Origin of the sequence: Streptomyces sp. NBC_00273 (assembly GCF_036178145.1) — a bacterium.
Classification (GTDB): domain Bacteria; phylum Actinomycetota; class Actinomycetes; order Streptomycetales; family Streptomycetaceae; genus Streptomyces.
Window position 1 is genome coordinate 8276227 of record NZ_CP108067.1, and the last position, 228907, is coordinate 8505133.

General features: G+C 73.2%; 199 protein-coding genes and 5 pseudogenes (2 of these 204 running past the window's edge). 108 read left to right on the top strand and 96 right to left on the bottom strand.

Annotation, left to right across the window (positions count from 1 at the left end; genetic code table 11):
• A protein-coding gene (locus tag OG386_RS36980; protein ID WP_328791722.1) for a DEAD/DEAH box helicase crosses the window boundary here: on the bottom strand, positions 1-1201 show its 5' portion. 1322 nt of this gene lie to the left of the window's left edge; only the first 1201 of its 2523 coding nucleotides appear in the window; its start codon is at positions 1199-1201; its stop codon lies beyond the left edge, outside the window.
• A gap of 144 nt (positions 1202-1345) precedes the next feature.
• On the opposite strand from OG386_RS36980, the gene OG386_RS36985 reads away from it, so the two are divergent.
• Positions 1346-2137, top strand: coding sequence for a metal-dependent hydrolase (locus OG386_RS36985; protein WP_189734282.1), 792 nt, complete (start codon positions 1346-1348; stop codon positions 2135-2137).
• Positions 2138-2284: 147 nt separating this feature from the next.
• Positions 2285-3457, top strand: a complete 1173-nt coding sequence (locus OG386_RS36990; protein WP_328791723.1) for a hypothetical protein — start codon at positions 2285-2287, stop codon at positions 3455-3457.
• A 109-nt stretch (positions 3458-3566) separates the two neighbouring features.
• Here the strand turns inward: OG386_RS36990 and OG386_RS36995 are convergent, their stop codons facing one another.
• The 4 genes from OG386_RS36995 to OG386_RS37010 all read right to left on the bottom strand — a co-directional run bounded on the left by OG386_RS36995 (position 3567) and on the right by OG386_RS37010 (position 10842).
• The gene (locus OG386_RS36995; RefSeq protein ID WP_328791724.1) at positions 3567-5348 is read right to left on the bottom strand and encodes an ABC transporter ATP-binding protein; all 1782 of its coding nucleotides are present in this window, start codon (positions 5346-5348) and stop codon (positions 3567-3569) included.
• The gene (locus tag OG386_RS37000) at positions 5345-7252 is read right to left on the bottom strand and encodes an ABC transporter ATP-binding protein (protein ID WP_328791725.1); all 1908 of its coding nucleotides are present in this window, start codon (positions 7250-7252) and stop codon (positions 5345-5347) included. Before OG386_RS37000 ends, OG386_RS36995 begins: the two co-directional genes overlap by 4 nt.
• Before the next feature lie 160 nt (positions 7253-7412).
• A complete protein-coding gene (locus OG386_RS37005) occupies positions 7413-10349 on the bottom strand; it encodes an FAD-binding and (Fe-S)-binding domain-containing protein (RefSeq protein WP_328791726.1) in 2937 nt (978 codons plus the stop codon).
• 40 nt (positions 10350-10389) lie between these two features.
• Entirely contained in the window at positions 10390-10842 is a 453-nt protein-coding gene (locus tag OG386_RS37010) for a MarR family winged helix-turn-helix transcriptional regulator (protein WP_328791727.1), read from the bottom strand.
• Between the two features lie 131 nt (positions 10843-10973).
• Between OG386_RS37010 and OG386_RS37015 the strand changes: the two genes are divergently transcribed.
• The 4 genes from OG386_RS37015 (at position 10974) to OG386_RS37030 (ending at position 14776) form a co-directional block, all read left to right on the top strand.
• On the top strand, positions 10974-12836 hold the full coding sequence (locus OG386_RS37015) for an ABC transporter ATP-binding protein (RefSeq protein ID WP_327386922.1): 1863 nt from the start codon (positions 10974-10976) through the stop codon (positions 12834-12836).
• Between the two features lie 63 nt (positions 12837-12899).
• Positions 12900-13763 carry an endolytic transglycosylase MltG gene (gene mltG, locus OG386_RS37020; RefSeq protein ID WP_328791728.1) on the top strand — a complete coding sequence of 288 codons (864 nt, stop codon included), beginning with the start codon at positions 12900-12902 and terminating at the stop codon, positions 13761-13763.
• Positions 13764-13832: 69 nt separating this feature from the next.
• Positions 13833-14591 (top strand): hypothetical protein, encoded by a 759-nt coding sequence (locus tag OG386_RS37025; protein WP_328791729.1) that lies wholly within the window; start codon positions 13833-13835, stop codon positions 14589-14591.
• On the top strand, positions 14555-14776 hold the full coding sequence (locus OG386_RS37030) for a hypothetical protein (protein ID WP_328791730.1): 222 nt from the start codon (positions 14555-14557) through the stop codon (positions 14774-14776). The genes OG386_RS37025 and OG386_RS37030 overlap by 37 nt, the downstream gene beginning before the upstream one ends.
• 15 nt (positions 14777-14791) lie before the next feature.
• On the opposite strand, the gene OG386_RS37035 is transcribed toward OG386_RS37030, so the two are convergent.
• The 3 genes and pseudogenes from OG386_RS37035 to OG386_RS37045 form a co-directional block, all read right to left on the bottom strand.
• Positions 14792-15949 carry an FAD-dependent oxidoreductase gene (locus OG386_RS37035; protein ID WP_328793493.1) on the bottom strand — a complete coding sequence of 386 codons (1158 nt, stop codon included), beginning with the start codon at positions 15947-15949 and terminating at the stop codon, positions 14792-14794.
• A 48-nt stretch (positions 15950-15997) separates the two neighbouring features.
• Positions 15998-16135, bottom strand: a pseudogene (locus tag OG386_RS37040) (alkanesulfonate monooxygenase); the annotation flags it as partial.
• A 387-nt stretch (positions 16136-16522) separates the two neighbouring features.
• Positions 16523-17938, bottom strand: coding sequence for a cytochrome P450 (locus OG386_RS37045; protein ID WP_328791731.1), 1416 nt, complete (start codon positions 17936-17938; stop codon positions 16523-16525).
• A gap of 136 nt (positions 17939-18074) precedes the next feature.
• Between OG386_RS37045 and OG386_RS37050 the strand changes: the two genes are divergently transcribed.
• Complete coding sequence (locus tag OG386_RS37050) at positions 18075-18491, top strand: SRPBCC family protein (RefSeq protein WP_328791732.1); 417 nt, start codon at positions 18075-18077, stop codon at positions 18489-18491.
• Positions 18491-18943 (top strand): MarR family winged helix-turn-helix transcriptional regulator, encoded by a 453-nt coding sequence (locus OG386_RS37055; RefSeq protein WP_328791733.1) that lies wholly within the window; start codon positions 18491-18493, stop codon positions 18941-18943. Before OG386_RS37050 ends, OG386_RS37055 begins: the two co-directional genes overlap by 1 nt.
• A gap of 27 nt (positions 18944-18970) precedes the next feature.
• Here the strand turns inward: OG386_RS37055 and OG386_RS37060 are convergent, their stop codons facing one another.
• From OG386_RS37060 to OG386_RS37070, 3 genes are all read right to left on the bottom strand, one after another.
• Positions 18971-19648 (bottom strand): HAD family hydrolase, encoded by a 678-nt coding sequence (locus OG386_RS37060; RefSeq protein WP_328791734.1) that lies wholly within the window; start codon positions 19646-19648, stop codon positions 18971-18973.
• A 68-nt stretch (positions 19649-19716) separates the two neighbouring features.
• A complete protein-coding gene (locus OG386_RS37065) occupies positions 19717-20196 on the bottom strand; it encodes an Lrp/AsnC family transcriptional regulator (RefSeq protein WP_266599738.1) in 480 nt (159 codons plus the stop codon).
• A 25-nt stretch (positions 20197-20221) separates the two neighbouring features.
• Entirely contained in the window at positions 20222-20983 is a 762-nt protein-coding gene (locus OG386_RS37070) for a YoaK family protein (protein ID WP_328791735.1), read from the bottom strand.
• Positions 20984-21053: 70 nt separating this feature from the next.
• Here OG386_RS37070 and OG386_RS37075 point away from each other — a divergent pair, with 70 nt between their 5' ends.
• From OG386_RS37075 to OG386_RS37085, 3 genes are all read left to right on the top strand, one after another.
• Positions 21054-21647, top strand: coding sequence for a histidine phosphatase family protein (locus OG386_RS37075; RefSeq protein ID WP_328791736.1), 594 nt, complete (start codon positions 21054-21056; stop codon positions 21645-21647).
• Positions 21648-21733: 86 nt separating this feature from the next.
• Positions 21734-23260, top strand: a complete 1527-nt coding sequence (locus OG386_RS37080) for an APC family permease (protein WP_388616790.1) — start codon at positions 21734-21736, stop codon at positions 23258-23260.
• Between the two features lie 9 nt (positions 23261-23269).
• Positions 23270-23695: a universal stress protein gene (locus OG386_RS37085; RefSeq protein ID WP_266599744.1), complete on the top strand. Its 426-nt coding sequence runs from the start codon at positions 23270-23272 to the stop codon at positions 23693-23695.
• 49 nt (positions 23696-23744) lie between these two features.
• On the opposite strand, the gene OG386_RS37090 is transcribed toward OG386_RS37085, so the two are convergent.
• From OG386_RS37090 to OG386_RS37100, 3 genes are all read right to left on the bottom strand, one after another.
• A complete protein-coding gene (locus OG386_RS37090; RefSeq protein ID WP_328791737.1) occupies positions 23745-25025 on the bottom strand; it encodes a cation:proton antiporter domain-containing protein in 1281 nt (426 codons plus the stop codon).
• Complete coding sequence (locus OG386_RS37095) at positions 25012-25632, bottom strand: flavin reductase family protein (protein ID WP_328791738.1); 621 nt, start codon at positions 25630-25632, stop codon at positions 25012-25014. The genes OG386_RS37090 and OG386_RS37095 overlap by 14 nt, the downstream gene beginning before the upstream one ends.
• Positions 25633-25716: 84 nt before the next feature.
• Positions 25717-27318, bottom strand: coding sequence for a tryptophan halogenase family protein (locus OG386_RS37100; protein WP_328791739.1), 1602 nt, complete (start codon positions 27316-27318; stop codon positions 25717-25719).
• Positions 27319-27492: 174 nt separating this feature from the next.
• Between OG386_RS37100 and OG386_RS37105 the strand changes: the two genes are divergently transcribed.
• The 14 genes from OG386_RS37105 to OG386_RS37170 all read left to right on the top strand — a co-directional run bounded on the left by OG386_RS37105 (position 27493) and on the right by OG386_RS37170 (position 52180).
• The gene (locus tag OG386_RS37105) at positions 27493-28494 is read left to right on the top strand and encodes an AfsR/SARP family transcriptional regulator (RefSeq protein ID WP_328791740.1); all 1002 of its coding nucleotides are present in this window, start codon (positions 27493-27495) and stop codon (positions 28492-28494) included.
• 155 nt (positions 28495-28649) lie between these two features.
• Positions 28650-30134 carry an aldehyde dehydrogenase family protein gene (locus OG386_RS37110; protein WP_328793494.1) on the top strand — a complete coding sequence of 495 codons (1485 nt, stop codon included), beginning with the start codon at positions 28650-28652 and terminating at the stop codon, positions 30132-30134.
• A complete protein-coding gene (locus OG386_RS37115; protein WP_328791741.1) occupies positions 30131-32035 on the top strand; it encodes a non-ribosomal peptide synthetase in 1905 nt (634 codons plus the stop codon). The genes OG386_RS37110 and OG386_RS37115 overlap by 4 nt, the downstream gene beginning before the upstream one ends.
• Positions 32036-32038: 3 nt before the next feature.
• Positions 32039-32806 (top strand): thioesterase II family protein, encoded by a 768-nt coding sequence (locus tag OG386_RS37120; RefSeq protein ID WP_328791742.1) that lies wholly within the window; start codon positions 32039-32041, stop codon positions 32804-32806.
• The gene (locus OG386_RS37125; protein ID WP_328791743.1) at positions 32763-33026 is read left to right on the top strand and encodes an MbtH family protein; all 264 of its coding nucleotides are present in this window, start codon (positions 32763-32765) and stop codon (positions 33024-33026) included. Before OG386_RS37120 ends, OG386_RS37125 begins: the two co-directional genes overlap by 44 nt.
• A 1-nt stretch (position 33027) precedes the next feature.
• Entirely contained in the window at positions 33028-34242 is a 1215-nt protein-coding gene (locus OG386_RS37130) for a cytochrome P450 (RefSeq protein ID WP_328791744.1), read from the top strand.
• A gap of 15 nt (positions 34243-34257) precedes the next feature.
• Positions 34258-38196: an amino acid adenylation domain-containing protein gene (locus OG386_RS37135; protein WP_328791745.1), complete on the top strand. Its 3939-nt coding sequence runs from the start codon at positions 34258-34260 to the stop codon at positions 38194-38196.
• A gap of 145 nt (positions 38197-38341) precedes the next feature.
• Positions 38342-39373, top strand: coding sequence for a winged helix DNA-binding domain-containing protein (locus OG386_RS37140; RefSeq protein ID WP_328791746.1), 1032 nt, complete (start codon positions 38342-38344; stop codon positions 39371-39373).
• Between the two features lie 119 nt (positions 39374-39492).
• Positions 39493-40770 carry an MFS transporter gene (locus OG386_RS37145; protein WP_328791747.1) on the top strand — a complete coding sequence of 426 codons (1278 nt, stop codon included), beginning with the start codon at positions 39493-39495 and terminating at the stop codon, positions 40768-40770.
• Positions 40771-40999: 229 nt separating this feature from the next.
• A complete protein-coding gene (locus OG386_RS37150; RefSeq protein WP_328791748.1) occupies positions 41000-45082 on the top strand; it encodes a non-ribosomal peptide synthetase in 4083 nt (1360 codons plus the stop codon).
• A complete protein-coding gene (locus OG386_RS37155; RefSeq protein ID WP_328791749.1) occupies positions 45075-48431 on the top strand; it encodes a non-ribosomal peptide synthetase in 3357 nt (1118 codons plus the stop codon). The genes OG386_RS37150 and OG386_RS37155 overlap by 8 nt, the downstream gene beginning before the upstream one ends.
• Entirely contained in the window at positions 48431-49834 is a 1404-nt protein-coding gene (locus OG386_RS37160; protein WP_328791750.1) for a condensation domain-containing protein, read from the top strand. Before OG386_RS37155 ends, OG386_RS37160 begins: the two co-directional genes overlap by 1 nt.
• Before the next feature lie 10 nt (positions 49835-49844).
• Positions 49845-51035 (top strand): acyl-CoA dehydrogenase family protein, encoded by a 1191-nt coding sequence (locus OG386_RS37165; protein ID WP_328791751.1) that lies wholly within the window; start codon positions 49845-49847, stop codon positions 51033-51035.
• Complete coding sequence (locus OG386_RS37170; protein WP_328791752.1) at positions 51032-52180, top strand: acyl-CoA dehydrogenase family protein; 1149 nt, start codon at positions 51032-51034, stop codon at positions 52178-52180. The genes OG386_RS37165 and OG386_RS37170 overlap by 4 nt, the downstream gene beginning before the upstream one ends.
• Before the next feature lie 64 nt (positions 52181-52244).
• On the opposite strand, the gene OG386_RS37175 is transcribed toward OG386_RS37170, so the two are convergent.
• The 6 genes from OG386_RS37175 to OG386_RS37200 form a co-directional block, all read right to left on the bottom strand.
• Positions 52245-52826, bottom strand: a complete 582-nt coding sequence (locus OG386_RS37175; protein ID WP_030713495.1) for a GNAT family N-acetyltransferase — start codon at positions 52824-52826, stop codon at positions 52245-52247.
• 26 nt (positions 52827-52852) lie between these two features.
• Positions 52853-53923, bottom strand: a complete 1071-nt coding sequence (locus OG386_RS37180; RefSeq protein ID WP_328791753.1) for a threonine aldolase family protein — start codon at positions 53921-53923, stop codon at positions 52853-52855.
• Positions 53920-54609, bottom strand: a complete 690-nt coding sequence (locus tag OG386_RS37185) for a DUF2461 domain-containing protein (protein WP_328791754.1) — start codon at positions 54607-54609, stop codon at positions 53920-53922. Before OG386_RS37185 ends, OG386_RS37180 begins: the two co-directional genes overlap by 4 nt.
• The gene (gene glyA / locus OG386_RS37190) at positions 54606-56006 is read right to left on the bottom strand and encodes a serine hydroxymethyltransferase (RefSeq protein ID WP_328791755.1); all 1401 of its coding nucleotides are present in this window, start codon (positions 56004-56006) and stop codon (positions 54606-54608) included. Before glyA ends, OG386_RS37185 begins: the two co-directional genes overlap by 4 nt.
• 54 nt (positions 56007-56060) lie before the next feature.
• Positions 56061-59363 carry a non-ribosomal peptide synthetase gene (locus OG386_RS37195; protein ID WP_328791756.1) on the bottom strand — a complete coding sequence of 1101 codons (3303 nt, stop codon included), beginning with the start codon at positions 59361-59363 and terminating at the stop codon, positions 56061-56063.
• A gap of 91 nt (positions 59364-59454) precedes the next feature.
• Positions 59455-61314, bottom strand: coding sequence for an AfsR/SARP family transcriptional regulator (locus OG386_RS37200; protein ID WP_328791757.1), 1860 nt, complete (start codon positions 61312-61314; stop codon positions 59455-59457).
• Positions 61315-61526: 212 nt separating this feature from the next.
• On the opposite strand from OG386_RS37200, the gene OG386_RS37205 reads away from it, so the two are divergent.
• A complete protein-coding gene (locus OG386_RS37205; protein WP_328791758.1) occupies positions 61527-61748 on the top strand; it encodes a hypothetical protein in 222 nt (73 codons plus the stop codon).
• 66 nt (positions 61749-61814) lie between these two features.
• On the opposite strand, the gene OG386_RS37210 is transcribed toward OG386_RS37205, so the two are convergent.
• Both OG386_RS37210 and OG386_RS37215 read right to left on the bottom strand, forming a co-directional pair.
• Positions 61815-64856 carry an AfsR/SARP family transcriptional regulator gene (locus OG386_RS37210; protein WP_328791759.1) on the bottom strand — a complete coding sequence of 1014 codons (3042 nt, stop codon included), beginning with the start codon at positions 64854-64856 and terminating at the stop codon, positions 61815-61817.
• Between the two features lie 160 nt (positions 64857-65016).
• Positions 65017-65487, bottom strand: coding sequence for a MarR family winged helix-turn-helix transcriptional regulator (locus OG386_RS37215; protein ID WP_328791760.1), 471 nt, complete (start codon positions 65485-65487; stop codon positions 65017-65019).
• A gap of 418 nt (positions 65488-65905) precedes the next feature.
• Between OG386_RS37215 and OG386_RS37220 the strand changes: the two genes are divergently transcribed.
• Positions 65906-67399 carry an FUSC family protein gene (locus tag OG386_RS37220; protein ID WP_328793495.1) on the top strand — a complete coding sequence of 498 codons (1494 nt, stop codon included), beginning with the start codon at positions 65906-65908 and terminating at the stop codon, positions 67397-67399.
• Here the strand turns inward: OG386_RS37220 and OG386_RS37225 are convergent.
• Positions 67389-69686 carry a HelD family protein gene (locus OG386_RS37225; protein WP_328791761.1) on the bottom strand — a complete coding sequence of 766 codons (2298 nt, stop codon included), beginning with the start codon at positions 69684-69686 and terminating at the stop codon, positions 67389-67391. The genes OG386_RS37220 and OG386_RS37225 overlap by 11 nt on opposite strands.
• 143 nt (positions 69687-69829) lie before the next feature.
• Between OG386_RS37225 and OG386_RS37230 the strand changes: the two genes are divergently transcribed.
• The 3 genes from OG386_RS37230 (at position 69830) to OG386_RS37240 (ending at position 72910) form a co-directional block, all read left to right on the top strand.
• On the top strand, positions 69830-70423 hold the full coding sequence (locus tag OG386_RS37230; RefSeq protein ID WP_328791762.1) for a GNAT family N-acetyltransferase: 594 nt from the start codon (positions 69830-69832) through the stop codon (positions 70421-70423).
• Positions 70424-70635: 212 nt separating this feature from the next.
• Complete coding sequence (locus OG386_RS37235; RefSeq protein WP_328791763.1) at positions 70636-71790, top strand: nitric oxide synthase oxygenase; 1155 nt, start codon at positions 70636-70638, stop codon at positions 71788-71790.
• Between the two features lie 55 nt (positions 71791-71845).
• A complete protein-coding gene (locus tag OG386_RS37240) occupies positions 71846-72910 on the top strand; it encodes a lactonase family protein (RefSeq protein ID WP_328791764.1) in 1065 nt (354 codons plus the stop codon).
• Positions 72911-72997: 87 nt separating this feature from the next.
• Here the strand turns inward: OG386_RS37240 and OG386_RS37245 are convergent, their stop codons facing one another.
• The 3 genes from OG386_RS37245 to OG386_RS37255 all read right to left on the bottom strand — a co-directional run bounded on the left by OG386_RS37245 (position 72998) and on the right by OG386_RS37255 (position 75798).
• Positions 72998-73912 carry a sirohydrochlorin chelatase gene (locus tag OG386_RS37245; protein WP_328791765.1) on the bottom strand — a complete coding sequence of 305 codons (915 nt, stop codon included), beginning with the start codon at positions 73910-73912 and terminating at the stop codon, positions 72998-73000.
• Between the two features lie 96 nt (positions 73913-74008).
• On the bottom strand, positions 74009-74695 hold the full coding sequence (locus OG386_RS37250) for a uracil-DNA glycosylase (protein WP_030012774.1): 687 nt from the start codon (positions 74693-74695) through the stop codon (positions 74009-74011).
• Positions 74696-74706: 11 nt separating this feature from the next.
• Positions 74707-75798: a WD40/YVTN/BNR-like repeat-containing protein gene (locus OG386_RS37255; protein ID WP_328791766.1), complete on the bottom strand. Its 1092-nt coding sequence runs from the start codon at positions 75796-75798 to the stop codon at positions 74707-74709.
• Between the two features lie 224 nt (positions 75799-76022).
• Here OG386_RS37255 and OG386_RS37260 point away from each other — a divergent pair, with 224 nt between their 5' ends.
• From OG386_RS37260 to OG386_RS37275, 4 genes are all read left to right on the top strand, one after another.
• Positions 76023-77345, top strand: coding sequence for a wax ester/triacylglycerol synthase family O-acyltransferase (locus OG386_RS37260; protein ID WP_328791767.1), 1323 nt, complete (start codon positions 76023-76025; stop codon positions 77343-77345).
• Between the two features lie 76 nt (positions 77346-77421).
• A complete protein-coding gene (locus OG386_RS37265) occupies positions 77422-78522 on the top strand; it encodes an NADH:flavin oxidoreductase/NADH oxidase (protein ID WP_328791768.1) in 1101 nt (366 codons plus the stop codon).
• Positions 78523-78660: 138 nt separating this feature from the next.
• Positions 78661-79008, top strand: coding sequence for an ArsR/SmtB family transcription factor (locus OG386_RS37270; RefSeq protein ID WP_328791769.1), 348 nt, complete (start codon positions 78661-78663; stop codon positions 79006-79008).
• Positions 79009-79016: 8 nt separating this feature from the next.
• Positions 79017-79340, top strand: a complete 324-nt coding sequence (locus OG386_RS37275; protein WP_328791770.1) for a hypothetical protein — start codon at positions 79017-79019, stop codon at positions 79338-79340.
• Positions 79341-79642: 302 nt separating this feature from the next.
• On the opposite strand, the gene OG386_RS37280 is transcribed toward OG386_RS37275, so the two are convergent.
• The 3 genes from OG386_RS37280 to OG386_RS37290 form a co-directional block, all read right to left on the bottom strand.
• Complete coding sequence (locus tag OG386_RS37280) at positions 79643-80212, bottom strand: prealbumin-like fold domain-containing protein (RefSeq protein ID WP_328791771.1); 570 nt, start codon at positions 80210-80212, stop codon at positions 79643-79645.
• Positions 80213-80353: 141 nt separating this feature from the next.
• Complete coding sequence (locus tag OG386_RS37285; RefSeq protein WP_328791772.1) at positions 80354-81718, bottom strand: FAD-dependent oxidoreductase; 1365 nt, start codon at positions 81716-81718, stop codon at positions 80354-80356.
• 52 nt (positions 81719-81770) lie between these two features.
• Positions 81771-82484, bottom strand: coding sequence for a DUF305 domain-containing protein (locus OG386_RS37290; protein WP_405786377.1), 714 nt, complete (start codon positions 82482-82484; stop codon positions 81771-81773).
• A 75-nt stretch (positions 82485-82559) separates the two neighbouring features.
• On the opposite strand from OG386_RS37290, the gene OG386_RS37295 reads away from it, so the two are divergent.
• Positions 82560-84044 carry an LVIVD repeat-containing protein gene (locus tag OG386_RS37295; protein ID WP_328791773.1) on the top strand — a complete coding sequence of 495 codons (1485 nt, stop codon included), beginning with the start codon at positions 82560-82562 and terminating at the stop codon, positions 84042-84044.
• A gap of 2 nt (positions 84045-84046) precedes the next feature.
• Here the strand turns inward: OG386_RS37295 and OG386_RS37300 are convergent, their stop codons facing one another.
• The 4 genes from OG386_RS37300 to OG386_RS37315 all read right to left on the bottom strand — a co-directional run bounded on the left by OG386_RS37300 (position 84047) and on the right by OG386_RS37315 (position 87353).
• Positions 84047-84694 (bottom strand): TetR/AcrR family transcriptional regulator, encoded by a 648-nt coding sequence (locus OG386_RS37300; RefSeq protein WP_328791774.1) that lies wholly within the window; start codon positions 84692-84694, stop codon positions 84047-84049.
• Between the two features lie 102 nt (positions 84695-84796).
• On the bottom strand, positions 84797-85456 hold the full coding sequence (locus OG386_RS37305; protein WP_328791775.1) for a phosphatase PAP2 family protein: 660 nt from the start codon (positions 85454-85456) through the stop codon (positions 84797-84799).
• 325 nt (positions 85457-85781) lie between these two features.
• Positions 85782-86720, bottom strand: coding sequence for a M56 family metallopeptidase (locus OG386_RS37310; RefSeq protein ID WP_328791776.1), 939 nt, complete (start codon positions 86718-86720; stop codon positions 85782-85784).
• An 81-nt stretch (positions 86721-86801) separates the two neighbouring features.
• Positions 86802-87353 carry a DUF5134 domain-containing protein gene (locus OG386_RS37315; protein WP_328791778.1) on the bottom strand — a complete coding sequence of 184 codons (552 nt, stop codon included), beginning with the start codon at positions 87351-87353 and terminating at the stop codon, positions 86802-86804.
• Positions 87354-87483: 130 nt separating this feature from the next.
• On the opposite strand from OG386_RS37315, the gene OG386_RS37320 reads away from it, so the two are divergent.
• Entirely contained in the window at positions 87484-88023 is a 540-nt protein-coding gene (locus OG386_RS37320) for a GNAT family N-acetyltransferase (RefSeq protein WP_328791779.1), read from the top strand.
• A gap of 33 nt (positions 88024-88056) precedes the next feature.
• Here the strand turns inward: OG386_RS37320 and OG386_RS37325 are convergent, their stop codons facing one another.
• Positions 88057-88749 carry a glycerophosphodiester phosphodiesterase gene (locus tag OG386_RS37325; RefSeq protein WP_328791780.1) on the bottom strand — a complete coding sequence of 231 codons (693 nt, stop codon included), beginning with the start codon at positions 88747-88749 and terminating at the stop codon, positions 88057-88059.
• Between the two features lie 190 nt (positions 88750-88939).
• A complete protein-coding gene (locus OG386_RS37330; RefSeq protein ID WP_328791781.1) occupies positions 88940-89566 on the bottom strand; it encodes a PadR family transcriptional regulator in 627 nt (208 codons plus the stop codon).
• A 49-nt stretch (positions 89567-89615) separates the two neighbouring features.
• Here OG386_RS37330 and OG386_RS37335 point away from each other — a divergent pair, with 49 nt between their 5' ends.
• The 5 genes from OG386_RS37335 (at position 89616) to OG386_RS37355 (ending at position 94924) form a co-directional block, all read left to right on the top strand.
• A complete protein-coding gene (locus tag OG386_RS37335) occupies positions 89616-90737 on the top strand; it encodes an LLM class flavin-dependent oxidoreductase (protein WP_328791782.1) in 1122 nt (373 codons plus the stop codon).
• A gap of 235 nt (positions 90738-90972) precedes the next feature.
• Positions 90973-92379, top strand: a complete 1407-nt coding sequence (locus OG386_RS37340; RefSeq protein WP_328791783.1) for a DUF6421 family protein — start codon at positions 90973-90975, stop codon at positions 92377-92379.
• A 26-nt stretch (positions 92380-92405) separates the two neighbouring features.
• Positions 92406-93167: an SDR family NAD(P)-dependent oxidoreductase gene (locus OG386_RS37345; protein WP_327386961.1), complete on the top strand. Its 762-nt coding sequence runs from the start codon at positions 92406-92408 to the stop codon at positions 93165-93167.
• Complete coding sequence (locus OG386_RS37350) at positions 93146-94240, top strand: threonine aldolase family protein (protein WP_405786376.1); 1095 nt, start codon at positions 93146-93148, stop codon at positions 94238-94240. Before OG386_RS37345 ends, OG386_RS37350 begins: the two co-directional genes overlap by 22 nt.
• Positions 94241-94324: 84 nt before the next feature.
• Entirely contained in the window at positions 94325-94924 is a 600-nt protein-coding gene (locus tag OG386_RS37355) for a transglutaminase-like domain-containing protein (RefSeq protein ID WP_328791785.1), read from the top strand.
• Here the strand turns inward: OG386_RS37355 and OG386_RS37360 are convergent.
• On the bottom strand, positions 94860-96131 hold the full coding sequence (locus OG386_RS37360) for an MFS transporter (RefSeq protein ID WP_328791786.1): 1272 nt from the start codon (positions 96129-96131) through the stop codon (positions 94860-94862). The genes OG386_RS37355 and OG386_RS37360 overlap by 65 nt on opposite strands.
• An 81-nt stretch (positions 96132-96212) precedes the next feature.
• Here OG386_RS37360 and OG386_RS37365 point away from each other — a divergent pair, with 81 nt between their 5' ends.
• On the top strand, positions 96213-96782 hold the full coding sequence (locus OG386_RS37365; RefSeq protein ID WP_328791787.1) for a CGNR zinc finger domain-containing protein: 570 nt from the start codon (positions 96213-96215) through the stop codon (positions 96780-96782).
• Between the two features lie 200 nt (positions 96783-96982).
• Positions 96983-97417, top strand: coding sequence for a hypothetical protein (locus tag OG386_RS37370; protein WP_328791788.1), 435 nt, complete (start codon positions 96983-96985; stop codon positions 97415-97417).
• Between the two features lie 40 nt (positions 97418-97457).
• On the opposite strand, the gene OG386_RS37375 is transcribed toward OG386_RS37370, so the two are convergent.
• A complete protein-coding gene (locus OG386_RS37375; RefSeq protein ID WP_030013039.1) occupies positions 97458-98180 on the bottom strand; it encodes a lysophospholipid acyltransferase family protein in 723 nt (240 codons plus the stop codon).
• Positions 98181-98415: 235 nt separating this feature from the next.
• On the opposite strand from OG386_RS37375, the gene OG386_RS37380 reads away from it, so the two are divergent.
• The 6 genes from OG386_RS37380 to OG386_RS37405 all read left to right on the top strand — a co-directional run bounded on the left by OG386_RS37380 (position 98416) and on the right by OG386_RS37405 (position 104874).
• Positions 98416-98745: a TlpA family protein disulfide reductase gene (locus OG386_RS37380; protein ID WP_328791789.1), complete on the top strand. Its 330-nt coding sequence runs from the start codon at positions 98416-98418 to the stop codon at positions 98743-98745.
• 279 nt (positions 98746-99024) lie between these two features.
• Positions 99025-99600, top strand: coding sequence for a flavin reductase family protein (locus OG386_RS37385; RefSeq protein ID WP_328791790.1), 576 nt, complete (start codon positions 99025-99027; stop codon positions 99598-99600).
• A gap of 200 nt (positions 99601-99800) precedes the next feature.
• Positions 99801-100586, top strand: a complete 786-nt coding sequence (locus tag OG386_RS37390) for an electron transfer flavoprotein subunit beta/FixA family protein (RefSeq protein WP_328791791.1) — start codon at positions 99801-99803, stop codon at positions 100584-100586.
• A 58-nt stretch (positions 100587-100644) separates the two neighbouring features.
• On the top strand, positions 100645-101619 hold the full coding sequence (locus OG386_RS37395) for an electron transfer flavoprotein subunit alpha/FixB family protein (RefSeq protein WP_328791792.1): 975 nt from the start codon (positions 100645-100647) through the stop codon (positions 101617-101619).
• 237 nt (positions 101620-101856) lie between these two features.
• Positions 101857-103392 carry a serine/threonine-protein kinase gene (locus OG386_RS37400; protein WP_328791793.1) on the top strand — a complete coding sequence of 512 codons (1536 nt, stop codon included), beginning with the start codon at positions 101857-101859 and terminating at the stop codon, positions 103390-103392.
• A 183-nt stretch (positions 103393-103575) separates the two neighbouring features.
• Positions 103576-104874 carry a DUF6986 family protein gene (locus OG386_RS37405; protein WP_328791794.1) on the top strand — a complete coding sequence of 433 codons (1299 nt, stop codon included), beginning with the start codon at positions 103576-103578 and terminating at the stop codon, positions 104872-104874.
• A 451-nt stretch (positions 104875-105325) separates the two neighbouring features.
• Here the strand turns inward: OG386_RS37405 and OG386_RS37410 are convergent, their stop codons facing one another.
• Positions 105326-106312, bottom strand: a complete 987-nt coding sequence (locus OG386_RS37410) for a LacI family DNA-binding transcriptional regulator (protein ID WP_328793497.1) — start codon at positions 106310-106312, stop codon at positions 105326-105328.
• A gap of 189 nt (positions 106313-106501) precedes the next feature.
• On the opposite strand from OG386_RS37410, the gene OG386_RS37415 reads away from it, so the two are divergent.
• On the top strand, positions 106502-107539 hold the full coding sequence (locus OG386_RS37415; protein WP_328791795.1) for an NUDIX hydrolase: 1038 nt from the start codon (positions 106502-106504) through the stop codon (positions 107537-107539).
• Positions 107540-107580: 41 nt separating this feature from the next.
• Here OG386_RS37415 and OG386_RS37420 read toward each other — a convergent pair whose 3' ends face one another.
• On the bottom strand, positions 107581-108162 hold the full coding sequence (locus tag OG386_RS37420) for a TetR/AcrR family transcriptional regulator (protein WP_328791796.1): 582 nt from the start codon (positions 108160-108162) through the stop codon (positions 107581-107583).
• A 92-nt stretch (positions 108163-108254) separates the two neighbouring features.
• On the opposite strand from OG386_RS37420, the gene OG386_RS37425 reads away from it, so the two are divergent.
• Positions 108255-109412, top strand: coding sequence for an FAD-dependent monooxygenase (locus OG386_RS37425; RefSeq protein ID WP_328793498.1), 1158 nt, complete (start codon positions 108255-108257; stop codon positions 109410-109412).
• Positions 109413-109459: 47 nt separating this feature from the next.
• Here OG386_RS37425 and OG386_RS37430 read toward each other — a convergent pair whose 3' ends face one another.
• A complete protein-coding gene (locus tag OG386_RS37430; RefSeq protein WP_328791797.1) occupies positions 109460-110161 on the bottom strand; it encodes an MBL fold metallo-hydrolase in 702 nt (233 codons plus the stop codon).
• 120 nt (positions 110162-110281) lie between these two features.
• Positions 110282-111646, bottom strand: a complete 1365-nt coding sequence (locus tag OG386_RS37435; protein ID WP_328791798.1) for a dipeptidase — start codon at positions 111644-111646, stop codon at positions 110282-110284.
• A gap of 319 nt (positions 111647-111965) precedes the next feature.
• On the opposite strand from OG386_RS37435, the gene OG386_RS37440 reads away from it, so the two are divergent.
• A complete protein-coding gene (locus OG386_RS37440; RefSeq protein ID WP_328793499.1) occupies positions 111966-113180 on the top strand; it encodes a geranylgeranyl reductase family protein in 1215 nt (404 codons plus the stop codon).
• Positions 113181-113251: 71 nt separating this feature from the next.
• Positions 113252-113614 carry a hypothetical protein gene (locus OG386_RS37445; protein ID WP_328791799.1) on the top strand — a complete coding sequence of 121 codons (363 nt, stop codon included), beginning with the start codon at positions 113252-113254 and terminating at the stop codon, positions 113612-113614.
• Positions 113615-113726: 112 nt separating this feature from the next.
• Here the strand turns inward: OG386_RS37445 and OG386_RS37450 are convergent, their stop codons facing one another.
• Entirely contained in the window at positions 113727-114185 is a 459-nt protein-coding gene (locus tag OG386_RS37450) for a nitroreductase/quinone reductase family protein (protein WP_327386977.1), read from the bottom strand.
• Between the two features lie 157 nt (positions 114186-114342).
• Here OG386_RS37450 and OG386_RS37455 point away from each other — a divergent pair, with 157 nt between their 5' ends.
• The 3 genes from OG386_RS37455 (at position 114343) to OG386_RS37465 (ending at position 116685) form a co-directional block, all read left to right on the top strand.
• Positions 114343-115041, top strand: coding sequence for a TetR/AcrR family transcriptional regulator (locus OG386_RS37455; protein ID WP_328791800.1), 699 nt, complete (start codon positions 114343-114345; stop codon positions 115039-115041).
• A 177-nt stretch (positions 115042-115218) separates the two neighbouring features.
• Positions 115219-116163: a spherulation-specific family 4 protein gene (locus OG386_RS37460; protein WP_328791801.1), complete on the top strand. Its 945-nt coding sequence runs from the start codon at positions 115219-115221 to the stop codon at positions 116161-116163.
• Positions 116164-116286: 123 nt separating this feature from the next.
• Positions 116287-116685: a hypothetical protein gene (locus OG386_RS37465; RefSeq protein WP_328793500.1), complete on the top strand. Its 399-nt coding sequence runs from the start codon at positions 116287-116289 to the stop codon at positions 116683-116685.
• A gap of 144 nt (positions 116686-116829) precedes the next feature.
• On the opposite strand, the gene OG386_RS37470 is transcribed toward OG386_RS37465, so the two are convergent.
• A complete protein-coding gene (locus OG386_RS37470) occupies positions 116830-117504 on the bottom strand; it encodes an SMI1/KNR4 family protein (protein WP_328791802.1) in 675 nt (224 codons plus the stop codon).
• Between the two features lie 70 nt (positions 117505-117574).
• On the opposite strand from OG386_RS37470, the gene OG386_RS37475 reads away from it, so the two are divergent.
• Both OG386_RS37475 and OG386_RS37480 read left to right on the top strand, forming a co-directional pair.
• Positions 117575-118063, top strand: coding sequence for a MarR family winged helix-turn-helix transcriptional regulator (locus tag OG386_RS37475; protein WP_328791803.1), 489 nt, complete (start codon positions 117575-117577; stop codon positions 118061-118063).
• On the top strand, positions 118060-119409 hold the full coding sequence (locus OG386_RS37480) for an MFS transporter (RefSeq protein ID WP_328791804.1): 1350 nt from the start codon (positions 118060-118062) through the stop codon (positions 119407-119409). Before OG386_RS37475 ends, OG386_RS37480 begins: the two co-directional genes overlap by 4 nt.
• 46 nt (positions 119410-119455) lie before the next feature.
• Here the strand turns inward: OG386_RS37480 and OG386_RS37485 are convergent, their stop codons facing one another.
• The 3 genes from OG386_RS37485 to OG386_RS37500 all read right to left on the bottom strand — a co-directional run bounded on the left by OG386_RS37485 (position 119456) and on the right by OG386_RS37500 (position 121740).
• Positions 119456-120136: a hypothetical protein gene (locus OG386_RS37485; RefSeq protein WP_328791805.1), complete on the bottom strand. Its 681-nt coding sequence runs from the start codon at positions 120134-120136 to the stop codon at positions 119456-119458.
• A gap of 557 nt (positions 120137-120693) precedes the next feature.
• Entirely contained in the window at positions 120694-120945 is a 252-nt protein-coding gene (locus tag OG386_RS37495) for a DUF6332 family protein (RefSeq protein ID WP_328791806.1), read from the bottom strand.
• 51 nt (positions 120946-120996) lie between these two features.
• On the bottom strand, positions 120997-121740 hold the full coding sequence (locus tag OG386_RS37500) for a maleylpyruvate isomerase family mycothiol-dependent enzyme (protein ID WP_328791807.1): 744 nt from the start codon (positions 121738-121740) through the stop codon (positions 120997-120999).
• 39 nt (positions 121741-121779) lie between these two features.
• On the opposite strand from OG386_RS37500, the gene OG386_RS37505 reads away from it, so the two are divergent.
• Both OG386_RS37505 and OG386_RS37510 read left to right on the top strand, forming a co-directional pair.
• Positions 121780-122439 (top strand): alpha-ketoglutarate-dependent dioxygenase AlkB family protein, encoded by a 660-nt coding sequence (locus OG386_RS37505; protein WP_328791808.1) that lies wholly within the window; start codon positions 121780-121782, stop codon positions 122437-122439.
• 43 nt (positions 122440-122482) lie between these two features.
• Positions 122483-123751: an ROK family protein gene (locus OG386_RS37510; RefSeq protein ID WP_328791809.1), complete on the top strand. Its 1269-nt coding sequence runs from the start codon at positions 122483-122485 to the stop codon at positions 123749-123751.
• A 202-nt stretch (positions 123752-123953) separates the two neighbouring features.
• On the opposite strand, the gene OG386_RS37515 is transcribed toward OG386_RS37510, so the two are convergent.
• Positions 123954-124502 carry an ATP-binding protein gene (locus OG386_RS37515; RefSeq protein ID WP_327386986.1) on the bottom strand — a complete coding sequence of 183 codons (549 nt, stop codon included), beginning with the start codon at positions 124500-124502 and terminating at the stop codon, positions 123954-123956.
• 198 nt (positions 124503-124700) lie between these two features.
• Between OG386_RS37515 and OG386_RS37520 the strand changes: the two genes are divergently transcribed.
• Positions 124701-125855: a PLP-dependent cysteine synthase family protein gene (locus tag OG386_RS37520; protein ID WP_328791810.1), complete on the top strand. Its 1155-nt coding sequence runs from the start codon at positions 124701-124703 to the stop codon at positions 125853-125855.
• A gap of 89 nt (positions 125856-125944) precedes the next feature.
• Here the strand turns inward: OG386_RS37520 and OG386_RS37525 are convergent, their stop codons facing one another.
• Entirely contained in the window at positions 125945-126433 is a 489-nt protein-coding gene (locus OG386_RS37525) for an SRPBCC family protein (RefSeq protein ID WP_328791811.1), read from the bottom strand.
• A 231-nt stretch (positions 126434-126664) separates the two neighbouring features.
• Between OG386_RS37525 and OG386_RS37530 the strand changes: the two genes are divergently transcribed.
• On the top strand, positions 126665-129067 hold the full coding sequence (locus tag OG386_RS37530) for a hypothetical protein (RefSeq protein ID WP_328791812.1): 2403 nt from the start codon (positions 126665-126667) through the stop codon (positions 129065-129067).
• On the opposite strand, the gene OG386_RS37535 is transcribed toward OG386_RS37530, so the two are convergent.
• The 5 genes from OG386_RS37535 to OG386_RS37555 all read right to left on the bottom strand — a co-directional run bounded on the left by OG386_RS37535 (position 129009) and on the right by OG386_RS37555 (position 135277).
• Positions 129009-131474, bottom strand: a complete 2466-nt coding sequence (locus tag OG386_RS37535; RefSeq protein WP_328791813.1) for a right-handed parallel beta-helix repeat-containing protein — start codon at positions 131472-131474, stop codon at positions 129009-129011. The genes OG386_RS37530 and OG386_RS37535 overlap by 59 nt on opposite strands.
• A 146-nt stretch (positions 131475-131620) precedes the next feature.
• Complete coding sequence (locus tag OG386_RS37540; protein WP_328791814.1) at positions 131621-132250, bottom strand: Rv1733c family protein; 630 nt, start codon at positions 132248-132250, stop codon at positions 131621-131623.
• A 207-nt stretch (positions 132251-132457) separates the two neighbouring features.
• Positions 132458-133282: an MOSC domain-containing protein gene (locus OG386_RS37545; RefSeq protein WP_328791815.1), complete on the bottom strand. Its 825-nt coding sequence runs from the start codon at positions 133280-133282 to the stop codon at positions 132458-132460.
• A 45-nt stretch (positions 133283-133327) separates the two neighbouring features.
• Positions 133328-133852 carry a DUF6643 family protein gene (locus OG386_RS37550; protein WP_328791816.1) on the bottom strand — a complete coding sequence of 175 codons (525 nt, stop codon included), beginning with the start codon at positions 133850-133852 and terminating at the stop codon, positions 133328-133330.
• 246 nt (positions 133853-134098) lie between these two features.
• Positions 134099-135277 (bottom strand): glycosyltransferase, encoded by a 1179-nt coding sequence (locus OG386_RS37555; protein WP_328791817.1) that lies wholly within the window; start codon positions 135275-135277, stop codon positions 134099-134101.
• A gap of 488 nt (positions 135278-135765) precedes the next feature.
• Between OG386_RS37555 and OG386_RS37560 the strand changes: the two genes are divergently transcribed.
• Both OG386_RS37560 and OG386_RS37565 read left to right on the top strand, forming a co-directional pair.
• The gene (locus OG386_RS37560; protein ID WP_328791818.1) at positions 135766-136557 is read left to right on the top strand and encodes a glutamate racemase; all 792 of its coding nucleotides are present in this window, start codon (positions 135766-135768) and stop codon (positions 136555-136557) included.
• A gap of 123 nt (positions 136558-136680) precedes the next feature.
• Positions 136681-138291, top strand: coding sequence for an ABC-F family ATP-binding cassette domain-containing protein (locus OG386_RS37565; RefSeq protein ID WP_328791819.1), 1611 nt, complete (start codon positions 136681-136683; stop codon positions 138289-138291).
• Here the strand turns inward: OG386_RS37565 and OG386_RS37570 are convergent.
• Positions 138261-139184, bottom strand: coding sequence for an ADP-ribosylglycohydrolase family protein (locus tag OG386_RS37570; protein ID WP_328793501.1), 924 nt, complete (start codon positions 139182-139184; stop codon positions 138261-138263). The two genes, OG386_RS37565 and OG386_RS37570, sit on opposite strands and share 31 nt — an antisense overlap.
• Positions 139184-139774 (bottom strand): TetR/AcrR family transcriptional regulator, encoded by a 591-nt coding sequence (locus OG386_RS37575; RefSeq protein WP_328791820.1) that lies wholly within the window; start codon positions 139772-139774, stop codon positions 139184-139186. Before OG386_RS37575 ends, OG386_RS37570 begins: the two co-directional genes overlap by 1 nt.
• An 85-nt stretch (positions 139775-139859) precedes the next feature.
• On the opposite strand from OG386_RS37575, the gene OG386_RS37580 reads away from it, so the two are divergent.
• The 5 genes from OG386_RS37580 (at position 139860) to OG386_RS37600 (ending at position 145035) form a co-directional block, all read left to right on the top strand.
• Entirely contained in the window at positions 139860-140990 is a 1131-nt protein-coding gene (locus OG386_RS37580; RefSeq protein ID WP_328791821.1) for an FAD-dependent oxidoreductase, read from the top strand.
• 14 nt (positions 140991-141004) lie between these two features.
• Positions 141005-141520 carry a hypothetical protein gene (locus tag OG386_RS37585; RefSeq protein ID WP_327387001.1) on the top strand — a complete coding sequence of 172 codons (516 nt, stop codon included), beginning with the start codon at positions 141005-141007 and terminating at the stop codon, positions 141518-141520.
• Positions 141521-141588: 68 nt separating this feature from the next.
• Positions 141589-143214 carry an apolipoprotein N-acyltransferase gene (lnt, locus tag OG386_RS37590; RefSeq protein ID WP_328791822.1) on the top strand — a complete coding sequence of 542 codons (1626 nt, stop codon included), beginning with the start codon at positions 141589-141591 and terminating at the stop codon, positions 143212-143214.
• 37 nt (positions 143215-143251) lie between these two features.
• Complete coding sequence (locus OG386_RS37595) at positions 143252-143734, top strand: NUDIX hydrolase (protein WP_328791823.1); 483 nt, start codon at positions 143252-143254, stop codon at positions 143732-143734.
• Between the two features lie 101 nt (positions 143735-143835).
• Positions 143836-145035, top strand: a complete 1200-nt coding sequence (locus OG386_RS37600; RefSeq protein WP_328791824.1) for an acyltransferase family protein — start codon at positions 143836-143838, stop codon at positions 145033-145035.
• Positions 145036-145078: 43 nt separating this feature from the next.
• Here OG386_RS37600 and OG386_RS37605 read toward each other — a convergent pair whose 3' ends face one another.
• A complete protein-coding gene (locus tag OG386_RS37605) occupies positions 145079-145849 on the bottom strand; it encodes a trypsin-like serine peptidase (protein ID WP_328791825.1) in 771 nt (256 codons plus the stop codon).
• Positions 145850-145989: 140 nt separating this feature from the next.
• The gene (locus OG386_RS37610; protein ID WP_328791826.1) at positions 145990-147483 is read right to left on the bottom strand and encodes a hypothetical protein; all 1494 of its coding nucleotides are present in this window, start codon (positions 147481-147483) and stop codon (positions 145990-145992) included.
• A gap of 160 nt (positions 147484-147643) precedes the next feature.
• Between OG386_RS37610 and OG386_RS37615 the strand changes: the two genes are divergently transcribed.
• Positions 147644-148933: an ATP-binding protein gene (locus OG386_RS37615; protein ID WP_327387007.1), complete on the top strand. Its 1290-nt coding sequence runs from the start codon at positions 147644-147646 to the stop codon at positions 148931-148933.
• Between the two features lie 149 nt (positions 148934-149082).
• Positions 149083-149427: a DUF6191 domain-containing protein gene (locus OG386_RS37620; protein WP_328791827.1), complete on the top strand. Its 345-nt coding sequence runs from the start codon at positions 149083-149085 to the stop codon at positions 149425-149427.
• On the opposite strand, the gene OG386_RS37625 is transcribed toward OG386_RS37620, so the two are convergent.
• The 5 genes from OG386_RS37625 to OG386_RS37645 all read right to left on the bottom strand — a co-directional run bounded on the left by OG386_RS37625 (position 149405) and on the right by OG386_RS37645 (position 154695).
• Positions 149405-150028: a hypothetical protein gene (locus OG386_RS37625; RefSeq protein WP_328791828.1), complete on the bottom strand. Its 624-nt coding sequence runs from the start codon at positions 150026-150028 to the stop codon at positions 149405-149407. The genes OG386_RS37620 and OG386_RS37625 overlap by 23 nt on opposite strands.
• Positions 150025-151653 carry a serine/threonine-protein kinase gene (locus OG386_RS37630; protein WP_328791829.1) on the bottom strand — a complete coding sequence of 543 codons (1629 nt, stop codon included), beginning with the start codon at positions 151651-151653 and terminating at the stop codon, positions 150025-150027. Before OG386_RS37630 ends, OG386_RS37625 begins: the two co-directional genes overlap by 4 nt.
• 144 nt (positions 151654-151797) lie before the next feature.
• The gene (locus OG386_RS37635; RefSeq protein WP_328793502.1) at positions 151798-153051 is read right to left on the bottom strand and encodes a Tm-1-like ATP-binding domain-containing protein; all 1254 of its coding nucleotides are present in this window, start codon (positions 153049-153051) and stop codon (positions 151798-151800) included.
• 48 nt (positions 153052-153099) lie between these two features.
• A complete protein-coding gene (locus OG386_RS37640; protein WP_327387011.1) occupies positions 153100-153579 on the bottom strand; it encodes an NUDIX domain-containing protein in 480 nt (159 codons plus the stop codon).
• 57 nt (positions 153580-153636) lie between these two features.
• Complete coding sequence (locus tag OG386_RS37645) at positions 153637-154695, bottom strand: cation diffusion facilitator family transporter (RefSeq protein WP_328791830.1); 1059 nt, start codon at positions 154693-154695, stop codon at positions 153637-153639.
• A 179-nt stretch (positions 154696-154874) separates the two neighbouring features.
• Between OG386_RS37645 and OG386_RS37650 the strand changes: the two genes are divergently transcribed.
• Genes OG386_RS37650 through OG386_RS37660 form a run of 3 tightly spaced genes read left to right on the top strand, consistent with a single transcriptional unit; the run spans position 154875 to position 158997 of the window.
• On the top strand, positions 154875-157259 hold the full coding sequence (locus tag OG386_RS37650; RefSeq protein ID WP_328791831.1) for an ABC transporter ATP-binding protein/permease: 2385 nt from the start codon (positions 154875-154877) through the stop codon (positions 157257-157259).
• A 5-nt stretch (positions 157260-157264) separates the two neighbouring features.
• On the top strand, positions 157265-157978 hold the full coding sequence (locus OG386_RS37655; protein WP_328791832.1) for a hypothetical protein: 714 nt from the start codon (positions 157265-157267) through the stop codon (positions 157976-157978).
• 2 nt (positions 157979-157980) lie between these two features.
• Positions 157981-158997: a serine/threonine-protein kinase gene (locus OG386_RS37660; protein WP_328791833.1), complete on the top strand. Its 1017-nt coding sequence runs from the start codon at positions 157981-157983 to the stop codon at positions 158995-158997.
• Positions 158998-159090: 93 nt separating this feature from the next.
• Here OG386_RS37660 and OG386_RS37665 read toward each other — a convergent pair whose 3' ends face one another.
• Entirely contained in the window at positions 159091-160386 is a 1296-nt protein-coding gene (locus OG386_RS37665) for a streptophobe family protein (protein ID WP_328791834.1), read from the bottom strand.
• A 93-nt stretch (positions 160387-160479) separates the two neighbouring features.
• Here OG386_RS37665 and OG386_RS47060 point away from each other — a divergent pair.
• Positions 160480-161763, top strand: a pseudogene (locus OG386_RS47060) (DUF6777 domain-containing protein); the annotation flags it as partial.
• Positions 161764-162297: 534 nt separating this feature from the next.
• Here the strand turns inward: OG386_RS47060 and OG386_RS37685 are convergent.
• Entirely contained in the window at positions 162298-162546 is a 249-nt protein-coding gene (locus OG386_RS37685) for a hypothetical protein (protein ID WP_328791835.1), read from the bottom strand.
• A 125-nt stretch (positions 162547-162671) separates the two neighbouring features.
• On the opposite strand from OG386_RS37685, the gene OG386_RS37690 reads away from it, so the two are divergent.
• The 3 genes from OG386_RS37690 to OG386_RS37700 all read left to right on the top strand — a co-directional run bounded on the left by OG386_RS37690 (position 162672) and on the right by OG386_RS37700 (position 166835).
• Positions 162672-163847, top strand: coding sequence for a sensor histidine kinase (locus OG386_RS37690; protein WP_328791836.1), 1176 nt, complete (start codon positions 162672-162674; stop codon positions 163845-163847).
• A gap of 99 nt (positions 163848-163946) precedes the next feature.
• Complete coding sequence (locus OG386_RS37695; RefSeq protein WP_328791837.1) at positions 163947-164615, top strand: response regulator transcription factor; 669 nt, start codon at positions 163947-163949, stop codon at positions 164613-164615.
• Between the two features lie 150 nt (positions 164616-164765).
• Positions 164766-166835 carry a SpoIIE family protein phosphatase gene (locus tag OG386_RS37700; RefSeq protein ID WP_328791838.1) on the top strand — a complete coding sequence of 690 codons (2070 nt, stop codon included), beginning with the start codon at positions 164766-164768 and terminating at the stop codon, positions 166833-166835.
• 272 nt (positions 166836-167107) lie between these two features.
• Here OG386_RS37700 and OG386_RS37705 read toward each other — a convergent pair whose 3' ends face one another.
• The 3 genes from OG386_RS37705 to OG386_RS37715 all read right to left on the bottom strand — a co-directional run bounded on the left by OG386_RS37705 (position 167108) and on the right by OG386_RS37715 (position 170602).
• Complete coding sequence (locus tag OG386_RS37705; RefSeq protein ID WP_328791839.1) at positions 167108-169102, bottom strand: ABC transporter permease; 1995 nt, start codon at positions 169100-169102, stop codon at positions 167108-167110.
• A gap of 152 nt (positions 169103-169254) precedes the next feature.
• Positions 169255-170049, bottom strand: coding sequence for a molybdate ABC transporter substrate-binding protein (modA, locus tag OG386_RS37710; RefSeq protein ID WP_328791840.1), 795 nt, complete (start codon positions 170047-170049; stop codon positions 169255-169257).
• 157 nt (positions 170050-170206) lie between these two features.
• Positions 170207-170602 carry a TOBE domain-containing protein gene (locus tag OG386_RS37715; RefSeq protein ID WP_030730138.1) on the bottom strand — a complete coding sequence of 132 codons (396 nt, stop codon included), beginning with the start codon at positions 170600-170602 and terminating at the stop codon, positions 170207-170209.
• Between the two features lie 135 nt (positions 170603-170737).
• Between OG386_RS37715 and OG386_RS37720 the strand changes: the two genes are divergently transcribed.
• On the top strand, positions 170738-171124 hold the full coding sequence (locus OG386_RS37720; RefSeq protein WP_327387022.1) for an RNA-binding S4 domain-containing protein: 387 nt from the start codon (positions 170738-170740) through the stop codon (positions 171122-171124).
• Between the two features lie 86 nt (positions 171125-171210).
• Here the strand turns inward: OG386_RS37720 and OG386_RS37725 are convergent, their stop codons facing one another.
• The 3 genes from OG386_RS37725 to dhaK form a co-directional block, all read right to left on the bottom strand.
• Entirely contained in the window at positions 171211-171603 is a 393-nt protein-coding gene (locus tag OG386_RS37725; protein WP_328793503.1) for a PTS-dependent dihydroxyacetone kinase phosphotransferase subunit DhaM, read from the bottom strand.
• Between the two features lie 77 nt (positions 171604-171680).
• Positions 171681-172295 carry a dihydroxyacetone kinase subunit DhaL gene (gene dhaL / locus OG386_RS37730; RefSeq protein ID WP_328791841.1) on the bottom strand — a complete coding sequence of 205 codons (615 nt, stop codon included), beginning with the start codon at positions 172293-172295 and terminating at the stop codon, positions 171681-171683.
• Between the two features lie 51 nt (positions 172296-172346).
• Positions 172347-173351 carry a dihydroxyacetone kinase subunit DhaK gene (gene dhaK, locus OG386_RS37735; protein WP_328791842.1) on the bottom strand — a complete coding sequence of 335 codons (1005 nt, stop codon included), beginning with the start codon at positions 173349-173351 and terminating at the stop codon, positions 172347-172349.
• 814 nt (positions 173352-174165) lie between these two features.
• On the opposite strand from dhaK, the pseudogene OG386_RS37740 reads away from it, so the two are divergent.
• Positions 174166-174258, top strand: a pseudogene (locus tag OG386_RS37740) (MSMEG_1061 family FMN-dependent PPOX-type flavoprotein); the annotation flags it as partial.
• A 163-nt stretch (positions 174259-174421) separates the two neighbouring features.
• On the opposite strand, the pseudogene OG386_RS37745 reads toward OG386_RS37740, so the two are convergent.
• The 7 genes and pseudogenes from OG386_RS37745 to OG386_RS37775 all read right to left on the bottom strand — a co-directional run.
• A pseudogene (locus OG386_RS37745) lies at positions 174422-174655 on the bottom strand (DNA polymerase III); the annotation flags it as partial.
• Positions 174656-175115: 460 nt separating this feature from the next.
• Entirely contained in the window at positions 175116-175739 is a 624-nt protein-coding gene (gene thpR / locus OG386_RS37750; protein WP_405786362.1) for an RNA 2',3'-cyclic phosphodiesterase, read from the bottom strand.
• 26 nt (positions 175740-175765) lie between these two features.
• Entirely contained in the window at positions 175766-177049 is a 1284-nt protein-coding gene (locus OG386_RS37755) for a vWA domain-containing protein (protein ID WP_328791844.1), read from the bottom strand.
• Positions 177046-178320, bottom strand: coding sequence for an AAA family ATPase (locus OG386_RS37760; RefSeq protein ID WP_328791845.1), 1275 nt, complete (start codon positions 178318-178320; stop codon positions 177046-177048). The genes OG386_RS37755 and OG386_RS37760 overlap by 4 nt, the downstream gene beginning before the upstream one ends.
• 104 nt (positions 178321-178424) lie before the next feature.
• Entirely contained in the window at positions 178425-179846 is a 1422-nt protein-coding gene (locus tag OG386_RS37765) for a hypothetical protein (protein WP_328791846.1), read from the bottom strand.
• A gap of 76 nt (positions 179847-179922) precedes the next feature.
• Positions 179923-181284: an MFS transporter gene (locus OG386_RS37770; protein WP_328791847.1), complete on the bottom strand. Its 1362-nt coding sequence runs from the start codon at positions 181282-181284 to the stop codon at positions 179923-179925.
• 136 nt (positions 181285-181420) lie between these two features.
• Positions 181421-182299 (bottom strand): LysR family transcriptional regulator, encoded by an 879-nt coding sequence (locus OG386_RS37775; protein ID WP_328791848.1) that lies wholly within the window; start codon positions 182297-182299, stop codon positions 181421-181423.
• A 79-nt stretch (positions 182300-182378) separates the two neighbouring features.
• On the opposite strand from OG386_RS37775, the gene OG386_RS37780 reads away from it, so the two are divergent.
• Positions 182379-183341, top strand: coding sequence for an EamA family transporter (locus tag OG386_RS37780; RefSeq protein WP_328791849.1), 963 nt, complete (start codon positions 182379-182381; stop codon positions 183339-183341).
• Here OG386_RS37780 and OG386_RS37785 read toward each other — a convergent pair.
• The 3 genes from OG386_RS37785 to OG386_RS37795 form a co-directional block, all read right to left on the bottom strand.
• Positions 183260-183664 carry an ArsR/SmtB family transcription factor gene (locus OG386_RS37785; protein ID WP_328791850.1) on the bottom strand — a complete coding sequence of 135 codons (405 nt, stop codon included), beginning with the start codon at positions 183662-183664 and terminating at the stop codon, positions 183260-183262. The genes OG386_RS37780 and OG386_RS37785 overlap by 82 nt on opposite strands.
• A 95-nt stretch (positions 183665-183759) precedes the next feature.
• Positions 183760-184596 (bottom strand): CbtA family protein, encoded by an 837-nt coding sequence (locus tag OG386_RS37790; protein ID WP_328791851.1) that lies wholly within the window; start codon positions 184594-184596, stop codon positions 183760-183762.
• Between the two features lie 12 nt (positions 184597-184608).
• Complete coding sequence (locus OG386_RS37795; RefSeq protein WP_189733983.1) at positions 184609-184836, bottom strand: CbtB domain-containing protein; 228 nt, start codon at positions 184834-184836, stop codon at positions 184609-184611.
• Between the two features lie 365 nt (positions 184837-185201).
• Between OG386_RS37795 and OG386_RS37800 the strand changes: the two genes are divergently transcribed.
• The 3 genes from OG386_RS37800 to OG386_RS37810 all read left to right on the top strand — a co-directional run bounded on the left by OG386_RS37800 (position 185202) and on the right by OG386_RS37810 (position 187570).
• On the top strand, positions 185202-186440 hold the full coding sequence (locus OG386_RS37800; RefSeq protein WP_328791852.1) for an MFS transporter: 1239 nt from the start codon (positions 185202-185204) through the stop codon (positions 186438-186440).
• Between the two features lie 38 nt (positions 186441-186478).
• Positions 186479-187114, top strand: coding sequence for an alpha-ketoglutarate-dependent dioxygenase AlkB (locus OG386_RS37805; protein ID WP_328791853.1), 636 nt, complete (start codon positions 186479-186481; stop codon positions 187112-187114).
• An 84-nt stretch (positions 187115-187198) separates the two neighbouring features.
• A complete protein-coding gene (locus OG386_RS37810) occupies positions 187199-187570 on the top strand; it encodes a VOC family protein (protein ID WP_328791854.1) in 372 nt (123 codons plus the stop codon).
• 9 nt (positions 187571-187579) lie between these two features.
• On the opposite strand, the gene OG386_RS37815 is transcribed toward OG386_RS37810, so the two are convergent.
• Positions 187580-187876 carry a YkvA family protein gene (locus OG386_RS37815; protein ID WP_328791855.1) on the bottom strand — a complete coding sequence of 99 codons (297 nt, stop codon included), beginning with the start codon at positions 187874-187876 and terminating at the stop codon, positions 187580-187582.
• A gap of 56 nt (positions 187877-187932) precedes the next feature.
• On the bottom strand, positions 187933-188397 hold the full coding sequence (locus tag OG386_RS37820; RefSeq protein ID WP_328791856.1) for a MarR family winged helix-turn-helix transcriptional regulator: 465 nt from the start codon (positions 188395-188397) through the stop codon (positions 187933-187935).
• Between the two features lie 122 nt (positions 188398-188519).
• Here OG386_RS37820 and OG386_RS37825 point away from each other — a divergent pair, with 122 nt between their 5' ends.
• The 3 genes from OG386_RS37825 (at position 188520) to OG386_RS37835 (ending at position 193667) form a co-directional block, all read left to right on the top strand.
• Entirely contained in the window at positions 188520-189083 is a 564-nt protein-coding gene (locus OG386_RS37825) for a DoxX family protein (RefSeq protein WP_328791857.1), read from the top strand.
• A gap of 167 nt (positions 189084-189250) precedes the next feature.
• Complete coding sequence (locus OG386_RS37830) at positions 189251-191806, top strand: discoidin domain-containing protein (RefSeq protein WP_328791858.1); 2556 nt, start codon at positions 189251-189253, stop codon at positions 191804-191806.
• A gap of 76 nt (positions 191807-191882) precedes the next feature.
• The gene (locus OG386_RS37835) at positions 191883-193667 is read left to right on the top strand and encodes a glycoside hydrolase family 15 protein (RefSeq protein WP_328791859.1); all 1785 of its coding nucleotides are present in this window, start codon (positions 191883-191885) and stop codon (positions 193665-193667) included.
• A gap of 13 nt (positions 193668-193680) precedes the next feature.
• Here OG386_RS37835 and OG386_RS37840 read toward each other — a convergent pair whose 3' ends face one another.
• Both OG386_RS37840 and OG386_RS37845 read right to left on the bottom strand, forming a co-directional pair.
• Entirely contained in the window at positions 193681-195801 is a 2121-nt protein-coding gene (locus tag OG386_RS37840) for a SpoIIE family protein phosphatase (protein WP_328793504.1), read from the bottom strand.
• A 100-nt stretch (positions 195802-195901) separates the two neighbouring features.
• A complete protein-coding gene (locus OG386_RS37845) occupies positions 195902-197368 on the bottom strand; it encodes an MFS transporter (RefSeq protein ID WP_328791860.1) in 1467 nt (488 codons plus the stop codon).
• A 148-nt stretch (positions 197369-197516) separates the two neighbouring features.
• On the opposite strand from OG386_RS37845, the gene OG386_RS37850 reads away from it, so the two are divergent.
• Positions 197517-198467: a LysR family transcriptional regulator gene (locus OG386_RS37850; RefSeq protein WP_328791861.1), complete on the top strand. Its 951-nt coding sequence runs from the start codon at positions 197517-197519 to the stop codon at positions 198465-198467.
• Positions 198468-198582: 115 nt separating this feature from the next.
• Positions 198583-199320 carry a class I SAM-dependent methyltransferase gene (locus OG386_RS37855; RefSeq protein ID WP_328791862.1) on the top strand — a complete coding sequence of 246 codons (738 nt, stop codon included), beginning with the start codon at positions 198583-198585 and terminating at the stop codon, positions 199318-199320.
• Between the two features lie 32 nt (positions 199321-199352).
• Here the strand turns inward: OG386_RS37855 and OG386_RS37860 are convergent, their stop codons facing one another.
• Positions 199353-200261: an alpha/beta hydrolase gene (locus OG386_RS37860; protein ID WP_328791863.1), complete on the bottom strand. Its 909-nt coding sequence runs from the start codon at positions 200259-200261 to the stop codon at positions 199353-199355.
• Between the two features lie 213 nt (positions 200262-200474).
• On the opposite strand from OG386_RS37860, the gene tdh reads away from it, so the two are divergent.
• The 5 genes from tdh to OG386_RS37885 all read left to right on the top strand — a co-directional run bounded on the left by tdh (position 200475) and on the right by OG386_RS37885 (position 207821).
• Complete coding sequence (gene tdh / locus OG386_RS37865; protein ID WP_328791864.1) at positions 200475-201503, top strand: L-threonine 3-dehydrogenase; 1029 nt, start codon at positions 200475-200477, stop codon at positions 201501-201503.
• Between the two features lie 120 nt (positions 201504-201623).
• A complete protein-coding gene (locus OG386_RS37870; RefSeq protein ID WP_328791865.1) occupies positions 201624-202832 on the top strand; it encodes a glycine C-acetyltransferase in 1209 nt (402 codons plus the stop codon).
• Positions 202833-202871: 39 nt separating this feature from the next.
• Complete coding sequence (locus OG386_RS37875) at positions 202872-203786, top strand: LysR family transcriptional regulator (protein ID WP_327387049.1); 915 nt, start codon at positions 202872-202874, stop codon at positions 203784-203786.
• Positions 203787-204074: 288 nt separating this feature from the next.
• Positions 204075-206843: a hypothetical protein gene (locus tag OG386_RS37880; RefSeq protein ID WP_328791866.1), complete on the top strand. Its 2769-nt coding sequence runs from the start codon at positions 204075-204077 to the stop codon at positions 206841-206843.
• Positions 206844-206855: 12 nt separating this feature from the next.
• Entirely contained in the window at positions 206856-207821 is a 966-nt protein-coding gene (locus OG386_RS37885; RefSeq protein ID WP_328791867.1) for a M28 family metallopeptidase, read from the top strand.
• 79 nt (positions 207822-207900) lie between these two features.
• On the opposite strand, the gene OG386_RS37890 is transcribed toward OG386_RS37885, so the two are convergent.
• Entirely contained in the window at positions 207901-208680 is a 780-nt protein-coding gene (locus tag OG386_RS37890; RefSeq protein WP_328791868.1) for a DeoR/GlpR family DNA-binding transcription regulator, read from the bottom strand.
• 178 nt (positions 208681-208858) lie between these two features.
• Here OG386_RS37890 and OG386_RS37895 point away from each other — a divergent pair, with 178 nt between their 5' ends.
• The 3 genes from OG386_RS37895 to OG386_RS37905 are packed head-to-tail and all read left to right on the top strand — an operon-like array spanning position 208859 to position 211155.
• Positions 208859-209761, top strand: coding sequence for an SIS domain-containing protein (locus OG386_RS37895; protein WP_266600057.1), 903 nt, complete (start codon positions 208859-208861; stop codon positions 209759-209761).
• The gene (locus tag OG386_RS37900; RefSeq protein WP_328791869.1) at positions 209758-210594 is read left to right on the top strand and encodes a class II fructose-bisphosphate aldolase; all 837 of its coding nucleotides are present in this window, start codon (positions 209758-209760) and stop codon (positions 210592-210594) included. The genes OG386_RS37895 and OG386_RS37900 overlap by 4 nt, the downstream gene beginning before the upstream one ends.
• Positions 210595-210615: 21 nt before the next feature.
• Positions 210616-211155, top strand: a complete 540-nt coding sequence (locus OG386_RS37905) for a hypothetical protein (protein WP_328791870.1) — start codon at positions 210616-210618, stop codon at positions 211153-211155.
• A gap of 174 nt (positions 211156-211329) precedes the next feature.
• On the opposite strand, the gene OG386_RS37910 is transcribed toward OG386_RS37905, so the two are convergent.
• Together OG386_RS37910 and OG386_RS37915 are read right to left on the bottom strand one after the other, a co-directional pair.
• Positions 211330-212016, bottom strand: coding sequence for a hypothetical protein (locus tag OG386_RS37910; protein WP_328791871.1), 687 nt, complete (start codon positions 212014-212016; stop codon positions 211330-211332).
• Between the two features lie 68 nt (positions 212017-212084).
• Positions 212085-212636 carry a DinB family protein gene (locus OG386_RS37915; RefSeq protein ID WP_328791872.1) on the bottom strand — a complete coding sequence of 184 codons (552 nt, stop codon included), beginning with the start codon at positions 212634-212636 and terminating at the stop codon, positions 212085-212087.
• Positions 212637-212762: 126 nt separating this feature from the next.
• Here OG386_RS37915 and OG386_RS37920 point away from each other — a divergent pair, with 126 nt between their 5' ends.
• Entirely contained in the window at positions 212763-213953 is a 1191-nt protein-coding gene (locus tag OG386_RS37920) for an acyl-CoA dehydrogenase family protein (RefSeq protein ID WP_328791873.1), read from the top strand.
• A gap of 253 nt (positions 213954-214206) precedes the next feature.
• Positions 214207-215679: a sialidase family protein gene (locus OG386_RS37925; RefSeq protein WP_328791874.1), complete on the top strand. Its 1473-nt coding sequence runs from the start codon at positions 214207-214209 to the stop codon at positions 215677-215679.
• 35 nt (positions 215680-215714) lie between these two features.
• On the opposite strand, the gene OG386_RS37930 is transcribed toward OG386_RS37925, so the two are convergent.
• The 4 genes from OG386_RS37930 to OG386_RS37945 form a co-directional block, all read right to left on the bottom strand.
• Positions 215715-216551, bottom strand: coding sequence for an undecaprenyl-diphosphate phosphatase (locus OG386_RS37930; RefSeq protein WP_328791875.1), 837 nt, complete (start codon positions 216549-216551; stop codon positions 215715-215717).
• The gene (locus OG386_RS37935; RefSeq protein ID WP_328791876.1) at positions 216548-217243 is read right to left on the bottom strand and encodes a phosphatase PAP2 family protein; all 696 of its coding nucleotides are present in this window, start codon (positions 217241-217243) and stop codon (positions 216548-216550) included. Before OG386_RS37935 ends, OG386_RS37930 begins: the two co-directional genes overlap by 4 nt.
• A 76-nt stretch (positions 217244-217319) precedes the next feature.
• Positions 217320-217889, bottom strand: a complete 570-nt coding sequence (locus OG386_RS37940; RefSeq protein ID WP_328791877.1) for a TetR family transcriptional regulator — start codon at positions 217887-217889, stop codon at positions 217320-217322.
• Between the two features lie 128 nt (positions 217890-218017).
• Positions 218018-218686: a DedA family protein gene (locus OG386_RS37945; RefSeq protein ID WP_328791878.1), complete on the bottom strand. Its 669-nt coding sequence runs from the start codon at positions 218684-218686 to the stop codon at positions 218018-218020.
• Positions 218687-218797: 111 nt separating this feature from the next.
• Between OG386_RS37945 and OG386_RS37950 the strand changes: the two genes are divergently transcribed.
• The 6 genes from OG386_RS37950 (at position 218798) to OG386_RS37975 (ending at position 222887) form a co-directional block, all read left to right on the top strand.
• On the top strand, positions 218798-219181 hold the full coding sequence (locus OG386_RS37950) for a BlaI/MecI/CopY family transcriptional regulator (RefSeq protein ID WP_327387064.1): 384 nt from the start codon (positions 218798-218800) through the stop codon (positions 219179-219181).
• On the top strand, positions 219178-220128 hold the full coding sequence (locus OG386_RS37955) for a M56 family metallopeptidase (RefSeq protein WP_328791879.1): 951 nt from the start codon (positions 219178-219180) through the stop codon (positions 220126-220128). The genes OG386_RS37950 and OG386_RS37955 overlap by 4 nt, the downstream gene beginning before the upstream one ends.
• Before the next feature lie 172 nt (positions 220129-220300).
• Positions 220301-220681, top strand: coding sequence for a BlaI/MecI/CopY family transcriptional regulator (locus tag OG386_RS37960; RefSeq protein ID WP_328791880.1), 381 nt, complete (start codon positions 220301-220303; stop codon positions 220679-220681).
• Positions 220678-221637: a M56 family metallopeptidase gene (locus OG386_RS37965; protein WP_328791881.1), complete on the top strand. Its 960-nt coding sequence runs from the start codon at positions 220678-220680 to the stop codon at positions 221635-221637. The genes OG386_RS37960 and OG386_RS37965 overlap by 4 nt, the downstream gene beginning before the upstream one ends.
• Positions 221638-221884: 247 nt before the next feature.
• A complete protein-coding gene (locus OG386_RS37970; protein WP_328791882.1) occupies positions 221885-222271 on the top strand; it encodes a MarR family winged helix-turn-helix transcriptional regulator in 387 nt (128 codons plus the stop codon).
• Positions 222272-222404: 133 nt separating this feature from the next.
• On the top strand, positions 222405-222887 hold the full coding sequence (locus tag OG386_RS37975) for a hypothetical protein (protein ID WP_328791883.1): 483 nt from the start codon (positions 222405-222407) through the stop codon (positions 222885-222887).
• 128 nt (positions 222888-223015) lie between these two features.
• On the opposite strand, the gene OG386_RS37980 is transcribed toward OG386_RS37975, so the two are convergent.
• From OG386_RS37980 to OG386_RS37990, 4 genes and pseudogenes are all read right to left on the bottom strand, one after another.
• Positions 223016-223675 carry an MSMEG_1061 family FMN-dependent PPOX-type flavoprotein gene (locus tag OG386_RS37980; protein WP_328791884.1) on the bottom strand — a complete coding sequence of 220 codons (660 nt, stop codon included), beginning with the start codon at positions 223673-223675 and terminating at the stop codon, positions 223016-223018.
• 255 nt (positions 223676-223930) lie between these two features.
• Positions 223931-224185: pseudogene (locus OG386_RS47065) on the bottom strand (ornithine cyclodeaminase family protein); the annotation flags it as partial.
• 22 nt (positions 224186-224207) lie between these two features.
• Positions 224208-224870: a CBS domain-containing protein gene (locus OG386_RS37985; protein ID WP_328791885.1), complete on the bottom strand. Its 663-nt coding sequence runs from the start codon at positions 224868-224870 to the stop codon at positions 224208-224210.
• A 91-nt stretch (positions 224871-224961) separates the two neighbouring features.
• On the bottom strand, positions 224962-226383 hold the full coding sequence (locus OG386_RS37990; RefSeq protein WP_328791886.1) for an MBL fold metallo-hydrolase: 1422 nt from the start codon (positions 226381-226383) through the stop codon (positions 224962-224964).
• Between the two features lie 185 nt (positions 226384-226568).
• On the opposite strand from OG386_RS37990, the gene OG386_RS37995 reads away from it, so the two are divergent.
• The 3 genes in view from OG386_RS37995 to OG386_RS38005 are tightly spaced (at most 32 nt apart) and all read left to right on the top strand, a layout consistent with a single transcriptional unit that may run on beyond the window.
• Positions 226569-227645 carry a zinc-dependent alcohol dehydrogenase family protein gene (locus tag OG386_RS37995; protein WP_328791887.1) on the top strand — a complete coding sequence of 359 codons (1077 nt, stop codon included), beginning with the start codon at positions 226569-226571 and terminating at the stop codon, positions 227643-227645.
• A gap of 32 nt (positions 227646-227677) precedes the next feature.
• Positions 227678-228355, top strand: a complete 678-nt coding sequence (locus OG386_RS38000) for a helix-turn-helix domain-containing protein (protein ID WP_328791888.1) — start codon at positions 227678-227680, stop codon at positions 228353-228355.
• Positions 228352-228907, top strand: partial view of an HAD family hydrolase gene (locus OG386_RS38005; protein WP_328791889.1) — the 5' portion only. 206 nt of this gene lie beyond the right edge of the window; the window shows 556 of its 762 coding nt (coding positions 1-556); the start codon lies at positions 228352-228354; the stop codon falls past the right edge of the window. The genes OG386_RS38000 and OG386_RS38005 overlap by 4 nt, the downstream gene beginning before the upstream one ends.

Genomic DNA, 228907 nt, shown 5'->3' on the forward strand with positions numbered 1-228907 from the left:
TGCGCACCACCTTGCGGCGCTTCTTCGGATCGTCGCCCGCCTTCGCGAGCGCCTTCTCGTTCTCGATGACGTGCTCGGGGGCCTGCGCGACCACATAGCCCGCGGTGTCGAAGCCGGCCCGGCCCGCGCGCCCCGCGATCTGGTGGAACTCCCGGGCGCGCAGGGTGCGGACCCGGTTGCCGTCGTACTTGGTGAGCGCGGTGAACAGCACCGTGCGGATCGGGACGTTGACGCCGACCCCGAGGGTGTCCGTGCCGCAGATCACCTTCAGCAGACCGGCCTGGGCGAGCTTCTCGACGAGACGGCGGTACTTGGGCAGCATGCCGGCGTGGTGCACACCGATGCCGTGCCGGACGTAGCGGGAGAGGTTCTGGCCGAACTTGGTGGTGAAGCGGAAGTTGCCGATGAGATCGGCGATCTTGTCCTTCTCCTCGCGCGTGCACATGTTGATGCTCATGAGCGACTGCGCCCGCTCGACCGCCTGGGCCTGGGTGAAGTGCACGATGTAGACGGGGGCCTGCCGGGTCTCCAGCAGCTCGGTGATCGTGTCGGTGATCGGGGTGGTGACGTACTCGTACGAGAGCGGGACGGGCCGGGTCGCGGAACGGACCACCGAGGTGGGCCGGCCGGTGCGCCGGGTCAGGTCCTCCTCGAACCGCTTCATGTCGCCGAGGGTCGCCGACATCAGGATGAACTGCGCCTGCGGCAGCTCCAGCAGCGGGATCTGCCAGGCCCAGCCGCGGTCCGGCTCGGCATAGAAGTGGAACTCGTCCATCACGACCTGGCCGATGTCGGCGTGCTTGCCGTCGCGCAGGGCGATCGAGGCCAGCACCTCGGCGGTGCAGCAGATCACCGGGGCGTCCGCGTTCACGGAAGCGTCGCCGGTCAGCATGCCGACGTTCTCCGTGCCGAAGAGCTTGCACAGGTCGAAGAACTTCTCCGACACCAGCGCCTTGATCGGGGCGGTGTAGAAGGTGACCTTGTCCTGGGCCAGGGCGGTGAAGTGCGCGCCGGCGGCGACCAGGCTCTTGCCGGAGCCGGTCGGGGTGGAAAGGATCACGTTCGCCCCGGAGACGACCTCGATCAGCGCCTCCTCCTGAGCCGGGTACAGGGTGATGCCCTGGTCCTCCGCCCACGAGGAGAAAGCCTCGAAGAGGGCGTCGGGGTCGGCGTTCGGCGGGAGCTGATCAATGAGGGTCACACCCCCCATCTTGCCTGGCTTCTCCCCGGATCAGGGAACCGGCGGACGGAATGAAGATCACCGACGGTACGCTGTGCCGTCGATGCGGCCCGAACGAAACAGTCGACCGGGCCCGACCACACACCAGCGGGGCGGGAAACGACCATGATGGGTCCGGCGCACTCACTGTCCGGGGCAGCGGCCTGGCTGGGGGTGGGCGCCGCCACCGCGGCCGCCGGGCACCCCATGCCCTGGCCCGTCCTCGTCGTCGGAGCGCTGATCTGCGCCGGGGCGGCCCTCGCCCCCGACCTCGATCACAAGTCCGCGACGATCTCGCGCGCTTTCGGCCCGCTCTCCAAAGGCGTGTGCGAGGTGGTCGACAAGATCTCCTACGCCGTCTACAAGGGCACCCGCTCCAAGAAGGACGCCCGTCGCACCGGGGGCCACCGCACCCTGACGCACACCTGGCTCTGGGCCGTCCTGATCGGCGGCGGGGCCTCCCTGCTCGCCGTCACCGCCGACCGCTGGGGTGTGCTCGCCCTGCTCTTCGTGCACCTGGTGCTCGCGGTCGAAGGTCTGCTGTGGCGGGCCGCCCGGATGTCCAGCGACGTCCTGGTCTGGCTGCTCGGCGCGACCAGCGCGTGGATCCTGGCCGGGGTGCTCGACCAGCCCGGCAACGGCGCGAACTGGCTGTTCGACGGAGCGGGTCAGGAGTACCTCTGGCTCGGCCTGCCGATCGTCCTCGGGGCCCTGGTCCACGACATCGGCGACGCACTCACCGTCTCCGGCTGCCCCGTCCTGTGGCCGCTGCCGATCGCCGGCAAGCGCTGGTACCCGATCGGCCCGCCGAAGGCGATGCGGTTCCGCGCCGGCAGCTGGGTGGAGCTGAAGGTCCTCATGCCGGTCTTCATCCTGCTGGGCGGCTTCGGCGGCGCCTCCGCCCTCGGCTTCATCTAGCGAATGTCACGTCGGGGGGTGGCCGAGAAGGGCCCACCGCCGCCCCGGGCCCGCTGAGGCCCCCTGTTCAGCTCCCTCCCCGGCGACCATGATGTGGGCCGACGAGCCGTCGGTGCCGTCGGCTCGCATCAGGACCCGGGGGGATCCATGCGCAGGAGAGGCAAGGGCATCCGTGCGACGTTGGCAGGCGCGGTGATCGCCTCGCTCACCGTCGTCCTGCCGGCCCAGACCGCCGCGGCGGAGCCCGGCGGAGCGCCGGACACGGGACCGCACTGCAAACCGTCCATCCGGATCCTGGAGTCATTGCCGGGGGAGGACCCGTACCCGAACCCGTGGCTGCACCGCACCCAGGTGAACGACATCGGCTCCGCCGGGCTGTCGGTCGGCGTCTCGCACGATCTGCCGGCGTACTGGATCGGCACCAAGGCGTTCGCCGTACCGCTGCCCCCCGGCACCACCGGCGGACAGGTGCAGGCCGTCAACCGGTCCGGCCTCATGGTCGGCACGCTGACCACACCGGTCTGGACCGACACCCTGGCCTTCAGCTATCGGCCGGGGGCGCGCAGCGTCACCCTGCTGCCGGGCGGGCACACCGCGAGCGACGTCAACGACCGGGGACACATCGTCGGTACCCGTTTCGACGACGACCCGGGAGTCACCACCGGCCTCGAATGGGCGGGCGGCAGGATCCACCGCAAACTCTTCGTGCCGCCCGGCTACCGGCTCGACTACGTGACCGGCATCAACAACGCCGGTCAGGTCATCGGTTCCGGCTTCGGGCCGTCCGACACCGATGACAACTCCCCCACCAGTCCCGGGCTGCTCTGGTCCGCCGGCGTGGACGCCAGGCCCATCGCCCTCAAGCCCCTCGGCAGCCTCGACCACCAGTACCGGCCGCAGGACATCGACGACTCGGGCCGGATCGTCGGCACCTACGTGTCCGTTCAGGAGCAGTGGCTCGACCGGCCCGCCGTCTGGGTCGCCCCCTACGGGCCGGCCAGCCACCCGCCCCGGCTGCCGATCGCTCACAACGGCACCCTCGAGGGCATCAGCCCGAGCACGAACGTCTCGGTCGGCATCGGCAGCCAATTCTTGTACCCCTGGCCGCCGCCGCAGGACAGCCCGCTGGTGCGGGCCCAGTACTGGACCGGTGAAGGCCCGATGCGGGCCCTTCCCGCACTCGCGCCGAACGCCTTCACCACCGCCTACACCGTCACCGACGACGACCGCGTCGGCGGTGCCGCCGAGGACGCCGGGGGCGACACCCACCCGGTCATCTGGACCTGCGCGCGCAAACAGGCCTTCATCCCCGCCGGCTGACCGGACGCAGGGCTCGGGCGGAGAGCGGGGACGGTGAAGGGCGGCGGGGTGGGAGCCGGTCCCACCCCGCCGCCCTTCACCCGGCGCCTCCCGGACACGGGCTCCCGGATCAGCCGTGCCAGGACCGCCACAACGCGGCGTACGCCCCGTCGGCCGCGACCAGCTCGTCGTGCGAGCCGAGTTCGCTGATCCGGCCGCCCTCGACCACCGCGATCACGTCCGCGTCGTGCGCGGTGTGCAGCCGGTGGGCGATGGCGATGACCGTGCGGCCGTCCAGTACCCGGGCCAGCGAGCGCTCCAAGTGCCGGGCCGCGCGCGGGTCCAACAGCGAGGTGGCCTCGTCCAGCACCAGCGTGTGCGGGTCGGCCAGCACCAGCCGGGCGAGCGCGATCTGCTGCGCCTGCGCCGGGGTCAGCGCCGTGCTGCCGGAACCGACCTCGGTGTCCAGGCCGGCCTCCAAGGCCCGCGCCCAGCCGTCGGCGTCCACCGCCGCCAGGGCCGACCACAACTCGGTGTCACCGGCGCCCGTCCGCGCGAGGAGGAGATTGTCCCGCAGCGTGCCCACGAACACGTGGTGCTCCTGGTTGACCAGGGCCACGTGCTCGCGCACCCGCTCCGCGGGCATCCGCGACAGCTGCGCCCCGCCGAGGGTGACCTCGCCGGTCCGGGGCGCGTAGATGCCCGCGAGCAGCCGTCCCAGGGTGGACTTGCCCGCCCCCGAGGGGCCGACCAGCGCCATCCGGGTGCCCGGCGGCACGGACATCGACACCTGGTGCAGGACGTCGACGCCCGCCCGGTAGCCGAAGTGGACCTCCTCGGCCCGCACGTCCCTGCCCTCGGGAGCCACCTTCGCGTCCCCCGCGTCCGGTTCGATCTCCCGTACACCCACCAGGCGGCCGAGCGAGACCTGGGCGACCTGCAACTCGTCGTACCAGCGCAGGATCAGACCGATCGGATCGACCAGCATCTGGGCGAGGAGCGCGCCCGTGGTCAGCTGCCCGACCGACATCCAGCCCCGCATCACGCAGAAGCCTCCGATCAGCAGCACCGATCCGAGGATCGTCACGAAGGTGACGTTGATGACGGGGAAGAGCACCATCCGCAGGAAGAGCGTGTACCGCTCCCACGCCACCCACTGCGAGATCCGCCGCTCCGACAGCGCGATCCGCTCCGGCCCGAGGCGGTGCGCCTCGACCGTACGGCCCGCGTCCACCGTCTCGGTGAGCACGGCAGAGACGGCCGCGTAGCCGGCCGCCTCCGAGCGGTACGCCGACGGCGCCCGCCGGAAGTACCAGCGGCAGCCGATCACGAGCACCGGCAGCGCCACCAGCGAGGCCAGCGCCAGCGGCGGTGCGGTCACCGCGAGCGCCCCGAACAGCAGCCCCGCCCACACCACACCGATGGCCAGCTGCGGCACGGCCTCGCGCATCGCGTTCGCGAGCCGGTCGATGTCGGTGGTGATCCGTGACAGCAGATCACCGGTACCGGCCCGCTCCAGCACGCCCGGCGGCAGACCCACCGACCGCACCAGGAAGTCCTCGCGCAGATCGGCCAGCATCTCCTCGCCGAGCATCGCCCCGCGCAGCCGGACCAGCCGGACGAAGAACGTCTGGACCGCCAGCGCCAGCGCGAACAGCAGTGCCACACGCCCCAGATGCAGCTCGCGCGCCCCCGCCGAGAGGTCGTCCACGATCCGACCCAGCAAGTACGGGCCGACCATGGAGGCGATCACCGCGGCCGCGTTGACGCCCACCAGCACCACGAAGGCCCGCCGGTGGCGCCGGAACAGGTCGCGCACATAGTCCCGTACGGTCGCCGACGTGCCCACGGGCAGGGTCGCGGCCGAGTCGGGGGCCGCCGGATCGTACTCTGGCGGCGCCACGCCGATCATGCGGATTCCTCGATCTCTGTGAGTGCTTCTGCCAGCTCTGTCAGTTCCAGCCCGCCGAGCCGCTGCTCCTCGTCGGTCTCGCGGGTGACGACCGCCCGGTAGCGCGGCTCGCGCTGCAGCAGCTCGCGATGGGTGCCGACGGCCGCCACCGTGCCCCCGTCGACGAGCACGACCCGGTCCGCGCGGTCCAGCAGCAGCGGCGAGGACGCCAGTACCACCGTGGTCCGCCCGGCGCGCAGGGCCGCGATCCCGTCCGCGATCCGCGCTTCGGTGTGCGAGTCGACCGCGGAGGTCGGCTCGTCGAGCACGAGCACCTCCGGGTCGGTGACCAGGGACCGGGCCAGGGCGAGCCGCTGGCGCTGGCCGCCCGACAGGGACCGGCCGCGTTCGGTGATCCGGGCGTCCATCGGGTCCTCGACCCCGTCCGGCGCCGACTGCAGCAGTGCGTCCAGGACGTCCGCGCACTGGGCCGCGCCCAGCGCCGCAGCGGACTCGACCGCCCCGGAGGCCGGTACGTCGAACAGCTCCCGCAGGGTCCCGGACAGCAGCACCGGATCCTTGTCCTGTACGAGGACCAGGGTGCGCGCGGTCTCCAGCCCGAGCTCGTCCAGCGCGACCCCGCCGAGGAGCACGGACGGCGCCCCGGCCCCGTCGGCCCCGGAATCGGCGCTGGAACCGGCCCCGGCGTCGGCCTCCGCGTCGGCCCCGGCCTGCGACACCGGGTCGCCGTCCATCGGATGGCCGCCCAGGCGTTCGGCGAGCCGCCCGGCGAGGTCCGGGTCCCCGCACACGACGGCCGTGAACCGCCCCGCGGGGGCCAGCAGCCCGGTCCGCGGGTCGTACAGGTCCCCGCCCGCGGCCGGTGCCGCCACCGGATCGGTGCGTGCGGGACGCTCGCCGGCGGCGTCCGTCCGGGTCAGTGACAGCACCCGGGCGGCCCGCTGGGCGGAGGGACGCGAGAAGGAGTACGCCATGGCGATCTCCTGGAAGTGCCGCAGCGGGTAGAGCAGGGTCGCGACCGCGCTGAACGCGGCGACCAGCTCGCCCACCGCGATGCGCCCGTCCGAGACGAGCGCGGCGCCGTACCAGACCACCACGATCATCAGCGCGCCCGGGAGCACCACCTGGATCGCGGAGATCAGCGCCCACATCCGGGCGCTGCGCACGGCTGCCTCGCGGACCTCCTGAGAGGCCTCGCGGTAGCGGCCGAGGAACAGCTCCTCACCGCCGATGCCGCGCAGCACGCGCAGGCCCGCGACGGTGTCGGAGGCCAGCTCGGTGGCCTTGCCCGCCTTCTCCCGCTGGACGTCGGCGCGCCGAGTGGCGCGCGGCAGCAGCGGCAGCGAGGCCAGGGCGATCAGCGGGACTCCGATGGCGACGACCACGCCGAGCTCGGGGGCGTAGAACAGCAGCCCGACGCAGACGAGGACGACGGAGAAGACGGCCGCGAGGAAGCGCGAGACCGCCTCGACGAACCATCCGATCTTCTCCACGTCGCCCGTGGACACCGCGACCACCTCACCCGCGGCGACCCGGCGGGTGAGGGCGGAGCCCAGCTCGGCCGTCTTGCGCGCCAGGAGCTGCTGCACCCGTGCCGCGGCGGTGATCCAGTTGGTGACGGCCGTGCTGTGGAGCATGGAATCGCCGACCGAGATGGCGATGCCGGTGACCAGGAGCAGCACGCCGACGAGCAGCAGCCCGTTCGGCTCGCGGTCGACGACCGCGTCGACGCCGAGGCCCACCGCGTACGGCAGTGCGGCGACGCCGGTGAAGTGCAGCATCCCCCAGCACAGGCTCTTGAGCTGTCCGCCGAGTTGACCACGCCCCAGCCACAGCAAGAACCGGGGGCCGGACCGAGCGTCGGGTACCCCTGGATCCGGATACGGAAGATCGCTGATCTGCATGACGCCCCATGACTGGTCGAGTGGTCCAAACCAAGCAAGGTTCGCCTTCAGGACTGACGCCGGGCAATCGATTTTCCGTGGGACGTACGCTGCTGCCAGCAGGTTTACGGCGGCGGGGGAGAACGTGGCGCCTGGTCAAGGGGGTTGCGCGCCCCGGCGCTCACGGGCGGGTGGCGTGCTCCAGTTCGAGCAGGGCCGAGTAGTAGGTCCGCCCCGTCGCCCGGTCCATGCCCACCTCGCACATCCGGTTCGCCGACAGGTGCGCGTCGAAGGCCCGCGCCGTCACCTCCGCCGCCTCGCGCGCCGTCGCCGAGGCCGTCAGTTCCGGGTACAGCATTCCCCGGTCGCCCGCGAAGGCGCAGCAGCCCGCGTCGTCGGGGACCACCACTTCTTCGGCGCACGCCTCGGCCACCGCCCGCAGCCGGTCCTCGTCGCCCAAGTGCCGCATCGAGCAGGTGGGGTGGAGCACGGCCGAGCCCACCCTGCGCCGGACCTCCAGACGCGGCAGCAGCTCCTCGGCGGCCCACACGATCGAGTCGAGGATCCGCAGCTCCGCGTGGAGGGCACGGTTCTCCGGCGTCAGGTAAGGGACCACCTCGCGCGCGATGCCCAGCGTGCAGGAGGAGGCGTCCACGACCAGCGGTAGCAGCCCGCCGGCCGTCCAGCCCCAGGCCGCCTCGACGATCCGGTTGGCCATCACCTCGGTGCCGGCCCGGTAGCCCTTGGAGTTCCAGATCGTCGCGCAACAGGTGCCGCCGACGTCGTCGGGGATCCAGACGGGCCGCCCGGCCCGCTCCGACACGGCCACGACCGCCTCGGGCAGGGAGGGGCCGGGCCGGCCCTCCGGGCCGCCGAAGATCCGGTTGACGCAGGCCGGGTAGTACACGGCCGTGGCGCCCACCCGCCGGGTCGGCGGCAGGTGACGGGCGGAGGCGCCGGGGAGCTGCGCCGACCACTGCGGAACCAGGTCCGGACGTACGGCCTTGCGCGCGGCCCCGGTGACCGCTTCCAGCAGCCGGTCGCCCACCCGGGAGGGGATCCGGTCGGCGGCGGCCACCGCGAGCCGGGCGGCGGACTCGGCGTCCCCGAACCGCCGGGCCGCCAGCGTGGCGGCGGCCTCCTCGAGCGGGCCGTGGCGGCGGTGGCGGAAGTCCTTCATCAGCGCCCCGGTGTCGATGCCGACCGGGCAGGCGAGCTTGCAGGTGGAGTCGACGGCGCAGGTGTCCACCGCGTCGTAGCCGTAGGAGGCGAGCAGTCCGTCCAACACGGGGGAGCCGGGCTGCTGGCGCAGCATCTCGCGGCGCAGCACGATGCGCTGGCGCGGAGTGGTCGTCAGGTCCTCGCTGGGGCAGGTCGGTTCGCAGAAGCCGCACTCGATGCACGCGTCGACCACTGCCTCCACCTGCGGAATGGTCTTCAGGCCGCGCAGGTGGGCCCGCGGGTCGCGGTCGAGGAGGATGCGCGGCGCGAGCACCCCCTCCGGGTCGACGAGGCGCTTGGTGCGCCACATCAGGGCCGCGGCCGCGGGGCCCCATTCCAGCTCCAGGAAGGGGGCCATGTTGCGGCCCGTGGAGTGCTCGGCCTTCAAGGAACCGTCGAACTGCTCCACGGTGAGCCGGCAGAAGGCCTCCATGAAGGCCCCGTACCGCTCGACGTCAGCGGGGTCGGCGGCGTCGAAGGCGAGCATGAAGTGCAGGTTGCCGTGGGCGGCGTGACCGGCGACGGCCGCGTCGAAACCGTGCTCCGCCTGGAGCGCGAGGAGCGCCTCGCAGGCTTCGGCCAGCCGGGACGGCGGCACCGCGAAGTCCTCGGTGATCAGGGTGGTGCCCCGGGCGCGGGCCCCGCCGACGGCGGTGACGAAGGCCTTGCGGGTCCGCCAGTAGCCGCCCACGGTCTTCGGGTCGTGGGTGAAGGCGTTGGTGATCGAAGCCGCCGGGGCGACGAGGTCGAGCCCGTCGAGGAGCCGGGCGGCCCGCTGCGCGCAGGCGTCCCGGCCGGCCTCGTCCGGTGCCCGGAACTCCACGAGCAGGGCCGTCGTCTCCCGAGGCAGGTCGGCCCAGTCGGCGGGCACGCCCGCGACGCTGACCGAGGCGCGCAGGGTGTTGCCGTCCATCAGCTCGACGGCGACTGCACCCGCCGCGTTGAAGAGGGGCACGGCCGCGGCCGCCGCGGGCAGCGAGGGGAAGAACAGCAGGGCGGAGCAGAGTTCGCGGTCCAGCGGGAGGGTGTCGAAGACGACCTCGGAGATGAAGCCGAGGGTGCCCTCCGAGCCGACCATGAGCCCCCGCAGGATCTCGACGGGGGTGGTGCCGTCCAGGTAGGCGTCGAGGCGGTAGCCGGTGGTGTTCTTGATCTCGTACTTGGCGCGGATCCGGGCGACCAGCGCGGGATCGGCCTCGATCTCCCGCTTGATCTCCATCAGTCCGAGGCACAGGGCCGGTTCGGCGCGGGACAGCTCCTCGTCGGCGAGCGGGTCGGCGGTGTCCACGACGGTGCCGCCCGGCAGGACGAAGGTGAGGGAGGAGAGCGTGCGGTAGGAGTTGCGGGTGGTGCCCGCCGTCATGCCGGACGCGTTGTTGGCGACGACCCCGCCGAGGGTGCAGGCGATGGCGCTGGCCGGGTCGGGGCCGAGGATCCGGCCGTGCCGGGCGAGGGCCGCGTTGGCCCGGGCCACGGTGGTGCCGGGCCGGATCCTGGCCCGCCGGCCCTCCTCCAGCACCTCGATCCCGGCCCAGTGGCGGCGTACGTCGACCAGGACGTCCTCCCCCTGGGCCTGGCCGTTCAGCGAGGTCCCGGCGGCGCGGAAGACGACCTCGCGCTGCCGGCCGTGGGCGTACGAGAGCACCGCGGAGACGTCGTCGATGTCCTCGGCGATCACCACGACCTGGGGTACGAAGCGGTAGGGGGAGGCGTCGGAGGCGTAGCGGACCAGGTCGGAGACCTTCCACAGCACCTTCTCGGGGCCGAGCAGCTGGGTCAGCTCGGTGCGCAGCGGCTCGGGCGTGCCGCCGGCCCGGTGCCCGGGGAGCCGGTCGGGGGCGGGACCGCTGATGCTGCGGGGGCGCAGGGCCCCCGGCTTCGGTTCCAGCAGCGGCATCTGCGACCCCTCGCGTCGTCGAGGCCCACGGGTGGCCTACTCAGCAGGTGCGCTCCGCCGGGGCGTCCGACAGGGCGTCCAGCAGACCGCCGAGCACCTCGCGCTGGTCGGCGGTCAACGGAGCCAGGATCTCCTCTGCCGCGTCGGTTCGCGCGTTGCGCAGTCGGCGCAGCGTGGCGCGGCCGGTGTCGGTGAGCTCGATCCGGATGACGCGGCGGTTCGCGGGGTCGGGCGCGCGCCGTACGCACTCGGCCGCCTCCAGGCCGTCCACGAGGGTGGTCACCGCGCGCGGCACGACTTCCAGGCGGGCGGCGAGATCCGCCATACGGGGTGCCTGCTCGCCCTCGTAGTGCGAGACGAGGCGCAGCAAACGACTCTGGGCGGGAGTGATGCCGAGCGGCACCATGTGGCGCTTCTGGATCCGGTGCAGCCTGCGCGTCAGGCGCAGGAGCTGTTCGGCGAGGAGGCGATCGGTGTCGGAGGCGGAGCTCATGCGGGAACAATATCAGGATGCCGTTCATTGTGAGCATAGGTAACAATGACCTATGCTCCAATGGCCCCGACTTCGCCGAAGGGGACATCGCGAGGACCTCGACCCTGACTCCTGACCCCGAGAGGGTGCCCATGCCGCACGACGAACCGAAGTGGATCCCATCGAAAGACCCCATCGACCCCGCCCGTCCCGCCCCGGCGGAGCAGCCCCGTGAGCTGCGCCGCATCGTGGGACTGTTCCGGCCCTACCGCGGCCGGCTCGCCGTCGTCGGCCTGCTGGTCGGCGCCTCCTCGCTGGTCGGCGTCGCCTCCCCGTTCATGCTCCGGGAGATACTCGACGTCGCGATCCCGCAGGGCCGCACCGGGCTGCTCAGCCTGCTCGCGCTCGGCATGATCCTCACCGCCGTCGTCACCAGCGTCTTCGGCGTGCTCCAGACCCTGATCTCCACCACCGTCGGCCAGCGCGTCATGCACGACCTGCGCACCGCCGTCTACGGACAGCTCCAGCGGATGCCCCTGGCCTTCTTCACCCGGACCCGCACCGGAGAGGTGCAGTCCCGCATCGCCAACGACATCGGCGGCATGCAGGCCACCGTCACCTCCACCGCGACCTCGCTCGTATCGAACCTGACGGCCGTCATCGCCTCCGTGGTCGCCATGCTCGCGCTCGACTGGCGGCTCACCCTCGTCTCGCTCCTCCTGCTCCCCGTCTTCGTGTGGATCAGCCGGCGGGTCGGCCGGGAGCGCAAGAAGATCACCATGAAGCGGCAGAAGCAGATGGCCGCCATGGCCGCGACGGTCACCGAGTCGCTCTCGGTGAGCGGCATCCTGCTCGGCCGCACCATGGGCCGCTCGGAATCCCTCACCTCCGCCTTCTCCGCCGAGTCCGAGAAGCTCGTCGGTCTGGAAGTGCGCTCCAGCATGGCCGGCCGCTGGCGGATGTCCACGATCGGCATCGTCATGGCCGCGATGCCCGCCCTCATCTACTGGGCCGCCGGCATCGCCCTCCAGACGGGCGCCCCCTCGCTCTCCGTCGGCACCCTCGTCGCCTTCGTCACGCTCCAGCAGGGACTGTTCCGGCCCGCCGTGAGCCTGCTGTCGACGGGCGTGCAGATACAGACCTCACTCGCGCTGTTCGCCCGCATCTTCGAGTACCTCGACCTTCCCGTGGACATCACCGAGCGCGCGGACGCGGTGCGGCTGGACCGGGCCAAGGGCGAGGTCGCCCTGGAGGACGTGCACTTCACGTACGACGCCAAGAACGGTCCGACCCTCTCGGGAATCGACATCACCGTTCCGGCCGGCGGGTCCCTCGCCGTCGTCGGTCCGACCGGCTCAGGCAAGAGCACCCTCAGCTACCTGGTGCCCAGGCTCTACGACGTCACCGGCGGACGGGTCGCCCTCGACGGGGTCGACGTGCGCGACCTCGACTTCGACTCGCTGGCCCGCTCGATCGGCGTGGTGTCCCAGGAGACCTACCTCTTCCACGCCTCGGTCGCCGACAACCTGCGCTTCGCCAAGCCGGACGCCACCGACGAGGAGATTGCCGAGGCGGCCCGCGCGGCCCAGATCCACGACCACATCGCCTCCCTGCCCGACGGGTACGACACCCTGGTCGGCGAGCGCGGCTACCGGTTCTCCGGAGGCGAGAAGCAGCGCCTGGCCATCGCCCGCACCATCCTGCGGGACCCACCCGTGCTGATCCTCGACGAGGCCACCAGCGCCCTGGACACCCGTACCGAGCACGCCGTCCAGCGGGCCATCGACAACCTCTCCGCGGGCCGCACGACCATCACCATCGCGCACCGCCTCTCCACCGTCCGCGACGCCGACCAGATCGTGGTCCTGGACGCAGGGCGCATCGCCGAGCGCGGCACCCATGAGGAGCTGCTCAAGATGGACGGCCGGTACGCCGCCCTGGTCCGCCGGGACCGGGACGCCGCGCTCGCGCCCGAACCGCCCGAGGGCGTCCAGTTGGCTCCGGTAAATGTGTGACCGTACGACCGGTACGCGGGTCGGGTGCCGGAAATGCAATGAATCGCGGGTTAGCGTTCCCGCATGCGCCATGAGTACCGGCCGCCGAAACGCCGTTCCCGGCTGACCCGCCGGGGCCGGCTGGCGCTCTTCCTCGGCACGCTGCTCGCCCTCGGTGCGAGCGCCCTGATCCCGATGCTGCGCGGTGGCGAAGTGCCGGAGACGCCGCGCCGGCTGCTGATCCCCGAGGGCTGGCGGGCCCCGCAGGTGTATGCCGCGGTCGACCGCGAGCTGAAGCTCCCGCCGGGGTCCACGAAGGCGGCGGTGGCCACCGCCGGGCTGGCCCTGCCCGCGGAGGCCAAGGGCAATCCGGAAGGCTTCCTCTTCCCGGCGACGTACCCGGTGACCTCGAAGTCCACCCCTGGCACCCTCCTCACGCACATGGTGCGGACGGCGAACCAGAAGCTCGCCACCCAGGCCGTCGTGGACGGCGGCAAGGCCCACGGGATGACCCCGTACCAGACGGCCACCCTGGCCAGCATCATCGAGGCGGAGGCCGAGGGCCGCGCCGACATGGGCAAGGTCGCACGGGTGGTGCACAACCGGCTGGCGAAGTCGATGCCGCTCCAGATGGACTCCACCATCAACTACGCGCTGAACCGCAGCACCGTGGACACCAAGCTGAGCGACACCCGGATCGACAGCCCCTTCAACACCTACGCACGCCAGGGACTGCCGCCCACGCCGATCGACAGCCCGGGACTGCAGGCGATGGCGGCCGCGGTCGCCCCGACGCCCGGCGACTGGTTGTTCTTCGTCACCGTCAAGCCGGGGGACACCCGCTTCTCGGCGACGTACGAGGAACACAGGAAGCACGTCGCGGAGTTCAACCGGATCCGCGCGGGCGCCGGCTCCCGCACAGGTCAGGCCGGTCCCGCCGGGAAATGAGGGGCGGTCGGCCCGGCAGCGGTTCTACGATCGGCTGCCTGCCGAGCGAGTGGACCGAGGGGGCGAACCGTGAAATGGCCATGGAGAGCGGAGACGAACGCTGAAGCGAAGGCCGGTGAGAGCGCGGAAGCGATCGACGGGTCGGCCTTCGACGAGGAGTCGATCGGCCAGCGCATTGAGGCGCGCTTGGACGCGGACGCGAGGGCGGCTGCGGTCGCCGAGCGGGCAGGGCACGAGCGGATGGTCGAACGCTGGGGCAGCAGAGTGGTCGAGTGGCGCGGCTGGCTGGCCCGTTCCCCCGCCGGGGTGGACCTGCTCCACTGGTGGTACGACGAGGCCGAACTGACCGCCCTGGTCGGTGAGGAACGGTACGTGGAACGCCTGGGAGAACTGCTGTCGCTGGCATCGGCACGCGACATCGCGGCGATGGGGCTCGGCTGCAACCGGCGCGTCGACCGGGCCTGCCGCTTCGCCGAGGTCTGCAGTCAGGATCCCGTCGTACCGCCGGGCGGGAAACTCGCGAGCTATCGGCACGGGGAGATACCCGGGGCGTGCAGCGGCTTCATCGACTGCTGGTCCAAGCACGAGATCGACGTGACCTTCGCCGACGGCGACGCCCACCGGTCGGTGCTCCTGTTCCGCGACCATCCGGACAAGGCCCGGCTCTGGGTGGACGGCGTGCGCGTGGGGGAGGGCGAATGGCTGGACAAGGGCGGCTTCTGGGAGGGCGAGCGCTACTTCACCATCCAGATCGAGGGCCCGGAGGGCCATCCGGAGCAGGGCTCGGCGATATGGGCCGCCAGCTGTACAACATCGTGTCGCTCCTGATCCACGACGCGGAGCGGGGCACCACGCGCGTCCTGGTCCCGGAGGCCACCGAGAGCTGGACCGATCCCGCCCTGGAGGTGCGGGACGGGACGGGCCGGGTCTACCCGACCCGGGAGGCCCGCGCGGCCGGCGGCACCCCGGACCGGATCGTCCCCCTCGATGAGCCGGAGGCCCGGGCAGGCTGAGGGCCGCCGACGGGCTCAGGCCGCCGGGACGGGGGCGGGGGCAGGGGCAGGGGCGGGCACAGGTACGGGGACCGGGACCGGGGCGCCGGCCCGCTCGCGGGCCAGGAGCCGGCGGATCTCGCGCACCGCGGCGCCGCCCGCGCGGTTGGCGCCGACGGTCGACGCCGACGGGCCGTAGCCCACCAGGTGGATCCGTTCGTCGCGCACGGCCCGGGTTCCCTCGACCCGGATGCCCCCGCCCGGCTCGCGCAGGCGCAGCGGGGCGAGGTGGTCGACGGCCGCCCGGAATCCGGTGGCCCACAGGATGACGTCCGCGTCCACACGGCTCCCGTCGGCCCAGACGGCGCCCGTGGAGGTGAGCCGGTCGAAGACGGGCCGCCGGGCCAGCACGCCCGAGGCCAGACCGGCCCGGACGGCGTCGTTCAGCGGGAGTCCCGTCACGCTGACCACGCTCTGCGGCGGCAGTCCCCGACGCACCCGCTCGTCCACCAGGGCCACCGCCGCCCGGCCCTCGGCCTCGCCGAAGCCGCCGTCGCGGAAGACCGGGGGGCGCCGGGTCACCCAGGTGGTCCCCGCCGCCACCTCGGCGATCTCCAGCAGGTGCTGCACGGCCGAGGTGCCGCCGCCGACGACGATCACCCGCGCCCCCGCGAACTCCTGCGGCCCCGGATAGTTCGCGGTGTGCAGCTGGCGGCCGCGGAAGGTCTCCTGACCCGGGTAGCGCGGCCAGAACGGCCGGTCCCAGGTCCCGGTGGCGTTGACCAGGGCCCGGGCCGACCAGATGCCGGCAGAGGTCTCCACGCGCAGCCGCCCCGCGTCCCCCTCGCGTACGGCGGACACGTCCACGGGCCGGCGTACGCGCAGGTCGAAGCGGTCCTCGTAGGCGGCGAAGTACTCCCCTATGACCTGCGACGACGGCCGCAGCGGGTCGGCGTCCGTCAGCTCCATGCCGGGCAGGGCGTGCATGCCATGGACCTTGCCGTAGGTGAGCGAGGGCCAGCGGAACTGCCAGGCCCCGCCCGGGCGGGGTGCGTGGTCGAGGACCACGTGGTCGAGCCCCGCCCGCGTCAGGTGGTACGCGCTGGACAGACCGGCCTGCCCGGCGCCGATGACCACCACGTCCACGTCCACCGGCCCGTCCACGTCCACCGGCCCGTCCGCGCCCCGCATCATGTCGTTCACGGTTCTACCAACTTGCGGCGGGCGTCGGATCTTCCCGGGCTACGGCGCCAGCGGGCCGCGCGAGGCCAGCTCCGGGGTCACCCCCTCGCCGAACCGGTACGCCTCCTCCAGGTGCGGGTAGCCCGACAGCACGAAGTTCTCGATCCCGAGCGCGCGGTACTCCTCGATCCGGTCCGCCGCGCCCCGGGCCTCCTTCGCCGAGTCGCGCGAGAGGGTGTGTAGCCAGGAGCAGCGGGCCCGCGGTCCGGCGGATCCAGCGGGGTACGGGACGGCGCCGCGCGGAGTCGCCACGACGGCCACGAGCTCAGGGGTGTGCGGGCACGCCGGGGAAGAGCGCGGAGCGCTCGTGACGGATCAGGAGAGGGGCGTCAGCAGCCGCGGCGACACGCGGCGCAGGCCACCCGCAGCAGGTCGATGTGACCGTGCGTGGTGAGCATGGCTGAACGCAACGTGCGGCGAAACCGAGTCACCTGGCTCGGGCGGGGTCAACGGTGTCTCGCCCACTGGACCCGCCGTCTCGAAATCAGGGTTCAGTCCGGCGAGGCCGGATGCGTCCCCGGTGGCTCAACGGGCCTTCGCGCCGTCCGTGCCGATCCCGGTGTCGGTGTCGGTGCTGGTTCCGCTGTCGGTACGGCGCAGCGTCGCCAGGACCGGACCGGTCGGCTGTAGGGTGAGCCCGGGGAAGACCCCGGCCCGTTCGCTCCCGCTGTCCAGGTGGAACCGCTGCGCCAGCACGGCGAGTACGAGCGCGGCCTCCACCAGGGCGAACCGCGCACCCAGGCAGGCCCGCGGGCCGCCACCGAAGGGGAACCAGGCGTGTTCGGGCACCGAATGCGGGGCGTCGGCGTCCCAGCGCTCGGGGCGGAAGGCCTCCGGGTCCGGGAACCACCGTGCGTCGCGGTGCACCGACCAGGGGCTGGTCCATACCGAGGTCCCGGCCGGCACCGTGCGCCCGCCGAGCGTCGCCCCCTCCGTGGCCACCGCCGAGATCAGCCAGATCGGCGGATAGATGCGCAGGGCCTCCTTGACCACCTGCCGGGTCCAGGGCAGCCGCGCGTAGTCGTCGTAGGTCGGTAGCCTTCCGCCGAGCACCCGGTCCAGCTCCTCCGTCAGCCGGGCCCGCGCCGACGGCGCCCCCGACAACAGCTGCCAGGCCCAGGTCAGGGTGGTCGAGGTGGTCTCGTGGCCGCCGATGTAGAGGGTGATCGACTCGTCGCGCAGCTCCTTGCGGGAAAGCGGGTCCCCGGTGTCGTCGCGGGCCGCGAGCAGTCGGCTCAGCAGGTCGTCGCGTTCCGCGCCGGCGCCCGACGCGGCCTCGTGCTCCCGTATGACGTGCTCGATCTCCCGGTCGAGCACCGCCACGGCCTCCCGCATCCGGCGTCGCCCGGGAGTGCGGACCCAGGGCGGCAGGAACAGCGTCAGCCCGCGGAACTCCGCCCCCAGTTCCCGCTGCGCCGTGGCCATGGCCGCGCTGATGGGTGCTTCCCGGCCGGCGGCGTCGCTCCCGAACAGCGTGCGCACCGCGATCCGCTGGGTGAGCCCGGCCATCTCCCGGTGCACGTCGATCCGTTGGCCCGCGCGCCAGCCGCCCGCCAGGGCGTCCGTGCACTCCACCATCGTGGCGGCGTACGAACGCACCTGGCGCGGCCGGACGGCGGGCTGGACCAGCGCCCGTTTGCGCCGCCAGTCGTCCCCGGTGGCGACGACCACCCCGTTGCCCAGCAACTGGCGGAAGGCCCAGCCCAGTTCCGTCGGCCGGAAGGTGGACTCGACGGCCCCGAGCAGTTCGCCGGCGTGCTCGGGCCGGGAGACCAGGATGTTGCGCTGCGGGCCGAGCGCCCAGGGCACCCAGTCCCCGTAGCCGTCGCGCAGGGACTCGAAGAAGGCCAGGGGATCGCGGGCGAAGGCGGGGAGGTTGCCGAGCAGCGGCCATCGGCGCGGTCCGCCGCTCCGGGGGCCCGGGGTCAGGGTCGCGGTCACGCAGGCATGGTGACAGCCGCCCCCGCAGGCCGCCAGAGAACGGACGGGGGTCTCCTCGGCGGGGTGTCGCCCGGCATCGTTGACGAATAGTCTGCGCGCAGATAATCTACGGATAGACGATTTAGGGAGGCCACCCATGTGGGAGTACGAGCACGGCATCGAGACCGCCGCCACCGCCGAGGCGATCTGGCGGCTCTGGGCGGACGTGGAGAACTGGGGCGCCTGGAACGCCGGGGTCCAGAAGATCGAGATCGACGGTCCCTTCTCGGTCGGTACGCAGATCACGATGACGCCGCCCGGGGAAGACCCGATCCCGCTGCGCATCGCCGAGGCGGTCGAAGGCGAACGGTTCGTCGACGAGGTGCGCTTCGGCGACCTGCTGCTGCGGACCGTCCACCGGATCGACCCGGTCGGCCAGGACCGGGTCCGGGTCGTGTACCGGATGGAGATCACCGGCAACGGCGCCGACGAGGTCGGCCCGCAGATCGGCCCGGGCATCACCGCCGACTGGCCCGAGACGATGGCCTCGCTGGCCGAGCTGGCGCTTCGCTGATGCCCCTCAGCCCCGGCGAGAGCCCCGGCTTCCTGCTGTGGCACGCCACTCTGCGCTGGCAGCGCGACATCGCCACGGCCCTGGCTCCGCTCGACCTCACCCACGTGCAGTTCGTGCTGCTCGCCTGCACCTGGTGGCTCAACACCCAGGGCGAGCACCCCAATCAGCTGGCCGTCGCCCGCCAGGCCGGGACCGACGTCAAGATGACCTCCCAGGTCCTGCGCGCCCTGGAGCGCAAAGGGCTCGTCGAGCGCGAGGTCGACCCCGCCGACGCCCGGGCCAAACGGCTGCGCGTCACCGACGCCGGCGCCGAACTGGCCCCACGGGCGATCGCGGCCGTCGAGCAGGCCGACGCGCAGTTCTTCCGGCCCGTGGCCGTCGGCGACGCGGTGGCCCTGCTCGGCCGCCTGGCCCGTCCCGAAACCGGGAATCCGCCCGCCGGGCCCGAGTGACACCACGGGCGAGCGGATCCGGAGGGGTTACGCGGTCCGGAGTGCGGCCAGCCAGTCGTACGCCGCGTCCGCGCTGAACTCCGGTTGGCCGCCCGGGAAGAGGAGCCCGGCGGAAGCGAAGGCCGGGTCCCCCGCGATGTCCGGGGTGTACGGGACCGCCACGCAGGCCATGCCCGCGGCGTGCGCGGCCCGCGCCCCGGGCGCCGCGTCCTCGACGACCACGCAGTCGGCGGGCTCGGCGCCCAGCCGGCGGGCCGCCTCCAGGAACACGTCCGGAGCGGGCTTGCCGTGCGCCACCTCCTCGGCGGAGACCACCGTCGTCAGCAGCGCGTCCAGCCCGGTGCCCGACAGCACCGCGTCGATCGCGGCGAGCGAGGAACCGGAGGCCACCGCCATCGCCGCACCGTCGGCGTGCAGTCGCTCGACGAGCCCCCGCATCTGCGGGAAGACCTCGGTCCGGGTGCGGGCCAGCTCCAGGTAGGCGGCGTTCTGCTCGGCGAGCAGCTGCTCGACCGGTGCCGGGATCCCGTACCGCTCCCGCAGGATCTCCAGGGTTTCCAGCGTGCCGATGCCGATGAAGCGGGAGTGCTGTTCCCACGTGAAATCGGGGACCCCGTGCCGCTCCAGGGTGCGGCGCCCGGACTCGTAGTAGTTCGGCTCGCTGTCCACGAGGGTGCCGTCGAGATCGAATATGACGGAGATCATCCGTTGGGCCCGTCCTGCCGCTCGTGTCCTGTCCCGCCATCCTGTCAGGCGTCCTGTCGGGCATCCTGTCAGGTTTTGTTGGCATTTCTGCCCACGGATTCGACCAGCGGCAGCAGCCGGTGCGGCACCCGCTCGCGCAGCGCCACTTCCGTGCGGGTGCGGACCACGCCCGGGAGCTGGATCAGCCGCTGGATCACGTCCTCCAAGTGCCCGTTGTCCCGGGCCGCCACGCGGGTCAGCAGGTCCCCGCCGCCGGTGATCGAGAAGGCCTCGATGATCTCGGGCACGGCGGCCAGCGCGTCACCCACGTCGTCCAGATGGCCCTGGGTGACCTCGATGTGCACGAAGGCCAGCACGGGATGGCCCAGGGCGGCCGGGGAGAGCACCGGCCCGGTTCCGGTGATCACGCCCGTGCGCTCCAGCCGGTCCAGCCGCGCCTGTAGGGTGCCGCGCGCCACGCCCAGGATCCGGGCGTACTCGCGGACACTGGTGCGCGGCTGCTCGATCAGCAGGCGCAGGATTCTGGTGTCGAGCTCGTCCACCGCCACGCCCCGACTGTACCAATGGCCCCGTTCACCCCGGTCGTTCCCGGCCAGGGGCCCGGTCCGTGTGCAGCCCGGGCTGGTTCAGGTAGAGCAGGCCCACGACCAACACCGTCGCGGCGGCCGGCAGCAGCAGCCAGCCCACGGTCCAACCGGCCCGCAGCAGCAGTGCCCCGAGGAACCCGCCGGCGAACATCGCCAGGACGGAGAGGCCGCGCAGCCTCCAGCCGGCCGTTCCGAACCCGTAGGTGTTCTCCCGCCCCATGGACGAAGCACCCAGGAAGGCGGTCATGGACCGGGTGACCAGCGTCGTCGGTACGCCCGGCACGTTCGCCCGCATGATCGTGGTGTTGCGCAACCCCATCGCCAGGGCCAGCACCGCCGTCGTCGCCAGATGCCGCGGCGCCGGGGATCCGTACTGCGGCGCCAGCCCCCAGCCGATGCCCGCGGCGGCCAGGATCAGCCCCGCCTCGGCGATCAGGCCGATGACGAACCAGCGCCTCCCGCGGACCTCGGTCACGGACTCCAGATGCGACCCGCAGACCACCCCGACGACGAACGCGGCCAGGGAGACCCCCGGAGCGAGCGTCTCCAGCCTCCCCGCCCCGGCCGCGCCGAAGGCCAGGAACAGCACGTTGCCCGTTTGCATCGCCGTGAAGGCCGGCCCCAGCGCCAGTAGGCTCGCCGCCTCCACCATCCCGGTCACCCAGGTCAGTACGATCATCAGCGCGGGCATGCGCGGCGGGAGCAGCGGTGAACCGGCCGTCCGCCCGGCCTCCCGGGTCTCGTCCATCACGCCCGACAGTGACACGCCCACCCGGGTGCTCCGGCACCGACATGCCGGAGCGCATAGGGTCCCGAGGATGAGTGACCTGTTGCTGGTGAGGCACGGCGAGACCGCCTGGAGCGCGAACGGGCGCCACACCGGGCGCACTGACCTTCCACTGACCGCACGAGGGGTCGAGGAGGCCATCTCACTGGCCCCCTTCTTCCGCGACCGGCAGCCGGCCCTGGTGCTGACCAGCCCGCTGCGCCGGGCCGTCGCCACCGCCGAGCTCGCCGGGCTCACCGGCGGCGAACCCGACCCCGACCTGTACGAATGGGACTACGGCGGCTACGAGGGGATCACCACCGCGGAGATCCAGCAGACCACGCCGGACTGGTCCCTGTGGACCCACGGCGTGCTGCCCGGCGACGGCGACCATCCGGGGGAGAGCGCCGCCCAGGTGGGTGCCCGCGCCGACCGGGCCCTGGCCCGCGTCGCCCCCGTCCTCCGCGCGGACGGCGGCGACGTGGTGCTCGTCGCCCACGGCCACTTCCTGCGCGTCCTCACCGCCCGCTACCTGCGCCTGGAGCCCGAGCACGGCCGGCTGTTCCTGCTGCGCACCGGCACCGTCAGCGTGCTCTCCACGGAGCACGGCCTCCCGGTGATCGCGGGCTGGAACACCCGCCCCTGACCGACGCCCTGACCGAGGCCCGGCCCGGGGTCCGACCGGCACCGCCTCGCCTCGCGCGGCGGTGCCGACTGCGTGACCATTCGTACATGGGTCACGACTCGTACATGGACGACGGCGATGCGGGCGCCGGACCGGAGGGCAAGGACGCGAGGCTCAAGGCCAACGCGATCGGATTCCTCGACGCGCTCGTCATCGGCCTGAACTCCACCTCGCCCGCCTACTCCCTGGCCGCCGTCCTCGGGCCGATCGTCGCGCTGGTCGGGATCTACGCACCGGGCGTGATGCTGGCCTCCTTCGTCCCGATGCTGCTCATCGCCGCCGCCTTCTACTACCTCAACAAGGTGGACCAGGACTGCGGGACGACCTTCTCGTGGGTCACCCGGGCCATGGGCCCGTGGGCCGGCTGGCTCGGTGGCTGGGCCATCGCCATGACCGGCGTCCTCGTCATCGGCTCACTGGCCGACGTCGCCGTGAACTTCGGCCTGCTCGCCTTCGGACTCGACAGCTGGGCCGCCAACGCCTGGATCCGACAGGGCCTCACCGTCGTGGTGATCCTCGCCATGACCGGCATCTGCGTCATCGGCACCGAGCTCTCGGCCCACCTCCAGGACATCCTCATCCTCGCCCAGGTCTTCTTCCTGCTGGCCTTCGCCGTGGTCGCCATCTACCGCGTCTACGCCGACACCAGCACCCTCGAATCGATCGAGCCCTCCCTCAGCTGGCTCAACCCCTTCGGTGCAGGTGGCGCCGCGCTCACGGGCGGGCTGCTGCTCGGCGTGTTCATGTACTGGGGCTGGGAGTCCGCGGTCAACCTCACCGAGGAGGTGGAGAACTCGGCCACGGCACCCGGCAAGGCGGGCCTGTGGTCGACCGTGATCCTCCTGGTCACCTACCTGTCCGTGGGCTTCGCGGTCGTCGCCTACGCGGGCACTGTCTACCTCGCCGAGAACGCGGGCGAGGAGGAGGCCATCTTCGCGGTCCTCGCCCACGAGGTCATGGGCGGCTGGGACTGGGTGGTGCTCCTCGCCGTCTGCACCTCGGCGCTCGCCTCCACCCAGACCACGATCATCCCCGCCTCCCGCACCGCCCTGTCCATGGCCCGCCGGCACGCGCTGCCGCACGGGCTCGCCCACATCCACCCGCGGTTCCGCACCCCGGACGTGAGCACGTGGTGGGTGGCCGGCATCGCCATCGGCTGGTACCTGATCGTCAACCAGATCAGCGAGAACGCGCTCCTCGACTCGCTCACCGCGCTCTCCCTGCTCATCGCCTTCTACTACGCGCTCACCGGTCTGGCCTGCGCCATCTACTACCGCCGCCACCTGTTCGAGAACCCGCACAACTTCTTCCTGATCGGCCTCGGCCCGGTGGTCGGAGCCGGCCTGCTGACCTGGCTGCTGGTGGAGTCGATCGGCGACATGTCCAACCCGGAGAACTCCGCCAGCGGGGTCTCCTGGTTCGGGCTCGGTCCGCCCCTGGTCATCGGCATCGGCATCGCGCTCGTGGGCGTGGCCGTCATGTGCTTCTGGCGGGTCCAGGACGGCAGGTTCTGGCAGGAGCGCCGCGGCGTCGTCGACCCGGAACTCGTCCACGCAGGGAAGCACCAGTCCTAGGAGTCCCCGATGTCCGTAGTCCTCGGATACGACGAATCTCCTGGCGCGGAACGGGCCCTGCAGGTGGCGCTGGAGGTGGCCACCGCCTTCGGCGAGCCCCTCGTCCTCGTCTACGGTGCGGCCGCCCCGGGCCCCACCGGCGAGGAGTCCCGCGCGCACCGCGAAGCCGTCCGCCAGGCGGGCCGCAGCGCGCTCGCGCACGCCGTCGAGGCGGCCGACGCGGCCGGGGTGCCCTCCACGGTCGAGGTGGCCGACGAGAAGCCCGCGCAGGCCCTGCTGGAGTCCGCCGAGCGGCACCGGGCCCGCGTCATCATCGTCGGCAGCTGGGGCGACAGCCCGATGCGCGGAGCGCTGCTCGGCTCCACCCCGCACAAGCTTCTGCACCTGTCGCCGATCCCGGTGCTGTGCGTACCGACCGGGCCGGAGGGTGCCTGAACGGCCGTGGTGCGACCGGGGCGGGCACCCTCCGGAACCGGCCCGCCCGTCAGGGCCCGGAGAGGGCGCTCTCGGCCTCGGCCTGCGCGGGGGCCCGGCGGCCCGCCTCCTTCCCGGCGCGCAACCGGGTCAGGGCCGGGCTGGTGATCGCCGTCGTCACCAGGGCCATTAGCACCAGCATGGTGAACAGCTGCGACCCGATGACGCCGAGTTCCAGACCGACGTTGAGCACCACCAGCTCGGTCAGCCCCCGGCAGTTCATCAGGGCCCCGATCGACAGGGCCTCCCGCCACGATCTTCCACAGGCGCGCGCCGCACCCGCCGCGCCGCCCCACTTGCCGAGGAAGGCGACGAAGAGGATCGCGGCCGTCCACAGCCACAGTTCGGGCGAGGCCGTCAGGCCCCCGATGTCCGTGCGCAGTCCCGTGTGCACGAAGAACAGGGGCAGCAGCACGGGCACCGTGAACGCGCGCAGCCGGGCCGCCGAAGCCTCGATGCGCTGCCCGGTGCGCGGGGTGACCACCCCGAACAGGAACGCCCCGAACAGCGCGTGCACGCCGATCAGGTCGGTGGCCAGCGCGGACAGGCTCAGCCCGCTGAAGAGCGCCACCAGCACCGCCGCGTCGCCGGCCCGGTCGGCGCGGGCCGACCAGCGGGCCAGCAGCGGTTTCACCGCGTACAGCATGACCAGCGCGAAGGCCACGGCGAGGCCGGCCGTGGTGGCCGCCTCCATCGGGGACCCGGCCGTGGAGAGGGCCACCACCAGGGCCAGCAGGCACCATGCGACGACGTCGTCCACGGCCGCGCAGGCCATGGCGAGCGCCCCGAGCGGAGTCCCGTACAGGCCCCGGTCGATGAGGATCCGGGCGAGGACCGGGAACGCGGTGATGGCCATGGCCACGGCCATGAACAGGGTGAACGGCATGCGGCCCACCCCCTCGGGTGCGAACCCGCCGTACATCGCGACCGCCAGGAGCGCGCCCAGCCCCAGCGGCAGCAGCATGCCCGCCTGGCTCACCGCCACCGCGACCCGGGTGTGACCGCGCAGGCTCTTCAGGTCCAGCTCCAGCCCGACCAGGAACATGAAGGCGAGCAGCCCGAGCTGTCCGAGCACCGAGGTGTACGGCAGCACGGACGCCGGGAAGAGCGCGTGCTGGGCCTGCGGCCAGAGCCAGCCCAGCAACGAGGGCCCCAGCAGGATGCCGGTGGCGATCTCGCCCACCACGGGGGGCTGGCCGATCCGGCGGCAGACGGCGGCCCCCGCCTGGCTGGCCAGGATCACCACCGGAACGGCGACCAGCAGGGCGGGCAGCGGGTCAACGGATGACACGGGTACCTCCATCGGGTGTGGCGGGGCGCAGGGCCGTGGGCAGGTCGCGGTGCGCCGCCGGCTGCGGGGCGGCGGCCGCCGCGGACCAAGGGGCGTACCGGCGCAGCCCGTAGAGCAGGGGTTCCGGGTCGTCCCGTACGGTCACGCGGCGGACCTCGGCGAAGACGGCCGTGTGGTCCCCGAAGCCGACGGTTCTGACCACGGCGCAGTCCGCGACCGCGTGCGCGTCCGCGGTCAGGTGCGGTCCGCCCGCGCCCAGCGGCAGCCGCCACTCGACGTGGTCGAAACGGTCGGGCGCCCCGGAGGCGAACAGGTCCGAGGTACTGCGGGCCCGCTCGTGCAGCAGGTTGAGGGCGAAGTGGCCCTCGGCGAGCAGCACCGCCAGGGTCGGGCTCGCCGCCCGTACGCACACCACGAGGGTCGCCGGCTCGAGGGCCACGCTCGCGAGGGAGGTGCAGGTCAGGCCGTGCGGCACGGATTCGCCGTCCAGAGTGGTGACGACGGACACGCCGGTGGGGAAGGCTGCCATGAAGGGACGGAGGTCCGCCGGCTGGACCCCGGCCGACTCGTCCGGTGCGGCGGGATGGGGCACGGAGCGGTGGGGCATGTCTGACTCCTGAGGTGGCTGAAGCAACTGCGGCCCGGCAGCCGGCGGGAGAGCCGTACTGCCGGGCCGTGGGAGCGGTGGGCCTTACGCGCCGTGCAGCTGGCGCAGGTAGTCGTAGGCACTGGGCAGCGTCTCCAGCAGGTTCTGCTGCTGGCGCTTGACCGCGTCGAAGAGGGGTTCGGCAGCGGCCACCGAGTCCGGCCGGTGCGCCAGGGAGGGCAGCGGGGCGTCCGGCTCCAGGCCGAGGCCCGCGAAGATGCAGTAGTAGCTGCCGTTGGTCCAGAAGTTGCGGAACTCGGCCTCGAAGTTGCCGTAGTACGTCGACTCGTCGGTGATCGGCGAGTTGATGGGCAGGCCCGCCTTGTAGGCGGAGATCTTCTGCTGGATGTTGTCCGGGAGGACCAGCTTCTTGTTGGCCTGCCAGAACGGCGTGTCGTTGCGCGGGGCGTAGAAGAAGTGTGCCTGGATGAAGTCGCGGGTGTCGTCGAACATCACCTCGATCTCGTGGTTGAAGCTGTTGATCAGGCCGTCGTTGAAGGTCTTGTCCGGGAAGTGCTTGGCCAGCTGGTAGATCGCGGCGGTGATGAAGTAGATGCCGGTCGACTCCAGCGGCTCCAGGAAGCAGGAGGACAGGCCGATGCTGACGACGTTCTTCACCCACGCGCGGCGGTTGCGGCCGACGCGGAAGCGGATGTGGTTGAACTTCGTCTCCTCCACGTCCAGGCCCCACATGTCCGCGAACTCGCGGGTGGCGGTGTCCTGGTCGGCGAACTTGCTGGAGTACACGTAGCCGGTGCCGAAGCGTCCCAGCATGGGGATCTTCCAGGCCCAGCCGGACGACATGGCGATCGCCGAGGTGTACGGCTCCACACCGTTCGCCTCGTCGTCGTGCGGGACGGCGGTCGCGACCGCGCTGTCGCACAGCAGGTGGTCGCTCATGTCGATGAAGGGCTCCTGCATCGCCTGGTTGATCAGCAGGCCGCGGAAGCCCGAGCAGTCCACGAACAGGTCCGCGTCCAGGGCCAGTCCACCCTTGGTGTGCAGCGCGGTCACGTAGCCGCGCTCGTCCTGTTCGACCCGCACCATCTCGTCCTGTACGTGGTTCACGCCCTGCTTCTCGGTGCTGAACCGGCGCAGGTAGTCGGCCACCAGCTGGGCGTCGAAGTGCCAGGCGTACCGGGTGGCCGGCCGGCCGTCGAGCCAGCGCGGGGCCTTCATCGCGTCCATCACCGGGGGCTCGCGGAAGCAGGCGTAGTCGAACGGCTCGGTGGTGCGGCCCTCGTACTTGCGCTTGAACCAGTAGTGCGACAACGGGGTCTGGTCGTAGTCGGGGAGCAGTCCGAACGGGTGGTAGAAGTGGTCCGGACCGCCGCCCGGCAGCTCGCGGGCCGCCGACTCGCCCTGCCCGTCGGTCCGCCAGTTGACGAAGCGAACCGCCATCTTGAAGCTCGCGTTGCACTCCCGCATCCACTCGTCCTCGGCGATGCCCAGGTAGTCGAAGAAGGAACGCTGGAGGTTGGGCACGGTGGCCTCGCCGACGCCGATGCGCGGGATCGTCGGCGCTTCGAGCACGGTGATGTCGACCGTTCCCTGCAGCGCCTTTCCGAGGTATGCGGCGGTCATCCAGCCGGCCGTGCCGCCGCCCAGGATGACGACCTTCTGAAGCCGTGTGTCGCTGCTGGTCATGAAACAGCCCTCATTTCGGATTCGGCGGTTCGGGTGGTCGTGCTCATCAGTGTCGAAAAACGCCCTATTACCGCCCTACAGCGATCGGATCCAGCCGTTGTAGGGCCGTTGTAGACCCCCCGGACACACTCCTCGCAGGCAGAGCGGCAGGCTGAAAACCACCGGGAGGACGCGATGACCACCGCAGCGGACGGGACAGCGGGGCCGGCGGTACGGGTCCGCTTCCTGGGTGACTTCGAGCTGACCGTCAACGGAGCCCCCGTCCAGCGCTGGCGGGCCGGCAAGGCCCGTGGCCTGTTCCAGTACCTCGTGGTCCACCGCGGCCAAATGCTCACCCGCGACCGGCTCTACGCGTCCCTGTGGCCCGGCGCCGACGCCGCGGCGGGCAGCTCCTTGAAGGTCGCCGCCCACGCACTGCGCCGGGTGCTCGACGCCCACCCCGACCGCCCCGGCGACTCGGGGATCCGGCTGGACTACCGGGACTTCGGCTACGTCCTGCACATCACCGGGCTGTGGTCCGACCTCGACCGCTTCCAGGAACTGGTGCACACCGGGCTGCGCGCCGCCGCGGCCGGCGACGCCCCGCTCGCCCGCACCCGGCTGCGGGCGGCGATCGACCTCTACGGCGGCGAGTTCCTGCGCGGCGAGAGCGCCGACTGGGTCGTCGAACAGCGCGAGTACCTCAGGGCGCTCGCGCTACGGGCCCTGGGCGTGCTGCGCGCCGACGCCGAAGCCCGCGAGGACTTCGTGGAACTGATCGAGACCTGCAAGCGCACGCTGGAGATCGACCGCCATCACGAGGAGACCTACCGCGCGCTGATGGCCGCACACGGCCGGCGCGGTGAACTCGCCTGCGTCCGGCGCTGGTACGAACTGTGCGCCCGCCGGATGCGCGACGAGTTGGGCGTGGCACCCGGCCACGAGACCCAGCGGCTGCTCGCCACCCTGATCCCGGCCGTGGCACGCGCCTTCGCCGCCTCCGCCCCCGTCTCCGCCGTGACCGGCGCCCCGCCCGCCACGGTCCGCGCGCTGCGTCCGGCCGCCCGCCGCACCGGGACCCCCGCCTGGAGCCCGGACGCCCGTACGACCGTCCCGGCCCGCCCCGTGCGGCGGGCCAGGCCCGACAACCGGGCCGCGGCCGCCCTGGCCCGCGCGGCCGACCAGGCGACCGCGTGACACCGACCCAGCTGTTCAGCGAGCCCGTGATCCCGTGACCGAGTGAGGACCCCACCGTGACCGTGCTGACCGTGCCGACCGAGCCACAGGACTCCAGACCCGCCGGGGCCGAGCCCGACGCGGCCCCCCTACCGCCCCGTTACACCGACCAGTGGATCGGCGGCGCCTGGGTCGCCTCCGACGCCGACGGCCGCCTGGTCGTCACCGACCCCGCCACCGAGCGCGCCCTGGCCACCGTGCCCGCGGGCACCGCCCGGGACGCCGACCTGGCGGCGCGCGCCGCGGCGGCCGCCTTCCCGCGCTGGGCCGCCACCCCGGTGCGCGAACGCACGGCGCTGCTGCGCCGGGTCGTCGAGGCCATGGAGGTCCGGGCCGACCGCTTCGCCGAGACCATCACCGCCGAGGTCGGGGCGCCCGCCCGGATGGCCCGCCAGACCCATGTCGGGCTCTCCCTCGGCATGGCGGCGCACTGCGTCGAGACGGCCGCCTCCTACGCCTTCGAGGAGCGCGTCGGCCATTCGCTCGTCGTGCGCGAAGCCGCCGGAGTGGCCGCCTGCATCACCCCGTGGAACACCCCGCTGCTGCTCACCGTGCAGAAGGTCCTCCCCGCGCTCGCGGCCGGCTGCACGGTCGTGCACAAGCCGAGCGAGATCACCCCGCTGCACGCCCGGCTGCTCGCCGAGGCGATCGCCGAGGCCGACCTGCCGCCGGGCGTCTTCAACATGGTCGTCGGCACCGGCGCCGCCGTCGGAACCGCCCTCGTCACCCACCCGCTGATCGACGTGGTCTCCCTGACCGGCTCCACCCGGGCCGGCCGCGAGGTCTCCGCCCTCGGCGCCGACACCGTCAAGCGCGTCCACCTCGAACTCGGCGGGAAGAACGCGAGCCTCGTCCTCGACGACGCCGACCTGGCCGCGTCCGTGGCCGCCACCGTCGACCAGATGCTCTTCAACACCGGCCAGACCTGCCTGCAGTGGAGCCGGTTGCTGGTACCGAGGGACCGCCAGGACGAGGCCGTACGGCTCGCCGGAGAGGCCATGGCCGGGTACGTGACCGGAGACCCGCGCGACCCCGCCACCGACCTCGGCCCCCTGGTCTCCGCCGCCGCGCACGCCCGCGTCACCGGCTACGTCCGCCGCGGAGTCGAGGAGGGCGCCGGCCGGCTGGTCCGCGGCGGCCCCGACCGGCCCGCCGGCCTGGACACCGGCTACTACGTCCAGCCGACGATCTTCGCCGACGTGGACCCGCTGAGCACGATCGGCCAGGAGGAGATCTTCGGGCCGGTGCTCTCGGTCATCCCCTACGACGACGAGGACCAAGCGGTCCGGATCGTCAACGGAACCCGCTACGGGTTGCACGGCGCGGTCTGGTCCGGCGACGGCGCCCGCGCCGAACGGGTGGCCCGCCGCTTCCGCTCCGGCCTGGTCGACGTGAACGGCGGCCAGTTCAACCCGGCGGCCCCGTTCGGCGGGTTCAAGCAGTCCGGGATCGGGCGCGAATGCGGCGCCGCCGGACTGGAGGCCTTCCTGGAGACCAAGTCGATGCAGCTCCCGCAGGGCACGGGAGGCCAGGTGGTCGGCCCGCGCCTGCGGGCCACCGCGGCCGCCCGCCCGACGGACACCGAGAGGAACGACGGATGACCGACCGGCACGCCGCGTCCGCCGGGGCCACCGCCCCGGGCGTACCGGCCGACGACGCACCGCCCCGCGCGGCACGGGCCGAACCGGGCCCCGCCGGACCGGCCGACGGCGCGCTCCCGCCGCTGTTCGCCCGCCTGGAGCGGTGGACCCGCGAACAGCCGAACGAGACCGCCGTCAAGGCCTTCGACGGCACCCTCACCCATGCGGCGCTCACCGCCCGCACCGCCCGGTACGCCACCGCGCTCGCCGGGGCCGGAGTCGGCCCGGAGACCTCCGTCGGACTGCTGCTCGGCCGGTCCCGGGAGAGCGTGCCCGCCCTGCTCGCCGTCTGGAGCCTCGGCGCGACCGCCGTCCCCCTGGACCCCGCGCATCCCGTCGAGCGCCTCGGCCGCGTCCTGCACGACGCCGGGGCCGCCGTCCTGGTCGCCCCCGAGGTTCCCACGGGCCTGGCGGCCGACGGGACCACCCTGCTGGCCCCCGCGGACGTCCGCCGCAGCGCCCCCGGCGCGCTCGCGGTGTCCGTACCCGCCCCCGACAGCTGCTCGTACCTCGTCTACACCTCCGGAACCACCGGCCGCCCCAAGGGGGTCGAGGTCACCTACCGGGGCCTGGACACCTTCGTGGAGGCCCTCGGCGGCCTCGGCCTGCCCCCCGGCGGGCTCGGCCTCAACGCCGTCTCGCCCGCCTTCGACGGCTGGCTCTGGTGCACCCTGCTCTACCTGACGCACGGCCAGGGGGTCGCCCTGACCGACCTCTCCCTGGACGGGCTGCGCCAGGCCGCCGCCGAGGGCCGCGAGCCCCTGCCCGCCGGTCTGCGCACCGTCTCCCTCACCCCGTCGCTGCTCGCCGCCCACGGAGCCGGGATCGACACCGCCGAGGTGGTCGTGGTCGCCGGAGAGGCCTGCCCGGCCGCGCTGGCGGAGCGGTTCGCCCGCGGCCGGCGGCTGCTCAACGTGTACGGGCCGACGGAGGTGACCATCGCCGCGACCTGGGCCGACAGCCGACGAGGGGACGACGTGACCACCATCGGACGACCGCTGCCCGGCTACCGCGCGTACGTCCTGGACGGGGAGCTCCGCCCGGTGCCCGCCGGCACCGAGGGCGAGCTCTACCTCGGCGGCCCCGCCGTCGCGCGCGGCTACCGGGGCCGTCCCGGACTCACCGCGAGCCGCTTCCTGCCCGATCCCTTCCAGGGCGGCGGCACGCGCATGTACCGCACCGGAGACGTGGTCGTCCGCCGGCCGAGCGGCGAACTGGAGTACCGGGGCCGCCGCGACGACCAGGTGAAGATCCGCGGCCACCGCATCGAACTGGGCGAGGTGGAGCGGATCGCCGCCGAACTCCCCGAGGTAGTCGCCGCCGCCTGCTGCCCGCTCGCCTCGGGACAGACCCTCGGCCTCGCCGTGGTCGCGGCCCCCGGCGCCGACCCGGCGGGCCTCGCCGACCTGGTCGTGGAACGCTGCCGCAAGCAGCTGCCCGCGGCCGCGGTGCCCCACACCGTACGGGTGGTCGACCGGATCCCGACCCTCAGCACCGGAAAGGCCGACCGCGAGGCGCTGGCCAAGGCCCTGGCGGCGCCGGAACGGACGCCCGACGCACCGGTGGTGGCCCCGGGCGCCGGCCCGACCACGAGCGAGCGCATCGTGATGGCCGTCTGGGCCGACGTGCTCGCCACCGAGGTCCCCGGCCCCGACGCGGACTTCTTCGAGCTGGGCGGCCACTCGCTGGCCGCCGCCCGCGCGGTGTCGGAACTGCGCCGCGTCACCGGGCTGCGCATCGGCCTCGGCGCGCTGCTGGCCGAGCCGACGGCCCGGCACTTCGCCGCCGAACTCGACCGGCTCTCCGCCGAGCGCGAGGCGACCGCCGCCGACCCGGCCGACGACACCGCCGAAGGGTCCTGAGCCATGGGCGCCTGGATCTCCACCTGGACGACCGACCCCGCCGACCGGGCCCTGCCCGTGCTGCTGTGCCTGCCGCCCGCCGGGGCCGGCTGCCAGCAGTTCCGCTCCTGGCAGCCCGAGCTGGCGGGCATCGCCCAGGTGTACGGAGTACAGCTGCCGGGCCGGGAGAACCGCTGGCGGGACCCGATGCCGGACACCTTCGACGAGGCCGTCCTGGCCATCGCCGCGGAACTGCGGGACGTCCTCGCCACCGGTCGACCGCTGATCGTCTTCGGCCACAGCTTCGGCGGCCTCCTCGGCTACGAGGTCTCCCGCCGGGTCGCCCCGCGGGCCCTGGTGGTCAGCGGCTGCCGGGCCCCCGGCCACTGGGACGGCGCCGGCCGCGGCATCGTCGACGACGGCGAGGAGCTGGACAAGCTCTTCGACACGGCCGGCCTCGACCCCGAACTGCTCGACGAGGACACCCGTGCCCTGATGGTCGCGATGCTCCGCAAGGACGCCCAACTGTCCTTGAGCTACGTCCACGAGCCGGGCGTCCGGCTCGGCGTGCCCGTCCACGCCTGGGGGGCCGACGGCGACGAGACCGTCACCTCCGCCGACCTGGACGGCTGGGCGGCGGTCACCACCGCCGCCTTCACCCGGCACACCACCACGGGCGGCCACCACGCCGTACTGCGCCGCCCGCGGCCCGTACTGGACCACCTGACCGCCCTGCTGCGGGCCGCGGGTGCCGATCGGCCGGCTCCCGCCCCCACCACGACCGGCGCCTGAGCGCCCGACCGTCCACTTCCGCCCGAGTCCGGAGGACACCGTGCCCACCACCCACCAGGTCCTCGTGAACCACGAGGGGCAGTACGCGCTGTACCCCGCAACCCGCGAGACCCCCGACGGCTGGACGCCGGCCGGGTTCGACGGCACCGAGGACGAATGCGCCGGCTTCGTGGACGCCCAATGGCCCGACACCCGCCCGCTCAGCCTGCGAGGAGCCTGAGATGGAGATCGACCTGCTCGACCCGGGCCCCTTCGAGCGCAACGACTTCTGGCCCGCCTTCACCTGGCTGCGCGCCCACTCGCCCGTCCACTGGCACCCCGAGCCCGGCAGTGACGACGGCGGCTTCTGGGTGCTGAGCCGGCACCGCGACATCAGAGAGGTCTACGCCGACAGCGACACCTTCAGTTCGGCGCGCGGGATGCGCCTGGGCAGTGACCCGGCGGCCGTCGCCGCCGTCGCCCAGCGCATGCTCATCGTCTCCGACGTCCCCCACCACACCCGGCTCAAGCGGGCCCTCCACCAGGCCTTCGGACCGCAGCAGATGCCGCGCCTGGAGGCGATGGTCGAGAACGTGGTCGGCGAGCTGGTGACCGAGGCAGCCGAACGCGACGAGCTGGACTTCATCGACCTCGCCAAGCAGCTGCCCAACCGGGTCGTCTGCGCCATGATGGGCATCCCGCGCGCCGACTGGGCCTGGATCGGGGCCCTGACCACCGATGCCTTCGACTCCCCGGACGACGAGGTGCGCACCAACGCGCACTCGGAGATCTTCCTCTACTTCATCGAGCTGCTCGCCGAGCGCCGGGCCCGCCCCGGCGACGACCTGGTCAGCCAGATCGCCCACGACACCCTCGTGGACGAGGGCGACGGCGTCGAACGGCCGCTCAGCGACCACGAGATCGTCTTCAACCTCAACGGGGTCCTCTCCGGGGCGAACGAGACCACCCGCTACTCGGCGGCCGGCGCGGTCCACATGTTCGCCGAACACCCCGACCAGTGGCGGCTGCTGCGCGGCCTCGGACCCGACGGCATCGCCCCGGCCGTCGAGGAGGTCCTGCGCTGGACCACCCCCGGGGTGCACGCCCTGCGCACCGCCGTCCGCGACACCGAGATCAACGGGATCCCGGTGGCCGAGGGCGCCCGGGTGACGCTGTGGAACGTCTCGGCCAACCGTGACGAGGACGTCTTCGCCGACCCGCACGCCTTCCGGGTCGACCGCAGCCCCAACCGGCACGTCGCCTTCGGGCACGGCCGTCACCTGTGCCTCGGCGCCCGGCTCGCCCGCTTCGAACTCGGCGCCCTGCTCACCGAGATGCTCGGCGTGCTGGACGGCTTCGAACTGGCCGGACCCGTCACCTTCAACTCCTCCAACTTCACCTGGGGGATCAACAGTCTCCCCGTGCGGCTGCTGCGCAGCCGAGCCTTCGCGAAGTAAGAAAGGGCCCGCACTGTGACCACCGCACTCGTCGACTTCAACCGTTCGGACGCCGCCTTCCCCGTCGCCGGGTATCCGCAGCTCCTCGCCGAACAGGCCGCCCGCACCCCCCGGGCCACCGCCCTCGCGCAGGGCGACCGCAGCTGGACCTACGCCGAGTTGGAGGCCGCCACCAACCGGCTGGCGCACGCCCTGATCGCCCGCGGAGCCGCCGAGGGCACCCGGATCGGCCTCTGCTACCCGCGCAGCGCCGAGTACGTCATCGGCTCCCTCGCCGTCCTCAAGACGGGCGCCGCGATCGTCGCCCTCGACCCGGTCAACCCCGACGACCGGCTCGCGGCGATGATCGCCGACGCCGCCCCGCTGCTCGTCCTCACCCCGGCCGACCTCGGCCGCCGGATACCCGAGGACGTCCCCCGGGCCGAGGTCGCCACGACCGGACAGGACCTGCCGGACACCGCGCCCGCCGTGGTGACCGGACCCGACACCGTCAGCCACCTCATCTACACCTCCGGCTCCACCGGCACCCCCAAGGCCGTCCTGGAACGGCACGGCGCACTCACCAACCTCGTGCACTGGACCACCCGCGCCTACGGGGTCCGGCCCGGCGACCGCGCCTCCTGGATGTCCACCCCCGGCTTCGCCGTCCAGATCATGGAGTGGCTCGCCTACCTGCCCGCCGGCGCGGCGATCCACATCCCCGAGGCCGGGCAGGCGCAGACCCCCGAGCAGATCCGGGACTGGCTCGTCGGCGCGGGCATCACCCACACCATGCTGGTGGCCGCCCTGGCCGAGCCCGCCTGGGGCCTGGACTGGCCCGCGGACACCGCGCTGCGGATCCTGGTGACCACCGCCGAGCGCGTCCACAGCTGGCCGCCCGTCGACACCCCGTTCCGGGTCGTGATGACCTACGGCACCACCGAGACCACCAACGTCCTGTCCTGCCTCGACCTCGGGGCCGGCGTCGACTTCACCAGCCAGGCCACCTCCGACGAGGTCCGCGCCACCCGGCAGGTCCCGGTCGGCGTGCCCATCGCCAACCTCCGCGTCCACCTCCTGGACGAGGACGGCGGCCCGGTGCCCGACGGCGAGGTCGGCCGCCTGCACGTCTCCGGCGCCGGGGTCGCGGCCGGCTACCACGGCCGCCCAGAGCTCACCGCCGCGAAGTTCCACCCCAACTTCCTCCCCGACGAACCGCACCCGGTGCTCTACGACACCGGCGACCTCGCCCGCCGCCGCGAGGACGGCGCCGTCGAACTCCTCGGCCGGTCCGACTCCCAGGTGAAGATCCGCGGCTTCCGCGTGGAGCTCGGCGAGGTCGAGACGCACATCGCCCGCCTCGACGACATCGCCGAGGCCGTCGTCGTCACCCAGGAGCGCGGACCCGGCGACAAGCGGCTCATCGCCTACGTGTCCCCGGCCGGCGCGGCCGACCCGGACTCCGCCGCCGTGCGCGCCGACGTCGCCCGCACCCTGCCCTACTACATGGTCCCCGCCACCGTCGTCGTGCTGCCCTCCCTCCCGCGCCTGCCCAACGGCAAGGTCGACCGGCGCAGCCTGCCCGAGCCCCCGGAGGGCCGCGACGCGGTCGGCACCGGCTACGAGGCCCCCCGCAACGAGGTCGAGGACGGGCTCAGCCGGCTGTGGGCCGAGGCGTTCCGCACCGACGGCGTCGGCATCCACGACAACTTCTTCGAGCTGGGCGGGCATTCGCTGCTCGCCTTCCAGCTGATCGACGAGATCCGCCGCCGTTACGGCGTCGAGCTCAGCCTCTCCGACCTCTCCACCTGCCCCACCGTCGCCGAGCTCGCCACCCTCGTCACCACCGAACGCACGGGCGGCCGCGGCTCGTTCGGCGGACTACCGGCGATCGTCCCGGACCCCGCCGCGCGCTTCGCGCCCTTCCCGCTCACCGAGAGCCAGCAGGCGCTGTGGATCGGCCGCGGCGGGCTCGTGGAACTGGGCAACGTCGGCTGCCACGGCTACTTCGAGTGGGAGAGCGAGCAGCTCGACGTACCGCGCTTCGAGGGCGCCTGGCGCCGGCTCGTCGAACGCCACGACGCGCTGCGCACCCGGGTCCTGCCCGACGGTACCCAGCAGGTCTTCGAGGAGGTCCCGGCCTACGAGATCCCCGTCACCGACCTCGGCGGACTCGACGAGGAGTCCCGGCAGGCCGAGCTGGCCGCGCTGCGCGAGCGGCTGTCCCACCAGGTGCTCGACGGCGACTCCTGGCCGCTGTTCGACGTACGGATCAGCCTGCTCGGCGGCGGCCGGGCCCGGATCCACCTCTGCCTGGACTTCCTCGTCGCCGACGCCTGGAGCTACTTCCAGGTCCTCATCCCGGACCTCGTCACCTACTACGTGGAGCCCGGTGCGGAACTCGCCCCGCTGGAGCTGACCTTCCGCGACTACGTCCTCGCCGTCGGGAACTCGCTGCGCGACAGCGAGCTCTACCGCCGCTCCGAGTGGTACTGGCGCGACCGCCTCGCCACCCTCCCGCCCGCCCCCGAACTGCCCGCGCGGCCGGCCGACGCCCCCGAGCTGCCGGTCCGCTTCGAGCGCCGCAGCCACGTCGTCGCCCCGGAGCGTTGGAGCCGGATCCAGGAGCGCGCGCACGCCCGCGAGGTCACCCCCTCCGGGGTGCTGGCCGCCGCCTACGCCGAGATCCTCGGCCGGGCCGCCGGACAGGCCCGGTTCACCATCAACTTCCCGCTGTTCAACCGCCTTCCGCTGCACCCGCAGGTCAACTCGCTGCTCGCGGACACCACGACCACCCTGCTGCTGGCCGTCGAGCAGACGGAGTCCACCTTCGCCGGACGGGCCCGAGCCGTCCAGCGCCGGCTCTGGGCCGACCTGGAGCACCGCTACTTCAGCGGGGTGCAGGTGCTGCGCGAGCTGACCAAACTGCGCGGCTCCCTCGCCCCGGCCATGCCCGTGGTGATGACCAGCCTGGCCGGCCACCCGCCGCAGTACGAGGAGACCGAGCTGGGCGCCCCGGTCTACGGCATCTCCCAGACCCCGCAGGTCTCCCTCGACTTCCAGGTCTTCGAGAAGCCCGACGGCCTCACCTTCAACTGGGACTTCCTGCCCGCCGTCTACCCGGACGGACTGATCGACTCGATGTTCGGGGAGTTCACCGCCCTGCTGGACGCCCTCGCCGAGGACGAGGTCTGGGAGCGCCACTCCCCGCCGCCCGGCGAAGGGAGCGCCGACCCCGGCAGGACCGAGGAGCGCGACACCGGCGACGCCTGGGAGCGGTACTGGGCCGGGATCCGGCGCACCGGCCGCGGCGGCGACGTCATCTGGGACGCCGACAGCGGCGAGGAGTTCCGCTGGCTGCTGGACCAGGCGCGGCGGCACTTCCACAGCGGCCTGCCGGTCATCGACCTGGGCTGCGGCAACGGCCGCTACAGCCGTGAACTCGCCCCGCACTACCCTTCGGTCATCGGCGTCGACGTCTCGGTCAGCGCCATCGACCACGCCAAGCGCGAGGCCGAGGGCGTGCCGAACGTCGACTACCTGGCGATCGACATGACCGACGCCGAGCAGGCCGCCGTCCTGGGGGAGGGGCCGTACAACATCTTCGTCCGCGGCGTCTTCCACGTCCTGGACAGCGAGGCCCGGGCCCGGCTCGCCGCGGTCGCCGACCGGCTGCTGGGCGACGAGGGCACGCTGATCGTGCACGAGCCCGACTACTCCAGCAACTCCTTCGGCTACCTCGGCTTCGTCGGCGGCAAGCGGGGCCGCGCCGAGGACCTGGTCGGCCCGCTGGAGGCGGCCGGTGTCCGGCACTCGCACCGCTTCACCCGGCCCGAACTGGCCGAGGCGTTCGGCGCCGAGGGGTGGGAGGTCGTCGAGGACGAGGCGATGGAACTGCACGCGATCGACCCCAGGTCGGATTCCGACGCCCTGCGGCTGCCCGGCTACTACGCGGTGCTGCGCCGCAGGCGCTGACGGCCGCCGCACGCTCCGGTCCGGCTCTGCGCCGGGCGGCTCCTTTGCCGCCCGGCGCAGGGCCTCGGCGTCGTTCGGAGCAGGAGCGGCCGCACCCGCAACGAGAAGACGCGGCCACGGCCGCTCGGCTGAAAGACTGGACAACGTGGAACGACGTACGACCGACCGGCTGCTCAGGGCGCGCGCACAGGCGATCGGGGGCGAGGTCCGGGAGGAAACGGTGGCCGCCGTCCTCGACCGGGTGTTGGCCGTGCAGGCGCAGGACCTGCCCGCGGCGGAGCTCGGACTCCGGGTGCGGGCCCGCGGGCTGACCCGGGAGGCGGTGCGCCGCGCCACCGACACCGAACGCAGCGCCGTCCGCGGCTGGTTCATGCGCGGCACCCTCCAGCTGGTGCCGGCCGCCGACGCGCGATGGCTGCTGGCCCTCTTCGGCCCGGTCTACCTCGCGCTCGCTGCCCGGCGGCTGCGCGAACTGGGCCTCGACGAGTCGCTGTGCACGCGCTCGGAACGCCTCATCACCGAAGCGATCGACGGCGAGGGGCCGTTGACCCGGGCCCAGCTCACCGACCGGCTCACCACCCTCGGGGTGGAGCCGAAGGGGCAGTCCGCCTTCCACCTGATCCGCCGGGCCGCCCTGTCCGGCCGGATCTGCCACGGACCGCAGCAGGGCGGCGAGGCCACCTTCGTCCTCCTCGACGACTGGCTGCCCGCGACCGGCCCCCTGCCCTTCACCGGGGCCGCCGCCGAACGCGAACTCGCGCGCCGCTACCGTGCGGCGTACGGACCCTCCGACGCCCTGGACTTCGTCCATTGGTCGGGACTCAAGGCCACCACGGGCAAGAGCGCGTGGGCCGCCGTACGGGAGACCTGGTCCGAGCCGGTGCCCGCCCCGGACGGGCCCGACGTGCGCCTGCTGCCGGCCTACGACAACTACCTGGTCGGCTACCGCAGCCGGGACCTGTCCGTGCCCGCCGCGCACGAACGCCGGGTGTGGCCCGGCGGCGGGCAGATCCGCGCCACCGTACTGGTCGACGGCCTGGCCGTCGGCACCTGGTCGGGCGGCCGCCGCGGGGTGCCGGTGACGGTCGAACCCTTCCCCGGGGCCGAGCCCCACACCCGCGCCGTGGCGGCCGGGATCGCCCGCGAGAGCGCCGACGTCGCACGGTTCTCCAGCTGAGCTCATCGCATGTCTACAAGCGGTCTATAGTCCCGGAATTCATAACCGGGGTCTAACTCGGGGTCCATAGCGTCAGTGCCGTCCGACAATTCCGTACCCAATCAGAAAAGGGCGTCGACATGGCACTCGGTCGGCATTCCGATTTCAATCGCCTGTGGTTCGGGCAGACCGTCAGCAACTTCGGCGACAAGATCTCCCTCCTGGCGCTACCGACCCTCGCGGTCGTGGTGCTGGGCGGTGGAGCCTTGGAGGTCGGCGTGCTCGGCGCGCTGCGCTTCCTCCCCTTCCTGCTGCTCGCCCCGATCGCCGGGCTGGTGGCCGACCGGGTGTCGAGGCGCACCGTCATGATCGTCGCCGACCTGGGCCGCTTCCTGGCCCTGGCCACGATTCCGCTGGCGTTCGCGCTCGACTCCGTCAGCATGACCCACCTCTTCGTCGTGGCCGCCATCACCGGCTGCCTCACGACCTTCTTCGAGGTCTCGTACCAGTCCTGGCTGCCCCAGCTCATCGGCACCGAGAACCTCATCGAAGGCAATACCAAGCTCCAGATCAGCCGCAGCGTCGCCGAGGCGGTCGGCGCGGGTGCCGGTGGCGCACTCATCCAGCTGCTCGGCGCCGCACGCGCCGTCACCGCCGACGCGTTCACCTTCCTCATCTCGCTCATCGCCCTGCTGGTCATCCGCCACCGGGACGTGCGCGAGCGGACCGAGGAGCGCAAGGCCTCCGCGAAGGCGGAGATGAAGGAGGGCATGAAGACGCTCTTCGGCAACCCGGTCCTGCGCGGCCTGTTCACCGCCAACGTCGTGGTCAACCTCGGTGCCGCGATGGGCGACGCCGTCCTGATCGTCTACGCGTACAAGGAGCTGAACCTCAGCCCCGGCCAGGTCGGCGCGGCCTTCGCCGTCATGTCGGTCTTCGTCATCGTGGGCGCGGTGCTCTCCGAGGTCGTCTCCAAGAGCCTCTCGGTGGGACGCCTGCTCGTCATCACCGCGGTCGTGCTCGGCGCCGGCTACATCCTGGTGCCGACGGGCGGCGCGGTCGGCGGCTTCGTCGGACTGATCGTGGTCCAGGCCGTCATCGGCTTCGTCTCCCCGATGTTCGACATCCACGTCCTCAGCCTCGTGCAGGGCGTCACCCCGAACGAGCAGATGGGCCGTGTCAGCGGCACCGCGCTCTCCGCGGTGTACGGAGCCCTGTCCCTGGGCTACTTCGCCGGCGGCGCGCTCGGCGAAGCGATCGGCCTGACCGGCGGTCTCGCGGTGGCCGGCGCCATCACCATCATCGGCGGCCTGACCCTGCTCACCGGACCGGTCGCCAAGATCAAGGAAATGCCCGGCGGCGACGACACCGCCGAGGAGGGATCTCCGGCCGCGGACGAGACCAGGATCACCGCCTGATCGGCACCCGCCAGGGACGTGGAGTGGGTGCCGGCCCAGCGGCACCCACTCCACACTGCGCCCCGCACCCACCCGCAGATCCGTACGCCCGCACCACCGCACCCACCCGCACCACCGCACCCACCCGCACCACCGCACCCACCCGCACGTCCGCACCCGGCGCCGCGACCCGCGGCGCCCCCCTCGCCGTATCCCTCTCCCGACTCCCGAAGACGCACGGAGGCTCAAGGTGAGCGAGTCCCTCGCCGAACGCATAGCCGCACTGCCGAAGTCCCGCAGGGCACTGTTCCAGGCCCTGACGGGCCGCACCGGCGGGCGCGCCGCCGTACGGGAGGACCCTGAGCCGGCACCCCGCGACCCCGCAGACCCGCCGGTGCTCTCCTTCGCCCAGCGCCGCCTCTGGTTCATCGACCAGCTCCAGCCCGGCAGCCCCGCCTACAACGTGCCGGTCGCCACCCGCATCCGCGGCCCGCTCGACGTACCCGCCCTGCACGCGGCGCTCCAGGACATCGTGGACCGCCACGAGGTGCTGCGGACCGTCTACACCTACCAGGAGGGCGCCACCGAGGCCCTGCCCCGCGTGGTGGACGGCTACCGGCTGCCCCTGCCGCTGACCGAACTGCCCGACGAGGAGGCGGCCCGGCCCTTCTACGACGCCGACGCGGGCGCCCCCTTCGACCTGGCCGGCGCCGTCCCGCTGCGGGCCCGGCTCGGCAGGATCGGCCCCGAGGACCACGTCCTGGTCCTCAACCTGCACCACATCGTCACCGACGGCTGGTCCATGCGGGTCCTCTACACCGAACTGGAGCGCGCCTACGCCTCCCGCACCGGGGCGCCCGCCGGGGCCGCGGCCCCGCTCGCCCTCCAGTACGCCGACTTCGCGACCTGGCAGCGCCGCCGCATCAGCGGGGACCGGCTGGAGGGCCTGACCTCCTTCTGGCGCGAGGAGCTGGGCGGCGCCACCCCCGTGGACCTGCCCACCGACCGGCCCAGACCGCCCGTCTTCGGCCACGCGGGCGCCTCCCGCTACATCGACCTCCCGCCCCGGCTCATCGCCCGGCTGCGGGAGTTCGGCAAGTCCGAGGGCGCCACCCTCTACATGACGATGCTGGCCGGCTTCGCCGCCACCCTGCGCCGCTGGACCGGCCAGGAGGACATCGTCGTCGGCACCTCCGTCTCCGGCCGCGACCACCCGGCCTTCAGCGAGCTCATCGGCTTCTTCGTCAACACCCTGCCGCTGCGCATCAGAACCGGTGGCGACCCCGGCTTCGCCGAACTGGTCCGGGCCACCCGTCACACCACCCTCCAGGCGTACGCGCACCAGGAACTGCCCTTCGACCTGATCGTCGACGCCCTCGGGCTGCCCCGCGACCCCAGCCGGCCGCCGCTCACCTCCGTGATGTTCCTCCTCGACGAGACCCCGGACACCGCCCCGGGCCTCGCGGGCCTCGCCACCGAGCCCATCGACTTCTCCTCGCACGCCACCAAGTACGACCTCATGATCAGCGTCCACGACACCGGCACCGCAGTCCGCGCCCTCGTGGAGTACCCCACCGCCCTGTTCGACGCCGCGACCGTGGACCGGCTGCTGGGGCACTTCCTCACCACCCTAGAAGGGGCCGTCGACCGCCCCGAAGCCCCGCTCTCCGCCCTGCCGCTGCTCACCGACGCCGAGCGCCGGGCAGCCCTGGACGACTGGAACGCCACCCGCGCCCCCTTCCCCCAGGACGCCTGCCTGCACGAGCTGTTCGAGCAGCACGCCGACCGGCGGCCCGACGCGCCCGCCGTGATCCTGGGCGGACTCGGCGGCTGGAACATCACCTACCGGGAGCTGGAGGAGCGCGCCAACCGGCTCGCGCACCGGCTCGTCGAAGCCGGCGCGGGCCCCGACCGGACCGTGGCCCTGTGCCTGCGCCGCGGCCCCGCACTGGTCACCGCGATCCTCGCCGTCCTCAAGGCCGGCGGGGCCTACGTCCCCCTCGACCCGGACTATCCGGCCGAGCGCCTGGCCCTGCTGCTGCGGGATTCCGCGCCGCCCATCGTCGTGTCCGACGCGGAGCTGATCGGCCGGCTGCCCGTCCCCGCCGGCACCGCGCAGGTCCTGCTCGACACCGACCGGGCCGCACTCGCCGAGCTGCCCGCGACCCGCCCGGCCGTCCCCGTCACCTCCCGGGACCTGGCCTACGTCATCTTCACCTCGGGCTCCACCGGCACCCCCAAGGGCATCGCCCTCGAGCACCGCGGCGTCGTCAACAACATCCTCGACCTCAACCGCTCGTACGGCATCGGGCCCGGCGACTCCGTCCTCGCCCTGTCCTCGCCCAGTTTCGACATGAGCGTCTACGAGACCCTCGGCATCCTGGCCGCGGGCGGCACGCTCGTGCTGCCCGACCCGGCCGCCGCCAAGGACCCGGCGCACTGGGCCGACCTCGTCGAGCGGCACGGCGTCACCGTCTGGAACTCCGCCCCCGCCCTCCTCGGCCTCCTGGCCGACCAGCTCGAGCACGCCGGCGGGCCCCGACTGCCGAAGCTGCGCACCGCGTTCCTCGGTGGCGACTGGATCCCCGTCACCCAGCCCGACCGGATCCGCGCCTTCGCGCCCGGGCTGTCCTTCGTAGCCCTCGGCGGGGCGACCGAGGCCTCCATCCACTCGGTGGAGTTCCCCGTCGGCCGGGTCGATCCGCAGTGGACGAAGCTCCCGTACGGGCGGCCCATGGCCAACCAGCGCACCTACGTCCTCGACCCGAAGGACCGCCTCGTCCCCGTCGGGGTCCCCGGCGAACTCCACCTGGGCGGCGTCGGACTGGCCCGCGGCTACCTGAACCGGCCCGAGCTCACCGAGGAGAAGTTCGTCCACGTCGAGCTGGCACCCGGCCGCACCGAACGCCTCTACCGCACCGGTGACCTGGCCCGCTACGGCGCCGACGGCACCATCGAACTCCTCGGCCGCACCGACTTCCGGATCAAGCTCAACGGGCTCCGCATCGAGCCCGGCGAGGTCGAGAGCGCACTGCGCGAGCGCCCCGGCGTCCGCGAGGCCGTCGTCGCCGCGCGCCGCACCGCCGGCTCCGACCGGCTCGTCGGCTACGTGGTCCCCGAGGAGGGCGCGGGCCTCGACACCGCCGCCCTACGGACCGCGCTCGGCACGGTCCTGCCCCCGCACTGCGTCCCCGCCGAACTGGTGCTGCTGGAACGGCTGCCGCTGAGCCCCAACGGCAAGGTGGACCGGGGCGCCCTGCCCGACGCGCGCCCCGCCGCACCCGCACCCGAGCGGTCCGCCACCGCGCCCGCAGACGCGGACCCGGTCGCCCTGCGGATCGCCGCCGTCTGGGCCGAGGTGCTCGGGCTCCCGGACGTCGCGCCCGACGACGACTTCTTCGCCCTCGGCGGGGACTCATTCGCCGCCGTGCGCGCGGTCCGCGCCGTGGCCACCGCCCTGCCGGACGGCGGAGCCGCCGCCCTGCGCGTCGTCGACCTCTTCAGCAACCCGACCCCGGCCGGGCTCGCCGCCCGCAGCGCCGAACTCGGCGCATCCGGAACGGGGGCACACGGCCTGCTGCACCGGCTCACCCCCGAACGCCCCGCCGGCACCACCGCGCTGACCCTCGTCTGCTTCCCGCACGGCGGCGGCGACGCCATCGCCTACCAGCCCCTCGCGGCCCAGCTCCCGCCGCACATCGAGCTCCTGGCCGTCTCCCCGCCCGGACACGATCCGCTGCGCCCCGGACCGATGCTGGCGGTCCCCGAGTTCGCGGAGATCGCCGCACAGGAGATCGCCCGCACCGTGCGGGGACCGTACGCGGTCTACGGCCACTGCGCCGGGGTCGTCACCGCGCTGGAGACCACCCACGTACTGGAACGCATGGGGCAGCGCCCGATCGCCCTGGACCTCGCCGCGGCCCTCCCCGAGGAGGACCCCGAGTACGCCCTGGAGATGGAACGCGTCTCCGGCGACGACGACCTCGTCGCGTACCTGACCACCATGGACGGCTTCGACGGCGTCCTCGACGACAGCGACCTCACCGCGGTCCTGCGGATGGTCCGCCACGACATGACCGAGGCCGCCCGCTTCTTCGCCCGCACCCCGGGCGGCTACGACCGGCCCCTCGCCACCCCGCTCACCTGCATCATCGGCGACGCCGACGACGCGACCGAGGGCTACGAGAACGGCTACCGCGCCTGGGGCCGGTACGCGGCCGACGTACGCCTCGCCGTGATCCCCGGGGGCCGCCACTACTTCGCCAAGCACCTGCCCGACCGGCTCGCCGCTCTCCTCGTCGACCTGCACCGCAACGGAGGAACCCATGTCTGATCTCGCCGAACGGCTCGGCCGTCTGCCCCAGGGGCAGCGCTCCCGGCTGCTGGGACGGATGCGCAACCAGATGACCGCCGGCGTGGGCCGCCGCATTGAACTGAAGCGCGCCGACCACGGAGCGCGCTCCCGCTCCTCCTTCCAGCAGGAGCAGATGTGGTTCGTCGACAAGCTCGGCGCCGGCAAGGCCCGCAACAACATAGCCCTGGCCATAGGCCTGGGCGGCCCCCTCGACCGGGCCGCCCTGCACGAGGCGCTCAACGCCGTCGTCGCCCGCCACCAGGTGCTGCACAGCAAACTCGTCGAGATCGACGGAGTCCCCTGGCAGGAGCCCGTCCCCTCCTTCGTGCTCGGCGTCCAGAGCACCGACCTGTCCGGCAGCGAGGACGCGGACCGCGAACTCGCCGAGCTCACCGCGAGCTGCGCCGCCGCCCCCTTCGACCTCGCCGCCGGCCCGCCCGTCCGCGCCCACCTCGTGCGGCTCGCCCCGGAGCGCCACGTCCTGCTCTGGGTCGTCCACCACATCGCCTGGGACCCGGGCTCGACCCGGATCTTCACCGAGGAACTGACCGCCAGCTACGCGGCGGCCGCCGCGGGCAAGCGTCCCGAGGCCCCCCGGCTCGCCGTCGAGTACGCCGACTTCGCGGCTTGGCAACGGGCCAAGCTGGAGAACGACGAGCACGGCCGGGCGCTCGCGACCAAGTGGCGCCAGCTCCTGGCCGGCGCCGTCGCCACCGAGGTCCTGCCCGACCACCCGCGCGGCCCCGAGACCCGCGGCGACGGCCGCGGTCTGAAGCTGACCCTGGACCAGAAGCTGCTGGACCGCCTCACCGAGCTCGCCGACGCGGGCAGCACCACCGTCTTCACCACCCTGCTCGCCGCCTTCAACGCGCTGCTGCGGCACTGGACCCGCACCGAGGACGTCGTCGTCGGCACGGCCAGCGCCTCCCGACCGCACTCCGACCTGGAGCAGGTCATCGGCTGCTTCGTCCAGATGATCACCTTGCGGACCGAGGTCACCGACCAGCTCACCTTCCGCGAGCTGGTCACCCGCACCGCGTCCTCCGTCATGGACTCCTTCACCAACAGCGAGCTGCCCTTCGAGCAGGTGGTCGAGGCCGTCCGCCCGGTGCGCGATCCGCTGCGCCACCCGCTCTTCCAGATCGAGTTCACCTCGCTGGGCCGCTGGGGCACCCACCGGGCGCAGGCCGCCGACGTCGAGTTCACCATGGACCAACTCCACGACGGAGCAGCGAAGTTCGACATGAGCTTCCTCGTCGGCGAGAACGACGGTCTGGAACTCTCCCTCGAGTACAACACCTCCCTCTACCGGCACGGCACGGCCAGCGCCCTGCTCGGCGCCTTCCGCCGGGTCCTGGAGCAGGTCGCCGAGAACCCCGACCTCCAGGTGGGCGACATCAGCCTGGTCGAGGAGCCGGCCGCCTCCCGGCACGCCCGCGAGCTGTCCCGCGGCGGCCCCGTCGACGAAGCCGCCTGGACCACCACTTTGGACCGCGCGTTCCGCGAGCGGGCCACCATCCACCCCGACGCGGTCGCCGTCCGCCACGGCTCCACCCGGCTCGACTACGCCGCCCTCGACCGCTGGTCCGAGGCCATCGCCCACCGGCTGCGCGACCGCGGCGTCCGCCACGGTGACCCCGTCGCGGTGTGCGTGTCCCGCGGCCCGGCCGCCGTGGCCGGAGTCCTCGGCGTGCTCAAGGCGGGCGCCCACTACCTCCCGGTCGACCAGGCCGCCCCGGCCGAGCGGACCCGTACCGTACTGGCCGACGCGAAGGTCCGGCACGCCCTCGTCGACGAAGCCGCGCAGCTGCCCGTACCGCTGGAGCTGGTGACCACCGGAACGGCGGCCCCCGTCCGGGAGGTCCCCTCCCTCGCACCGACCGCCACCCCCGGCGACCTGGCCTACGTGCTCTACACCTCGGGCAGCAGCGGAACCCCCAAGGGGGTCATGATCGAGCACCGCTCGGTCACCCACTTCTCCCGCACCATCGCCAAGGCCTACGAGATCCGGGCCGAGGACCGGGTCCTGCAGTTCGCCCCGCTCACCTTCGACGTCTCCGTCTTCGAGGTCTTCGCCACCCTGCTGGCGGGCGGCTCGCTCGTCATCGCCACCGACGACGAGCGCCGCGACCCGGCCCTGCTCCAGACCCGGATGCGCGAGGACGCGGTCACCGTCGCGGAACTCCCGCCCGCCCTCCTGCCGCTGCTCGACCAGGCCGGCCTGCCCGACCTGCGACTGGTCTCGGTGGGCGGCGAGGCCTTCCCCGGCCGACTCGTCGCCGAATGGACCGCGGGGGAGCGGAGGTTCGTCAACGGCTACGGCCCCACCGAGGCGACCGTCGCCGTCACGCTCATGGACTGCACCGGCAGCTACGACCGCAACCCGCCGATCGGCCGCCCCATGCCCGGCCACCAGGCCTTCGTCCTCGACGAGCGGCTGCGCCCGGTCCCGCCCGGCGTACCCGGTGAACTCTGCGTCTCCGGGCCGGGCGTGGCCCGCGGCTACCTGGGCCGCCCCGACCTCACCGCCGACCGCTTCGCCGACAACCCCTACGCGGACGGCCCCGAGACGGCCCGCCTCTACCGCACCGGCGACCTGGTCCGCTGGCTGCCCGGCGGCAACCTGGACTTCCTCGGCCGCACCGACCGCCAGCTCAAGGTGCGCGGCCACCGCATCGAGCCCGGTGAGGTCGAGTCCGTGCTCACCGGGCACCCCTCCGTGCAGCAGGCCGTCGTGGTGGCCCAGCCCGCCGCGGGCGGCGAGCGCATGCTGGCCGCCTACGTCACCGTCGAACAGGTGGGCTCGTACGCCTCCGAGGTCGCCGACGCCGAAGGCCTGCGCGCCTATGCGGCCGGCCGGCTGCCCGGCTACATGGTCCCGGTCGTCGTCGTCCTGGACGAACTGCCCCTCACTCCGCACGGCAAGGTCGACACCGGGGCCCTGCCCCTGCCCACCGAGCAGTCGGGCGAGGGCGGCACCGCGCCGCGCGACGCCATCGAGGAGCAGATCTGCCGGGACATCCTCACCCCGCTGCTCGAATGGCAGAACCCGGACGTGGAGGGCGACTTCTTCGCCCTGGGCGGCAGCTCGCTCCAGGCCACCATCGTGGTCTCCCGGGTCCGCGCCCTCTTCGGCATCGACATCGCCCTCGCCGACTTCTTCGGCCGCCCGACCGTCTCGGGACTGGCCGAACTGGTCCGCGCCGCCAAGGCCGAAGCCGCCGGCGAACAGGACCGGCTGCTTGCGGTCTTCGAGCAGATCGAGAACATGAGCGACGACGAGGCCGCCGCCCTCCTCGGCTCCCTCCAGCAGCCGGACGGTTCCTGATGGCCGACCCGGCCGGGCTCGAAGGAGCGCTCGCCGCGCTCCCCGAGGCGAAGCGCGAACTCGCCCGGCTGATGCTGGCCGCCCGGCAGCCCGTACCCGCCCACCCGGCCCCGCGCTCCGGCGCGGGGCCGGTCCCGCCCACCGCGCTCCAGTCCCGGCTGTGGCGCCGCGAGCGCACGCATCCGGCCGTCGCCACCGGCTCGCACGCGCTGCGGCTGACCGGTCCGCTCGACCCGCAGCGGCTCGTGGCGGCCCTCACCGGGGTGCTGCGCCGCCACGAAGCGCTGCGCACCCGGCTCACCGTCTCCACCACCGGCCAACCGAGGCTGCACGTGGACGAGGAACCGGTGTTGCGGCTCACCCGGTCCGACCTCTCGGGCTTCACCCCGCAGGCCGCCGCCGATCGCGTGGCCCTGCAGAGCGCCGAGAGCGCCTCCACCGTCCTCGACCTGGAGAGCGGCCGCACCAGCGCGTTCCGGCTGCTGCGGCTCGCCCCCGACGAGCACGTCCTGATCCTCGCCTCCCACCTCGCGGTCTTCGACGGCTGGTCCTCCGGGGTCTTCCTCGCGGACCTGGCCGCCGGCTACCGCGCGGGCGGGGGTCCGGGCGGGTCGGCCCCGCCCGAGCTCCAGTTCCCCGACTACGCCGACTGGCAGCACCGGTGGCTCGCCGGACCCGACGGCTCCGCCGAACTCGCCCGCCGCCGGGCCGCCTTCGCCACCGACCCGCCCGCACCCCGGGCGCCCGGCGGATTCGAACGCGGCCACCTGCCCGTACGGCTCGCCCGCGGGCCGGCCCGCGCCGGGCTGGAACTGGGCGCGGCCGAGGGAGCCACCCCGTTCATGACGCTCCTCGCCGCGCTGGCCGTCGTACTGGCCCGCAGGCAGGGCCGTACCTCCGTGGTCATCGGCACCCCGGCGGCCGGCCGCTTCGCCGGACCGCTCGAAGGCGCCGTCGGACAGTTCACCACCGTGGTACCGATCCGGATCGACCTCGAGGGCGGCCCCGCCTTCCGGGAGCTGCTGCACCGCACCCGGGCCGCGGTCGCCGAGGCGCTCGCCCACCAACGCCTCCCCGTGGACGTCCTGTTCGGCGACGGGACGCCCCCGCCGTACAACGTCCTGTTCGCCCTCCACAACTACCCGTCGGTCCCCCTGGACCTGCCGGGCATCGAGGTCGGCCAGCTGCCCGGGCCGCCCGCCCGGCACCTGGAGCTCTACAGCCCGGACCCGGCCGCCGCGCTCGCCTGCATCGGCCTCGTGGAACGGGGCGGCGAGATCGGCGGCACCGCCGAGTACAACCGCCACGCGGCCACGCCCGAGGACGTGCGGGGGCTGCTCGCCGGAATCGAGGACGTGCTGGACCGGGCCGCCGCCGCGCCCGCATCCCCGCTCACCACCTAGGGAGTTGCCCGTGCTCACCACCGAGTTCTACCGCGCGCCCGCGGACTGCGGGCTCGTACGGAGCGGAGCCGACGTGCCCCGCACCGCCATGCGGGCCCTGCGCGAGGACATCCACGACATCCTGGTCTCCGCCCCCGTGGCCGAGGCCCGGCGCACCCGCGACCCCCGGCCCGTCCACCGGGCCCTCGGCGAGCGGGGCCTGCTCGCGCCCCAGTGGCCCGAGGAGTACGGCGGCCGCGGCGTCAGCCAGGTCGCGGCCGCCGTGCTGGTCGAGGAACTGGCCATGCACGACGTCCCCGACCTGCTGCACACCCTCACCGTGCAGATCGTCGGCTCCACCCTGCTGGGCGTCGCGAGCCCGGCGATGAAGGCCCGGCACCTGCCGGGCTTCGCGGCCGGCACGGCCTTCGGCTGCGTGCTGTTCAGCGAGCCCCAGGCCGGCTCCGACCTCAACATCCTCTCCACCCGCGCCGTTTCCGACGGCAAGGGCGGCTACAAGTTGTACGGCACCAAGGTCCACTCGCTCTTCGCCCGGCTCGCCGACTACGGGCTGTGCCTGGCCCGCGGCGAGGACGACGCCTTCAGCCTCTTCCTCGTCCCCCTGGACCAGCCCGGGGTCACCATCCGGCAGATCCCGGGCATGGGCGACGACGCCTTCCACGAGGTCACCCTCGACGGCGCGGCCGTGACCGCCGACGACGTGGTCGGGGAGACCGGCCAGGGCTGGGCGATCGTCGTCAAGACCCTCGCCTTCGAGCGCACCGGCCTCGACTACTACGTCAAGGCGCTGCGCTGGTACCGGGCGGCCGTGGAACGGCTGGAGGTCCACACCGACCGGCTCGAGGCCGGCCAGCACGACCAGATCGGCCTGGCCAAGCTCAACGCCCGGCTGCTGGCGGCGGGAACCCTGGTCCGCCGCGTCCTCACCCGCCTCGACCGGGGCGAACTCAACGAGGACGAGGCCGCCGCCGCCAAGTGGTACACCACCGAACTCGCCGCAGAAGTGGCCTGGTGGGCCGCCGAACTCGACGGCGACACGAGCATGACCCTCGACGACCCCGAGGTCGACGGGGTGGCACACCCACTCGATGCGGCGTTGCGCGAAGCCCCGGGGATGCGGATATCGGGCGGCACCGCCGAAATGATGCTGGAGACGCTGGCCCGGCTGCGTCTCGACTCAGGGGCGGAGGTACGGCCGTGACATCACGGGCGGTAAGCGGGAACGACACGGGCGGCCGGGGCCCGGCGGCGGCGTCCGAGCGCTGGCGGGAGCGGGAGGACGAGGACTCGCTCTTCAGGCAGCTCCGGCTCACCGTGCGCCAGGGCCTGGAGGTCGACGGGCACACCCCTGCGGGTGCCTGGGAAGCGCTGACCCAGGTCGGCGCGTGGGAGTTCGCCCTGCCCATCGGCCACGACGGCCTCGACCTCGGCCAGGCGGTCATCGCCATGGTGTGCGAGGAGGCGGGCAACGCGATGCAGCCCGTCCCGGTGACCGACACCCTCCTCGCCCTGGACCTGATCTCCGGCCTCGGCCCGCTGGCCCCCGAAGCCGCCGGCAACGTCCTGGACCAGGTGCGCACCGGAGAACTGGAACTCGCCGTGCCGGGCCGGCTGCCCGATCCGCGCGGCACCGTACCGCCCGGCATCACCTGGAAGCCGGACGCGGACACCGGCGGCATCGTCCTCACCGGAACCGGTGGCCCCTTCGCCGCCGGAGTCGGCCCGGGTGCCCTGCTGGTCCTGGCCGGCGGTCCCGACGGCCCGTGCGTGGCGCTCGTACCCCTGCCCACCGAGGGCGTCCGGGTCCGCCCGCTGCGCGACCACGGCGGGGGAGCCGTCGCCGGCGCCGTCTTCGACGAGGCACGGCTGCCCGCCGAGGCGGTGCTGCTGAGCGGCCTCGCCGCCGAACGGGCCCTCGCCCGCGTGGGGCTGCGCGCCGCCGTCCACCAGGCCTCGCTGCTGGCCGGGATCACGGCGGCCGCCCTGACCGCGGTCGTCTCCCGGATCCGCGGCCGGCAGCAGTTCGGCCAGGCCCTGGTCAAACACCAGGGGCCCCGGCTGCGCGTGGCCGGCCTCCTGGCCCGCCTCGACGCCGTGCGCTGGGCCGTGGGGGACGCGGCCCGGGACCTCGACGAGGACCGGCTCACCGCGGGGGAGGCCGCCGGACTGATCGCCCTCACCGCGGAGACCACCCTCGACGTGACCCGGGACGCGGTCCACCTGCACGGCGCCTCGGGCCTGGTCCGCGACGGCCTGGTGGCGGGCTGCTACCGGCGCGCGGCCTGGGAGGCCATGCGCTGCGGTCGTCCCGCCCACCTCTGGGACATCGCGGCGCACACGCCCTGACCGGCGCCCACGAGGGAAGGGGCCCCCGCACGGCGGGAGCCCCTTCCGCGTACCGCCCGGGCCGTCAGACCAGGTCGCGGCGCATGACCCAGCGGTGCCGCTTGTCGCTCTTGGCCTCGGTGCGGTGGACCCGGCGGAAGCCCGCCCGCTCGAACATGTCCATCGTCCCGACGTAGGCGAGGGTCGGATTCACCCGGCCGCCCTCCGGATCCACCGGATACCCCTCGACGGCGGGCGCGCCGTGGGCGCGCGCGTGCTCGACGGCCCCCTCCAGCAGACCCGAGGCGACCCCCTTGCCGCGGAAGTCCTTGCGCACGACGAAACAGGTCACCGACCACACGGGCAGATCGTCCACCGGTGTGATCGTCTTCGAGGAGGTCAGCCGGTCGAGCTGCCGGCGCGGAGCCACGTTGCACCAGCCCGCCACCTCGCCGTCCAGGAACCCGAGGACCCCGGGCGGCGGATCGGCCTTCTCCATGAGGCCGCGCAGGTGCTCGCCCCGCTCGTCCGCCGTGAGCCGCCCGTAGTCGCCGGTGGACAGCCGCCACGCCATGCACCAGCACGTGTGCGCGCTCTTCTTCGGCTGGAGCACCTGGCGGATGTCGTCCCACAGATCCGCCGTGGCGGGCCGTACTTCTAAACTCATGCTGCTACTTCGCTCTCTTCCGCTACTTACGAGCGTCCCGCGGCCGCGGTGTCCCGCGACCCGGTGACGACACCGGTCATCACGGCGGCCAGCACCCCGAGGGCCCGCCGGCACGCCTGTCGTCCTGCGTCCAGATGGGTGACCAGCCGGACCGTCTGCGGACCGGGCGCGGTCACCAGTACTCCTTCCTGCGCGGCCCGTGCGACGACCTCGTCGGCGCCGGGTACCTCGATGAGCACGATGTTGGTCTCCGGCGGGCGCACGGTGAACCCCGCGTCCCGCAGCCCCGCCGCCAGCAGCGCGGCGTTGGTGTGGTCCTCGGCGATCCGCTCCACGTGGTGGTCCAGGGCGTACAGTCCCGCAGCCGCCAGGATGCCCGACTGGCGCATGCCACCGCCCAGGCCGTGCCGCAACTTCCGGGCCCGCGGCAGCCTTTCGGCCGACAACAGGAGCACCGACCCGACGGGCGCGCCCAGCCCCTTCGACAGGCACACGGACAGCGAGTCGGCCGTCCGCCCGTACTGGCGCGCCGAAGTGCCGGTCGCGGCCATCGCGTTCCAGATCCGGGCCCCGTCCATGTGGACCGCGAGACCCGCGCCGGACGTCAGTTCCCGTACGGCGCGCAGCGTCTCCAGCGGGTGGACGGTGCCGCCGGCCCGGGTGTGCGTCTGCTCCACCTCCACCGCACGGGTGCCGAGCGTGTACGGGTTCCCCCGCCGGATGACCCCGGCCAGCAGGGCCGCGGTGAGCACCCCCCGCTCCGCCGTCACCGTGCGCGTCTGGATCCCGCCGTAGCGGGCCGGAGAGGCCTCCTCGTGCGCCAGGACGTGCGCCTCGGCGTCGCACACCAGCTCCTCGCCGGGACCGACGAGGAGCTGGAGGGCGATCTGGTTGGCCATCACCCCGGACGGGGTGAACAGGGCCCCGGAGAAGCCGAAGAGCCCGGCGAGCCGGTCCTCCAGGGCGCGGACGGTCGGGTCCTCCCCGAACAGGTCGTCGCCGACCTCGGCCGCGGCCATCACGGCCCGCATCCCGGGACCCGGCCGGGTCACCGTGTCGCTGCGCAGATCGACGGTCTCGAAACTCCCGATGGTCATGACGGTACGTCAACTCCTCGTTCGCGGGGCCGTGGGGTGAGTTCGCGGGCCGCCACCCAGTCCAGCAACGGGCGCACCAGCTGCCAGGTCTCCCGTACCAGCTCCCCGGCGCGCGCCGTGTGCAGCCCGGCGTCCGGACCGAAGCGGCGCCCGGCGTCGATCTTGCGGTGGCGCAGCAGCCCCAGCCGCGGGTGGTCCGCCGGGACCCCCCGCGGCCGGGACTTCAGCCGGTCGCCGCCCAGGGTGAACCCCTGGCCTTCCAGCCGGCCCGCGATCGCGGCCAGCTCCGCGCCGCCGTCCTCCTCCTCGACGGCGGCGCGGTACCGGGCGACCTCGGCCCCGGCGTAGGGGTACCAGCGGCCGGAGGCGTAGAGGCCGCTGCGGTCCAGGTGCACCCAGAGGCCCAGACAGGGCAGCAGGTCCAGATAGGCGCCCTGGTAGCTCTTGTACGGGGACTTGTCGTGGGACATCCGGGTGTCCCGGACCGGGCCGAGCACCCGCACCTCGCCCGATCCGGTCGACTCCTGAAAATGCGCGCCCAGTTCAGCGGCCAGCTCGTCCATCGGCGCACGTACGTCACGCTCGTACCGCTCGCGGTGGCGCAGCCGCCACGCCTCCTTGCTGTTGTCGGCCGCGAGGTCCTCGTACAGGCGCAGTGCCGAGGGCGGGAAGCCGCTGAAGGTCACGGCAGGTACCCCGGCAGGGGGTGGGCGGCGCACAGCTCGGACACCCGGGTGCGCACCCGGTCGCGCAGCACGTCCGGCAGTACGCCGCCCTGCGCGCGCAGCGCCGTGAGGACGTCGGCGACCAGGTCGGCGCACTCGGCGGCCACCGCGTGGTCCATCCCGCGCGCGGCCAGCGTGTTGGTGCCCAGCCGCAGTCCGCCCGTCACCCGGACCGGTGTGGTGTCGCCGGGGACCCGGTTGCGGTTGACGACGATCCCGCAGGACTCCAGGGCCTGCTCGGCGATGTCCCCGGTGACGCCGGTGCCGCGCAGGTCGAGCAGCACCATGTGGGTGTCCGTACCGCCCGTGACCAGCCGGAATCCCCGGTCCAGGAGCCGCTCCGCGATCGCCTGCGCGCCGTCGGCCAGCCGCTTGGCGACCTCCGCGAAGTCCGGGCTCGCCACGAAGTCCAGGGCCCGCGCCTTGGCCGCCACCGACGCCAGGTCGGGCGTGCCCTGGGTGAAGGGGAACACCGCGCGGCGCAGGGTCGCGGCCAGGGTGCCGCGCTCCGGTCCGGCCTTGCGGGCCTCCTTGCCGAGCAGGATCAGACCGCCGCGCGGGCCGTACAGCTGCTTGTAGGTGCTGGTGGTGGTCACGTGGGCGTGGTCGACGGGGCTCTGGTGGAGGCCGGCCGCGACCAGTCCCGCGATGTGCGAGATGTCGGCCAGGAGATAGGCGTTGGCCTCGTCCGCGATCTCCCGGAAGCGGGCGAAGTCGATGCTGCGGGGGTAGGCGCTCGCCCCGCAGACGATCAGCTTCGGGCGGTGCTCCAGGGCCAGTTCGCGGATCTGGTCGTAGTCGAGCAGCCCCTCCGGTGTCACCCGGTAGCCGTGGGCGCGGTAGTAGCGGCCCGTCACCGAGGCAGGGGAGCCGTGGGTGAGGTGGCCCCCGCAGTCCAGGTCCAGCCCGAGCAGGGAGTCGCCGGGGTTCAGCAGCGCCGTGATCACGGCGAGGTTGGCGGAGGAGCCGGAGTGCGGCTGCACGATCGCGTCCCGGGCCCCGAACGCCGCGCACGCCCGGTCGATCGCGAGGCGTTCGATCTCGTCGGCGACCCCGCAGCCGGCGTGGTAGCGGTTCCCGGGGAAGCCCTCGGCGGTCAGGTTTCCGAGCGCGCTGCCCTCGCAGGCCAACACGGAGGGGTCGGCGACGCTGGACGCCGCGACCATCATCAGGGTGTCGCGCTGGCGCGCCGACTCCCGGGCCAGCAGCGTGTACAGCTCGCCGTCGCGCTCTCTGAGCCGCGTCGCGGCGTGCCCGGCGAAATCGATCAGATCGGGATCGGACTCGGACCCGTGGCCGGGGCCGGGTGCCGCGGGCAGCTCCGGCTCGGTGACGGGCGCGGGCAGGGTGAGACTCATGACTGTCCCCTCTCGGAATCGTCCGTGATGACCGTGCTGAACCGGCGCGTGTCCTCAGCCGTCCACATCGGCGGTGCCCGTCTCGTCGGCCGCGTCGGCTGCGCCGGGTTCGTCCGCCTCCAGCTCGCCGAAGGCCTCGGCGGCCGCGACCGCCTCCGCGCCGTGCTGCTCGTCCGCGGCGATCTTCCCGGCCAGCTCGGAGATCAGCGGGTTCTGGAACACGGTCTTCACCGGCACCGGCACTCCCAGCAGCTCCTTGAGCAGACCGGCCAGCCGGGTACCGCTGAGGGAATCGCCGCCCAGGCTGAAGAAGTTGTCACCGGGCGCCACCCCGTCCAGGCCGAGGATGTCGGCGACCGCCGCACACAGCACGAGTTCCAGCGCGCTGCCCGACCCGTCCCCGGCGTCGCGCACGGCCGCCTCGTCGGCGGACTGCTGCCGCCCGGCGGAGGAGGCCAGTAGCAGCCGGTCGACCTTGCCGTTGCGGGTCAGCGGCAGCTCCGGCAGTACGGTGAGCGCGGCCGGCACCATGGAGCCGGGCAACTGCGCGGCGAGCCGCTCCAGCACCGGACCGGCCGCACCGGCCCCGGCCACGACGAAGGCGTGCAGCCGCCGCACCCCGTGCGCGCTGGTCGGAGCCACCACCACGGCCGCCTCGACCTCGGCGTCCTGGCGCAGCACGGCCTCGATCTCGCCGAGCTCGATCCGATGGCCCTGGATCTTCACCTGGAAGTCGTCCCGGCCCAGGATCTCGATGCTGCCGTCCGGCAGGTACCGGCCCAGGTCACCGGTCAGATAGGCGCGCTCGCCGCTCTCCGGGAGGTGCACGAAGCGGTTCGCGGTGCGCTCCGCGTCGTTCCAGTAGCCGAGTGCGAGCCCGACGTCGCTGGCGACGGCCATCTCGCCGACCACCCCGAGCGGGCGCTCGTGGGCGGCCGCATCGACGATGTAGTAGCGCTGGTTGGTGATCGGCTTGCCGTACGGGATGCTCGTCCAGGAGGGGTCGACCTCGCCGATCGGCTGGAACAACGACCAGCAGATCGTCTCGGTCGGCCCGCCCGAACCCACCACCTGGATCCGGGGGCTCTGCGCCCGCAGCCGGTCCGGCAGCGTCAGCGGGATCCAGTCGCCGGAGAGCACGGACAGCCGCAGGGACTCCAGCGGCCGGCCGCCGCCGCGCCGCTCGCGCACCTCGGCCTCGCCGACCAGCAGTTCCATCAGGACGGGTACGGAGTTCCACAGGGTGACCTGCTCGGCCTGGACCAGATCGGCCCAGACGTCGGGCTCGGCGTGCTCGAACGGCGGCGGCAGCACCACGGTCCCGCCCTGCGTCAGCACCCCGAACACGTCGTAGATCGAGGCGTCGAAGTGCAGTCCGGAGATGGCCAGCAGCCGGTCCCGCGCACCGACCTCGAAGCGTGTCGCGACGTCGCGGATCAGGTTGACCACGCCGATGTGGTCGACCATCACGCCCTTGGGCTCACCGGTCGAGCCCGACGTGAAGATCGTGTACGCGAGGTCCGCCGGGGTCTGCGCGGTGTCGGGCCGGGTGTCGGTCCCGGACTCGAAGTCCTGGTCCACCCGGTAGCGGCGGGCCGTGGGGGGCCAGCTGATCCGGGAGTCCAGCCAGGACTGGGTGAGGATCCGGTCGACCTTGGCCTCGGCGAGCAGGCGGCGCAGCCGCTCCGGCGGCACGGAGGGGTCCAGCGGCAGATAGGCGGCGCCGGAGGCGAGGATCCCGTACACCGCGGCGTACTGCTCCCAGCCCTTCTCCATCACCACGGCGACCAGCTCGCCCGGAGCCGCCCCGTGCTCGCGCAGCGTGTGCCCGATCCGCCAGGCGTACGAGGCCAGCTCCCCGTAGCTCAGCCGCCGACCGGCGTCCACCACGGCCTCGGCGCCGGGCGTGCGCTCCACCTGCTGGGCGAACAGCTCGTGCAAGGTGGTGTACGGGATCTGCCCGGCGGTGTCGTTGACCTGGCGGCGCAGCGTCCGCTCGGCCGCCGGGATCAGGTCGAAGCGCCGGGCGTGCAGGGCCTCCGGGTCCCGCGTGAGCCGCTCCAGGAGGTCCACGTACACGCCGAAGGCGGCGTCGACGAAGCCGGGCGCGAACGCACCGTCGACGAAGTCCCAGATGACGCGCAGCTCACCGGCCAGTTCGCGCAGCTGTACGTCGAGCGAGACCTGCGGGGTCTGCGAGATCGAGTACACCTCCCGGCCCAGGTCCGTGACGGGCCGGCGCACCGAGTAGTCGAGCAGGCTGGTCACGACCACCGGCATGCCGGCCTGCGCGCCCACCCCGTGCAGCCGGGTCAGCTCGCGCAGCACGCGCACGCCGTTGAAGGCGCCGTGCTCCGCGTCGCGGGCGAGCTGGTCGCGCAGGGCGTGCGCCCGGTCCAGGAAGGTCGCGCCCGAACCGTCGGCGGCGAGCATCACGGCGTTGGTGAAGTCACCGAGGACGCCGGTGATGTCCGGGTGCACCGCCGGGCGCTGGAAGATCGGGTAGTTGATGGTGAAGTCGGACTCCTCCGCCCAGCACCGGACCACTTCGGCGAAGGCGGCGGTCAGCAGGACCGACGGCGTCAGCCCCGCCTCGCGCGCCCGGGCCGAGAAGCGCTGCCAGTCCTCGGGGGAGAGGCGGTGCTCGCGCCGGTCGAAACGCACCTCGCGCCCGCCGGCGGCGGACCCGCCCGTGGGCAGCGAGGGAGCCGGCGGCAGCGTGGGCACCCGCTCCAGCCAGTAGTCGCGGGCGGCGCGGAAGGCCTCGGTGTGCGGCAGGGCGTCGGCGCGCCAGCGGGCGTACTCGGCGAAGCCGATGCCGGGCTCCGGGAGTTCGGCGTCCGGGTCCTCGTACAGGTCGACCAGCTCGGGGAAGAGCACCTGGAAGGCGCTGGAGGCGTCCAGTACCTGGAGGTCGATCCCGAGGTGGACCCGGCTCAGGTTCCCCGGGCCGCCCAGCCGGATGATCCGCAGGTCGAACAACGGCCAGCTGCCCACGGGGAAGACCACGTGGCTCATCTCGTCCCGCAGCGCGGCGAGCCGATCCCGCGAGGCGTCGGCGGACAGCCCGCTCAGGTCCACGACCGGTATCTCGAAGGGCAGCGGGTCGGCCGGCACCCACTGGGTACCGTCCGTGCGGCCGATCGCGCGGAGCATGTCGTGACGGGCGACCACCTTGCGCCAGGCGGCGGCGAAACGCTCGGGATCGAGGTCCGCGCGCTCCCATTCGAAGTATCCGTAGCAGCCGATACCGCCCAGCTCGACTGCTTCACCTCGCCCGATCATCAGTGCCTGCTGCGTCTCGGTCATCGGGAAGGACGCGGCACTGTCCGCGCGAGCGGGCAGGAGCTCGGTCATGGTCCAACTCCATTCGGTGATACGGGCCGTTGGCTGGTGCGTGCCTGGGGTGGTGACGGGCCGGAGCGCCCTGCTGCGGGGCAGGGCGAGGCTAGGGGCGGTGAGTTAGCCGCCGGTTATGTTCCGTCCGGGCGGCGGCTCCGCGGTCGACCGCCGCCCCCTCGTCCAGGGAGAGCGCGAAGAGCCGTACGAGCGGATGGAACAGGTAGCAGGGCTGGCCCCACTCGTCCGCGCCACTGACCTCCAGCAGGGCCGCGTCGGCGAGCGCCTCCAGCAGCCGCTCGGCCTCGGGCTCCGGCAGGCCCAGCGACAGTGCCGCCGCCGCGGCGGGGAACGGCTGCGGACCGAGCGCGGCCAACGCCGGGAACGCCACCCGCACCTCGGGGTCCAGCGCCCGCCAGGACGGCAGCAGCGAACCGTGCACGTCCAGATCGCCAGAGTGCAGCTCCCGCAGCCGGGTGACCGGATCCGCCAGCCGGCGGGCCAGTCGGTCCGGGGTGGAGTGCGGCCGGGCGGCGATCCGGGTCCCGACGATCCGCAGGGCCAGCGGCAGACCGGCGCAGTGCTCGACGATCGCGGACGCCGCACCGGGGGCCGAGGCCACCCGGGCGGGGCCGGCCGCGGCCGAGAGCAGCTCCAGCGAGTCCCGGCGCGCCAGGGGAGCCAGGGCCACGGTGTGCGCCCCGGCCACGGTGGGCAGGGCGGTCCGCCCGGTGACCAGGACCGCCGGCTCCGGGGTGTTCGGCAGCAGCGGCCCCAACTGCGCCGCCCCGGAGGCGTTGTCCAGCACGATCAGCAGCTGCCTGCCCCGGGTCCGCGCCCGGTAGAGCCGGACCAGCTGGTCCTGGTCCTCGGCGTCCGGTACGTCGTCCATCGGCCCCAGCGCGCGCAGCAGCCCGCGCAGCACCCGGGTGGGGTGCCGGGGAGTGCCGTCGGGTGCGCGTAGGTCGGCGTACAACTGGCCGTCGGGGAAGTGTCGTTGGCAGCGGTGGGCCGCGTGGACGGCCAGGGCGGTCTTTCCGAGTCCGGCCATGCCGGTGACCAGGACCCGGCGGGGCCGCCCGGAGCCCTGCGCATCGGGGGCCAGCGCACGGCACAGCAGCTCCAGTTCGGGCTCCCGGCCGGTGAAGTCGACGGTGTCGGGGGGCAGCATGGCCGGGGCGCCGTCCGGGCGGCCGGTCGCATCTCCCCGGGGGCCGGTCAGTAGGGCGGGCGCGGAGCGCGGCCGCCGGTCCAGGGTGCCCTCCAACAGCGCCCGGTAGGTGGCCCGGAGCTCCTCGCCGGGGTTGACCCCCAGCTCGTCGGCGAGCACCGCGCGGCCGTGGTGGTAGAGGTGGATGGCGTCCGCCTGCCGCCCCGACCGACACAGGGCGGTCATCAGCTGGCACCGGATGCGCTCGCGCAGCGGGAACTCGGCGACCAGGCCGGTGAGCTCGCCGGTGATCTGCTCGTGCCGTCCCAGCGCGAGATCGGCCGCGATGCGGTGCTCCAGAGTGACCGCCCGGGCCTCCGTCAGCCGGGGCGCCTCGGCGTCGGCGAGGTATTCCGTGGCGTTGGCGAAGGGCAGGCCGTTCCACCGGGCCAGGGCGCGGCGCAGCAGCTCACCGGCCTTTTCGAAGTCCTCGGCGACCAGTGCCTCGCGGCCGCTGAGCGCCAGCTCCTCGAATTCGCTCAGGTCGAGGGTCGCATTACCGATGCTCATGGCATATCCAGGCGGCCGACGATCGATCAGAACGTCGTCGCCGAGAATCTTGCGCAAGCGGGAAACATAGGTGTAGAGCTGTGCGCTGACGGTCGCCGGCGGGGCCCAGCCCCACAGCAGCCGGCACAGCCGTTCGTCGGAGATCACCTCTTCACGGGCCACGAGGAGCGCCGCGAGCACGGTGTGCAGCTTCGCCCCGGAGAACGCGACCCGGCGGCCGTCCCGGCGTACCTCGACTGGCCCGAGCACTCGGAATTCCATCTACCGCCCCATCCGTGATTCATGGAGAAGAATCTCTGAACGAAGCTAGTGGAGTGCGTTGTCTCCTCGATATCGTGACGATTTCGAGGGCGGACCGGGTCACGAAATCGATGGGACACAGAGCAAAAAGGAGGCGTCCCTACTGTTCCATTCATGCCGCAGCGAGCGGTAGCGATGTTCCACCGAGAGGGGATTCCCAGATGCGCAGCACGCTGACGGTGAAGACGGCGAACACGACGGCGGCGGCCTGCCTGCTCGTTCTTGCAGGGGTGCTCGTCGGCGCGGGGGGAGCGCCCGCCGTCCTGGCGAACACGCACACCACCGTGCAGGCCGACGACGACATGCCCTGGGGCGTCGTCAAGCCGCTGGTCCCCCCGCACCCCGGCGCCGCCGGCAAGCACGGCGACATGCCCTGGGGCTGACCCGCCCCCGCTCCTGCCCCGCCCACGACGCGCCGCCCCACGACGCGCCGCCGGCCGTCAGGCCGTCTAGTCCTCCGGGTGCGTCAGCAGCAAGGTCAGTTCCGCCGCGGTGAAGGAACGATGCGGCAGCTCACCGGCGTCCCCACCGCCCGGCTCGCCCCCACCGCCCGGCTCGCCTGCCGCGCCCTGGACCGCCGCCAGCAGCCGGCCCGCCTGCGCCCGCCAGGGCTGCGCGCCGACCTCGCCGAACGCGGCCCGCGCCCGCCGGAACCTCTCCGCCGCCTCCGCCGGGCAGCCGCCGAGCGCCTCCACACATCCCAGATCGGTCTCCACCCGGGCGTACAGGAAACGGTCCGCCAGCTCATCCGTGATCTCCAGGGCCTGCTGCAGCGTCCCTCCCGCCGCCGACAGCAGGCCCTGGCTCCACTGCGTCTGCCCCAGCCCCCGCAGCGCGTGCGCCTCCCCGACCCGGTCGCCCTCGCCCCGGGTCAGCCGCAGTACCGCGTCGAAGGCCTCCGCGGCCTCGCCCAGATCTCCCGCGCGCAGCCGGACCTCGGCCAGCCGGTACACGCTCTGCGCCTCCGCCCGCACCGACCCGGTACGCCGGCTGAGCGCCACCGCCCGCTCCGCGAGCGGCAGCGCGCCGCCCACGTTGCCCCGGTCCAGCTCGATCTGCGCCTGGAAGCCGAGCAGATGGGCCTCGTTCCCGATGTCACCCGATGCGTGGAACCCGCTGAGGGCCGCCTCGCAGTACTCCAGGGCGCGCTCCCAGTCCCCCTGGAACCGCGCGCACATGGCCAGGTTCCGCTGGGCGAGCGCCGCCCCGCCCACGTCACCGGTGGTGCGCAGCAGCCGCAGCGCGGCCATGTTCCAGCCCTCGGCCTGCTCGTACCGCCGCTGGTAGATCGCCAGCGACCCCAGCAGCCGCAGCATCGTCGCCTCGCCCGGCTCGTCGCCGGTGCGCCGGGCCGAGGCCAGCGCCTGCTCGGCGCAGCGCTGCCAGTCCTCCAGGTAGTTCTTCGTCTCGAAGTGCGGTACCGCGCTCTCGGTCAGCGCCCACGCGTACCGGGCCCGGCCCGTCTCCGCCGCGTGCGCCACCAGGTCCGTGACGGCCGTGCGCTCCGACTCGAACCAGTCCATCGGCGCGGCCAACAGCTCGTCGGCCAGTTCCGGCAGGAAGCGCGGGGCCGGTGCCGGCGTCCGGCCCACCGGGAACTGGCGCCCGTCGATCCGCCGGTGCGCCTCCTCGGCCAGCCAGAGCCAGGACGCGAAGGCCCGCTCCAGCGCGGCGTCGGTCTCCCCCTCCGGCTCGTCCGACTCCGCCCGCTCGCGGGCGAACAGCCGCAGCAGGTCCTGGAACCGGTAGCGGGCGGCCCGCCCGGGCTCGGCGTCGGCCACCTCCAGCAGCTGTGCGTCGACCAGGTGGTCGATCAGTTCCTCCGCGTGCCACACGTCGGTGTCCAGTACGGCCGCCCCCGCCCAGGCGGCGAAGTCCGCCGTGCGCAGCAGGCCGAGCCTGCGGTACATCCGGGCCGTCTCCGGCGGCAGGTCCCGGTAGGTGAGCCGGAAGCCGGCGCGCACCCCGCCCTCGCCCGGGCTCAGCACGTCGAGGCGCGAGCGGTGGTCGCGCAGCCGCGCCACCAGGCTCCGTACGCTCAGATTGGGTTTGGCCGCCAGTCGCGCGCCCGCGATCCGCAGCGCGAGGGGAAGGCAGTCGCACAGGGCGCCGAGCTGTTCCACGGCGACCGGGTCGCTGCCGAACCGGTCGGCCCCGGCCAGCTTGATCAGCAGCGCCGTCGCCTCGGTCGGCTCCAGCATCCGCAGCCGCAGGGTCAGCGCCGTGTAGTCCCCGGTCAGATCGCCCAGGCTCTCCCGGCTGGTGGCCAGCACCACGCTGCGTCCGCCACCCGGGAGCAGGGGTCTGAGCTGGTGGAAGGAGCGTACGTTGTCCAGGACGATCAGTGTCTTGCGGGTGCTGAGGAGGCTCCGGAACAGCGAGGCCCGCTCGTCGGGATCCGCAGGTATCTGGGGCGCGCCGATCCCGAGGGCGCGCAGGAAGCGGTCGAGCACGGCGGCGGGGGACACCGGCGCGTGCTCCTCGTCGTACCCGCGCAGATCGGCGAAGAGCTGGCCGTCCGGGAACTGGTCGGCCACCTGGCTCGCCCAGTGCACCGCGAGTGCGGTCTTGCCGACTCCGCCCACGCCGACGATGGTCGCCAGCGCCGGGGTGTGCGGGTTGTAGGGCTCCTTCAGGAGACGGTCCAGCGAGGTCATCTCCCCCTGCCGACCGGTGAACGCCATCACGTCCGCGGGCAGTTGTGCCGGGACGGTGCTCAGGGCCGCCGGCGCGGGCGCCGCCGTGGCGGGGGGCCGGGTCAGTTCGGGGGAGTCGCGCAGGATCAGTTCGTGCAGCTGACGCAGTCCGGGACCCGGTTCGATCCCGAGCTGCTCGGTGAGTAACCGGCGGCCGTGCAGGAACACCTCGAGGGCCTCGGCCCGCTGTCCCGACCGGTACAGGGCCAGCATGAGGTGTTCGCGGCACTGCTCGCGCAGGGGGTGCCGGGCCACCAGTTCGGTGAGCTCACCGGTGAGCGCGCGGTGGCGGCCCAGCTGGAGCATCAGCCCGGCACGTTCTTCCATCAGTGCGAGCCGCATCTGCTCGAGCCTGGTGGTCTCCGCCTCCAGCCGGGAGCCGGACGGCTCGTCCAGTGCGGAGCCCCGCCAGATGCTGAGCGCCTCCTCGAACTGCGCGCACGCTTCTTCGGTCCGTCCGTGCCGGGCGGCGTCCCGCCCCTGTGCGGCCCGCTCCATGAACTCCTGGACGTCGATCCGGTGCTCTCCCTTGGCCAGCAGGTAGCCCGGGGGAGAGGTGATCAGCAGATCGGTCACCCCGGCCTGCTTGAAGGTCTTGCGGAGGGTGGCCACACAGATGGCGATCTGGTTGCGGGCCGTCGCCGGGGGAGAGTCCGGCCAAACGGCGTCCACCAGGGTGTCCACCGAAACGATCCGGTCTGCGTAGAGCAGCAGCATCGACAGGACCGTGACCTGGCGCCGGCCGTTGATGCGCAGCGGACCGTCATCGGTTTGGATGAGCAGCGGCCCCAGCACTCTGAAGACAAACCGATTCAAAAGGTCCCCCGGCCTTGAAACCCCGCGACAGGCGCGAACGGTACCGCAAAGCGCGTTCCTCGGTGCAGTCAACTCTTGGGAAAAACATGGGCAGTTTCAGGCCACCTTGTCCGTATAGCGGTGGACAGGTGCGCGGGCCTCACTGAGAGTCGTCGGATCCGATGGACGACAACGCGCCGGACAGGCCGCGCAGCACCTCGGCCGTGCGGTATACCTCTTCCTCGCCGCCGAGGCCCTCGCACAACTGCCGCGCCAGCTCGGCGAGACAGGAGTCGATCTCCCGTTTCGCAGCCACGCCCTGCTCGGTGGCGGTGAGCAGCTTGGCCCGCCGGTGCGCCGGATTGTCCAGATAGACCGCGAGCCCCTGCCGTACCAACAGGTCCGCTATGCGCTGCACGCTCTGCCGGGTGGTCCCCACCCGCCGGGCCACGGCGGACACGGACAGTGATTCACCCGTCACCGTGCTGAGTATCTGCCAGCGCGCGGCACTGAGCCCCGAGGCGAGCGCGAGCCGGTCCAGGGCCGCGGTGAACCGTCCGTTCAGCCGGAAGACCGCCACGGCGGCCCGGCTGAACGCCTCGACCTCCCCGGACTCCGCCCTACGCGCCAACGTCGGTCCCCTTCCGTACGCCCCGCAGGTCGCTGCGCACGATAACAGCGCGTGGTCACGTGGACGAGGGTCGGTCACGACGGCGGGACCCGGCCGGTGTGCCGGGCCCGTCGGGGCCGTGACCCGGGTCGCCGGAGGGCGCCCGGCGGGCTGGTCCGTTGGCAGGCTCATGGCCGACAAGTCGGCGCGTCCGATGTGCCAATGGCCCAGTCGCGGTGAGCTCGGTTGAGCCAGTGGGCCCCCGGATGCTTATCTGTGGCGTATCCATGTACTTACGGCGCCGCGCAGCGCCGGACGGCAACGAAGCCGGTTCCGGAGCGCGGCGCCTTCGCCGTGCCCGTCCGCCGCCCACCACCCCCGGGCGGCGCCGGGCCGGCGCGCAGCACTGCAAGGGGGGCGGCACACCGCCGTGAAGAGGATGTTCGTGGCTCCGGATCCGGGGCGTATGAGACTGCGGAACTCGGCCCGCGCGGTGATCGGCGTCGCCGCCGCCGTCGCCCTCGCCGAGGTGTGCGGCCTCTCCCTGACCGCCTCCATCACCGGGGGACTGGCGGCCCTGCTCGCCCTCTTCACCGTGCTCGACGCGGACGTCCGCGCCCAGCGCCGGACCACCGCCCTGCTGCCCGTGGCCGGATTCCCCGTCCTGGCCCTCGCCACCGCCCTGCACGGGGTGCCGCTCGCCCGGGACGGCGCCTTCCTCGCCGTCGTGTTCGCCGGGGTGTACGCCCGCCGCTTCGGCCCGCGCGGACACGCCCTCGGGATCTTCGCGTTCATGATGTTCTTCGTCACCCAGTTCCTGCACGCCCGGCCCGGGCAGCTGCCCGAGCTGTACGCCGCCGTCGGCCTGGCGCTGCTGGCCGCCGGGGCCGTGCGCTTCGGGCTGTGGCCCATCGAGCGGCGCACCCCGCCCCCCGCGGCCCCGCCCGGCCTGCCCGGAACCGGGCTCGCACGGCCGACCACCCGGCAGGCCTTCCAGGCCACCGCCGCCTGCGCCTTCGCGCTCGGCATCGGCCAGGCGCTCTCCGACGACCGCTGGTACTGGGCCGTCGGCACCTCCTGGTGGATCTTCGTGAACACCACCTCCCGGGGCGAGACCCTCGTACGGGGCTTCCGCCGCGTACTCGGCACCGTCGTCGGCATCGCCGCCGGGCTGCTGATCGCCGTACCCCTGCACGGCGCGCCGGCGCCCACCGCGGCCCTGGTCGCCGTATGCGTCTTCGGGATCTTCTACACGGCCGCGCCCTCGTACTCCTGGATGATGTTCTTCGTCACCGTCATGGCCGGGCTGCTCTACGGCCTCCTCGGCGTCCTGCACCCCGGACTTCTGCTCCTGCGCTTCCAGGAGACCGCCATCGGCGCGCTCGGCGCCGCCCTCGCCGTCGTGATCATCCTTCCGGTCACCACCCACGCCGCCAACGACGCGTGGATCCAGCGCGCCCTGCACTGCGTGCGCGCCTCCACCGCGGCCGCCCTGGATCGCCTCGCGGGTGACCCGGACGCCGACCCCGCCCCGCACGCCGCCGAGCTGGAGCTGCTGCTGGGCCGGGTACGGATGGCACTCGCGCCGCTCGTCCACCCGCTCAGCCCGCTGCGCGCCCGCAAGGCCCGGGCCCGTCAGGTGCTCGCGCTGCTCGACGACTGCGCCCGGGACGTGCGCGGGCTGGTCGCGGTGGCCGCCGACCCGCAGGCCTCGCACGACGCCCGGCTGGCCGCCGCCTGCTGGCGCGTGGAGGCCGCGGTGGAGGCCCTGACCGCCCCGCACGGCACTCCCGGGCCCACCACCGTGCCGCACCCCCGGCCCGCCGCCGCGGAACCGGCCCTCGCCCACCTCCACGGCCTGGAGCACACCCTCGTGGCCCTGGCGACCCCGCTGCGCACCGACCCCCGGGCGCCGCTGGTCATCAGCGCCTGAGCAGCCCCTCCGGGGTGTCCGCCAAACCCGCCGGCAGCCGGCCGGCGGTGTGCACCACCCCGAGGGCCTGGGTGGCCCGGGTCAGCGCCACGTACAGGTCGCTCGGCCGGAGCTCGTCCGGTTCCACCACGATCACCGTGTCGAACTCCAGCCCCTTGGCCTGGCGCGGGTCCAGCAGGACCACCTGCTGGGTCAGGTCCGGCTCCGCGCCCGCGCGCACCCCCGGCAGTACGGCGGCCAGCGCCGCGTGCCGCGCCCGCGGCGCGATCACCGCGAGCCGGCCCTCCGTCGGCAGCTCCCGCGCCACGGCCTCCTGCGTCGCCGCCGTCAGGTCGCCGGTCGCGTGCGCCCACGGCCGCACCCCGGTGGCCCGTACCGAACGCGGCGGTTCGAAGCCGGGATCGCGCGTGCGCAGCACGGCCGCCGCCACCTCCATGATTTCGGCCGGGGTGCGGTAGTTGACCCCCAGCCGGACCAGCTCCCAGCGCTCGCCCACGTACGGCGTAAGGACGCCTTCCCACGAGCCGCAGCCCGCCTCGTCGGCCGTCTGCGCCGGATCGCCGACCAGGGTCATCGACCGGGTCGGGCAGCGCCGCATCAGCAGCCGCCACGCCATCGCCGACAGCTCCTGCGCCTCGTCCACGATCACGTGCCCGAAGGCCCAGGTGCGGTCGGCCGCGGCCCGCTCGGCGGTGCTGCGGTGGTCGGCCTCCTCGTGGCGCTCGGCCATCCGCTCCGCGTCGATGATGTCGTGGGCCGCGAGGAACTCGTTCTCCTCGTCCTCGAACTCGTACGACTGAGAGCCCGCGGACAGGTCCAGCACCCCCTGCGCGTAGGCGATGCGCCGCTGCCGGTTCCGCTCTTCGGCGGCCCGCCGGGCGGTGTCGTCCTCGCCGAGCAGCTCGGCCGCCTCGTCCAGGAGCGGCACGTCGGCCGGGGTCCAGTCCGGCCGGGCCGAGGGCGCGCGCCGGATCAGGTCGGCCTCGTGCGCGGGCAGGTGCGTGGGCTCCGCCAGGAAGTCGGAGATCAGCTGCTGGGGGGTGAGCGAGGGCCACAGCGCATCGATCGCCGCCTGCACGGCGGCGCTCGTCGCGATCTCCTTGCCGAGCTGGGCGATGTCGTCCGAGCCCAGCAGGTTCGGACCGCCGTACGGATCGGCGCCCAGCCGGTCGGCGAGCTGCGCGGTGAGCGCGTCGATGACCGGGAAGGCGAAGAAGGGGCGCGCCTGGTTGTGCGGCAGCCCGGTGGCCCGGGCCCGGTCCCGCGCCTCGTACGCCATGGTGCGGTCCAGCAGCAGGGTCCCGTACTCCTCGTGGTCGATCTCCAGCGCCGGCTCGGGGACGGTGTCGTACTCCTCGCCGGTGTCCGCCGGTACGGTCTCCGGCAGGCACTGCCGGTCGGCCACGACCGCGGCGAGGACCTCCGCCATCGCGGCCCGCCCCTTCACCGCGGCGGCCCCGGGGCGGTCGGCGGCGGTGGCGTGCACGCCCGGGAAGAGCTCGCCCGGGGTGGCCAGCAGTACGCCCGTCTCGCCGAGGGCCGGGAGCACCCCGCCGATGTAGCCGAGGAAGGCCGGGCCCGGCCCGACGATCAGCACACCGCGCTTGGCGAGCAGCTCCCGGTGCGCGTACAGCAGGTACGCGGCGCGGTGCAGCGCGACCGCGGTCTTGCCGGTGCCGGGACCGCCCTCGACGACCAGCACCCCGCGGTGCGTGGAGCGGATGATCCGGTCCTGCTCGGCCTGGATGGTGCGCACGATGTCGTGCATCCGGCCGGTCCGGGCGGCGTCGAGCGCGGCGAGGAGCACGGCGTCCGCGTCGGCGCCCTCGTGGCCGGTGCGCTCCGCGTCGGTCAGGTCGAGGATCTCGTCGTGCAGGGCGGTGACCACGCGCCCCCGGCTGCTGATGTGCCGGCGGCGGCGCAGCCCCATGGGGGTGTGACCGGTGGCGAGGTAGAAGGGGCGGGCCACGTCCGCACGCCAGTCCAGGACCAGGGGAGTGCGCTGCGGGTCATCGGCCCGGATTCCGAGCCGACCGATGTGGTGGTCGCGGCCGTCGGAGAACTCCAGACGGCCGAAACAGAGGCCGTTCTCGCCCGCATTCAGGGCGGAAAGCAGGCCGGACTGCTCGGCGACCAGGACGTCCCGCTCCAGACGCGCCTGAAACCCGGTACCGACATCGCGCAGCGCCCCTTCGACCGCCTGTTCGGCCTGGTCACGCAGACCGTCGAGGCGCCGATAGAGGTCGGTGACGAATTGCTGCTCTTTCTGGAATTCCTCGGTTGACAATTGCACTCCTGCCGCGATACGGTGTCCTCGTGAGCATCACCACGACTTCGATTAAGGTGAAGTCGTGAACTATTGAATATACGCTCTCTCTTCTCCCTCGGCAGCCAATTCGGCCGGGGGATTTTTTGCGTACGGTGGATCTCATGACCACCGCACGCGGTTCAGCCGACGCAATCGTCTACCGCCCCGCCCGTCCCGAGGACGCGGGCGGCATCGAGGCCCTGGACAGCTCCTTCACCACCGCCACGGTCTTCGAGGTGAGCGACCCCGGCTCGGGCGACGGCGCGGGCTTCGGCTTCTTGCTCAGGGAGGTTCCCGTGGACCCGCCGGTGCACAAGGTGTTCCCGCCGGAGGAGCACGACGAGCAGGTCTTCGGCGGCGGGCAGGACTCGGACGCCGACGCGCGGACCTTCGTGGCCCTCGACGGCGACCTGCTCTGCGGGTTCGCCGCCGTCGGCTACGCCCCTTGGAACCGGCGGCTGACCATCGAGGACATCGAGGTCTCGCCAGGCCATCGGGGGCGCGGCATCGGCCGGGCGCTGATGGAGTGTGCCGAGCGGTTCGCCCGTGAACGGGGCGCGGAGCACCTGTGGTTGGAGGTCAGTTCGGTCAACGCCCCGGCGGTGCACGCCTATCGGCGCATGGGATTCACCTTCTGCGGCCTCGACACCGCGCTGTACGGCGGCACGCCCGCGGCCGGCGAGCACGCGCTCTACATGAGTCGCCCCTGCCGCTGAACCAGCGCATGGCCAACTCCCGCAATGCGCGGGATCGTACGCCCCCGCGTGCCCCTCCGCAGCCCGATCCACGAGGGATCACCCGGAGGAGTGCTCCCTTTCGGCCGGCCGCCCCATGCTGACCTGCGACATGTACAACGGGTAATTGTTTACTGCACATTCATCCGGCACGTACAGGGTGGATCTGGTCGGACAGGGGGTAACCGCCCGGAATGGAAATTCTTCAACAGCGCTCCACCACCGCCCAGGTGTGGGAAGCGGCCGAGGAGTTCATCCGACTCTTCCACCGGGAGCACGCGGACGCCGGTGATCCGCGCACCCGGCTCGCCGCCGTGAGGGCCGAGCTCGCCGAGACCGGCAGTTATGTGCACACCCCCGAGGAGCTGGTCCACGGGGCCCGGGTGGCCTGGCGCAACAGCAACCGCTGCATAGGGCGGCTCTACTGGAACTCGCTGCGGGTGCGCGACCGCCGGGGGCTCACCGACGCCGACGACATCGCCGCCGAGTGCTTCGAGCACCTGCGCGACGCGACCAACCGGGGCCGGGTCAGGCCCACGATCACGGTCTTCGCCCCGGACACCCCGGCTCGGCCCGGCCCGCTGATCTGGAGCGAGCAGCTGGTCAGGTACGCGGGTTACGGAGACCATCCGTCCATAACCGTCGGCGACGCCCGCAACGCCCCGCTCACCGAGGCCCTCCTCCAGCTCGGCTGGTCCGGCGGCCCCGGCACCCCCTTCGACCTCCTGCCGCTGGTGGTCCAGGGCGTCGACGACAAGCCCCGCTGGTTCGACACCCCCGCGGACGCCGTCCTGGAAGTGCCGATCGACCATCCCGACGGCGACGGCGACGGCGACGGCGACGGCTGGGCGGACTGGGGGCTGCGTTGGCACGCCGTACCCGCCATCTCCAACATGTGCCTGGAGATCGGCGGCATCCACTACCCGGCCGCGCCCTTCAACGGCTGGTACATGGGCACCGAGATCGGCGCGCGCAACCTCGCGGACACCGACCGGTACAACCTGCTGCCCGCCGTGGCCCGCCGCCTGGGCCTGGACACCTCCAGCGACCGGTCCCTCTGGAAGGACCGCGCGCTCGTCGAGCTGAACCGGGCCGTCCTGCACTCCTTCGACCGCGCCGGGGTCACGATCGCCGACCACCACACCGAGTCCCGGCGCTTCCTGGCGCACATGGAACGGGAGGAACGCAAGGGGCGCGAGGTGGGCGCGGACTGGTCCTGGATCGTGCCGCCGATCTCCGGCTCGGCCACCCCGGTCTTCCACCGCACCTACGAGGACCGCAGCAGCAGCACGGCCTACGTCCACCACCGCGGCGCGCAGGAGCGGGCCCAAGGGCGCGGCTTGGTCTAGACCTTCTGTTACCGTCGGCTCCGGACGGATCCGGCAGCGGTGAGAGGGGCTTAACGTGGGCGGCGCGGACAGCAGGGACCGGAGCGGTGAACCCCGGGCCTACATCGGATCGTTCACCTCGGCGGGCGGCCGCGGTGTCACCACCGCGGCCGTGGATCCGAAGACCGGGGCGCTGACCCCGCTCGCGGTCACCGCCGCCGAGGACCCCTCGTACCTCGCGCTCTCCCGCGCCACCGGTGTGCTCTACGCGGTCAACGAGACCGAGCGCGGCGCGGTCACCGCCTTCCGGCCCACTGCGGCGGGTCTCGCCCCCCTCGGCGCGGCCGTCCGCGTCGGGGGCTCCGGGCCCACCCACCTCAGCGTGGCCGGGCGCAGGCTGCTCACCGCCAACTACACCTCCGGAAGCGTCAGTAGCCTCCCGCTCGCCGCCGACGGCCGCCCGGGCGGCCCCTCGCGCGTCCTGCCGCACCGGGGTTCCGGACCCGACGCCGGCCGGCAGGAGGGCCCGCACGCCCATCAGGTGCTGCCCGACCCGACCGGCCGCTGGGTGCTCAGCGTGGACCTCGGCACCGACTCGGTACGGGTCTGCGCGCTGGACCCGGCCACCGGGGCGCTGCGGGTGCACTCCGAGACCGTGCTGCGGGCCGGGACCGGCCCCCGCCACCTCGCCTTCCATCCGGAGGGCGCGGTGGCGTACGTACTGCACGAGCTGGAGCCGCAGGTGACCGTCTGCCGCTGGAACGGGGCGTCCGGGCGACTGGAACCGGTCGGCGAGGCCCCGGTGGCCTCCGAGGGCGCCTCAGGGGCCGTGCGGGCCTACCCCTCGGCGATCATCGCCTCACCCGACGGCAGGTTCGTCTGGGCGGCCGTCCGCGGAGCCGATGCGCTCGTCACCCTCTCGCTCGCCGACGGGCCCGGGAAGCCGCGGCTCACCGGCGCCGTGGACTGCGGCGGCGCGTGGCCGCGCGATCTCGCCGCCGACCCCTCGGGGAACCGGCTCTACGCCGCCAACGAGCGCTCGGGTGACGTCACCTGGTTCGACGTGGACCCGCTGACCGGCCAGCCGCACCGGGCCGGCTCGCTGGCCGTGCCCGCGGCCACCTGCGTGGTCCTCGGCTGACGCCGGCGCGCACGGGGCGTGCGAAAGGGCCCCCGGCGGCCACGGGAGACCGTGGCCGCCGGGGGCCCTTCGCGTCGTACGGGCGGGTCAGTGCGCGGCGGCGTCCTGGGCGATCCCGAGAGCCGCGGCGTACTGCGCGACGGCCAGCTTGCCGAGCGCGCCGTAGGCGCCGAGCACCTCGGCGGCGGCGCAGTCGGCCTCCTTGCAGGCGGTGTCGAGGAGTCCGTCGGCGGCCTCCGGGCCGATCAGGTACGGGGCGAGCGCGAGCAGCGTGGAGCCCTCGCGGCGCAGCTGCTCGGCGACCGCGGCCACCGAACCCTCCTGGTCGAGCGCGGCGGCCTTGACGGGCACGGCGAGCCGGGCGGCGAGCAGCATGCCCGTGATCCCGGCGGCCTGCACGGCCTCCTCGCCACCGGTGGTGGCCAGGACGATGCCGTCGGCGGCGGTGGTCACGGTGAAGAGCCGGGCACGGTCGGCGCGGGCCAGGCCCGCCTCGGAGAGGCGCACGTGCAGGCCCTCGGCGAGCAGCGGGTGCGGGCCGAGCACGTCGGCCAGCTCGGCGGCGGCCGAGGAGTCCATCAGCGCCTGGCGGATCCGGCGGAGCAGATCGCTGTCGGGGCCGGCCAGCAGCGGCACGACCACGGCGTCCGGGCCGGTCGGCGCGGGCACCTCGTGGCCGGCCGCGCGGGCGAACTCCGCGCGCGCGAGGCGCTCGGTCGCGACGGCGGTCAGCACGCCGGACAGGGACGGGAACTCGGTGTCGTCGTCACCTTCGAGGAAGCCGATCCGGGCGTCGAGGCCCGGCAGCTCGGAGCGGCCGATGCTGATGATCTCTTCCGCGAGCCCTCGCGAGGCGGCCGAGGGGGCACCGGGCACGGCGAGCACCAGCGCGGGCGCGCCCTCGGGCGCCACCGCGGGCTCGGGCCGGCGGTGCCGTCCGGTCTGGCGGGGTCGCGGCATTCGTACGGGCAGGCCATTTGCGGGCCCAGTGGGGGAGCTCATGGCGCCGCATGCTACTGGCTTATCGGAACAAGGTGTTCGGGCAGGGCCTTCTCGCGAGGCATCTGTCCGTATTTATCCGGTGAATATCAGATACGTTCAACTGACGGATGGCAAGCGCCAGTCCACAGGCTGTGATCCCTGACCCACCAGCAACTCGTTCGTTCGGCTGAACGGCCGGGAGCCGAAGAAGCCGTAGTCGGCCGACTTGGGGGAGGGGTGCGAGGACTCCACGACGGGCAGCTCGCCGAGCAGCGGCCGAAGGTTGCGGGCCGCTCGTCCCCAGAGGATGGAGACCAGCGGCTTGCCGCGCGCGGCCAGGGCCCGGATGGCCTGGTCGGTGACGGCTTCCCAGCCCTTGCCCTGGTGCGCGTTGGAGCGCCGGGGCGCGGTCGTGAGCGACCTGTTGAGCAGCAGGACGCCCTGCCGGGTCCACGGGGTGAGGTCGCCGTTCGCCGGGCGGCCGGTGCCGATGTCCCGGTGCATCTCCAGGAAGATGTTGTCGAGGCTCGGCGGTACCGGTCGTACGTCGGGGGCGACCGAGAAGGACAGCCCCACCGCGTGTCCCGGCGTGGGATAGGGATCCTGCCCGACGATCAGTACCTTGACCTCGTCGAAGGGTTGTTGGAAGGCGCGCAGCACATTGGCCCCGGCCGGTACGTATGTCCTCCCCGCTGCGATCTCGGCGCGCAGGAAGTCGCCCATGGCGGCGATTTGCCCCGCCACCGGCTCCAGAGCCCGGGCCCAGCCCGGCTCGACGATCTCGTTCAACGGTCGTGCTGCCACAGTGGATCACTCTACTGGCCGAACGCGGCCGCCCGCACGCACAGGACGTCGGGCAGGTGCTCGGCGAGCAGGTGCCAGCTGTCGCCGTCGTCGTGGCTGGCGTACACCTCGCCGTTGCGGTTGCCGAAGTAGACGCCCGCCGGATCCCCGTCGTCGGTGCACAGGGCGTCCCGGAGGACCGTGCCGTAGTGGTCCCCGGTCGGGAGCCCGTGCGCCAGCGGCTCCCAGGTGGCGCCCGCGTCCCGGGTGCGGAAGACCCGGCACCGGTGCTCGGCCGGGACCCGGTCGGAATCGGCGTTGAGCGGGAAGACGTAGGCGGTGTCGGGCCGGTGCGGGTGGGCCGCGACCGCGAAGCCGAAGTCGGAGGGCAGCCCGCCGCCGATGTCGGTCCACCGGCCGCCCGCGTCGTCGCTGCGGTAGACGCCCCAGTGGTTCTGCAGGTACAGGCGGTCCGTGTCCCCGGCGTCCCGGGCGATCTTGTGCACGCACTGGCCGAATTCGGGGTGCGGGTCCGGCAGGAACACCGCCGAGACCCCCTCGTTGGACGGCGCCCAGCTGGCGCCGCCGTCCCGGGTCCGGAACACCCCGGCGGTGGACACGGCCACCGTCACGGCGTCCGGGTCGCGCGGGTCGGTGATCACCGTGTGCAGGCCCTCGCCGCCGCCGCCCGGTACCCACTTCCCGCGGCTCGGGTGCTCCCACAGCGGGCGGACCAGCTCGAAGGAGTCGCCCCGGTCGGTCGAGCGGAAGAGTGCGGCCGGTTCCGTCCCCGCGTACACCACGCCGGGGGCCTCGGGGCCGGCCGGCTGCAACTGCCAGACCCGCTCCAGGGAGGCCCCGGTGTCCTGGGGGAACCGCACGGCGGGCGCGGCGGGCTCCCGCCAGGTCGCCCCGAGGTCGTCGGAGCTGAAGACGGACGGCCCCCAGTGCGAGCTGTCCCCGCCGACCAGGAGCCGGGGCGCCGGACCCCGGCGGTCGACGGCGACCGCATAGACGGCCTGGGCGTTGAAATGGGGCCCGTCGAACTCCCAGGGCGCCCCGCCCCGGCGACGGCCGATGAAGAGTCCCTTGCGGGTTCCCACGAGCAGCACTACGTCGGCCATGGCCGGCACCTCCGGACCTCGTCGCCCTCGGCGGGCGCACCTTGCAGGGTATCTTTTCGGCCAGTCTGCACCTGTCCGGTGACAGTGACCCGGCGGACGGTGCGGGGCTGCTGATGAGCAGATCAATACCGATCATTTACCGCGCGGAAATGATTGCTGCTTGCATGTGGGTGTCCGTAATGGATTGACTTCAGGTCACTGCCGCCGCACGCGAGAGGACATATGTGGCCACCGAGCACCTGTCCCCGCTCGACCTCGCCTTCTGGCGGATCGAATCCGCCGACCACCCCATGCACCTGGGCGCCCTCGCCGTCTTCCGCGCCCGTGGGCCCGGCGCCGCGGAGCGGGCCGCGCACCTGCTCACCGCCCGCTGCGCGGCCGTGCCGCGCCTGCGCCGCCGGATCCGCGACGTGCTGCTGCCGGTCGGCGCGGCCGCCTGGTCACCGGACCCCGGCTTCGACCCGGCCCGGCACGTGTTCCTCGTCCGTACCGACGAGGTCGTTCCGCACGCCGCGGCCGGACCGCTGATGGCCCGGCCGCTGGACCGGGCGCTGCCCCCGTGGGAGGCGCACGTACTGGCCGGGCCCGATCCGGACTCCTTCGCGGTGCTCTTCAAGTTCCACCACGCCCTCGCCGACGGCATGGGCGCGCTGGCCCTCGCGGCCACCCTGTTCGACGAGGCGACGGCCCCGAGGCCACCCGCGCGCCCGGTCCCCGAGCAGCGGGGCGGCTCCGTCCTGCGCCGGCTCCCCGGAGCCCTGGCGGCCCGGGTCCAGGACGTCGGCCAGGCCCTGGAGATCGGCGCGGCCGTGGCCCGCGCCGGACTGCCGCTCGGGGTGCCGGCGGCCCTCACTGCGCACTCCACCGGCTCGGGAGCCCGCGCGGTCGCCGTCCTCGCGCTCGACCTGGACGAGGTCAACCTCGTCCGCAAGGGCGCCGGCGGCACCGTCAACGACGTGCTCATCGCCCTGGTCGCGGGCGCACTGCGGCGCTGGCTGGCGGAGCGGGGCGATCCCGAGCCCTGGGGTGCGGGGCCGCGCGCGCTGATCCCGGTGTCCCGTCGCCGCGGACCCGGCGGTTCGGGGGGCGCCGGGAACCGGCTCTCCGGTTACCTGCTCCGGCTGCCGCTCGCCGAATCCGATCCGCTGCGCCGCCTGGACAGCGTGCGCGCCGCCATGGACCGCAACAAGGACGCCGGACCCGCCCGCGGCGCCGGGGCCGTCGCCCTGCTCGCCGATCACGTCCATCCGCTCGGCCACCGGCTCGGCGGCCCGCTCGTGGCCCAGGCCGCCCGGCTGCTCTTCGACATCCTGGTCACCAGCGTGCCGCTGCCGAGCTTCACCTTCACCCTCGGCGGCAGCCCGGTCGGTGAGGTGTACCCGCTCGCCCCGCTGGCCCGGGGGCAGTCGTTGGCCGTCGCGGTCTCGACGTACAAGGGGACGGTCCACTACGGACTGGTCGCGGACGCGGCGGCCGTCCCGGACCTGGCGGCCCTGGCCGGGGCGCTGCGTGCAGAACTCGACGAGCTTGTACGAGAGGTCTCGTAGTACGAGAGAATCCGTAGTACGGTGACTCTCGTACTTAGTCGATCCCCGGCATGCCCGGTCGTATCTGGAGAGCCTGATGAGTGCTGCACCCGCCGCCTTCGCCGCCCTGTTCGCGCCCTACACGCTCCGTTCCGTCACCATCCCGAACCGGGTGTGGATGGCCCCGATGTGCCAGTACAGCGCCGAGGCGTTCGGCCCGAACGCGGGCGTGGCCGGCGACTGGCACTTCGCGCACTACGCCGCACGCGCCGCCGGCGGTACCGGGCTGATCATCCAGGAGGCCACCGCGGTCTCCCCGGAAGGCCGGATCTCCCCCTACGACCTCGGCATCTGGAACGACACCCAGGTCGAGGCGCTCCGCCGGATCACCTCCTTCGTCAAGGCCCGGGGCGCCGTCCCCGGCATCCAGATCGCGCACGCCGGCCGCAAGGCCTCCACCGACCGCACCTGGAAGGGCGGGCGGCCGGTCGGGCCCGAGGAGCACGGCTGGCAGCCGGTCGCCCCGAGCCCGCTGCCGTTCTCCGAGGACCACCCGGTGCCGCACGAACTGACGGTCGAGGAGATCCGGGAGATCACCGGCCAGTTCGCGGCCGCCGCCGAGCGCTCGCTGGCCGCGGGCTACGAGGTCGTCGAGATCCACGGCGCCCACGGCTACCTCATCGGCGAGTTCCTCTCCCCGCACAGCAACAGGCGCACCGACGAGTACGGGGGCTCCTTCGCGAACCGCACCCGCTTCGCCCTCGAAGTCGTCGACGCCGTACGGGCGGTGTGGCCCGAGGAGCTCCCGCTCTTCTTCCGGATCTCCGCCACCGACTGGCTGGAGGAGGAGGGCTGGACCGCCGAGGAGACGGTCCGGCTGGCGGACCTGCTGCTGGAGCACGGGGTGGACCTGCTCGACGTCTCCACCGGCGGCCTCGCGCCGCACGCGCAGATCCCCGTCGGCCCCGGCTTCCAGGTCCCCTTCGCGGCCCGGGTCAAGGCCGGGACCGCCCTCCCCGTGGCTGCCGTCGGCCTCATCACCGAACCGGAGCAGGCCGAGAAGATCCTCGCCAACGGGGAGGCCGACGCCGTCCTGCTGGGCCGGGAGCTGCTCCGCGACCCGTACTGGGCCCGCCGCGCGGCCAAGGAGCTGGGCGGGGAGATCCGTACGCCCGAGCAGTACCACCGATCCTGGTGACGCGGGTACGGCTCCGGGGCCGCCGGCTCCGGAGCCGTACCGCCGGTTTCCACGACCCGCCCGACGTCTTCGACGACTCTCGTACGATGGGGACGCGCACCATCCGGAGCGGACCGATCGAGTGAGTGGAGCAGGGACATGACGGAACGGGACACCTCCCGCACCCTCGCCCACCCCGAGGCGGACGAGATCCGCCTGGAAGGCGTGCTGCACGCGCTCTCCGACCCGGTCCGGCTGTCCATCGTCCTGGACCTGGCCGCCTCGGCCGAGGACCTGGCCTGCTCGTACTTCGACCTGCCGGTCACCAAGTCCACGACCACCCACCACTTCCGCGTCCTCCGCGAGAGCGGCGTCGTACGCCAGGCCTACCGCGGCACCACCAAGCTCAACGCCCTGCGCCGGGAGGAACTGGAGGCGCTCTTCCCCGGCCTCCTCGACAGCGTCCTCGCCTCGGCCGCGGCCGAGGCCGCCCGGCTCACCGCCTAGGGGTCGTCTTGCCCCGTCTGCGATTCTTTTTCGAAGCCGGCGTCCCGCACACCCCGCTGTGGCCGGCCGCCCCGGACCTGGACGGCCCGTACGGCTCCCCCTGCGAGCTGGACCGGCTGCCGATCAGTGCGCAGACCCGGACCGAACTGGTGCGACTGTGCCAGTGGTACCAGTCGTCGATCGACTGGGACGACCCGCCGGCCCCGTCGCCGTGGCCGCGGGAGGAGTGGCAGCTGTTCCGCCGCCAGGCGGACACCGCCTTCGCCGCCCTGTGCCAAGAGCTCGGCGGCGGCTGGCAGGTCGAGATGACCCACACGGTCTGGACCGGCTGAGACGCCCGGGGACGGGCTCAGTAGTGGCCCGGCATCTCGTCGGCCGGGATGCAATCGAACACGGTGTTGGCCCAGTCGTTGGGCCTGCCGAAGACCAGCCGCGTGAGCACGACGTCGCAGTTGCTCGAAGGGGCCGAACGTGCCGACGTCCGAGGGGGCGGCTTCGGCCACCACGGCCCGAAAGGCTGCCCGCACGCGCAACAGCCCCCTCCGGCGATCACCTGCCACGAACACGGCGCGAGGACCTTACCCACCTCCCCGACCGGGGCCGTGAGGGGCGGCCCGGGCGATCCCACCGGCGGTCACACGGGCGTGGGCGTGTTGTCGGCGGTCACCGTCACGCCTTCGGCGATGTTCTCGTCCGTCAGTACCAGTGGGCCGAACACCGGGTTCGCGGGCAGGTCGTAGCCGGGCGGGGCCTGGGTCTCCAGCCAGTAGTAGACGCCGGTCGGCAGGGTGCGGGTGCACGTGCCGTCGGCCGATGTGGTGCAGGAGTCGCCGATGGAGGTGTCCGGGTCGCTGCCGGTGGTCTGGAGTCCCGGGATGCCGTTGGTCTCCTCCCAGAGCTGGAAGACGGCGCCGGCCAGGGGGTTGCCGGTCAGCCCGTCCTCCTTGATCACCGTGACGTCACCGGTGGCCACACCGGGGCCCTCGCAACCGGGAGGCCCGGCCTCGCACTGGGGCGGGGGGCACCACCCCCGGTCGCCGTGGCCGCCGGCCACGGCGCGGTCCGGGCACCGGGCGGCCGCGCCCGCCCCGGTCGCCGCGGCGTACGAGGGCGTCGAGACCAGCAGCGCCGTCGTCGCCATGGCCATCGCCAGGACCCAGGGCCGCCACCCGTCCCACGACCGGCGGAAATCGTTCGGTGCCATGACACTCCATCCGCATGCTGCTCCGGGGGCTTCGCTCCCGCGACATGATCGGCCCGCGTGCGCGGGCGGGCACGGCGACACTCCCCGTACGAGGGCATTCCGGCCGGATGACCACCCGGAAGCACTTCCGCGGGAGACGGCCTACGCGAGGTCCTCGCCCGCCGCGGCCAGCAGACCGGTCCAGTCCGGGATCTTCACCGAGCGGCGGCCCAGGGAGCGCCCCAGATCGGCCTCGGCCGCCTCGATGGCCAGCCAGCCCGGCCACTCGACCGCGTGCAGGCCCGCCGCCCGCAGGGCGTCCAGCGGGTCCCCGGGGAGGTCGCGTCGGGCCAGTGCCCCCGCGTCCTGGAGCAGCGAGGACACGGTCTCCTTGGCGCAGGGCCGGTTCGTGCCGATGACCCCGGTCGGGCCGCGCTTGATCCAGCCCGCCACGTACTCGCCGACCGAGGCCCGGCCCGCGCGCAGCACCCGGCCCGCCGCATGCGGGACCGTACCCCTCGCGGGGTCGAAGGGCAGCCCGGCGAGCGGAACGCCCCGGTACCCCACCGAGCGCAGCACCAACTGCGCCTCGACGTCCTCGTGGACGCCCGTCCCGGTCACCCCGCCCCGGCCGTCCGGAGCGGTGCGCTCGAAACGCATCCCGGTGACCCGGCCGTCCGGCCCGCCCAGGATCTCCACCGGGCGCAGGTAGAACCGCAGCGCGATCCGGCGCCCCTCCTCGTTCGGGGTCTCCCCGGCCCAGCCCCGCAGTACCTCCAGGTTCCGCCGCGCCACCGCCGGCAGGGCGGCGGCCGCCTCCGGGTCGGCGTAGACGGGGTCGAGGGCCAGCTCGGCCGGATCGGCCCAGCTGTCCACGCCCGGCAGCGTGCCCAGTTCACGCAGCTCCTTGGTGGTGAACCTGCCCTGCGAGGGACCGCGCCGGGCCACCATCGCCACCGCGCGCACCCCGCTCTGCGCCAGCGCGCCGAGCGCCGGCTGCGGCATGTCCGTCGGCTCCAGTTCGGCCCGGCCCCGGGCCAGGATCCGCGTCACGTCCACCGCGACGTTGCCGGCCCCGACCACCACCGCCGCATCCACGCCGGGCAGGTCGAAGGCCTCGGCGGCGGCGTCCGGGTGCCCGCTGTACCAGGACACGAAGGCCGTGGCGGAGTGCACCCCGGTCAGCTCCTCGCCGGGGATCCCCAGCATTCGGTCGCGGGCCGCGCCCACGCAGTACACCACCGCGTGGTACAGCTCCAGCAGCCGGCTCGTGGGCAGCGCCTCCCCGCCGACCTCGACGTTTCCGAGGAAGCGGATCCGCTCGTCCTCCAGCACGGTGCGCAGGCTGCCCTGGAGCGACTTGATCTTCTCGTGGTCCGGGGCGACCCCGTACCGGACGAGCCCGTAGGGGGCGGGGAGCCGGTCGAGCACGTCCACCCGCACCCCGGGCACTTCACGCTGCTGCACCAGCGCCTGGGCCGCGTAGACCCCGCTGGGGCCCGAACCGACAACGGCGACACGAAGCACGGCGGAGCTCCTCCCGCAGGTGGTCCCAGCATGACACCGGCCCCCCGCGGAGTCAGCCCATCGTGCGCATCCGGTGGATCTCGGCGCTCTGCGTGGCCACCACCTCCGTGGCCATCTCCTCCACCGCCACGTTGTTCCCGCCCGCCAGCGCCTCGCCGGCCATCTTCACGGCGCCCTCGTGGTGGGCGGTCATCAGCTTCACGAAGAGCCGGTCGAAGTCGGTCCCCCTCGCCGCGGTCAGTTCCGCCAGCTGCTGCTCGGTCGCCATGCCCGGCATCGCACCGTGGTCGTGGCCCGCCTCCGGTGCCGCGGGCGCGGCCGGTGCTGCGGGCACGGCCGTGGCGGGGTGGCGGGCCAACCACTTCTCCATCGCGCCGATTTCGGGCTTCTGGGCGGCCGCGATCCGCTCCGCCAGCCGTTTGACCGCGTCCGCCGCGGCCCGCTCCGGTGCCAGCGCGCTCATCGTCAGCGCCTGCCGGTGGTGTTCGATCATGTGTGAGACGTAGGCGCGGTCGGCGGCGTTCGGGCTGTCGTCGGGTTTCGCCTTCGCGGCCTCTTCGGGGGTGAGGCGACGGGCCGCCTCGCCCGGCCTGCCCGGCGCGACGACCGCGGCCCGTCCGTCGTCGGCCCGGTCCGGTCCCTGGTCCCCCTGGCAGCCGGAGAGCGTCAGCAGGAGGCCGGCGGCGGCCGCCACCACCGCGGCGAACCGGACGGGCGGCGCCGGTAAGGCCCGGCGGCGGCCCCTGAGGTCTTTTGCCATGTCCATGAAGGGAAGATACTTCCGGGGTCCGGGTTCCGCTCCCCTACGGGCGGAACCGATCGGGCTCTCAAGGGAGGCACAGTGACCTCGCTACACAGCAGGCGGGTGCGGAACAGGAGGGTGGGGGTGGCCGTCGCCGCGGCCGGACTCCTCGCCACGCTCCTGGCGGCCGGACCGGCGGCCGCGACCCCCGACCCGGGCGACTTAGCGCCCGGTAGTGCGCACCAGCACGGCGCCGGCCCAGCCGAGGGCCGGGAGCTCGCCCCGGGCGACATCCCCGGCCAGGACGAGATCGTGCACAGCGCCAACGTCAAGCCCTTGGCCAACATCCCCAGCAGCGACCCCACGGGGATCAACACCGACCTGGCCTTCCAGGGCAGGTACGCCTACGCGGGCAGCTACAGCGGCTTCACCATCTACGACATCGCGAACCCCAAGGCACCGAAGACCGTCACCCAGGTGCTCTGCCCCGGCGGTCAGAACGACGTCTCCGTCCACGGCGACCTGCTCTTCCTCTCCACCGACTCCTCGCGCAGCGACGACTCCTGCAACAGCGTCTCGCAGCCCGCCACGGAGAAGTCCTCGTGGGAGGGCATCAAGATCTTCGACATCAAGGACAAGAAGAACCCCAGGTACATCAAGTCCGTCGAGACCGCCTGCGGTTCACACACCCACACCCTGGTGCCGGGCGACCGCGACATCTACCTCTACGTCGCCTCGTACTCCCCGAACGAGGCCTTCCCCGACTGCAAGCCGCCGCACGACGGCATCTCGGTCGTGAAGGTCCCGAAGAAGGCACCGACGCAGGCCGCCGTCGTCGCCTTCCCCGTCCTCTTCCCCGACGGCGGCAACCCGGGCGCGCCCACCAACCCCGGCGTCTCCAAGACCACCGGCTGCCACGACATCACCGTGTTGCCGTCGAAGAACCTGGCCGCCGGCGCCTGCATGGGTGACGGCATCCTCTTCGACATCAGCAAGCCGGAGCAGCCGAGGGTCATCGACCGGGTCCAGGACAACGTGAACTTCGCGTTCTGGCACTCGGCCACCTTCAACGAGCGCGCGAACAAGGTGGTGTTCACCGACGAACTCGGCGGCGGTGGCGGCGCCACCTGCAACGAGGCCACCGGTCCGAACCGCGGCGCCGACGGGATCTACGACATCACCGGCCGCGGGGACCAGCGCAAACTCGCCTTCCGCGGCTACTTCAAGATCCCGCGCCACCAGGCCGACACCGAGAACTGCGTGGCCCACAACGGTTCGCTGGTCCCGGTCGGCGGCGGCCGCGACATCATGGTGCAGGCCTGGTACCAGGGCGGCGTCTCCGTATGGGAGTTCACCGACTCCGCCCGACCCAGGGAGATCGCCTACTTCGAGCGCGGACCGCTGACGACGGACCAGCTCGGACTCGGCGGGTCCTGGTCCGCGTACTACTACAACGGGCACGTCTACTCGAACGACATCGTCAAGGGCCTCGACGTGCTGCGGCTCGACGACCGGCGCACCGAGAGCGCCAAGTGGGTCCGGATGGACCGGCTCAACGTGCAGACCCAGCCCGAGTACCACTGACCTCAGGGGTGCGACGGGTGCGAAGGGGGTGAGGGAAGCGTTCCGCCGGGCGGCCCGCCGTCCGGCGGAACGCCGAGCTCCCAGTCCAGCCCGTAGCGCTGGAACAGCTCCGCCCGCAGCCGTTGCGCCGGCATCGGGGCGCCGGGCAGCAGGACCGCCACGACCGCGCCCATCAGCAGGGCCCGCAGCAACGGATAGTCCGCGTCCGGGTCCGCCGAGCCGTACCGGACGACGGTGTCCCGCAGCAGCTCCGCCAGCTGTTGCTGCTCGGGGCACTGCACGAAGCCCTCGGCCGTGAGGATGCCCGCCATGTGCGTGCGCATCAGCAGGGGTTCGTCCCGGGCGAGCCCCAGGACCGCGTCGACGGCGCGCGCGAGCCTCTCGCGCCCGCACTCGCTGCGGGGCTCCCGCTCCAGCGCGGCGTGCAGCGTGAGGTACATCAGCCGATGCACCGCGGCCTGCAGCAACTGCCGTTTGCCCGGGAAGTAGTACGAGACCAGGCCGCGTGCCGTGCCCGCCCGGTCGGCGATGTCGCCGAGCGTCGTGGCCTCGTAGCCGTGCTCGGCCACGAGTTCGACCGTGGACTGCAGCAGCCGCTCCCGGGAACGTCTGCGCAATTCTTCATTGACCGATGCGCTGCGCGGGGACATGCTTACTCCTGCGTTGACTGGCTCCTGGCCAATATACTCAGCGCACGGGGTCGCCTGCTCTGGGTGACACGGGGGATCATCCAGGGCAGGCACGCCGTACCCTCACCGTTCCACCGGGTCGCAACCGCGTTCGCGGACGGGCACGGACGTCGCGAGAGCCACCAGGGCCACTCCCAGGAGCCAGCCCGCCAGCACGTCCGACGGCCAGTGCACCCCGAGGTACACGCGGGTGAAGCCGACCCCGAGCACCGAGACCACGGCCACCGCCCACGCGGCGACCACCCGGGCGACCCGGACCCGGCCCGTGGCCGGGCGGGGGAGCAGCCACAGGAGCAGTCCGCACACCACCGTCGCCGTCATGGCGTGGCCGGACGGGTAGGCCGCGTACTGTGCCGAGTCCACCGGATCTGGCCACACCGGACGCTCCCGCCCCACCAGCGCCTTCAGCCCCTGCTGAAGCGCCGAGGCCGCCAGCGTCACCAGGGCCACCCGCAGCGCCCGCCCCCGATCGCCCCGCCACCACAACAGCGCGCAGGCGACCGCCGCCAGCGCCCGCATGGTCCAGGGGTCCCACACCCAGTCGCTGAGCACCTGCATCAGGTGCGTGACCCCGGGGTGGGTGACGGCGTGCGCGTGGAGATCACGGGCGACCCGCTCGTCGTAGGCGAGCAGCGGCCGCCACTGCGCGACCACCAGCGCCGTCAGGAGCACTGCGAGCAGGGCGCAGCCGATGCCCATCCACCGAAAGTGATCGTTCCGCATACCGAGATCCTCGCACCGTCGCCCGGCCGGCGGCCCCGGGCAGCGCCGGGCGTGCGGCCCGTCGACCGCCACCCGCGTGAAGTCGGTCGCTCTCCGGCCGAGTTGAAGCGCCGCCTTGCCCCCGAACGCCGCGTACCGGCCCTGACCCGGCCGGTACGGAGCCGTGCCGGGGGCGACGGGACGGCCGTGCGGTCGTCCTCGCGTTCGAGACGACGACCGTACGGGTGGCGGGCGGGGGCCGTCCCGGGGCGTCCGCGGAGGCGTCCCCGCCCGGGGACGGGATCCGCGGCGGACGCTGCCCAGGGCAGGACCCGCGGCGGACGGCTCACGCCAGGGCGCTCAGCCCCGGTACGAAGGCCACCAGCAGCGGGATCGCCGGAACCAGCGTGGCCAGCGCCGTCAGCCGCAGCCGGCGGCCGGGGGAGAGCCGGGGCGTCGCCGACAGCAGCCTGCGCACCCGCTGCGGAACGTGTGCGTGCTCGGGCGAGGAGGCCGTGAACACCCCCCGGTCCTCGTTGAGCCCGACCAGCGCGAGCGCGATCGTCAGCCGGCCGAACCGCCGGGAGGCCACGTCGTCGGCGGCCATCTCCACCAGCCGGTGCATCTCCGCCTCGAACGCCGCGAAGACCGGAACCTGCGGGAACCCCCGGGCCAGCGCCCGCGAACAGTTCAGCAGCCAGTCGTGACGGGCCGCCGCGTGACCCTGCTCGTGCGCCAGCACCGCGTCCAGCTGGCTGCCCTTGAGCCGGCCCAGCGCCGCCGTCGTGATCACCAGCTGCGGGGCCGCGCCCGGGAGCCACCATGCGTCCGGCCGGGGACCTTCCAGAACGACGAGCCGCGCGCCCGTAGGGTCCTCCCCGGGCAGCAGCGGGGCCCGTACCAGCAGTTCGCTGCCCTGAGCACGCCGTCGGGCCCGCGCCCGCAGCACCTCACCGGTCAGCATCGCCCCGGTCCACAGCCCGCCGCCCGCCAGCGCCAGCGCGGTGACGGCGGCCCAGGGACCACCTGCCGCGCCCAGGGCGTAGGCGTCGACCACCCCGTGCGGGGCGGAGGCGAACAGCCGGCCCCGGACCTGCTGCCAGGCCGCCGCCGCGCTCAGCAGCATCGACAGCCCGAAGCACAGGAGCACGGCGCCGACCACGCACTGCCACACCCACAGGGCGACGACCGGCTCGCGCTCGGGCCATCGGGCCCGGGCCAGCAGACGGGGGGCGAGCACCGCGGTCAGGGCGCCGAGCAACAGGAGAACGGCGGGGACCATCATGGTCGCCAGCCTATGAGCGAGGGGCAACCTGCGGGTACGCCCTCGGGTCATTGGTGACGCAGGACACGTCCGGCGCCGCCGTCACATCGTGAGCAGCATGGCCAACATCCCCATTCCCATGGCGAGTCGGCAGGCGCGGACGAGTTCGGCGGGTCCGCCCCGGTCGGCGGTCGGTCGCGGGGACACGGTGTCGCCGGCGGTGATCAGCCGGGTTCCGCCGAGCACCACGTACCCGGCGTAGTAGAGGAGCAGCGCACCCGTCAGCAGGGGCGGCCCGGCCGCCTGGGAGTGCTCCGGCCCGTGCTCCGACGCGGGCCCGGCCAGCAAGGCCATGTAGACCATCGTCAGCGAGCCCACCAGGTGGTGCGCGTGGTGCGGTCCGCCCCGCAGCAGCCACAGGGCGTGCAGGGCCGCGCCGCAGAAGACCACGCCCAGCACGGGCGTCCGCCACCCGTCGCCGCCGCTGCCGAGGGGCACGGCCATCAGGGCCATCCCCCATCCCATCACCGCCTCCGCGGCGGCGCCGCCCGACCCCAGCGCCCGCCGCAGACAGTACGCACCGCTCACCGCGCACAGCAGCACCAACAGCCAGGAGGAGACGGAGGTGGTGAGGGAAGCGGCGGAACCGTGCACGGCGGAACCTCCCGGTTCGTCGGCGTCACGGGGAGAGATGCCCCTCTCACACCACCCTCACGCGGCTCCGGGATACGCTCTCCCTGCCTGCCAGGCATGTCATATGCCGCCGCACTGAACGGAGCGCCCGATGTCGACCGCCCAGCACGCCGCCCTGAGTTTCCGAAGCGCCGTCGAGGCGGACGTGCCGGAACTGGTGGAACTCGTCGAGTCCGCCTACCGCGGGGACGCGAGCCGGGCCGGCTGGACGACCGAGGCCGACTACCTGGACGGACAGCGCACCGACCCGGACGGGGTCCGCGCCGTCATCGCCGCCCCGGACGGGGTCCTGCTCGTCGTCGAGCGCGCGGGCGAGCTCGTCGCCTGCTGCCAGCTCGAACACCGGGACGACCACGTCTACTTCGGGATGTTCGCCGTCCGCCCCGGCCTCCAGGGCGCGGGCCTCGGCAAGGAGATCCTGGCCGAGGCCGAGCGCCGCGCCCGCGAGACGTGGGGCGCCAAGGAGATGCGGATGACGGTGGTGCACGTACGGGAGGAGCTCATCGCCTACTACGTGCGCCGCGGCTACCGGCGCACCGGCGAGATGAGCCCCTTCCCCTACGGTGACGAGCGCTTCGGCGTCCCGCTCCGCAACGACCTCGCCTTCGAGCTGCTGGTCAAGTCGCTCTGAGCGCAGGCCGCCCCGCGCCGTCCCCGGACGCCGTCAGGCGGTGAAGCGGCCGGTGCTGCGGATCTCCGGGAAGTCCGTGGCCGCACCGTCCAGTCCGAGTGCCCGCGCGAGTCGCAACAGGTCCAGGGTGTCCACCGCCCGGCCCGTCACGCGCAGGCCCGCCGCGTGCGCCGACTCCACCGTCTCCAGGCTGAGCCGGTGGATGTACACGGCGATCGCCCTGGCGCCCACGGCCAGTGCCCGGTCCACGACGGACGCGGCTCCGCTGCCGGGGGAGGCCGCGTACAGGACGGTCCGTACGCCCGGCACCAGCCGGGCCGTCTCGGCGAGCACCGCTTCCCGGTCGGAGGCCACCTCCACCCGGGAGGTCAGGTCGCGGCGCAGCATCAGCTCGGCGAGCACCGGAGTCGTGGCCAGGTCGGCGACGAAGACCTGGAGCGGCACCCGGACCGCGTCCAGGACCTCCTCCAGGACCGGTACGTGCTCGCCCTGACCGGCGTCCAGCCCGCGCAATTCGGCCAGGGTCAGATCGGCGACGGCCCCCGAGCCGTCCGTGGTCCGGTCCACTTCGGGGTCGTGCACGGCGACGAGGGCTCCGTCCTTGCTCAGGCGCAGGTCCAGAGCGATGACGTCCATGCCGCAACGTTCCGCTCGGAGGTACGACCGCAGGGTGTTCTCCGGTTCGACACCCATGACCCCGCGGTGACCGATGGTGAGGAAAGTCAAGGTTCTCTCGCTTCCGTCGACGGCGGCTCCCCGCGCGGCTTCGGTGTCCCGACCGGCCGCGCGCGATGAGGTCGCATGCTAGTGCGCCGCGGGTGCGAAGGGACCGGGCGTGCACGGCCCCGGAGGAGCGTCCCGGCCGCTTCCCGCCAGGGCCGTGCGCCCCATCGGCAGCGGTGCCGCGCCTGTCGCGTCACCCGGGCGTGGGCGCGTCCCCGTCGGCTTGACGGCGCGGCTCCTCGCGGACCCTGGCGAGCCCGTCCAGGTCGGTGAGCAGGGCCTCGGCGAGCTCCAGTTCGGCCAGGTGCTGCCGCTCGCTCCAGCGCAGCGCAAGGGTCGGGAAGGTCCATTCCGGTACGCCGCTCGCGTGCTCCACGGCCTCCCGTACGGCGGCCAGTTCGCCCCGGGTGCGCTCCAGGTGCTCGCCGACCATCGCGCGCAGCCGCTCGGGCTCGGCCAGGTGGCCGAGCCAGATCCGCAGCAGCAGCCCGTGCTTGAGCACGGGGGGCCCGGCCTCGCCGGTGTCGGCGGCCCAGCCGGCCAGCGCGCTGCGTCCCGCGTCGGTGATGGCGTAGCGCCGCTTGGCCCGCGCCTCCTCGGGTCCCGAGCGCACGGAGGCCGCGTAGCCCCGTTCCTCCAGGCGGCGCAGCTCCGCGTAGATCTGGCTGATCGCCGGTGACCAGTAGAAGAAGCGCAGGGAGGAGTCCGCCCACTTCTTCAGCTCGTAGCCGGTCCGCTCGCCGGGGAAGGAGAGCAGGCCCAGAACGGCCCACGCGGTCGGCGGCAGCTCTTGCTTCTTCGACTCCTGACTACTAGTCATATTTCGAATTGAAGTGAGACCGGGTACGCGATCCAACCCTGGAGGCACAGTGAAATTCTCCGTGATCTTCGAAGCTCAGCTTGCCGACCCGACGGTGGAACGGGAGCACCGGCTCATCCGCGACTGCGTCGAGCAGGCCGTGCTCGCCGAACGCGTGGGATTCGACCGGATCTGGGCGGTCGAGCACCACTCGCTCAAGTGGTACGCCCACATGAGTGCCCCCGAGATCTTCCTGACCTGGGTCGCGGCCAGGACGAACACCATACGCATCGGTCACGGCGTCGTGTGCATGCCCTTCAACTTCAACCACCCGGTGCGGGTCGCGGAGCGGGCCGCCATGCTCGACCTGCTCTCGGGAGGGCGCCTCGACCTCGGGGCCGGGCGCGGCGGCACCGAGCAGGAGACCTCTCTGTGCGGGGTGGACCGGGACCGCACCACGGCCGAGGTCGAGGAGGCGCTGCGGATCATCGGCAGCGCCTGGCAGGAGGAGGAGCTGGAGTACCACGGCGAGCTGATCGACATCGACCCGCACCCGATCCTGCCGCGGCCGCGGCAGACCCCGCACCCGCCGCTGTTCCTGGCGTGCAGCCGGGGCGAGACCCTCGTCCAGGCGGCCGAGCTGGGGATCGGGGCGCTGGTGATGGGCTTCGCCGGCCCCGAGTCCATCGCGCGGATGCGCTCCGTCTACGACGCGGCGGTCGCCGGGCGGGACGGCAGCCGGTTCGTGTCCACCGTGGTCAACGACCACTTCTCCGTGCTGTGCCCGACCATCGTGCTCGACGACCGGGAGGAGGCGCGCCGGATCGGCACCCGAGGGCAGCGGTTCTTCGCCCAGTCCATCGGCCACTGGTACGGCGGGGCCGGCGTCCCGGACGAGGCCGTGGTGGCGGGCGCGGACGAGGCCGCGGAGATGCGCAGGGCGGCCGAGCAGGTGGTGGCCCGGCTGCACGAGCTGGACATCCCGGTCCGGCCGACCGGGGCGGCCACCTTCAACGCCGACCACGCGTACGGGACCGCGGACGACGCCATCGCGTACGTGGAGCGGCTGCGGGAGGCGGGCGCCGACGAGGTCATGTGCCTGATCCAGATGGGCACGGTGGAGCAGGAGGCCTGCCTGGAGACCTTGAGGCAATGGGGCGAAAAGGTCATTCCGCACTTCCGGGGCGTGTGATCTGCGCCTCTGCGGCCCGTCGGGACCCGTCCGTCCCGGCCCGGCCGACGGGCGGCTTCAAGCCGGAGAAGCCTTGGCGCAATTGGGCGGAGTGGTCGGTTCCGCACCAACGAACGGGAAGACTTCCGGTGAAATGGGGGGTGACGCAGGATAATTTCCCGAGTTCCCTCTTGAGGGGGAGAGCCTCGCGCGCATACTCTGCCCATACGTGAGGTTCTCCTGTGGAGGAAGTGACATGACGGAAACTCTTGTGCCCGGTACCGGCGGCGCCGTGATAACCGCCGGAGCGCGGGTGGTCGACCACCCCGCGTGGCCCGAGCTCAAGGCCGCCGTGGAGGAGATCCGGCCCTGGCAGGCCAAGGACGGCTCCATCGACTTCGAGGTCGAGGGCGCCCACGGCCGTGCCACCGTCCTGGCCGCGGTGGATCGCGTGATCACGGCGGTCGAGACGCTGTCGCCGCTGCTCCCGCACGGGGCCGCGTACCACCGGGCCCTCGTCGCCGACCTGCGCAAGTGGGCCGCGGACGACTTCAAGGTCCCGGACTTCCTCGACTCCCTGCTGGCCTTCCACCCGGCCGCCGAGCGCGCCGACGGGCTCCAGCACCTCGTCGTCTTCCCCATGTACACCCAGAACGGCAACCTGGACCGCAACCTGGAAGCCGTCGTGCTCAAGATGGTGTGGCCCGAGTGGCTCGCCGAGCTGGAGCGCACCCGGTACGACAACCCGCTCTTCCTCGGCATCACCTTCGAGGACTTCACCCCGGGCTACGACACCCACTCCGCCGTGCTCTTCCCGGAGACCATCGCCGTGCGCGAGGCCCCCGAGCGCTTCACCTGGGGCGGCATCTTCTGTGACCGCGAGGCCGCCCGCTACCGCAAGGTGACCGAGGCCGCCGTCGACATCCTGGGCATCGACCTGCCCGAGGACATCGCCCGCATGGTCGAGGACCAGGAGCGCTGCGAGAAGGCCTTCGTCCTGTGGGACATGGTCCACGACCGCACCCACAGCCACGGCGACCTGCCGTTCGACCCCTTCATGATCAAGCAGCGCCAGCCGTTCTGGATGTACGGCCTGGAGGAGCTGCGCTGCGACCTCACCGCCTTCAAGGAGGCCGTGAAGCTGGAGTCCGAGGGCAACGAGCACGGCCGTGACGTGCAGTACGCCGTCCTCTTCGACCGGATGTTCCGCTTCCCGGTCTCCGGCGACCGCAACCGCAACTACGACGGCCTCGGTGGCCAGCTGCTCTTCGCGTACCTCCACAAGCACGACGTCGTGCGCTGGACGGACAACAAGCTGAAGATCGACTGGATGCGCGCCCCGCAGGTCACCAACCAGCTGTGTGCCGAGATCGAGGACCTGTACCGGGCCGGCATCGACCGCCCGAAGCTCGTGCACTGGTTCAAGGCGTACGAGCTGGTCTCCACCTACCTCGCCCCGCACCCGGGCTCCAAGTGGGCCAAGGGCCCCGACGCCCTGGACATGACGCAGCCGCCGCGCAAGCTCGTGGACGACGTGCTTCCGGACGAGTTTCCGCTCAGCATGTTCTTTGAGGCGCTCGCCAAGAAGCTCAAGGGCACGATCGCAGCGACCAAGGGCATCACCGCCCTGAACGCGGAGCAGGCCGAGCGAGTCGCCGCGTGAGCACTCGCGCACAGGAGGCTGCACAGATGAACGGCTCCGGGAACGGCAACGGAAAGCTGCACGGAGCGGTGGTGGCGGTGGCCGGGGCCGGCGGGCCCGCCGGCCGCGCCACCCTGCTCCGCCTCGCCGAGGCGGGTGCGGTGGTCATCGCGTCCGACGCCGATCCGGCGCGGCTCGCGGAGGCCGTGGACGCAGCGCGCTACGCCCACGGTGGCGCCACCATCACCGGTGACACCGTGGACCTGCTCGACCTGGACGCCACCAAGGCCTGGGCCGAGCAGACCGAGAAGGAGTTCGGCCGGATCGACGGCCTGGTGCACCTCGTCGGCGGCTGGCGCGGCAGCAAGACCTTCACCGATACGGACCTCGCGGACTGGACCTTCCTGGAGAAGCTCCTCATCCGCACGGTCCAGCACACCTCGCTGGCCTTCCACGACGGGCTGCTGCGCAGCGACCGCGGGCGCTACGTGCTGATCAGCCAGTCCGGGGCGCACAAGCCCGTCGCCAACAACGCCGCGTACAACGCGGGCAAGGCGGCGGCCGAGGCCTGGACCCTGGCCATGGCGGACTCCTTCCGCAAGGCGGGGGGTGACGAGGGCCCCGGCGCGGCAGCTGCGATCCTGGTCATCAAGGCACTGGTGCACGAGGCGATGCGCGCCGAGCGTCCCAGTGCGAAGTTCGCGGGCTTCACCGACGTGACGGAACTGGCCGAGGCCATCGCCGGCGTCTGGGAGCGGCCCGCCATCGATGTGAACGGACAGCGTCTGTGGCTCACTCCGCAACCGTGAGAACCGAGGCAGGGAAGACCGACGCCCGGCGCCACCACGACCCGGCGGTGCGCGGGTTCGCGAGCGACAACTACGCGGGAGTGCATCCGGAGGTCCTGGCCGCCGTCGCGCTCGCCAACGGCGGCCACCAGGTCGCCTACGGCGAGGACGACTACACCGAACACCTGCAGAAGGTCATCCGCAGCCACTTCGGGCCGTACGCGGAAGCCTTCCCGGTCTTCAACGGCACCGGCGCGAACGTCACCGCCCTCCAGGCGATGACGGACCGCTGGGGTGCGGTGATCTGCGCCAAGAGCGCCCACATCAACGTGGACGAGGGCGGCGCGCCGGAGCGGATGGCGGGCCTCAAGCTGCTCGCCGTACCGACCCCGGACGGCAAGCTCACCCCCGAGCTGATCGACCAGGAGGCCTGGGGCTTCGAGGACGAGCACCGGGCGATGCCGCAGGTCGTGTCGATCACCCAGAACACCGAGCTGGGCACGGTCTACACGCCGGACGAGATCCGGGCGATCTGCGAGCACGCCCACGGGCTCGGCATGAAGGTCCACCTCGACGGTGCCCGGATAGCCAACGCCGCGGCCTCCCTCGACGTGCCGATGCGCGCCTTCACGAACGCGGTCGGCGTGGACGTGCTGTCGTACGGCGGCACCAAGAACGGCATGATGTTCGGCGAGGCCGTGGTGGTGCTCAACCCGGACGCGGTCCGGCAGATGAAGCACATCCGCAAGATGTCGATGCAGTTGGCGTCCAAGATGCGCTTCGTGTCGGTGCAGCTGGAGGCCCTGCTCGCCAAGGACCTGTGGCTGCGCAACGCCCGGCACGCCAACGCGATGGCGCAGCGGCTCGCCGCCGGCGTGCGCGAGACGGACGGCGTGGAGATCCTCTACCCGGTGCAGGCGAACGCGGTGTTCGCGCGGCTGCCCCACGAGGTCTCGCGGCGGCTGCAGCAGCGTTACCGCTTCTACTTCTGGGACGAGGCCGCGGGTGACGTCCGGTGGATGTGCGGCTTCGACACCCAGGAAGAGGACGTGGACGGCTTCCTCCAGGCGTTGAAGGAAGAGCTGGCGCGATAGTCGGCACATCGCAAAGATTGCATAGCTATACCCCTGACCGTAAATCTATTGATCTACGGTCAGGGGTTTGCCTATGCTCCGGCCATGCAGCTGATCCAACAGAGCCCGGACATCCACGCCTACTTGGCGTCCGACGGGGTGATCGACCACTGGAATCCGGTCGTACAGGAAACCGCCGACGCCCTCTGGTCCGCCAGTGGCGACGCATATTCATACGCCAAAGCCGCCTTCGAGCACGTCCGCGACACCATCCCGCACTCGGGTGATGCGGGCGACCCGCGCGTCGTCTGGCGCGCCTCCGACGTCCTCGCCACCCCGGGCGGCATCTGCTACGCCAAATCCCATGCCCTCGTCGCCCTGCTGCGCGCCCAGGGCATCCCGGGAGCCCTGTGCTACCAGCGCCTCGCCGACGACGACGGTGCGAACCCCGTCGTGCACGGCCTGATCGCCCTGCGGCTGCCCGGCGCCACCCGCTGGTCCCGTCTCGACCCGCGCGGCAACAAGCCCGGCGTGGACGCCCGGTTCGACCTCGACCGGGAACGGCTGGCCTTCCCCGTACGCCCGGAACTCGGCGAGATCGACTACCCCGAGCTCTACGCCGCCCCGCACCCGGCCGTGCTCAAGGTCCTTCAGGAGTCCGCGGACCGGCCGCAGCTGTGGCGGAACCTGCCGACGGCCCTGTAGCGCCGGCGCGGGCGGGCCGTCCGGGCCGGCGGGCCCGGCGGGGGCGTCCCGGCTCCGGCGCCACCACCACGACGTGCAGCAGCGCCGCCGCGAGCAGCAGTCCGGCGATCCCGGTCAGCAGTGCCGCCGCGGGCGCATCGGCCACGATCCCCACCAGGGCCGCCCCTGTCGACGCCGCCGTCACCTTCAGCCCCGCGCCCAGGGTGAACACCTGGGTCCGCACCCCGTCCGGCGCGTACTGCGCGCGGATCCGCAGCGTGGCCGTGAGCAGCGGCCCGTCGCACACCCCGGCGAGCGCGAACAGCGCCGCCGTCACGGCAACCGACGGGGCGAACGCGGCCGCCGCGAGGGCCGCCCCGGTCCCGGCCAGGGCCCACCGCACCAGCCGGCCGGGCTCCACGGACGTCATCCGGCCCAGCGTGAGGGAGCCCCCCAGCGCGCCCACCGCGAAGGCCGTCATCAGCACGCCCCCGCCGCCCGGGCTGCCGAGCTCCGTGGCCAGCAGCACCGAGACGGTGGTGAGCGAGCCGATGCCCACGAAGCCCAGGGTCGTCGCCGAGGTGACCGCCCGCAGCTCACGGACCCGCCACAGGGCCGCGAGCCCCGCGCCCAGCTCGGCCCGGGGTGCGCCGGGGGCCCGGCCCGCGCCCTGGTCCTCGTACGGGAGGGTGGCCGCCAGCGTGGCCGCCAGGGCTCCGGACGCCGCCAGGACGGCCATGGCGGGTCCGGCCGAGCCCAGCGCCGCGACCAGGCCGACCGCCGCCGGCGCGGTGACGGCCGCCGCGTTGTAGGTCGTGGCGTCCCAGCCGTACGCCCGGTCCCGCCCGGGGCCTGCCGGAACCAGGCCGGTGATCAGGCTGGACAGCCCGCCCGTCACCATCGGCCCGCAGGAGCCGCCGAGCACCGCCACGACCAGCACCAGCGGGGCGGGGGCCCGGCCGAGCAGGAGGGTCAGCGCCGCGACGGCCGTCGCGAACCCGGCCAGGGCGCCGGCGTGGAACAGGCGCGGCCGGCGGGTCCGGGCCGCCGCTGCGCCCGCGAGCGGGGCCGCCAGGACGTGCGGGGCCAGCCAGGCCGTCAGGACGAACGCCCCGTGCGCCGCGCTCCCGGTGCGCTCCAGGGCCAACAGCACCACGGCCATGCCCATGCCCTCCGAGGCGATGCGCGCGGCCAGCGCGGCCGCCAGGTACCGCCCGAATCCGCCCATGGGACCCCTCCCCCGTATGCTGTAACGCCATAGACGTACAAGACGTTACGTCATGCGCGTGTATGGCGAAAGGATGTGCGGATGGACGTGCGGACGGGTGACGCGCGGGGCGGCTCCTCGGCGGCACGGAGGCTGATCGACCTCGCCGAAGCGGTCCGGGCGGCCCCCGAACTGCCCCGCGCCGCGCTCGCGGAGCTGCTGGCCGGGCACGGGGAGCGTCCCGCCGACCTCACGCAGGAGGCGTTCCCCGAGGCGAGCGCGGCCGAACTGCGCGCCGCGGCCCGGCGGATGGGGGAGGTGCTCGGGGAGGGCGACGAGGACCGCGCTGCCGAGGCGCTCAACGCGCTGTTCGCGGAGTACGGCACCCGCCCCCGCCTGACCCGGCACGACGGCCACCCCTGGCACCTGCACGTCGACCGGGGTGATCGGGCCGGCTGGGGCGAGTGGTTCCTCGCGTCGGGCGCCCTCGCGCTGGCCCAGCTGCTCACGGAGTACGGGCGGATCGCCTGGGGCGCCTGCGCCGCGGCGGGCTGCGGGCGGTTCTTCCTCGCCACCGGGCCGGGGAGCGCGCGCCGTTACTGCTCCGGCAGCTGTGCCACGCGGGCGCGGGTCGCGGCCCATCGTCGTCGGAGGGCGGAGGGGGAGGGCTGAGGCCCCCGCGAAGCTCGCTCGCCCCGGGCCGCGCGAGGACGCCGTCGAGGCGTACGGCCACGCGCTCGCGCACACCGGTCGGCGGTCGAACCGGCGCCTCTTCGATCCGTCAAGCCACGAGATCCAGCGGCATGACGGGAGACGCCGGACGCGCCCTACTGGAGGGGACCATTCCGGCTTCCTTCGCGAGGAGAACGGCCATGACCCACCACATTCGACCCCGACCCCGACCCCGACCCCGCGCCCGACGCCTCGCCCTGCTCGTCGCCTCGGCCGCCGTCGCCGCGGGAGGCGTGCTCGTACCCTCGACCGCCTTCGCCGCCACCCCGACGGCGCCGCACGGGGTCGTGGCGGACGGCACCGACGGCGGGGTGCACGTCCCGGACGGTCGGCAGCAGTGGCAGTGCTTCGCCGCCCCGTGCGAACCCCCGGGCCACACCGGTCCGGGAACGGACCCCCGCGACGCGTGGGACCCCTACGGCACGTGGGGCCACGGCCCGTGGGACCGCCACGACGAGCGGGGCGAGTACCGTCCCGGCAGGAACGGTGACGACGGGGTGCACGTCCCGGACGGGAAGCCGCAGTGGCAGTGCTTCGCCGCTCCCTGCGAGCCCCCCAGCGGCGCCCTGACGTGAGTACCGGCGGCCGGGAGGCCGGCGTCATGGGTGGAGGTGATCAGCCGGCGTCGCGGACCTCGGCCGCCGTCGGCGCGGTTCCGCCCAGGTGGGCCGGGAGCCACCACGAGTCGTCGGCGCCCTTGGGCTTCTCCGGGTAGGCGCGCTGCGCGGCGTCGAGCAGCTCCTGCACGCGCTCGCGCAGCCGCCGGGTGATGGCGCCGGCGTACTGGTCGGCCGGGGCCTCCACGGGCTCGCCCACGCGCATCGTCACCGGGATGTGGCTGCGCTTGAGGTTCTTCGGACGGCCCTTGGTCCACAGCCGCTGGGTGCCCCACAGCGCCACCGGGATCAGCGGGACCCCGGCCTCCTGCGCCATGCGCGCGGCACCCGACTTGAAGCTCTTGAGCGTGAAGGACTGGGAGATCGTCGCCTCGGGGAAGACGCCGATGATCTCGCCGGCCCGCAGCGAGTCCAGGGCGTGCTGGTAGGCGGCCTCGCCCTGCTTGCGGTCGACGGGGATGTGCTTCATCGCGCGCATCAGCGGACCGGACACCTTGTGCCGGAACACCGACTCCTTGGCCATGAAACGGACCAGGCGCTTCTGCGGCCGCGCCGTCAGGCCGGCGAAGATGAAGTCGAGGTATCCGATGTGGTTCGACACCAGGACCGCACCGCCCTTGCGGGGGATGTTCTCGGTGCCCTTCATGTCGATGCGGATGTCCAGCGCGCGGAAGAGTCCGTGCGCGGCGCCGATCACCGGAGGGTAGACGAGCTCAGCCATGGTGGGGAGACCCCGCTTTCTGCCTGGGGAGGTGCTCCCGGCCGGAAGTTACGGAAGCGTAGGTACGCGACCATGGGGATCGTGCCCCATACGCGGCCCGCTGGCCAGTCCAGACGCCCCTACCCGGCGAGATTCTCATCACGCCGGGAATGTCGCGGGCCCGTGGGGCGCTCCGTTCCACGGACGAGCGTACGAGGATGATGTACGCGGACGAAATGCGGCGAGGGGAGCGCGGGTGCTCGAGCAGGAAGACGCGCGGACCCGGCTGGGCGCGGCCGAACTGGGCGTAGAACCGGGGGAGCGGGCCAGCCTGGTGCAGTTCTCCAGCGCCTTCTGCCAGCCCTGCCGGGCCACGCGGCGGATCCTCGCCGAGGTCGCGGCGATGGTGGACGGGGTGGCGCACATCGAGATCGACGCGGAGGAGCGGCTCGCCCTGGTGCGGGCCCTCGGGATCGAGAAGACCCCGACCGTGCTGGTCCTGGACCGGACGGGTCGGATCGTGCGGCGGGCTGCCGGAATGCCGCGCAAGGTGGACGTGATCGCCGCCCTCGGAGCCGCCGTATGACGCGCGGCCCGGCCGTCGGGAGGCCCGACGCGGCGGGGCCGGAGGCGCCGGTGCGCGCGCCCGCACACAGCGTGACGCGCCTGACATCTGCCCGATCTCGCTTGACTGCGTCCACGGGAGATCGCCACGCTGGCGGCATGCGGTATGAACTCCTGCTCTACGGACGGGTCCATGTGGACCTGGTCCGCCACGCGAGCGCGCGCTGTCGGGGCCACTGAACAGCCCGGCCCCCGATCCCCGACAGTGCCCGCGTGTCCCGCGGCAGAAGGCAGAACCCTGATGACTGCTCCGACGGTCCCGACGGTCCCGACGGCTCCGTCCCCCCGTTCCCCCCTCTCCCCCCGCTCCGGCGCCGCAACGGTCACCGACACGGCCCGCACCGGCTCGCCCGACCTGCTGCGTTCGGTCTTCCGGCAGCACGCCGCGGGGGTCGCGGTGATCACCGCCCAGGACGGCGGGCGCCCGGTGGGGTTCACCGCCACCTCGCTCAACTCCGTTTCCGCCGATCCGCCGCTGCTGTCCTTCACGATCTCCACCGGGGCCTCCAGCTGGCCCGCGGTGCGCGACAGCGAGTACCTCGGCGTCCACATACTGGGCGAGCACCAACGGGAGCTGGCGGGCCTGTTCGCCCGCAGCGGAGCCGACCGCTTCGGCCCGCCGACCGGTTGGGCCGGTGGCCCGCACGGGGTACCGGTGCTGGACGACGTACTGGCGTGGCTGGTCTGTCGGGTGGTCGCACGTGTGCCCGCCGGCGAACATCGTGTGATCATCGCTGAGGCGGTCGTCGGGGATCCGGCCGGGGAAGGTCGTCCCCTGCTGTACCACCAGGGGCGCTTCAACGCGTTGCGCGACTGAATCGTCCCTGCTTGGCAGGGTCGGGCGGCGTTGGGCAGATCACAGCTCACCAGCCTTGCGGCTTGGCGGGACCCACGGTGTACTGACGAGTAACATTCCCTTCGGAGCGCGGGCCGCCCCGACCGGGATCCGCCCGACAAGGCGCCTATGCTGCCTGCATAAGGCGGTACCAGAAAAGACGATGCGGTAGGAGAGCCGGCGTGAGCCTGAGGATCGTTGTCTGTGTGAAGTACGTGCCCGACGCCACGGGCGACCGGCAGTTCACCGAGGACTTGACCGTCAACCGTGACGACGTCGACGGCCTGCTGTCGGAGCTCGACGAGTACGCCGTCGAGCAGGCGCTGCAGATCGCCGACGAGGCCGACGATGCCGAGATCACCGTTCTGACGGTGGGCCCCGAGGACGCCAAGGACGCGCTGCGCAAGGCGCTCTCGATGGGCGCCGACAAGGCCATCCACGTCGAGGACGACGACCTGCACGGCAGCGACGTCATGGGCACCTCGCTGGTGCTCGCCAAGGCGATCGAGAAGGCCGGCTACGACCTGGTCATCACCGGTATGGCGTCGACCGACGGCACCATGGGCGTGCTGCCGGCGATCCTGGCCGAGCGCCTGGGCGTCCCGCAGGTCACCCTGCTCTCCGAGGTCAAGGTCGAGGACGGCACCGTGACCGGCCGCCGCGACGGCGACACCGCGAGCGAGCAGCTGGAGGCCTCCCTCCCCGCGCTCGTCTCGGTGACGGACCAGTCGGGCGAGGCCCGCTACCCGTCCTTCAAGGGCATCATGGCCGCCAAGAAGAAGCCGGTCGAGTCCTGGGACCTGTCCGACCTGGACCTGGAGTCCGGCGAGGTCGGCCTCGAAGGCTCCTGGACCGCGGTCGACTCCGCGGCGCAGCGCCCGGCCCGTACCGCCGGCACGATCGTCAAGGACGAGGGCGAGGGCGGCAAGCAGCTGGCCGAGTTCCTGGCCGGCCAGAAGTTCATCTAAGAACCTCGGCCACCCCTCTTAGCCCCCAGACACTTCGCAATCGCAGGAGAGCAGTCCCATGGCTGAAGTTCTCGTCTACGTCGACCACGTGGACGGCGCCGTCCGCAAGCCCACCCTCGAGCTGCTGACGCTGGCCCGCCGCATCGGCGAGCCCGTCGCCGTCGCCCTGGGCGCCGGTGCCGACGCCACCGCCGCGGTGCTCGCCGAGCACGGTGCGGTCAAGGTCCTCACCGCCGACGCCCCCGAGTTCACCGAGTACCTCGTGGTACCGAAGGTGGACGCGCTCCAGGCCGCCTTCGAGCTCGTGTCCGCCGCCGGCTCCCTGGCCGCCGTGCTCGTCCCGTCCTCCGCCGAGGGCAAGGAGATCGCCGCGCGCCTGGCCGTCCGCATCGGTTCGGGCATCATCACCGACGCCATCGACCTGGAGGCGGGTGACGAGGGTCCGGTCGCGACGCAGTCCGCCTTCGCCGCGTCGTTCACCACCAAGTCCCGCGTCTCCAAGGGCACTCCGGTCATCACCGTGAAGCCGAACTCGGCCCCGGTCGAGGCCGCCCCCGCCGCCGGCGCCGTCGAGGCGCTCGCCGTCACCTTCGGCGCCCTGGCCACCGGCACCAAGGTCACCGGTCGCACCCCGCGCGAGTCGACCGGTCGCCCCGAGCTGACCGAGGCCGCGATCGTCGTCTCCGGCGGCCGTGGCGTCAACGGTGCCGAGAACTTCCACATCATCGAGGACCTCGCGGACTCCCTCGGTGCGGCCGTCGGCGCCTCGCGTGCCGCCGTGGACGCCGGCTGGTACCCGCACTCCAACCAGGTCGGCCAGACCGGCAAGTCGGTCTCCCCGCAGCTGTACATCGCCTCCGGCATCTCGGGCGCGATCCAGCACCGGGCCGGCATGCAGACCTCGAAGACCATCGTGGCCATCAACAAGGACGCCGAGGCCCCGATCTTCGACCTCGTCGACTACGGCGTCGTCGGCGACCTCTTCGCCGTCGTCCCGCAGCTGACCGACGAGATCAAGGCGCGCAAGGGCTAGTCGCCCCGACCCCCGGGACGAGGACGCGACGCGTACCGGGTGCACGAACGAGTGAGGGCCTTCCGGGCCCGGTGTGGACGGTGACGTCCCCACCGGACCGGGAGGCCCTCGTCGTCTTCGGCCCCCGTCGTGCCCGTACGGGGGGTGCTCCGCCAACCCCTCTCGTTCGGCCGGCGGAGGGGCGTACGCTGCGATCAGCCCGGGGAGGGCCCGGGAGCGGGGGAGGGAGTTCTTCCGATGCGGGGCGCGTTACTGGAGGGGCGCTACCGGCTGGAGCGCAGGCTCGGGGCCGGTGGGATGGGCGAGGTGTGGCAGGCCCGGGACCTGAGGCTCGACCGGGAGGTCGCGGTCAAGGTGATCTCCCGGGGCGTGGCCGGTGACCACCTCCTGGAAGAGCGGTTCAGAAAAGAGGCCCGCACGGCCGCGGGCCTGACCCATCCCCGGATCGTGACCGTCCACGACCACGGCGAGGTCGAGGTCGACGGCCGCCCGGTGCTCTTCCTCGTGATGGAGCTCGTGCGCGGGCGGCCCCTGACCGCCGTGCTGCGCGACCACCGCTCGGGTGCGGACCCCGCCGCCGTGGTCCGGTGGGCGGTCCAGATCTGTGAAGGCCTGGCCGCCGCGCACCGGGCCGGTGTGGTCCACCGGGACATCAAGCCGGCCAACATCATGGTCCACGGGCCCGCCGAGGCCGACGTCACCATCTGCGACTTCGGCATCGCCCGCCTCGCGGAAGAGACCGGGACCGGTCTGACGGCCACGGGCGCGGCCATCGGCACGCCGACCTACATGTCCCCGGAGCAGGCGCGCGGCGACCGTCGCATCGACGGCCGCAGCGACCTGTACTCCCTCGGCTGCATGCTGTACGAACTGCTGGCCGGCCGGCCGCCGTTCACCGGTTCCGGGCTGTCGGTGCTCTCGCAGCACCTCACCGGTGAGCCCGCCCCGATCAGGGACCTCCGGCCCGCGGTGCCCGAGGAACTGGAACGGCTGGTGCTGGAGCTGCTGGCCAAGGAGCCCGCGGCACGACCGGCCGACGCGGAGCAGGTGATCGACCGGTTGCGCAAGGCGGCGACCGGTGCCCGATCCCGATCGCGGTCCCGTTCCCGCTCCCGTGCGGTGACCGGTCCGGCGCCCGGGCGCGACACCGAGACCGCATTGGGAACCGATCCGCCTCCGCCGGCCCCCGCCGTGCGCGCGGGGACCGGCCACCCGATTCCGGCCTCGTCGGTACCCGGCACCCGGCCGCGGCTCCTGTGGGGCTCGTTGCTCGCCGCCGCCGGGGTGTACACCCAGCTCGTCGTCCTGGGCGAATGGGGCTCGCTGACCCTCAGGGCGCTCGGGGCCGCGCTGCTCGCCTGCCTGCTGGCGTTCCTCGTCTCCAGGAGTTCCGCCGACGTGCCCGACGAGGAGAGCCGGGGGGTCGCGGCGGCGCTGACGGCCGGTGTCCTCATCGGCGTACTGCTGCTGTTCTGGCCGCCGGCCCCGTGGTGGGCGGGGGTGCTGGTCCTGCTCCTGTCGGGGTTCGTGCTGCTGTTCCTGTCGCACTTCGTCCGAGGGCTGGTGGGCGCGCTGGCCCGGCGGGACCCCTGGGTGGCCTGGCTCGGTACGGAGTCCGGGCTGTTCAACGCGGTGGTGTTCGCCGGCATCCTGGCGGCCGACGGCAGGGCCGTCTACGCGGCGGTGGGCTGGGGGCTGGCGATGTGGCCGGCCGCGGCCCTCGTCACGGCCGTCTTCGTTCCCCGCCTGCGGGCGGTGCAGGCCCCGGCCTGATCCGGATCCGCAGCGGCTGACCTGCGTACTCTCCGGCTCCGGGGCCGTGTGGTGTTTGTCACCGCGTGGCCCCGAGTCGTTTGTCCAGGACGGCAGGGGGACCATTGACGGAGCGGAACCCCGTGACTAAATTCTGCTATGCGGATCTAAGCTTCCGTGAAGTGGAAAAGAGGAGAGTGCACGATGGGTCAGCAGGAGAAGGTGGCGACGAGCCTCGCAGGCGCGGTCAGCGAGGGCATCAGCGCCTCCCTCGCGCCGGTGGACGCGGAACTCGCGCGCCACTACCCGGGCGACCCCGGCACCCGGCAGCCCATCCACACGGTCTACGTACCCGGTGACGTCTTCGCCGCGGACACCATCCGCTCCTGGGGCGACCAGGCCCTCGCCGCGCTCGACGAGCACGCCCCGGACGCCGCCACCTTCGCCAAGGTGCTCGGCATCTCCGACGAGCTGGCCGTACCCGTCTACGACCGGGTCCGCGCCAAGCTGCGCAGCGAGCCCGTCGAGGACCTCCGCGTCGACTTCGAGGACGGCTTCGGCGTCCGCTCCGACGAGGAGGAGGACCAGGCCGCGGCCCGCGCCGCCCGCCTCGTCTCGGAGGCCTTCTCCAACGGCACCAACGCGCCGTACATGGGCATCCGCATGAAGTGCATGGAGTCCAACGTCCGCGACCGCGGCATCCGCACCACGGACATCTTCCTCTCCGGCCTGCTGGAGCACGGCGGCCTCCCCGAGGGCCTCGTCCTGACCCTTCCGAAGGTCACCTACGCCGAGCAGGTCAGCGCCTTCGTCAAGCTGTTGGAGGCCTTCGAGACCACCCGGGGCCTGCGCCCGGGCCGGATCGGCTTCGAGATCCAGATCGAGACCAGCCAGTCCATCGTCGCCTCCGACGGCACCGCCACGGTCGCCCGGATGATCGAAGCCTCCAAGGGCCGCGCCACCGGCCTGCACTACGGCACCTTCGACTACAGCGCCTGCGTCGGCGTATCCGCCGCGTACCAGTCGAGCGACCACCCCGCCGCCGACCACGCGAAGGCGATCATGCAGGTCGCGGCCGCCGGCACCGGCGTACGCGTCTCCGACGGCTCGACCAACGTCCTGCCGATCGGCACCACCGAGCACGTCCACGAGGCCTGGAAGCTGCACTACGGCCTGACCCGCCGTGCCCTGGCCCGCGCCTACTACCAGGGCTGGGACATGCACCCGGCGCACCTGCCGACCCGCTACGCGGCCGTCTTCACCTTCTACCGCGAGGGCCTGGAGGCCGCCGCCGCGCGCCTGAAGGCGTACGTGGCCAAGATCGAGGGCGACGTGATGGACGAGCCGGCCACCGCCAAGGCCCTGGCCGGCTACCTGGTCCGCGGGCTCGACTGCGGCGCGGTGGGCACCGACGAGGTCACCGCCCTCACCGGCCTGACCCGCGCGGAACTGGACGCCTTCGCCATCCCGCGCCGCTCGGCCACCCTGACGGCCACCAACTGATCCCGGCACCACGAGCGGCCCGGCCCCGGACCACCGGGGCCGGGCCGCCGCCGCGTGCGGGCCCGGCAGCACCCAGAACCGCAGGCTCCCGTCGGGAGCGAAGGCGACGCCTCGGGCGGCGCCGGTGTGCCCCGTCGGCGGCAGGCACGCGGAGGCCCCGCCCTCGTGGGCGTCCCACGACCGCACGGCGCCGTCCGCACCGGCGCTGGCGAACGGTCGGCCGTCGGGGGTGAACGCCACACGCCTGCCCGGAGAGACCGGGAGACCGGGCGACCGGGCGACCGGGCGGCTCGGGGGCCGTCGCGCCCGTCCCGCGTCCACAGGGCCGCGGGGCCGAGCTCCGACGGGAACTCCGGTCCGCACGGCCCTTCGTCCGGCAGCGGATGCGTCCCGGGCAGCGCGGCGCGTACACGCGCTCGCCGCCCGGCGAGGGCTCCACGGGGGTGACGGGTCAGTCGGCCGGGGCGAGTTCGCCCGAGCCCCGGGCGATCAGCCGGGTCGAGAGTTCGATGCGGCACGGGGTCAGGTCCGCGCCGGCCAGGCGCTGGAACAGGCGGTCCGTGGCCACCCGGCCCAGGGCCGCCGGGTCCTGGGCGACCACCGTCACGCCCGGACGGAGCAGATCGGCCAGCTCGAAGTCGTCGAAGCCGACCAGTGCCACCGGCCGGCCGTGCGCCGCGAGGACCCGCACCACGGTCACCGTCACCCGGTTGTTGCCGGCGAAGACGGCGGTCACCGGGTCCGGGCCCGTGAGCATCGCCGCGGCCGCCGCCGCGACCCGTTCCGGGGCCGTGGATCCGAGCGAGACCCAGGACTGAGCCACCGGCAGGCCCGCGTCCGTCATCGCCGCGCGGTAGCCGCGCAGCCGCTCCGCCACCGTGTGGATACGGGGTTGGTCGCCGATGAAACCGATCCGGCGGTGGCCGCCCGCGATCAGGTGGGCCACCCCGTTCCGCGCGCCGCCGAAGTTGTCCGACAGCACCACGTCCGCGTCGATCCGCCCGGCCGGGCGGTCCACGAACACCGTGGACACGCCGGCCCGCATCTCCGGCTCCAGATAGCGGTGGTCGTCCCCGGCCGGGATCACGATCAGCCCGTCCACCCGGCGGGCGCACAGCGCGAGCGCCAACTCCCGCTCCCGGTCCGGGTCTTCGGCGCTGGAGCCGTTGATGAGCAGCGCCCCGTGCGCGCGGGCCACCTCCTCCACCGCCCGGTTCAGCGGGCCGTAGAAGGGATCGGCGAGATCCTCCAGGATCAGGCCCACCGTGGCGGTACGGCCCTTGCGCAGCACGCGGGCACTGTCGTTGCGGCGGAAGCCGAGGGCCTCGATGGCCTGCTGGACCCGTCGCTCGGTCTCGGGGGTCACTCCCGGCTCACCGTTGACCACGCGCGACACCGTCTTCAGGCCGACGCCCGCCTGGGACGCCACGTCCTTCATGGTCGGCCGGTTGCCGTAGCGGGGCTCGGACGGGCGGCGGTTGTGGGGCACGGTGGCGAATCCTCCGGGGCTCACGGGCGGGGCTGTGACCTTGAGGATAAGCACTGGGCCGATCGTGAGGTTTTCGTGGCAGGCTGGGGCGGGCAAGCCACTGGGGGCTCCGGACGAGCCATGGGGAGAGGGGTAGACGTGATTGTCTGGATCAACGGCACATTCAGCGCCGGAAAGACCAGCACGGCCCGCGAACTGACCGGAATCCTGCCGGACAGCACCCTGTTCGACCCGGAGTTCATCGGCGACGCGCTGCGCGTGCTGCTACCGCCCAAACGACTGGCCGAGGTCACCGACTATCAGGACCTCCCGAGCTGGCGGCGGTTGGTGGTGGACACGGCCGCGGCGATGCTCGCCGAACTGGGCGGGGTGCTCGTCGTTCCGATGACGCTGCTGCGCCAGGAGTACCGGGACGAGATCTTCGGCGGGCTGGCGGCCCGTCGGATCCCGGTGCGGCACGTGTTGCTGGCTCCTGCGGAAACGATCCTGCGGGAGCGGATCGCGACACGGCAGGAGCTCGGGGAGCCCGCGGAGGTCGACCTCCGGGTCCGCCAGTGGGCGTACGACCACATCCCGGTCTACCAGCAGGCCCTCGGCTGGCTGACCGGCGACGCGCACGTCATCGACAACGGGGTGCTGACCCCGCGGGAGACGGCGGAGCGCATAGCCGAGGCCGTCCGTTCGGAGACGGCGAAGGTCTGCGACATCGTGCAGACCCCGGAGCCCACCCGGGAGACGGTGGCGGCCGGGGTGCTGCTCTTCGACGAGCAGGACCGGGTGCTGCTGGTGGATCCGACGTACAAGGCGGGCTGGGAGTTCCCGGGCGGAGTCGTCGAAGCGGGCGAGGCACCCGCGGCCGCGGGCGTACGGGAGGTCGCGGAGGAAGTGGGCGTCGTACTGGAACGGGCGCCCGGGCTGCTGGTGGTCGACTGGGAGCCGCCCCAGCCGCCCGGCTACGGCGGGCTGCGCCTGCTCTTCGACGGAGGTCGCCTCTCGGCCGAGGCGACGGCCCGGCTCCGGCTGCCCGGCCCGGAACTGCGGGCCTGGCGCTTCGTCACGGAGGCCGAGGCCGCCGGCATGCTCCCGCAGCACCGCTACGAACGCCTGCGCTGGGCCCTGCGCGCCCGCGAACGCGGCCGCCCCCTCTACCTGGAGGCGGGCGTCCCCACCGGCTGATCCGGCCGAGCCGTCCGCCCCACCCGTCCCGCCCGCCCCGGCTACTCCGACTGCTCCGACGGACGCAGGGCGGCGACGACGAGGCCTTCGAGGGCCTCGCGCGGCACCTCGCCGCCGCCCACCAGCCGGTCGAAGACCAGCCCGTCGATGCAGGTCAGCATGGTGTGGGTGCGGTTCTCGACGTCCGTCACGCGCACGCCGTGCCCGGCGAGGAACAGCCGGACGGCTCCGCGGCCGGCGTTCTCGCGCGGTACGAGGATCTCGCGCAGCTCCGGGTCGCGCACGCTCTCCACGGTGCAGGCGTACCGGGCGAGCGAGCGGCGGCGGCCCTCTCCGGTGAGCCGGCGGCGGGTGAGCACCACCATGCCGTCCACCAGTTCCCCGGCGGTGCGCGGGAGCGGGAACTGCGCGGCCGTCGCCTGCAGTTCCGCCTGATCGAGGTGGACGAGCCGGGTCACCAGCGCCGTGAGCAGCGCGGCCCGGGTGCGGTAGTACGCCGACGTGGTGCCGGGCGGCACGGCCGCCCGGCGGTCGACCGCGCGGTGGGTCAGGCCGCGCATGCCCTCGTCGGCGAGTACGTCGAGAGCCGCGTCCGCGAGGAGGGTGCGCCGATCGGTAGCCATGGTTCCCATGGTCTCTTTCTACACCTGTAGTAACCCGGTGTCGGCTCGGGTAGGGTCGATCTTCTACAGGTGTAGAAGGGGTGGGGTTCGACATGGGCCGTACGGCAGTGGTCGTCGGAGGGGGCATCGGCGGGCTGGCCGCCGCGATCGGGCTGCGCCGCATCGGCTGGGAGGTGACGGTCGTCGAGCGCGCCGGCGTGCTGGACGACGCGGGAGCGGGCATCTCGCTGGCCGCCAACGGCCTACGGGCACTGGACGCACTCGGCGTCGGCGAGGCGGTGCGGGAAGCCTCCCGAGGCCAGTACACCGGTGGCACCCGCACGCCCGGGGGCGGTTGGCTGGCCCGGATGGACGGCGCGGAGCTGGAGCGGGCCGTGGGCACGCCGATCATGGGCATCCCCCGCTCCACCCTGCACCGGCTGCTGCGCGCGGCCCTGCCCGCCGGGACGCTGCTCACCGGCGCCGAGGCGGGACCCGTCACGCAGGTCAGCCCCGGGACCGTCCGGGTCGACCGGGGCGGCACGCCCCTGGACGCCGACCTCGTGGTGGCGGCCGACGGCATCGGCAGCAAGATCCGCGGCCGCCTCTTCCCGGCCCACCCGGGACCGGTCCACAGCGGCTCCGCGGTGCTGCGCGCCGTCACCGCGCACCCCATCGCCCTGCGCACCGACTTCGAGCTGACCTGGGGGCGCGGCGCCGAGTTCGGGCACATCGCCTTCCCCGACGGCCGGGCCGAGTGGCACGCGGTCCTCGCCCTCCCCGCCGGGACGCGGTTCGCCGACCCGCTGGCCGAACTGCACCGGCGGTTCCATCACTGGCACGACCCGATCCCCGCCCTGCTCGACGCCACCCGGCCCGAGGACGTGCTCCACCACGACATCGGCGAACTCCGCACACCGCTCCCGTCGTACGCGGTCGGCCGGATCGGGCTGCTCGGCGACGCGGCGCACGCGATGACCCCGAACCTCGGGCAGGGTGCCTGCCAGGCGCTGGAGGACGCGGTCACCCTGGCCGCCGCGCTCACCACCGAACCCACCGTCGAGGCCGCGCTCGTCCGCTACGACGCCGAACGCCGGCCGCGCAGCCAGGCGGTCGCCGACGCCGCACGACAAGCCGGACGGATGGGCCATCAGCTCGCCCATCCGCTGGCCGTCGCCCTGCGCAACACGGCCGTGAGGCTGACTCCCTCCCGGACCGCCGTGCGCATGATCCTCCGGCACCACGCCTGGGAACCACCGGGGCTGGGCTGACCCTCGGGGCCCGCCGGGAGCGTGCGGGCGGCCCCCGGAGGCGGACCTCAGCCGGACGCGGCCGCCTCCTGCGCCGTCTTGGCGAGGGCCTCCGCCGTGTTCTCCGTCAACGGGTCGCCATGGCCGAAGCAGGCGATCGACGGGGCGAGCGCGGCCAGGCGCTGGAAGGCGGCGATCGCCCGGGCGCGGTCCACGTTGAAGACGCCCAGCATCAGCGGGCCGACGGCGGCGACGCAGTCACCCGTGAAGAGGACGCCGTGGCGCGGAAGGTGGATCCCGATGCTGCCGTCGGTGTGGCCGGGGGCGTGGACGACGTACGCCCCGTCCCCGAAGCCCAGCGCCTCCCCGTCCTCCACCTCGTGGTCGACCCGGGTGGGCGGTGCCTCGGGGACGGTCAGAGCGTGCGCGTATAGCGGTATCTCCCAGTCCAGCAGCACCGGTTCGGGCACCGGCCGCTCGCCCCGGATCACCGGCGCGTCCAGGCGGTGCGCCAGCACCCGCGCACCCCAGCGGGCGGCGAGCTCACCCGCCGCCCCGACGTGGTCGCCATGGCAGTGCGTGAGGACGATCCGCTCCAGCCGCTCGGGCGCCAGCCCGAGGGACCGGATCGCCTGCTCGATCCGGTCGGCGGATCCGGCATGGCCCGCGTCGATCAGGGTGAGGGCTTCACCGTCCTGCCAGAGATAGGCCTGGCCGATGGGGAAGCGGAGCATGTGGAGCCGGTTCGGCAGTACTTCGACAAGATCCATACGGCGAACGTACGACCGTCCGCCCGCCGTGTGCGGGCGGATTCACCAGGAGCGAAGTACGCCCAGAGCGCACTGCCCCCCGGGCGTACACGATGCGGTCGCCAAGACACCCCCCAGGGGTCAGGCGCGCTTGGACTCCGCGTAGTTGACGAGGAAGAGGGCCTCCGCCACCGACAGGCGCTCCAGCTCCTGCGGCGACACGCTCTCGTTGACCGCGTGGATCTGCGCCTCCGGCTCGCTCAGCCCGATCAGCAGCATCTCCGCCTCCGGGTACAGGGACGTCAGCGTGTTGCACAGCGGGATCGACCCGCCCATGCCGCTGATCTGCATCTCCTGGCCGGGGTAGGCGGCTTCCAGGGCCGCGCGCATCGACGCGTACGCCGGGCTGTCGGTGTCCGCCCGGAACGGCTGGCCCTGGCCGACGACCTCCAGCTCGAGGCGCGCCTGCCACGGGGTGTGCGCCTCCAGGTGGGCCTGCAGCAGCTTGACGGCCGCGCCGGTGTCCACGCCCGGCGGCACCCGCAGGCTGATCAGGGCGCCGGCGCTCGCGTGCACCGACGGCGTCGCGCCGATCACCGGGGGGCAGTCGATGCCGAGGACCGTGACGGCCGGGCGGGCCCACAGCCGGTCCGCGATCGTGCCCTCGCCGATGAGCTCGACACCGTCCAGGACCTTCGCGTCGGCGCGGAAGTCCGCCTCCGGGTACTGCAGGCCGTCCCACACCTCGTCCGAAGCCAGCCCGTCCACGGTCGTCGAACCGTCCGCCGCGCGCAGCGAGTCGAGTACGCGGATCAGCGCGGCCAGCGCGTCGGGGGCGGCGCCGCCGAACATGCCCGAGTGCAGGTTGCCGCCCAGCGTGTCGATCTTCACCTTGACCAGGCACATGCCGCGCAGGGTGGCCGTCACCGTCGGCAGGCCGAGGCGGAAGTTGCCCGCGTCGCCGATGACGATGGTGTCGGCGGTCAGCAGCTCCGGGTGTGCCTCGGCGTACTGCTGGAGGCCGCCGGTGCCCTGCTCCTCCGAGCCCTCGACGATCACCTTCACGCTCACGGGCACGCCGCCGTTGGCCTTCAGCGCGCGCAGCGCCAGCAGGTGCATGATGAACCCGCCCTTGCAGTCGGCCGAGCCGCGCCCGTACCAGCGGCCGTCGCGCTCGGTCAGTTCGAAGGCGGGGGAGGTCCAGGCCGCGTCGTCGAGCGGCGGCTGGACGTCGTAGTGCGCGTAGAGCAGCACGGTCGGCGCGCCCTCGGGGCCGGGCAGGAAGCCGTAGACCGACTGGGTGCCGTCGGGGGTGTCGAGCAGCGCCACGTCCTGGAAGCCCTCGACGCGCAGGGCGTCGGCCACCCAGTTCGCGGCGGCCTCGCTCTCGCTCTTGGGGAACTGCGCCCAGTCCGCCACCGACTGGAAGGCCACCAGCTCGGTCAGCTCCTGCTTGGCGCGGGGCATCAGCGAGGCGATGGTCTCGGCGATCGGATTCTGGGACATGGGCACGCTCCTTTTGGGTGCGACGTTGTTCTCCGTGTACGCCGCCCGCATCCGCGGGGTGTGCGTATGCCGGGTACGGCTAAAGGCAGTCTTGATCCTCGCACAGCGGAACGGGGCGGTGTCTCGCCGTAGGATTTCCCCGGCATCGGAGCAACCGGGTGATCAGGAGCAGCAACACATCGTGAGCAGCGACGACGTACGCGACGCAGACGCAGGCGCAGGCATGGACGCAGGCGCGAGTGCAGGCGCAGGCGAGGGCACGGGCACGGGGCAGGACGCCCAGCGGGCGGGCGACGGGGCGGCCGGGGAGAGCGCAGAGGTGTGGGACGTGGTCGTGGTCGGGGCGGGACCCGCCGGGTCCTCGGCCGCGTACGCGGCGGCGACGGCCGGGCGGCGCGTCCTGCTGTTGGAGAAGGCCGAGCTGCCCCGCTACAAGACCTGCGGCGGCGGCATCATCGGCCCCTCGCGCGACGCCCTGCCCCCGGGCTTCGTGCTGCCCCTCAAGGACCGCATCCACGCGGTCACCTTCTCGATGGACGGGAAGCTGACCCGCACCCGGCGCTCGAAGCACATGCTGTTCGGGCTCATCAACCGCCCGGAGTTCGACGCCGGCCTGGTCGCCGAGGCGGAGAAGGCAGGCGCCACCGTCCGGACGGGTACGGCCGTGGCCCGCGTCGAACAGCACGGGGCGGCCGTTCCCGACCGCCGCACCGTCGCCGTGGTGCTCGCCGACGGGGAGACCGTGCTGGCCCGCGCGGTGGTCGGCGCGGACGGCAGCGCGAGCCGGATCGGCGCGCACGTCGGGGTGGAGATGGACCAGGTGGACCTGGGCCTGGAGGCGGAGATCCCCGTCCCCGAGACGGTCGCGGAGGACTGGAAGGGGCGGGTCCTGATCGACTGGGGCCCGCTGCCCGGCAGTTACGGCTGGGTCTTCCCCAAGGGCGACACCCTGACCGTCGGGGTCATTTCGGCCAAGGGCGAGGGCGCCGCGACCAAGCGCTACCTGGACGACTTCATCGCCCGGCTCGGACTCGCCGGCTTCGAACCGGACGTCTCCTCCGGGCACCTGACCCGCTGCCGCAAGCCCGATTCGCCGCTCTCGCGGGGCCGGGTGCTGGTGGCGGGCGACGCGGCCGGACTGTTGGAGCCGTGGACCCGGGAGGGCATCTCCTTCGCGCTGCGTTCCGGGCGGCTGGCGGGGGAGTGGGCGGTGAAGATCTCCGAGGCGCAGGACGCCGTGGACGCGCGCCGCCAGGCGCTCAACTACGCCTTCGCGGTGAAGGCCGGGCTGGGCGTGGAGATGGGGGTCGGCAAGCGGATGCTGAACCTCTTCGAGGTGCGGCCGCGGATGCTGCACGCGGCGATCACCGGTTTCGGTCCGGCGTGGCGGGCCTTCGCCCGGATCACGCGGGGCTCGACGACGCTGGCCGAGCTGGTGCGTACGTACCCGTTGGCCCGCAAGGCGCTGCACGTGATGGACGCCCGGCAGGCGGCGGCAGCCGCACGCAGCAGCAGCAGCGGCGGCAAGGGCTAGAGGGCGTCGTCCGCGGGGGCGGAGGTACGGCCGACGGCCTCGACTGGCGGGGCGGCTCGAACCTCCTCGCGGTGGACCGGCCGGAGGTCGTCCTCGCGGCGTTCCGGCGCGGCGAGCCGAAGGCCGGGGTGGCGGTGATCGGGCTCGCCGTCCACCACGCCGACCCCGAGGCCGTGCTCCCCGTGGTGGCGAGGGCGCTGGAGTCGGCGGACCGGGAGGTCCGCCGGCAGGGGGTCATCGCCCTGGCCCACGTCGCCCGGCTCCACCGCACGGTGGACCGGCGCTGTCTGGAACTGCTGCGGGGCTGCCCCCGCGGCAACGAGGCCGACGACGACCTGTGGTCCTTCGTGCCGCACCGGGGGCTGCCGCTCTGGCTGTGGCGGCACCACCTGTGGGAGCGGCTGGTGGAGCGGATGCGCCGGCCGTTCGACTGAGTGGCCGACCGGTACGGGCGGGGCGGTTGCCGTCCGGGCGCCCGCCTTCCACCGCGGCGGTCACGAGCCAGCCGGTCACGGGTCAGCCGGATACGGGCCAGCCGGTCATGGGTCAGCCGGACACCGTGATCCGGAAGACGGGGTGGTCGCCGGCGGCCGCCTGCAGTTCGGCGTCGGAGGACTTGGCCGTGACGCCCTGGAAGAACCGGTTGACCTCCCAGCCCCACTTCTCCAGGTAGGCGCGCATGATGTCGGCCTTCTGCACCGGGTCGGTGATCTCGGTGACGGTGAACGCGCGCACCTTGCGCCCCACGCGCAGCTCGCCGCCGCCCGCCACCCGCATGTTGCGGACCCACTGGGAGTGGCCGCGGGCCGAGACCAGGTACTGGGCGCCCTCGTAGGTGTGCGGGTTGACCGGGATCCGCTGCATCTCGCCGGACTTGCGGCCGCGCACCGACAGCTCGGCGGTGCCCGCCAGGCTGATGCCGAAGCGGGCCAGCTTGCCGAAGAGCGAGTTGAAGCGGGTCTCGAACGGGGTGGCCTGGACGTAGTACGGGGTGGGCGCGTTCATCGTGACCTCCGGGGCCGCTTTCTTCAATGGGAGAGCACTACTCTCGCTTGAGAGCAGTGTGCACGGATCGGCGCGCCAAAACAAGAGCAGTGCTCTCGAAATGGAGCGGCGATCTGTTTCCTGGGCAGTGCTCCGTTCGCGTGGCAGACTGACCCGCATGAACACCGTGCGAGGGGCCAGGGAGCGGGCCCGCATCGAGGTCACCGCCGCCATCAAGGACGAGGCGCGCCGCATGCTCGGGGCCGAGGGTGCCGCCAAGCTCTCCCTGCGCGCCGTCGCCCGCGAGCTGGGCATGGTCTCCTCCGCCCTCTACCGATACTTCCCCAGTCGGGACGAACTGCTCACCGCCCTCATCATCGACGCGTACGACAGCATTGGCGCGGCCGCCGAGGTGGTCGACGCCCGCGCGCGCGCCGCAGGGGCCCCGCCTCGCGCCCGCTGGATCGCGGTCTGCGAGGCCGTCCGCTCCTGGGCGCTGGAGCACCCGCACGAGTACGCCCTCATCTACGGTTCCCCGGTCCCCGGCTACAGCGCCCCCATGGACACCGTGGGCCCGGCCTCTCGCGTCGCCAACGTCTTCATCGGCATCCTCCGCGCCGCGTACGAGGGCCCCGGCCTCGCCCTCCCGCCGCTGCCGCCCGCCCTGCGCTCCGAGGCCGACCGGATGACCGCCGACTTCGCCGAGGGCCTGCCCCCGGCGGTCACCGCCGCTCTGGTCGCCGCCTGGGCCCAGTTGGTCGGGCTGGTGTCCTTCGAACTGTTCGGCCAGTTCAATCGGGTCGTCGAGGACCGCGCCGCCTTCTTCGCGCACGCCGCCGACCAGCTGGCGCACGGGGTCGGACTGCCGGCCGTATGACGGGAGGGCGGAGGCGCGGACCGTTGTGAAGATCCAGGAGTTCCAGGAAGTTCACATGATGAGGGGATGGCTCGCTCTCCTGTTCCCCATGTGAATGCGGGCGGTTCAGCCTTGAACGATGGGCCGCCCGTCTAGTGTTCCTCGGGTCGCCCCCTGCCGCCGCCGGAGGAAACGTTCATGCCCCGCGCCGTGAAGGCCTTGTACGCCGCCCTGGTCACTGCCTTGTTGGCCGCGTCGGCGCCCGCCATCATCGCCGCGGCACGTGACGTGCCCCGGCCGGCCGCCCCGGTGCCCGACCCGCTCCCCACCCCCCGGACGCCGGGCGTGCGGGGCCTGGAGATCGGCGTCCCCGCGTACGTCTGGGCGAACGACCTCATGCTGACCGACCTCACCGCCACCGCTCCGGCCCCCTCCGTGGTCGTGCTGAACCCGGGCAACGGCGACTCCCCGTTCGACGGCCCCTGGCGGGCCCGCGCCGACGCGCTGCGCGCCCGCACCACCTCCACCGGCGAGAAGACCCGGGTGCTCGGCTACGTCCACACCGATCACGGCAACCGCGACATCGCCGCGGCCAAGGCCTCCGTCGACAACTACCTCAAGACCCCCGACGGCCGTCTCCACGTCGACGGCATCTTCTTCGACGTCGTCAGCCGCGACTGCGGCCCCGCCAACTCCACCCGCGACTACTACGCCGAGCTGCGCCGCTACGTCCAGGACGCCATCGGCGCCGCCGACCCGGCCGCCCCCGACCTCGTCGTCAACAACCCCGGCACCGCCATAGCCGACTGCTACCTGGAGCCGGGTCACCGCACCGCGGACGTCTTCGTCACGTTCGAGGACACGTACGCCGCGTACACCGGCGCCGGCTGGCTCGGCGGCAACGTCTTCGACCACCCCTCCGGCTACCGTTCCGGCACCGAACTCGACCCGAGCGGAACGGCGTTCTGGCACCTGGTCCACGACGTCCCCGACCCCGAGGCGATGCGCGCCACCCTGCGCACGGCCTTCGCCCGCGGCGCGGGCTACGCGTACGCGACCAGCACGGTCATGCCCAACCCGTGGAACGCGGGCCCGACATGGAAGTACCGCACCCAGACCACGTACGCGGCCACCCTCGGCTGAGGGCGAAGGGGCGGCGAACCCGCGGGCTCCGTGGGGGTGGTGACCGGCAGGTCCGCACGTTCGCGAGCCCTTCGCCCGCCATGACGGCGGTCGATCGGCACCCTGTCAGTGCTCTGCGGCATGATGTCCGCCGTGAACACCGAGATGCTGATAGACGTCTGGCAGCGGCTTCTCGCCGACCCGCACAAGTCGTGGGTGCTGTTCGAGCACGGCACCTGTGTCGTGCTGACCGCTCCGGAGGGCGAGCTCGCTGCCCAAGCCGCGGGGATCCTGAAGGAGTTCGGCCCGGCACGTGCCGGATCTCCGGCAGGAGACTTCAGGGTGATCGACCTCGAGGACGCCGAGGGCTGGGCCGTCATCGGGCACCACCACGACGTCCTCACCTATGTCGGCCCTGATGAGCTCGTGGACGCGTCGGACATCGCCGTCGGGTTGTACGGACGTTCCAAGCGCCATCAGGACGGCATCGAACTCCATGTCGTCCACGTGGAGGACAGACGGGGCTCGGCGGACCCCGTGTGAGCGGCTGTCGGCCTTCCGGCGGCCTGGTCGGCACCGCCGGTGGATCACGCCGGCGGGCAGCCGAGCTCGACGCCGCCGAGGGAGGTCCTCCAACCGGGCGGCAGCGTCGGGTCGCGCGTTTCCGAGACCGTCAGCAGCTCCATGTCACCGGTCCGGGCCGCAGTCGGCCTCGGCGGCTGCGAGCCAGCCGAGGTACCAACCGGCGAAGTCCAGAGGAAAGCCGCCGGTGTCGAGCACCGGATGGAGGTCCTCGCCGTTGCAACGCGGATCACGCCACATCCGGCCGCGCTCCGATCCGGTGACGACCAGCCAGACCATCAGCCCGCAGCCCTCGTCACACAGGCCGAGCGCCCCGGCCGTGCGGCGCGGATCGTACTGCACCTCGCCCAGACGCTCCTCCCACGCCTCAAGGGCCGCGTCGAGATCGGCGAGGTCCTCTAACTCCTCCTTCAGCGGCCGCTCGGCCAGGATCCCCACCGTTGCCGCCGGATCCGCACCTCCCGGAAAGAGCTCGGCGAACATGCCCGGCTCGACCTCCTCGAGGAGCTCGCCGACCCACCGCCAGCCCGTAGACCCCTCCCGCCGCACCGGGAGGATGCCGTAGGACGGACCGGCTCCGCCAGCTCCGACCTGCAGGAGGAACGAGCGGTAGTCCTCGGGCAGATCAACGTCCAGCCACGCCTCGAGGTCGGCCACTTCGGCGGCGGTGAGAGGGTCATCGAGCGCAAAGCCGTGCGCCCCCGCCCCGAACACCTCGTCCTTGCCCGGCGCCGCGGCCAGAGCAAGAACCCGATCGCGCACCCCGGTCCAGTCGGTCATGGCGCCCGACCCTACCGGCCCGCCGTCGGATCGCGATCCCAGATCATCGCAGCGCTGTTATATTAGCGCTGTGACTTCTACGGATCCCACCGCGCTACCCGATCCCTGGCGTTCCCTGCACACGCTCCTGGCAGCCATGGACGCCGAGATCGAGCAGGTCTACGTGGAACGCGGCATCGCGGGGGTGCGGCCCCGGTTCGCCTATCCGCTCATCCGGCTCGCCCACACCGGACCGCTGACCATTCGCGAGCTGGCGAAGTCCCTGGACCGCTCGCACTCCGCGATCAGCCAGACCATCGCCGCCATGCGCAAGGAGGATCTGGTCACCTCCGAGCCGGGGCCCGACGCCCGCACCCGGCGCATCGACCTGACCGAGCGGGGCAGGTCGCTGGTGCCGTTCCTGGAGGCGGAATGGCGCGCCACCCATGCGACGGTCGCCGAGCTGGACGGCGAGGTCCCGTACGCGATGACCGCCGTCGTCGAGGAGGTGCGTCGCGCCTTGGAACGCCGGTCGATGCGGCAGCGGATCCTCCACCACCTCGTCGAGCCACCGCAATGAGGGTGCGCATCCGGTTGCTCGACACCCGCCCGCTGCGCAGCAGTCAGGCGTTTCGCGACCTGTGGATCGGTACCTCGGTTTCTCAACTCGGCCAGCAGATGGCCAATGTGGCGGTGCTGGCCCAGGTCTGGGACCTGACCGGCAGTCCCGTGGGTACCGGAGCCATCGGGCTCGCCACCGGCCTGCCGATGGTGCTGTTCGGGTTGTTCGGCGGCACGCTGGCCGATGCCGTTGACCGCCGTGCGGTGCTGCGGGCCACCACGGCGGGCCAGGTGCTGGCCGCCGCAGGGCTGTGTGCCCAGGCCCTGGCGAACAACCACAGCGTGCTCCTGTTGCTCGCCCTGGTCGCCGTCGGGACCGGTTGCAGCGCTCTCGGCGCTCCTGCCCGGCGCACCCTCCCGGTCCGGCTGTTGCCGGCCGACCAGGTCGCGGCCGGTCTTGCGCTGACCAACATCTCCTTCCAGGCGGCGATGCTGGCCGGGCCCGCGATCGCCGGGCTGATCATCGCCCGCTGGGATTTCCCTGCCGCGTACGCCGTCCAGGCGACGGCCACGGCGGTCTCGATGCTCGCGGTGATCCGCCTGCCTGCCATGCGGCCCGAAGGCACCGGCGCGGCAGGCGGCAGACGCCGGCCGGAGCGCGGCGGTTGGCGGATCGTCCTGCGCCGCCCGACGCTGTGGGGCGCGATGGCCACCGACCTGTCCACCACGCTGCTCGCCATGCCCATCGCGCTCTTCCCCTTGGTCAACGAGATCCGCTTCGGGGGGAACCCGCGGACCCTCGGCTTGTTCCTCTCGGCCGTCGCGGTCGGGGGAATCACGGCCGGTCTGCTCTCCGGCACGGTGACGCGCTGGCGCCGCGGCGGCCTCGTACAGCTGTCCGCAGCCTGCGTCTGGGGCCTGGCGCTGGCCTGTTTCGGGCTGGCGGAGCCGTTGTGGCTGGCGCTCGGCTGCCTGGCCGTGGCGGGCGCTGCCGACACCGTGTCCGTCGTCACCCGCAGCGCCCTGGTCCAACAGGAGACCCCGGACGCGTACCGGGGGCGGGTCTCCTCGGTCGAACACGTCATCGGTGTCGCCGGTCCCGAGCTCGGCAACTTCCGAGGTGGCCTGGTGGCGTCCGCCACCTCCGCCCCCTTCTCCCTGGTCCTCGGCGGACTGTCCGCCGTCATGGCGATCGCCGCCGTGGCCGCGACCAACGCACCCCTTCGCGCCTACCGCACGCCCTCCGTCGCCGCGAAGCCGGCCGCTCCCGGAGTCGTCGAAGCGCCGGCGGCCGCCGGTCAGGTTGCGGCAGGTGCCCGCCGAGACGGCGAGGCCTCCCTCGCTGCAGACCAGAGGTCCGCGTGACCGGCCCGCAAGCCGCGCACGGGAGCCCCCGGAACCGGTGCAGGTGTCAGACCGGCCGTCCGGCGGGCTGCGGATAGCCGATTTCGGAGACGTCCCGGGCCAGATCCGCCAGGGCGACCGCTGCGTTCAGCGACGATACGAGTTCCTGGTCCAACGGGCGCAACGCATACACATCGCTCACCGCCCCCAGATCCACGGGGACCTCGTAGTAGTCCTCGGCGAAGCGCTGGAACGCTTGTGGCGATCGGTCCACCAGGAGCGTGAACAGCGCTGTCGTCCCATCAGGATCGGTACGACCCGCGGGAAACTCGATCGACCCGTGCCGCCACTGATCGTCGGCCGCACCCCGCCACAAGCAGGCTGTGATGACGGGGACGCCGTCCTCGTCGGTGAACGCAGGCTCTTCCACGAAGGGCCGAAAGGCCTCGGGGACTTCGTCGATCACTCCCGGCCAAGGCGCACCACCGTTGCCGTACGGGTTCATCGCCGTTTCATGGCCGAAGCCGCGGATGTAACCTCCGGCTGCCGAAAACACGATGGAGTACGCGTCTCCCGATCCATCGCGCATCGAGGCCATCTCCTCGCCGACGGCCCAAGCCGCGTTGAAGGAGTAGTACCGGCTTTCCCAGTCCGGACTCAGGATCGCATCGAGCATCGCAAGTGAGCGGCACAGGTCCCGCAGATCGGCGATGGCGGGAAGCCGGCGGGCTACGTCGTAGACGGTCATCCGCTCATCAAAGCGGATGCCTCTGACATCCGGACGCCCCCGGCTGCTGCCCCTGACGCGAGGCGTCCCCGGTGCCCGCGTCGGCCGTGGGCGGCCGGCCGCCAGCGGTGGAACGCCTCGCTCGCCGCTCGCTCAGCCCAGGCCGCAGTCGCTGCGGAGCAGCTGGGCGTTGATCCACCCCCCTCGGCGGAGCAGAGGAACGTGACGAGACGCGCGCGTCCTGCGGCACACCGAGGCGCCCCGGGGGAGTGGAACGGATCAGGTCCGCCTTCTGCCCCTCGGTCGTCCACCCGGTGTCGGCCGGTCCGGGATCGATGGCGTTGCAGGTCACTCCCGGGTGGGCGAGCTCGCGGGCGGCGGCCGTCGTGATCCGGTCCATCACGCCTTTGTCCGCCCCGTACGGCAGGTCGCCGGCGGTGTGGTCACTGGTCAGGCCACGTCCCACCCGGCCCGAGCCCGGTCCAGCACGACGGACGACGCGATGCCCGCGGAACGTCCCGCCCCCGTACCAAGGCGATCGGGCGCCCCGCCCCGCCCCCGCCCCGGCGTGCCCGTGGTCAGCGCCCGTCGTTCTCCGGACGGCGGGCGAATCCCAGCAGCACGTGGGTGACCCGGAGCAGGAACACCGCCGCCGCCAGGATCCCGCCCGCCACGGCCAGGATCCGGCGCGTCGACGGGGAGGGGGAGAACACCAGCACGGACCCGTACACCGCGCCGAAGGCGAGGGCGGCCGCGAAGCAGGCGCTGACCAAGGCGTAGCCGATCTCGATGGTGATCGCGTCCCGGTCCGCCTGCGTACGTCGCTCCATGCGTGCAGTGTCACAGCGTGCATGGTCCGTCACAAGCCCCCCGCCCGCCGTTCAGATTCCGGCCGTCTCCGTCCACAGCCGGGCCAGTGCCGGGTCGCCCGTCACCCCCGGCCCCGCCACCGGAGTCCGGTTCCAGAGCGCCGCGTACAGCCAGGCCGCCTCGCCGGTCAGTTCACAGTCGGCCACCTCGCCCGTGTCGCCCCGTACCGTACGGGCCGGCGCCGCCGACAGGTGTACGGTCCACACCGCGCCCGTGTCGGCGGCCCGCACCCGCACCACCTTGGGCTCGGCGGTCCGCACCCGGCTGCGCGGCCGGGCGTGGAAGCCGGTCAGCAGCTCGTCCACCCCGTCCTCCGCGAACTCCGGCTCCACCGCGGAGAACAGCACGCCGAGCGCGGCCTCCGCGTCCATTCGGTGCACGGCGGTCTCGTGCGCCTGCCGCCGGGCCCAGAACGCCACCGGCGAGGGCGGGGCGGTGGGCAGGAAGGTCCAGCACTGCACGTCGGCCGGCGCCTCGTGCAGGGTCCGCACCAGATCCGCATGGCCCTCCCGGAACCAGGCCAGCAGCTCGCCGCCGACCAGCTCCGGCGCGTCCGGGAAGCCCACCGGCTCCAGCCGCCGCTCCGCGACGTACGCGGTGGCCCAACGGTGCACCGAGCCGGTGTGCCGCAGCAGGTCGGTGACCCGCCACCCCGGGCAGGTGGGGACCGCGGAATCCGTACCGGCGCGTTCGGCCACCTCGGCGAGCAGCTCGCCCTCGCGGGCGAGGGTCTTCACATGTTCGGTGATCTCCATACCCTGAGTCCTATCAGCCGGCCCGTGACAATGGAGAGCATGGACGGGGAACTCTTTCCGCGCGAGCGGACCGTGATCGCTCCCGGTGCCGTTCACGTGCCGGACTGGCTCGGGGCGCGGCGCCAGGGCGAGTTGCTGGCGGCCTGCCGCGCATGGGCCCGACCGCCCGCCGGCCTGCGCACCGTACGCACCCCGGGCGGTGGGGTGATGACCGCCCGCCAGGTGTGCCTCGGCCTGCACTGGTACCCGTACGGGTACGCGCGCACCGTCGTCGACGGCGACGGGGCGCCGGTCAAACCGATGCCGCCGTGGCTCGCCGAGCTGGGGCGGGAGGCGGTGACCGCCGCGTACGGGGACCCGCCGCCGTCCGGGCCCGGGGCGGCCTACGACATTGCGCTGATCAACTTCTACGCCGGCGATTCCCGCATGGGCATGCACCGCGACGCCGAGGAGAGGTCACCGGCGCCGGTGGTCTCGTTCAGCCTCGGCGACACCTGCGTCTTCCGCTTCGGGAACACCGCCTCGCGCGGGCGCCCGTACCGGGACGTCGAGCTGCGCAGCGGGGACCTCTTCGTCTTCGGCGAGGAGAGCCGGCTGGCCCATCACGGGGTGCCGAAGGTCCTGCCGGGCACGGGCCCGCGCGAGCTCGGGCTGACCGGGCGGCTGAACATCACACTCCGGGTCGGCGGGCTCGACTGAGCGGCGGCACCCGGGACCCTCCGATCATGCGAGGATCGATGCCATGAACGGCAACGGGGCCCCGCCGCGGGTGGGGGATGTGACCGCGCCATCCGCTTCCGGCGCGGCTGCGCGGACCAGGCTGGAACGGGGGCGCGGCGCGCTCGGGCCGGCGCTGGAGCTCGTCCACACCGGCCGTGCCCCGACCCGCGCCGTGCTGACGGCCGAGCTCGGGGTCACCCGTGCCACCGCCGGAGCGGTCGCCGCCGAGCTGGAGGCCCTCGGGCTGATCCGCGTCGATTCCCGCCCGGGCGGAGCCGGGGGGACCGGCGGAGCCCAGGGCCGCCCCTCGCACCGGCTCTCGGTGGCCGAGGACGGCCCGGTGGCGCTGGCCGCCCAGGTGCACTCGGACGGCTTCCGCGCCGCTCTGGTCGGCCTCGGCGGCCGGATCGTGGCCACCGCTCCCGGCAAGGTCATCGTCTCCGCCGATCCGGCGCAAGTGCTCGGCGCGGTCGTGGAGGCGGGCGCGGAGCTGCTCGAGCAGAGCGGCCGCCGCTGCGTCGGGGCGGGTCTCGCGGTCCCCTCGGCGGTCGCGGAACCGGACGGTACGGCGCTGAACCCGCTGCACCTGGCCTGGCCGGCCGGCTCTCCGGTACGGGCCATCTTCGCGGAGTGCGTGAAGGCGGCCGGGATCGACGGTCCGGCCCTGACGGGCAACGACGTCAACCTCGCGGCCCTGGCCGAGCACCGGCACGGCGCGGGGCGCAGCGCCCAGCACTTGCTGTGCGTGGCCACCGGGCACCGCGGGGTCGGCGGGGCGCTGGTGCTGGACGGCCGCCTGCACAGCGGGAGTTCGGGCCTGGCCCTGGAGGTCGGCCACCTCACCGTGAATCCCGAGGGACGCGCCTGCCACTGCGGCGGCCGCGGCTGCCTGGACGTGGAGGCGGACCCGCTGGCCTTCCTCACCGCAGCGGGCCGCAGCCCCGGCCCCGAGGTGTCGCTGCTCCAGCAGGCCCGCGACCTGCTGCGCGACGAGCCCGCGGAACCGGCGGTACGGGCGGCCACGGAAGAGCTGATCGACCGGCTCGGGCTCGGCCTCGCGGGCCTGGTGAACATCCTCAACCCGGACCGGATCATCCTGGGCGGGCTGCACCGGGAGCTGCTGTACGCCGACCCGGAGCGGCTGCGCGCGGTGGTCGCGGACCGCAGCCTGTGGGGGCGCAGCGGCGGGGTGCCGATCCTGCCGTGCACCCTGGACCACAACAGCCTGGTCGGCGCGGCGGAACTGGCGTGGCAGCCGGTGCTCGACGACCCGCTGGGAGCCCTGGCCTAAGCGCTGTCCGAGCGGTCCCCGGCCGGACAGGGCCGTCGTGTCCGGGCTGTCCGGGCCGTCCGGCTGTCCGGGCCGTTCGGGTCCGGGCCGTCGTGCTGGGTCGTCGTGCTGGGCCGTCGTGCCGGCCGTCCCCACGGATCGGGCCGTCCCCACGGATCGGGCAGGGCCCGCAGGTCGGGCCGGGCCCCGGGCCCGGGGTCGGTCACCCGGGCCGGGCGCCGACCGGCGATGCCACCGGCAGGCCCGTCGCGACGGCCCCCGGATCGACGGCCAGGAGCACCGCACGCGCCGGTTCTCGTACGGGCACGGCCCTGATGGGGACCGGCCGTACCGGCGCCGCCCGGGCCGGGGCCGCCGTGAGCGAGAACCACACCGCCTTTCCGGGGCCGTCGGGCCGCTCGCGCGCCCCCCAGGCCTCGCTGAGCGCCTCCACCAGGGCGAGCCCGCGTCCGCAGGTCTCCAGCGTCTCCGCCCGCGTCCGGTGGACGACCGGCAGCCGCGGATCGCTGTCGATGACGGAGACCGTCAGGCGCCCGAGCCGGAGTTCGATCTCCACGGTGCAGGTCTTGTCCGGCTGCGCGTGGCGGTGGACGTTGCTGAGCAGTTCCGTCACGCCGAGCGCAGCCCGGTCTATGAGCGGGTCGAGCTCCCAGTGGCGCAGTTGTGCAGAAACGATTCTGCGGATTTGGCCGATCCGCGACGGCAAGGCCTGCAGTTCGACGACGCAGTGCCTGCGGGAATGATTGATCACGGCTGCGACTCCCCGACATGAGTGTTACGGGTGCTGCACCCTCGGTAATGCTCCACCAGGGTCACCCACCGTGCCGCGCAGTGCAACCGAACGCGATCGAAAGGGATTCGCATGGATCCCCAAAGCGAACGTTTGTGCAGGTGGGAGGGGTACATTGCGAAGAAGGGGGCGAAGTTCACCCATGAAGGAGCGCGGCACATGAGCACCACCGGCACCACCAGAACCACCGGTACCACCGGTACGACTGCCACGACCGTCGACGTCGATCGCAGCGACGCGGACTACCGGGCCTGGCTGAAGGAGGCCGTCCGCAAGGTCCAGGCCGACGCCAACCGCTCCGCCGACACCCACCTGCTGCGCTTCCCGCTCCCCGAGGCGTGGGGCATCGACCTCTACCTCAAGGACGAGTCCACGCACCCGACGGGCTCCCTCAAGCACCGCCTCGCGCGCTCGCTGTTCCTCTACGCGCTCTGCAACGGCTGGATCCGGCCCGGCCGTCCGGTCATCGAGGCCTCGTCCGGCTCCACCGCCGTCTCCGAGGCCTACTTCGCCAAGCTGATCGGCGTCCCCTTCATCGCCGTCATGCCGCGCACGACCAGCCCGGAGAAGTGCCGGCTCATCGAATTCCACGGCGGCGCCTGCCACTTCGTGGACGACCCGATGAAGATGTACGAGGAGTCGGCCGAGCTCGCCGCCCGAACGGGCGGGCACTACATGGACCAGTTCACCTACGCGGAGCGGGCCACCGACTGGCGCGGCAACAACAACATCGCCGAATCGATGTACCAGCAGCTGCGCTTGGAGCGGTACCCCGAGCCCGCCTGGATCGTGGCGACAGCCGGCACCGGCGGCACCTCGGCGACGATAGCGCGCTACGTGCACTACATGCAGCACGACACCCGCGTCTGCGTACCCGACCCGGAGAACTCCTGTTTCTTCGACGGCTGGACCAACAACGACCCGAACGCGAGCAGCGATTGCGGCTCGCGCATCGAGGGCATCGGCCGGCCGCGGATGGAGCCGAGCTTCGTGCCCGGGGCCATCGACCGGATGATGAAGGTACCGGACGCGGCGAGCGTCGCCGCCTGTCGCGCGCTGGAGACGGCGATAGGGCGCAAGGCGGGCGGCTCGACCGGCACCGGCGTGTGGAGCGCCCTGAAGATCATCTCGGAGATGGTGGCGGAGGGCCGTACGGGCAGCGTCGTCACCCTGCTGTGCGACCCGGGCGACCGTTACCTGGACAAGTACTACTCCGACGAGTGGCTGGCGGCGCAGGGGCTCGACATCGCCCCGTACGCCAAGACCATCGACACGCTGCTGACGACCGGGGTCTGGCGCGAACCGGCCGCCTGACAACCCGTCGGGCCGCCCGGGGTGCGGGGCGGGGAGCCACGGACGACCGGCCGAGGTGCACCGCGCGACCGGTACGACGGCGTCCCCGGCTACTGACCCGCCCCGCGCCGGGCGCCGAGCCGCCCGTCCAAGCTCCGGACCGCCGTGCGGAAGGAGTGGCCCAGGCCCGGGCGGGCGAGTGCCAGGCCGAAGCGGAACGGGGCCGGCCCGTCCGCCGCGAACGTCCAGCGGACGTGCGTGCCGGTACCGGCCGGGGTCAGCCGCCACTCCTCCAACAGGGCCCGCACTCCGAGGGCGTTGGTGGTGTCGACCCGGTACGCGTACCGCCGTTCGGGATCCGCGGCCATGATGGTCTCCTGGAAGCGCACCCCGCCCCTCAGCCTGATCTCGCGGCCCGCGCCCCCGTGCGTGGGGCGGGCCAGGGTGACCGCCCCGAACCAGTCGGTCCAGCCCTCCACTTCCTCGGCGAGCGCCTGGTACACGGCCTCGGGCGGCGCCACGGTGTCGGTGGCGAAGACCAGCCGGACCGGCGCGTCGTCGATGAAGTCGAGCCCCACCGGTCGGAGTCGGCGAGCCATGGGCGGTACCCCCTGGGATGAGGTTCTGGACGGGCGTGCGCGTCACCATAGCCCCGTAGCCGTGAGAAGTCCGTAGCGATCACGACCGATCCTGAGCGATCGCGTCCGCCCCCGCCCGCTGCTGACCGACCCCGTCCGATCTCTGCCGATCCCCGCGCGGGACCTGGGCAGCGGCTGTGTCGCGCGGGATGCTGGAGCCGCGCCGATCCCGCCCCGCGAGCGGAGGCCGCTGTGCCCGACCGCCCCCAGCCCGACACCTCCCCGCCCCACATCCCGCCCGACACCCCCCTCGCCCTCGAACTCCTGGTCCACGGAGTCGCCGGCGCCGCCCCCGGCGAGCTGCTCGGCGACCCGCGCACCGTCCGTGTCACCGGCGACTCCACCGCCGCCGTCTTCCGCCGCACCGAGGACGCCGACGCCGAGGCCCACCCCGAGCGGTACGCCGGGCGACCCGTCCCCGAGGCCTACTGCTGGTCCCGGCTCACCTCCGGCAACGGCGCCCGCGCCCTGTGGCTGCTGCTCCTGCCCTTCATGGTGGCCAACCTCGCCCACTGGGCCCGGCCGGCCACACCCGCCGCCGACCCCGCGCCGCGCGCCGTGCGCACGTACGGGGTCCTCGTCCGGATCCTCGCCCTCAGCCTGACCGTGCTGCTCATCGCCGCCGCCTGCGAGGTCGCGCTCGACCTCCTCGCCTGGCAGTGCGCGGGCTCCGGGAGCTGCGCCGGCGCCCGGTTCCGCTCCTGGCTCGGCTTCCTCGCACCGGGAGGAGGCTGGTGGGCCCAGCCCGGGCGGCGCCTCGCCCTCGGGGCGCTGGTCCCCGCCGCGTTGACCGGGCTGCTCTGGTACCTGTCGAACCGCACCTGGAGCGCCTACGAGTCCCAGCCCCCGCCCGCCGGCGCCGCCGACCCGGACACCGCCTCGGACCCCGAGCCCGCGCTCGGGCGCCCCGGATTCTGGTACGGCCGCCGCCTCGTGGCCCGGCTGCGCGCCGCGCACACCGCTGCCGGGCTGCTCACCGTGGCCGTGGCCGTCTCCGTGCCGACCGCCCGCCACGACCGCCGGGCCGGCGCCCCCCTCCTCGCGGCCCTCGGCACGCTCACGCAGGTCCTGCTCGCCGTCGGTGCCGTCGCCGTGGCGTCCGTCGTGTGCCGGCGCGGCCGCACCGAGGCCCGGCCCGACCACCGGCTCGACCGGGCCGCGGTCACCCTGTTGCCCGGCGCCGCCCTGGCCCTGCTCGCCGCCGTACTCGTGCACGCCTGCTGGTCGCGCCCCGACTGGACGGCCACCGGACGGCTCCCCGGGGACCTGACCTTCGGCGTGCTCATGCTGGGGCAGGGCCTCTGCGTACTGGCCCTCGCCGCCGTCGCCCGCCACCTCTACCGCAAGGCCCCCGACCCGGCGACCGCCCTGTACGGCCTCGGCGGGCCCGCCGTCGCCATGCTCGGCTGCGCGCTCGGCGGGGTGATGTCCGGCGGGGTCGCCCAGCGGGTCGCCGACTGGCTGGACGGGGGAGCCACACCCGGGACGCCCGGCGCCCCGCTGCCCGGGCCGCCCGTACTGCTGTCCTGGCAGGCCGCCGTACTGCCCCCGCTGCTCCTCGTACTGGCGCTGCTCGCGGGCTGGTTCGCGGTGCTCGGAGCCCGGGCGCGGGGCCGGCTCGCAGCCGCCGTGGCCGCCGAGTACCCGGGGGAGACACCGGACCTCGCCCGCAGCCGCCGGATCGCCGGGGCGCGGACCGCGGCCGCGCTCACCGACTCCGCGCCCTGGTTCGTGGCGGCCGTCTCCGGAATCACCCTGGTGCTCGGCGCGGGCGCGCTGGCCGGGGCCTGGTCCAGCGGAAAGGTCCCGGGGGAGGCGGCCCGGGGGACCGTGCCGCTGCTGGAAACCGCCGCCCGCGCCGCCCAGGACGCCGGGTCCTGGCTCATCGGCCTCGGCATCGCCGCCTTCATCGCCTGGGGCCGCCGCGCCTACCGGGATCCGGCCGCCCGCCGGACCATAGGGATCCTGTGGGACGTCGGCACCTTCTGGCCGCGCGCCGCCCACCCCTTCGCGCCGCCCTGCTACGCCGAGCGGGCCGTACCCGACCTGACCTGGCGGATGGCCGGCTGGACCGGCCGCACCGGCGGCCACCTGGTCATCTCCGGCCACTCCCAGGGCAGCGTGCTCGCCGCCGCGGCCGTCTGGCAACTGCCGCCGCCCGCCCGCCGCCGGGTCGCCCTGCTCACCTACGGATCCCCGCTCGGCCGCCTCTACGGCCGCTGGTTCCCCGCCTACTTCGGCCCGGGGCCGCTCACCGCCCTGCACCGCGAGGTCGACTGCTGGCGCAACCTCTGGCGGGCCACCGACCCCATCGGCGGGCCGGCGCTGCCCGGCGCGGAACCGGACGTGGACCGCGGCCCGCTCGCCGACCCGCTCGCCTACGGGCGCAGCGCCCGCCACCCGCTGCCCGCCCCGATCCTGGGCCACACCGACTACCAGGCCGATCCGGCCTTCGCCGCCGAACGCGATGCCCTGCTCGCCCGGTTGGACGCCGCCGCGAGGGCCGAGGTGCCGGGTCAGCGGGTCGCGGACGCGGTCAGCAAGGAGCGGGCTGGACCGGCAGCGCCGGCAGATCCGCCGGGAACAGCAGGGTGAGCTCGTCCGTACTGGGCTCCGAGAGCTGGGCCACCCGGCCCGCGTGCCGCTCCACCATCGACTCGAAGGTCTGGCGGGCCGTGCGGCCGTTGCCGAAGGCCGGGCCCTTGGGCAGCTCCGTGAAGTACGTCAGCAACGCCTGCGACGTACCCTCACCGAGCCGGTACTCGTGCTCGTCCGCCTGCTGCTCCACGATGCGCAGCAGTTCCCCGGGCCCGTAGTCGCCGAAGGTGATCGTCCGGGAGAACCGCGAGGCCACCCCGGGATTCACCGTCAGGAACCGTTCCATCTCCGCCGTGTACCCGGCGACGATCACGACCACCGCGTCCCGGTGGTCCTCCATTAGCTTCACCAGCGTGTCGATCGCCTCGCGCCCGAAGTCCCGGCCCGAGTCCTCCGGCGCGAGCGCGTACGCCTCGTCGATGAAGAGCACCCCGCCGCGCGCCCGGTCGAAGGCCTCTTGCGTCCGGATCGCCGTGGAGCCGATGTGCTCGCCGACCAGGTCCACCCGGGACACCTCGACCAGATGCCCGCGCTCCAGCACCCCGAGCGAGGCCAAGATCTCCCCGTACAGCCGGGCGACCGTGGTCTTGCCGGTGCCGGGGGAGCCGGTGAAGACCAGGTGCCGGCGGACCGAGGCGGCCTTCAGGCCCGCCTGCTGCCGCCGGCGACCGACCTCGATCATGTCGGTGAGCGCCCGCACCTCGCGTTTGACGCTGTCCAGGCCCACCAGCGCGTCGAGCCGGCCCAGCATCTCGCCGGACTCCGGCGCGGCGGCGGCCGGACCGCCCTCCGCCCCGTCCGCGGGCCGCGGTACGGAAGGCGGGGGCGCCTGCGCCGGCCGTGCCGCGGGGCTCTGCGTCCCGGTGGCAGTACGGACGCCCGCCCGCGCCCCGGCGGGCGCGCCGCCGGGGGCGGACCGGTCGGCGCTACGAGCACCGGACTCGTCGCCGGTGCACTCCTCGGCGGTCGGCCCGTCCTCGGCGAACTCGTAGCCCCCGCGGGCGCAGCGTTCGGTGTGGCAGCGCGCCAGCGTGGTGCGGCAGCCGTCCATGACGTGGAAGCCGAAGCCGGAACTGCCCGTCACCCTGCAGGCCGTGAAGGTGCCCCGGCCGCCCGCCGACACGTAGAAGCCGGCCTCGGCGGGGGAGGTGACCGTGCACCGTTCCAGGGAGGGGTCGGCGCCCTTGGTGACGATCACACCGGTCTGCACGGCGTCGATGGTGCAGCCGGCGAGCGTGCCGCCGCTGCCGTGGTCGCGGAACCAGGCCCCGGTCGCCGCCTCGCGGATCCGGCAGTCGTCGAGCTGCGCGGTGGCACCGTCGCTCACGGAGACGGCGGTGTTGCGCACCTGGGACAGATCGCTGTCGACCACGTCGACCCGCGACCCGCGGTCCAGTACGAACAGCGCGTCCGGTACGTCGTGCACCCGGCAGGAGTCGAGGGAGACCGTGGCCCCGTCACTGATCCACACCGCCGGATAGTCGCCCGTACTGTCGTGGATCTCGCAGGACTCGGCGTCCACCCGGGTGCCCGGGTCCCATACGGACAGGCCGTTGCGGCCGAACCGGCGCACGGTGGTGCGGCTGAGGGCGAGCACCGAACGGGACCGAAGATCGACAGCGTTCTCCGGGATGTCGTGGATGTCGCAGCCGGTCAGGGTGAGCACCGCGTCGGTGTCGAGCGTGACCCCGTCGGCCGAGGTGCGGTGCACCGAGCAGTCGGTGAGCCGCGCCGTGGCGCGCGCGGCGATCTGCACCCCGGCGCCCTTGACCTCGTACACCTCGCAGCCCAGCGCCTCCAACCCCGAACCCTCGCCCGTGATGGCGATGCCCGCGCCCGTGGCGTGGTGGATCCGGCAGCGCTCCAGCCGGGGCCGGCCGCCGCCGCGCACCGAGACGCCGTTCTGCCCGGCGGCCACGACCTCGCACTCCTCGAACACCCCGCCGCCACCGTCCAGTACGGCGATGCCGACGCCGGCCGGATTCTCCACGGTGCACCGCCGCACCAGGGGCCGGGCTCCCGAGCCGCGTACCTCGATGCCGGCGGCGGAGTGGGTGCTCACCCGCAGGTCGGTGAGCTCGGGGCAGCCGTCCTCCACCAGCAGGGCGGGCGCCGCCCGGTCCTGTCCCTCCAGATACAGGTCTTGGACCACGGCCGAGGCGCGCAGGGTCAGCGCCACCCCGTCGAGCGGGGCGATCCGCACCGACCCCGCCGCGCCCTCGGGCCCGCGCAGGGTGACGGCATGGTCCAGCACCAGGTTCTCGCGGTAGGTGCCGGGGGCGATCGTCAGCACGTCCCCGTCGCCCGCTACGGCGAGCGCAGCGGCCAGCGTCGGATACTCACCGGAGCGGCGCCGCCACCGCGAAGTCCCACCGTGCGTTACCTGGACCGTGCCCTGAACCATGGTGCTGTCGTGCCCCCACCCTCGTGCTCGCGCTGCCGATACGACCGATGCCACGGAAGTCTGAAGTCACCGCAGCCACCGAAGTCACTGGAGCGACCGATCCGGCCGCTCCACCGTAGCGCGCGCGGGGCCGATGAGCGGCCAGGTCAACTGCCCGCGCCCGCTCGGCCCCAGTCCGGTCCTGCCGCCGCCCAGGCCCGGTCCAGACGTATGTACCGCCGATGCATGAGCCGCCGTACGACCAGCCGCCGGACCGTCTCCACCAGGGTGGCCACGCAGATCGCGGCGGCCAGCCCCGCCATCCCCGCGTGGAACACGGCCGCGGACGGGTCGAGCGGCTGCCCCACCAGCCGGCCGCGCGCGTCCGTCCAGATCCGGAACCGCTCGCCCGGCCGCGGCGGTTCCTCCGCGGCCGGCACCGTGCCCTGATGGCTGCTGCCGTCCGGTGCGGTCCACGCGGCCACGATCTGCGTACGGTGCGGGGCCGTCCGCTGCGCCGACGTGTCCGCCGAGGCGCTCGCGGAAGCGCCCGCGGCCACCGCCGACTCCGGGGCGGGCCGCAGGACCACCGCCGGGACGAGATGACGCTCCTGCCGCTGCTGGTGCGCGGCCTGCTGAAGGGTACCGTCCACCCGTAGGCCCGCGACCCAGCCGATGGCCGGAGCCACCACCAGGACGCACACCAGCGCGGCGAACGCCACCCACGCCTCGAAGAGGTCGGTCGGCCGCCGCAGCGGATTGCGCCGCCAACGCCACACACCCATTGCTGTCCGCACGGTCCGGCTCCCCCAACTTGTGCCAGTCTCCGCCTGTCTGCGCCTCTGTCCTGACTGATCCAACGGCTTGGTCGTGCCAGTTGGTTCCTGCCCGGGCGCCGAGCCCCTCGAAGGTGTCAATCCGGGCGGCCGGTCGCCGGTCCGCGACCACCCACCCGCCCCACCCGCCCCTCCCGTCCCACCCGCCCCAGGAGAGCCCCGGACGCGTCATGCGAGGACACGGACCTCGTCGCCGACGCGCACCGTGCCCAGCCGCACCGGCACCAGGAGCCTCCCGAACGCGAGCGACCGGCCGATCCGCCGGTGCTTGCCCAGGGTCTTCAGCGGCTCCTTGCCCCGTTCCGCCGTCTCCTGGTCGGTGGTGGTGACGACGCACCGACCGCATTCGCGCACACCGCGGAAGACGGCGTCGCCGATCGCGATGCGGAGCCAGCCGTCCTCCGCCCACGCCTCGGCCCCGGAAACCACCACATTGGGGCGGAAACGGTTCATGGGCAGGGGGCCTTCCCCGGGATGGTCCCCCTGAGCGATCAGCGAGTTGAGCGCGTCCAGCGAGGCGAGCGTGGTGATCAGCAGCGGATAGCCGTCGGCGAGGCTCACCGTCTCGCCCGGCAGGGCGTAGTCCGGGTCCACGGGACGGCGTACCGCCGGATCATCCATGTGCACCAGCCGTACCGGCTCCCCGAGGTACGTGCTGAACCAGTCGGCCGCGGTGGTCGCCGCGGCCACGGTCTCGACCTTCTTCCCGAACAGAACCGCCGGCTCCAGCGGACCCGGCTCGGGCACCTCCACGAACAGCTCCGCCATGCCCGGCGCCGTCACGGCGATCCGGCCGCCGCCCGCGGGACGGGCCGCGGCCAGGGCGAGGCGGGGGTGGCGGCGTTGGGTGATGACCGTGCCCTCGGGATCGATCAGCGCCCAACGTCGGTCCCCGGACAGACCCCAGGGCTCCACGACCACCTCGTCGGGAGCGGTCCCCGCTACCGATTTGACGGGATGGATGTGGAGCGCCTGCACGTGCAAGTTCGACATGGGGGCATCCTGCCAGCCCCTCCGCCGCCCGCGCTCAGAGCCCCGTCAGTAGCCGCGCCCCTGGTAGGGGCGGCCGTACGGGTCCTCGTACGAGGCGGCCGGCACCGGTGCGGGCACCTGCATCAGACGCGGCGCGGCCGGCCGCATCGCCTCGTACCCGGTGGCCATGGCGACCGGGCGGGGCTGCTGCTGCTGGGGCTGCTGCGGCTGGGGCTGCTGCACGAATCCGCCGCGGGCCGCCATCGGCTGCTGCTGCGGGATGTACGGGGCCGGCGCCTGCTGCAGCGGCATCGGCTGCGGGGCCGACTGCTGCTGGTACGGGTACCCGTACCCCGAGGTCTGTTGCTGCTGGGGCTGGGCCGGCGGCAGCGCGGGCATCGACGAAGCGAGAGCCGGCAGGTACCCGCCGCTCGAGTAACCGGCACTCGGGGACTCGTAGGCGGCCGGGACGCGGATCGGGGCGATCTGCGGAGTGCCGCGTTCGGCGACGAGGGAGTCGTAGATGGGGGTGTCCGGGAAGGAGGGCGCGGAGTAGTAACCGCCGCCATAAGTGGAGCGGGGGGAGGTCATGGGACCTAAGTTAAGCCCACGACTTCACCGGGTCCATAGCGAGGTGGCGTCAACCCCGCCCTGACCTGCATATTCGCAGGTCAGGGCCTCACCTTTCACTTGACGTTCACGTGCACGATTCGCCACTTCCGCCCCACCTTGTTCGCACTCGTACTCACCGGTTGGGTGTTGCACCGACTTCGTGCTGACGTAGCGTCACAAGGCGGTGACCTCGGATGACGCTGCCTCGGGGCGCAGTTCGCCGTTTCAGGCGTCACTCGGACGGGCATAGGTTCGACCCTTCCAGGACGCCCCGCGGCCCCGGTAGTGCTGGACGGCCGAGTCGACGGTCATCAGGAGGTACAGCAGCGCGGTGAACGGAAGCAGCGGAGCGAGCGCGGCCGGCTGGCGGTAGTACCGGAGCATCGGCAGGTAGGTGCCGGCCATCAGCAGCCACGCCAGGCCGCCCGCCCAGGCGATGGCCGGACGTCCGGCCGCGAGCCCCGTCAGTAGGGAGGCCGGGGGCACGAGGTAGACGAGCACCAGCCCGGCCACCGTCCCGGCCAGCAGGAGGGGCTGGTGGCGCAGTTGGGCGTAGGCGCTGCGCGAGACCATCCGCCACAGGTCCGCGAGTGCGGGGTACGGGCGCACGCTGTCCACCCGCTCCGCGAGTCCCAGCCAGATCCGACCGCCGGAGCGGTGGACCGCGCGGGCGAGGGACACGTCGTCGATGACCGCCTGGCGGATGGAGTCGGGGATCCCGGCCCGCACGGCGGTCGTGGTGCGCAGCAGTACGCAGCCGCCGGCGGCCGCCGCCGTCCGGGCGGAGGGTCGGTTGATCCGGCGGAAGGGGTAGAGCTGGGCGAAGAAGTACACGAAGGCCGGTACGACGAGGCGTTCCCACGGGCCGACCACCCGCAGGCGGGCCATCTGGGAGACGAGGTCGAGGTCCGCGGAGGTGGCGGCGGCGACCAATTCGCGCAGACTGTCGGGTTCGTGCGCGATGTCGGCGTCGGTGAGCAGGAGGAAATCGGGCTCGGTGGCGTGCGCGGTGCGGGCGATCCCGATGCCGTGCCGGAGCGCCCAGAGCTTGCCGGTCCAGCCGGGGGCGGGGTCGCCGGGGGTGGCGACGGTGAGCGGGAGCCCCGGGTCCTCGCGGGCGAGTCGGCGCGCGAGTTCGCCCGTGCCGTCGGTGCTGCCGTCGTCGACGAGGATCACCTCGGCCTCGCCGGGGTAGTCCTGGGCGATCAGCGAGGGCAGGCTCCGCGGCAGCACCTCGGCCTCGTCCCGGGCCGGAACGACGATGGCGACGGACGGCCAGCGGGCGGGGGCCGTACGCGGCGGGAGGCGGACGTCGGTCCGCCAGAACATGCCCTGGGCGAGGGTGAGCCAGAGCCAGGCGGCGAGGGAGGCGTAGGCCGCGCAGGCGGCGGTGAGGAGGCCCATGTCGGCAGTGTGCCGGGCCCCGCCGAGCCTGTCCCGCACCCCGGCCCCCCCGGGTGCGGCGGCCTCCCGGCGGGGGCGGGGTGTTCCCCGGCCGGGGTGGTGCGCATTCCGGTGACCCGGGTGCCGCGGCCCTCCGCTGAGGGTGGGGTGCGGTGGCCTTGCGGCCGTGTGTGCGGCGGGGTCCCGGTCGGGGCGGTGCGTACCCCGCCCTCCGGGATCGACGGCCTCCCGCCGGGGGTGCGGCGGCTTCGCTGCGGCTGCGGCTGTGGCCGCGCGCCGGGCTCCGGCCGGGCGCATCCCCGCGCCCCGGGTGCGGCGGCCGTTCGGCCTCGGGGACGGTGGCCTTGCGGTCCCGGTTCGGCGGTCTCCCGGCCCGGGGTGCGGGCTGGTGTGCGGGGCTCCGGTCGGGGTGGTGGTCCCCTTCGGTGGGGCCCGGTCGTGTGCGGGTGCAGGGCCCCGGCGGGGCGGGGGTCGACTAAGGTGGCCGAGTGAAGATCGCGCTCATGGACTCCGGAATCGGCCTCCTCGCGGCGGCCGCGGCGGTGCGGCGGCTGCGGCCGGACGCGGATCTCGTCGTGTCCTCCGACCCCGACGGCATGCCGTGGGGTCCGCGGACCACCGCCGACCTCACCGAGCGTGCACTCGGCGTCGCCCGGGCTGCCGCCGCGCACCGCCCGGACGCGCTGATCGTCGCCTGCAACACGGCGACCGTGCACGCCCTGGACACCGTGCGGGCGGAGCTGGAGCCGGCCATCCCGGTCATCGGGACCGTACCGGCGATCAAGCCCGCCGCAGCGGCCGGCGGCCGGGTGGCGATCTGGGCCACCCCCGCCACCACCGGCAGCGCCTATCAGCGCGGGCTGATCCGCGACTTCGCCACCGGGGCCCGGGTCACCGAAGTGCCCTGCCCCGGACTCGCCGATGCGGTGGAGGCGGCCGACGACGCCGCCGTCGCGGCCGCCGTCTCCGCGGCCGCCGCGCTGACTCCGGCAGACGTCACCGACGTGGTGCTCGGCTGCACGCACTACGAGCTGGTCGAGGGCGCCATCCGGGCCGCCCTCGCCGAGCGGACCCGGGGCGCGGAACTGGCCTTCCACGGTTCCGCCGAGCCGGTCGCGGTCCAGGCGCTGCGCCGCCTCGGGCTGCGGCCCGAGCCCGACCTGCCGCGCACGGGCGGACTGACCGTGCTGCGCAGCGGGCGCGAGGGGACCCTGCCCGCCGCCGCGCTCGCGTACGCCGAAGGCAGGCTGCTCGCGGGCCAGGGCGCGCCCGTCGGCTGACCGGCCGACTGCCTCACCCCCTGGCGAGACGAATCGTCTTGCATCCGATCCGGACCTGATCTACGGTTGCGGATGTAGCGAGACGGAACGGTTCGTCTCGTGCGACTCCCGAAGGGACCGCCCTTGCGTGCACCACTCGCCACCACCCAGATCGTCCTGTCCGAGGTCACCAAGAGCTACGACACCCGCGTCGTCCTGGACCGCGTCAGCTGCACGGTCCGGCCCGGCGAGCGGGTCGGCGTCGTCGGTGACAACGGCTCCGGCAAGTCCACCCTGCTCCGGCTCCTCGCCGGACGGGAGCGCCCCGACCACGGAGAGGTCGCCGTCACCGCCCCCGGCGGCCTCGGGCACCTCGCCCAGACCCTCGATCTCCCGCCGACCGCCCGGGTCGGCGAGGCCGTCGACCTCGCCCTCGCGGACGTGCGCGCCCTGGAGCGCCGGATCCGCGCCGCGGAATCCCTGCTCCACCGGGCCGGCCCCGAGGAACTCGTCGCGTACGGAGATCTCCTGGCCGCCTACGAGGCGCGCGGCGGCCGCGATGCCGGACGGCGCGTCGCGGCCACCCTGCGCCGCCTCGGCGAACGCGCCGAGCTCGACCCGGACCGCCCGCTCGGCACCCTCTCCGGCGGTCAGCGCTCCCGGCTCGCGCTCGCGGCGACCCTGGCCGCCGAGCCGGAACTGTTGCTGCTCGACGAACCCACCAACGACCTCGACGACGAGGCGGTCGCCTGGTTGGAGGAGCATCTGCTCGCCCACCGCGGCACCGTCGTCGCCGTCACCCACGACCGGCTCTTCCTCGACCGCGTCACGACCGCCGTCTTCGAAGTGGACCAGGACAGCCGGACGGTACGCCGCTACGGCAACGGCTACGCGGGCTACCGCACGGCCCGCGCCGCCGAACGGGCCCGCCGGGAGCGGGAGTACGAGCAGTGGCGCGAGGAGGTGCGGGACGCCGAGCGGCTCGCCGACACCAACATCGGGCGGTTCGCCGCGATCCCGCGGAAGCTGCCGCGCGGCTTCAGCGGAGCCGGCGCCTTCCGTGCCCGGTCCCGGACCCACGGCGCCGCGAGCCGCATCCGCGCCGCCCGCGAGCGGCTGCACCGGCTGACCGAGCACCCGGTCGCGCCGCCCCCGCGACCGCTCTCCTTCACCGGCCGGTTCACCGAGGGTTCGGCGGGAGCGGTCGAGGTCGCCGGCGCGACCCTGCCGGGACGCCTCGCACCCGTCTCGCTCACGCTGCCGCCGGGGGAGCGGCTCCTGGTGACCGGGCCCAACGGCGCCGGGAAGTCGACCCTGTTGCACCTGCTCGCGGGGGAACTGGAGCCCGTACGGGGCAGCGTACGGGCGCCTTCGCGGGTCGGGCTGCTCCGGCAGGACGACCCGTGGCAGCGCGAACCGCGCTCCGTCGTGCAGCTGTTCGGCCAGGAGTGGGCCGACCAGGTGGCGGGGCACGGACTACTCGCCCCGGACGACCTCGCCCGCCCCGTGCGCGCCCTCTCCGCCGGTCAGCGCCGCAAGCTGGAGTTGGCCCGGTTGGTGGCGCGCCCCCTCGACCTCTTGCTGTTGGACGAGCCCACGAACCACCTGGCCCCGGCCGTGGTGGAGGAACTGGAGGCGGCCCTGGCCCACTTCGGCGGCACCCTGGTCCTGGTCACGCACGACCGGCGGCTGCGCGCGGCCTTCAGGGGGCGGCGCCTGGAGCTTCAGCGGGAGCCGGCCGCCGCGAGCCGCTGAGCCAGCGTGCGCAGGTCGTCCGCGTCCAGGACCCGGTCCCCGAACCCGGGCAGCGGCACGTGCAGCGCTGCCGTCCAGTGTTCCGGGACCGCCCCCTGGCCGTACCGGGCGCCGGCCAGGGCTCCCGTCACCGCGGCCACCGTGTCGGTGTCCCCGCCCAGGTCCACGGCGGCCCGTACCGCCTCGGCGAATCCGCTGGTGGTCCGCAGCGCCCACACGGCCGAGCCCAGGCAGGGCCACACCGCCCCGTTGAACTCGGTGGCCAGCTCCGGACGCCAGTCGGGGGCGAGCACGCGGCCGTACCGCTCGCGGTGGGCCGGATGCACCGCGGCGAGCGTCGCGGGGAGGGCGGCCAGCGGGTCGGCCCCCTCCAGGGCGACGCGGACGAGCTCGTGCAGGATCGCGGTCCCCTCCCAGGCGGCCCGGTCGCCGTGCGTCAGGGCCGCGATCCGCCGGGCGGCGTCCATGGTCCCCTCCCGCCCGGCGGGGGCGAAGTAGACCGCCGAGGTGGCGGCCCGCATCAGGGAACCGTTGCCCGCTGCCCGTGCGTTGATCTGGAAGTGCAGGGCCGCGGCGAGCTCCCAGGACTCGCCGTTGGTCAGCACGTCCTCGGTCTGCAGTCCGATGTCCTTGGGCTGCCCGGCGGCCCAGCGCTGGAACCGGTCGAAGACGTCGGGGAGTTCGAGACCGCCGCGCTCCAGCAGGGATTCCGCGACGAGGACGGCCATCTGCGTGTCGTCCGTGGCCTCACCGGGGTCCCAACCGCCGCCCCCGGCCATCTCGGCGCCGCGCGCGGTCAGTTCTCCCGCCGCCCCGAACTCGTAGGGCGCGCCCAGTGCATCGCCCGCCGCCGAGCCGATGACGGCTCCCACGGCCCGGTCCAGTCGGGTGATCACCGGTCCTCCTCCTCGCACACGGCCGCCAGCAGTTCGCGCGTGAAGCGGTCCAGGTCGTCCAGGCCGGCCGCCGCCAGGGTGGCCGGGGCGCCGGTCAGCAGGTGGGGGACGGCGCCGTGCAGGGCGAGGGTCAGCGCGCGGGCCCGCGCCGGCCCGGCCGGCAGTCCGGCCGCGCGCAGCAGGTACGCGTGCGCCGTGAAGTCCGCCGCCGCGACCGGGTCCAGCAGCGCGGCCAGCCAGGGCCGGCGCGCCGCCTCGGCCTGGAGCTCCAGGTACGCCAGCACCCGGGTGCGGCCGGGTCCGGCCACGTTGCGCAGCAGCCCCGCGAGCAGGGCCGCGAGCTGCACCGCACCGGCGGGCCCCGGTCCGGACCCCGACGGGGTCTGCGCCAGCGCCCGGTACTGCTCGGCGCAGCGTTCGGCCGCCGCCCGCAGCAGGGCGTCGCGGGTCGGGAAGTAGTTCTTGGCGGTGCCCGTCGGCACGGTGGCGGCCGCGTCGACGGCCCGGTGCGTCAGCCCGCGCCCGCCCTCTTGCGCCAGTACGGCGATGGCCGCGTCCCGCAGCCGGTCCCTCCGGTCCTGATTCACGTTGCCACCATAACCACAGTCGTGGTACCACAAATGTGGTACCACATCTGTGGTGGTGATGGATCGTGTGGCGAAGGGGCGGGCCATGGGCGAAACCTGGAGCGGGCAAGGGCAAGGGCGGGCACCGGGGCGCGGCGCGGGCACGGCCGTGGTCGTCGGTGCGGGAGTCGGCGGACTCGCCGCCGCCGTCGGCCTGCGCCGCGCGGGCTGGAAGGTGACCGTCCTCGAACGGCGCACCGCGCTCGACCGCTACGGAACCGCCTTCGGGATCCACCCCACCGCCCAGGCCGCGCTCGACCGGCTCGGCCTCGGCGACGCGCTGCGGGCACGGGCCGTCCCGTACCGGGGAGCCCGGATCCGGCGCCCCGACGGGCAGGTGCTGGCCGCCCTGCCGCTCGAACGGATCGAGCGCCGGGCGGGCCGCCCCGAACTGCTCATCTCCCGGCCCCACCTCATCGACGCGCTGCTCGCCGCGCTCGACCGGCTCGGCGGCGAGCGGATCGCGTACGGCCGGCACCTCACCGACCCGACCGCACTCGCCGCCGACCTGGTCGTGGGCGCCGACGGCATCAACAGCGTGGTGCGCACGACGTACTTCGGCCGAGTCGTCGCACCGCGCCCGGTCGGCACGGACGCCTGGATCGGCATCGCCGGATTCGAGACCGGCCGCTACGGCGAGACCTGGGGCGCGGGCCGCTTCTTCGGCATGACCCCCGTCGAGGCCGGACGCACCAACTGGTACGCCGCCGTTCCCGGGGCCACCAGCGCCCAGGAGGTACGGGAGGCCTTCGCCGACTGGCACGACCCCATCCCGCGCGTGCTGGCCGGGACCGATCCCGCGACCTGGATCCGGTACGAGGTGCGACACCTGTACCCCGCGCTCCCGAGCTTCGTCGCCGACGGCCGGATCGCCCTCGTCGGCGACGCCGCCCACGCCATGACGTCCCACCTCGGCCAGGGCGCCTGCACCGCCCTCCTCGACGCCGAGGCCCTGACCCGCGCCGTCGCCGCGGCCGGACCCGCCGGGCTGCCCGGCGCCCTGCGCGCGTACGACACCGAGCGCCGCCGCAGCGCCCAACGCGTGGCCTTCGCCTCCCGCAACCTGCACCGCTTCATGACCGGCCGCCACCCGGCCCTGCGCGACGCGCTCGTCCGCGGTGCGGGAGCCGCGCTGCACCGAGTGGGCGAGAGACGGTGGCGGGCAAGCGGAACGTGAGTACGCTGCTACTCATGACGGGTCACCCTCCGGGTCCGCTCTGGGCGGGCCGCGCCTCCAACCGCGTGCAATGGCTGCTCGCCGCCGTCGGTGCGGCCTGTTTGGCGCTCGGTGTCGAGCTCGCCGTCGACTACGCCTGGACCGCCGGCGTCATCCCGCTGCTCATGTCCGTGATCGGCTGCCTCGCCGTCGGGCTGCTCATCCTCTACGGCACCCTGGCGTTCGTACACGTCGCCGTCACCGTCGACGCCGAGGCCATGGAAGTGCGCTGCGGGCACATAGGCGTGCCCCGCCGCAGGATCCGGCTCACCGAGGTCGCCTCCGCCGAGTTCGTTCCCAGCATCACCCCGCAGCAGTGGGGAGGCTGGGGCCACCGCTGGCGCCCCGAGAAGGGGACCGCGATCATCGTCCGGCGCGGCGAGGGCCTGGCCCTCGTCCTCGGCGACGGCAAGCGCTTCACCGTCACCGTCGACGACGCCGAGAACGCCGTCCGCGTCATCCGCACGCACCTGCGCGCCCTCGCCCGGTAGGGGTGGTCCGGCGGAGCGCGGCCGGGCGCTCACCCGTCCGCGACGTGCGGGGACGTACACTCCGCCAGATGAGCAGCAGTGTCACCCGCACGACCGGGAACGAGCCTTCGCAGTCCGCCGACGGGCCCCGGTCCGCCGCGGCCACGCCCCCCGCGACCGCCCGGTCCGCCGCGCACCGCAAGGGGCTGTGGCTGCTGCGCGCCCTGCTCGCCGCGCTCTCGGGCGTGCTGCTCTACCTCAGCTTCCCGCCCCGCCCGCTGTGGTGGCTGGCCCCCTTCGCCCTGGCCCTGCTCGCCGGCTGCCTCCACGGCCGCCGTGCCCGGGCCGGCTTCGGCCTCGGACTCCTCGCCGGGCTCGGCTACCTGCTGCCGCTCCTCGTGTGGACCGGCGAGGAGGTCGGCCCGGTGCCCTGGCTGGCGCTGAGCACCCTCGAAGCACTCCTCATCGGCCTCACCGGCCTCGGCATCGCCCTGGTCAGCCGGCTCCCGGCCTGGCCGCTGTTCGCCGCCGCAGTCTGGGTCGCGGGCGAGGCCCTGCGGGCCCGGGCCCCCTTCGGCGGCTTCCCCTGGGGCAAGCTCGCCTTCGGACAGGCCGACGGCGTCTTCACCCCGCTCGCCGCCCTCGGCGGCACGCCCCTGCTCTCCTTCGGGGTCGCCCTCTGCGGATTCGGCCTCTACGAGGTCCTGCGCACCACCCGCCGCCACCCGGGCCGCACCACCGCCGCGCTGGCCGCGCTCGCCGTCGCCGCCCCGATCGGCGCGGGCCTCGCCGCCCGCCCGCTGGTCTCCGACGCGGCCGAGGACGGCACCGCCGTGGTCGCCGTCATCCAGGGCAACGTGCCCCGCCTCGGCCTCGACTTCAACTCCCAGCGCCGGGCCGTCCTCGACAACCACGCCAAGCGCACCGTGCAGCTCGCCGAGGACGTCAGGGCCGGTCGCGCCCCGAAGCCCGACTTCGTCGTCTGGCCGGAGAACTCCTCCGACCTCGACCCGTACGCCGAGCCCGACGCCCACGCCGTCATCGACCAGGCCGTCAAGGCCATCGGCGTACCCGTCGCCATCGGAGCCGTGGTGGCCCCGGAGACGGGTCCGCTGCGCAACACGATGATCCTGTGGGACCCGGTCAAGGGCCCCACCGCGACCTACGACAAGCGCAAGATCCAGCCCTTCGGCGAGCGCATCCCGATGCGCTCCGTCGTCCGTCTCTTCAGCTCCGACGTGGACCGGGTGCGCCGCGACTTCGGTCCCGGCAAGGAGCCCGGCGTCTTCGACATGGCCGGCAGCGGCGTCGGCATGGTCACCTGCTTCGAGGCCGCCTTCGACGACGCCGTCCGCTCCACCGTCCGGGCCGGCGCCCAGGTGATCGCCGTACCGAGCAACAACGCCACCTTCGGCCGGACCCAGATGACCTACCAGCAGCTCGCCATGGACCGGATCCGCGCCGTCGAGCACAGCCGCACCGTCCTCGTCCCCGTCACCAGCGGGGTCAGTGCCGTCATCCGCCCCGACGGGAAGATCGTCTCGCAGACCAAGATGTTCACCGCGGACGCACTGGTCGCCGAGATCCCGCTGCGCTCCGGCCGCACCCCGGCCACGGTCGTCGGTCCGCTGCCGGAATACGCGCTGCTCCTGCTGGCCGCCGGGGGCTTCGGGTGGATCTTGAACCGTCGGATCCGCTCGCGCCGCGCCGCCTGAGGCCGGATTCGGTCCGGCGGCCTCGTAGGGTCGGGGCATGACCACTCCCGATTTCATCCGCCGGATCCGCGCCACCGCCGGGCACCAGCTGCTCCTGCTCCCCGGAGTCACGGCCATCGTCTTCGACGACCTCGGCCGGGTGCTGCTCGGCCGGCGCTCCGACACCGGGCAGTGGGCGGTGGTCGGCGGCATCGCCGAGCCGGGGGAGCAGCCCGCCGAGACCGCCGTGCGCGAGGTGTACGAGGAGACGGCGGTCCGCTGCGTCGTCGAGCGCGTGGTCCTCGTCCAGATGACGGAGCCGATGACCTACCCCAACGGCGACGTCTGCCAGTTCCAGGACATCACCTTCCGCTGCCGTGCGACGGGCGGCGAGGCACGGGCCAATGACCACGAGTCCCTCGAAGTGGCCTGGTTCGAGGTGGACGCGCTGCCGCCACTGGACCCCTTCGGCCTGGAGCGGATCCACCGGGCCCTGCGCGACGAGCCGACCTGGTTCGAGGCTCCCACCGCTCTTTCGTAGTTCCCGGACCGGCGATGTGAGCTGCGCGGACGTGCGCTGTATGGTTCCGCTGACCTAAGGCGGTTATCGGACAGTCATACATTCAAGGGGGCGGTCGGCGGATGAGCTCGCGCAGTTCAGCCGGAGAGTTGCGGGCGGGCGGCCAGGGCCACGTGTCGGCCGGAGCGGCCCCCGGCGGGCGGTTGGCGGTCCTCGACGGGGTGCGGGTCCTCGCCGCGCTCAGCGTGCTCTTCTACCACTACTTCGCCCTCGAAAGCGCCTGGGGGAAAGAGCCCGCGGCCATCTTCCCGACCGCCCACCGGCTCGCCGTCTACGGCTGGCTCGGCGTCGAGATCTTCTTCCTGGTCAGCGGGTTCGTGATCTGCATGAGCGCCTGGGGCCGCACGGTGGGCGACTTCGCGGTGTCCCGGGTTTCCCGGCTCTTTCCCGCCTACTGGGCGGCCGTGGCCTTCACCACCCTCGTGCTGTACGCCTGGCCCGAGGTCAGGCAGGTCAAGGCGTTCAGCCATGTCCTGGTGAACCTGTCGATGCTCCAGGGCGGCCTCGGCGTCCCGAACATCGACGACGCCTACTGGACCCTCTTCGTCGAGCTCAAGTTCTACGTACTGTTCGCGATCGTGGTCATGCGCGGCGTGACCTACCGCAACTGCGTCCTGTTCTGTGCGGCCTGGACCCTGGCCGGCGTCGTGGCGCCCACCGCCGACAACGGCGTGCTGTCCTTCTTCGCGGCCTCGTCCTCGTCCCCGTACTTCATCGCCGGCATCGGCTTCTACCTGATGCGCCGCTTCCGGCCGAACGCCGTCCTGTGGGCCGTCGTCGGCGTCCAGTTCCTCCTCGCGCAGCACTACGTGCACGCCCGCATGATCACCAACCTGGGCCGGGCCGCGACCGAGCGGACGCCCGCCTGGCCCGTGCACCTGATCATCGCCCTGGGCTTCGCCCTCATGGCGGCCATAGCCCTCGGCGCCCTCGACGGCGTCCGGTGGCGCTGGCTCCCGCACGCCGGAGCGCTGACGTACCCGCTCTACCTGATCCACATGATGGCCGGGCTGACCTTCATCCATCTCTTCCGCCACGACGTGGCGCCCGTACCGCTGGTCATCGGCGTGATCACCGCGATGCTGCTGCTCGCCTGGCTCGTCCACCGGCTCGTGGAACGCCCGCTCGGCCGGCTGCTGCGCGACCGCCTGCGCCGCGGGGTGCAGGACATCCGGTCGGGCACCCCGCGCGGCCCGTCGGTCGACCGGCTTCCCGCTCAGCCCTCGGCACCCGACGCGGAACGCATCCCGGCCGGCCGCTAGGGGCGGCGGCGGGACGCCCGCGGGCCTCGAGGACCGCGGGGCCTCAGGACCGGGCCTGCCGGTACAGCTGCACCGCCCGGTCGCCCAGGACCGCGCTGTACGAGATCTCCGGGACGCTCCCGCCGCCCTCGTATCCGCCGAGCACCCCGGCCAGCGCCCCGTTCACCAGCCAGGGACTGCCGCTGGTGCCGCCGGTGAGGTCCGGGCAGCCGATCCGGCGCTGGGTCGGGGACAACAGGGCGGTGGTGTTCGCGCAGCGCACCGGGGCCTCCAGGGTCCGCGGGTAGCCGATGATCGTCACCTTGGCGTCGTCCGGCTGCTCGGCGGCGACCGGGAAACCGCCCACGAGGTCCTCCACGCTCCCGGTCCGCCCGCCGTCCACCGGGGCTACCGTCGCGAACGCGACGTCGTCGTCCGGGTCCTGTCCGTCCGTCCAGCCCGGAGCGATGTAGGTGCCGGTGACCTTCCAGAATCCGTACGGGGCCTTGCCGTCGCGGTAGCCCGGCGCGAAGACGGTGGTGTTCGGGCTCTCCAGGCAGTGCGCGGCAGTGGCGATCACATCGCCCTCCTCGCTGTGCACCACGGCGGCGGTGCAGTGGTGCCCGCTGCTCTGCCCGCCCCCGAAGAGCGCGCCCACCCGGTCGGCGGTGGCGCCGGGTCGCGCCCACGCGGTCACGCCGAGCGGCGGTCCGGTGGCGTCGTCGGGCAGGTCCACGCCGATCAGGACGGCCGTCGCCGACAGCGCGAGCAGGATCCGGGACGCCCGCCGCGCACGGGTGCGCCGGGCCGGTCGAGGGAGCGTGGAGTGGATCATTTTTCCACCCTGCCCGCCGAACCTATGTCCGGAGGATGGAGTTCCGTATGAATCCCCTGTGAATCCTGTGAAGCTCGTGTGAAACCCGGGGCATGCCCTGACAGGACCCGCTATGTCGGATGTCGGCAGTCGATCGGCGGCTATCCACGCCGCTCGTACACCGTCACCCGGCGCCCCCGCACCTGCCGGTCCGCCACCACCGCGAAGTGCTCCCGCAGGACCGCCTCCTTGGCCTTGTCCCGCTCCGCCGACGGCGGCTTCGCCACCTTCTCCGCGTCCGTCACCAGCAGCACCCGCCGCTGGCCGAGCAGCGCCGTCCGGATCCGCGCGGGGTCCGTCTCCTCGCCCTTCAGGGTGGCCGAGGCGGCCGGCGACGCGGCCAGCGCCACATCGGCCAGGCCCCCGAAGGCGCTGGGCGAGACCAGCGCCGTGTCCCGGCGCGCGGCCGGGACGAACAGCACCGCGTCCCCGTCCCGCTTCAGCCCGGCCACCTCGCCGGCCACCGCGAGCACGTCGTCGATCCGGCTGGCCGGGGCCCGCTTGTCCAGTTCCACCGGCAGCAGGGCCAGCACCGAGAGCCCGGCCGCGCCCGGCACCAGCAGGCCCGCCGCCCTCGGGAGGCGGGGCGCGCAGGCCCGTACGGCCGCTCCCAGGGCGGCGCCGATCAGCAGCGCCAGCCCCACCATGCTGAACAGCACGTACCGGTCCTGGAAGAGCGGCTGCACCAGGGACAGCCCGAGCAACCCGAGCTGCGGCACCGCCAGCAGCGGCAGGCCGACCGCAGCCACCGAGAGCGCCTCGCGGTCGGACCGGTCCGCCCGCTCCGCCCGGTTCGACCCGTCCGCCCATGCGCCCAGCCCGCCGATCGCCAGCAGGATCCCCGGCCCGATCAGCATGTGCCAGGCCAGCGGCGGTATCCAGGACACCTGGTCGGACTGGCCGCGGCTGAACAGGATCAGCGGCAGCGCCCCCGCCACAGCGCCCGCGCCGTACGCCGCCCAGCACAGCCACACCCGCCGCCCGGCCCGCGCCCACCCCAGGGTCGCCGCGTGCGCCGGCAGCACCAGCAGGGACAGCCAGTTCAGCAGGGCGCACACCAGCACGGTGGTTCCGTACGCCGCCCAGCGCGGCCAGGCCCGCCGTCCGGCCCCGCGCTCCAGGAGCGAGACCAGCAGCAGCGTGGAGAGCCCGGCCCCCGCCGCGACCAGCGCGTACGGGCGACCCTCCTGGAGGTAGAACTGGACCGCCGGCAGCAGCCCGAGGGCCAGCCCGCCGCCGAGCCCCGCCCAGAACCCGGCCAGGCGCCGCCCGATCAGCGCCACACAGGCCGCGGTGACCGAGACGGCCAGCACCGACGGCAACCGCAGGGTCGCCGTGCTCGCCCCGAACACCTCGAAGAGGCCGTGCATCAGCAGGTAGTAGAGCCCGTGCACGGCATCCACGTGTCCGAGCATCGCCCATATCTCACCCGCCGACCGCCCGGCCACCTGCCAGGTCGCCGCCTCGTCCCGCCACACGCTGTCCTGCCGGGAGAGCCCCCACAGACCGAGCCCCAGGGTCCACAGCAGGGGGACCAGCCACACCAGAACGCGCCGACACCGGGATTCAGCTATGGCGGATATGTCGGAAGGCATGAAGGTGCGCGGATCCTCGGTGCGGGGCGTCGGCGGAAAGCACCAGTCTATGGACGCCACGGACGGTTTCCGGGCCGGGTGTTGTGCACCACGGAGCGTGATCGTCCGGCCCACCCGCCCCTAGCCTCGCCGCAGGAGCACGAACGAGGGGCGGTACCCGGTGAACTGGCTCATCCACGACTACCGCGAGAGCGATCTCGCAGCGGTGGTCCATCTGATCGACACCACGGCCGAACTCGGCCAGGAGTCCGTCTTCTCGCTCGCCGAGTGCATCGGCGCGCTGACCGACCGCCAGCCCTGTGTGGTCGCCGTCCACCAGGGCGTCCCCATCGGCGCGGCGCTCGCCTGCGTCACCGGCGAACGGGCCTGGGTCATGCGCATCGCGATCGCCGCCGGCTGGCGCGGCCGGGGCCTGGCCAGCGCCCTGCTCGTCGAACTGGAGCGACGGCTCATCGCCGCGCGCGTCGGCCGCATCGCGTACGTCCTGCCCGAGGAGGACATGCTCGGCGAAGGCCTCCTGAACGCCGGCTACACCCGGCAGCCGGCCGTCGCCTACTTCGAGAAGACCGAGCCGCTGCACGGACCGGCCGCGGGCCTCCTCGACGACCTCGGCGGTCGCTTCCTGCCGAACGACCTGTGGGCCAAGGTCGCCGGCATGGAGAAGGAGAAGGACCTCATCGAGCGGCGCGTGGTGCTGCCGCTCGCCGAGCCCGAGCGGGCCGCTTCGCACGGGGTGCGGCCGCCGCGCGCCATCACCCTCTTCGGCCCGCCCGGCACCGGCAAGACCACCTTCGCCCGGGCCATCGCCTCCCGGCTCGGCTGGCCCTTCGTGGAACTGCTGCCCTCCCGCCTCGCCGACGAGGGCAACCTGGCGGCGGCACTGCGCGACGCGTTCGCCCGGATCGCCGAGCTGGAGCGCGTACTCGTCTTCATCGACGAGGTCGAGGAGATCGCACCGGTGCGCACCGAGCCCGCGCAGCCCGGCGGGATCCACGGGGTGACGAACGAGCTGCTGAAGCTGATACCGGGCTTCCGGGAGGGCGACGAGCGGCTGCTGGTCTGCGCCACCAACTCCATCCGCTCCCTGGACCCGGCCTTCCTGCGGCCCGGGCGCTTCGACTACCTCATCCCGATCGGCACCCCGGACGCCGGAGCGCGCGCCGCCATCTGGTCCCGCTACACGGCGGGCCGCGCGGACGTCGACGTGAACGCCCTGGTGGCGGCCACCGAGCTGTTCACACCGGCCGACATCGAGCACGCGGCGCGGATCGCGGCGCAAGTGTCCTTCGAGCGGGACCTCGAGGCGGTGGGCGCGCGGGGCGCGGCGGCCGCGCAGTTGGGCGCGACCACGCAGGACTACCTGGCGGCGGTCCGGCAGTGCCGGCCGACGGTGACCCCGGCCATGACGGGCGAGTTCGAGGCGGACATCACCGCGCACGCCCGGTTCTGAGCCCCGTTCCGACCTCGGCCCGACCCCGGTCGGAACCCCCTGACGTCCGTCCCCCGGTTGCGGCGGGGACGGAACGCGAAACGGCCCGCGGCCGCTCCCCCAAGGGGCCGCGGGCCTCCCGCGAACCCGGCTTCGGTTACCGTCACCGCATGGGCTTCGTCATCTTCATGACCCTTCCCGGTCTGGCTCTGGTGCTCACCGCCGTGGCCTTCCTCGACCTGGCACTGCTCCGCGCGGGCCGCGCCGGGCTGCTGCCCTGGCGGTGGAGCGGCCGCCAGGGGCAGGTGTCCGCCACCGGCTTCGAGCAGCTCCACGCCAGCTTCTCGCCGGGCAAGCAGAACGAGCTTAAGGAACGGCAGAGCGCCCTCGTCATGCGCGACGACGAAGAGGACGGCGCCCCGCCGCGCACCCGGGTCGACCTCGACGGCGGACTCGCCGTCATCCGGCTGCCCGGCAGCGCGCCCGCGCCCGTTACGGGGAACAGCGGTACGTGAAGTCCACCGCGGCCGTGCGCTGTCCGGGCGACACCAGTTGCAGCTCCGCCTTCGCCGGGTAGCTCCCCGTGCCGCGGAAGGTCCACAGCAGGTGCAGCCGGGCCTCCCGCTGCCCGCGCGGTACCCGCTCGGTCAGCTGCTCGGACCGGGTGCCGTCGCTGCGCACCCACCGGTAGGTGAGGACGCCCGGGCGCCCGTTGGTCGCCACGACGGCCACCACATCGGCGGCCGCGTCACAGGCCGGGCCCTTGGGATCGGTGCTCACGGCCACGTCCCGGACCTCGATGCCGGGCCCCAGCCGCTGCCATCCGAGGTACGCGAGGACCGCGGCCAGGACGAGCGCCGCGAGGGCGTACCGACGCAGCCCGGCCAGGCGCCGCCCGGGCGGCGGCGCGACGGCCCGCGCGAGGTCGAGGGGGAACGGCGCGGGCATGGCCGCGGTCACCCCGGGCCCGAACCGGAGCACGGAGCCCTCGACGCGGTCGGGCGCCACCTCCTCGGGAGCCATCCTCTTCGTCGTGTCCGGGGGGCCGCTGAACCAGTGGCTGCCGAGGACGGTGGCGCTGTAGTCGTCGCCCTCGGGGGCGCCGGAACCGCTCATCGGGGCACCTCCTGCTCCGTGCAGCGCAGCAGGTACTGCGAGGCCGAGGCGGACTTGTTCCCGGCGGTGGGCTTGGTGGTGACCCGGATGCCGCCGTAGCAGCCACGGAAGCGGGGGAAGGTGTGGGACCTGTTCTCGGTGACCGTCGAGCCGGCCGGGACCACGAACGACTCCGCCGCTCCGTCGCGGACGGAGTAGGAGCCTTGCGTACGGTCCAGGAACCATTCCACCGTCACGGTGACCGATCCGGTGCCCTGGGAGGTGACCGAGATGGCCGCGTCGCCACGGTAGACGCCGGGCTTGAGCGTGACGGAGACGTCCGTGACCTTCAGCGTTGGAGTGGGTGTCGGGGTCGGCGTGGTCGGCGTGGGGGACCAGCTCACCGTCGGCTTCGGGGTGGGGCTCGTGGACCACGACGGAGAAGCCGAGGGAGACGTGGACGCGGACGGCGAGGGGCTCGGGGACGCCGAAGGGCTCGGACTCGGCGACGGGGAGGCGGAGTCCGTCGGGCTCGGGTTCGCGCTCGGCGAGGCCGATCCGGGCGGGGCCGCGCTCGTCGTGGCGAAGGCGCTCACCGCCGAAGCCGCGTCCGGGGCCGCGCCGATCGCGTCCGTCGTCAGGACCAGCACGGTTCCCAGTACCAGCGCCACGCCCGCCGCGAGCCAGCCGCGGCGCCCCGGCGCCCAGCCGGAACCGCCGGGCACCTCGGTCGTGGCGAACGCCGTGGTACCGGCCGCCGGGCCGCCCGCCGAGGGGAACAACAGCGGCAGCAGGGCGGCCAGCGCCGCCAGCTTGCGCTGCCCGCGCTCCTCCCACTCGGGCCCGTACGCCGCCAGCGCCACCCCCTCCAGCTCGGCCACGAACGCCTCGGCGTTCTCCGGCCGCTGCTCGGGCGCCTTCGCGAGGCCGCGCCGGATCAGCGGACGTACGGGCTCGGGCGCCTCCGTCTCCGGTACCGGCGCCTCGATGTGCTGGACGGCCAGCTCGGCGAAGTTCTCCCCGTCGTAGGGCTTGCGGCCGGTGAGGCACTCGAAGAAGGTCGCCGTCGCCGCGTACACGTCGGCCGCGGGCGAGGCCGGCCGGCCCTGCCACTGCTCGGGAGCCATGTAGGCGGGGGTTCCGGCCACGCCGGGCGTGCTGCCCCGGTTCGCCGCGATCCCGAAGTCCACCAGCTTCGACGAGCCGTCCGGCGCGACCAGCACGTTCTCGGGCTTGTAGTCGCGGTGGACGACGCCCGCGCGGTGCGCCGCCGCGAGCCCCAGCAGGGACCCCTTGAGGACCACCAGCGCGGCCTCGGCGTCGGCCCGCCCGGACTGCTTCAGCAGTGCGCGCAGGGAGATGCCGTCCACCAGCTCCATGACGATGGCCGCGCCGCCCGTCGCCTCCACGTACTCGTAGAGCCTGACCACGTACGGGGTCTGCAGCCCGCCCAGGAGGCGGGCCTCGGCCCGGAACTCCCCGACGAACGCCGGATCCTGGCGCAGCCGGTCGCTGAGGTACTTCACGGCGACCGGGGTGCCCGTGCCGTCGTGGACGGCGAGCACCACGCGGCCGCTGCCGCCCGAACCGAGCTCGCGGACCTCGGTGTAACCGGGGACCGACCATGCCGCCCGCGTGTCGTCCATCGTTCCTGCCCCCTACCTGCCGTGTGGCGCCGCTGCATCGCTCGGACGACCGGTCCCGGACCGGCGTCCACCGGCCCTCCCGGGGCCGGACGCCCCATGGGACGTGGTTTCCGCCGTGGCCGGTTCCCAACCACGGCGGACGCCTCAGGCCGCGGCCGACATGGCGCCGATCATGGCGTGCAGCCGGTCGGCCGCAGCCCGCCCGAAGGCCGGATCGTTGATGTGCGTGTCGTAGTCGTAGAGCCTCGTGGCACTGCCCCGCAGGCCCTCGCGCAGCGCGGAGAACAAGGCCCGGTCCGCGCCGGGGTCATGGTACGGCCCGCCCGGCGCGCCGAGCGTGGACAGTCCACGGAGCGGGACGCAGACCGCCGTGGGGCCGCTCGCCGCGCACAGTTTCGCGGCGACCCGGCGGCCGAGCTCCGCGCACTCGGCCGCGGTCGTACGGGTCACCGTGATGGACGGGTTGTGGACGTGGACGCCCCGGTCGCGGACCTGCCGGGGCAGGCTCTCCAGCGGGCCGAACTTCACCATGTCCAGCGCCCCCAGGCTCACCACCTGCGGGATCCCGGCCCGCCCGGCCGCGCTGAGCCGGTCCGGTCCCGCGGTGAGGATGCCCCCGCACAGGTCGTCGGCGAGCTCGCTGAGGGTGAGGTCGAGGACGCCCGCGAAGACCCCCTGGCCGGCCAGGGTCTCCAGGGTGCGGCCGCCGGTGCCGCTGACGTGGAAGACCAACACCTCGTAGCCGAGTTCCGTCAGCCGCTCGCGCGCCGCGTCCACCCCGGCCGTGGTCACGCCCGCCATGCTCGCCGCGACCAGGGGGCGGCCGCCCGCGCCCAGCCGGGGCGGCCGCCCCTCCGCGGAGGAACGGTCGTAGGCCCGGGCCATCCCGGTGATCGCCGCCACGGCGTTCGCCAGGACCGGTGCGGAGACGCTGTTGATCCCCGCGATGTCCACCACGCTGTACATCATGGTGATGTCCGAGGAGCCCACGTAGGGGCGTACGTCCCCGGACGCCATGGACGAGACCATCAGTTTCGGTACGCCCAGCGGCAGGGCGCGCATCGCCCGGGTGGCGATGGAAGTGCCGCCGCTCCCGCCGATGGCGAGCACCCCGTGCAGCCTGCCCTCGGCGTGCAGGCGTAAGAGGGTCGCCTCCGCGCCCCTCGCCATGGTGGTCACGGCCGCACCCCGGTCGGCGGCCGTGAGCAGTTCCGACAGTTCCGTTCCGGCCGCCCGCGCCACCGCATCACGCGGTACGTCGGCGGCGACCCGGGGTTCGCCCATGATTCCCGTGTCGACCAGTACCACTTCGACGCCGGCGCGCAACAGCCTCTCGCGCAGCCAGCCGTACTCCACACCCTTGGTGTCCAAGGTCCCCACCAGCACGACGTTGGTCATGTGTGCAATGTCCATGCAGGTAAGGGTGTTGGCAAGTGCAAGTGTGGGTCAAACCTTCAGGAGCCCCAACAGTCGTTCCAAGAAAGGGAGTTGGGATGGAATCAGCATGTTTTGCGCCAGGGGCGGAGCAAACCAGGCCACTCGGTCCAGCTCCGGGAACTCCTGGACGTTCCCGGAGTGTGGGGGCCACTCCATCGTGAAGGTCCCGGGCACCATCAGCGCGGGGTCGAGATCCGCCTCCACCGCCCAGATGGTCACCAGCTTCCCGCTGGTCAGGCGTACCTCGCCCAGCGGCAGGTAGTCGCCCTCCGGCGGGGGCAGCCCGATCTCCTCGGTGAACTCGCGGCGGGCCGCGTCCCGAGGAGTCTCCTCCGGACCGTATTCACCCTTGGGGATGGCCCAGTCCCCGGACTGCCGTCCGGCCCAGAGCGGGCCGCCCATGTGTCCGAGGAGCACCTCGACACCGGACTCCGGCTCCGGACCGGTCCGCCGGAAGAGGAGCAGTCCGGCACTGCGTTTGTGTGTCATGGGTACATCCATGCCCCGTACGGACCCCGGCCAGTGACGCGGGTACGCGTTCTGCCGTCAGTGGTCGTGCGGGCCCTGCCGGTGGACCGGACCGTGCGCGTCCGCGCAGTGCGCGTCGGACGCGCCCCCGCCCGCGCGGCCGACCGTGAGCAGGGACTCCTGCGCGTGGTCCACCTGGAGGGTGGTGTGCGTGATCCCGTACTCCTTGTCGAGCAGCCCCTCCAGGTCCCGGCGCACGGCGTGGCAGTCACCCGCCGGCTCCACCAGCACGTGTGCGGACAGTGCCGCCTGGCCCGAGGTGATCGTCCAGATGTGCAGGTCGTGCACCTCGGTGACGGGCGGGTGCCCGACCAGCCGGTCGCCGACCGCGTCCGGGTCCACGTGGGCCGGGGCGGCCTCCAGGAGGATCCGGCCGGACTCGCGGACCAGCCCGTAACCCGCCTTGACCATCAGCACCACCACGACCAGCGTGGCGATCGCGTCCGCCTGTCGGAAACCGGTGGTCAGAACGATCAGACCGGCGATCGCGGTGCCGATGAAGGCGAAGAGGTCGTTCAGGATGTGCTGGTAGGCGCCCTCGACGACGAGCGCGGAACGGTTCGCCCGGGAGATGCACCAGGCCGCGGCCACGTTGACGACGATGCCCGCGAGCGCCGTCACCACGACCAGCCCGCCCTCCACCGGCGGCGGGTCCAGCAGCCGCCGCACCGCCTCGTACGCCAGCCAGACCGCCAGCAGGATCAGCGTCAGCCCGTTCGCCTGGGCGGAGAGTATCTCCGCCCGCTTGAGGCCGTACGTGAAGCCGCCGCGGGCGGGGCGCGCGGCCAGCCGCATGGCGATCAGCGCCAGGACGATCGAGACCGCGTCGGTCAGCATGTGGGCCGCGTCGGAGATCAGGGCCAGCGAGTTGGCCATGAAGCCGATGACCACCTCGACGGCCATGAACCCGCCGATCAGGGCGAGTGCGATCGCCAGCCAGCGCCGGTCGGCATCGGCCGCCACGCCGTGGCTGTGCCCGCCGGGCCCGTGGCCGTGGCCGTGGCCCGCGGGCCCGTTCGCGCGTCCGTTCCCGTTCCCGTGTCCGTGGCCGTCGTGCGCGTGGTCGTGCCCACTCATGGCGTCCCCCGTCTCGTCGCGGCACCCGTGTGTTCGGTCCCGTCGCGTGAAGTGAAGCGCACCCCGGCGGGATCGGCAAAGGCTGCAACGGGGACCGTTGTCATTACCCATAAGAGGCCTCTGACCTGCGGTGATGTCTGACCGGTGCCGGACCTTCCCGATCGTGGGAAAATCTGGTCATGGTCCAGCGCCCAAGTGTGCCGACCGCGCCCCAGCTCGTCCTGGTGACCGACTGGGGCGCCACCGAGATGGATCCCGACCGGATCTACCACGTCGGTCGGGACCCGCTTTGCGAGATCTGCCTCGACGACGCCCGCGTCTCCTGGCACCACGCGATCCTGCGCCCGGACGGCGACCACTGGACGCTGGAGGACGAGGGCAGCACCAACGGCACCTTCGCCGACGGTCACCGCGTCCACGAGTGGAGCGTCGGCGTCGGCACGGAACTGCGCTTCGGCAGCATCGACGACGGGCCGCGCGCCGCCGTCATCGGTCCCGCGCCGCCGCCCCCGCCCGCACCACCCCCCGCGCCCGGCACCGGCCGCCCCTCCCACGTCACGAACCCGGCCATGACCGGCACCTTCCGGCAGCCGACGACCGTGCGTCCGCTTCCCGTCCGCACCGCCGTCCGCATCGGCCGCGCCCCCGAGAGCGACCTCGTCGTCGACGACCTCACCGTGTCCCGTCGCCACGCCGAGCTGCACGCCCTCGCCGACGGCAGCTACGAGATCGTCGACCTCGGCAGCCACAACGGCACCTACCTCAACGGCGCCGCCGTGACCCGGGCCACCCCCGTCACCGAGGGCGACATCGTCGGCATCGGCCACTCGGTCTTCTGCCTCGTCGGCGACCAGCTCCAGGAGTTCGTGGACACCGGCGAGGTCTCCCTCGACGTCCAGGGCCTCACCGTCGCCGTCGACCGCGGCCGCAAGACCCTCCTCGACCAGATCTCCTTCCCGGTCGGCGCCAAATGCCTGCTCGCCGTCGTGGGCCCCAGCGGAGCGGGCAAGTCCACCCTGCTCGGCGCGCTGACCGGCCTGCGCCCCGCCGACCAGGGCACCGTCCTGTACGACGGCCGCGACCTCTACCGCGACTACGCCGAACTGCGCAGCCGCATCGGCCTCGTCCCGCAGGACGACATCCTGCACTCCCAGCTCACCGTCCGGCGCGCCCTCACCTACGCCGCCGAACTGCGCTTCCCGCAGGACACCGCCAAGGCCGAACGCCAGGCCCGGGTCGACGAGGTGATCGGTGAGCTCGGCCTCGAACAGCGTGCCGACCAGCCCATCCACAGCCTCTCCGGCGGCCAGCGCAAACGCGTCTCCGTCGCCCTGGAACTGCTCACCAAGCCCTCCCTGCTCTTCCTGGACGAGCCCACCTCCGGACTCGACCCCGGCATGGACCGCTCGGTGATGAACATGCTGCGCGACCTCGCGGACGACGGCCGCACGGTCATCGTCGTCACCCACAGCGTGCTCAACCTCGAAGGCTGCGACCGCCTCCTCGTCCTCGCCCCGGGCGGGCGCATCGCGTACTACGGCGCCCCCGGGGAGGCCCTCGACTTCTTCGGCTTCGAGCAATGGCCCGAGGCCTTCGAAGCCTTCGAGAACCAGCGCGACCGCGACTGGGCCGGGGAGTACCGGGCCTCGCCGCTGTACCGCCGCCACATCGACGTCACCGCCGGCCGGCTCCCGCTCACGGCGCAGGCCGAACGGGCCGCCGGGGTCCCGCCGCAGCCACCGCCCAAGGCCCAGAGCTGGGGCTCCCAGCTCTCCACCCTGATCCGCCGGTACGCCGCCGTGCTCAGGTCCGACCGGACCTTCCTGGTCATCATGGTCGCGCTGCCCTTCGTCATGGGCGCCATGACCCGCGCACTGGCCGGCAACACCCTCAACGCCGAAACGGCCCTGAACGCCCTGTTCATCCTGTGCGTGGGCGGAGTCCTGATCGGCGCCGCCAACGCGGTGCGCGAACTCGTCAAGGAACGCGTCATCTACCAGCGAGAACGGTCCGTCGGCCTGTCCCGGTCGGCCTACCTGATGTCCAAAGTGGTGGTCCTCGGCGCGATCACCGTCGCCCAGGCCGTGGTCCTCACCCTGGTGGGCCTGGCGGGCGTCACCATCAACGCTCCCGGTGGCCGCGGCCTCTTCATGCCACCGCTCATGGAGATCACCCTCGCCGTCGCCCTGCTGTCCGTCACCGCGATGCTGCTCGGCCTGCTGATCTCCGCCCTGGTGACCAAGGAGGAGGTCACCATGCCGCTGCTGGTCCTCCTCACGATCGTCCAGGTCGTCTTCTGCGGCTCCCTGCTGAAACTCACCGGCGTCCCCGTCATCGAACAGCTGGCCTGGTTCGTACCGGCCCGGTGGGCCATGGGAGCCATGGCGGGCACCATCGACCTCGGCGCGATCGTGCCCGGCAAGATCACCCAAGACCCGCTGTTCGACCACGAGGCCCACCTCTGGCTCCTCGAAATGGGCATGCTCGTCGTCCTGTCCGTGCTCTTCGGCGTGCTGGTCGCCCGGCTGCTGCGCCGCCACGAGCCGACCGTCATGCGGAAGTAGGCCCCATGAGCAGCCCGCTGGGTCAACCCGGAGGCGAGGTGGAGGGCTTCCGGCCCACCCATGTGGTGCCGCAGGAGGGACTGCCCGCCTGGGAGGGCCCCGACGTCAGCCGGCCGACCGTGCCCCTGGACCCGTTCCTGCCCGTGCAGCTGCTGTCCCGGCGCGGGGAGTGGGGGGAGGTCCTGTGCGCCAACGGGTGGTCCGCCTGGGTTGACGGGCGGCTGCTGGTCGCCGTACCGCAGCCGCCGCCGACGGCCGGAGGACGGCCCCCGGTCCGCTCCGAGGACCCGCGGCCGCTGCTCACGCGCGGCTCCGAGGCCCTGGAACGCTACCGGCGGGCCGTGGACGAGCTCGCCTCGGGACGGATCGACGCCGACGCCTTCCGCCGCTCGCTGCGCGGGCTGCGGGCCGGCGTGGTCATCGACGGGGAGTCGGTGTGGCTCTACGACGAGAAGTCGGGCCGGTGGCTGTACGACGACGGGGACCGCATGACGACCTACGCGGTCGTCGCCGGCCCGGGGGGTCCGTCCGCGCCCGAACCCGGGCCGCGGCAACCGCCCCCGGACACGACTCCGGCCGGCGGGGCCCCCGTACGGCGGGAACCGCCCCCCACCGACGCGGTCGCAATCCCGCGCGAAGAGCCCGGGGACCGGTCCGAACGGGCGGTGGCCCATGATCCGACGCGGATCGTGGAGACCCGCGACCCCGGGGGCGGCTGACGGTGGACGAGGAACGGGCGGAGCCCGCCGACGGGTCCCCCACCGACCTGCGCGGCAAGCAGATCGCCGGCTACCTGGTGGAGAGGGAGATCGGGCGCGGCGGCATGGCCGTCGTCTACGAGGCGCGGGACCTGCGCCTCGACCGGCGCGTGGCACTGAAGCTGCTGGCTCCCGAGCTGGCCCGGAACGACACCTTCAGACAGCGGTTCGCCCACGAGTCGAAGGTGGCCGCGACCATCGAGCACCCGCACATCGTGCCCGTGTTCGAGGCGGGGGAGGCGGACGGACTGCTCTACATCGCCATGCGCCTCGTCGAGGGACCCGACCTGCGGGTGATGCTGGACCGGACGGGCCCGCTGCCGGTGGAGACGGCCGCGCGGATCGCCGGCCAGGTGGCCTCCGCGCTGGACGCCGCCCACGCCCACGACCTGGTCCACCGGGACGTGAAGCCGGGCAACATCCTGATCGCCCCGGGCACGGACCGCGACCATCCGGAACACGCCTACCTCACGGACTTCGGGCTGACGAAGAAATCGCTGTCGCTGACCGGGTTCACGACCGACGGGCAGTTCGTCGGCACAATGACCTACGTGGCGCCGGAACAGATCTCGGGGAAGCCGGTGGACGGCCGCTGCGACGTCTACAGCCTGGGGTGCGTCGTCTACGAGGCCCTCGCCGGGGAACCGCCCTTCCAACGGGACGACGACATCGCCCTGCTGTGGGCCCACCAGTACGACGCCCCGCCCGCGCTGAGCTCGCGGCGGCCCGGACTGCCGGAGGAGGTGGACGCGGTCCTGGCGAAGGCGCTGGCCAAGTCTCCGGACGACCGGTGGAACAGCTGTCTGGAGTTCACCGGGGCCCTGCGGCGGGCGGGGGAGGGCGGCCGACCGCCGGGGCAGGCGGGTGAGGCGGAGGGCGGGGCGGGACGGGCCGCACACCCCGACCTGCCGGCCCCGCCCCCGGTGCCGGCGTGGGCGCTGCCGGTGTTCGACCGACCGGCGCCCGGGGGGACGGCCTGAGCCGCTCCCGGCTTGCTCGGCCCGCTTGGCCCGCTTGGCCCGCTTGGCCCGCTCGGGCTGCTCGGGCCGTTCCGCCTACTCGTCCTGCCCGGCCTACTCGGGTGTCGCGCGGGTCGTGGCGGCCGGTTCGTCGACCCGGCCGCCACGGTGCAGTGGACGGGCCAACAGGGCGCCCAGGAATCCCGCCACCGCGCCCCACAGGAGCCCGAGACCGACATTGCGCCACAGCACGGGCTGCAGGTGGACCTGGCCGCCGAGGCCGTCCACCTCGCCGATGCCCAGCAGGGAGAGTCCGAACTGGGCCTGGATCCGGCCCAGCAGGCAGACCGTCAGGGTCGCCAGGGCCAGGGCCACGCCCAGGTGGAGGGCGTGCTGCCAGGGGCGGACGTGGGCGGGGGAGCGTACGGCCGCCAGTACGCCCGTGCCGAGCAGCAGGACGGCGGCCACCACCACCAGCCACCAGGCCCGGGAGTCCTGCTCCGCGAGCGCGGACACGTCGATCCGGGACGGGTCGGAGCCGCGCAGGACCTGGTCCAGCAGCTGCGGCATCGGCAGTCCGAAGGGTCCCTCGACATTGCCCTCCCAGGCGCCGCCGAAGCCCAGGGTGAGCGCGAGCCAGACGAGGTTCGGCAGCCCGAGCAGGATCACGGCCAGGGTCCGGTCGGCATGGCCCTGGGTGACGGCCACGACCGCGCCGACCCCGATGCCGAGGACGACGTAGGCGAGGAGCAGCAGCATCGTGGCGAAGGCGGCCGGGCGCAGTGCCGTGTGGAAGCGGACCAGCCGGGCCGGGAGCGGGGCGCGCCGCGAGACCAGCAGGGCGATCACCAACAGGCCGAGGATCCAAAGCAGTCCGTACAGGAGGGTGGCCGGCAGGTCGGCCTGGAAGCCCACCGTGGGCGCGGAGTCCAACAGTTCGGTGATGGTCCCGATGGGGGAGTCGCCGGTGGAGATGCCGAACGTCTCGCTGGCGAGGAAGGCGGCGCCGGTCAGGGCGAGCAGCCACAGTACGACCAACGGGACCGCACGGCCGATGAGTTCGCGGGGCCGGGCCACGGCCCGGTTGTGCAGGGGGCGCAGGAAGAGGTAGCCGGTCACGAGGGCGCCCGCCAGACTCACCGATAGGGGGACCGCCGAGAGGTTCACGTCCGCCCCCGCCAGCGAACCGGCACCGGCCGACACGTCCAGCGAACCGCCTGCTGCCATCACCACGACCGCGGCGACCACATGCGGGAACGCGCCGCCCGGAAGGTCGCCCGCGCCCGCGCACAACAGCCCGGCGGCGGCGACCGCGGTCATCACCACGAATCCCGCGACGACGGCGACGAGGGCGTCCCGCCATGCCCTTGCGGAGCCCCCCGACGATGACGATTCCGGCGTCCGACTCACCCTGCCACCGTGACATCCCCGGCTTGCGGGCACCACCCGGACGGCGCACACAATGGTCCCCGGGGAACTCACTCCTCCTGGGAAGAAGAGCCCGTGACCACACAACCCTCCGGCCGACCGCCGTCTTCAGGACGCCCCACCGGGCCGCCATCGGGCCCGCTCTCGGGCGGGCAGCAGGGGCCTCCGCCACCGCCTCCGTCGGCGCCGCCGGGTGGCCCTGGTGGGCCGGCCGGGCCGGCCGGGCCGGCCGGGCCCGGAGGCCCGGGTCAGGGACCGGTCGGAGGGCCCTGGTGGCGCTCCGTGCCACGGCTCGTCACCGCGCTGGTCGCGGTGGCGGCGGTCGTGGCCCTGGCCGTGGTCCTCACCCGGCCCGGCGGGAAGGCCGACAACGCCGGCGGCGAGGTGTTCCTCCAGCCGGTCGCCGCTTCCGGCCCCGACCCCTTCACGGAGTCCACGGTGGTGAAGGGCGCGCCGCCCCCGCCGGAGAGCCCGCCGCCGTCTCCCCAGGGCACGGTCAGTCCGAGCGCCAGCCCGACCGGGCCGGTGGGTACCAGGAGCGTCAGCGGTTCCGCGCCGGGCGTGTACGGCGGCACCAGGAACGTCGCCAGCTGCGACGTCGAGAAGCTGATCGGATCGCTGGGCGCGGACCCCGCCAAGAACGCGGCCTTCGCCCAGGCGCAGGGCATCCAGCCGGCCGCGGTTCCCGGTTACCTCCGCTCCCTCACCTCGGTGCAGCTGCGGATGGACACCCGGGTGACGAACCACAGCTACCGGGACGGCAAGCTCGTCCCCTACCAGGCCGTGCTCCAGGCCGGGACGGCCGTGCTGGTGGACGACCGGGGAGTGCCGCGGGTGCGCTGCGCGTGCGGCAACCCGCTCGGTCCGCCGGTGCCGCTCAAGGCCGCCCCGAAGCGCTTCGGGCAGACGTGGCCCTCGTACCAGCCGGCGAAGGTGGTGGCCATCGCACCGGCGCCGACCGTCATCAACAAGATCGTGATCTACGACCACCGCGACAACCAGTGGTACGAGCGCCCCAAGGGCGGCGACCACCAGGGCGGCAAGCCCAAGCCCGACCGGCCGATCCCGCCGCCGCCGGTCCCGACGCCGCCGCTCACGCCGCCTCCGTCAGCGACGACCCCGAACCCGTCCGTGACCTCGCCGAGGCCGACCCCGTCGGGGACGTCCCCGAACCCGAGCACGTCCGTGACGACGCCGACACCGTCGAAGTCGCCGTCGAAGTCCCCGTCCGAGTCGCCGTCGAAGTCGCCGTCGAAGTCGCCGTCGAAGTCCCCGTCCGAGTCGCCGTCGAAGTCGCCTTCGGAGTCGCCGAAGAAGACCCCTTCGGAGTCTCCGTCGGAGTCACCGAAGAACTCTCCGTCCGAATCACCGAAGAAGACTCCGGCCGAGTCACCGTCGGAGTCATCGTCGGAGACTCCGAAGAAGACCCCGGCCGAGTCACCTTCGACGGCGCCGTTGAAGCCGTCCGAGGAATCGAAGTCACCGTCGAAGCCGGCTTCGGAGACGCCCTCGAAGCCGACCTCCGAGCCGTCCGCGCAGTCACCGACGCCGAAGTCCGCGCCCGCGACTCCCGCATCCCCCACGGCTCTGGCGCCTCCCACGGCTCCGGCGACTTCGAGGTCTTCCGCGCCGCGCCCGCCGACGTCGGCCGCCCCCCAGCGCCCGACCGCTCCGCCGCCGCCCACCGCGCAGAAGCAGTCCGAGCCCCCGCCGCCGTCGGCTCAGCAGCCGTCCGCTCCGCAGCAGGAACCGCCCCGGACGGCCCCCCAGCAGCCCGAGCCCGAGCCTGAGGGCCCGGCCCAGGAAAGCTGACCGCTCCCGTACGTGACCGCGCCCCCTCCCCGAGCGGGGAGGGAGGCGCGGTCACGGGGCACCGCCGCAGCGGACCGGTGATCAGGCGCGGTCGCGGCGGGTGAGCGTGTCGCCCGCGACGCCCACCGCGAGGCCGAGGGCGATCATGACGATGTAGCTGTAGACCTCGTAGCCGTCGGGGGCGAGGAAACGGAGGAAGCCCATGAAGCGGATCCAGCCGAACCACTCGTACAGCAGGCCGCTCGCGCCACCGACAGTGAGGATGAAGCACAGCGCACCCGTGACGGTGGCCAGTGGGGACTTCGGGGACTTCGGCGAGGTGGAGGTCATGCTCCGACGTTAGGAGCCGCGCGCCGGGCCGGACATCGGCCTTAGGGCTCCCGCGCTCGTACTTAAGTATGCGTTGCGGGGCGCGGACGCCCGCTCCCGCGCCCGGACGCGTAGGTTTCCGGGACATGCGCCGTATCCACCGCACTCGTCGGGACTGGGCCGCCGACCTGGCCCTGTTCCTCTTCGCCGCCTGTTTCGCCGCTGTCAGCTCGCAGTCCATCCCGGTCGCGGAGGGCCTCGGCCCGGGCTGGCGGGCCGCCGACCAGGTGGCCGGCGGGCTCGGGTGCGCAGCGGTCCTGCTGCGGCGGCGCGCGCCGGTCCAGTTGGCCGTGGTGCTGCTCCTGGCCGGCAGCGTGGCGCACTACCTGACCGGGCCGGCGATGGTGGCGGTGTTCACGGTGGCGGCGACCCGGTCGTGGAAGGCCACGGCATGGGTGGCGGCGCTGGTCTTCGGACCGCTGCCCCTCTTCCTGTGGCAACTGCCGGACATGTCCGAGGAGCGGGCCGGTTCGGCCGTGACGTACTTCGCCCTGATCGCCGGAGCCATCGGGTGGGGGTTGTTCCGGCGGTCCCGGCAGCAGCTCATCGCCTCGCTGCGCGAGCGCGCCGAACTGGCCGAGGCGGACGCGGAGTCGCGGGCCGAGCGGGCCCGGATGGAGGCCAGGGAGGAGATCGCCCGCGAGATGCACGACGTACTCGGCCACCGGCTGTCGCTGCTCAGCGTGCACGCGGGCGCCCTGGAGTTCAATCCCGGCGCCCCGCGGGCGGAGATCGAGCGGGCAGCCGGGGTGATGCGCGAGAGCGCCCACCTGGCGCTGCACGACCTGCGCGAGGTGATCGGCGTACTCAGGGCGGGGCCGGGTACGGGGCCCGCGGAGGGCGGCGAGCGCCCGCAGCCGGAACTGGCGGACCTCCCCCGGCTGGTGGCGGAGGCGAGGGCGGCGGGCGGACGGATCGAGCTGGCCGGGCCGCCCGAGGGGGCCGCGCCGCCGCCCCTGGTGGGGCGTACGGCGTACCGGATCGTGCAGGAGGCGCTGACCAACGTGCGCAAGCACGCGCCTGGCGCGGCAGCCGACGTGCGGGTCACCGGGAGCCCGGGCGACGGGCTGATGGTGGAGGTCAGCAACGCTCCGCCGCCCGGACCGGATCCGGCCCGGGGCACGGTTCCCGGGCCGGTCGAAGGCGGCGGGCAGGGATTGATCGGGCTGGCCGAACGCGCCCGGCTGGCCGGTGGGGAACTGACGGCGGTCCCCGCCGGCGGCGGGTTCCGGGTGCGGGCCTGGCTACCCTGGCAGGGCTGACCGAGGGACAAGCACGAGACCACGGAACACAAGACCTCAAGACAGCAAGACAGCAAGACACAAGACAGCAAGACACAAGACAGGAAAGACGGGGCGCCGGTGATCCGCGTACTGCTGGTCGATGACGACGCGATCGTCCGCGCGGGGTTGCGCCTGATGCTGGGCGGCGCCCCGGACATCGAGCTGGTCGCGGAGGCCGCGGACGGGGCGGAGGTGCCCGATCTGGTCGCCGCGCACGGACCGCACCTGGTGCTGATGGACATCCGGATGCCCGGCGTCGACGGGCTGGCCGCCACCGAGCGGCTCCGGGCGCAACCGGGAGCGCCGGAGGTGCTGGTCCTGACCACCTTCCACACCGACGCGCACGTCCTGCGCGCACTGCGGGCCGGAGCGGCCGGGTTCCTCCTCAAGGACACCCCGCCGCAGGAGATCGTGACGGCCATCCGGACGGTGGCCGCCGGGGACCCGGTGCTCTCCCCGGCCGTCACCCGCCGGCTCATCGACCAGGTGGCGGGCGACTTCGGCGAGGACACCCGGGCGACCGCCGCCCGCGCCCGGCTGGAGCTGCTGGCCGGGCGCGAGCGGGAGGTGGCCCTGGCGGTCGGGCGGGGCCTGTCCAACGCGGAGATCGGACGGGAGCTCCACCTGGCGCTGCCCACGGTGAAGACCCACGTGTCCCGGATCCTGACCCGGCTGGACCTCAACAACCGCGTTCAGATCGCCCTGTTGGTCCATGACGCGAACCTTTCGGGCGGCGGACGGCGCTGAACCCCGCGGCCGTAGGCTCCTTTGGTGCCGCGGCCGTTCCCCCGCCGACCGCACCGCCGGTGGCGCTCCCGCCGGCGTGTCGGGCCGGGCACGGAGGGTGTCCGGGATTCCCGCAGGGACACCGGCGGGCGGGAGTGAGACCCTGGCTGCATGGCCCGTAGGTCAGAGAACTCCGACGTCGGCTGGCCCGCGCGGCCGGACACGAGCCTGGCGCTCAATCGCATGGGCACCTTCGACTGGGACCTCGACAACGGTCGGATGCATCTCGATCCCACCGCCCTCGAGGTCATGGACCTGCGCCCGGACGAATACGACGGGACCCCCGGCGGGCTCCGGATCCGCCTCGCCCCCGGTGAGGAGGCCCGGCTCGACACCCGGGTCGCGCAGGCGATCAAGGACGGCCGAAGCCACTACGGGGCCTACGTCCGCAGCCGACGGCGCGACGGTTCGTCGGCCTGGACCCACATCCAGGGGCACATCCTGCGGGACCCGTCCGGTCGCGCGTACCGCGTCATCGGGATCCTCCGCGACGCAGCCCACGACCCCGGCGAGCCCGGTGCCGAGGGTGAGGAGATCGAGGGGCGGCGCCGGATGACCGGCGTCGTGGAGCGGACCACCGCCATCCTCGCCCACGCCCGCACCGTCAACGACGTGACCGACATCCTCAAGGACCCACAGGCCCTCGGCCACCTCGGAGCCGTCAGCGTGATGCTGGGCGTCGTCGACGGCGGCCGCATCCACCTGGTCGCGGAGGGGCAGCTCGGCACGTACGTGCCCGAGATCGAGTACACACGGATCGACGCGCAGCTCCCGATGAGCGAGGCCGTGCGCACCATGCAGTCGGTCTTCCTCGTCTCCCGGGAGGAGTTCCAGCAGAGCTACCCGGATCTGTGGCCGTACATCGAGCCGCTGTCCGTCCGTAGCGGCGTCTACCTCCCGCTGATCGCCCAGGGGCGGCCCATCGGGGCGCTCGGGCTGCTCTACACGCGGGACGGCGATTTCACCACCGAGGAGCGGAACCTGCTGATGGCCCTCGGCAGCGGCGTCGCGCAGAGCCTCCAACGGGCCATCCTCTTCGAACAGGAGCACGACCTGGCCGAGGGGCTCCAGCGGGCCATGCTGCCCCGCCGGATCCCGGACGTGCCGGGCGCGCGGATCGCCGTACGGTACCGGTCCGCGCGGATGGGCCGGGACATCGGCGGCGACTGGTACGACGTGGTCCCGCTCGGCGAGGGCCGGGTTGGGGTGATGATCGGCGACGTCGAGGGGCACGACACGGACGCGGCCGCCGTCATGGGGCAGCTGCGCATCGTGATGCGCGCCTACATCGTCGAGGGGCACACGCCGGGCGCGGCGATGGCCCGGGCCTCGGCCTTCCTGCGCGAGTTGGAGACGGAACGGTTCGCCACCTGCACCTACGCCGAGGTGGACCTGACCACCGGGATGGCCCGGATGGTCCGTGCCGGGCACCTCGACCCCGTCGTGCGGCGCGGCGACGGCAGCGTCCACCGGGTCCAGGTGGCCGGCGGGCTGCCGCTCGGCCTGCCGCCCCGCGAACAGCCGGGCACCGGCTCGGGCTACCCCGTCACCAGCCTCGAACTGCACCCCGGGGACACCCTGCTGCTGTGCACCGACGGCCTCATCGAACGCCCCGGCGCCGAGCAGGACGCCGGCATGCGGGAGCTCATGGCGGCGGTCCACAGCGGCCCGATCGACGTGGAGGAACTCGCCGACGTGCTGTGCGACCTGGTCGGCGACGCGGGCGGCGGGGACGACATGGCCATGCTCGTACTGCGCCGCCGCGGCACCCCCACCGCGCGCGGCGGGGGTCCGCTGCAGCAGCGCCTGGAACCGGGTGACACGAAGGCCCCGGCGCTGGCCCGGCACCTGATCCGGGCGGCGGTGGCCGCCTGGGGAGCGCGGCACCGGGCCGACGAGATCGAACTGGCCGCGGACGAGCTGATGACCAATGCCCTGGTCCACACGGACGGCGGCGGCCACGTCAGCATGCGGCTCACGGCGCAGGGCCGGATCCGGATCGAGGTCGAGGACGGCAGCAGCGCCTTGCCGAGGCGGCGCGAGGCGGGTGACTGGGCGGTCTCCGGGCGCGGGCTGATGCTGGTGGACCGGCTCGCCGACGAGTGGGGCGTGGAGCCCCGGGGCGGTGGGAAGTGCGTCTGGTGCGAGTTCGCCCTGGCGGCCCCGGAGGACGCCGGCTAGGTGGTGTCCGGGAATCCACGGCGGATCAGCCCGCGGCGTCAGGTGCGGTGCAACGCCCCCGGCTACTGCGGGGAGGGGCCCCGGCGGAGGGGGCGCCCCCGTACCGGGCGCGTTCGGGTGCTCCGACGACGTGGCGAGGTGCCGTAGCCGGCGCCGTTCGCCCGCCGGGGACTGCGGGAGCGCCCGGAGGACCGTGGGCCGTGGGCCGTGGGCCGTGGGCCGTGGGCCGTGGGCCGGGCGCCCGGAGCCCGGCCCACGGCCGCCCCGTGCTGTCAGAGGCGCACCAGCGTGACCTCGGTGGCCTTCACGCTCGTCCACACCGCGGCGCCGTCCACGATGCCCAGTTCGGCCGCGGCGTCGGGGGTGATCTCGGCGACCAGGTCGGGCACCTTCGCCGAGGCGATCAGCACGCGCAACCGGCTGCCGACCGCGGTGATCTCCCGTACGGTGCCCGGCCAGACGTTGCGGGGGCTGCCGCCCGGGCGGTCCCGGTGCACCGAGACCGCCTCCGGAGCGATGATCGCCAGCGCCTTCGCCCCCTCGGGCAGCGTCTCGGCGACCACCAGCCGACCGCCGGCCGCGAGGGCGAGCCCGTCGGCCGACGCGGTGCCCGGCCAGGCGTTGCGCCCCAGCATGCGGGCCACCCACGGGGAACGCGGGTGCCGGGTCACCTCGGCGGGCGGCGCGTCCTGGAGGGCCCGGCCGTGGGCCAGTACGAGGACCCGGTCCGCCAGGGAGACGGCCTCGACGGGATCGTGGGTGACGATGAGGCAGACCCCGCCGAAGCCGGCCAGGTGGGTGCGCAGGGTGTGCCGGACCCGGGCCCGGGTGGTCTGGTCGAGCGCGGCCAGCGGTTCGTCCAGGAGCAGGAGCCGGGGGCGGGCGGCCAGCGCCCGGGCCAGGGCCACCCGTTGGGCCTGGCCGCCGGAGAGCTGCGCCGGCTTGCGGTCGGCGAGGTGCAGGACGCCCAGCCGTTCCAGCCAGGCCCGGGCCTCGCGGCGGGCCCGCGCGCGCGGCACCCCGCGGGCGCGCAGCCCGTACGCGGTGTTGGCCACGGCGGTCAGGTGCGGGAACAGCGCCCCGTCCTGCGGTACCCAGGCCACCTGGCGCCGGTGCGGGGGCAGGGCCGTCACGTCGTCGTCGCCGAGCCGCAGTTCGGCGTGGGCGCGCGGGGTGAGGCCGAGCAGGGCGCGCAGCAGGGTGGTCTTGCCGGCGCCGTTCTCGCCGACCACGGCGATGGTGGTGCCGGGTTCTGCATCGAGGGTGAGCTCGTTGAAGCCGGTGACGGTGGCGTGCAGGGGCCAGCGGCCGCTGTCGTGGGGCAGCGCGGCGTCGCCGCCGTGGGTGACGGTGGCGCGGGCGTCGGAGGCGCGGGCGTCGGAGGTGTGGGCCTCTTCGGGGATCGGCGTCGAAGCGGCCTCGCGGGCCACCGGGGTGCCCGTCCAGCGGCCGCGCAGGGCGATCAGTACGCCCATGGCGATCGTGAGGAGCAGCAACGAGACGGAGGTGGCGGCCTCGGGCTTGTCCTGCAGCAGCAGGTACACCTGGAGCGGCAGGGTCTGGGTGGTGCCGGGCAGGTTGCCGGCGAAGGTGATGGTCGCCCCGAACTCGCCCAGTGCGCGGGCCCAGGTCAGCGCCGCACCGGCGATCAGGCCGGGGGCGACCATGGGCAGGGTCACCGTGAAGAACACCCGGACCGGCGAGGCGCCGAGCGAGGCGGCGGTCTCCTCGTAGCTCTGCTTGAGACCGCCGAGGGCGCCTTCGAGGCTGATCACCAGGAACGGCATGGCGACGAACGTGGCCGCGACGACGGCGCCCGACGTGTGGAAGGGCAGGGTGATCCCGAAGGTGCCCTCCAGCCAGGGGCCGAGCAGCCCGCGCCGGCCGAAGCCGAGCAGCAGGGCGACACCGCCGACGGTCGGCGGCAGCACCATCGGGAGCAGGACGAGGGAGCGGACCAGGGCCTTGCCCTTGAACTCCACGCGGGCCAACAGCCAGGCGAGCGGTACGCCGAGGAGCAGCGAGAGGGCCAGGGCCCACAGGGACACCAGGAGCGAGAGCTTCAGGGCCTCGACCACGCCGGGGCTGGTGAGGTGGGTGCCGAGTTCGCCCCACTGGGTGCGGACGAGGATGCCGATGAGCGGCAGCAGCAGGAACGCGACGGCGAGCAGCGCGGGGAGCGCCAGGGCCAGTGGGGGCCGGGTGCGGGCACGGGTACGGACGCGTATGCCGCTGGGCGCGCCGGCTCGGCTGCGGAGTCTGCTCATGAGGGTTCCTGGCTGGGGTGTCGGCTGTGGGGGAGCGTGAGCGGCCGGGCGGCCGGCGCTGGGTCCGGGGGCCCGGCCGCGAGAACGCCGAGAGGGGCTGCCTGTCCCCCCGGTTCAGGCAGCCCCTCAGGGAGTGCGGGTCCGACCGGCGGTCACGCCTTCTGGAAGCCCGCCTCCTGGAGGATCTTCTGCGCCTCGGGGGTGCTCAGCCAGGCCACGAAGGCGGCCGCTTCCGTGGCGTTCTTGGACTGCTTCAGCGTGGCGGCCGGGTAGGAGGCCACGGCGTTCTGGTCGTCCGGGATCTCGACGGTGACGACCTTGTCGCCGGACTTGGCGGAGTCGGTCTTGTAGACGAGACCGGCGTCGGCCTCACCGAGCTCGACCTTGCTCAGCACGGCACGGACGTTGGGCTCCTGGGAGACCGGCTTCACCTCGATCTTCTGGGCGTCGAGGATCTGCTTGCTGTAGCGGCCGACCGGGACCTCGGGCGCGGCGAGCACGACCTTGATCTTGGTGTCGGCGAGGTCCTTGAGCTCGTCGATCTTGAACGGGTTGGCCTTGGTGGCCGCGATGACCAGGCGGTTCTTGGCGATGATCGTGGCGTCGCCGGTCTCGGCCTTCAGCCCGTCCATGGTCTTGGTGTCGGCGGTGACCAGCGCGTCGGCCGGGGCGCCCTGCTTGACCTGGGCCGCGAGCTCCTGCGAACCGGCGAAGGAGAAGGTGATCTTCGTGCCGGGGTGGGTCTTCTGGTACTCCTCACCCGCGGTCTTGAAGACGTCGGTGAGGGAGGAGGCCGCCAGCACCGTGAGGTTCACGGCCTTCGGCTCGGGGGTGGTCTCGGGGGCGGCCTTGTCGTCGCTCTTGCCGCCACAGGCGGCCAGCGGCACGAGCAGGGCGGCGGTCAGCGCGGCGGCGGCGGTACGACGGCGGGTCGTGATCGGGGACATGAGCAGGTGCTCCTCGGTCGGGTCGGCGGCCGGCCTGCTGCCGGAACCGCGCGGTGGTGACCCGCGCCGGTGACGGGCGGAGCGGGTGGGGACGTTCGGTGATGTTGAGCGGGTGGTGCGGGGGACCGCGGGTGGTCGGCGGGCGGCGCCGTCCGGATCAGGTGCGGTCGATGTGCACGCTGGTGGACTTCACGCGGGCGGTGGCCTGCATGCCGACCTCCAGCCCGAGCTCCTCGACGGCCTCACGGGTGAGCAGGGAGACCAGGCGGTGGGGACCGGCCTGGATCTCGACCTGGGCGGCCACGTCGCCGAGTTTGACGGCCGTGACGATGCCGGGAAAGGCATTGCGCGCCGAGGTGTACGGTTCCCCGTCCTCGAGGTGGGCGCCCTGGCCCACCTCGACGGAGAAGGCGGCCAGGTCGCGTCCGTCGATCAGGCGTCGGCCGCCTTCGTCGCGATGGGTCACGACCCGGCCGGCGTCGGCCCAGCGGCGCGCGGTGTCCGGGCTGACGCCCAGCAGACGCGCCGCCTGTCCGATGGTGTAGGACTGCATGGGCGACAACGTATGGGTACGTGTGGCGCATTTGCAATTCTCTTGGCCTGATCTCCATGGCAGATGCAATACTTCTTGGCGCATCTGCCAAAAACTCGTTCCGTTCTGCCGTGCCCGGCTCGCTAGAGTCGGGACATGGCTGATGAGGGAACGGGAACGGGCACGGTACGGGTCGACGCGTGGATCTGGTCCGTGCGCCTGACCAAGACCCGCTCGATCGCGGCGACCGCCTGCCGGGCGGGCCACGTGAAGGTCAACGGGGAGCGCGCCAAGCCGGCGCAGCCCGTGCGCGCGGGGGACGAGGTACGGCTCTTCCACGCGGGGCGCGAGCGGATCGTCGTCGTCAAGCGGCCCGTGTCCAAGCGGGTCGGCGCCCCGATCGCCGCCGAATGCCTGATCGACAACAGCCCGCCGCCGCCCACGCCCGTGGAGGCCGCCGTGGTCGGCATCCGCGACCGGGGGGCGGGCCGCCCGACGAAGCGCGAGCGCCGCGAGATCGAAACCCTCCGCGGGCGCCCGTAGGGCCGCTGGGCCAGGTCGGCCTGCCCGCGGCTCCCGCGGTCAGGCCTTGCGGTCGGTCGGCCCTTCCGGTCGGTCGGGCCCTCCGGTCAGACCTTGCGGTACGTGTACGCGTCGGCGGCGGCCGCCGCGACCGCCGCCAGCGGGGCTCCGGTGGACGCGGTCACGACCGCCGCCACCGCGCCCTCGACGAACGGTGCGTCCAACAGCAGCGAGTCGGGCGGGAGTTCGTCCTCCATCAGGAGGGCCTTCACCGTCAGCACCGAGCTGCCCAGGTCGGCCAGCAGAGCCACCCCGGCGCCCCGGTCCACCTCGCGGGCGGCCGTGAGGATCCGCTCCGTGCTCGTGCCGAGGCCGCCGACTGCCGTGCCGCCCGCCGCGGCCACCAGGGCCACGGGTCCGCCGGCCGCCAGCTCGCGCGCCAGCTCCGCCACCGCCTCCGCGACCAGTGCGCTGTGCGAAACCAGCACGATGCCGACCAGGGCCGGGCCGGGGGCGGATCCGGGGGCGGATCCGGGGCCGGAGTCGGAAGGGGAGTCGGGCGCCGCGTGCTCGCCGGTCACCGCGCGCCCGCCGATTCCGCCACGTCCGCCAGCGCCCCCAGCAGCAGCGCCGACGAGGTCGCCCCAGGATCCTGGTGGCCGATGCTCCGCTCGCCCAGGTAGCTGGCCCGCCCCTTGCGCGCCTGCATCGGAACCGTCGCCAGCGCCCCGTCCTCCGCCGCACTCCCGGCCGCCCGGTACGACGTACCCAACGCGGCCACCCCCGGCACCAGCGCGTCCAGCATCGTCTTGTCCCCCGGCGCCGCACCGCCCAGCTGCGCCACCGCCCCGACCCCCTCGGACAGTGCCTCGCGCAGCTGGGCGTCGGACACCTCGGCCGACTCCCCGAGCGCCTTGCCCGTGCGCCGCAGCAGCGTCCCGTACAGCGGTCCCGACGCCCCGCCGACCGTCCCGATCAACGTCCTCCCGGCCAGCTGGAGCACCGCGCCCGGCGCCGCCGCCGGCGGCTCCGCCTCCAGGGCGGCGAGCACGGCCGTGAACCCCCGCAGCAGATTGCTCCCGTGGTCGGCGTCGCCGATGGGGGAGTCGAGCTCGGTCAGCCGGTCCGCCTCCCGTGCCACCGCGGCCGCGGCGGCCGCCATCCAGCGCCGGAAGAACTCTGCGTCACGCACCGGATCTCCTCGCCTCGCACCCGTCTGGCCAGTCCCACCGACACCATACGTTCACAGCCCCCAGCGCAGCGCCGCGGTCCGGACGGGCGCGTCCCACAGCCGCAGCACCTCCTCGTCCGCCCGGCACAGCGTCACCGAACACCCCGCCATGTCCAGCGACGTGACGTAGTTGCCGACGAGCGCCCGTGCCACCGGCACACCCCGCTCGGCCAGCACCCGGGCCACCTCCGCGTGGAACCCGTACAGCTCCAGCAGCGGTGTCGCCCCCATCCCGTTGACCAGTGCCAGCACCGGCCCGTCCGCCGGACCGATCCGGGCCAGCTCCTCCAGTACGGCGCCCACCGCCACCTCGGCGATCTCCCGCGCCGACATCATCGGGCGCCGCTCCCGGCCCGGTTCGCCGTGGATGCCGATGCCCAACTCCAGCTCCCCGTCCGGCAGGTCGAAGGTCGGGCTGCCCTTCGCGGGAGTGGTGCACGCGCTCAGCGCCACCCCGAAACTCCGCGAGCACGCATCGACCTGCCGGGCGAGCGCGGCGACCCGCTCCAGCGGCGCCCCCTCCTCGGCGGCCGCCCCGGCGATCTTCTCGACGAACAGGGTGGCCCCGGTGCCGCGGCGCCCTGCGGTGAACAGGCTGTCGGTCACCGCGACGTCGTCGTCGACCAGGACGCGCTCGATCCGCAGGCCGTCCTCCTCGGCGAGCTCTGCGGCCATCTCGAAGTTCAGCACGTCCCCGGTGTAGTTCTTGACCACGAACAGCACCCCCTGGCCGGAGTCCACCGCCGCGGCCGCCCGCACCATCTGGTCGGGCACCGGCGAGGTGAACACCTCCCCGGGACACGCGGCCGACAGCATCCCGTACCCCACGAACCCGGCGTGCAGCGGTTCGTGCCCGGACCCGCCCCCGGACACCACCCCGACCCGCCCGCCCGACCGCGCGTCCCGCCGTACGACCACCCGCCGCTCCACGTCGACGTCCAGTTCGGGATGGGCGGCCGCCATCCCGCGCAGGGCGTCGGTGACCACGGTCTGCGGGCTGTTGATCAGCATTCTCATGGGCATCTCCCGGTGAGGCTACAAGGTGACCCTCTGAGCAGTGTCTTTGCAGGTCAGAGTGGTTGAGTCCTGATGTTGATCTCGGTGGTCGAGTGCGTCTGAAAGCGGGTTCTGGCGGTATTGATGCTGACCAACTGCTGACTTCTGTGATGACCCGTCAGGCGCCATGACGACTGCATACCGCTCGCTCCGACGGTAGGGCAGCCCACCCCGCAGCGACAGGCAGACGGTGGTCCCGGGCGTGGCACCCGGCTCAGGTCGAGCTGGCGGTGCCGCGCACGGTGGCCATGGCGATCGCGCTCGGCGTCGCGAACTCGAGGCTGCGCCGAGCAGCCAAGGCCATCTCGGGGCGGTCCCTGCCGTCGCAGCGGCTCAAGCGCTCAAGACGTTCGGGAACTGGAGCAAGCAGCCGAGGCGTGCGATCCGTCGGTGGAGTGCGTGCGTGGTCGTCTGCTGGTGGCACAGCAGTTGAACCCACGGTGACCAGCGCAAACGGCAGTACGTACGGCTCCTTGGAGGGGGCTGGTCCGGACATGGTCCGGATCCTGGTCCCGGCGGCCTTCGGGCGGAGGCGATGCGGAGGTGATGGGGTGGGGTGGGACGTTCTGAGAGTGATCGGGAGGGGCGAGCTGTCGCACGGGGCAACCGAGGCGAACCCGAGCTGCGTACGGCCGTCGGATGCGGCCCGGCGCAGCTGTTGGAGCGGCTTTGCGGCGGCCTCGATCACACGACGCGCCACCCTCGTTCACAGGGCCGGGTCGGATGGCGGAGGGCAGGCGCAGGCACCGTGCGGCGGATTGCGGCGGCGGCCGCGTCGCTTCTGTGCAGCTGGGCTCGGAGGCCGGAGCAGTGGCTCCCGGCGGACGCCCAGCCGACCTCGGCCGAGGTGACAATGGCCCGGCTGCGATGCCGCAGTGTGCGGCGCGGAGGCCCGGCCGGGTCGGCGGCTGTCCGCCCTTCCTTCCGGTCCCGGGCGAAAGCAGTCCTCCGCCCGCCTGGGAACACGGCCGGCCCCGCCACAGCCCGTTCCCCCGGTCACGGGTGTTTGGCGCCGCCTGTCTGCGCTTCATGAGCAGTTCGGTGGTCAGGCCGTGCACGTGTACGGGGCCCGGGTCGCAGCCGGGGTTCAGCAGGGTCGTGAACTCGCCCGTCTGTTGACCGTCCGGCCCGAGAGTCACCACGGCGATCGACAGCACCCGGTCCCGCCTCGGTATCAGGCCCGACGTCTCCACGTCCACCAGTGCCCAAGGAAAGGCGTAGCCGTTCGGATCAGCAGCGTTCAAGACGCTGGAAGCGAGAGTCATAGGAAGAACAACTATCCGGCCCGTAGGTCACTCTCAACCTGAATGCCGAGATTTCCCTTCCGTAACCAGATGGCCGCTGCGGCCGCCCGTGCTGAGCGGTCCGCCGAAGAGAGCGCGGGCAGCTCCCCAGTAGAACAAGCACACCACGAGGCCCGCGCCACAATCCGGTGAGCCCGGCAGTCGCCACGCTCACTCGCCGGCGCCGTCCTGACGATCCTCATCGGCCAGGACGCGGCCAACGCGGGCCTTCTGACCTGCGGCCGCGCCAAACCAGGGCATGTTGATCAGCATCCTCATGCCGCTCCATCCGGTCTTCCGGCGGGTGTTCGGCTCGGGCTGGACCACCGGCGGACCCTCGCGGGCGGTCCGTCCGTCGCCACGATACGAGGCCGGGCGGCCCACCGGGAGGAAGCCGTGGCGCGAACCCGTGGCGGTCCCGCGCGCGGCGGCGACGCCGGTGTCAGGCGCCGCCGCCTTCGAAGGGCCAGGCCTGGATGTCGCGGTAGTGGATGGGGCCGGGGCCGCGGCCGGTGTTGCTCCCGACGAGGTGGAGGCGCCGGGTCTTCCACGGGCGGCCGGTGAACGCGTCGAGTCCGGTGGCGGCCTCCACCGCGCTCGTGGTGTCGTGGCGGCGGGAGCGCGCCAGTGTCAGGTGGGGGCGCAGGGGCCGGCCGTGGAAGGGGATGCCGCAGTCGGTGACCGCGGCGCGCACCTCGGAGGCGAGGAGGTGCAGCCCTTCGAGGTCTCCGTCGATCCCGGTCCACAGGACCCGCTCGTCGAAGTGCCCGCCGCCGCGCAGCGCGAGCCGCAGGGGCCGCCGGGCCCGGGCGAGCTCCGCGAGCGGCGGCCGCAGGAGTTCGAGGGCGGTGACCGGGAGCTCGCCGAGGAAGGCCAGGGTGATGTGCCAGTCCTCGATGCGGTTCCATCGCATGCGCGGGTACGCGGCGTAGGTCGGCTGCAGCCGCTGCTCCAGCTCTTCCTTCGCGTCGTCGGGCGGAGCCAGCGCTATGAACACGCGGACGGTCGCTGCCTGGGTCTTTTCGTTCACGAGGTCTTCGTATCCTGTCCGGGCACGTTCCGTCATCTCCGGTCCGGCCCGGTGGATGCCGGTCAGCGGGCGCCCGGGGACCCGATGGTCACCACGCGGGCCCAGGCGGGCGGGGAGTTCGGCACGTAGTCGGGGTCGTCCTCGCGCCAACGGCTCCCCCGGTCCCGGTGGAAGATGCCCACCACCGTGCGGCACGGCGGTCGCGTGTCCGGCCAGGCCGTCTGCCCGTCCGTCAGGACCACGATCACGTCGGGCCGGGGTCCCGTACCGAGGGCCTTGGCGAATCCCGTGCGCAGATCCGTTCCTCCGCCACCCAGCAGCGGGATGCCCTCGCCGCTGCACAGCGGGTGCACGATCCGGGCCGCCGCATCGCACGGCACCACGCTGACCAGGTCGCTACGGCCGCCCACGGCGCGGGCGATCGCGGCGACCTCCAGCAGCGCACTGCCCAGCTCGTCGTCGCTGACCGAACCGGAGGTGTCGATGACCACGCAGACCCGGGGCGGTCTGCGCCGCAGGCTCGGGAGCACGGCGCCGCGCAGCGCGGTCGAGCGCCGGGAGGGCCGGGCGTAGCTGTAGTCCTCGCCCGCGCCCGCACCGGAGGCCGCCGACCGGACCGCAGCGCCCAGCAGCTCCCGCCAGGGCTGCGGCGGGTGGAAGGCCTCCTCGGCCCACCGCCGCCACCCCGCGGGTGCGCTCCCCGGACGGCCGTTGATCCCCTGCGCCACCCGGAACCGGACCGCTTCCTGCTCCTGCGCGCCGAGGCCGTGCGCGCCGTCCGGCCCCAGGTCCCACTCGCGTTCCAGACCGTCGGCGCCGCTGCCGCAGTCCAGCCAGACCAGCTCCTGCGTCCGCGGTCCGAGCCTGAACTGCCGCAGGTAGTCCTCCATGAGCTCGCCCGGGGGCAGCCCCAGGTCCTGCGGCGTCAGCGCCCCTTGGGGACGTACCAGCCCCTCGCCGTACGCGTCGTCGTTGATCTCGCAGTCCGCGGCGATGTTCATCCGCAGCCGTTCGCCCGGGCCGGTCAGCCCGCGTTCCCGGGCGACCCGGTCACCGCGTCCGTGGTGGTCGCGCAGCAGGTGGGACACCTCGTGGACCCAGACCCCGGCGAGCTCCTCCACCGGTGTCCGGTCCACGAACCCCGGCGAGACGTAGCACCGCCAGTGGCGGTCGACGGCCATCGTCGGCACCTGCCGCGACTCCACGGCGTGCAGGGCGAACAGCGCCGTCGCCAGGTAGGGCCGGACCCGGGCGGCCTGCAGCCGGGCCGCGAAGAGCTTGTCGAGGTCCAGCGCCCCCGCCGGCCGTGCCCCCGCCCGCCGCGTGCCCGTCGTCGGTGCGCTCATCGGCCGGCCCCCACCGGGTCCCCGGTCCGGGCCGCCGCCCGCTCCTGCGACAGGTCCGCCCGCCGGGACAGGGCCACTACTCCGGCGAGCCGCTCGATCGACTCCGGTACGTCCCAGTCCTCCTGGCGCAGCGCGGCGAGGGTGGTCGCGGGGACGACCACCAGGTCGGGGGCTCCGGTCTCCAGCGCCCGGACCAGCAGCGCCCACGCGGCGTCCCAGCGGGACTTGTCCGGGCGCTTGCGGACCGCCGCCACCACTGCGTCGAGCGTGGCCTGGCGCCGGTCTCCCCGTTCGGGCAGGTCGGCGCCGGCCGGGTCGGCGAGCAGCTCCTCGGGGTCCGGCAGGTCCATCCGGTCCAAGGAGGCCAGCAGCTCCAGCCCCGGACCGTCCCCCACCGTGCCCCTGACCAGTAGGGAGAGCACCTCCCTGGAGGAGCCGGCCGCGTGGGCGAAGGCGAGCAGACGTATCGTCATGTCCCAGCTGCGGGGTGACGGCCAGGCGCCTCCCCGGCGGGTCTCGGTGCTGGGCAGCCGGTGCACGAGCGCGGGGCGGGTGGTGAGGAGCCTGCACACCGCCCGGCGGGCGCGGTCCACGGCCGCCGGAAGCTTCCCGGAGTCCAGGCGCGGCAGGGTCGCCCGGGGCCAGGTCCCGCCGAGCCCGCGCAGCACGACGTCGTGGTCGTGGGTCCACTGGAGGTGGACGAACCGGTTGGCGAGGGGCGGGCTCAGCTCCCAGCCGTCGGCCGCCGAGCCCCGCGGGTTGGCGGCGGCCACGATCCTTACGCCGGGCGGCAGTTGAAGCGAGCCGATCCGGCGTTCGAGGACGAGGCGGAGCAGGGCGGCCTGGACGGCCGGCGGCGCCGTGGACAGTTCGTCCAGGAACAGCAGCCCGCGTCCGGCCCGTACGAGTCGCACGGCCCAGTCCGGCGGGGCCATCGGAACGCCCTGTTCGGCGGGATCGTCTCCGACGACGGGCAGGCCGGAGAAGTCGGACGGCTCGTGCACGCTGGCGATCACGGTGGTCAGGGGTAGGTCGAGGCTCTCGGCGAGCTGCGTCAGGGCCGCCGTCTTGCCGATGCCGGGCTCACCCCACAGGAGCACCGGCAGGTCGGCGGCCACGGCCAGGGTCAGGGCCTCCAGTTGGTCGTCGGGGCGCGGTTCGGTGGTGGTGTCGCGCAGCAGGGCCAGCAGTTGCTCGGCGACGTCGAGCGCGGAGGGGGCGTCGAGCGGGGAGGGGGTGTCGGTGGTCGTGAACGGGGTGTGCGAGGGCATGGGTGATCACCTGTGTGGGTTCGTGAGGAACGGGGGCGGTCCGGGGGACCGGGGGAGAGGAGGAGGGAGATCCGGGAGAGGACGAGGGGCGAGAAGGCCCGGGGTCAGCGGGCGTGTGCCTGGCGCGGGTGGAGCCGGTGGTCCCGTGGGCGATGTGCCCCCGGGCGGATCCGGCCGGGACCGGGTCCGGCCAGGCCCGCCCGGAACAGCCCGTAGGTGATCCGCCGTAGCGCGGCCGCTTCCAGCTCGTCCCGCAGGGCTCCGGCGCGCAGCAGGGCGTCGGGGCCGAGCAGCCCTTCCACCACGGCCAGCGCCCCGGCGACGTCGCCGTGGTCCAGGCGTTCGCGGACCCCGGTGAGGCAGTCCGGCCGACGGTGCGCCGCGTCGATGGCCTGCAGGCAGGGCAGCGGAGTGCCGGTCAGCGAGGCCAGCAGTTCCTCCCGGCGGATCTCGGCCGGGTCGTGGTCGAGTGCGGCCAGTACCCCGTCGACCAGGCCGATGCGGTGCCGGGCGCCCCGGCACTCGACGAGGCGGGGCTGCCCCGCGCGGTCCGCGGTCCCGGCCGGCCCGGTCGGCGCGCGGTCCGGTACCAGTGCCGAGACGACCAGCGGGTGCAGTCGCCCGGCCTCGACGGCTCCGGTGCGGATCAGGTCCAGGTCGGGCAGGGTCCAGACCGCCGCGTCGGGCAGCACCGGCAGCGCGGAGGCGCTGCCGTCGGCGGGTATCGCCCCGATCCGCGCCGCGGGCGGCCCCGGGCCGTCCGCGGCCAGGTCCAGTACCAGCCGCTGGCGGGCCCCCAACCGTACGGCGACGCTGCCGGAGGTCCGGCCCTCGGCGCGGAGCAGGATCCCGGCCTCGGCGGCCCACCGGTCGACGGCGCACCGGTGCCCTCGCGGAAGCGCCGCCAGGAGCTCGGGGTCCAGTGGGGGAAGGCCTTCGGCGGGCGGCCGGTCGGCCCCGGACCGGACCCGCAGCTCGTCGGTCCTGCGGGCGTCCCACAGGTGGCGGTGCAGGTCGAGGCGGAACCGGCGGTCGGGACGGGGCCCGTGGCGCGGGTCCCCCAGGCGGCCTCGCTCGGAACGGGATCCGTCCCACAGGGCGAGGCTGATCCGTTGACCGCCGTCCGCCCACGCGGGCGCGGTCCTGGCCACGAGGTGCACGGGGGGTACGGGGTGCACGGCATGCGGGTCGTCGCCGGCGGCCGTGTCGTACCGGGCCAGCGTGAGGGTGAGCCCGGGGCGCAGCAGTCCGTCGGGAGCGATGCGCGGCAGGTGCCAGCGCAACAGGTCGGGCGCCAGGTGGCGAAGGTCGGTCCGGATCCGGGCCGCGAGTTCACGGCCGCGCGAGCGCGCGAGGAAACGGAGATCGAGATCGACGTCGACGCCCGCGGCGGCGCAGGCCCCGGCCCAGTCCCCGGCGGAGCGGCGGGCGGTCGCGGTTTCGATCATGGAGGCCGGCACGGCGTACTCGCGTACGCGGAGCCAGAGGGAGAGGCGGGAATTCCCGTGCACGTTCTCGGTGGGCATCAGCGCTCACCTTGCGTGGACGGGACCCCCGATCTGTGAAGGGAGTGAGTGGTCATCGCGGTGATCGTAACGCCGCTCAGCACGAGGGGCCAGGTGTTTTTCCGGGCCAGCGGTGGTGGTGCCGGTCGATGACGTAGTGGTGCCCGTGCCGCCAACCGCCCGTGGCCGGGCGGGCGTCGGCGAGGTGCGGGTGACCGGGCGGGAGGTCGGGGTGCACGTGGTCCAGCCGGTACGGGTCCCGGGCCGGCCAGACCACCGCCGCGGCCGTGGCGGCGCTCAGGGCCACGGCGCCCAGGAGCAGGACGGTCAGCGGCAGCCCCGCCCCCGCGGCGAGCCACCCGGCGAGCGGGTAGGTGAGCAGCCAGCAGCCGTGGGAGAGGGAGAAGCGGGCGGCGAACGCGGCGGGCAGGTCCGCGTCGGCGGTGGAGCGGCGGACCACCCGGCCGCCCGGAGTTTGGACGGCGGAGCTGGCGGCGCCGATCGCGGTCCAGACGGCCAGGAGCGCGGGCCAGGACCACGCGCGCGGGCCGGTTGCGGCGAGCGCGGCCCCGGCCGCCAGGGCCACCGGTAGGGCGAAGGCGGCCCGGAGCATCACCGCCCGGTCGGTGGAGGACCGCAGGAGGCGGGGCAGGAGCAGCGCGGTCACCATGGAGCCGGCGCCGTACGCCCCGAGGGCGAGCGGGACGGCGCCGGCCGGGCGGCCCAGGTGGCCGCGGACCAGGGAGACGGTGTCGACGAGGACGACGGCTCCGGCGGCGGCGACCGCCAGGTCGAGTGCGAGCAGGGCCCGCAACCGGGGCGTGGCCCGGAAGAGGCGGGTGCCGAAGGCGGCCCTGGTCCGGAAGCCGCCGGTGGGATCGACCGGGGCGGGTCCGGGCAGCGCCGTGGCGACGATCAGCGCGGCGGAGGCGAGGAAGCCGACGGCCGTACCGGCGAACAACCAGTCGTAGGTGACCAGGCTCAGCAGCGCCGCGGCCAAGGCCGGGCTGAAGAGGCTCTCCAGGTCGTAGGCGAGCCGGGTCATCGACAGGGCCCGGGTGTAGTCGCGTTCGGCCGGCAGGATCTCCGGGACGGTGGCCTGGAAGGTCGGGGTGAAGGCCGCCGACGCCGCCTGGAGCAGGAAGATCAGGACGTGGACCTGCCAGATCTCGGTGACGAACGGAAGGGCCACCGCCGCACCGGCGCGGGTCAGGTCCATGGCCGTCATCAGGACCCGGCGGGGGATCCGGTCGGCGACCGCGCCGATCACCGGGGCGATGGTGACATAGGCGGTCATCTTGATCGCGAGGGCGGTACCGAGGACGGCCGAGGCGCGCTCGCCCGCGAGTTCGTAGGCGAGCAGGCTCAGCGCGACGGTGGCCAGGCCGGTCCCGACCAGGGCGATGACCTGGGCGGTGAACAGACGGCGGTAGGTGCCGTTGCGCAGTACGGACAGCACGGTCCCCGTCCCGGTCGGCGGATCGATGACAGCACGTTGGAACCCGTCGGATCCAGCGTAGTCAACATGTGCGCACCTGTGCACCTGTTGTGCGCCGTTCCGGGCGGGCGCCGCGGTCCACCGGCGCGGTCGCGGTCTACGCGAGGACGTGGTCGTCGAGGGCGGTGAGGAAGGCGGCCGCCGCCGGGGTGCGGCCGGTCCGGCTCCAGACGGCGTACTCGACGCGGGCCGGGGCGTCGGTCACCTCGACGGTCGCCACGCCGGCGAGCCGGGGCGCGTAGGCGGACGGGAGCATGGCCACGGCGAGGCCCGGTCCCACGAGTCGGGCGATGTAGTCGGCGCTGGTGACCTCGAAGGCGACGTCACGGGCGAGACCGGCGGCCGAGAAGGCCAGGTCGGACTGGACCCGTCCGGCCGTTCCGGCCGGCAGGTCCACGAACACCTCGCGGGAGAGCCTGCGCAGGTCGACCGCCGGCTCGGCGGCGAGCGGATGGTCCGGCGCCACCACGGCGACGAGCCGGTCCCGGGCGAGTTCGCGGGCCGCGACGCCCCGGGGCCGGGCGGTCGTCGGCAGCCCCAGGAAGGCCACGTCGAGGACCCCTTCCCGGACCCGCTCGACCAGGTCCTCGCTCGCGCCCACCCGCAGGCTGACGCGCACCTGCGGGTACTGCCGGCGGAAGTCGCGCAGCGCCCCCGGGACGTCGACCGCGGCGACGGTCGGGATCAGCCCGACGGCGAGCCGCCCGCGTACCTCCCCGACGGCCGCCGCGACCTCGGCGGCCGCCCGCTCGGCGGCGTCCAGACACTGACGGGCGGCCGGGAGGAACGCCTCACCGGCCGGGGTCAGCCGCACCCGACGGCTGGTGCGCTCGAAGAGCCGCGCGCCCAGTTCCCGCTCCAGGCGCGCGATCTGGTGGCTGAGGGCGGACTGGACGACCAGGCACCGTTCGGCGGCCCGGGTGAAGCTGTTCGTCTCGGCTACGGCGAGGACGTAGCGCATCTGCTGGAGCTCCATCGATCCATCGTGGATCACGATCGATGGGCTGACAAACATGTGTTGGACTCATCGATCGGGCCCCACGAGACTCCGAGACATGACAAGTCCAGCCGCACGTACGGCCCGTGGGAACCTGCCCCGCACCCTCTTGACCGCGCTCGCCCCCCTGGCGTGGGGAACGGTCTACATCGTCACCACCGAGCTGCTGCCGCCGGGACGTCCCCTGTTCGCGGGCCTGTTACGGGCGTTGCCCGCCGGCCTGATCGCCCTGGCGCTCACCCGGACAGCGCCCCGGGGGGCCTGGTGGGGGCGCGTCGCGGTGCTCGGCACGCTGAACATCGGACTGCTGTTCCCGCTGCTGTTCGTCGCGGCCGAACGCCTGCCCGGAGGTGTGGCCGCCACACTGACGGCGGCCATGCCCCTCATGGTCGCCGTGCTGGCCGTGACCGTCCTCCACGAGAGCCTCTCCGCCCGGCGCCTGGCCTGGGGTGTGATCGGCGTCGGGGGCATCTCCCTGGTGGTGATCGGCCCGGACGCGGCGTTCGACACCTTGGGCATCGCGGCGGGCCTGGCCGCCGCGGCCACGCTGGCCCTCGGGGTGACGCTCACCAAGCGCTGGGGGCGGCCCGCCGGCATGGGACCCACCGCTTTCGCCGGCTGGCAGCTCACGGCCGGCGGCCTGTTCCTGCTCCCCGTCACCTTCCTGGTCGAAGGGCCGCCGCCCGCCATCGGCCCGACCGCGCTCCTCGGCTACCTCTGGCTCTGCCTGGTCTGCGGCCTGGCCACCTTCGTCCTGTGGTTCCAGGGCATCGGTAGCCTCCCCGTCACCTCCGCCGCGGTGCTCGGCCTGCTCTCGCCACTGGTCGCCGCACTGCTCGGGGCCGTGGTGCTCGGGCAGACACTGGGCCCGGTGCAGCTCGTGGGCTTCGGGCTCGCGCTCGCCGCGATCGTGGCGGGACAGCTTCCGGCGCGCGGCGGTCAGTCGTGCGGCGGGAGGGAGCCGAGCTGGTGGTCGGCGACGTTCAGGGCCTCGTCCACCAGCCGCCGCAAATGCCCGTGACCCAGGGCGTAGACGACCCGACGGCCGTCCTTGCGCGTGGTGACCAGCCCGGCCAGCCGGAGCTTGGCGAGGTGCTGGCTCACGGAGGGTCGGGCGGCTCCGCACGCCTCCGTGAGAGTGGTGACATCGGCCTCGCCCCGGCCGAGGCGCTCCATGAGGGCCAGGCGGGTGCGGTCGGCGAGCAGGGCGAGCACGGACGCGGCGGCTTCCAGTCGGTCGCCCCGCTCCGGTCCGCCCGGCGTGCCCGGCGTGCCCGATGCGTCCGGTGCGCTCGGCGCGATCTGCGCACCGTGTGCACCTGCCAGATGCCTGCCCGCACTCATGCGCACATCGTAGGGCGCCGCTGCGCGCACATGCCCGGGCCCCGCCACCCCCACAGGGGGTCGGCGGGGCCCGGGCACAGGCGTCGCGGCCGGTGTCAGCCGAGCGCGGGCGCCTCCTGCTGAGCCGGAGCCGCCACTTCCGCGCCGTCGGCGCGCGCGGCCAGGAGCCGCTGGGCGAGGACGCCGAAGACGACGGCGAACACGGCCCACAGGACGAGCTGGACGGCCAGCGAAGCGACCCGGAACTCCCACAGCAGGGCCGCGGGGAAACCGGGCTGGACGGCGTCGCTGTTGTCCGGCAGGACCACGAACGCCAGGGCGGCGGCGACGATGAAGCCGGCGCCCGCGGTCAGCGTCGCGTTCCAGTTGCCCAGGCGCGGTGCCAGCCGCCGCCCGAGGATGATCGCGCCGATGCCGAGCAGCACGCTGAGCAGGATCATCAGGAAGAACAGCGTGGTGCGCTGACCGATCGTGTCCGGATTGCCGACCGCCGGCGGGGTGGCCGGGTACTTCAGGAACGGCACCAGGTAGACCGTGGCGAAGGCACCCGCCGCGGTGAGCGCCGCCGTGGCCCGCGGGCTGAACCCGCCGACGCGACCGAGGGCGAACGAGAACGCGAGCGAGGCTATGCCGCCCAGCGCGACCCCGTAGACCAGGACACCGGTGGCCAGGCCGAAGGTCGACTGAACCGGTCGGCTGACCAGCTCTTCCTCCTCCTCGGCGGCCTCGCCCGACGCGGCGTCACCGCCGTGCCCGGCGTGCGCGCTCGGGGCGCTCGCGGCGTCCTGGGCGGCCTGGGCCTCTTCCACGGCGATGGAACCCCGGACCGGCGGCTCACCGACCACGTAGGCGACCGCGAAGGCGAACAGCCCCGCGATCAGGCCCGCGAGCATGCCGCGGACCAGCAGTCCTCTGACAGTAGAGGCGTACATGTGCGTGGCCTCTCAGTGGCAGGGGAAGCCGAGCAGGTGACGACCGTCGTGCACCCACTCGTGCACGCCCTCGCCGGCGAACACGGCCGTGGCGCCCTGTTCGGCACCGACGAAGTACAGCGCGACGAGCATCAGGAGACCGACGAAGAGCGCCCAGGGCAGCACCGCGCGCACGGGCAGCGGAGCCGACAGGGAGCCGGCGGGGGTGGATACGGCAGCGGAAGCGAGAGCCTCGGCCATGATGGAACCTCCTCGGGGAACAACGCGTCCCATACGGTGGTGCAGGACGACGGTCCTCGGGTCTGACTCGCCGCGACGCCATCGTGGAGATGCCGTCGCAGCACACAGTGGCGCGACCATGCCGGATTCACACCGGGCTTCCGTCTCGCCGTCGTCGCTATGTGGAAATGTCGCCGTGACCGTACCGCGCGCAGCGCCTGCGGCCAAGACCGTGAGTCCCTGATCACACGCCTACGCTGCGGTAACGCGGTTCCGGCGGGGTCTGCGGGACCCGAAGCGTCCGTCAACTGGACAGGCAGGACTGCTAGAATGACCCTGCTGGCCTTCGGTGTGCGTGCCCGTGTACGCGTCCGGAGGCTTTTTTCATGCCTCCACACCGGACCACCAGTCCCGCCGCAACTCCGGCCACCGCCACCACCGGATACCGCGCCCTGCTCCGCAACAAGGAGTTCAGCGGCCTCTACATCAGCTTCACCCTCACCGTCACCGCGAGCACTTTGTCCGGCTTCGCGCTCGGCACGCTGGTCAACCACCGGACCGGTTCACCGTTCCTGACGGCCGTGAGCATGTACGGCGCCACGTTCGCGACGGTGCTCGGCGCGCTGACGCTCATGTCCGTCGCGGACGGCGAGCGGCCCCGCCGGACCCTGCTCCTGCTCCAACTCGTCTCGTTGGTGGGCGTCGCCGCCCAGGCGGTCCCGGGGCTGCCGCTCGCGGCCCGGTTCGCCCTCCTGCTGACGCTGGGCTTCTTCCAGTCCCTCGGCACCGGCACCCGGCTGGGGCTGCTCGCCGAGGTGGTGCCCAGTTCCGCCTACGCGCCCGCCCGTTCGCTGATGAACGTCACCTCGGGCGCCACGGTGATCACCGGCTACGCCGTCGGCGCCGCGCTGCTGCGGTACCTGGGCCCGTACGGGGTCTTCGTCCTCGCCGCGGCCCTGACCGCCCTCGGGACGGCCGTCGTGGTCACCACCGTCCGGGAACATTCGATCCGGTTCACCCGCCGACCCGGGCTGCGCCGGACCTGGACGACGAACGCCGAACTGTTCGCCCACCCCGGCCGCCGCAGGCTGCTGTTGAACCTGTGGGTCCCCAACGGCCTGGTCGTCGGCTGCGAGGCCCTGTTCCTGTCCTACGACCCCGGCCGGGCGGGCACCTTCCTCGCCGCCGCTTCCGCGGGCATGCTCCTCGGGGACCTGGCCGTCGGTCGACTGCTCACCGTCGACCGGCGACGCCGCCTCGCCTTCGCCCTGCGGCTGCTGCTCGCCGCCCCCTTCCTGCTGTTCGCCGTCCACCCGCCCGCCCCGGTAGCGGTCGTCGCCGTCTTCCTCGCCGGTGTCGGGTACGCGGCCACCCTGCCCCTCCAGGAGCAGCTCCTCGAACAGACCCCCGACGCCATCCGCGGTCAGGTCCAGGGGGTCGAGTCGGCCGGCCGGATGACCTGGCAGGGCATCGGCGCCGCGGTCGCCGGGGGCCTGGCCCAGTGCGTCGCCCCGGGCACCGCGATCGCCGTCGTCGCCGGGGTCTCCGTGGCCGTCACCCTGCTGTGCCGAACGTCGGGCGGCGCGGGGTCGGGGGTGCCGCAGGGTCGAGTCGCGGCGCGTTAATCGAGCGTGTGTTCGGTTATCGGGGTTAGGCTGGGTCCATGCACGCAGTCCAGGGCCTCCAGGGGTCCCTCTTCGACCAGGGCGACGAGATCCGGCTCGGTCCCCTCGACGGCATGCGGCGGACCGACCTCGGGGCCGGGGCCTGGGTCGACCACCTGCCCGGCTGGCTGAGCGGCGCCGACGCGCTCTTCGAGCGGCTGGCCGCCGACGTGCCCTGGTGCGCCGAACGGCGCCAGATGTACGAGCGGGAGGTGGAGGTGCCCCGGCTGCTCGCCTTCTATGCCGCGGACGAGCCCCTGCCCCACCCCTCGCTCACGGAGGCCCGCGAGGTGCTGACCGGCCACTACGCCGCCGAACTCGGCGAGCCCTTCACCACCGCGGGCCTGTGCCTGTACCGCGACGGCCGTGACAGCGTCGCCTGGCACGGCGACCGGACCGGCCGCTCCCGGGTCGAGGACACGATGGTGGCCATCGTCTCCGTCGGTGACCCGCGCGATCTCGCCTTCCGCCCCCGCGACGGCGGTGCCACCCTGCTGAGGCTGCCCCTGGGGCACGGCGACCTCGTGGTCATGGGCGGCTCCTGTCAGCGGACCATGGAGCACGCCGTACCCAAGTCGGCGCGGGCCGTCGGTCCCCGCATCAGCATCCAGTTCCGTCCCCACGGCGTCCGCTGAACCCAGGCTGACCTGCCGCTTCCCGCCCGCCGCCGGGCGGGGGAGCGGTTGCGGCCCGATCGGGGGGCGGCCAGGCTGGAGCGCATGGACCTGGGCGCATTCTCCGTGAGTCTCACCGTCCGCGACCTCGACGCCTCCAGGGCGTTCTACGAGAACCTCGGATTCGCCGCCTTCGGCGGGGATCCCGGGCAGGGCTGGCTGATCCTCAAGAACGGCGACGTCGTGATCGGGCTGTTCGTGGGCATGTTCGAGAAGAACATGCTGACCTTCAACCCGGGCTGGGACGGCAGCGCACGTGCGCTCGAGTCGTTCACCGACGTCCGGGAGGTGCAGCGGCGGCTGAAGGCGCAGGGCGTGGAGTTCCTGACCGAGGTCGACGAGTCGGGCTCGGGCCCCGGCAGCTTCCTCGTGGTCGACCCGGACGGCAATCCGGTCCTCTTCGACCAGCACGTCTGACCGGACGGCTCAGGCGGCGGCGCCGGGTTCCTTCGTGCTGCGCACGGCCCCGGCCGCCGCGTGCAGCGAGCGCAGCGCCAGCAGCAGGATCCCGATGTCGTCCAGGTACACGGGGTCCGGGATCAGGTCCAGGGGCGAGACTGTGTAGATCACCGCGGCCCAGAACAGGGCCTTGTCGCGCAGCGGGATCCCCGCGTCGACCAGCAGCCGCCGGGCCGCGAAGACCCGTACGAGCAGCACGGCAGCGGCGATCGCGAGTCCCACCGCGACGACCGTGCCCAGGGCGAGCCAGACCGTTCCGTCCATGGCGGCCCTATACCCCGATATCGGGCCGGCAATGCCTCGGCGGCGTCCGGGTCCGTTCAGGCGTCCCGGCCGCGCAGCCGGCGGCCGACCTCGCCCAGCCCGTCGGCGAGCGCGTCGAGCTGCTCGGGGGTGAGGACGTCGACGAGGACCTCCCGGACGGTCGCCACGTGCCCGGGGGCGGCCTCCTCCAGCTTGGCGCTGCCGGCGTCGGTGAGGACGGCGAAGACGCCGCGCACGTCGGAGGGGCAGCTGCGGCGGCGGACCAGGCCGGCCTTCTCCATCTGGGTGACCTGGTAGGTCAGCCCGCTCTTGGAGTTGATCAAGCCGTTGGCGAGCTCGGTCATCCGCAGTTCGCGCCCGGGCGCCGCGGCGAGCCGTACGAGGATCTCGTACTGGGGGTGCGAGAGCCCGGCTTCGTCCTTGAGCTGTTGGTCGAGACGGCGGTTCACCAGGGCCGATGCGGCGAGGAAGCCGCTCCAGGCGCGCATCTCGCGGTCGTCCAGCCATCTCGGTTCAGCCATGGCCCCAGACTACACGGGTTGTTCCAATTTGAATCAATGGTTAGGGTCGGGGCCTAGCGGTTCGAATTTGAACAACTCTTCCCTGCCTCCCCACCGGGCCGCCCGACCGGAAGGACCCCCCGATGACCAGCCCCTCCGTCACCGCGACGAAGCCGCAGGCCGCCGCGCCGGCCGTACGCCCCCAGACCGCCGCCCTCTCCACCCCGGGCCACGACACCGGCCTGCTCCTCCTGCGCCTGGTCCTCGGCCTGACCATGGCGGCGCACGGCTCGCAGAAGCTCTTCGGCTGGTTCGGGGGCGGCGGCATCAGCGGCACCGGCCAGTTCTTCACCGCCAGCGGCTACCCCGCGGGTGACGCCATGGCGGTCCTCGCCGGCCTCACCGAGACCCTCGGCGGGCTCGGTCTCGTCCTCGGGCTGCTCACGCCGCTCGCCGGGGCCGCCGTCGTCGGCACCCTCATCAACGCGATCGCCGTCCACGGCGCCGGCGCCTTCTTCGCCCCGGAGGGCATCGAGTACGAGCTGCTGCTGACCGCGGGCGCCGCGACCCTCGCCCTCACCGGCCCCGGACGGTACGCCGTCGACCGCTTCCTGCCCGTCCTGCGCAGCCACCGCCTCGCGCACGGTGCCCTCGCCGTCGCCCTCGGCGTGGTCCTCGCCGTGGTACTGCTCCTCGTACGCGACTAGCGCAACCGCTGACCGGTGGACGCCGGGTGGGCCGCTGCGGCCCACCCGGCGTCCACCGATTGCGACCGGCCATGCGGATTTGCGCCAACTCTCTTTGACTCCGGGCGACTTGCTGCCGTGCTCACCTATGTTCTACGGGGCACATCAGTTCGCCCCAGGAGGTCAGATTGCAGTCCAGGCGCTTCCTCGCCTTTCACCGCGCGATACGCCGTTCCCACCTGCTCATCGCTCTCGGCCTCGGCTCCCTGCTGATCGGCCTGACCCCGTGGTTCGTGGTCACGAGCACGGCGGCGGCAGGCCGCGCACCGGCGCCCCGTCCGGCGCCCGTGCCCTTCGACCAGCAGACGGCGAAACAATCGCCGCACCATGGCATCGTCCCCGCGAACGCGATGGAGCCGACGGCTCCTATCCTCGACCGGGCCGGATGGACGGCCACCGCGAGCGACGAGGAGACCGCCGCCGAGAACGGCCGCGCGTCCAACGTCCTCGACGGGAACACCGCCACCATCTGGCACAGCAAGTACGCCCCCACCCCCACCCCGCTGCCGCACGTCATCACCGTCGACATGCACCGCACCCAGGTCGTCTCCGCCCTGATCTACCGTCCCCGCACCGACGGGCCCAACGGGCGCATCGGTGAGTACAGCATCAGCCTCAGCCCCGACGGGCTGAGCTGGGCGACCCCGGTCGCCACCGGCACGCTCGCGGACGACGTCAGCCCCAAGACCCTCGGATTCGCCCCGCAGGGCGCCCGGTTCGTCCGGCTGACCGCGCTCAGCGAGGCGGGCGCCCGCGGAGCGTGGTCCTCCGCCGCCGAGATCGACCTGCTGGGCGACCCCGGCACCCCGGCGGCCACCGTCGACCTGTCCCGCACCGGATGGACGGCCACGGCGAGCGACGAGGAGACCGGCGCCGAGAACGGCCGCGCGTCCAACGTGCTGGACGGCAAGGACGGCACCATCTGGCACAGCAAGTACGCCCCCACCCCCACGCCGCTGCCGCACAGCATCACCATCGACATGCACCGCACCGAGGCCGTCTCCGCCCTCGTCTACCACCCCCGCTCCACCGGGCCCAACGGGCGCGCGGGTGCGTACACCATCGCCACCAGCGCCGACGGCGTCACCTTCGGCACACCGGTGGCCGCGGGCACCTGGCGGGACGACGACACCGTCAAGACCGCCACCTTCACCCGCACCGCATCCGCCCGCTTCGTCCGGCTGACCGTGACCAGCGAGGCCGGCGGTCGCGGACCGTGGACCTCCGCCGGTGAGATCCGCCTGAGCGGTCCGGCCAGCCCGGGCGTCCACGGATCCTGGGGCCGGATCACCGGCTTCCCGCTGGTGCCGGTGGCCACCGCCGCCCTGCCCGGCGACAAGCTGCTGGCCTGGTCCGCGTACGCCGTCGACCGCTTCGGCGGCAGCAACGGCTACACGCAGACCGCGATCCTGGACCTGAAGACGGGCAAGGTCACCCAGCGCCGCATCGACAACACCGGACACGACATGTTCTGTCCCGGCATCGCCATGCTCGCCGACGGCCGGGTGCTGGTCACCGGCGGCAGCAACGCGGAGAAGGCGAGCATCTACGACCCGGCCACCGACAGTTGGTCCGCCACCACGAGCATGAACATAGCCCGCGGCTACCAGGCCATGACCCTGCTCTCCACCGGCGAGGCCTTCGTCCTCGGCGGGTCCTGGAGCGGACCCACGGGCACCGACAAGGCCGGTGAGGTCTGGTCCCCGGACACCCGCACCTGGCGCAGCCTGCCCGGCGTCCCCGCCGCCCCGGCGCTCACGGCGGACCCGGCCGGACCCTACCGCGCCGACAACCACATGTGGCTGCACGCCACTTCGGGCGGCAAGGTGCTGCAACTGGGCCCGAGCAAGCAGATGAACTGGATCTCCACCAGCGGGCAGGGCGGCATCACCTCCGCCGGCACCCGGGCCGACAGTGCGGACGCCATGACCGGCAACGCCGTCGCCTACGACATCGGCAAACTGCTCACCCTGGGCGGTTCGCCCGCCTACCAGGACACCCCGGCCACCCAGCGCGCCTACACCGTGGGCATCTCGGGCAGCCAGGTCCAGGCCGCCCGCACGGGCGACATGGATCACGCCCGCGCCTTCAGCAACAGCGTGGTACTGCCCGACGGCAAGGTGGCCGTTTTCGGCGGTCAGGCCTATCCGGTGCCGTTCAGCGACGCCACCTCCGTCCTGACCCCCGAACTGTGGGACCCGGCGACCGGCGCCTTCACTCCGCTCGCCACCATGGCCGTTCCGCGCAACTACCACAGCGTGGCCAACCTGCTGCCCGACGGACGGATCTTCTCCGGCGGCGGCGGCCTGTGCGGCGACTGCGCGACCAACCACGCCGACGGGGCGATCTTCACCCCGCCGTACCTGCTCAACGCGGACGGCTCGCCGAAGCCGCGTCCCGTCATCACCGGGGGCGTGCCCCCCAGGGCGGCCCCCGGCGCCTCGCTCACGGTGAACACCCAGGGCTCGGTGGCGTCCTTCGTCCTGATGCGGGCCGCCGCCGCGACCCACTCCACCGACAACGACCAGCGCCGGGTTCCCGTGGTGTCCACCGCTGCGGGAGGCGGTACGTACACCGTGTCCGTACCCGCCGACACCGGTGTGGTCCTGCCGGGGACCTACATGCTCTTCGCCCTCGACGCCCAGGGCGTACCGAGCATCGGTCAGTTCGTCACGATCTCCTGATACCGACCCCGACCCCATGAGCGATGTCCGGGGCCTGAGCTGATTGGCCCCGGACATTCAGGGGAATAGCGCACAAATGACACAACCCATCGAAGACTACGCACTCATCGGCGACCTGATGACCAGCGCACTGGTCGGCCGCGACGGGTCCATCGACTGGCTGTGCCTGCCGCGCTTCGACTCGGCGGCCTGCTTCGCCAAGCTCCTCGGCGAGGAGGAGAACGGCCACTGGCGCATCGCGCCCCTCGACGCCGCCATCGGCGAGCCCTGCACCCGCCGCGCCTACGTCGACGGCTCGCTGATCCTGGAATCGTACTGGGAGACCGAAACGGGGACCGTCAAGGTCACCGACTTCATGCCCCAGCGCGAGGTCGCCCCGGACGTCATCCGCATCGTCGAGGGCATCAGCGGAACGGTCAGGATGCGCAGCACCCTGCGCCTGCGCTTCGACTACGGCCACGTCGTGCCCTGGGTGCGCCGCAGCGACGGCGACCGGGTCGCCATCGCCGGGCCCGACTCCGCCTGGTTCCGCAGCGAACCCCCGGTCCGTACCTGGGGCGAGGCGAACAGCACCTGCTCCCAGTTCCCGGTCACCGCCGGCCGGCGCGTCGCCTTCGTACTGACCTGGCACCCCTCGCACCGGCCGCGCCCCGAGCCCTGCGACCCCTTCGAGGCACTGGAGCAAAGCCGCGCCGACTGGCGGGAATGGGCCTCGCAATGCCGCTACGAGGGCCCCTACCAGGAGGCGGTCACCCGCTCCCTGATCACCCTCAAGGCCCTCACCTACGCCCCGACCGGCGGCATCGCCGCCGCGGCCACCACCTCCCTCCCCGAGGAACTCGGCGGCGTCCGCAACTGGGACTACCGCTACTGCTGGCTCCGGGACTCCACCCTCACCCTCGGCTCGCTCCTGTCCACCGGCTTCCTCGACGAAGCCCGCGCCTGGCGCGAGTGGCTGCTGCGCGCGGTCGCGGGCGACCCCGCCGACCTCCAGATCATGTACGGGATCGCCGGCGAGCGGCGGATCCCCGAGAGCGAACTGCCCTGGCTGCGCGGCTACGCCTCCTCCGCCCCGGTCCGCGTCGGGAACGCCGCCGTCGACCAGCTCCAGCTGGACGTGTACGGGGAGGTCATCGACTCCCTCTACCTGGCCCGGTCCGCCGGACTGCCCTCCGAACGCCACGCCTGGCGGATCCAGCTCGCGCTGCTCGACTTCCTCGAACGCAACTGGCACCGGCCCGACGAGGGCCTGTGGGAGGTCCGCGGACCCCGCCGCCACTTCGTGCACTCCAAGGTGATGGCGTGGGTCGCCGCCGACCGCGCCGTACGCACCCTGGAGAGCGACCCCTCCCTGGACGGGGACGTGGAACGCTGGCGGGCCATGCGCGACGAGGTGCACCGCGACGTGTGCGCCAAGGGCTACGACCCCGAACGGGGCACCTTCACCCAGTACTACGGCTCCGCCGAGCTGGACGCGGCGACCCTGCTCATCCCCAGGGTCGGATTCCTGCCGCCCGACGACCCGCGGGTCATCGGCACGGTCGACGCGGTGCGCGCCGAACTCGGCAGCAGCGGACTGGTCCGCCGCTACAGCACCGCCGACACCACCGTCGACGGGCTGCCCGGGGACGAAGGGGCCTTCCTGGCCTGCTCGTTCTGGTTGACCGACGCCCTGCACATGACGGGCCGGCGGGAAGAGGCCCGCGCCCTGTTCGAGCGGCTGCTGTCCGTACGCAACGACGTGGGCCTGCTCGCGGAGGAGTACGACCCCCTGGCCGGACGCCAACTCGGCAACTTCCCGCAGGCGTTCAGCCACGTCGGCCTGGTGAACACCGCGCTCACCCTGGCGAGCCCGGACTGAACCGCACGACGCCCTACGGGTCCCCGCCGGTACGGGAGGCCAGCAGCAGGGCGATGTCGTCCGGCCGGTCGGCGGTGTTGCCCGCCTCGCTGATCAGCCGGTCGGCGGTCTCGGCCAGCGGGGACGGCCGGGCCGCCGCCAGGGCCGTCCGCAGCCGCTCCACCCCGACGTCGATGTCGAGGCCCGGCTTCTCCACCAGCCCGTCCGTATACAGGGCGAGGACCGAGCCCGTCGTCAGCTGCAGCTCCGTGACCGGGTACGAGGCCTCCTGGTCGATGCCGAGCACCACCCCGCCCGCCAGGTCCAACACCTCGGTCCGGCCGTCCGGGTGGCGCAGCAGCGGTTGGGGGTGCCCCGCCCGGGCGGCCGTCACGGAGCCCGACGCCGGGTCGAGCAACATGTAGCAGCAGCTCGCGAACTGGCCCGGATCCAGGTCGATGAGCAGCTGATTGGTGCCGCTCACCACCTGTGCCGGGGTGCTGCCGCTGAGCGCGAAGGCCCGTACCGCGCTGCGCAGTTGGCCCATGGTCGCGGCGGCCGCCACACCGTGGCCCTGGACGTCCCCGATGACCAGGGCGAGCAGGCCGGTGCCCGTCTCGACGACGTCGTACCAGTCGCCGCCGACGTCCATGCCCTGGGTGCCGGGGAGGTAGCGGCCTACGGTGTCCACGTGCTCGCGCACCGGCAGCCGGTGCGGGAGCAGGGCCGACTGCAGACCGCGGGCGAGTTCCACCTCGCTGTCGTAGCGCCGGGCCCGCGCGAGCGCCTGCGCGATCAGACCGGCCAGCGCCGTGAGCACCGTACGGTCCTCCGGGCTGAAGCCGCGCGGCGCGTCGAAGCCGAGGATGCACGAGCCGACCGGCCGGCCGGAGGCGATCAGCGGCAGGAAGGCGCGGGCGCCGACATCGGCGTCCAGCGGAATGCCCGGATAGGCGGCGGCCAGGTGCTGCATCGACTCGAAGAACAGCGGCCGGCCCGTCGTCAGCGTCTCCACGCCCGGCAGCCGGACATCGAGGGAGACCCCGTCGAACCGGTCGAGGAAGCCCTGCGGGAAGCCGGTTTCCCAGGCCAGGTGCAGGTGCCGCTCGTCCAGCAGGTAGATCGCCAGCTGGCGGCCGCCGAAGGCCGGCAGCAGCTCCTCGGTGACCACCGCCGACACCTGCCGGGCCGTGATCGCCTCCGTCAGCGCGATGGCGAGGGCCACCGGCCGGTACAGCACCGAGGCCTCGTCGGCGGACGCGTCGAGATCCTCGTACGCGTCCATGTCGGCGTCCACGTCCACGTCCACGTCGGCGTCGGCGTCCATGTCCGGCCCGGCCCGCGACTCGGGCGCGTAGGCCGGTTTCGCGGACGTGCCCAGTGTCAGGGTCACGCCGTCGGCCGCGGGGTACAGGTCCACCGACAGCCACTGCCCGGGCGCGTGCCGGCCGCGCCGGGCGGGGAAGTGCACCGGCTCGCCGGACATGAAACCGGCCCGGAAGTGGTCCTCGTAGGCGGGATGCCCGAGCCACGGCAGCGCCTCCCACAGCAGCCTTCCCCGCAGCTGGGGCCCGTCGATGCCGAGCAGGTCCTCCGCCGCGGTGTTCACGTAGCCGATCCGACCCTCCCGGTCCAGGGAGAGCACCGCCTGTGCGAGCCGGTCCGCGGCCCTGCGGGCCCCCTCGGCCCCGGCCTCGGGCGGTGGCGCCGGCACGCCCACCGGGTCGCCCTCCCACAGCGTCCGCGCCCCGGCCGCCGCGAGCACGGTGAGGTCGGCGGCCAGCTGCTCCGCGGCTCCGCGCAGCCGCTCGCGGTCCGCGGTCCCGACCGGGATCCCCGGGGTCGCCTCGCGCAGCACCACCAGCACGCCGAACCGTTCCGTCCCGGCGGTCACCGGCTCGTACAGCGAGCCGAAGGGGAACGGCAGCCCGGCCGTCAGCTGCGGGAAGCGGCGCATGGCCGACTCCGCGTCGGGCAGGTGGACGGCCTGCCCGGACCGGTAGGCCTCGGCGACCGGGTACGGACGGTTCACCTGCATCCGCCACCAGGGCCGGAACAGCTGGAGCGGCAGCCCGGTGAACACGGCCATCAGGAGCAGGCCGGTGGTGGGCGAGCGCAGGTAGACGCCGGCCGCGTACCCACCGACGGCCTCCATCGCGTTCACGGCGGCCCGTGCGAGCACCTGGGCCGTCGCATCAGGGGCATCCGTGGTGTCAGGCGCGGCGCCGGCGTCGTCCGCTCTGGCCATCACACAGTCAGGATGCGCCCTCGGCCGTGGCTCGTGCATCCCGGCCGTTCCCGCGCCGTCCGGAGGTCCGGTACCCGGTCACCACCCCGGCCGCGGCGCACAACAGCACCACGGCCACCGTGCGCAGCGCGGTGCCCATCGCGTCGGTGAAGGCGACGATCTGGGCCGGATCGTGCGGGTCCCCGTGGAAGCGCGAGGCCAGCACCGTGCCGACCACCGCGACCCCGAGGGCGGCGCCGATCTCCCGGGCCGCGGTGTTCAGCCCCGAGCCGAGCCCGGCCTGGTGGGAGGGCAGCTCCGTGACCACCGTCAGCGTCAGCGACGGCGCGGACAGGCCCGTACCGACGGACAGCACCAGCAGGTAGAGCGCGTACAGCGGGTACGGGGTGCCCGCGTCGGCGGTGGAGACCAGCAGCAGCCCCGCTCCGATCAGGCCGAGCCCGGCGCCGACCGGCAGCCGCGGTCCGGTGCGCTCCTGGAGCCGGGCGCCGAACCTGGGCACCAGGGCCATGCCGACGGTGAGCGGGACGATCGCGAAGCCGGTCTGGGCGGGGGAGAAGCCCTTCGCGTACTGGAGGTACTGGGCATTGACGAAGAACAGGGCGAAGAGCCCGAAGAAGCCGGTGCCGATGCCGAGCGCCCCGGCGCGCAGCTTGGGCGAGCGGAAGATCCGCGGATCCAGCAGCGGGCGGGCGGCGCGCAGGGCATGCACGGTGAAGGCGCCGAGCAGCAGGGCACCCGCGCCGAAGGCGGTCAGGACCTGCACCGAGGCCCAGCCGTGGGAGGGGCCCTCGATGATGGCGTAGACCACCGCGAGCAGCGCGCCCGCGAGCAGCGCCGCGCCGAGGGGGTCGACGGCGGCGCCGGGCTGCGACGGGGTACGGGGGACCGCGCGGGCGACCGCGAGCGCGAGCAGGGCGGCGAGCGGGACGACCGCCCAGAACAGGGCCCGCCAGGTCAGGAACTCCCCGACCAGGCCGCCGCCGACGTTGCCCGCCAGGCCCCCGAGGCCCGCGGACAGCGTCCAGGTGGCCAGGGCGCGGCCGCGTCGCTCGGGCGGACTCAGGTGGACCAGGACGGACATCGTGGCGGGCATGATCAGGGCCGCGCCCGCCCCGCAGACACCGCGGCCCGCGATCAGCACGGCCGGGGTCTGGGCGAGCGCGCTGGCGGCGCCGCCCACGGCGAACAGGCCGAGCCCGCAGAGCAGGGCGCCCTTGCGGCCGTACCGGTCGCCGAGCGCCCCGGCGGGGATCAGCAGCGCGGCGAAGACGATGACGTAGGCGTCCACCGACCACAGCAGCTCGCCGGGATCCGGATGCAGGTCGGACGCGGCGAGCTGGGGGATCAGCAGGTTGACGGCGGCGACCATCCCCTGGGCGACGAGTACGCAGGCGCACAGGACGAGCAGGGCGGGCCGGGTGAGGGAGGGGGCGGGGACGGCGGGATCCTGCGTGAGGGCATGGCGGAGCACGGCTTCTCCTCGGAGTCGGGGACGGTACGGCGGAAGGAAGGGGTGTGGTGGGGCCGGCGGGCCGGTCCGGGCCGGCCGGGGCCATCACCCGTGGTTCACCGTAGGGTTGGACCGATCTGCTTTCCAGTGCAAGTTGTGCAAGGGATGTATGCGTGTGACGCAATCCGGGTTGGACCTGAATCTCCTCGTCGCTCTGGACGTCCTCCTGGAGGAGGCGAGCGTGTCCCGGGCGGCGGCCCGCATGCACCTGTCCGAGCCCGCCATGAGCCGCACCCTCGGTCGGATCCGCAAGGCCCTCGGCGACCCGGTCCTGGTCAGGGCCGGCCGCGTCATGGTGCCCACCCCGCACGCGCTCGCCGTGCAGGGCGAGGTCCGTGCGGTCGTGGACCGGGCCCGCGCCCTCTTCCTCACGGGCACCGAGGTGGACCTGCCCACGCTCACGCGCACCTTCACCGTCCTGGCCAACGACGCCTTCACCGCCGTGTACGGGGCCACGCTCTTCAACCGGGTGACCCGCGAGGCGCCGGGGGTGAGGCTGCGCTTCCTCTCGGAGAGCCACGTGGACGTCCCCGCCCTGCGCGAGGGCGTCGCCGACCTGGAACTGGGCGTCGTCGACACCCGTTCCCCCGAGGTGCGCGTCGAGCACCTCGCCGACGAGCGCATGCTGGGCGTCGTACGCCACGGGCACCCGCTGCTCCGCGGCCGCATCACGGTGCGCCGTTTCGCCGCGGCCGAGCACCTGACCGCATCCCGGCGCGGCCGCCTCGAAGGCCCGGTGGACGCCGCCCTCGCCGAGCAGGGGCTGTCCCGGCGCGTGGTGGGCAGCGTGGGGACCTTCCCCACCTCCCTGTTCGTCCTGCGCGAGAGCGACCTGGTCGGACTGATGACCAGCCAGGTCGAGCCGCTCGCCGCCGCGCTGGGGCTGGCGGCCTTCGAGATCCCGCTCGACCTGCCGCCCCTGCCCTTCGGCATGGCCTGGCACCCGCGCCACGACGCGGACCCGGCGCACGCCTGGCTGCGCGCCTGCGCCCGCGAGCTGGTCCCGGCCGGACCGGAACGTTCCACGGCCGGCCCGGAGCGCTCCGGGCCGGCGCGATAGGCCGACCGCTTCCCTCGTCCGGGGGACGCACGGGTGTGCGGACCACTGCCCGGACGGCGTCGCGGGGCACGATACGCAGGCGTCCCACCCCCGGTAGGCCCCCGGAAGGCAGAGCATGCGGTTCCAGTACGACACCATCGGCGAGCGCTACGCGGAGTCCACGAGCACGGCGGCGTTCTCCGCGGCCGACACCTACACCCTGCACGGAGCCCTCGACGCCCTCGGCGGGGTGCGCGGGCTCGACGCCCTCGACCTGGCCTGCGGATACGGATACAACACCCGCCTGCTGGCCCGCGGCGGAGCCCGGCGGACCGTCGGCGTCGACGTCTCGGAGGAGATGATCCGGCTGGCCCGCGCGCACGAGGCGACCAAGGACCGGGCGGACGTCGAGTACCACGTCGCCGACGCCGCCGGCCTGCCGCACCTGGGTCCCTTCGACCTGGCGACCGCCGCGTACGTCTTCAGCTACGCGCCCGACCGCAGGTCCCTGCACGCGATGTTCCGGTCCGTCCGCGCCAATCTGCGGGCGGGCGGGCGGCTGCTCGCCATCGTCCCCAACGCGGGGGCGTTCCCGCGCGTGGACTGGTCGCCGTACGGAGTGCGCATCCTCGACCGGGTCCCGGACGGCGACGCTCCGCTGCTCAAGGCGCACTTCCTGACCGAGCCGCCGGTGCCCTTCGAATTCCGCGAGTGGGCCCACGCCGACCTCGCCGAGGCCGCCGTCGAGGCGGGCTTCGTCACCGTCGGCTGGCAGCCGAACCGGACCCCGCCCGCCGACGCCGAACGGGACGAGGCGTACTGGACGGCCTACCGGGCCTGGCCGATCAGCTCCCTGATGACCTGCACGGCGTAGGCCGTCGGCGATCCGCCGTCACCGCCGTGCCCTCAGAGCTCCGCCGTCGACCGGATCAGCTCGACGATCCGCTCGCGCGCCGCCCGCCCCTCCGGCACGGGCAGCAGCGGGTACCCGTGCGGCAGCCCCGCCGCCTCGTGGAACTCCACCTCGGCCCCGTCCGCTCGGGCCCGGCGCAGCAGCTCCCGGCTGTCCGTGGTCAGCACGTCCCGGGTCCCGGTGAACACCGTCATCGGCGCCAGCCCGGCGAAGCCGCCGTGCAGCGGGCTCACCCGGGGATCTTCGACGTCCAGGGTTCCGGCGTACAGCCGCCCGGCCTCCAGCAGCCCCGGGCGGGCCAGCAGCGGATCGGCCGCCTCGATGGCCGCCTGGTCCGGATGGCTCATGGTCACGTCCAGCCAGGGCGAGATCAGCACGATCCGGGACGGCTGGTCCCCGGTGCGGTCGCGCAGCCGCTGCGCGGCCGCCAGCGCCAGCCCGGCTCCGGCGGAGTCGCCGATCAGCACCGTCCCGCCGGAGCCGCCGCTCGCGATCAGACCGCTCAGCAGGTCGGCGGCGACCGGGACGGTCCGGTCGGCGGTACCGCGCGGAGCGAGGATGTACGCGGGTACGACCACCCGCGCACGCGCCCGCGTCACCAGGGTCCGGATCAGCGCCCAGTGCGGGCGCTCCAGCTCGTGGACGTAGCCGCCGCCGTGCACGTACAGCACGTGGGCCGCCGGCTCCGCCCCGAGCGGGGAGACGTCGTACACCGGCCAGGCCCCCACGAAGGTCCGCGAGATGTCGGCGACCCGCCCCAGCGACCGCGGCGGCAGATGGGAAGCCGGCCGGCGGGCGGACTCCGCCACCCGGGTCCGGACGGCCTCCGCGCTCGCGTACCGTCTTCGCCGTCCCACCGCGACCAGCGCCGCCGACAGCGCCCTGCTGCGCAGACTCGGCACGCCCCTCACCTCCCCGTTTTCCCTCGCGCCGTCTCCAGCGCGAGCCCCTTCCCGGTCACGGGAGGAGCATAGGCGTGAAGCTGCGCTGTCGACCCGTTTAAGAAAGTCTCGATGGACTGATCACCGCACCGATCGGCAGATTGGTGCACGTCACCGCCGCCGTTCGGGCCCATCCGCCCGCGGCGTACCCTTCCGCATGCCTGGAGCCACCCCATGAAGGCACTCGTCAAGCACAAGGCAGAACCCGGCCTGTGGCTCATGGACGTCCCCGAGCCCGAATACGGCCCCGGCGACGTGCTGATCAAGGTGCTGCGCACCGGCATCTGCGGGACCGACCTGCACATCCGCGCCTGGGACGGCTGGGCGCAGGGCGCGGTCAAGACCCCCCTCGTCCTCGGCCACGAGTTCGTCGGCGAGGTCGCGGCGCTCGGCGCGGACGTCCAGGACATCGAGGTCGGCGCGCTGGTCAGCGGCGAGGGCCACCTGGTGTGCGGCAAGTGCCGCAACTGCCTGGCCGGCCGCCGCCACCTGTGCCGCAGCACGATCGGGCTCGGGGTCGGCCGCGACGGCGCCTTCGCCGAGTACGTGGTCCTGCCCGCCCAGAACGTGTGGGTGCACCGCACCCCCGTGGACCTGGACGTCGCCGCGATCTTCGACCCCTTCGGCAACGCCGTGCACACGGCGCTGTCCTTCCCGCTGGTCGGCGAGGACGTGCTGATCACCGGCGCCGGCCCGATCGGGATCATGGCGGCGGCCGTGGCCAAGCACGCCGGCGCCCGCAACGTGGTCATCACCGACGTCAGCCCCGAGCGCCTGGAGATCGCCCGCAAGGCGGGCGCCACCCTCGCCGTCAACGTCGCCGAGTCCTCGATCGCCGAGGCGCAGGCCAAGCTCGGCCTGCGCGAGGGCTTCGACATCGGCCTGGAGATGTCCGGCCGCGCCGAGGCCATGCGCGACATGATCGACAACATGACGCACGGCGGCCGGATCGCCATGCTGGGCCTGCCCGCGCAGGAGTTCCCGGTGGACTGGGCGAAGGTCGTCACCTCGATGATCACGATCAAGGGCATCTACGGCCGTGAGATGTTCGAGACCTGGTACGCGATGACCGTGCTGCTGGAGGGCGGGCTCGACCTGAGCCCGGTCATCACCGGCCGCTATTCGCACCGCGACTTCGAGGCCGCCTTCGACGAGGCGTCGACCGCCCGCAGCGGCAAGATCATCCTGGACTGGACGGCGTAACCACCCGCCCGCCACGCCCAACGAACCACCTCCCTCCGGGCCGGGCCCCGCACACCCTCCCCCTCCGCGGGGCCCGGCCCCCTCCCTCGTCGCCCTCCGCCGCACAAGGAGAACCGCACCATGTTCGAGACCGTCCGCGAGGACCTGCGCTCCACCCTCGACGAGATCCGCGCCGCCGGCCTGCACAAGCCCGAGCGCGTCATCGGCACCCCGCAGAACGCGGCCGTCGCCGTCACCTCGGGCGGCGCCCCCGGCGAGGTGCTCAACTTCTGCGCCAACAACTACCTGGGGCTGGCCGACCACCCCGAGGTCGTCGCCGCCGCGAAGGACGCGCTGGACCGCTGGGGCTACGGAATGGCCTCCGTCCGCTTCATCTGCGGCACCCAGGAGGTGCACAAGGAGCTGGAAGCGCGGCTCTCGTCCTTCCTCGGCCAGGAAGACACGATCCTCTACTCCTCCTGCTTCGACGCCAACGGCGGCGTCTTCGAGACCCTGCTCGGCGCCGAGGACGCGGTCATCTCCGACGCCCTCAACCACGCCTCGATCATCGACGGCATCCGCCTCTCCAAGGCCCGCCGCTTCCGCTACGCCAACCGCGACCTTGCCGAGCTCGAAGCCCGCCTGAAGGAAGCCACCGAGGGCGGCGCCCGCCGCAAGCTGATCGTCACCGACGGCGTCTTCTCCATGGACGGCTACGTCGCCCCGCTCGCCGAGATCTGCGACCTGGCCGACCGCTACGACGCCATGGTCATGGTCGACGACTCGCACGCCGTCGGCTTCGTCGGCCCCGGCGGCCGCGGCACCCCCGAACTGCACGGCGTCATGGACCGCGTCGACATCATCACCGGCACCCTCGGAAAGGCCCTCGGCGGCGCCTCCGGCGGTTACGTCGCGGCCCGCGCCGAGATCGTGGAGCTGCTGCGCCAGCGCTCGCGCCCGTACCTCTTCTCCAACTCCCTCGCCCCGGTCATCGCAGCCGCCTCCCTCAAGGTCCTCGACCTGCTGGAGTCGGCCGGTGACCTGCGCGAACACCTCGCCGCCAACACCGCGCTCTTCCGTACGAAGATGACCGAGGCCGGCTTCGAGATCCTGCCCGGCGACCACGCCATCGCCCCGGTCATGATCGGTGACGCGGCCGAGGCGGCCAAGATGGCGGAGCTGCTCCTGGAGCGCGGCGTGTACGTGATCGGCTTCTCCTACCCGGTGGTGCCGATGGGCGCGGCGCGCATCCGCGTCCAGCTCTCCGCCGCCCACTCGACGGCCGACGTCGAGCGCGCGGTGGCCGCCTTCATCGACGCCCGCGCCGCCCTCGGCACCGCCGGGGCCTGAGGGGCTCGAGAGGTCTGTGCACCCTGAGACAATGGTGGGGTGATCGACCCCCGCCGGCTGCGCATCCTGCGGGCCGTGGCGGACCACCGTACGGTGACCGCCGCGGCCGCAGCCCTGTACCTCACCCCCTCCGCCGTCTCCCAGCAGCTCGCTGCGCTGGAGCAGGAGACGGGCCACGCGCTGCTCACCCGCAGCGGTCGCGGCGTACGGCTCACGGCGGCCGGTGAGATCCTGCTCGGCCACGCGCACGAGGTGCTCGCGCAGCTGGAGCGGGCGGAGGCGGAACTCGCGGCGTACGCGGGCGGTTCGGCGGGCGAGGTCACCGTCGCCGCCTTCGCCACGGGCATCGCGGAAGTACTGGCCCCGGCCATCGCCCGGCTCGCGCTGGAACGGCCGGGCATCCGGCTGCGGGTCCGCGACGCGGAAGGTGACCAGAGTCTGCCGCAGCTGCTGGACGGCGAGGCGGACCTCGCGCTGGCCGTCGAGTACCGGGGCGGCCCGGGCGCCGACGACGCGCGGCTGTCCGTCCTCCCGCTGTACGCGGAACCCTTCGACGCCGTCCTGCCCTCGGGGCACCCGCTGGCCGACCTGCCCGCGGTGTCGCTGGCCGACCTCTCCGACTCGGACTGGGTGGGCCAGTACCCCGGCAACCCGTGCCACGACGTGACGCTGCTCGCCTGCGAACTGGCGGGCTTCCAGCCCCGGCTCGTGCACTCCTCGGACGACTTCCGCGCCGTGACGGCGCTGGTGGGCGCAGGGGCCGGAGTGGCGCTCGTCCCGCGCTCGGCCCTGCGCGGCATGGACCTCAAGGAGGTCCAGGTCCGCCCGGTCACGGGCCCGGCGGCCACCCGCCGCGTCTTCGCGGCCACTCGCCGCGGCGGCGAGACCCACCCCCTGATCGCGCCCGTCCTGGCCGCCCTGGTCCGGGAGTCGGAGCGGCTCCCGGCGCACTGAGCACCGCCCGGGTCCGGCGGCCGGATCCGCGAGCGGACGGTCCCGGGCGCCATGGCGTGCGAGCTGCGTTCCGACCGTGCCGCAGCCCGATCTCCCGGGCGGGCGGGGGGCTTTGCGGCTGTGCTCGCGTCGCAGGAGTCGGCGGACGACGATACGCTTTTGCTGAGAGTGCCAATAGTCCACGGCGGTTCCCGTAAGCGGAACGGTCACGCGACGGGCGCTCGGGGGCATCCACCCGCTCTGATGATGCGTTTCCTTACCCTCCGCATGTGCGTTGAGGAGGACATCATGGCTCGGGACAACGGTGAACAGCAGAGGAACATGCCGGGCCCGGAGGCCGACCGGCCGCTGAGAATGGTCCCCGACGTGGGTGAACACGCGGACGCCGGTGGTGTACTGCGCAAGTATGTCGATCCGGGAGCGACCCTGGCCCGTGCGTCGACGGCGCGCAAGGCCATCGACTCGTTCATGTCGGCGCGCTCGGGAGACCTGAAGACCGGCTCGATCGACCTGCGCGAGGTGGAATCGACCGAAGGCGCGGCGACGCTGCGCGTGCGCTTCCAGCAGTTCCACAACGATCTCCCGGTGGTGGGCGCCACCGTCCAGGCCGTTGCCGATGTCAAGCAGGCCAGTGTGATCCAGGTCGACCACACCGGGGAGATGGACGTCGCCGATGCTCCCGACCCCGGTGACGCCCGCACGGTGGCCGATGTCTTGAAGGTCGCCCTCGCGCCCTTCAGGAAGGACTTCGAAACCGCCGACGTGGTCAAGGACGAACTCGTCTACGTGCGGGACACGGACCGGCCCTCCCTGCCCGAGGGCGACTACCCCTCCGCTTCCGTCGCGCTGCTGAAGAAGGGGAGGAAGCCGGACGGCGCACTGCACCTCGTGCACGATCTGGTGGTCGAGACCACCGGCCCCTTCGAACATTTCCGCGTCGTCGTGGACGCCATTGCCGGCACCTTGCTCTGGGTCGAGCTCGGGGGAAAGTACGTGACGGCCACGCTCAAGGTCTTCTCACCCGACCCCGTGACCGAGTCGAACGACAGCACGCTCCACGCCGGGTCCGGCGCGGCGAAGCTGAACGGCTTCCGGCACGACGTCCAGGCCGAGGTCGCACCCGCCAGCGGTGGAAAGTTCCGGCTCGACGGGGAGTGGTTCCGGTGCAACGACTGGGACACCCCGAGCTTCGCCCAACCCGCGGAGACGTCAGCCTCCTTCTCGTACGACACCTACCCCAAGAACCGCGCCTTCCTGAGCGCCAACGCCTACTACTGGCTCGACTCCACCGCGCGCTACCTCCGGACCCTGGGAAACACGACGCTGAACGCCAACATGGTCAAGGTCGACGTCGATGCCCAGGGGGCCAACGGCGAGGACAACAGCGAGTGGATCGGTACGACGACACCCCCGCGGATCCGCTTCGGCGAGGGCGGCGCACCCGATGCCGCCGACCTCGGCGTCATCGCCCATGAGTACACCCACGGCGTGTTCGACTGGCTCGGTGCCAGCCACGGCGGGTCCGGGTCGTACGAGCACAGCATCTGCGACGTGCTTCCCGCCATCTACCGGGACCGGTTCAACCCCGGTCAGCACCGGCGTACCGAGACGTTCCCCTTCGACAACAACGTGAACGACCGGTGGAGCACGGAGCGCACGCTCGACCGCTCCGAGCGGTTCGACGACGCGGCGTTCAACAGTTACCCCTTCAACCTCCGCAACTCGATGCTGGGCACGGCGCTCTGGCGGTGCTACCTGGGCATGGGGGGTGACTCGTCCGATCCCACCGTACGGATCGCAGCCGCCGACGAGATGATCAGGACGATGATGGAGATGTTGCTCATCGTGCCGGACTCCTCCTCCACGGGCCTCGCGCACGCGGTCAGCATGGCCCAGGGTTGCATCACCGCGGACTCGGCCCTCACCGGTGGCCTCTACAGCAAGGTGATGGACGAGGCCTTCGTGAACCAGGGGCTGTGGGCACGGCGGCCGGTGGACGTGTACATCGCGGACAACCCCGGCGACCTCGGCGCGCAGCCGAGCGGTCCGCTGCACTGGACCTCCCCCGACATCTGGGTCCGCAACAACGACATCAGCACCGGCGACAACCCCGCACTCGGTCACGAGCCGCCCATCAACGACCAGCCGAACTTCCTCTACGTGCGGGTGCACAACCGGGGGATCCAGGCGGCGCCGAGCGGCGGGTTCCAGGTCGAGGCCTTCCGCTGCGACCCGGGCACGGGGATGATCTGGCCCACGCACTTCGAGTCGCTGGGCACGCTGGTGATCGACGAGCCGATCCCGCCCGGTGGGTCCGTGCGGGTCGGGCCCTTCAGCTGGACCCCGCAGATCGTGGAGCAGGAGGGCCTGGTGGCCGTGGTGCACGGCGCTGCGGACCCCGCCATCACCGCCACGCTCAACGGGCCGGTGCCGCACGACCGGGTCATCAGGTTCGACAACAACGTGGGGCAGCGCAACGTGGTTCCGCAGATGGCCGCGCCGGGCGGCAAAACCAGCACGACGATCGCCCTCCGCGGCGGCCTGACCTCCACCTCCGGCTCCTGGCACCTCGACGCGACGGCGCTGCCCGACGACACCAGGATCTCGATCCGCACGCTGAGCCGCATCGTCGGGTCCGCCGAGCTGACCAACCTCAAGGTGACCGAGAAGGGCTCCGTCCGCACGACGCTCGAAATGAAGGGCGGCAGCACCGCAGTCGTCGACGGCTTCCACCTCGAGGCCGACGACCGGGCGGTAGCCGACATCACCATCGACTTCTCCCACCACGCCGACCACCTCCGCCTCTACCCCTTCATCGCCACCCAGTACCAGGACAGCCTGATCGCCGGCCGCATGACCATCCAGATCACCGCCGTCAAGGAACTCGAAGGCTTCTTCTTCGGCAATCCGCGCAGCGGCGAGCTCCACGTCTCCACCTGCCCGTACTGGTCGAAACTCGGCGCCGGCAGCAAGGTCCCCTTCCGCCGTGCCGAAGACGCGGTCGCACGCGGATACAACGGCTGCGCCTACTGCCAACCCGCCCTCAACACCGGCTGAAGGCGGCCCGTGATGGAACGTGACACACGTGCGGCGCTGCCGCTGGCACCCCCCGAGAAGCGCTACCCGCCCAGCGCCGCCGAGCCCCTGGCAGCGGCCGAACGCAAGCGGGCGGCCACGCAGAAGAACGAGTTCATCACCGCGCTGGTCGAGTCGGTCTCGGCGGACGAGCTGAGGAACTCCGTCGAGGCCCTCGCGGCCTTCCACACGCGTCACACCTTCTCGCCCCTCATCGGGCAGGCCGCCGAGGAGATCGTGAACCGGTTCGAAGCGGCCGGGTACACGGATGTGGTCCGACGCACCTGGACCAATGCCGGTCACAGTGCCGACAACGTGATCTGCACCAAACCCGGGACGGCTGCCGGGCGGCCCGTCATCATCGTGTGCGCCCACTACGACAGCCGCATGGCGGACCTGAACAACACCACGGCACGTGCTCCGGGAGCCGACGACAACGGCAGCGGTGTGGCCGCGGTGCTCGAGATCGCGCGCCTGCTCGCCCCTGTCGCGCTGTCCTCCACCCTCCAGTTCGTGGCGTTCTCCGGCGAAGAACAGGGGCTGTGGGGCGCCACGGAGTATGCCGCGGAGCTCCACGCCACTGACGGCGAGGCCTATCGGGTCGTGAACCTGGACATGGTCGGGAGGCCGCCGGCCGACGGCTCCGTGACGGTGGAGCGCGACCTGGGGAACGCCGTACCGGACAACGACGCCGCGTCCAAGGCCTTCGCCGCGGTCATGGCACAGGCCGCCGCGGACCACACGGCACTGCCGGTCATGCTCGGCCCCATCTTCGCCAGTGACTACATGCCGTTCGAAGCACACGGCGACGTGACGATCGGTGCCTACGAGGGAGAGGGGAACCCGCACTACCACGAGACGTCGGACATGCCCGACACGCTCGACTACGGCTACCTCGCCGACGTCACCAGGATGACCCTGGCGACCTTGCTCGCCGATGCGCGGCAGGCCGTGGGGTAGCGCGCCGCGCCTCCGTTGGCGGTGGCCGCGCCGGTCGCCGCCTACGGAGGCACCCGCTCACACCCGGCTCGCACCCCGCTCACACCCGGACCACCTCCACGCCCGTCGTCTCGAACTCCCGGGCGACCGAGGCCGCCAGGCCCGTGTCCGTCACCAGGACGTCCACCGACGAGGTCGCGCAGATACGGGCGAACGCGCGGACGCCCAGCTTGCTGGAGTCCGCCGCGACGACCACCCGGCGGGCGCGCTCGCACAGCAGGCGGTTGATCGAGGCCTCGTCCTCGTGGCGGGTCGCCGCGCCGTCCTGCGGGTCGAAGCCGTCCACGCCGAGCACCGCCGTGTCCACCGCGAGCTGCCCGAGGACCTGCTCGGCGAGCGGGCCCGTCAGCTCGTACGACTGGGGGCGGGCCACCCCGCCCGTCAGTACGATCTTGAACTGTGGCCGGATCACCAACTCGCCCGCGATGTTGAGGGCGTTGGTCACCACGGTGAGCGCCGGCGAGCCCTGGGCCAGGTCCGGCCGCCCGGCCAGGGCCCGCGCCACCTCCGTGGTCGTGGTGCCGCCCGTCAGGCCGATCACCTCGCCCGGGGTGATCAGGGCCGCCACCGCCTCGCTGATCCGGTGCTTCTCGGCGGCGCGGCGTGAGGTGCGGTAGCGCAGCGGGAGTTCGTACGAGACCCCGTGCAGCACCGCCCCGCCGCGCGTACGGACCAGCAGCTGCTGCTCGGCGAGCTGATCGAGGTCGCGGCGGATGGTCGCGGCGGACACCCCGAGGGTCTCGGCCGCCGGTTCGACCTCCAGCTCGCCCCGTTCCACCAGCAGGTCCAGCAGTGCCTGCCAGCGCTCCTTGCGGGTCATCGGCCGCCCCCTCCCGTGCTCGTCCCGTGGCCTCAGTCGGGCTACCCCGCGACACTAACTCAGCAGAACACCCCGTGGTTGCTTGAAGTTGCGCGAAAGCGCCGGATACCTTGCAGGAAAACGCAAGACGTTCCACGCGCCACACATTCAGACCCGCCTGTCGCACGAGGGAGCCCGTATGAGTCACGTCGCGTACGAGTTGGGCACGCAGCCCGCATGCTGGGAGCGGGCCGCCGAACTGGCCCCGGCCCGGCGGGCGGTGCTCCCGCAGCCGGGGGAGCGCACCGCGATCGTCGGGTGCGGGACCTCGTACTACATGGCCCAGGCGGCCGCCGTGCTGCGCGAGGAGGCCGGACACGGCGAGACCGACGCCTTCCCCGCCTCCGAGTTCCCGCGCCACCGCCGCTACGACCGGGTCGTCGCCCTGACCCGGTCCGGCACCACCACCGAGGTGCTGGACCTGCTGGCCGGGCTGCGGGACGCGGGCGTGCCCACGACCGCGGTCATCGGCGATCCGGCCACCCCGGTGATGACCGCCGCGGACGAGTTGGTCGTCCTCGACTTCGCCGACGAACAGTCCGTCGTGCAGACCCGGTTCGCGACCACCGCCCTCACCCTGCTGCGCGCCCACGTCGGACTGCACACCCCCTCCGTGGTCGCCGACGCCCGCACCGCCCTCGTCGAGCCGCTGCCCGCCGACATCGCCGGCCGGGGCCAGTTCACCTTCCTCGGCCGCGGCTGGAGCGTCGGACTCGCCCACGAGGCCGCGCTGAAGATGCGCGAGGCCTCGCTGTCCTGGGCCGAGTCCTACCCGGCGATGGAGTACCGGCACGGGCCCATCAGCGTCTCCGGGCCCGGCACCGTGACCTGGTCGCTCGACGAGGCCCCCGACGGGCTCGCCGAGCAGGTGCGCGCCACCGGCTCCCAATGGGTGCCCGGGCGCCTCGACCCGCTCGCCGAACTGGTCCGCGTACACCGCCTCGCCCTCGCCGTCGCCGCCCACCAGCAGCTCGATCCGGACGCGCCGCGCAACCTCACGCGCTCGGTGATCCTCACCACCGGTGAGGAGGCGGTCCGATGAGCCTGGTCCGCGCCGGTGACCTGGTCCTGGAGGCGGCCGCGGCCGGCCGGGCCGTCGCCGCCTTCAACGTCATCACCCTGGAGCACGCCGAAGCCGTCGTGGCCGGGGCCGAGGCCGCCGGCCTGCCCGTCATCCTCCAACTGAGCGAGAACGCCGTGAAGTTCCGCGGCGGGCAGCTGCTGCCCATCTCCCGGGCCGCCGGCGCGTGCGCGGAGGCCGCCGGTGTCCCCGTCGGCCTGCACCTCGACCACGTCAAGAGCCCCGAGCTGCTCCGGCAGGCCTGCGACGCCGGATACAGCTCGGTGATGTACGACGCCGCGCAACTCCCTTACGCCGAGAACCTGGAAGCCACCCGGTCCGCGGCCGACTGGGCCCACGCCAACGGGCTGTGGATCGAGGCCGAGCTGGGCGAGGTGGGCGGCAAGAACGGCGCCGCGCCGCTCGACCCGCACGCGCCCGGCGCCCGTACCGACCCCGACGAGGCCCGGCGGTTCGTCGCCGACTCGGGGGTCGACGCCCTCGCCGTCGCCATCGGCAGCAGCCACGCGATGACCAGCCGGACCGCGGCCCTGGACCACGTGCTGCTGGCCCGGCTGGCCAAGACCGTGGACGTCCCGCTCGTCCTGCACGGCTCCTCCGGGCTGCCGGACGCCGAGCTCGCGGCAGCCGTCACGGGCGGCATCCGCAAGGTCAACATCGGCACCGCCCTGAACGTGGCGATGACCGAAGCCATCCGCACGCACCTGACCCCGGCGGACCCCCGGCCGTACCTGACGGCGGCCCGTACGGCGATGACGGCGACGGCGACGGCTATGATCGGCGCCCTGAACTGACGGGCGACGGGGGCGGCGATCATGGACGCACGGCGGGGACGCACCGATCGCCGCACGTTCCTGCTGATCGCCGGCCTCCCGCTGCTGACGGTGGGCGCGGGGGTGACGTACCTCCTGTGGCCGCAGCCGCCGCGTCGGGCCGAGGCCCGTACCGACCTGGAACCGCTGAACCGGCGGCTCGGGCCGTTCCTGGGCGAGCTGAGCGACGCGCACTGGCTGGGCTACGACATCGACGGCCCGGACGACGACCGGAGCATCCCGAGCCCCGACTCCCGGGTCCGTGTGGTCGGTGTCGCCCATCTGCCCACCGGCGGCGCGGCCGCGATCACCGGCAAGCCCGACCACGCCTTCGCCGCCGCCGGCGCGCCGTCCGACCTGCCCGACGCGCTGGAGCAGTACCTGCCCGCCGGCGCGGCCTGGCAACACAGCCCCGGGTTCGACGCGTACGCCAACGGCCAGGGCGCCGGTAGCCAGGCCTCGGACGGGATCCCCTCGGGCCGGTACCTCTTCGACACGGCCCGCGACCTCGTCCACTTCGACGTCCTGTACCTGTTCACCTGACATCGGGCGGGGAGCACCACTGCGCCGGGTACGAGATCATCGCCTCGCCCGAACTGTTCCTCGCGCTGGGAGCCGTCGCGGCCCCGTTGGAGTGCGGCGCCACCCTGGCGCGGCTCGCCGACGGGCGGATCGACCCGGCCGCCCTGGTCCGGCCGGGCCCGGCGGGGCCGGGCGTCAGCGCGGTGTGAGGCGGGCCCGGTGGTACTGGATCCCGTGCCACCGGGCCTGGTCCGGGCGGGCGCCCCGGTCCAGGGTCCTGGTGCCCTCGGCGAGCGTCAGGGCGCGCTCGGTGGACAGGACGAGGGCGACGAACCAGGTGGTCCGCTCGGGCTCGACGGTCTCGTCGTAGTACCAGTCGGCGGTGACAGGGGCCTCCCCGGCGAGGAAGGGACGTTGCAGGAAGTCCTGTACGGGGAGCGGGAAATGACCGAGCACCCCCTGGGCCTCCGGGCCCAGGTCCAGCCGTAGGACCGGAGCCCCCGGCAGGCCCGGCGCGGTGGCCCGCCCGTCCGGCGCGGGCCTCCCGTCGAAGGAGCGGCTGTGCAGGGAGCCCGGCTCCACCCGGGCGCGCTGCCCGCTGTACTGCGCCACTCCGTCCCGCAGTACCTGGCCGACCCGGCACAGTCCGCGGTCCCCGACCACCAGCGCGGCGGGGCGCCCGTCGGAATCCGGCCCGGCCCACCAGGTGAGGCACCGGCCGGCCTTCTCCAGCAGCCGGGCCCGTACGTCCCCCGGAAGCAGCTCCCAGTACGCGTGCCGGGCCGGGATCCCGGGGTCGGTGGGAAGGGCGCCCGGCTCGTGGATCTGCGTCACCGCCCGCGTGAACTCGGGGTCCTCGCGGCGCCATGCGTCGATGTCCATATCCGCCCATTGTGCTGCGGGCGGCCTCACCGCACCCGCGTTTCGGGCGAGTTGGAGCCCGATCGCCCTCAGATGCCGATGGCCCCGTCGATCCGCTCGCGCAGGAGGTCGGCGTGCCCGTTGTGCCGTGCGTACTCCTCGACCATGTGGATCAGCACCCAGCGCAGCGACACCTTCCCGCGCCACGCGTCGACGGCCTCGACGTCCAGATCGGGTGCCTCGGCCACGAAGCGTTCGGCGAAGGCCACTTCGGTGCGCCACGCCGTCCAGGCCGCTTCGACCGCCGCGGGATCGGACAGGGCTCCGTCGAAGCCCCCGTCGGGATCCTGCGCCGAGGAGAACAGGGGCGGTGCGTCCTGCCCCGCCAGGACCTGCCGGAACCAGCGGCGCTCCACATCGGCCAGGTGCCGGACCAGGCCGAGCAGGGAGAGCGTGGACGGTTCCACCGATCGCAGCGCCAACTCCGTGCCCAGACCTGCGCACTTGAGTTCCAGTGTGGCGCGGTGGTCCGCCAGGAAGGCGACCAGCATCTGCCGCTCGTCACCGGTCGCGGGGCCGCTGAAGCGGCCGTCCCGCTCGGGTTCGACGAAGAATTCCGCTCTGCTGCGTGGGCTCGTCATGGTCGCGATTATGAACGCCGGTTCTGATCGGCCGGCACCCGGGTCCTTCCGAATTCTTGTAACAGGTTCTACTCTGACCGCCGCCACCACAGCGACCGGCTGGACCGCGAGACCCCGGAGGGGCCCGTGCACCTCGAATACACGCCTGAGCAGCAGCAGTTGCGCACCGAACTGCGCGCCTACTTCGCCGAGCTCGTGCCGCAGGACGTCTACGCCCGCTACGAGGACCCGGCCGCCCAGAAGCGCTTCTACCGGGACACCATCCGCCGACTCGGGGCCGACGGATGGCTGGGGGTGGGCTGGCCCAAGGAGTACGGCGGCCGCGGGATGACCCCGATGGACCAGTTCATCTTCTTCGACGAGGCCGCGCAGGCCGTCGTACCGCTGCCCCTGATGGCGCTCAACACGGTCGGGCCGACCATCATGCAGTTCGGCACCGACGAGCAGAAGGCGTACTTCCTGCCGAAGATCCTCGCCGGGGAGATCGACTTCGCGATCGGCTACAGCGAGCCCGACGCCGGCACCGACCTCGCCGCGCTCAAGTGCAGGGCCGTGCGCGAGGGCGACGAGGAGAGCGGAACGTACGTCGTCGACGGACAGAAGATCTGGACCACCAACGGAGACACCGCCGACTGGGTCTGGCTCGCCGTGCGCACCGACCCGGACGCCCCCGCCCACAAGGGCATCACCATGCTCTTGGTCCCGACCTCGGACCCCGGCTACTCCTGCACGCTCATCAACACCCTCGCCTCGCACGACACCACCGCCAGCTACTACGAGAACATCCGGGTCCCGGCGAGCCGCCGAGTCGGCCAGGAGAACAAGGGCTGGCGCCTGATCACCAACCAGCTCAACCACGAACGCGTCACCCTCGCCGCACACGGCACGATGGCCATCCGGGCCCTCCACGACGTCCAGCGCTGGGCCGCCGCGACGAAACTCGCCGACGGCCGCCGGGTCATCGACCTCTCCTGGGTCCGCGGCCGCCTCGCGCGCACCCACGCCCGCCTCGACGCGATGAAGCTGCTCAACTGGCAGATGGTGGGTGCGGTCCAGGCCGGCACCCTCACCCCGCAGGACGCCTCCGCGGTCAAGGTGTACGGATCGGAGGCCCGCCGGGACGCGTACGCCTGGCTCATGGAGATCGTCGGCGCGGCCGGCTCCCTCAAGGACGGCTCGGCGGGCGCGGTCCTGCACGGCGAGCTCGAACGCGGCTACCGCAGCGCCGTGATCTTCACCTTCGGCGGGGGCAACAACGAGATCCAGCGCGAGATCATCTCCTGGATCGGCCTCGGCATGCCGCGCGTGCGCCGCTAGCGATGTGCGGCGAGGATTCCTCGTCGGCGCAGAAGGGGGGGACAGTCGGCGCCGAAGAGGTCCGGCTCCGCCGTGCTCCTCGACGACCCTGGGGACGACTCCGTCGTTCGGCCCATCAAGGGCACCGGCTGCAACGCCGAAATGGACCAAGCGGAGTCGCACCACCCTCGCGTTCCGGTACGCCTCCGCGTCCCGGGCCGCCCCGATGACGGCGGTCCCGTGCCCCAGCCGACCGGCCCGGAGGAGATCCCGCATGCGCGTCCCCCTGCCCCTCACCGCCGTCACCGCCGCCGCGCTCCTGCTCGTCACGGTCACCGGCGCGACTCCCGCCGCAGCGGACCGCAACCCCGACGGCGCACCCCTGGTCAAGGTGTCCCACGGCGACCCGTACGCGAACTGCACCATCGGAGCAAGGTCCCCCGACAGCATCGTCTACCCGGCCACCGAGGTCGAGCCGTACCTGTCCGTCGATCCGCGCGACCCCAAGCGCGTGGTCACCGTGTTCCAGCAGGACCGCTGGAACGACGGCGGAGCCCGTGGCCTGGCGGCCAGCTGGACCACGGACGGCCACACCTTCCACCGGAGCACGCTGCCGTTCAGCCTCTGCGCCCCCGGCGGCGCGGACTACGAACGGGCCACCGACCCCTGGGTGAGCACCGGACCGGACGGCACCGTCTACGCGAGCGGCGAGGGTGTTGACTTCACCAAGAGCACGCGCACCGCCCTCCTGGCCGCCACGTCCCGCGACGGCGGCCGCACTTGGCAGAACCTCACCACCACGCACGTCGACGAACAGCCCTTCTTCAACGACAAGCCCTCGCTCACCGCCGACCCGATCCGCAAGGGCACCGCCTACCAGGTCTGGAACCGCCTCGACAACGACCCGCCCGGCCCCAGCTCCCTCGACGGTCCGGGCTACATCTCCGTCACCCGCGACGGCGGCCGCACATGGAGCGGGGCACGGCCCTTCGTCGACACCAGCGCCGTGCCCAACACCCAGACCATCGGTCATCTGATCGTCGTCGACCGGCACACCGGCACCCTGTACGACTTCTTCGACCGGATCACCTACTCCGAGGACCTGAGCACCGTCGTCGAAGCCCGCTACGAGGTGGTCACCTCGACCGATGCCGGAGAGACCTGGAGCGCCCCGGTCACCGTGGCCAAGGACACCTCCGTACCGGAGGTCGACCCGAACGACCCCACCAAGCTGCTGCGCGCCGCGTCCACCCTGCCCAGCCCGGCCGTCGACCCGAAGACGGGCACGCTCTACATGGCGTACGAGGGCTCGGACTTCTCCGGCGGCAGGTTCGACTCCGTCCAGCTGGTGCGCTCCACCGACGGCGGACGCACCTGGGGAGCCCCGGAGCTGATCAGCCTCAAGGACGTGCCGGCCTTCTCCCCGGCGATCGCGGTCGACGAGCGGGGCACGGTCGCACTCACCTACTACGACCTGCGCTTCCTCGAGCCCGGCGACACCACCACCCTGCCCACCGCCTACCAGTTGGCCACCCTGCCGCACGGTGACCCCAAGCACCGGACCGAGCGACGCATCTCGCGGATCTTCGACTGGCTGCAGGCACCGTTCGCCGGGGGCTACTTCCTCGGCGACTACCAAGGCCTGGTGGCGGACGACGAGGGAGTACGGGCGGTGCTCACCGAGACCCACTCCGGCGCACCGCAGAACCGTACGGACGTCTACACCGGCAGTTTCCGCACCGGCTGACCGACGCGGAAGCCGCCGGCCGGCCCGCCCGGTGATCAGGCGTGCAGGACGCCGGTGCCCAGCAGCCCGAAGAGGAGTACGCCGATGACGATCCGGTAGACGACGAAGGCGTTGAACGAGTGCTTGGCGACGTACTTCAGGAGCCAGGCGATCGAGGCGTAGGCGACGGCGAAGGACACGGCGGTGCCGATGACCAGGGGGAGGGCGTCGACGCCGGCGCCGAGGGCGTCCTTGAGTTCGTAGAGGCCGGCGCCGGTCAGGGCGGGGATGCCGAGGAAGAAGGACAGGCGGGTGGCCGCGACCCGCTCCAGGTCGAGCATGAGGCCGGTGGACATGGTGGCGCCGGAGCGGGAGAAGCCGGGGAAGAGCAGGGCGAGGATCTGGGAGGAGCCGACCAGCATGGCGTCCCTGAGGTCGGTGTCGTCCTCGCCCCGCTTGTGACGGCCCATCCGGTCGGCCGCCCACATCAGGCCGCTGCCGACGATCAGCGATCCGGCCACCACCCACAGGGAGGCGAGCGGTCCTTCGATCAGCGGCTTCGCCGCGAGCCCCACAACCACGATGGGGAGGGTGGCGTAGATGACCCACCAGGCGAACTTGTAGTCGTGGTGGTACCGCTCCTCGCGGTCGGCCAGTCCGCGACCCCAGGCGGAGACGATGCGCACGATGTCGTGGAAGAAGTAGACGAGGACCGCCGCGATCGCGCCGACCTGGATGACGGCGGTGAAGGCGACGACGGACTTGTCGTCGACGGGGATGCCCATCAGGCCTTCGGTGATCTTGAGGTGGCCGGTGGAGGAGACCGGCAGGAACTCCGTCACCCCTTCCACGACCCCCAGGACCACGGCTTGTCCCACACTGATCGCGCTCACGTGCCTTCACCTTTGTTCGATGGGACGGCGCCGGTCTGGCGGCGCCGACGGAGAATGAGGAACGTCCCGAGCAGCCCGGCCCACAGGGCGGTCAGCAGCCATCCCGCCAGGACATCGGTGGGCCAGTGCATGCCGAGGAATACGCGGCTGACGCCCACGGCTGCCGCCCACAGCGCCGGCATCACCAGGAGCGGCCGCCGGGCCCGGCCCCGCACCGCCCGGTACACCCCGGCGGTGAGGAGGACCGCCACGGCGGCGGAGGTCGTCGTGTGCCCCGAGGGCATGGCGTATCCGCTGGCCGACCACGTCCACTCGTCGGCCGGCGGTCGGGCCCGCGCGAGCCATGACGCCAGGGCTATGCGCGGCAGCTGCACCGACAGCAGTGCCAGGGCGCCCGCCAGCGCCCCGCGCCAGCGCCGATGCCTGACGGTCATGGCCCCGGCGAGCATCGCGAGCAGGTAGGCGGGCACTCCGCTTCCCGTCACGGTCACCGCCACAGCCAAACCGACCGCCCAGCGCGGGCGGTGTTCCAGCACCCAGCGGTGCAGGACCTCGTCCACCCCGAACGGTGCGCCGTGCGCCGCGCACGCGACCAGCGCCGCCAGCAGCATCGAGCACACCAGCACCGGTATCGCGGGCAACCACCACGGCTTGCCGACGGCGCCGGGTACGGCAGCGGGGACGGAGGTCATCGGGCGTCCTGTCCGGACGGACCGCCATGGACGGCGCGGTCGGAGGTCATGGGGCACGGGAGGGGTGCTGCTTCGGTCAGGGAGGGGTGAGCGCGCCCCACAGGAGCAGCGACACCAGCTCTTCGGTCGGCACGGATTCCGTAGGACCGGACGGAGCGTCGGACAAGACCATCGACTGGAACACCCGGGCGAGCTGTTCCGGGGACATGCGGAGGAGCTCGCGTTCCGGTTCGAACAGAGCCGTCAGCGCTTCTCGGAGCGACGCGAGCTCTTCTTCGTGTCGGGCGGGCCCGCCGGAGTTCTCCGTGGGCCCGGGGAGCCCGGGCCGGGCCGGGGGCATGGCATCGGCGAGCAGGAGCAGGCGGGTTGCGTAGCGGCGCAGATGTACGGCGGCTGCTGTCAGTCGGGCTTCCAGTGGCTGGGCCAGATCGATCCCTGCGAGGGCCGCTACGGCTTCGTCCGCCCTGAGGGCCGCGGCTGCGCAGGCTTCGAGCAGGGCGGTCTTGTCGGGGAACGCGGTGAAGACCGCGGCTGCCGGGACCCCAGCGGCCCGGGCGACCATCGAAGTGGTGACCGAGGTGCCGTGCCGCACGACCAGGGGCAGGGCTGCGGCGACGATCCTTGCGCGACCGGGGTGCTGGGTCATCTCCCGTCCAGAGGAGTCGGGGGCCGGGGTGGGGCGGCCGGAGAGTGGAGGCGGCGGGTTCGGGAGATCGCCGCCATCTGCAGGGGCTGCAGCGCCTTCGCGGCCGGCCCGTTCCCAGGAGACCAGGCTCAATGCGCACCTCCGTTCGGGGCGCGAGGCCCCCGGCGGCGGATCATTTCGACGGCCAGCGGAGTGAGGGAGACGAGGGCGACGAGGGCCACGATCGGCAGGAGGTAGCGGTCCACGTCGGGTACGGAGGCGCCGAGGGCGTATCCGGCGAGGACGAGACCCACGGTCCAGAGGAGTCCGCCCACGACCTGCCAGAGGGTGAAGACGCGGGCAGGAACGTTGAGGGCTCCGGCCAAGGGGTTGAGCACGGTGCGCACCACCGGGACGAAGCGGGCCAGCACGACGGCCTTGGCGTGCCCGTAGCGGTGGAGGAGTTCCTCGGCGCGCTCGGCTCCGTCGTGGAGCTTTCGACTGCGGCCACGCGCGAGCAGGGCGCGGCCGCCGCGTCGGCCGATCAGGTAGCCCACTTGCGCTCCGAGGAGTGCGCCGACGGCGGCGAAGGCCAGTACCTGGGGCAGCGAGAGGTGGACGGGGCGGTTCCCGCCCGGCACGCAGAGCAGGCCCGCGGTGAACAGGAGGGAGTCGCCGGGCAGGAAGAAGCCGACCAGGAGGCCGGTCTCGGCGAAGAGGACGACGGCGATGCCGAGCGCGCCGAATGCGGACAGCAGGGATCCGGCGTCGAGCAGGTTCACGGCCTGTGGCACTGCCAGGTGGGCGGATAGGGCCATGGTGGGCGGCTCCCCTGCTGGTGCGTGGACGGGGTGGTGACGACATCATCGACTACAGTTCTGTAGACGGTCTACGTCACTGTAGACGATCGTTGTGGTGAGGAGATTCTCATGGGGGATGCGCATGCGGAACGGCGGCCCGCCGGTGAGCTGGGGGCGAGCGTCCTGGCGGCGCTGTGGGCGGCCGGTACTCCGCTGACGCCGGGGCAGGTTCAGGAGGCGCTCGGTTCCTCCCATGCCCGTACGACGGTGACGACGATCCTGTCCCGTCTGTACGAGAAGGGCGTGGTCACCCGCACCCGGTCCGGCCGCGGGTTCGCCTACCTGCCGACCGAGGACGCGTCGGGGCTGACCGCGCGCCGCATGCACGCGGAGCTGGCCAGGACCGAGGACCGCGTGACCGTGCTGAGCCGCTTCGTCTCGCAGCTCAGCGACGAGGACGAGGCGCTGTTGCGTGCCCTGCTGGAGGGCGACGACGCCGGGGGCGTCGCATGAGCCGGCTGGGGTCGTTGATGCTCCTACTGCCGCTGGTGCTGCCCTTCCTCGCCGGTCCGGTGTGCCGCGTGCTGGTCACGAGCCTCGCGCCGAGGCGGGCCGTCCGGCTGCTGGTCTGTTCGGCCGCCGTCCTCGCTGCGGGCAGCACCGCGGCTCTTGCCCTGCTGGTCGTTCCCGGCGCCACGCACCTGCGGCCGGTGGCCGCGCTGGGCCACCTGCTCACGCCACTGGCGTCCGGTTCGCCCGGCACGGCCGTCGTGACCACTGTCGTGGCCGCTTCGCTGCTCGCTGCCGGCGGCGCCCTGCTGCTGCGCGATGGGCACGGGTGGTGGCGCCAGTTGCGGCAGGCGCGGGCGCTTGCCGCGGGCAGCCGGAGCGAGCTCGTGGTCCTGGAGCAGGAACACCCCGACGCCTACGCGCTGCCGGGCCGTCCCGGCCGCATCGTGATCACCTCGGGGATGCTGCGCGCCCTCTCCGCGGCGGAACGCGAGGTCCTGCTCGCCCATGAACGAGCCCATCTGAGAGGCCGTCATCACGTTCTGGTGGCGGTCGTCGAGCTGGCCGCTCACTGTCATCCGGGGCTGCGCGCCGTGCGCGAGCCCCTCCGCTACGCGCTGGAGCGCGTCGCGGACGAAGCCGCCGCGCAGGCGGTGGGCGACCGCCGCCTCACGGCCCGGGCCATCGGCCGGGCCGCTCTGGCGGCCCGTACGTCCCCTGCCCGGCACCGGCCCGGTTTCGCGTTGGCCGCCGCGACGGGCCCGGTGCCCCTGCGGGTCGCGGCCCTGCTCGCCCAGCCCGCACGGACGCGTGTTCCTGGAGCCCGGTGCCGCATGGCAGCGCTGACGCTGCTGGCCTGTCTGGCCGTGTCGGCCGGTGCGTCCCTCCAGGCGGCCGACAACCTGCACGCCGGCATCGAAACAGCGCAGGGCGAGACCGGCGAGGAGTGAAGCGGTCCAGTCCCGTCAACGGCCGGCCGGCCGGCCGGTCGGGCGGTGGGGGCGGCGCCCGTCGGCGTAGGGAGGCGGGGCGCGACTCGGGCCCCCGTAGAGTTAGATAAGGCAAACCTATTTTTCGACGGACCGGGCGTACCGTCCGGGGCGGCAGCAGGGCGGTAGCGGGATGGTGGAGGACGGCGGGGACGCGAGGCGTCCGCACGGCGAACTCGTCGCGGACGTGCTGGCGGTTCTGTGGGCGGCGGAGCAGCCCTTGACGCCGCAGCAGATCAACGCCGCGCTCGATCGGGACCTGGCCAGGACGACGGTGACGACGATCCTCACCCGCCTCTACGACAAGGGGACGGTCGTACGGACCCGCGAGGGCAGGGGCTTCGCCTACGCCGCGGCGGACGACGCCGCCGGGCTGGCGGCAGGCCGGATGCGCCGCGAACTGGAGCGGGAGCCGCAACGCGACCTGGTGCTGAAGCGGTTCGTCTCCTCGCTGTCCGGGGACGACGAGGAAGCGCTGCGGCGTCTGCTCCTGGAAGCCGGGGACGGCGAATGACCCTGGTCCTGGCCGTGGTCATGCTGACCGTGGTGCTTCCCTGGGCTGCGGTGCCGGCCACCCGTCGGCTGGCCGTGCTCCTGCCGCCGAGAGAAGCGTGCGCTGCACTGACCGGGGCTGCTCTTCTGCTGGCCGGAGGCACCGTCGCTGCGCTCATCGGCCTGTTCCACGTGCCGTTCCTCGCCTCCCTGGAGCAGATCCCGCTGTCGCGGGCGGCTGCCGAATGGCCGGCCGTGGTGCCGGTGGCGGCGGTTGCCGGTGCGGTGCTGGCCTTTCAGGCGGTGCTGATGGTCCGCCGCTGGTACGAACGCCGCGCGCTGCTCGCCCGTGCCTGGGCGTCCACCGGCGACGCCGTGCCTGATGGTGATCTTCTGGTCGTACCGGATTCCGAGCCGCAGGCGTTCGCGCTTCCGGGATGGCGGGGGCGCAGCGGCCGGGTCGTGGTGACGGCGGGCATGCTCAAGACCCTGGGCCCGGCGGAGCGCGAGGTGCTGCTCGGCCACGAGCGGGCCCACCTGACGGGCCGCCATCATCTGTGGTCCGTCACCGCCTACCTGGCCGCCGCGGTGCACCCCGCCCTGCGGCCCCTGCGCCCGGCGCTGGACTTCCACCTGGAGCGGTGGGCTGATGAGTCTGCGGCTTCGGCGGTGGGCGACCGGCGGCTGGCGGCGACCGCGATCGCGCGCGCGGCGCTGGCCGCCGCGTCCGCCGAGAAGGCGGGCAAGGGTCGTGGTCCTCTGCTGTCGGTGAGTACGGGGCCGGTCCCGCAGCGGGTCGAAGCCCTGCTGCAGCCGGTCCCGGTCAGGCCTCGGGCGCGCCGGACGCAGGCGGCCGTGGCCGGACTGGTGACGGCGGTGGCGGTCTCCGCCCTGCTGGGTCTGGTTCTGGCGTACGGGCTCCACGAGTACGTGGAGTCTGCCGCTCGGGACCTACTGGCTGACCGGGCCGCAGAGTGACGACGTCAATGTAGACCAATCGGCCGGGTGTAAGTAAGCTGAGACGAGGTTTGCTTCACCTGGCCCTCCGGGCCCGGCGCTCCGGGTGGTTCCGGAGCCGACGTGCTCCGCGTGTCCTGGGTCGGAGGTGACATCCCCCTTCCCGGCGATTGGACGCGACGTGTACGACAGGGGGAGCGGGTCGTCGAGTCCCTCCGAGCAGACCGTGCACCTCCTGGCTGCGGCGGGCAGGGCCGCGGACGCGCTGATGACCGAGCGATTGAGCGCGGGCGGGCTGAGCGCCTTGCACCAGTCGGTCCTCAGGACGCTGGCCGAAGGGGGGCCGCACGCCCGGCGCGATCTCGCCGCTCACATGGACGCGCCGCCGGCAGACGTCTCGCGGGTGATCCGCGATCTCCTGGCGCAGGGCCTGGTGCAGGGCATGGTCGTCAACATCGGCGGGCGCCACGAGGTGGTGGCGCTCACCCCGACCGGTACGGCGGCAATGACGACGACGCAGGACGACATGAACGCGGTGCAGGACGTCCTGCTGGCGTCCCTCACGAAGGGTGAGCGCACCCAGCTGCACTACCTGCTCCGGCGGGTGTGCGCGACGGCCGCCCGGGCCGGCGCGGTGCGCTCGGCTTCGTCGTAGGTCGGCGCGCATCGAGTCCTTCGCGCCGCACGGCCGTGCGATTCGGCAGTACGTCCTGCGGGCATGATTGCCACCTGTTCGGGGGCAACTACCGGGAGGGGAGCGCCAGATGGCGTTCGGAAGCAGCATCGTCATGGATCAGCCGAGAACGATGTTCGCCCACGTGCTGAGTGTGCGGGGAGTCGCCGTGGTGGTCACCAATCACCGGGTCCAGCCGCTTCCCCTGCGGCCCGTGGAAGGCAGCGGCACGGGCAGGATCGTCTGCGCGGCATGCGGCGATCAGTTCCTGGTGACCGTCCACAGTTGCGCCCGCACCACCTCCGGGCGAGTCCGCTACTTCGTCCTCGGCCTCATCGGCCTGGCCCTCGCCGCCTTGCTGCTCTGGCTGACCTTCGACGTCGGCATGCAGCCGGACGGCCCGGACACCGGCGCGGACCCGGACAGCGCCTCCTGGTACGGATACACCGGCATAGCCGGTGTCCTGCTCCCCGTCTTCGGCCTGGGCTACCTCATCAACGCCCGCAAGTACGACGGCGTCGGCAAACTCCGCCGCATCGGCGAGGACGGCACCACGTCCCTCCGCACCGCAGGGCACAAACTGCTGCCGAGCAAGTAGGAACACCTCCTGAGCACTGCCGACTGATCACCAGATCGCGCAGGCCCCACCCCGCGGCTGGGTGGTGCTCCGCCGACGACCGCAGTCAGGGCACCGGGGCGGCGGCGCTCCAGCTGCTGGTCGGCCGTTTACTCGTACCGGTACTTCAGCGAATCCGCCTCCGCCCGCTCGATGTCGGCGAGCGTCAGTTCCGGCATCCGCAGCTGGGCCAACGTCACCTCGGCCGAGGTCGGCTGGGCGTCCGCCGGCAGCCACTGCTCCGGCTTCCAGGCCCCGCTGCGCAGGAGCGACTTGGGGCAGTGCGGGTAGACCTCGTCGATCCCCAGCACCAGCGCACTGGCCGGCGGCTTGCCCACGGCGGTCAGCTGCGACAACAGCTCCGGGCGGGTGGAGACCAAGGCCCGGCCGTTCACCCTGAGCGTCGTGGTGCGCCCCGGGATGACGAACAGCAGCCCGGCCCGCCCGGTGGCGACGACGTTCCGCAGGGTGTCCAGACGCTTGTTGCCGGTCGCGTCCGGTATCGCCACCGTCCGTGAGTCCAAGACGGCGACGAACCCGGCGGGTCCGCCGCGCGGGGACACGTCACAGTTGCCCTCGGCGTCCGCGCTGGCGATCAGGACCAGTGAGGAGCATCCGATCAACCGCCGCGTCTGCTCGGTGAGTTCAGTCATCTGCTTGCGTACGGCCGTGTCCTTGGGCAGTTCGTAGACCCGGCGCAACGCGTCCTGGTCGGGCAGGGCGTCGAGGCGGAGCGAGTCGAAGGCGCTGCTGACAGTGAATGGCGTCATGCCCCCCGACCCTAAGGGGCGGACCTGCGACCGATCTTGGTGGGTGAGTACCGGGATGTCGAGACGGTTGCGCGAGTCGGCTGGTGCGTGGAGATCGAACAGGCCCGGCCGGGTGCTCCGGGAGGTCCACGCGCGCTGGGCAGGGCCTGGCGGACCGTGGGTTCGCCGCCCGCGCGCAGCGGCGCCAGTGGGTCGTGACAGGAGATCGAGGGTAGCTCCGGTGCCCGCTGCATCGGCTTGCCGGAAGGCCAGCCAGCTCAGGGCCAGGTCTTGCCAGGGCAGGCCGACCGGGGCGTAGGCGGTGAGTTCCCGGCCGTGGGAGCGGGCGACGGCTTCACCGCGGATGACCTCTCCGAGCGAGGCGGCAGCCGTGGAGGAGGGCAACCCGGCGTTGGCGGGGGCGCCGTGCGTTGCGACGAGCGCGGCGTCGTCGACGATCAGTCGGGCGGCGAGGAGGACTTCGGGGGCGACTTCCTGCTTTCCGGGTTCGTCGGCGCTCCACCGGGTCAGTGATCGCTCGCGTCGTGGGTCGTCAGGAACTGCCGGCTCCGGCGCAGTGGTTGAGGCGGCAGTGGACGTCCACGACGCCCTCGACGGAGCCGGTGAGGCGTTCGGCCAGGGGGATCAGGTCAGGCTCCTTCACCTCGCCGGTCAGGGTGGCGATCCCTTGGGCCACGGTGACCTCGACGGCTCTACGGGAGAGGGGGAAGAGGCGGTCCACGACGGTGCGGCGGATCTCGGTGGCGAGTTCCTCGTCGGTGCGGAGGAAGATCTTGAGGAGGTCGGCCCGGCTGACGATGCCCTTGAGGGTGCCGTCGGCGTCGACGACCGGGAGGCGCTTGATGTGCCGGTCGGCCATGAGCCGTGCGGCCCGGGGCAAGGTGGCGTCGGGGCGGATCGTGACGGCCGGGGTGGTCATCAGGTTCTCCGCGCGGGTGGAGCCGGCCTTGGCGGTGTCGCCGAGACGGCGCATCTGCTCGATCAGGCCCGGGCGGTGCTCGTGGAACTCCTCCTTGGGCAGGAGGTCGGCCTCGGAGACCACGCCGACGACGCGGCCCTCGCCCTCGACGACGGGGAGGGCGGTCACCTTCCACCGCTCCATGGCGGCGGCGATGTCCTTGAAGCCGGTCGAGGGGGTGACGGCGATGACCTTGGCGGTCATGACGTCGGCGACGGTGTACGGGGTGGAGGTCATGGCAGGTCCTCAGTGTGTGTACGGGTGCGGGCGGGCGGGATGCCGCTGCCGTGCGGCGGCGGGTCCGGGAGCGGGGCGGAGGGCGAACGGGTCAGCGGACCAGGACGGCCTCCCCGGATCTCGGTACGACGGCCGTCCAGCCCAGCTCGTGGTCGATCCGGTCGCGCAGGGTCTCGGAGGCGCTCTCCTCGCCGTGGACGAGGTAGGTGGTGTGCGGGGGAGGGGCGGCGCGCAGCCAGTCGATGATCTGGTCGGCGTCGGCGTGGGCGGAGAAGTGCGGAACGTCGGCGACCTCGGCGCGTACGGGGACGTACTCACCGAACATCTTGAGCGTGCGGGCGCCGTCGACGAGGTCGCGGGAGCGGGTGCCCGCGGCGGCGAAGCCGACGATGACCACGGCGTTGCGGGGGTCGGGCAGGATCCGGTGGAGGTGGTGCAGCACGCGGCCGCCGGTGGCCATGCCGGCGGACGACACGATGACCGCCGGCCCGGTGGATTCGTTGATGTCGATCGACTCCTGGACGGTCCGGGCGGCCAGGAAGGGCTCCGGGCTGATCGCCGCCTCGCCCCGGACGAGGATCTCGGGGCGTAGCTCGGGGGAGCGGGTCCGTACGGCGTCGCGGTAGACGTCCAGGGCGGCCAGGGCCATGGGGCTGTCGACGTAGACGGGTACGTGGCGGGGCAGGGTGCCGTCGCTGCGCAGGGCGGCCAGCTCGTGCAGGACGACCTCGGTGCGGTCGATCGCGAAGGCCGGTACGACCACGGTCCCGCCCCGGGACAGCGCGCGGGTGATCACCGAGGCGAATTCCCAGTGGGCGCTCTCGTGGTCGTGGCGCCGGTTGCCGTACGTCGACTCCATCAGCAGGACGTCGGCGCCGGAGAACGGCTCGGGCGGCAGCAGGAGCGGGTGTCCGGGTCGGCCGAGGTCGCCGCTCACGGCGAGGGCGTGGCCGTCCTCCAGGGTCAGGTGGGCCCAGGCGGAGCCGAGGATGTGACCGCCGTGGTGCAGCACCAGCTTCGTGCCGGCCGTGATCTCGACCTCACTGCCCACCGGTACCGGGTCGAAGAACTTCACCGTGTGGTCGACGTCGGCATCGTCGTAGAGCGGCTTGGCGGGCCGGTGCTTGGACCAGCCGTGCTGGTTGGCGTGCTCGGCGGCCTCCATCTGCAGGCGGGCGCTGTCGCGGAGCACGATCTCGGCGAGGCGGGCGGTGGTGGCACTGGTCAGGATCGGTCCGCGGAACCCGTGCCGGACCAGGCGCGGCAAGTAGCCGCAGTGGTCCAGGTGGGCGTGGGTGATGACGACGGCGTGGACGTCCGAGGCATCGCAGACAAGCCCGCCCCAGTTGCGGCGCCGCAGGTCCGCGACACCCTGGAAGAGTCCGCAGTCGACGAGGATCCGGGCGTGGTCGCTCTCGACCAAGAACTTGCTGCCGGTGACCGTCCGCACGCCGCCGAGGAACCTCAGCAGGGCGGGGCGGGCGGAAGCGGGGGGCGGGGTTGATCGGGTCATGGCAGCAGCCCTCCTTTCGGGACGGACGCCGGTCTCCACCGTCGCACCGGACCGGTCCCTCGGAAGGGGCCCGACCGGTCCCCGGTAGGGGCCGACCGGCCCAAGCGGAACGCGGGCGCAGCGGCACAGCCTGGCGGTGATCCCTCCCGAAGCACACCCCGAAGCACACACAGAGAGGCCGCGCCATGAAGGCTCTCGTCTTCCACGGGCCCGGGCAGACTTCCTGGCAGGACGTACCGGACCCGTCCGTCAAGGACGCCGCCGACGCGATCGTCCGGGTCGACGCCGTCACCATCTGCGGCACCGACCTGCACATCATCAAGGGCGACGTCCCGGACGTGACGCCCGGACGGATCCTGGGCCACGAGGCCGTCGGAACCGTCGTCGAGATCGGCGGCGACGTCCGCAGCGTCCGTCCCGGCGACCGCGTCCTGATCTCCTGCATCTCCGCCTGCGGCCGCTGCCGCTTCTGCCGCGAAGGGCACTACGGCCAGTGCCGCGGAGGCGGCGGCTGGGTCCTGGGCCACACCATCGACGGCACCCAGGCCGAATACGTGCGCGTCCCCTTCGCCGACCTCTCCGTCCACCCGCTGCCCAGCGCCCTGGCCGGCCACGACGCCGTACTGCTCGCCGACATCTTTCCGACCTCCTACGAGGTCGGCGTGCTCAACGGCAATGTGCGCCCGGGCGACACCGTCGTCGTGGTCGGTGCCGGACCCATCGGCCTGGCCGCCATCGCCACAGCACGGCTCTACAGCCCCGGGCGGATCATTGCCGTCGACCTCGCCGCCTCCCGGCTCGCCGCCGCGCGCGACCTCGGCGCCGATGCGACCGCGAGCGCGGACGAGGAGCCCGAGCGGCTGGTGGAGGACCTCACCGACGGGCTCGGGGCGGACGCGGTCATCGAGGCCGTCGGCGTGCCCGAGGCGTTCGAGATGTGCACCCGCATGGTCCGCCCGGGCGGGCGGGTCGCCAACATCGGGGTCCACGGCAAGCCCGCCGTCCTCCACCTCGAAGACCTGTGGATCAAGGACGTCACCATCACCACCGGCCTCGTCGATACCCACTCCACCCCCATGCTGCTCCGCATGATGGCCGCCGGCCGCCTGCCCGGGGCCGCGATGGTCACCCACCGCTTCGAGCTGGACCAGATGGAAGAGGCGTACGACGTCTTCTCCCGCGCCGGCGAAACCGGCGCCCTCAAGGTCGTGCTCGGCGGACCGCAGCACGACACGGTCGCCGTACCGCCGCAGGAGCAGTGAGTGCCGTGAGTGCCGCGAGTCCCGTGCCGAACATGCCGAGCACCACACCGCAGGAGGCCGGCAGGACGGCGGGACGCACCGACCTGGGCCGCCGGCTGGCGGCCCGCCGCGAAGCCCTCGGGCTGAGCCGCGACGAACTGGGGCGTCGGTGCGGAGCCGACGGCCGTTACATCGCCTACCTCGAAGAACACGCCGCCAGTCCGGCCATCGGCACGCTCCTGCGGATGGCCGACGCACTCGGCGTCACCGTCGACGACCTGACCGGCGCCGGCGCCGAGCGCGTCGCCGGTCGAGCGAGCGCCCGCCGCGGCAGTGCGCTCGTAGCGCTGGACGAGACCGAATGCCGACGGCTGCTCAACACGCACGGCGTGGGCCGCATCGCCATCTTCACCCCCGAAGGCCCGGCCGTTCTCCCCGTCAACTACCTCACCGCAGGGCCCGACATCGCCTTCCGCACCTCCACGGAAGCCGTCACGGCCACCGCGGCAGGTACCGAGGTCGCCTTCGAGATCGACAACATCGACGACGTGACCGCCACCGGCTGGAGCGTGCTGGCGGTGGGCGAACTGGACGCCGTCACGGATCCGCACGAACTCCACCTCCTCGACACCACGGCCCGGTCCCGTCCCTGGGCCGGCGGCCCGCGCAACCACTGGATGAAGCTCACCCCGGCTCGGATCACCGGCCGTCGCGTGGTGCACGACCCATGATCGACCTGCGCGCGGTCGTCTTCGACACCGACGGAGTGCTCCTGGCCACGGCGGACCGCCACGCGGCCGCCTGGAAGGAGACCTTCGACGGCTGCCTCCCCGAGTGGCAGCCACCGCACGCCGGTGCACGACCGCGCCCGTTCGATGCCGTCCGCGAGTACCGGGACCTGGTCGACGGCCGCTCCCGCCTCGACGGCGTACGCGCCTTCCTCACCGCCCGCCACGTCGACCTCCCGCCCGGAACGCCCGAGGACCCGCCCGGGTGCGCCACCGTCCACGCGGTCGCCGCCCGGAAGGAGGAGGTCTTCTCCGCGATGGTGCGGACCGAAGGAGTCCGTACCTTCGACGACGTGCGGCCCGCACTCCGGGCACTGCGGGAGAAGACGATCCGGTGCGCAGCCGTCTCGGCTTCCCGGCACGCCCGCTCCCTCCTGGAATCCGTAGGACTCATCGGCTACTTCGACGCCCTGGTGGACGGCCAGGACGCGGCCGCGCTCGCCCTTCCGGGCAAACCCGACCCCGCGCTCTTCCTCGAAGCTGCCGGCCGGCTCG

Bases quoted from the DNA above. Each gene is read 5' to 3' on its own strand.
- OG386_RS36985 (WP_189734282.1), top strand. From the start codon at position 1,346: ATGATGGGTCCGGCGCACTCACTGTCCGGGGCAGCGGCCTGGCTGGGG.
- OG386_RS36990 (WP_328791723.1), top strand. From the start codon at position 2,285: ATGCGCAGGAGAGGCAAGGGCATCCGTGCGACGTTGGCAGGCGCGGTG.
- OG386_RS36995 (WP_328791724.1), bottom strand. From the start codon at position 5,348: ATGATCGGCGTGGCGCCGCCAGAGTACGATCCGGCGGCCCCCGACTCG.
- OG386_RS37000 (WP_328791725.1), bottom strand. From the start codon at position 7,252: ATGCAGATCAGCGATCTTCCGTATCCGGATCCAGGGGTACCCGACGCT.
- OG386_RS37005 (WP_328791726.1), bottom strand. From the start codon at position 10,349: ATGCCGCTGCTGGAACCGAAGCCGGGGGCCCTGCGCCCCCGCAGCATC.
- OG386_RS37010 (WP_328791727.1), bottom strand. From the start codon at position 10,842: ATGAGCTCCGCCTCCGACACCGATCGCCTCCTCGCCGAACAGCTCCTG.
- OG386_RS37015 (WP_327386922.1), top strand. From the start codon at position 10,974: ATGCCGCACGACGAACCGAAGTGGATCCCATCGAAAGACCCCATCGAC.
- mltG (WP_328791728.1), top strand. From the start codon at position 12,900: ATGCGCCATGAGTACCGGCCGCCGAAACGCCGTTCCCGGCTGACCCGC.
- OG386_RS37030 (WP_328791730.1), top strand. From the start codon at position 14,555: ATGGGCCGCCAGCTGTACAACATCGTGTCGCTCCTGATCCACGACGCG.
- OG386_RS37035 (WP_328793493.1), bottom strand. From the start codon at position 15,949: ATGATGCGGGGCGCGGACGGGCCGGTGGACGTGGACGGGCCGGTGGAC.
- OG386_RS37050 (WP_328791732.1), top strand. From the start codon at position 18,075: ATGTGGGAGTACGAGCACGGCATCGAGACCGCCGCCACCGCCGAGGCG.
- OG386_RS37055 (WP_328791733.1), top strand. From the start codon at position 18,491: ATGCCCCTCAGCCCCGGCGAGAGCCCCGGCTTCCTGCTGTGGCACGCC.
- OG386_RS37060 (WP_328791734.1), bottom strand. From the start codon at position 19,648: ATGATCTCCGTCATATTCGATCTCGACGGCACCCTCGTGGACAGCGAG.
- OG386_RS37070 (WP_328791735.1), bottom strand. From the start codon at position 20,983: ATGGACGAGACCCGGGAGGCCGGGCGGACGGCCGGTTCACCGCTGCTC.
- OG386_RS37075 (WP_328791736.1), top strand. From the start codon at position 21,054: ATGAGTGACCTGTTGCTGGTGAGGCACGGCGAGACCGCCTGGAGCGCG.
- OG386_RS37080 (WP_388616790.1), top strand. From the start codon at position 21,734: ATGGGTCACGACTCGTACATGGACGACGGCGATGCGGGCGCCGGACCG.
- OG386_RS37085 (WP_266599744.1), top strand. From the start codon at position 23,270: ATGTCCGTAGTCCTCGGATACGACGAATCTCCTGGCGCGGAACGGGCC.
- OG386_RS37095 (WP_328791738.1), bottom strand. From the start codon at position 25,632: ATGCCCCACCGCTCCGTGCCCCATCCCGCCGCACCGGACGAGTCGGCC.
- OG386_RS37100 (WP_328791739.1), bottom strand. From the start codon at position 27,318: ATGACCAGCAGCGACACACGGCTTCAGAAGGTCGTCATCCTGGGCGGC.
- OG386_RS37105 (WP_328791740.1), top strand. From the start codon at position 27,493: ATGACCACCGCAGCGGACGGGACAGCGGGGCCGGCGGTACGGGTCCGC.
- OG386_RS37115 (WP_328791741.1), top strand. From the start codon at position 30,131: ATGACCGACCGGCACGCCGCGTCCGCCGGGGCCACCGCCCCGGGCGTA.
- OG386_RS37120 (WP_328791742.1), top strand. From the start codon at position 32,039: ATGGGCGCCTGGATCTCCACCTGGACGACCGACCCCGCCGACCGGGCC.
- OG386_RS37130 (WP_328791744.1), top strand. From the start codon at position 33,028: ATGGAGATCGACCTGCTCGACCCGGGCCCCTTCGAGCGCAACGACTTC.
- OG386_RS37145 (WP_328791747.1), top strand. From the start codon at position 39,493: ATGGCACTCGGTCGGCATTCCGATTTCAATCGCCTGTGGTTCGGGCAG.
- OG386_RS37155 (WP_328791749.1), top strand. From the start codon at position 45,075: ATGTCTGATCTCGCCGAACGGCTCGGCCGTCTGCCCCAGGGGCAGCGC.
- OG386_RS37160 (WP_328791750.1), top strand. From the start codon at position 48,431: ATGGCCGACCCGGCCGGGCTCGAAGGAGCGCTCGCCGCGCTCCCCGAG.
- OG386_RS37175 (WP_030713495.1), bottom strand. From the start codon at position 52,826: ATGAGTTTAGAAGTACGGCCCGCCACGGCGGATCTGTGGGACGACATC.
- OG386_RS37180 (WP_328791753.1), bottom strand. From the start codon at position 53,923: ATGACCATCGGGAGTTTCGAGACCGTCGATCTGCGCAGCGACACGGTG.
- glyA (WP_328791755.1), bottom strand. From the start codon at position 56,006: ATGAGTCTCACCCTGCCCGCGCCCGTCACCGAGCCGGAGCTGCCCGCG.
- OG386_RS37195 (WP_328791756.1), bottom strand. From the start codon at position 59,363: ATGACCGAGCTCCTGCCCGCTCGCGCGGACAGTGCCGCGTCCTTCCCG.
- OG386_RS37205 (WP_328791758.1), top strand. From the start codon at position 61,527: ATGCGCAGCACGCTGACGGTGAAGACGGCGAACACGACGGCGGCGGCC.
- OG386_RS37220 (WP_328793495.1), top strand. From the start codon at position 65,906: ATGTTCGTGGCTCCGGATCCGGGGCGTATGAGACTGCGGAACTCGGCC.
- OG386_RS37230 (WP_328791762.1), top strand. From the start codon at position 69,830: ATGACCACCGCACGCGGTTCAGCCGACGCAATCGTCTACCGCCCCGCC.
- OG386_RS37235 (WP_328791763.1), top strand. From the start codon at position 70,636: ATGGAAATTCTTCAACAGCGCTCCACCACCGCCCAGGTGTGGGAAGCG.
- OG386_RS37245 (WP_328791765.1), bottom strand. From the start codon at position 73,912: ATGAGCTCCCCCACTGGGCCCGCAAATGGCCTGCCCGTACGAATGCCG.
- OG386_RS37255 (WP_328791766.1), bottom strand. From the start codon at position 75,798: ATGGCCGACGTAGTGCTGCTCGTGGGAACCCGCAAGGGACTCTTCATC.
- OG386_RS37265 (WP_328791768.1), top strand. From the start codon at position 77,422: ATGAGTGCTGCACCCGCCGCCTTCGCCGCCCTGTTCGCGCCCTACACG.
- OG386_RS37270 (WP_328791769.1), top strand. From the start codon at position 78,661: ATGACGGAACGGGACACCTCCCGCACCCTCGCCCACCCCGAGGCGGAC.
- OG386_RS37280 (WP_328791771.1), bottom strand. From the start codon at position 80,212: ATGGCACCGAACGATTTCCGCCGGTCGTGGGACGGGTGGCGGCCCTGG.
- OG386_RS37290 (WP_405786377.1), bottom strand. From the start codon at position 82,484: ATGGACATGGCAAAAGACCTCAGGGGCCGCCGCCGGGCCTTACCGGCG.
- OG386_RS37300 (WP_328791774.1), bottom strand. From the start codon at position 84,694: ATGTCCCCGCGCAGCGCATCGGTCAATGAAGAATTGCGCAGACGTTCC.
- OG386_RS37305 (WP_328791775.1), bottom strand. From the start codon at position 85,456: ATGCGGAACGATCACTTTCGGTGGATGGGCATCGGCTGCGCCCTGCTC.
- OG386_RS37310 (WP_328791776.1), bottom strand. From the start codon at position 86,720: ATGATGGTCCCCGCCGTTCTCCTGTTGCTCGGCGCCCTGACCGCGGTG.
- OG386_RS37320 (WP_328791779.1), top strand. From the start codon at position 87,484: ATGTCGACCGCCCAGCACGCCGCCCTGAGTTTCCGAAGCGCCGTCGAG.
- OG386_RS37330 (WP_328791781.1), bottom strand. From the start codon at position 89,566: ATGACTAGTAGTCAGGAGTCGAAGAAGCAAGAGCTGCCGCCGACCGCG.
- OG386_RS37340 (WP_328791783.1), top strand. From the start codon at position 90,973: ATGACGGAAACTCTTGTGCCCGGTACCGGCGGCGCCGTGATAACCGCC.
- OG386_RS37345 (WP_327386961.1), top strand. From the start codon at position 92,406: ATGAACGGCTCCGGGAACGGCAACGGAAAGCTGCACGGAGCGGTGGTG.
- OG386_RS37355 (WP_328791785.1), top strand. From the start codon at position 94,325: ATGCAGCTGATCCAACAGAGCCCGGACATCCACGCCTACTTGGCGTCC.
- OG386_RS37360 (WP_328791786.1), bottom strand. From the start codon at position 96,131: ATGGGCGGATTCGGGCGGTACCTGGCGGCCGCGCTGGCCGCGCGCATC.
- OG386_RS37365 (WP_328791787.1), top strand. From the start codon at position 96,213: ATGGACGTGCGGACGGGTGACGCGCGGGGCGGCTCCTCGGCGGCACGG.
- OG386_RS37370 (WP_328791788.1), top strand. From the start codon at position 96,983: ATGACCCACCACATTCGACCCCGACCCCGACCCCGACCCCGCGCCCGA.
- OG386_RS37375 (WP_030013039.1), bottom strand. From the start codon at position 98,180: ATGGCTGAGCTCGTCTACCCTCCGGTGATCGGCGCCGCGCACGGACTC.
- OG386_RS37385 (WP_328791790.1), top strand. From the start codon at position 99,025: ATGACTGCTCCGACGGTCCCGACGGTCCCGACGGCTCCGTCCCCCCGT.
- OG386_RS37395 (WP_328791792.1), top strand. From the start codon at position 100,645: ATGGCTGAAGTTCTCGTCTACGTCGACCACGTGGACGGCGCCGTCCGC.
- OG386_RS37400 (WP_328791793.1), top strand. From the start codon at position 101,857: ATGCGGGGCGCGTTACTGGAGGGGCGCTACCGGCTGGAGCGCAGGCTC.
- OG386_RS37405 (WP_328791794.1), top strand. From the start codon at position 103,576: ATGGGTCAGCAGGAGAAGGTGGCGACGAGCCTCGCAGGCGCGGTCAGC.
- OG386_RS37410 (WP_328793497.1), bottom strand. From the start codon at position 106,312: ATGAAGGACGTGGCGTCCCAGGCGGGCGTCGGCCTGAAGACGGTGTCG.
- OG386_RS37420 (WP_328791796.1), bottom strand. From the start codon at position 108,162: ATGGCTACCGATCGGCGCACCCTCCTCGCGGACGCGGCTCTCGACGTA.
- OG386_RS37425 (WP_328793498.1), top strand. From the start codon at position 108,255: ATGGGCCGTACGGCAGTGGTCGTCGGAGGGGGCATCGGCGGGCTGGCC.
- OG386_RS37430 (WP_328791797.1), bottom strand. From the start codon at position 110,161: ATGGATCTTGTCGAAGTACTGCCGAACCGGCTCCACATGCTCCGCTTC.
- OG386_RS37435 (WP_328791798.1), bottom strand. From the start codon at position 111,646: ATGTCCCAGAATCCGATCGCCGAGACCATCGCCTCGCTGATGCCCCGC.
- OG386_RS37450 (WP_327386977.1), bottom strand. From the start codon at position 114,185: ATGAACGCGCCCACCCCGTACTACGTCCAGGCCACCCCGTTCGAGACC.
- OG386_RS37455 (WP_328791800.1), top strand. From the start codon at position 114,343: ATGAACACCGTGCGAGGGGCCAGGGAGCGGGCCCGCATCGAGGTCACC.
- OG386_RS37460 (WP_328791801.1), top strand. From the start codon at position 115,219: ATGCCCCGCGCCGTGAAGGCCTTGTACGCCGCCCTGGTCACTGCCTTG.
- OG386_RS37465 (WP_328793500.1), top strand. From the start codon at position 116,287: ATGTCCGCCGTGAACACCGAGATGCTGATAGACGTCTGGCAGCGGCTT.
- OG386_RS37470 (WP_328791802.1), bottom strand. From the start codon at position 117,504: ATGACCGACTGGACCGGGGTGCGCGATCGGGTTCTTGCTCTGGCCGCG.
- OG386_RS37480 (WP_328791804.1), top strand. From the start codon at position 118,060: ATGAGGGTGCGCATCCGGTTGCTCGACACCCGCCCGCTGCGCAGCAGT.
- OG386_RS37485 (WP_328791805.1), bottom strand. From the start codon at position 120,136: ATGACCGTCTACGACGTAGCCCGCCGGCTTCCCGCCATCGCCGATCTG.
- OG386_RS37495 (WP_328791806.1), bottom strand. From the start codon at position 120,945: ATGGAGCGACGTACGCAGGCGGACCGGGACGCGATCACCATCGAGATC.
- OG386_RS37500 (WP_328791807.1), bottom strand. From the start codon at position 121,740: ATGGAGATCACCGAACATGTGAAGACCCTCGCCCGCGAGGGCGAGCTG.
- OG386_RS37505 (WP_328791808.1), top strand. From the start codon at position 121,780: ATGGACGGGGAACTCTTTCCGCGCGAGCGGACCGTGATCGCTCCCGGT.
- OG386_RS37510 (WP_328791809.1), top strand. From the start codon at position 122,483: ATGAACGGCAACGGGGCCCCGCCGCGGGTGGGGGATGTGACCGCGCCA.
- OG386_RS37520 (WP_328791810.1), top strand. From the start codon at position 124,701: ATGAGCACCACCGGCACCACCAGAACCACCGGTACCACCGGTACGACT.
- OG386_RS37525 (WP_328791811.1), bottom strand. From the start codon at position 126,433: ATGGCTCGCCGACTCCGACCGGTGGGGCTCGACTTCATCGACGACGCG.
- OG386_RS37535 (WP_328791813.1), bottom strand. From the start codon at position 131,474: ATGGTTCAGGGCACGGTCCAGGTAACGCACGGTGGGACTTCGCGGTGG.
- OG386_RS37545 (WP_328791815.1), bottom strand. From the start codon at position 133,282: ATGTCGAACTTGCACGTGCAGGCGCTCCACATCCATCCCGTCAAATCG.
- OG386_RS37550 (WP_328791816.1), bottom strand. From the start codon at position 133,852: ATGACCTCCCCCCGCTCCACTTATGGCGGCGGTTACTACTCCGCGCCC.
- OG386_RS37555 (WP_328791817.1), bottom strand. From the start codon at position 135,277: ATGGGCCTCCTCACCGCCGCCTGCGCGGCCTACGCCTCCCTCGCCGCC.
- OG386_RS37580 (WP_328791821.1), top strand. From the start codon at position 139,860: ATGGGCGAAACCTGGAGCGGGCAAGGGCAAGGGCGGGCACCGGGGCGC.
- OG386_RS37585 (WP_327387001.1), top strand. From the start codon at position 141,005: ATGACGGGTCACCCTCCGGGTCCGCTCTGGGCGGGCCGCGCCTCCAAC.
- lnt (WP_328791822.1), top strand. From the start codon at position 141,589: ATGAGCAGCAGTGTCACCCGCACGACCGGGAACGAGCCTTCGCAGTCC.
- OG386_RS37595 (WP_328791823.1), top strand. From the start codon at position 143,252: ATGACCACTCCCGATTTCATCCGCCGGATCCGCGCCACCGCCGGGCAC.
- OG386_RS37600 (WP_328791824.1), top strand. From the start codon at position 143,836: ATGAGCTCGCGCAGTTCAGCCGGAGAGTTGCGGGCGGGCGGCCAGGGC.
- OG386_RS37605 (WP_328791825.1), bottom strand. From the start codon at position 145,849: ATGATCCACTCCACGCTCCCTCGACCGGCCCGGCGCACCCGTGCGCGG.
- OG386_RS37610 (WP_328791826.1), bottom strand. From the start codon at position 147,483: ATGCCTTCCGACATATCCGCCATAGCTGAATCCCGGTGTCGGCGCGTT.
- OG386_RS37620 (WP_328791827.1), top strand. From the start codon at position 149,083: ATGGGCTTCGTCATCTTCATGACCCTTCCCGGTCTGGCTCTGGTGCTC.
- OG386_RS37625 (WP_328791828.1), bottom strand. From the start codon at position 150,028: ATGAGCGGTTCCGGCGCCCCCGAGGGCGACGACTACAGCGCCACCGTC.
- OG386_RS37630 (WP_328791829.1), bottom strand. From the start codon at position 151,653: ATGGACGACACGCGGGCGGCATGGTCGGTCCCCGGTTACACCGAGGTC.
- OG386_RS37635 (WP_328793502.1), bottom strand. From the start codon at position 153,051: ATGACCAACGTCGTGCTGGTGGGGACCTTGGACACCAAGGGTGTGGAG.
- OG386_RS37640 (WP_327387011.1), bottom strand. From the start codon at position 153,579: ATGACACACAAACGCAGTGCCGGACTGCTCCTCTTCCGGCGGACCGGT.
- OG386_RS37645 (WP_328791830.1), bottom strand. From the start codon at position 154,695: ATGAGTGGGCACGACCACGCGCACGACGGCCACGGACACGGGAACGGG.
- OG386_RS37650 (WP_328791831.1), top strand. From the start codon at position 154,875: ATGGTCCAGCGCCCAAGTGTGCCGACCGCGCCCCAGCTCGTCCTGGTG.
- OG386_RS37655 (WP_328791832.1), top strand. From the start codon at position 157,265: ATGAGCAGCCCGCTGGGTCAACCCGGAGGCGAGGTGGAGGGCTTCCGG.
- OG386_RS37685 (WP_328791835.1), bottom strand. From the start codon at position 162,546: ATGACCTCCACCTCGCCGAAGTCCCCGAAGTCCCCACTGGCCACCGTC.
- OG386_RS37690 (WP_328791836.1), top strand. From the start codon at position 162,672: ATGCGCCGTATCCACCGCACTCGTCGGGACTGGGCCGCCGACCTGGCC.
- OG386_RS37700 (WP_328791838.1), top strand. From the start codon at position 164,766: ATGGCCCGTAGGTCAGAGAACTCCGACGTCGGCTGGCCCGCGCGGCCG.
- OG386_RS37705 (WP_328791839.1), bottom strand. From the start codon at position 169,102: ATGAGCAGACTCCGCAGCCGAGCCGGCGCGCCCAGCGGCATACGCGTC.
- modA (WP_328791840.1), bottom strand. From the start codon at position 170,049: ATGTCCCCGATCACGACCCGCCGTCGTACCGCCGCCGCCGCGCTGACC.
- OG386_RS37715 (WP_030730138.1), bottom strand. From the start codon at position 170,602: ATGCAGTCCTACACCATCGGACAGGCGGCGCGTCTGCTGGGCGTCAGC.
- OG386_RS37720 (WP_327387022.1), top strand. From the start codon at position 170,738: ATGGCTGATGAGGGAACGGGAACGGGCACGGTACGGGTCGACGCGTGG.
- dhaK (WP_328791842.1), bottom strand. From the start codon at position 173,351: ATGAGAATGCTGATCAACAGCCCGCAGACCGTGGTCACCGACGCCCTG.
- thpR (WP_405786362.1), bottom strand. From the start codon at position 175,739: ATGACGGAACGTGCCCGGACAGGATACGAAGACCTCGTGAACGAAAAG.
- OG386_RS37755 (WP_328791844.1), bottom strand. From the start codon at position 177,049: ATGAGCGCACCGACGACGGGCACGCGGCGGGCGGGGGCACGGCCGGCG.
- OG386_RS37760 (WP_328791845.1), bottom strand. From the start codon at position 178,320: ATGCCCTCGCACACCCCGTTCACGACCACCGACACCCCCTCCCCGCTC.
- OG386_RS37765 (WP_328791846.1), bottom strand. From the start codon at position 179,846: ATGCCCACCGAGAACGTGCACGGGAATTCCCGCCTCTCCCTCTGGCTC.
- OG386_RS37775 (WP_328791848.1), bottom strand. From the start codon at position 182,299: ATGGAGCTCCAGCAGATGCGCTACGTCCTCGCCGTAGCCGAGACGAAC.
- OG386_RS37780 (WP_328791849.1), top strand. From the start codon at position 182,379: ATGACAAGTCCAGCCGCACGTACGGCCCGTGGGAACCTGCCCCGCACC.
- OG386_RS37785 (WP_328791850.1), bottom strand. From the start codon at position 183,664: ATGAGTGCGGGCAGGCATCTGGCAGGTGCACACGGTGCGCAGATCGCG.
- OG386_RS37790 (WP_328791851.1), bottom strand. From the start codon at position 184,596: ATGTACGCCTCTACTGTCAGAGGACTGCTGGTCCGCGGCATGCTCGCG.
- OG386_RS37795 (WP_189733983.1), bottom strand. From the start codon at position 184,836: ATGGCCGAGGCTCTCGCTTCCGCTGCCGTATCCACCCCCGCCGGCTCC.
- OG386_RS37800 (WP_328791852.1), top strand. From the start codon at position 185,202: ATGCCTCCACACCGGACCACCAGTCCCGCCGCAACTCCGGCCACCGCC.
- OG386_RS37805 (WP_328791853.1), top strand. From the start codon at position 186,479: ATGCACGCAGTCCAGGGCCTCCAGGGGTCCCTCTTCGACCAGGGCGAC.
- OG386_RS37810 (WP_328791854.1), top strand. From the start codon at position 187,199: ATGGACCTGGGCGCATTCTCCGTGAGTCTCACCGTCCGCGACCTCGAC.
- OG386_RS37815 (WP_328791855.1), bottom strand. From the start codon at position 187,876: ATGGACGGAACGGTCTGGCTCGCCCTGGGCACGGTCGTCGCGGTGGGA.
- OG386_RS37820 (WP_328791856.1), bottom strand. From the start codon at position 188,397: ATGGCTGAACCGAGATGGCTGGACGACCGCGAGATGCGCGCCTGGAGC.
- OG386_RS37825 (WP_328791857.1), top strand. From the start codon at position 188,520: ATGACCAGCCCCTCCGTCACCGCGACGAAGCCGCAGGCCGCCGCGCCG.
- OG386_RS37835 (WP_328791859.1), top strand. From the start codon at position 191,883: ATGACACAACCCATCGAAGACTACGCACTCATCGGCGACCTGATGACC.
- OG386_RS37840 (WP_328793504.1), bottom strand. From the start codon at position 195,801: ATGGAGGCCGTCGGTGGGTACGCGGCCGGCGTCTACCTGCGCTCGCCC.
- OG386_RS37850 (WP_328791861.1), top strand. From the start codon at position 197,517: ATGCGTGTGACGCAATCCGGGTTGGACCTGAATCTCCTCGTCGCTCTG.
- OG386_RS37855 (WP_328791862.1), top strand. From the start codon at position 198,583: ATGCGGTTCCAGTACGACACCATCGGCGAGCGCTACGCGGAGTCCACG.
- tdh (WP_328791864.1), top strand. From the start codon at position 200,475: ATGAAGGCACTCGTCAAGCACAAGGCAGAACCCGGCCTGTGGCTCATG.
- OG386_RS37870 (WP_328791865.1), top strand. From the start codon at position 201,624: ATGTTCGAGACCGTCCGCGAGGACCTGCGCTCCACCCTCGACGAGATC.
- OG386_RS37880 (WP_328791866.1), top strand. From the start codon at position 204,075: ATGGCTCGGGACAACGGTGAACAGCAGAGGAACATGCCGGGCCCGGAG.
- OG386_RS37885 (WP_328791867.1), top strand. From the start codon at position 206,856: ATGGAACGTGACACACGTGCGGCGCTGCCGCTGGCACCCCCCGAGAAG.
- OG386_RS37890 (WP_328791868.1), bottom strand. From the start codon at position 208,680: ATGACCCGCAAGGAGCGCTGGCAGGCACTGCTGGACCTGCTGGTGGAA.
- OG386_RS37895 (WP_266600057.1), top strand. From the start codon at position 208,859: ATGAGTCACGTCGCGTACGAGTTGGGCACGCAGCCCGCATGCTGGGAG.
- OG386_RS37900 (WP_328791869.1), top strand. From the start codon at position 209,758: ATGAGCCTGGTCCGCGCCGGTGACCTGGTCCTGGAGGCGGCCGCGGCC.
- OG386_RS37905 (WP_328791870.1), top strand. From the start codon at position 210,616: ATGGACGCACGGCGGGGACGCACCGATCGCCGCACGTTCCTGCTGATC.
- OG386_RS37910 (WP_328791871.1), bottom strand. From the start codon at position 212,016: ATGGACATCGACGCATGGCGCCGCGAGGACCCCGAGTTCACGCGGGCG.
- OG386_RS37915 (WP_328791872.1), bottom strand. From the start codon at position 212,636: ATGACGAGCCCACGCAGCAGAGCGGAATTCTTCGTCGAACCCGAGCGG.
- OG386_RS37925 (WP_328791874.1), top strand. From the start codon at position 214,207: ATGCGCGTCCCCCTGCCCCTCACCGCCGTCACCGCCGCCGCGCTCCTG.
- OG386_RS37935 (WP_328791876.1), bottom strand. From the start codon at position 217,243: ATGACCTCCGTCCCCGCTGCCGTACCCGGCGCCGTCGGCAAGCCGTGG.
- OG386_RS37940 (WP_328791877.1), bottom strand. From the start codon at position 217,889: ATGACCCAGCACCCCGGTCGCGCAAGGATCGTCGCCGCAGCCCTGCCC.
- OG386_RS37945 (WP_328791878.1), bottom strand. From the start codon at position 218,686: ATGGCCCTATCCGCCCACCTGGCAGTGCCACAGGCCGTGAACCTGCTC.
- OG386_RS37950 (WP_327387064.1), top strand. From the start codon at position 218,798: ATGGGGGATGCGCATGCGGAACGGCGGCCCGCCGGTGAGCTGGGGGCG.
- OG386_RS37955 (WP_328791879.1), top strand. From the start codon at position 219,178: ATGAGCCGGCTGGGGTCGTTGATGCTCCTACTGCCGCTGGTGCTGCCC.
- OG386_RS37960 (WP_328791880.1), top strand. From the start codon at position 220,301: ATGGTGGAGGACGGCGGGGACGCGAGGCGTCCGCACGGCGAACTCGTC.
- OG386_RS37965 (WP_328791881.1), top strand. From the start codon at position 220,678: ATGACCCTGGTCCTGGCCGTGGTCATGCTGACCGTGGTGCTTCCCTGG.
- OG386_RS37970 (WP_328791882.1), top strand. From the start codon at position 221,885: ATGACCGAGCGATTGAGCGCGGGCGGGCTGAGCGCCTTGCACCAGTCG.
- OG386_RS37975 (WP_328791883.1), top strand. From the start codon at position 222,405: ATGGATCAGCCGAGAACGATGTTCGCCCACGTGCTGAGTGTGCGGGGA.
- OG386_RS37980 (WP_328791884.1), bottom strand. From the start codon at position 223,675: ATGACGCCATTCACTGTCAGCAGCGCCTTCGACTCGCTCCGCCTCGAC.
- OG386_RS37985 (WP_328791885.1), bottom strand. From the start codon at position 224,870: ATGACCTCCACCCCGTACACCGTCGCCGACGTCATGACCGCCAAGGTC.
- OG386_RS37990 (WP_328791886.1), bottom strand. From the start codon at position 226,383: ATGACCCGATCAACCCCGCCCCCCGCTTCCGCCCGCCCCGCCCTGCTG.
- OG386_RS37995 (WP_328791887.1), top strand. From the start codon at position 226,569: ATGAAGGCTCTCGTCTTCCACGGGCCCGGGCAGACTTCCTGGCAGGAC.
- OG386_RS38000 (WP_328791888.1), top strand. From the start codon at position 227,678: ATGCCGAGCACCACACCGCAGGAGGCCGGCAGGACGGCGGGACGCACC.